Below are 200582 nucleotides of genomic sequence, written 5' to 3'. Positions count from 1 at the left end.
AATACCTTCCCCCTCGGAACTACGTTGATAACCCTACTATAGCAAAAAATCAGACTTTTCCACAAGCACAGGCGCCATCATAAAATTCAGGGACTCTCGAGGTGATTTTTCCACAGCAATGAACCACCTCTGATAAATATGTGGAAAAAACAGCAGAAACGGTGGAAAGTTTATCCATGGCTTGCAAAAAATGTCAAAAAAGGCTACACTAAATGACGATATGCCAAAGCGAACATTTCAACCACACAAGCGACATCGCGCCAAGACGCACGGTTTTCGAGCTCGTGTTTCGACCAAGGCTGGCCGCGCTGTTCTGAAGCGTCGTCGCCTCAAGGGTCGCGCTAAAATCGCTATCTAGAACGCAAACTCCCGCCTCGCCTAACAGGGCGGGATTTTGCTATACTGGACTTATGTTACGTCACGTCAACCGATTTCATGGTCATGGTAGTCTGCGCTACGTCTATGCGCGCGGGCGGGCAATTCGCTCATCGCAGCTCACCATGAAATATATTGCCAATCCGCGCCGTCGCCATGGTCGGTTTTCGGTAGTGATTAGTAAAAAGGTGCTTAAATCCGCCGTCAAACGCAACCGCGTACGTCGCCGAATTTACGAAATTATCCGACTCGAGTTACCATATATTCGGGGCGGGTTTGATGTTGTTATTATGGTGTTTTCGCCGGAGGTGCTGGTGATGCCACATAGCGACCTAAGGACGGCAGTAAAACAACTCTTTTCACAGGCGGGGCTGTATAAATAGCGCCACCTCTGGTATAATGAGGACATGAACATGTTTGATGTGGTTATTGTGCAACCAATTTTTAACTTGCTGATGGCAATTTATGCGCTAATTCCAGGCGGCGACTTTGGGGTTAGCGTTGTACTGTTTACAATAATTGTGCGTTTTCTGTTGTGGCCGCTGGTTAAGAAGCAGCTCCATCAAGCCAAAGCGATGCGCAAGATACAGCCCGAACTTGCCAAGCTGAACAAAAAATATAAGAATAATCCACAGATGCGGGCGATGGCGATGATGGATGTGTACAAAAAGCATAACATCAAGCCGATGAGCTCTATCCTGGTACTTCTTATCCAGCTGCCGGTACTGATCGCGATTTACCGTGTGGTGCAGATATTCGTATTGCAGCGCTCAGAGCTCGCTAAGTACACATACGACGTAATGGAGCAGTGGGAGCCGGTCAAGCACTTGATCGCCAATCCAGATCACTTTAACCAGAATTTCTTGGGGCTGATGGACCTGACGAAGCAGGCGTTATCATCAAGTGGTGTATCAATTGGGTTGCTCATCCTTGCCTTGGTGGCCGCTGTTTTGCAATATTTATTATCAAAGCAGATGTCGCCAAGTTCGGACAACAAGAAGCGGTTGCGTGATGTGCTGATGGAGGCGGGCGAGGGTAAGAACGCTGACCAAACTGAGGTTAACGCCATTGTCACGCGCAAAATGATGAAGGTTATGCCGGTGTTTATGTTCCTTATTATGATCAGTTTGCCAGGGGCGCTGGCACTCTATATGGCAACCTCAAATATCGCTGCTTATATCCAAAACGCCATTATTCTCAAGCAAGACGGAACGGAAATGCAACAAATTGCCGGCGAAAAGCGTTCGCCAAAATCTACGAGCAAGTCTGCCGCATCAGCAAAAAAATCAAAAGCCGCTTCGCAACGAGCGGCCACAGCGACTGAGGCGAACATCACGCGGATAAAAGCGAAAGACTAAGGAGGATGTATGGATCAAATCGCGACCATTGAATTTGTCAAGAAATATCTGGAGGACTTTCTGGCGTTCTTTGATCTCAATCTGGATGTCGAGGTTAGCGTTGAAGACGATGTTATCAAGGCTGTTGTGCCGTCGAGTGAGCGTAATAGCTTGCTGATCGGGCGAAATGCTGAGACACTGCGGAGTCTACAAACGGTGGTGTCAGCAATTTTGCGTAACCGTCAGGCGGCGCTGGTGCGAGTGAATGTTGATATCGCTGATTATAAGAAGCAGCATGCCGAAAAGATTGCTGACAAGGCGCGTGGCTGGATCGAAGAGGTGCGGCGGACGGGTGAGACGAAGATTATTGAACTAAATTCGGCTGATCGTTGGGTAGTGCACCATGTGGCGAGTGACTATAGCGATATTGAGACCCACTCTGAGGGCGAAGGCCGTGCGCGGCACTTAGTAATCTCGCAGAAGAGTTCTTAATCTTTGAAGACAACATTGGTGTAGAGCAGGTAGTTCCAGATGAGGCTGGCGACGGTGGCGATGAGCTTACTGGCGAATAGTGCTGTCGGCTGACTGAAATTAAAGCTAATGAAAATTGGCGCGAGTAGCGCAATAATGATAGTCTGAATTACCCAGAGACCAAATAGGGTGACGAGGGTAAAGAGGAGTAGCTGACGGCGAACATTGCCGGTGCGTGAGCGAAAGGTGAATGATCGATTGGCGACAAAGCTGAAACTAAAGGCGATGGTTGTCGAGATAATGTTGGCTAATTCTTTCGGCGTGCTGATGAACCAGGTCAACATAAACAACACACCAAAATCAATGGCGGTGTTGATGGTGCCGATGAGGAGGTAGCGGAACTTGGTGGCGTGTTTGGTTAACATGGTCGCATACTGCCATGATATTATCTCATTCTGAAAAACCGCTTAAATTTTAATAGCCCGGTTTGATTAGGTAACGGTCCATCATGAATAATGCCATGGATGTAGTCGACGGAAACCTTGCGGCTTCTCTGAATTGATACGCGTTTGTAGTAAGCGGCAGGCTTGTGAATGATTGAAACCAGCACACCTTTAAGCGCGGGCCAGCCGTTACCGTGGCGAACAGCGCTAGCGAAAATTAGCCAATATGCCAGGAAAAAGCGCAGACCAATATACCAAAATAACTTTCCTGGAACGTTTTTAATAAAGACCAACGGTAGGTTTTTGAAGGTGTTGTAAACGGCGAGACCTGGTACTTTCTTGCTGCTAGCGCCAACCTTGTGGTAGGCAACGGCTTCAGGTGTAAAGCGGACTTTCCAGCCAGCCAGCTGGGCGCGAAAACTAAGATCGACATCTTCGTAATACATGAAGAAGTCCTCGTCAAACATGTCAATGTCGTTAAAAATTGCTGCGCGGTAAATTGCCCCGCCGCCAGTTGCGCCAAAAACCTCGCCAGGTTTGTCCGGTGCATTTTTGATAGGTTCATCACGACCACGTGGACCAGGCAGGCCCCAGGTGGTATAAAAATCACCTGAAGAGTCAATAGTTTTTCCGTCTCGTCTGGCTAACAACCCAGTCACGATACCGCAACCATCATGACCAGACAGCTCGCTTAACAGGGATTTACACCAATTAGTATCAGCAACTGCATCAGGGTTAAGAACACCCACAAACTCAAACTTTTGGGTAAGTGCGTACCTCAGGCCAGTATTAATACCGCCGGCAAACCCTAGATTTCGTGGGTTTTTAATTAAAGTGATATCTTCTTTTTGATGAGATGCGATATAGCTTTCAAATATATCAACAGAATTATCACTCGAATTGTTGTCCACTATGATAATAGCAGGCTTTAGCGTCTGGCTCGTTAGTGACTTAATACACTCTATGGCATCATCTGAACCATTCCAATTAAGAACGATAATCGCAAGTCTATTCATAATACTCCTCTCGTATTGTATAATAAGTGATACAGATTATGAAATGGTTGGAAATTTTTAGTAGAAAAAACAGAATTCTCCTAAGGGAATTGGTTGTTACAGATTTTAAGTTGCGCTACCAGGGTTCTATGCTCGGATATGTGTGGAGTATCCTCAAGCCGCTTTTTCTTTTTTCCATATTATACATAGTGTTTGATAAGTTCCTCGGTGTTGGAAGAAATATCCAACATTTTCCGGTATATCTATTATTGGGTATAATCTTGTGGAATTTTTTTGTAGAAGCAACTAATCAAGGCCTGAATTCTATAGTAAGCCGGGGTGATCTGCTTAGAAAAATTAATTTTCCAAAGTACATCGTTGTTATCTCTGGGACAGTCTCCTCTCTGATAAATCTGTTTTTTAATATGATTGTTGTGCTATTATTCATTTTTGTTAGTGGTGCACAGCTGTCTTGGATGTCACTGCTTATTCTACCGCTTATCATTGAGCTATACATATTTGCGTTAGGTATCGCTTTTTTCTTGTCAGCTCTCAACGTTAAATCACGAGATACGGGTTATTTGTGGGAGGTGATTACTCAGGCTGCATTTTATGCAACGCCTGTTATCTATCCACTTCAAATGGTTTTACAAAAGAGTAGTGTCGCGGTTGATCTGCTTTTTCTTAATCCGGTTACGCAGATTATTCAGGACAGTAGATATATCCTCATTACTAAAGATACGATGGTGATGTGGGATCGGCTAAACATATGGATGTTATCAATACCGTTTCTCGTGATAGTGATAGTCGGTGTGTTTGCGATATGGTATTTTAAGAAGCGTTCAAGAACATTTGCGGAGGAGATTTAACGATGGACGATATTGCGGTGGCCGTTAACACGCTGACAAAAACATTCAAAATACCAACAGAAGCCAGTAACGGTATCAAGCAAAAAACAATCAATTATCTTAAAGGCAAAAAAGGGTATCGAGAGTTTACTCCCCTAAAAGATATTTCATTTGAGATTAAAAAGGGCGAGTTCTTTGGTATAGTTGGTAAAAATGGGTCAGGAAAGAGTACACTACTAAAATCAATCGCTCAAATTTATACGCCAACAGGGGGTTCGGTGCAGGTAAACGGATCTCTCGTTCCGTTTATTGAGCTTGGGGTTGGTTTTAACCCCGAGTTGACCGGTCGAGAAAATATATTTCTAAACGGTGCCCTATTAGGATTTAGCCATAAAGAGATGGAATTGATGTACGATGATATTGTCGAATTTTCCGAGTTGGCAGATTTTATGGAAGAAAAACTAAAAAACTATTCATCAGGAATGCAGGTTAGATTGGCGTTTTCAGTGGCGATTAAAGCCCGTGGTGACATCCTGATGCTGGATGAGGTGCTGGCTGTTGGTGACGCGGCATTTCAGCAGAAATGCTTTGATTATTTTGAAAAGGTTAAGCGAAGTGGTCAAACAGTAGTTTTTGTCACGCATGACATGAATGCTGTGCGGCGATTTTGTTCAAGAGCTATGTATATAGAGAGTGGTCGCATTAAGCATATCGGGTCTCCTCAAGAGATCGCTGACCTATATACCGAGATAAATATCGAGACCATCACCAAGGCGGAGGAGGAATCTCAAGACGATTCAGTGGAGATGATTGTTGATTTACCGGATAAAAAGTCTTTTACCCAAAAAGAAACACTTGATATTGGCGTTATTGTTGACGGTATCTCTGAGGACTTGTTTGTTAATATTTCTTTTGTATATGGTGGATTTGTGTTTGCTGATCGTAATTGCAGAGATACGCCGCAGCACTTTATCAAAAATGGAAGGAAGATTAATTTTAAGCAGCAGCTAGACTGTTTTAATCCTGGAAGATATGATATTCACATATCACTACATCGTCGGATTGACGACGGTATTGTCAAACATTTGCCACGCGCTTTCTCGTTTGTTATAAAAGGAAAGGACAAATTTCGTGATGGGCCGATGAAGTTGTTGGGAGAATGGAAATTATATGAAGGGAGATGAGTAAAGCAACATGAAAAATATGATTATCAATAGCGCAAAATTTGCTGTCCGCGCAACATTACATCCGTCATACGGTCGAAAACAAATTCGTCTGTATCGCGATCGTAAAATTGTAAATAAAAAGAGATACGATGAATACATTGAGTGGTTTGGCAAGCACACACTGACGGCCGAGCAACTTAGTGAACAAAAAGAGCAGTCTAAAAAGTTTCGTTACCGTCCGCTGATTAGCATTTTGCTACCAACATACAATACAAATCCAGAGTACCTTCGTATTTGTATTGATTCAGTGCTGGCCCAGAGTTATGATAATTGGGAATTATGTATTTCTGATGATAATTCTACGAACGAGCAGACGAAGCATGTTGTTAGGGAATATGTAAAAAATATGACAACATTACAGCAACTTTCCGTAAAAAAAATGGTCATATAGCCGAGTCGTCAAACACCGCCCTCACTATGGCAAAAGGAGAATACATATCGCTTCTTGATCACGATGATATATTAGCGCCCAATGCACTGTTTGAGGCTGTTAATGTGATCAATAAGTATCCTGAGGTGGAGCTTATATACACTGATGAAGATAAAATTGATCAGGAGAACAATCATATAGAGCCGTTCTTTAAGCCGGACTGGAGCCCCGACTTTATGAATTCATGCAATATGGTCACTCATTTTGCAACAATGAAAACCAGCACCGTAAAAAAGGTCGGTGGCTTTACGCCGGGCACACAAGGAGCTCAAGACTGGGACCTATTCCTAAAGATTGCCGCTCAAACAGACAATATTTATCATATTCCGAAAATTCTATATCACTGGCGAAAGTCGGAAACCTCCACTGCTATGAATGCCGATAGTAAGCCGTACGCCTATGTTAATCAAAAGCGGGTAATTCGTGATAGTGTCAAGCAGAGAAAAGAAAATGCATCCATTGACGCTCATATTGCATTGGGTTTTTGGCGCAAGAAGTACGTCATACCGAATAATCCGCTCGTGTCAATTATTATTCCGACTAAGGATAACTTTACCTATATCAAGAACTGCGTCGAATCAATTATTGAAGACACAACGTATCCGTATTTTGAAATCGTCATTGTTGATACGGGGTCGACAGATAAGCAGGTTAAAGATTTTTACAAAAAGCTAACCAGTGGTCTTGAAAGCGTAACCATCGTTAATTATAAAAAGAAATTTAATTTTTCAGATGCTTGCAACCAGGGGGCAAAAGCTTCTCGTGGAGAATATCTTTTATTCTTAAATAATGACACCAAAGTTATTACGCACGACTGGATACAGGCACTGTTGGAACATGCTCAAAGGTCAGAAATTGGTATGGTTGGGCCAAAGCTATTGTTCGAAGATAAGACCATTCAGCATGCCGGAATTGTCCTGTCGGAACGAGATATAGCGTTTCATCCATTTTATGGCGAGGATCAGCGGGTTGATATATTTACCTATATTTACACGGCTAATATTCGCAATGTATCGGCCGTAACCGCTGCATGTAGTATGGTGAGTCGGAAGAAGTTTGATGAGGTTGGCGGCTTTGACCCGAAACTGCGGGTTACCTATAATGATGTTGATCTAAACCTTAAGCTGCGTAAAAAGGGTTACTACAATCTGTACACTCCTTATGCTGAACTATTTCATTATGAATCGAAGAGTGTTGGGCGCATCAATACGAGCGAAAGAGACAGCACCGAGCTACAAGAAGCGCAAAACGAGATGCGTAAAAGATGGGGCGATTATTTGAAGCGCGACCCATTCTATAACGATAACTTTGAGCAATTTGGACCGGGCTATCGCTTACCTAAATAAAACACATACCGCAATAGCCATCATCCCCGCCAGTAAGGCGGGGATATTTGATGAAATACCTACACCCGAGAGGCTTAGTATGTGCCCGATGAGGTCGATATATGGCTGTCCCACGATTGCTGATTGTCGCCCCACCCATGAACCTCAATTTTATTATGAGGGGTGTCTCGGTATTTAATGTAATAGATCGTGTCTCTACCTCTACCAAACAGATCAGCTGCCACCATATCATTTGTAGCTACCACATAGCCAGCTTGCGGGTAATTGCTGGCGGTATGACGTATCCAGTTCTTTAATGATGCGTCCCAAACATGAAACTCAACTCGTCCACTTGAAGTGTTGCTGTATTTAACGTAGATAAACTCGTCCTTCTTGTCGCCATCAAGATCGGCAGCGATGACTCGACCTGTATTCATGCTGGCGGCGGGATGACTTGTCGCGGTATGTCGGAACCAACTTGTACCGTTATCACTCCAGCCGTGCACCTCAATCATTCCGGTGTTGGTCTGCTCATAGTTAATTAAATAGTATTCATCCACCCCGTCGCCGTTAGTATCAGCGGTAATAACCTCTGATAATCGTGGGTCTATCGGTCCGGCGGTTGTTGCGGTATGTGCTAGCCAGCGCAACCCGTCTTGAGTCCAGGTATGAAACTCAACGCGTCCACTTGCCGTACCATTATAGTCGACTTTCGTTAATACTGTATTCCTGTGATTTACTTTTTGCGAGATAACTTTACTGTATTGTTGATTGAATGTGTATGAATTTGTGGCGACATGTTGTGACCATGTTTGTAGGTGAGCATCTGCCCACGTGTGCATCTCCGCGCATTTACTGCCAGTGTTATTTGGTACGGTGATCGTTAGTGTATCTCGGCTACCATTTATTCTGGTTGGTGCAATTCGAGCGCCGGTTGCAACGCCGGGTAGATTTTGACCGTCTCGACAGGCGAAGGAGCTGCTTGAACGAGTACCGCCAAACCAATCAGTAAAATAATTGTAGAAATTACGATTTCCATAAGAGCTACAACCGTCGCCCCTTCCGTAGCCGGCAGCTAAAGCTGCGGCGTTTGGTTGATATGGTGTATAGCTATAGAGTGCGGCAGTTGTCCAGTTTTGAATATTTACATGCGATCCACCGCAGGCCGCATTTGGACTCCAGCGGACAAAATTAACGCCGGTCGTATATGGGGAATACCAATTCGGATTACGAGTAATGATGTAATGGAAGTGTTTTGCGGCCCACTCTAGTTGGTTTTCTAAGCCAAAATATTTACTATCACAGGCGGCCGTGTCTGGACAGCCGTAGCCGGTTGCGCTTCTAAATTGACCGCGCGTTGGCCAAACATCGGTCACTAACGCCTGTTCCTTTTGTAGAAGAACTATAAGAAGTTGAGGGTTGACGTGATATTTTTGGGCGACATCAAAAATTAATTGAGCGGCACTCCTTCCATCTCCCGATCGGTAATCACGTAGACAGGTATACGGTGGACCATGCCAGCCGCGCAAAGAAGCATACTGAGCACGGCTAATGTCGGGCCTTCCGAACTCTCTTGCCGGTTGAGATCCGTTAGTGTCGCATTGGGGAACTTTGCTGTTGAGAAAAGCTTGAATTTGCTGCGCATTCATAGATCCATAATTGGTGGCGACTGTATCATCCATGATGTTGCCTGGATCAAAATCATTCAAGGTAGCCGACACTGGTAATGAAGTAAACAATACTCCCAGGCAGATTGATATCGACAGTCCTACGCTGAGTAGAAACTTTTTCATATAGTTACCTCCCCCTCGGCGCTGCCAGTAACGGTAGCATCCTCATAGCGAATTGTTATTGTCCATTTTCCCGGTGTCAGTTGAGAAAGGGGTACATTAAAGCCCTTACAGCTGGAGGTGCTCGGTCCGGCCTGTGACCCGGCGCTATTTGAATATGTTCGTCCGCTGCTGTGACGCATCGATAGGGTGCAGGTGCCGTTTGAAGAAATGGTTTGGATAAGACTGCGTACGTAAAGAGTAGCAGCAGACTTATCAACTGTTGCGGCGGTTATGCTTACTACAACCGTCGGCTTACCGCCGTTTGGCGACGGAGTTGGCGCCGGGGAGGGGTCGCTACCTCGCGGTGTTTTGGATTGCGGTGAAGATTTTTTGTCTCCTGATCCTTCAGTCGTGTTTTCTAATGACTTTTCTTTTATATTGTTGCCAGCTGTTTTTTGCTCCTCTGTTGCTTCAGTAAATTGGTTTTTCGTAAAAGGCCAAAATTTAAACCCATAGGCTGTTAGAGCGTACCCAGTTAATAGCAAAAATAGTATAACAAATACCAAGATTATTTTTTTATGGTTTCGTTTTTTATGTATTCTCATGTTAGTAGATCATTTCCTTTATGGTTAATCATAGCAAGTACTAATAATATAGTAAAGACTTTACGGGGTTCTTTTATAAAACATAATAGTGCCACCACCCACTGTGGTTTGGTCAATTAATTTGTAGCAGGGAAGTTGGAGGGGGGTCGTTGCGATAACGTGAGTAATAGTTCTGCCGAGATGGTTGTTGCAATTCAAGCGCGCAATGAACACATCTGGCTGCGTTAGCTTTAAGTCGTCCGTGATTGTGTCAGACAGCAGTACGTGAGCATATCTATTGTAAATAGTTTTGTCCTTGGATACTTTCGACCAAAAGTCTTTATCAGGATAAGTGTGAACCCCGGTAATTGATTTGCGATTGGCCATTTGCGGAAAATTCTCCAAAACAACCGTGCCAGACAGTCCCCATACATCATCAGGTGATGACAGCGAAGCTATTTTGCTGGTAATTATATTACTATTATAGCCACTGCCGAGGCCTTTGTAGAGAGGCTGGATGGTTATGGTTGACATGATGCAAAGAGCTAATAGCAGCAGCAAGCCAAGCTTTTCTTTGCCAATAAAAACAAGAGCTAGGCCGCCAGAAAAGCTGATAGCGGCTATACCTAATATACGTAAGTCTCCGGCAAAATTACGATTAAATTTTATAACAAATACTATCGTTAGAATATATACAATAACTATGAGACCTGAATAGAGATATATCCATGGACGGTATTTTGATACAAGCTGTTTACTGTTGGCGATAACATAAAGTAACGAAAGAATACCCACAAAGCCCAAGCCAAGCTGAAGCCTCGTTATTGGCACAAGATGCAGCATAAAGGGCTTTGCTATCGTGGAAAACCCCGGCAAAAATAGATGTGCAGCGAATACTAGACAGGTAGTAACGATTGCTACACCCACCCAATCTATCATTCTTTTTTTGCGCCATTGATAAAGAAGTATAAGTAATATAGGAATAATAAAGGCAAAAGGTATGATGATAGACGCTGATAGTTCGCTCTGATTGATGCTACCCTTACTTGGATCAATCGAGCCAATGGACGAATTATCCTGTAGACGATACTGACTATAGCCTGCTAATCCAATAAGGTCAGCCTGTGATGGTGTTCCTGAATGTACGAAGCGTGCTCCGGGGTAATCTGTGCCAGAAATGGCTCGCACCGCATCCAGCCTAGTGATTAAAAATACGCCGATGATACCAATGGCCACTAAGGTAGAGCCAGCCAGAACAACTGTGTTGATATACAGTCTCTTGCGTGTCTTTTTGGTAAGTTTCTTCCAGGTGTTTATGTAATAACCAAGAAAAACTAGACCTACCGTAATTACGACGGGAATTTGAAAAGCAGGGTATAGCAATAGAGCAAATCCTACTAGTGAATAAATGAGCGAACCAGACAGTATGAGCTGCGATATGATATTGCCACGCTTATAGTTAGCGAGAAATGAAAGAGGCCTATGTTCTATCAAGCGCATGGCTGTAAGCAGTATGACGATTCCCCAGACGATGCTCATGATGGTGATTGTTTGATACCACCAGAATATAAAAGGAGTAAATGAACCGACGATAGACAGCAGGCTCGCGAGCGAGTATTTGCCGGGAAGGAATTTTAAGGCTAGAAAATATATGCTCAGCAATAATGACGCGAGCAAAAACCACCATTTAAAGGCAAGGGCAAACTCAAATGGTATAATGAAAAAAGCGAGATTCTGAGGGCGGAATATAGTCGACCACTCTTTATAGGGCGCGTCGGAGACGAGGCTCATATTTTTTCCAGAATCACCGAAGTTCTTGTTGATGAGCGGATAACCGGCTGCTTTTTGTGCAATTGTAAACTGCGTAACAACCAGCCACTCATCGCTACGAATATGTCGGGTCTCACCAGCTATGAGATTTGACGACGGTTTCCCTTGAAGAAATAGATCGTAGTACGGGCCAAACGAAGACCCGGAAATTTTTAAGCCAGTTGCAAAAAGCAAACAAATGATAACCGCCGACGGAAACAGCCATTTTTTACACGAGTCGTTTTTAAGCCTTGTGAGTATAGATCGTAGTGATTGCATGGTATTAGTATACAATAAAAACAGGAAGTACAATGCTACTCCATGAAGCATACCTCTCAGAAACGAAAAATAAAAAACGAGTAGTATGCTATACTATTAAATATAGAATAGAAGTAAGGGAGGAGATTATATACATGATAAGTATAGCAGCGCCAGTCATCGAAGAGGAAGAGCGTCGGGCGGTAAATGAAGTTATAGAATCGGGCATGTTGGCTCAGGGACCAAAGGTTGCCGAGTTAGAAAAGAACTGGGCGGAGTATTGCGGGGTAAAACATGCGTTAGCAGTAAACAGTGGTACAGCAGCTATTCACTGTGCCTTGTATGCTACTGGTGTGAGAGAAGGCGATGAGGTCATTACTACGCCGTATAGCTTTATTGCTACTATTAACCCGATAGTAATGTTGGGTGCTCGACCAGTCCTTGTAGATATTGATGAAGAAACGTTCAATATCGATGTTTCTAAGATAGAAGCTGCTATTACTGAAAAAACAAAAGCCATCGTGCCAGTTGACTTGTATGGTCAGCCATGTAATTGGGCCAAGCTACAGGAAATTGCCAAAAAGTACGACTTAAAAATTGTTGAGGATGCGTGCCAGGCCATTGGTGCAGAATATCAAGGAGTAAAAGCTGGCGCGTTGGGTGATTTCGGTTGTTTCTCTCTGTATGCCACCAAGAATATTATGTGTGGCGAAGGTGGTATCGTAACGACAAATAGTGATGAGGCTGCAGCAGCGATTCGTTCGTTTAGGCAACACGGTATGGTTGCGCCATACGAATACGCAGATTTGGGATATAACTATCGTATGTCAGATTTGCACGGTGCTATTGCTATTGAACAGTTGAAGAAGGTAGAATACTTCACAAAGAAACGTCAAGAAAATGCTCACAAATTAAATGATGCCTTAGCAGGCGTTGCGGGCATTAAAACGCCGACCGTTAGCGACAATCGAAACCATGTATATCATCAATACACCATTTTACTAGACAAAAACATACAACGAGATCAATTTATTGCCACCTTGAGGGACAAGGGTGTTGGGGCTGGTATTTACTATCCAAAGCCTTTGCACGTATATCCACATATCGCAAAGCTTGGCTATAAGGTCGGTGATTTCCCAGTGGCTGAAGACTTGGCGGCACGAGTTGTGTCTCTGCCGGTTCATCCAAAGGTTACAGATGAAGATATTGAGGTAATCGTTGCGGCGATCAAGGAGTCTATCAATGGCCAATAAACAAGAGGGGAAATTGAGGGTCGCCGTCATTGGTACTGGTAACATGGGCAGAAACCACGTTCGTAACTATTTCATGCTTCCAGAGTCAGAGCTAGTAGCAATTGCCGACGTAAATCCTGAGGCAAAATCTCTCGCTGAGGATTATAAGGCGAAATTCTTTACTGACTACAAAGAGATGCTTGAAGAGGCGCGACCTGATGCGGTTTCTGTGGTGGTGCCAACACCATTTCATCTTGAGGTGGCTACGGAAGTTATGTCGCGAGGTATTCACTGTATGCTGGAGAAGCCGATTGCCTCGTCGGTGGAAGAGGCTGACAAGTTGATTGCTTGTGCTAAGAAGAATAACGTTACCTTTACGGTTGGTCACATTGAGCGATTTAATCCAGTCATCAAGAAGTTGAAACAGATGGTTGACGACGATGCCATTGGCGAGATCACCTCGGTGGTATGTAAACGCGTTGGTGGATTTCCAGCGGTTGAGCCAAAAACTGATGTCATCATTGACTTAGCAGTACACGATGTTGATATAGCGAACTACCTTTTGGGCCAAAAACCAAAATCTATTTCTAGTCACGGCTCACGCACTCGCCACAGTAGAAAGATTGATTCGGCGGAGATACTAATGGATTACGGTCGGGCTTCTGGGTTTATTCAGGCTAATTGGCTCACACCAGTGAAGATTCGCAAAATTGCTTTGACCGGATCGCTCGGTTATCTGGAGGCAAATTATATTACTCAGGAACTTGTCTACTACAAACACAATATGAAAAAGATCGAAAAAGAAGGTTTCACAGAGTTTGTGTTGCAGGTTGGCGATCCAGAAAAGCGAATTATTAAGGTTGATTTTGAAGAGCCGCTCGCCGCTGAGCTAAAAGCTTTTCTGGCGAAGGCAATGGGCCGTACCGCCGCGATAGTTGATCCAAGTGATGCTCGTGAGGCGCTAAGGGTGTCGCTAGAGGCTATTGCACCATTTGAAAAATAGTAAGGAAAGGAGTTAAGTATTATGAAACGAATTTTAGTCACAGGAGCTGGCGGCTCGCCATCAGCAAACTTTATTCGCTCGCTAAGGGCTGCTGATGAAGAATATTATATTGTTGGCACAGATGCAGATAAGTATTATTTGCAGCGTGCTGAAGTTGATGCCAGGTACCTGGCGCCACTTGCGAGCGACCCAAAATATACTGATTTCTTGAACTACGTTATCGAAAAAGAAAAGATTGAATTTGTCCACGCACAGAATGATGTCGAGGTCGGTTTCTTGAGTGAAAATCGAGAAAAGATCAATGCCAAGACATTTTTCCCGGCTAAGGAAACGGTGAAAATTTTGCAAGATAAGTTTGAGTCATTTAAGCTCTGGGAAAAGGCCGGCATTAAGGTGCCAAAGACTAAGCTGATAGAAGGCCGAGATACTGACTTGGCTGCGCTCCTCGAGGAGATGGGCGGCTCGATGTGGATTCGGGCTATATCGGGCGCTGGTGGGCGTGGATCGCTTCCAGTTCATGACGTTAAGAGCGCTAAAAACTGGCTCGATTTTCAAGAAAAAAATGGCTCATGGGATGGTAACTTTACTGTGTCTGAGTTACTCGAGCCGGAGACTGTTACATGGATGTCTCTCTGGAAGGATGGTGAATTGGTCGTGGCGCAGGGCCGTAAACGACTATACTGGGAGTTAGCAAAGATTTCACCGTCTGGCGTGACCGGCGCCACTGGTACGGGCGTTACGTATTCAAGTGACGAACTGGATGATATTGCACGTCGAGCGGTGCTGGCTGTTGATGATAAACCAGATGGTTTGTTTGGCGTTGATATGGCGTATGACAAAAATGGCATACCAAACCCAACAGAGATTAACATCGGTCGCTTCTTTACGACACACGAGTTCTTTACTCAGGCGGGTCTAAATATGCCTGAAATGTTCGTTAAGCTTGGTTATGGTGAAGCTGTGCCAAAGATTGAAAACAACACCAACCCCTTACCGGATGGCTTGGTGTGGATCCGAGGTATGGACTTTGAGCCGGTGCTGTCAGATATGAAGACTGTTGAAGAGAGTGTTGCTGAGCTTGACCGTATTCTTCAGGAGTTGTAGTGAAGCTTCTTATCACGGGGTCCTCAGGGTTTGTTGGTAGACGCTTCTTAGAAATGGCACCAACTGATTGGGAGATTATCTGTTTGGGCCGGTCTCAGCCAGATAGTCTCACTGGTCGCTGGATACGGTGTGATTTATCAGATCAAAAAAGTATAGAATCAGCAACCAAACAGGTGGGCAGTGAAATGTTTGATGCTATCGTTCATTTGGCGGCGTTTGTACCGAAAACAGCTGCTGATGACACTCTTGATAACGCAAGGCTAGGTAATATAGACGCAACAATTAACCTGCTGACTCATTTTGGCGAAAAATCTGAGAAGATCATCATTGGCAGCACGGCAGAAGTGTATGATCAGTCGAAAATTCACGGTCCAATTACAGAGGATAACGTCGTCGCCGGCGGCTCGTACTATGGATCTACTAAAATGGCTAGCGAGCTCATCGCTCAGTCGTACGCAAAAAAAATGAATAAAGAGTTAACCATTTTGCGGTTTTCAGTGATGTATGGCGGGTATGATCCTATCGCCCGAGCGATACCGAACTTTATTCGAGCAGCGAAAGCTGGTGACGATTTGACGATTCGTGGTGCAAAAGTACTGCGTGATTATGTACATATTGACGATGTGGCTCATAGTATTATATGTGCGGTTAATGCAAGTGGAGTCGGTGTAGTCAATATTGGAACAGGTAGGGGCGTTTCCATTCGAGAGACGGCTCAGGCGATTGTTGATAGTACGCAGTCAACGAGCCGCATTGCCGTTTTATCCGAAGACGGCGGCTCTGATATAGTCATTGATATATCTCGAGCGGAGAAGTTACTTAATTATCATCCTGAAGTGTTTTTTCCAGATAAACTTAAAGAAATGGAGAAATTGTATAAATAATAAAAATATATTCGTTGATTTTGACGGTACGTTGGTTAATATTGCCCCGCGACACTATCGGGTTTATGAAAAATGTGTTAAGGCGCTGGGCGGGACTCCGCTTAACAAAGAAGAATATTGGGAAATGAAGCGCGCTAACCTGTCTTGGGACAGGCTACTACCACTGAGCGGCCTGAGCATTAATGAAAAAGATGCATATCTCAAGTTGTTTATTGACCGAATCGAGTCGCAAGAAGAATTGGGTGCGGATGAACTCTTTAAGGATAGTTTGCGCACACTAGAGCAGTTACGGGCAAACGATAACAAGTTGTATCTATTAAGCTTGAGACGAAATGCAAATGCTCTTGATTGGCAGATTGAACATTTGGGAATTCGGCATTTGTTTGAAAAGATTTTGTCGGGCCATAGCGACACGAAAGAGGGGACGCTGCTGAAAAAGGCGGATATCGTCAGGCAAACAGTGGACAAGCCAAGTGAAGTCGTTATCATTGGCGACACCGAAGCAGACATCGCGGCGGCTCAGCAGCTCGGTGCAACCAGCATCGCCCTTATGAGCGGTATTCGTAACGAGGAATTTTTATCAGCCATGCATCCAAACCATCTCGTTGATGGTATCGGCGATGTAAACAATATCAAGCTGTAGTTTATTTCTTAAAATTGTTGTTCTCATTAGAGACATCAATGGTGAGCGCTGTTAAAACTAGCTGTACACTTAAAATAAATGGTAGTACAGCTAGCATAACGCTGCCAGCGGTCGGTGATTGATGAGCGAATAATTTAACATACAACAAGAAAGCTGCAATTAACAGCGAGATAATCAAGAAAAACATACCAGTAAACAAGAACAGGGCTACGGGATGAAATCCATACAGGACGTATTTATAGTAAATTCGTCGCCAAAAACCCTTCCATACGGCCTTGAGGTTACGCCAAGCGGTTGGGATTAGTTTAATAGTTGACTTCTCATCACCGTAATGAGCTGGTACGGCGTGGTCAATAACTTTAGCATTGACTATGGATAAGGCGGTCAGCATGCTGGTTTCATAGTCGTAGCGCTTTTCAACTATGGAGAAATCGACCTTTTCAATTATGTCGCGGCGTAGCCAACCGCAGCCATTAGTGATGTCTGTGATAGAATAATATCCAGTCGAGAATTTTGTTAGCAATGATATGAAAATATTGCCGAATTGCCGGTATTTTGGCATAGTCTTAAAGGCTTCTCGGTGGAAGAAGCGGCTAGCTTTCACGTAATCTGCTGATTGATCGATAAAATCGTCTAGCATTGCTTCGAGGTATGTCGAGTCAAACTGGTCGTCGCCCGCCACGATCCCGATAGCGGTCGCTTTGGTCTGCTCAATAGCGTAATTATATCCTGCGATGAGAGCGCCGCCGACACCTTGATTTGTTTCGTTGTCAACGACAATCAGTCGATCATTTTGCTTTTTTAATTTATTTAGAACCCCAATGGTGTCATCAGTGCTGGCATCATTAACGGCTATAACATGGTCAATGTACTTTGGTAATTTCTTGATCGTTTGAGTGATCATTTTTTCTTCGTTATAACAAGGTATAACAACTGCGGTCTCTAATTTTCTATACATACCTTTCATTATACTATAAAACATGTATCGTTGTTGAGTGTGCTATGATTAATAAAGGCAGTATGAAAAATATTAGTTTCCAGATATTTTTGTTTGGTGTTGTTGGCGGTGTAACGTTACTGATTGATACGTTGGTGACGTACATTCTTTATCACGGCGCTCACTTGCCGGTGTTTTTAGCAAGTGGTATTGGTTTTTTGTCTGGATTTTTCTTTAATTTCCCCATGAATCGTAAACAGGTTTTTCGCCACAACGAACATGACCGTTTCTCACTAAAAACACAAATTATCCTCTATGTGCTGCTGAGCGTATTTAACCTGTTCGCTACTTCGGCGGCAGTTGATGCGCTCGTTAACTTCCATATATTAGAGATTCAGTGGGCAAAGGTTGTCATAACGGCAATTTTTGCGGTTTGGAACTTTCTAGTGTTTCGATTAGTTATTTTTACCAAGAGAAAAAATATCGAAGAAAAGTAGCGGCACTGTTCCAGACTTGTTTATAGACTAAGCAGCCGTAAATAGTATGGCTGCTTAGTATACGATAAATCAATTTTACAGTAGTGAGTTACCAAAAATAGGGTAGAACATCCTAGACCAAGTATGTTCCATACCCTGATTTTTTGAGCGGTTTGGCAAGTTTCTCGAGCTGCTCGCGAGTAATCCAACCATTTTGAAAGGCAGTTTTTTCTGGACTACCAACGATTTGCCCAGTACGGGTTTGAACGACACGAACGAAGTCCTCGGCGTCGGTTAGGCTGCTGATAGTTCCTGTATCAAGCCAGACATCACCGTTATCAAGTGCTTGCACTTTTAATTTGCCACGGCGTAGGTATTCAGCGTTGACTGAAGTAATCTCTAGCTCGCCACGATCGCTCGGCTGAACGCCTTTGGCAATTTCAATCACATCGTTGTCATAGAAATAAAGTCCAACCACCGCAAAGTTTGACTTTGGCTGGGCCGGTTTTTCTTCAATTGACACTGCTTGATTGTCTTTGTCAAACTCGACGACGCCATAGCGTTCCGGATCAGACACCTCATACGCAAAGACGACACCGCCCTCCGGATCGGTACATGCCCGTAACGAATCATCAAGTGCCGCGCCGTAAAAAATATTGTCACCAAGTACCAAGGCCACCTTATCGTCACCGACAAACTCCTCACCAATGATGAACGCCTGGGCGAGACCGTCTGGGCTTGGTTGCACGGCGTATTGTAAGTTGATACCCCACTGTGAACCATTACCCAGTAGTCGTTGAAAGCCGCTTTGCTCTTCGGGTGTGGTAATAATCAAAATATCACGAATCCCAGCTTGCATCAGTGTTGTAAGGGGTAGTAGACCATCGGTTTGTCGTAGATCGGCATCAGCTGCTTACTGATTGCCTTGGTAATTGGCCACAATCGTGTACCTGATCCACCCGCTAAGATAATTCCTTTCATAAACCTCCTTCGTGTTACATACCCACTATAACATATATTTCACCAAGTGATACAAGGAATCATCCTTGACTTTTTCCTCTAAATCTGCTAAAGTCTAAATCGTAAAACACGTATTGTATGAGATAGTCTTCAGCGAGAAGCTTCTATCTCTAAAAGGAAACTACTACATGCCAGAAAGAGACACATTTCATCACGGTAACACTGTTCCGTCTGAGGGACAGGCCACCGGCTCTCCGGAACAGACCTCGGTACCTAATACAGCAGTACAAGAGTCTGATCGGCAATATGAGGATTATGCCTTTCATCATCAGCTAATGTGCGAAGTTACCGAGGCGTTGGGCGGCAAGCGCGACATTACTTACGTACCATTTGTGCCAGACAGTTTTGGTTATAATAATATTACCAGTGTTGACAGGAATAATGCGGCGGTGAAAGAGGCGCTCAAAACAGCGGGCGCAGTCATTTGTGTTGGTCGTGAAATTGTAGTTGATCCAAATCATGACCCAGCGTTTCCAGAGCGAAACACTACGGACACGGCATCCGCTCGGTCGAATGTTGCCACTTCAAGCGAGTTGTTTCATGAGGCATGTAAGCTAGGCAATGAAGATGTAAAAGTCATTCCTACCGCTTGGATGCACAACCGCTATATTGATATGATGTTTGCATTGCCAGTTCTGGCTGAGGCTGCAGGCGTGAATGTCGAGGACGTTACTCATATATCAGAGGGGCAGATGCTTCGGCTGTTGGCAGACAAGGATCTTGGTATTTTTAATGAAGTTGCCAAACAGATGCAGGTAAAATCCAAACTAGCGCACCAAGCGTTTCATAATATTATGGCCAAGTGTGGGGTCGATGCCGATAATAACTACGAGGTAGCAAAAGCATTTCTTAAAGAGTACAAAAGTTATCCACGAACTGGTGAGTCGGTACTTATGAAAGAGTCAGCCCTAGAACATGGCGTACCAGCGGATCGCGTGATAGAGGAACCCGATTCGGTTGATACGAATACTAACCTCCTCAATGTTGCGACTGCTATTGAGAATGGTGTTTATGGCTTTGAGTTTAGTGAGGAAACTCCGCTCGTGATCGTTGCTGGTCAAGATCACTTGCCGCGCACAATGTGGATTGCTGACAAGATATTTCCTCCAAATGTTCCACTCGTATTTGTTGAAAGTGATGCGGCGCTGCCGGATAAGGAAACTCTCCACGATTCGTGTAATCGTGAGCTTGCATCATTTAGAAAAGGCAGGGAGTGGCTTCGTAATGTCCAAGGTTCAGACTATCAAGATCACCTCGAAAAACTTGAACACGTTATTGGTGGTGGCTATTTTGGTAACGAAGATATACCAAGAAAAAATCTGGCTAAATTAGCAAAAGAGATTCAAGAGGAGGCAGCAGCCCGCTAGGCGTGGGCTGACTGCTGCTCGTTGTTGATATACTGACGAAGGTCTTCGGTCCAGTCGTGGCTAATGAAACCGGTTGCGTGTAGTTTGTCGAGACTCATATCGCTACCGAGCGGTCGAGGAGCAATGCCTTCTTTGCCAGCAAAGTACTCAGCGGTTGTCGTGTCAGTAACGGTGAGGTCGTCACGTCCAGCTAGGTTAAAGATACGGCGGGTGATGTCTGCCCAAGAAGCAAGCGGGCCATCGTTTGTGGCGTTGTATGTGCCGAAGGGTGCCCGTGTAGTTAACAGATGATCAATAATCCGAACGAGTTCGCTCGTGAATGTCAGGCGGCCAATTTGATCGCTAACCACCGTCGGCGAGATGTTCTTCTCGGCGAGTCCCAACATGGTACGAACGAAGTTTTTACCTTCGCCGATAACCCAGGTGGTGCGGAGGAGATAGAATTTTTCTAGCTGTTCAACAACGAGATCACCAGCAGCCTTACTCTCGCCGTAGACATTGAGTGGGCTAAACGGCTCATTTTCAGCGTGGGGTTCTTTCGTGCCGTCAAAGACGTAATCGCTGGAAATATGCACGAGAGTCATGTCGTGCTGGCGGCAGACTCGGGCAAGGTTTGCGACTGCTGATGCGTTTACTTTCCAGGCGGCAACGCGTCCTTCTGAAGCCTCGGCACCATCAACATTGGTGAAAGCGGCAGCATTCATAATGATCGAAATACCTGACCAGTCAAACGATTCAACTGAATTGCGGTCTGCAATATCAAGTTCGCCTACATCAGCAGATCGGCTGCCTGGGTATCGTTGTCGTAGTGCAGTACCAAGCTGACCATTGGCGCCGACGATAAAAATATGACTGTTATCCATGTTAAACCTCCATTGGGATTACGTTTGCAAGTAGCGGATGAGCAGCATCCTTTTCAGAAATAATTGCCTGGTCCTTGTTGATCGGCCAATCAATACCAAGCTCCGGGTCGAACAGATTCACAAAGGTATATTTAGCATCTGGTGACCAGTGAGCGTCAACAAGATAAGTATAAGCAACGTTGTCGTCTAATGTCTGAAAGCCATTCGCGACGCCATTCGGTACGAAGATAGCCGTGCCTGGGTTGATTTCGTGGGTAAAGACCTGACCAAAGCTGTCGCCTTGACGTAGATCACACCAAGCACCAAAGACGCGTCCATTGGCGGTGGAGATAAATTTGTTCCACGGCTCGGCGTGGAGGCCGCGGGTAGCACCGGCTTTATCGTTAAAGCTGATGTTGTTTTGCACAATGTCAAATGACGGCAGTCCCAGTGCTTCCATTTTTTCCTTTTGGTAGTTTTCTTTGAACCAGCCGCGATTATCACCGTGGACAGGCATTGTGATTACAAATAATCCTGGGATTGGTGACTCAGTGACGGTGAGTTCGTTATAATTTGATGGGTCAAAGTTCATACTTCCTCCTCCAAGAACTTTTTAAAACCTTTTCTAATATCATCATTGAACACGATCTCGGGGTTAATTCCGTCAAGCGGTAACGTGACTATTTCAGCAACGTCATCGCCTGGTTTCGGTTGTGCATCGGTATGCAGGATTGCCCAGAATAGACTGGTGAGGACTGGTAGGTCTTCACCCTGGAAATGATAGGTCGCAGGTACTGAGCAGAAGTAGGTGAGCGGGCTATACCATTCTTTCGTTAGCCCTGTTTCTTCGGTGATTTCACGATGTGTAGCATCCTCAATGCTTTCACCCGCTTCTAGGAAACCACCGATACAATCAACCATACCCTTACCGGGATTAATAGCTCGCCGGGACAATACGACATGTTGTCTGTCAGATGTCAAAAAGAATACCCCAGCAGTTGGCAGGGGATTGTTAAAAATACTATGCTGATTATCGCAGACCCAAAACCCGCCAGATGTTTGATTCAGTGCTGTGCCGCATCGTCGGCAAAAGTTCATTTCGCGCTGAGAATATATATCTTTTGTAGCAACCATTCTCTATTGCCCCTGCTTTGCATAAGCTGCCTCAACGGCCTCTTTTTGCGCTTTCCACCAATCTTCGTGATCGCGGTACCATTCAATGGTTTGCAGTAGACCGTCGTGCATGCCAGTTTGGTTATCGGTGTATTCAGGCCGCCAACCTAGTTCGCGGCGTAGTTTGCTGGAGTCCATGGCATAACGCATGTCGTGGCCGGGGCGGTCATTGACGTGCTCGTACCAATCTTTACCTTTACCCATCAGCTCGCAAATCAGTTCAATCACCATCTTGTTGTTGACGTGATCGTTGTCGGCACCAATGATGTAGGTGTCGCCCAGTTTGCCTTTTTCTAGGATGAGATGGACGGCAGCATTATGATCATCGACATGAATCCAGTCGCGAACTTGCTCGCCAGTGCCGTACAGCTTGGGCTTGATATCGCTCAAGATATTGGTGATTTGGCGCGGAATAAATTTTTCGATGTGTTGGTAGGGGCCGTAGTTGTTGGAACAATTGGAAATTGTCGCTTTGACATTGAAGCTGCGAACCCAAGCACGTACCAGCATATCGCTAGATGCTTTGGTGCTGGAGTAGGGGCTGGACGGATTGTACGGCGTATCTTCAGTGAAGCGGTTTGGATCGTCGAGTTCCAAGTCGCCAAACACTTCGTCGGTCGAGATGTGGTGTAGGCGCTTACCGTGCTTGCGGATAGCTTCAAGAATTGTGTAAGTACCGACCACGTTGGTTTCGACAAACGGCCGCGGGTTGCGCAGAGAATTATCATTATGGCTTTCGGCGGCGAAATGCACGATGATATCATTTTCAGCCACTAATTTATCCATCAACTCTGCGTCGCAAATATCACCTTCCACAAAGTCGATCTGGTCAGCCACTGGCTGTAAATTAGCGCGATTACCCGCATACGTTAGTTTGTCGATAACGGTGATGTCGTATTCTGGCTTATGTTTGACGGTATAATGCACAAAATTCGAGCCAATGAACCCCGCGCCTCCCGTGACTAGCATCTTTGTCATAGCCTCATTATACATGAGATGATGAATATTGTATAATGACCATTATGATTATCGTCATTATCGCCGGCGGCTCAGGCACGCGCCTCTGGCCACTCTCAACCTCCACTCAACCCAAACAACTATTAGCTCTCACATCAGAGCGCACCATGGTCCAACAAGCCTATGACCGGGCCAGAAAGCTTGGCGATACTATCTACGTGGTGACCGAGGCGAGCCACGCCGGGGCGCTGCGGGCGCAGCTGCCGGAGCTACCGGACGAGGCCTTTTTGATCGAGCCGGGACGGCGGGGAACGGCGCACTGTATCGTGTTGGCCCTGGATTATATCAATCGCCACCATGACCGGACTGAGCCGATTGCCTTTATTCATTCCGATCATAATGTACGTGACGTCCAGGGGTTTGCCCACTCGTTTGCTACAGCAGCGCGCATTTCTCGCGAGCGTGGTTGTATTACGCTTATTGGCATTGAGCCGACCTTCCCGTCAACTGGCTTTGGTTATATTCAGCGCGATGGGGTGATTGATGCTCAAGCGGGCGTCTATAATGTCGAGTCGTTCAAAGAGAAGCCTGATTACGAGACGGCGAAGCGGTATGTTGAGTCGGGAAATTATCTGTGGAATTGCGGCTACTTCGTTGGCTCGGTCGAGGTGTTTATGCGTGAAATGCAGCAGAGCGCTCCAGATTTGTGGTCGAATTATCAGACGCTGGCGTCAATTGCTGACTTTGGTAGCGAGGCTTATAATCACACATACCTGGCGCTAGATAATCAAGTGATCGATATCGCCCTGATCGAGAGGGCTCATAAACTAGCCATGGTGTCAGCCAGCTTTGACTGGATGGACATCGGTAATTTTAAGGATCTACACGACGCGGTGACCAAGGACGAGGCGGGTAATTACGCATACGGTGACAACATTCATACCATCGATGTCGCTAATACCTATATTCGCAATGAGCAGCCGGATAAGCCGGTGGCGGTGATCGGCCTTGACAATGTAGTGGTGGTCAATACGCCAGACGGTGTGTTGGTGGCGCGGCGAGATGTGGCTGCTAAGTGCGGTGACATCGCGAAGAAATTGCAAAAATAGCCCAGAAGTCCACGCAACCTAAACGGTTATGACTACAGGCGTACGTACCTAATGTGATGGGCTGGATTATGACCTATGAGCTAGTGTCTTGGCGGCCATATTGTTCATACACCGCCAACGTCTGCTCGGCCATTCGCTGCCACGAGAAGGTTTTGACATGCTGTTTACCCTTCTTGATGAGGTCATGGCGTCGTTTCTCGTCAGTCAGAAGTTCGTCAATTGCCCGCGCCATGTCCTCGACGCTATATGGATCAAAATAATGCGCCGCCTCGCCATGCGTTTCTGGTAGGCAAGTGGCGGTGCTCGAGGCGACCGGTGCGCCGTGTAGCATGGCTTCGAGGCCCGGCAGGCCAAAGCCCTCGCTCAGCGACGGGAAGCAATACACGGCTGCATGCTCGTACATCCAGCGCATTTGCTCGTCCGACACAAAACCGGTGAAGACGACATTTGTGATACCGCGTTCAGTAACGTATGCCTCATGGCGAGCGTAGTTACCGTCCTTTTTGCCAGCCAGTGCCAATGTCAACTCAGGATGTTTCTGCTGTAACAGTGCAAATGCATCGATCAGCCGCCGCAGATTTTTATGCGGTGTCGGCCGGCCAATATACATGATGAACTTTTTTCCAACCAGCTCTTTGACCGGATCATTGCCCTTTGGTAGCTCGTCGGCGGACTCAAGTGTCACGGTAATCTTGTCTGGACTGACCCCGGTAAAATCCACCAAGTCACGCTTCACAAATTCAGAAATAGTGATGATATGAGCCGACTTTCTGGCGACTTTTTTATTGACCCATTTATAAATTTGCTGCTTCACCCAAAAGACCACCGGGTTCTTGTCGGGGTTGCTGAATCGAACGGTGGTCAGGTCTTGCATGGTGGTAACGACCGGGCTGGCCCGGTACCACACGGGCTGCTGAACCATTGCAAAGTGCACGAGATCTGGGTGCAGCTCCTCCAGTTGTTTCTTAAAACCCCGTTGCTCGGCAAATGAGAATTCAGCAAATGGACAGGCGACTTTCTGAAAGCGTGGGTTATCAGCCTGCCAGCTGTCCATGTCCTTTGGTTTGAGCAAGATAATATAGTCATTCCTGTCGTCAATTTTTTGTAAGTAGTGAATCAGCCGTTCGACGTAACGGCCAGTGCTCGTCCGTAGTGTCCGAGCATCAATGGCGATGCGCATGAGCACCCCTCCTTTCGTTGGTCACAATTTTCTTTATAGCGAGTGTAAAGGCATGCTCGGCAAATGGTTTGGCGGAGGCGGCGATGGCCCGCGGCGAGACTCGCTGGTCGGGCAGTGTTTGAAGCGTTGCTACCAAGCTCTCAACTGTTTGTTCAGCGAAAAACCAGCCATTCTTACCGGGGCTGATATAATCCAGCGCGCCACCAGCTTGGTAGGCCACCACCGGCAGTCCAGCGGCCAAGGCCTCAACTGGTGCGACGCCAAAATCTTCGTGGGCGGTAAAGATAAATAAGTCGGCTTGTTGAATGGCGGCAGCCCGGGCCTCGTCACTGACGTAGCCAAGAAAGCGCGTTGATTCGCCCGCCAGCTTCTCTAGCTGCTCGCGATCAGGCCCATCGCCCATGATGTCGAGCGGCCAACCAAGTTGCTGACAGGCCTCAATCACCAAATCCAGCCGCTTCATCGGCACCAGTCGCCCCCACACCAGGCAGCGCGGCCGGGTGGGTAGTGTGACGGAGCGTGGCCTGGTTTTTGCGAGCGCCATAAAGCTGGTTGTTTGTACCGGCGGAAAGACGACGATACTGTCTCGGTCATAGAATTGCTTGATATCAGCTTGAATGGCGGTGGAATTAGCCAAGAAAACATCAACCCGCTGCGCCGCCTGATAATCACGTCGCCTGAGAGGTCGGACCAGTAGCCGCAGGCCCAGTCGCGCCAGCCACCGCGGTCGAAAGCTCGGTCGACGCAGGTATTCTTGGTAGTGCCGCCAATAAAAATGCGTCGGCGTATGACAATAACAAATGTGCCGTTGGTTGGGGCGGGTGGTTCGGATAAACTTGGCCTCGCCATTGCCAGAACTAGAAATAATAATATCAAATTGCTCGAGATCCAGCCGCGCAAACCACCGCTGCCTGAGTACCGGCAGTAGTCGCCTGAGCTGGGCAAATGGCCAATACTGCAAATAACCAGTTACCACCTTGTTATCAAGCTTCTCTCGCCACCTTCTCGAGCAATACGAGGTATAAATTGGGGCGTCAGGATAGAGCCGGTGCAGCGCCAAAACAACCTGCTCGGCACCGCCACCATACAGCCAGTCATGAACGATCGCGATGGTCGGCTGGGCGCGCATCACGACTCCTTCTTAAAGATGACCAGGCAGGTCTTGAGGAGGATGGTGATATCCAGCCACAAACTCCAGTTTTGCACATAATAAAGATCCAGTCGCCGCCGCTCTTCAAAGCCGATACTACGTCGCCCCGACACAACCGCCAGGCCGGTCAGGCCAGATTTGACCGTCAGCAGCGTGTGCTTTTTCTCGTAGTTACTCAGCTCGTGCGGCACCAGCGCCCGCGGCCCAACGAGGCTAATATCGCCCTTGATAACATTAAATAACTGCGGCAGCTCGTCGAGGCTAAACCGGCGAATGAAACGACCAACCGGCGTGACGCGAAAGTCGTGATTGAGCCTATCACCGTTCTGGCGATATTCGTCGATCAGCTCTGGCTTGCCAATCATGGTGAATACCTCCTCGTCAGTCTTGCCGTCAAACTTGGCGTAGTGCGAGCGAAACTTATACACTTTGAACGGGCGATTAAACTGGGTCAAACGTCGCCGCTGCTGCCCATGCATCAGTACGGGGCCGCGCGGGTCGCCGAGCTTAACGGCGATTGCCACCAATAGCATGATCGGCGAGGTGACGATAATACCAATGGTCGCACCGATGAGATCCATCAGTCGTTTGACCACGCGTCCGTAGCCGGTAGCTAGCGGCGTTGGGTGAATATATGCCAGCGGCACGGAATTGATAATCTCGACCGTATGGCGCGCCGTCATCAGGCCATCGAGGGCCGGCGCTTGATAAAAATCGAGATAGTGCTGCTCGGCCAAGTTATAGTGCGCTTCGCTGCGGGTGGTGTCGGTCTGGATAATGGCGTCAATTTTATCGCGAGTCAGCGCCGATGCCAGTGTCGAGCGCCGCAAACCCTTGAGTCGTGGCGGAATGAGCTCATCTTTGGATACAATAGCACTGAGGTGAAAGCCGGTTGACGGATGGGCGCTAATAAACTCGGCCAGCGTCCGCGTCGATTCGGCGTTGCCGACCAGCGCCACGCGCTTGATGCCGATATTTTTGCGCAGCAGATGCAGCCGCACGATATTGGCAGCGCTACGCAGGATGAGCAAGATGACAAAGCTGATGATCAGCGCATAAATCACCACCATCTTAGCCGGAAAGAGCGGTGTGTTGCTAAAGAAACTAAAGGAAATCATCATCATGATGCCGCAAACCGCCGCCATGCCAAGTCGCCAAAATTCGCGCAGCGGATGAATGTAGTGCTCACGGTCGTATAACCCAAAAAACGAGAACAAGACAACCCATAGCGGCAGCATCAGTACAATCGACGTGATAAACTCCAGCGCCCCGATTTGTACATGGAAAGGCCGCGTGTCGAGTGATACGCGCATGATGTATGCCGCCGTGAACGCACCAACTAGCGCCAGTACGTCCAGCCCGATCAACACCAATTTGAAGTAAAAATCAGAGTTCTTCTTCATGACCTTTGGGGTGATTATACAAGAAAATACCAATCCATGCAAGGCAATGTACCGAGTTGATCAAGCTGCCAAAAAACCAAAAGTGGATGGCGATGGCCGTCGTTAACAGTAAGGCAAATCGCCCCCACGGTTTTGACAACCATTGGCCGCTGCGCCATAGCGTAACGGCGAGCAGTACCAATAGTGGCAGCACACCGACAACGCCGATATTACTCAGCAGCAAAACATAGAAAATGTACACCGTGTGATCGGTCGATACCGGTTGATGCAGCTGATGTTGGATAAAGCTGCCGAGATTGCCAAGGCCAGTCCCAAAGAGTATGGTGCGTGGACTTGCTGCCCAGGCTCGGAGCGCCAGTTGAGCGGCGTTGAGTCGGTCATTAGCCGAAGCGGCGACGAAACCCGATGGCTGGAAATTGGCTGATGGTGCGAGCGGGTTTGGCTGGGTGACGGGTGGTGATGGTGATGATTTCGGTGCCGTGGTCTCGTTGGTTGGTGGTGCTTGCGGTGAGGGTGTGCCACCCGGCGTTGGGATGGTATTTTTTTGTGGTAATTTGATGCGGCCGAGCGACAACTGGTCAAGCATGCTCACTGCAGTATTATAGGCAATGTGCGGCGTGTCGTGATAGCGAACCACCGCTGATACCAGCAGTAGGGTACATCCAACCACGAACCCCGCCGTGATGATGCCGAGTTGACGCCACGCGTCACGACGAATAGGCTCCACGGTGTCAATAGAACGAGCCTCGCTTCTGCATCGCTGCCAGCAGCGGACAACGCCATACACGATGCCTGCGCCAATTACCGCGATAAACGCGCCGCGCGAAAAGGTGAGGCTGATTGCCACACTGCTACCAAAAACGCTCCAGCCTGCCAGTCGCCGCCTCTCTCGCCAGCACAGTCCGACGAACAGGGCCGGTAGCAAGCTGCTTGCTAAAAATTGCGGCTCAGCAGCAAATAGATTGATCCTGACAAAGCCAAACACGCCGGCGTGACAACCTGAGCAGAGCGTACCGAACGCTGTTGGTTCAACGTGAGCAAAGATGAGCTGTAGCACCGCCAATATACCAAAGACGATGCCGCTCCACAGGCCAATTGTCATGAGGCGGCGCCGATCGCTCGTCGATAACGCCCGGTATATCAGGGCAGCACATACCGCGGTTATTAGCAGCAATAAAAGCGATGCCGTGTATAATGCGGTACGCGCTCGGACATAGGATAATAACAGCCCAACGACACTAGTGATAGCCAGCATGCCAATGCCGAGCCACCACCATCGCCCGCGAGGCCGCAGTCGCTGGCGCACCATTATACCAAGACCGCAGCCAATGACGCCGATCACCACCACTTGATATAGTCCGATGCGGAGTGACGGAAAATCGAGCATCGCCAGGCTGATGCTCGGCTGTAGTGACAGTGCGCCGCCAAACAGCACAACGGCCAGTAGCCACACATATATCGTCGATGATATTCGCTTCACCTCTTTAGTATAGCGCAAATAGTGCGGGCAGGTTATACTAAAGGCATGCAGCCAACAAAAAAGCAAAAAATACTGCTGGACTTCATCGATGGATTTATCAAGGGCAATGGCTATAGTCCGACGCTGCGGGAAATTATGCGGGCTTTGGGGTATAAGTCAGTCTCAACGGTGGCCAAGCATGTCGATAATTTGGTGGCAGCCGGCATGCTCGATAAGCGTGATGGTGAGATACGATCGCTGGTGCTGCGGCAGGAAAAGCCAGCAGCGTGGTGGCATAATTTAGAGAGGGAGATTAACCGGCGGGAAGCGGCGGATGATGAAAAGTCGCGCTCGGAAGCAGCAATCTTGAAAAAAGCCCTGGCAATCGTCCACCAGTAACTTTACAACCGCTGTAAAACTCGCTATAATACGACAGGTATTCCGGGGTAGCTCAGCGGTAGAGCGGTTGGCTGTTAACCAATAGGCCGCGGGTTCGAACCCCGCCCCCGGAGCCATGAAAAGGCACTTCTAGGGAGGTGTTTTTTCTTTGTTCCTTGAAATACAATTCGGTACCACGCGAAATTCCACGCTGGGCTGACGCTGGTGGAGGCTAATTTTGCCATGATCAAACCAAAAGTGCTGGTTATCCCGAACAGTTGGACGAGCAGCCATATGACGACTGGCTGTAGAACCCATAGGCCGGTGAGGGTGATGCAAATAAACTGGACGATTGGCTGGCGGTCGGTTTTGAAGGTGAAGCGCCTATTGAGAACATAACTACAAACCATTCCTGCGGTGGTTGAAATGATGACGGCCAATAGTAGCGGTGCGGTGAGCCATATCAACAGAGTGTATATTGCGATGTCAATGGCGGTATTAAGAACGCCGATGGCAGTAAAAGTGGTAAGTTGTTTGCGAATAGTCATGCGGGTGAGTATAGTGGGTGGGGCTGTAAAATAGCTGTAAAGAACTAAGAGCCTCGACTATTTTAAAGTGTGACTCATGCTAAGTTATCGCTCTTCTGATTGATGTATAATCTAGAGAGAGGTAGATATGAAAAAAAGTGCACAAATACGGCTATTGAAAGCTCAGATTGATAAGATTGATGACCTTGAAAGGGCTGAAAACTATGATAATTATAAATCATGGCACACACAAACTAAGCTTTTACTAAGAGAGGTATTGGGTGAATCTAGTGAGGTTCAGGAATTTAATATGCTTAGTGATGGGCATGGAGCTGTCGTCAACTGTAATCCTGATATTAATGCTAGGCTAAGGGCTAAAACTTATTTTAGAAATTTAAAGAAGTGCCGTAGTCTCTTGATTGGTATTCTAGAATTTTTAGAGAGTAAAAAGGTGAGTAACACTGAGGAGCCGATAAGTACTCAAGCTTTAGGAAATCTACATAAAAATGTTAAACAAAAATGCTCTAAACTGTATACAGACGAGCATTATCCAGAAGCTGTCGAAAAAAGTTTTAAGGTTGTTCGCGATAGACTCCGCGAACTAACCACATACGAAACCGGGTCTGAAGCATTTGGTAAAGGCGGGCTGTATATTAAAGGCGCGTCAGCAGAAAATGTTGACAATGATTTCCAGAGTGCCGTCAAATTCTTGACTATGGCTATTGATCGGTTTCGTAATGAAAAGAGCCATACATCGGATGGTAATATAAATGATCCAGTACGTGCCTATGAGTATCTCACGTTGAGCAGCTTAGCAATGCGTCTATTAGATAATAGTGAAGTGAGAAAGAAAAACGAACAGTCAAAAAGGCAAAATTTCAATAAAATTACGACTTTAAATCGTCAGCAAACAATTGCCTTAGATATACTACAAATGTTTATACTTAGGTTATTTGGGTCAATGACTGACCTTAGGGAGTTGGCAGTCGTTCGTCATATGGGCGGAAGCACAATACACCCCCTCGGTAGTGTAAGTAACCCCGAACTACTCAAAGAGCTTAATGATATAGATTCTGGAGAGCTTGAAGCTAACCTTGATGAGATGGTGTCGCTGGGTTTGCTAACACATGAATATAGCAGTCGAGGCACTCCTAAATACAAACTAGCAAAACGGGGGTGTGACATTATAAAACAACATCCCGAGCTAAGTACTGGGAGATGAACGTGCCGATATCTAGTGAAACATATATATGGGTAAAGATTACTACTCAGCCCAGTAATATAAATTTTTCAACGACAGTTTCCCTAAATGGCGAAAAGTGGAATGTTGCGTTTTCTAATAACTACATAAGGGCTGAGTCGCAAAAAACATATCCTCTCCCTCAGAATCATTCAATTAGTGACGATAGGGATATAGAAAATGTTATGAATCGTATTGTTGGACATATCAGGAATTTGGGCTACTTCAGTATGGAATTAGATATGAAATGGGGTTATGAGGGGGTTATAGTGGGGTGTATGTTCATGCTGAAGGAGTAGATATTTTTCCTTCAATTCATCAGAATAGTTCAGTGAAGTACAGTAAATATAGTCTAGAGTTGGCAGAGCGAATAATAAAGGACATTGGAAGTAGTCGTAAAAAGGGTCTCAAGACAATGCTAAATTACTGGAGGAGAGCAAAAGAATTAGACAGTCTTGGTTTTGATTCAGAAGCTTATCTAAATTATTTTAAAGCCACAGAATGTCTATCTGAGCTTAATAACCCTCAATATAAGAAAATAGCTGAACGGTTTAGTCCTAGAGGAACACCACAGAAATCCTTATGTAAAAAATATAAAGCAAAAACAAAAGCAGACAAGAGGTGTTTAAACCGGCAAATATGTTTTGTTGCTAAAGCGCTCAGTGCCGCTGGAAGTGATTCACGCATAAGAAGAGGGCTTTTTGTGAAAGTGCTTGATATTGTGTACATGCGTCATCATTGGAATGTAGCTCATAAACTACTTCGTTCCAATCCATATGACAGTTATGATGCGATAGGTCAGCATAGTGATGAGTTCAGTCTTGTAATGATTGAAAATACTTATATTAGTATAATCACACAGCTTTTAGTGCTCCTTTATGTTAAACCTGGCCAATACGGGCCTTCCATGGATGGCAATATGCCCGTGATAGTATCCTTACCGGGAAAAGATAGGGTATGATCACTTTCTATACCCTTATCTTATAAGGGTTGGTATTTTTGAGAACCGTTAACGTGTTATTAAGTATAAAGTTTGTTTAAAGCAAAATTACAGACCCCTCATCTATAGTTGCTGGCATGACTATGAAAGCAGCAACCATACCCCAACCGCTGGCTCGGTCGCGACACCTCGCCGCTACTGAGAGCCAGCCGGCGTTTCGGGCGATTGCCCGTCCATTCATTGATGTTGTCGTGCCGGTGCTTAATGAGGAAAAAATCCTCCAGCAAAGTATCACGACGCTTGATGAGTATATGGCGAAACGCTTGCCGTATCGCTACCAAATCACCATCGCTGACAATGGCAGTCAGGACAAGACGCTGGAAATTGCCAAGAACTTAGCGGAAAAGCACCAATCGGTGCAGGTCGTTAGCTTGGCGGAGCGCGGTCGCGGGCGGGCGCTCAAACAGGTCTGGCAGAATAGTCCAGCGGACATCTTGACCTATATGGATGTTGACCTGTCGACAAGCCTGGACGATTTTCTGCCAATGATTCAGCCGTTGGTGGCGGGCGAGGCTGGCGTGGCGATTGGCTCGCGGTTGATGAAAGATTCTAGAACTAGTCGTGGCGTGAAGCGGGAGTTCATCTCGCGTTGCTATAATAAAATCATCAAATGGACGTCGCGTACCAAGTTTAGCGACGCGCAGTGTGGTTTCAAGGCAATTCGCCGGGATGTCGCCGCAAAGTTTTTACCGAAAATCAAAGACAACGAGTGGTTCTTTGATACTGAGCTGTTGATCAAAACCGAGCGGGCGGGCGTGCCGATTCACGAACAGCCGGTAACCTGGATTGAGGATACGGATAGCCGCGTGAAAATTGTGAAAACGGCCGTCGATGATCTGAAAGGGCTGTACCGTGTCAATAAAGAACTAGACAAACGGTCGTGGTTTGATAAGTGGACGCTACCAGTGCTGTTGGTACTGACTGGTGGGTTGTATTTGTTTGGCGCGCTCCATAATGGTATGGCCAATAGTTACTATGCGGCGGCGGTACAGGCGGCCAGCCAGGATTGGACAGCGTGGTTGTTTGGTAGTCTGGACGCGGCTAATTACGTGTCGATTGATAAGCCACCACTAGCGACGATGGTGATGGGACTGAGCACTCGGTTGTTTGGCTTTTCGAGTTTCTCAATGTTACTACCAAGCGTGTTGGCGGGAGTTGGTTCGGTGTGGTTGGTGTACGGTGCGGTGAAACGGCAGTTCGGTTTTACTAGTGCTGTGATTGCTGGAGCGACACTAATGCTAACACCGGTGGCGGCACTGATGTTTGGCTTCAACAACCCCGATGCGATTTTGACATTGATGTTGACCGCCAGCGGCTACGCGTTTTTACGCTCGCTGGAAGGTAAACGGCCACTGCTGTGGCTGGGTTTGGCGGGGCTATTCACGGGGCTGGCGTTTAATGCCAAGATGCTGCAAGGGCTGATGGTGCTACCGGCGATGGTGCTAGTCTATCTGGTGTTTGCCAAGCCGCCGATCGTCACGCGGTTTCTGCACGTGATGTTTGCCGGCGTCATCACCACGATGTCGACGCTATGGTGGAGTGTGCTGGTCTGGCTGACGCCAGCTGGTAGCCGGCCGTGGGTGGGTAGCACTAATGATAACAATATTTGGAGTTTGATTTTTGGCTATAACGGCCTTGGTCGACTACTCGGTGGGCGTGGTGGGGGCGGTGGTACGCCACCACGTGGTGGTGCGGATGGCGCTGCGGCACTTCAAACTGCTGGTAATACCACGCAGACTATGGCAGACGGCGCCGGTATGATGCCAGGTGGTATGGGCGGTGGTCCTGGTGGCGGACATGGTCCAGGCGGTACGGGTTTCGGTGGGCAAACGGGAATTTTCAGAATCTTTAACAATGATTTTGGGCCAAATATTGCCTGGTTGTTGGTCTTGGCGCTGGCGGGTGGCGGGCTGATGTTATGGATTTTGCGTAAAACACCCCGAACGAATCGTGGGCGGGCGGCAGTAATTTTCTGGATGCTGTGGCTACTGATTCACATCATGATTTTCAGTATGACCAGCGGCGTAATTCACCCGTACTACGTAGTGGTGATGGCGCCAGCGGTGGCGGCACTCGTCGGTATCAGCCTGCCGTTTCTGTGGGGCGCGTATACCAGACGTAAACCGTATGCGTGGCTACTGCCGGTGCTGGTTGGTGTGACGGCAGTGATAGCGGTGATTATCCTCGGTTACGCTGGCACGATGACGTGGCTGATATGGACGGTTGGGTTGCTGGGTCTTGCGGGGATGATTGGACTGCTGGTTAATCTCTATGTGCCGCGGCGGTGGCTACAAAACTTGGCGATTATCACCGCCATATCCGCCTGTACACTTGCCCCGACGGTTTATACATTGGCGACAGTCAACGTCGCGCACACCGGTAGCATTCCGACGGCTGGGCCGAGTTCCACGGCGATGCGGGGTAGTAATAATGAATCGTCGCAGGCCAATAGCCAGTTGGTGCAGTATCTCGTAGAGCATCAACATGGCGCAACCTGGTTGGTGGCGGTGGCGAGTGCCAATGAATCAGCGGCGATTCAGCTGACCAGCGGCCATCCAGTGATGGCGGTCGGTGGATTTAACGGTAGCGATACGCCACTGACGCTGGAGCAATTTAAGCAATTAGTGAAGGTCGGCAAAGTTAGATATTACGCCAGCAGCTCGCATAGTCGCGGTGGCGGTGGGCCAGGCGGTGGCAACAATGAAATCACGACGTGGGTCAAGCAAACTGGCACGGTCGTCAATTATGGAGGTAGCGATGTAACATTGTATGAATTATCGAGAGAGTAACGTAACGAAAGGAGAAATTATGGCAATTTTACAAACCAAGCAAGCACAACTCACCACGCCAGAAGCGGTCTATGATCAGCCGCCCGCACCGCGTCCAAACGGCACAAACTCTGGCAAAAGTGGCCTCAGCGCCGGGGCAATTACCGGCCTAGCAGTCGGCGGCGTAGTGGCCTGTGCGCTCAGCTTTGTCGTCGGTATGCAGGTCGGTGGCTCGCAAAATGGCAGCATAAATAGCCAGGCTGGTGGCCCGCCGGGCATGAGTCGAACCCAGAATAGCCAGCTAGGCGGGCCGGGTGGACAAACGGGCGGCGCACCAGGCGGTAGCCAGAACCAGACTGGTCAAAGCTCCCAAACGCCAGCGACCAAGAATAATAACGGCACCGCGCAAAACAACCAAACCGCTCCGTCAGGGCAAACGGATTCGGCGCAGCCGTCAACCACCAACACTGCGCCGCAGACCAATTAATCAGCGGCGAATCATCACAAAAGCAGCGTCTACCTCCTCGGGCGCTGCTTTTTCGTGCGGTAATCTGGAAGGTGACCGCGGGCGCTACCTGGGTGATAGCAAGTTCTTGGCCTCGGCGCGCGGGTGAAACTAGCTATTGAGCAATATCCGCGCCGCAACCTTTTACAGCGAAATTACAGACCGTCTGGCTATCATATACTCACGATAACCATAAGAAAGGATGAGTATGAAGACGAGACAATCACAAGAAGTAACCTTAACCACCAACGAGGCGCTGGTGTTGCAGCAAGTCTACGAAGACGGCGGTGATGAGGCGGCTGTGTTGGCGGTACAAATGGGCATGCCACGCCGAACGGCGATGAACGTGCTGGCGGACTTGCGGCATAAAGGTTTGATGGCAATCGACCAAGTGTATGGGGACGCTTGGGTGCGGCTAACCACGCGCGGCAAGCCGGCTGGTACAGCGAATTTGGCCGGAAGCTCAGGCGATAGCTGCCTAAGTATCACCTATCGGCAACCCATGCGGTCATATTGACTACTTCAACCCCCGAAAAGTACTTGATTTGACGTTATCATACATCGCGTTGTCTCCAAGGAGTTTCTTCATCGTTTTCACATCGTCGGGCTGTCCTGCCACGAGATATTGAGCCTTGTTGCCATGTCTATCAATCGCCTGCTTGAAGCGTTCCTGGCTTTGAGAGAGGTTAGCACTGGTCTCATAAGTCATATTAGCTGTTTTGTTTGCTAGCTCTGAGAGTTCCTTGTCAAAGACCTTTACCCCCTTATCTAGGTGATAGAGCATGATAGGGCGTTTACCGGCCCACTGCCTGACAATTGGTCGTATTGCTGAGATACCGACATCAGAGGCGAAGCAAACCAGCGGCTCGTTGCCGTCTGTAACTGACAAAGAAGATTCTAGCCAACTCATCTTGACCTGACTACCTGCTGGTAGGCTCGTCAAAGCTTTTTTATAAGGACTACCGCTATTGTGGGTTAGGATAATAATTTCATTATCCTCAGGACTAGAGGCAATACTCAGCCAACGACTTGTCTGTTCGCCCTTATGATCATTCTTTTCACCATCAGATGCCGTACTGGGTAGCGTGATCTTGGCATAAGAGCCTGCCTTCCATGTCATATTATCAGGCTTTGCTAGGTGAATGACATGAAGGTCTCCGCTAGGGTTTTCGATGGATTTGACCGATAACGTTTGGCCTCTCCCTAAGTAGGCGATAACGCCCCAAGCGATAAGGCCTGTAGCCGCAAGAATAGATATAACGATGATTACCATTTTTTTACTCCTTTTCATGATGTAAAGATACCTTTAACAAAGTTAGTGGCAAGTATTTCCAGCGTCCCACTAATACCTGGAAAATCGCCTTCAGTGATATGTATATCCATGTAGTAAAACAAATTATAAACCTGTAAAATATCCTGAATTTTTTCCTCTGAATATCCTTCTGCCACCATGCGACCAGTAAAGGTTTCGACCAAAAATTGATGGAAGGTATTCGTAGCCTTACCCTTACCCGAAGAATAATAACCACGTAGTGTACGAGAGATGGCTGGATTATGCCATTCCGCCAGAATTTTACTGGACGAAACGAGGCTTCGTGACTGTTCAAAAATCTGCCTTACAAGCTCAACCAAATCCTGCTGCCAATCAATGTCGTCCATCATCGCTTGGCGAATGCGGTTGTTTTCTTCAATGTACACATCCAGAAAGATAGTTTCTTTACCGTCGTAGTAGTTGTAAAAAGAACCGACTGCTACCCCAGCGCGCTTAGCAATTTCTGAGATACCGGTCTCTTTATATCCCTTTTTTGAGAAGATACCATAGGCAGCTGTTTTTAATGCTTGTCTTTTGTCCAACGCTGGCAACCTCCTTCATGTTAACGATATGAATGAATAACTTTTTGTATTCATTCATATCGTATCGAATTATGACCATCGTGTCAATAGAAGGGTGGCTGTTGGTAGATTCGTGATGTCCAAGGACTGATGGCAATCGACCAGGCCTATGGCGATGCTTGGGTGCGGCTAACCACGCGCGGCAAGCCGGCTGGTACAGCGAATTTGGCCGGAAGCTCAGGCGATAGCTGTTTAAGATTTGCCTAATCTAAAGATTTTATTGTAGTTTGGTAGGCATGACTAGTAGAAACACTTTTATAGGCTGTGCTATAATTCTATGGCATCGCTGTTGGCAAGAAGTTAAGAAAAACTATAAAAAAGATACAACACTGTAGGAATTATGAAAATCTGGCACTCAGGACGAGAATCAAAATTACTTGACGATATTATCGCCGGGCGGAAGACGGTTGAAGGTCGATTGAATCGCGGAAAATTTGCCGAGTACCGAGTCGGCGATAAGATTCACCTGCGTCGCGATGTTCGCGATGCCGAAGGAATACTACACGACGGCAAACCAGATCAAGCACGCGTGGAGATTATCGCCATCCGCCACTACAATTCCTTTTTAGAAATGGTGCAGGCCGAGGGTTACCACCGTGTTATTCCGCATGCCACCAGTGCCGAAGCTGCCGCTGCCGAATACAACAAATATTATTCCGCTGCCGACCAAAAACATTATGGCGTGCTAGCAGTGGAAATTTGCTTATCGCTTTAATCTTTCAGTAAGGCTATGATATGCTGAAACTATGATGAATTTACTCTCAATCCATCATCATCTCCACATGTAAGCAGGAGGTGTTTTATTGCTGTTTTATGCCTCCTGCGGGAGGTTTTTTGATTGATTAATTTTAGGAAAGGAAATATATGATACCAGATAAATTAAAGCCAGGTGATGAAGTGAGGGTGATTGCACCGGCGCGCTCAGCCAGCGATATTGACGAAGGTGTTTTAGAGCGAGCCAAATCAGCATTAGAGTCACTTGGGCTAAAAGTTACGTTTAGTAAAAATGCTTTTTCTAGGAGTCAACGCGGTTGCCCGACAGATGACGAGAAGGTTGAAGATTTACACGTAGCATTTATGGACGAAAACGTGAAGTGTGTCTTGGCGGCGATTGGCGGATTCAATTCAAATCAGATGCTGGGTAAAATTGACTGGCAAATTATTAAAGACAATCCGAAGCTCTTTGGTGGCTTTTCTGATATTACCGTCCTCAATCATGTGATTTTAGCAAAAACTGGGCTGGTGACTTATGCGATGCCAAATTTCTATTGTTTTGGTTTGCCGCCAGAAGCCGATTATTCGTTGGAGTATTTTCGGCGGTGTTTGTTTGCGGATCAGCCGGCAGAATTTATCGTTCAGCAATCGGAAACATTTTACGATCTTCCGTGGAATTATGACGAAGCTTCGCTGCGCCAAGCTTTGAAAAATAATGGGCCGCGAGTCGTGCAGGGCGGATCGGCTGAAGGAGTAATGATTGGCGGTAATCTTTGTAGCCTGAACTTGTTGAACGGTACGGAATATTTTCCGAAAATTGAAGACGATAGCTATGATTCAATTCCTGAAACGCTTGAGCATCACGTGCAGGCATTGATGCAGCAGTCATTTTTTCGTCAGGTAAAAGCAATTTTGGTTGGGCGTTTTCAGGGCGAATCTCGGGCGACTGACGACATGATTAGCGACATCATTCTTTCAAAGAATATCGATTCAAAAATTCCAGTGGTGGTCAATCTTGATTTTGGTCACACTGACCCGAAGTTCACGTATCCTGTCGGTGGCAAGTGTAGGATTGTAGCGGGAGATGGTACTAGAATTGTCATTCGTTGCGGCGACTAAGCGACTTTTGAGTGGTGAGCTTTAAGCAATTTTTCAGATGCCTGTGCTAAAGTTGAAAAAGAGGATAGTTAGCTAATGAGAATTTTACTAGTAGAAGATGACACGGCGATTGCCCAGTCGCTGAAAGAAGGCTTGGAAGATGAAGCCTATGCGGTTGATGTGGCGCATGATGGCGACGAGGGTTATTGGACGGCGACGGCGGACGAGTACGACGTGATTATTCTTGACGTGATGCTGCCGGAAATGAATGGCTATGAGGTCTGTCGGGCGCTACGCAAAGACGGTAATCAGACGCCGATTTTGATGTTGACAGCGCGTGATGCCGAGCGGGATATTGTCGAAGGCTTGGATATGGGCGCTGATGATTATTTGGCGAAGCCGTTTAGCTTTGAGGTGCTATTGGCGCGTCTTCGAGCGTTGTTGCGCCGTCCGAACGAGAGGCTGGAAGAAGTCTTGCGGGTTGGTGATTTGACGCTTGATCCGAGTCTGAAAAAAGTAATGCGGGCGAATCAGGAAATTAACTTGACCGCCAAAGAGTACGGCGTCTTGGAATATCTGATGCGCAACGCTGGCAAGGTTTTGTCCAAAGAGCAAATCATCTCGCACGTGTGGGATTTTGATGCTGACGTCTTGCCGAACAATGTTGAATTGTTCATCATGTTTTTGCGCCGCAAAATCGATAAACCATTTGACTCAAAACTGATTCACACCGTCCCCGGCTTTGGCTATAAACTGGAGGACAAATCATGAAACAGCAGCGTGTTAGGCGGCTAGCGCTGAGCTATTTAGCGGTGATTATGACGCTATCACTAGCCTTCAGTGTGATTATTTACGCCATTACTTCCATCCAGTTAAATCGGCCGCTGCCGCCGGGCGAACATGCTCAGCAGCCGCCAGAGCTCGCCGAACGTCAGTTCAATCGCCGCCTGGAACGGCGCAATAGCGAAACCCGTGGGTCGGTCGTTATGTCATTGATAGTGCTGAACGGGGTGATGTTGTTGGTTGGATATTGGCTGAGTATGTTGTTGGCGCGACGGACTTTGGCGCCGATCGAGCGAGCAATGCGGGCTCAGGTGCAATTTGTGTCGGATGCTAGTCACGAGCTGCGGACGCCACTGACGGCGCTAATGACCACCAACGAAGTGGCGCTACGCAAAAAAACGCTGGATGAAAAAAAGGTGAGGGTAGTTTTCCAGCGCAACATTGACGAGGTTGAAAAATTGCGCGAGCTGACGGACAATTTGTTGCAACTTACCCAGGTCGATAATCAGCAGATTGAAAAACAGGCGGTCGATATGGCGAAACTTGTCCGCGACACGGTTGATCGCTATCAGCCGGTGGCTGACAAAAAACAAGTAGTGCTAGATATGCAAGTGCCGTCAGTAACGCACACGGTCGCAGTCGCGGCGGTGACGCAAATTTTGGGTACGCTGATCGATAATGCCATCAAATATTCGCCACTAGGTGGTACAGTAGTCATTCGGCTGGACGGCCAAACTCTCTCAGTTGTCGACCAAGGCATTGGCATCGCCAAACAAGACCAGGCGAAAATTTTCGACAGATTTTATCGTAGTGATGAAGCGCGTACGCGTGGGTATGGTTCGGGCTATGGACTCGGGCTAGCTATCGCTAAGGCGGTGGCTGACAAAAACGGTTATCAATTGAGCGTTAAAAGCGAAGCGGGTCAGGGCTCTACCTTCAGCTTGCATTTCTGAGGGTTGGCTGGCTGATACTACTTGCAATTAAAGAAAGTTACGTTTTGATCTGGTGGCGTAAAAGCCTACCATGCGATATACTGAAACTATAGCAAATGATGACCATAAGGAGTCGCTATGAGTGATACTTCACCGCTGATGTTACACGGGCTGACCAAGCGCTTTGGGCATAAGCTGGCAGTCAACAATGTGTCGCTGGAGCTGCATGAAGGCGAGGTGTTTGGTTTTCTTGGACCGAATGGTGCGGGTAAAAGTACAACGATTCGGTCGGTGATGGATTTCTTGAGGCCGACGGACGGCTGGGTAGAATTGCTGGGCGGCCGGAATTCTAAGGAACGAGCGGCGCTTCATGATCAGGTTGGGTATCTGGCGGGCGATATCGCCCTGTATGAAACTATGACTGGTCGGAAATTGCTGAAGTTTTTGGCGCGGACGGGTCGGAAGGTTGATTGGCACTATGTTGATGAATTGGCTGAGCGTTTTGAGGCGGTGCTGGATCGGCCGATTCGCCAGCTTTCCAAGGGTAATCGCCAGAAAATTGGCCTAATTCAGGCCTTTATGCACCGCCCGAAACTGCTGATTTTGGACGAGCCGACCAGCGGTCTGGATCCGCTGATGAAGCAGGTATTTTACGAGTTGGTGCGCGAAGTTTCTGAACAAGGCGCCACGGTGTTTGTCAGTAGCCACGACCTGGCTGAAGTGCAAAAGATTTGTCACCGCGCTGGCTTTATTCGCGACGGGAAATTGATTGCCATTGAACCTATCGCCACCATGAAACATCTGTCAACGCACCGCTACATTGTGACATTTGCCAAAAAACCGTCCCTAACGGCAGCCAGAAACGTGCCATCCATCACCGGCGTTCAACACCGTGGCGACGAATACGAATTTACCGTCAAAGGCGACGCAACGGAGTTTGTCTCGTTCATCGCCGAATACCAACCAAAACTATTGCGCGAATCAGAACTAGAGCTAGAAGAATTATTTATGCGGTATTATGAAGGCGAGGAGGCAAAGCGATGATGTGGCAAACGGTGCGGCAAAATTACAAACTGCCGCTGTTTTTGGGTATTGGTATTAGTGTTGTGGCGGTGTTGTTTTCAGCGCTATTCAATAAATTTAGCGATCAATTAAGTCCGTTTGTCAGCATGATGCCGGCTGGCATGAAAGCGGTGGTTGGCGATTTGGCGATTGGCACCACGCCAGAAGGCTGGCTGAGTATTGAGCTGTTTCCACTGGTGGCGATGGTTGGGGTGGTGATTACGGCGATTATTTTGGGCGCTGGGGTAGTTGGCCGAGAAGAAGATTCGGGCACGCTGGAGTTGCTGCTTGCTAGTCGACGAACTCGCGTGACGATTGTACTGCAAAAATATGCGGCGATGGCGGGATTATTGGTGATTCCTCCAGTGTTATTGTGTATGACCATTGCGCTCATCGGTCCGTTGTTCGATTTTCATCCAAACCTCACGCACGTTGCTGGGGCTTGTGTGAGTTTGTGGTTTTTGGGGATTAGTTTTGGTAGTATCACCTTTGTCACTCAGGCAGTGACAGGTAGGCGCGGGCTGGCTGTCGGCGCTGGTAGTCTGATTTTTCTAGCAATGTATGCTCTGTCAATCACCGCCAAACTGATCGAAAGCTGGAAAGATTATGACGTTTGGTCGCTGATTCATTATTACAATATTCCGGGGACTTTGATGGATGGATTGGACTTAGGGAAATTGGTCGTTTTAATTTGTGTGAGTTTGGTGGCACTCGGCGTGGCAGTGATCGGATTTTATCGGCGAGATACAGGGGCGTAATACGGAGACTGTCGTTATAATCTATGATTTGCTGGAGCGTACACGACGACCTCTCATCCGCTGATCATTCTCCGCGGTAATTCTGGTTGCGGTAAAACCAGCACTGCGCGCCTGCTCCAGCATCAGCTAGGTTACGGCACGATGTTGGTGTCGCAGGATATGGTGCGGCGGGAGATGCTTCGCGTGAAAGACAGCGAAAGCAACCCGGCGATTCAACTGATGTATGATCTATGTATGTACGGCAACAAAGTTGGTTATACGGTGATTTTGGAAGGTATTTTGAGTAATAAAAAATATGGCGCGATGCTGCACCGGCTATTGAATGATTTTCAGGGCGAAAAACTGATTTATTATTTTGATATATCGTTTGAGGAAACGGTGCGCCGCCACGCCACTAAGCCAAACACTCATGAATTTGGCGCATCGGAAATGCGTCAGTGGTGGAAAGATCAAGATGTTTTGGACGTGCCAGGCGAGCGGCGAATTGGCGAGAAGCTGGCTCAAGCGGAAATTGTTGATATGATTTACCGCGACGTTTTGGCGTTATCAGAGGGAACAAAGACTTCCGCTTCTCACATGTAAATAATACAATGTATTTTCGTTGACAAACGCTATATATCGCGTGTATATTCTATATTAAGCACTACATATGGTGTTTTAGAAAATAAATAACGTTTTTTGCAACACAAGCCCCTCGGGGAGGTTGGGGCTGGTTTGCTATTGCCATAATAAGGAGGGGTATGTACAAATCAATCAAAAAACGCGACGGTCGGACTGTTAAATTTGACCGTAAAAAAATTGAAAAAGCCATTGAGAAGGCGGGCCTGGAGACTGGCGAATTTGACGCCAAGCAGGCTGTCAAATTGACTGACAAGGTGCTGGCGGTACTGGAAACTCGCAACCAAAAACGCTTGCCAGGTGTCGAAGACATCCAGGACATCGTCGAGGATATTTTGATTGATTCCAAGTTCAAGAAAACTGCCAAGGCTTACATCATCTACCGCGATCAGCATAAAAAACTGCGTGAAATTACTTCCAATGCGCACGTCGATTTGATCGATAAATACGTCAATAACTTGGACTGGAAAGTCAAAGAAAACTCCAACATGGGCTATAGTTTGCAGGGCCTGAATAACTACGTTTCGGCGGAAATTACTAAGACCTACTGGCTGGATAAGATCTATTCGCCGAAAATCGGCCGGGCGCATAAAGAGGGCGATTTACATATTCACGACCTCAATTTGCTGAGTGTCTATTGCGTCGGTTGGGATCTGATGGATTTGCTGCGGCAAGGCTTCACCGGCGTCAAAAATAAGGTGGCCTCCAAGCCGGCTAAGCATTTCCGCTCGGCACTGGGCCAGGTAGTAAACTTCTTCTACACTTTGCAGGGCGAAGCGGCTGGCGCTCAGGCGTTCTCTGACTTTGACACACTCTTAGCACCATTTATTCGCGCTGATAAGCTGAGCTATGACGAGGTCAAGCAAGCGCTGCAAGAATTTGTCTTTAACGTTAACGTGCCAACGCGGGTTGGCTTCCAGACGCCGTTTACCAACATCACGCTCGATCTGGAATGTCCGAAGCACATGGCTGGTAATCCGGTGATCATCGGCGGCGAGATGCAGGACACCAACTACGGCGATTACCAAGAAGAGATGAATATGCTTAATAAGGCACTGCTGGAGGTGCTGTCTGAGGGCGATGCCAACGGCCGAGTCTTTACCTTCCCGATTCCGACAGTCAACATTACTAAAGATTTCAACTGGGATAATCCGGTCATTGAAAATCTTTGGGAAGCTAGCGCCAAGTATGGCATCCCGTACTTCTCAAACTTCATCAATTCCGACATGGATCCAGAAGATGCGCGCTCGATGTGCTGCCGCTTGCGCATCGATAACCGCCAGTTGGAGTATCGCGGCGGCGGTTTGTTTGGCAGTAATCCGATGACCGGTTCAATTGGTGTGGTGACGATTAATTTGCCGCGGCTGGCGCTGAAATCAAAGAACGAGAAAGAATTTTTCAAAGGCCTGGGCGAATTGATGGATATGGCGCGCGATAGTCTGGAGACCAAACGCAAGGTGCTGGAGCAGCTGACCGATTCGGACATTAGTCTATATCCGTACACCAAGTTTTACCTGCGCGATATTAAAAAGCGCTTCAACGAGTACTGGAAAAATCACTTTTCAACCATCGGTTTGATTGGTACTAACGAGGCGGCATTAAACTTGCTGGGCGTTGACATTGGCACTGAAAAGGGTAAGGCGTTCGCCGAGAAAACGCTTGACTTCATGCGCGACCGCTTGGTGGAATACCAGAAAGAAACGGGTAATAATTACAACCTGGAGGCGACGCCAGCTGAGGGTACGACCTACCGCTTGGCGCAGCTCGACAAGGCCAGCTTCCCTGACCGAGCCCACTTTGCCAATGGCTTGGGCGCGGCGGTTAAACATCCGTTCTACACCAACTCCAGCCACCTACCGGTCAACTACACTGACGACCTGTTTGAGCTGATGGATTTGCAGGATAATCTGCAGACTAAATACACGGGCGGCACGGTGATTCACTTCTTCTTGGGTGAACGCATGGACGATCCGCAGACGCTGAAGAAACTGGTCAAAACGATTTGTGAGAATTACAAATTGCCGTACTTTACCTTTACGCCGAGCTTTTCAATTTGTGCTAACCACGGCTATATCGTCGGTGAGCACCCGGCTTGCCCGAATTGCGGCGAAAGTACCGAGGTGTACTCGCGGGTGGTTGGTTTCTTGCGCCCAGTTTCCCAGTGGAATAACGGTAAGCAGGCTGAATTTGACATGAGGGAGCATTATGACGATGCCGCCGAACACCAGCGAGCTTGCGCCGTCGCTGTCCCAGCTTAAGGTGGCGATTGGCGGGATTCAGAAGCTGTCGCTGGTGGACTATCCCGGGCACGTGGCGGCAGCGCTGTTTCTATCCGGCTGTAATATGCGCTGCGGTTATTGCCATAATCCGGAGCTAGTGCTGCCCGAGCGCTTGGCGCCGAGTATCCCAGTCGAGGAGGCGATAATTTTCCTGAAATCGCGCATTGGTCGGTTGGACGGCGTGGTGATTTCTGGTGGCGAGCCGACGGTTAACGAGGATTTGCCGGTGCTGTGCCGGATGATCAAGAGCCTCGGCTTTGATGTCAAGCTGGATACTAACGGCACGCATCCGGATATAGTGCGCGGTATGGTCGAGGCGGGGACGATTGACTTTATCGCCATGGACGTCAAGGGCCCGCTAGAGAAATACGTGGAGATTGCGGCGCGGCCGATTGATCTAGCGGCGATCAAAGACAATGTGCGGCTGATGATTGACTCAGGGATTAGCCATGAGTTTCGGACGACCATCGTTCGCGAGCAGCTGGAGGTAGCGGATTTTGAAAAGATTGGTGAGTTAGTCAAAGGCGCCAAGCGATTTGCCTTGCAGCATTTTCGCACCGGTACCACCATTAGTCCGAAATTTGCCAATTACCACACATTTACTGACGAAGAATTTAGAGCCGCTCAAAAAATAATGGAAAGGTATGTCGAGGAATGCGTGATTCACTAACCGTTGAAATTGTGCGGGTACGTCAGGAAAATCCTGAGGTGACGACGCTGTATTTCGTGCGGCCGTTTGACTTTATGGCGGGGCAATATATCACAGTGTTCATTGAGGGCAGCCAGGTGCGCGAAGGCAAGGCCTATAGTATTTCTTCGCGCCCAAGTGAGGAGCTGATGTCAATTACCGTGAAAAATGTGGGCGGCGAATTCTCGAGTTATTTGTGTTCGCGCCGCGTTGGCGATACGCTGCAAATTAGCCGGGCGTACGGCGATTTCAACCCGCAAACCGAGCAGCCATTGGTCGGCATCGCGGCGGGGTGTGGACTCAGTCCGATTTGGAGTATTTTGGCGGACGCCCAGCAGCCGACTTTTCTCTATTTGAGTCAAAAATCGCCAGAATATATGGTGTTTACTGAGGAGTTGGCGGCCTCATCCATTCAGGTCCATAAGTTTAGTACCCGCCAGCAGGTTGAGGAACGAGACGGCTGGCATAACGGGCGGTTTGAGGTGGCGAAGATCGTCGCCGAAACGCCGGACGAGGCGCACTTTCTGGTCTGCGGTAGTCTACCATTTGTGCGTGATGTTTGGCAAAAACTAACTGCCGCTGGTGTTGATGAATCGCATATTTCAACGGAGACATTTTTTGAGCAATGATTGGGGCGACGACTACAGTAGAATTATCACCGACAGGAATTGACGGTGATAATTTTGCCGTGTTTTCGTCGCTGCGAGATGGTGTTGGTGGTGAGGATTTTTCGTCTGGCATTGGCGAAGCGGTGGCTGATGGTGCTAGCCAATTTGACCTGGTGGCGGTCGCTAGCGGTGAAGCAGAGCTTGATACTTTCATGGATGGCAGCACCGACTTAAAAGATATGCCTGCGCCGGTTGACGCGTTATCGCTTGCCGGCAAAAGCGAGATTAATTCGTCGGAAAACCGGATGAGTGATGAGCGAAGGGCAGCAATATGTCAAGGTGTGGCGAGTGCCGCCTGTGCTAGTTGCGCGGCACGCGACGACTGTCCGATTTTACGTATGCGCAATTTTGCTAATGAAAATTTGCAGCCAGCGCCAGAACGCGAATCATATTTAAGAGATTTGCTGAGTGACGACGATGACGGTATTGTCGTGGCGGGTTACGCTAATCCTGATAGCGGGGCGGATTCAACAAATGCAGATATCACTGAAACAAGTGACGATAAGACGGATAAACTAATTGAGCAGGTTGCGCCGCCGAATCAAGACAGTGAAATTTTCGCCAATGAAACAACAGAATCTTCAGACGAACCTGCGGATGTTAAAGAACCCGAGCGATCATTTTTTGAACCAGCAATTGTTACGGATGATATTGATGAGATTAGAGAAGCCCAGCCAGAAATTGTTAGCGAAGTGTCCGTCAATACATCTGGCGAGGAGTATTTTACCGAACCAACAGAGGAAAATCGTCCATCGATAGAAATAAAACAGCAGACTTTTGATGTTATTTCTGGTGCAGCAGATAAAGAAAACCAGCAGCCAGCATTCGAATCTTCAGACATACCGACGCGAACGAAAACGAGAGCTGTGCTGTCATCGCCAGCGGTAAGCGAGGATACTCAAACCGCTAACGAGAATAATACTTTGCCAAAAAATGAAATTGCCAACTTCTTGTCTGGTGAAAGTAAACTCGTCGATAGTGTTGTGGAAAATACACATAATGGCGATGATGCTGCTGCGGTGTCTGACATAAAACCATCATCAATTGAACATCCGAAAGAAAATAACGTTGTTGCGGCAGCGCCAAAACTGTCTGATTCTGAACCGAGACAAACGGCAGCAAGCAGCTTCACGTCAGCTTCTGAACAGCGGTCGGCGGCGCAATTTGATGCAACAGGGATAGATAAGCTGCTGTCAGGATCAATTGATGGTTCTAATGCAAAGCCGCTACAAAATACGCAGCCTCGCGAAGCTAAACTTGGTATGGCGGCAGGTTATGATGACTCTATCCAAACTCTTGACGGCGCCGATAATGTACAGCCCCGTAACTTGACGCCGGACGTAGATGATGTGCCGCTATCTCAGGAGCGAACGGTCGCGGCTAGCGTACTGGCGGAATACGATAAAAACGAGACGTACCAATCGCCAGTCAGTTATTCTATTGGTCAATCTGGCAGAACACCGCAAGCCATATTGTCACAGGAGCAGATGCTTGTCGAAAGTAGCGAGAACTCTTTGATTATCGGCGACCGTGCCAACTTTGACAGTAATTTGGTACAGCCGAAGATTGATGATGTAGAAACAGATGTATTCGTAGCGAATGACGTGGTAAATACAACAAATAAAACTGATATGGCGGCATCTGTAGAAATGATAGACATTGCGCCGAATCTACCAGATAAACACATAGCAGTTGATAGAAATGGCGCTCAACTTGCCGTTGATCTGTCGCAGGAATTGGGTGATGAATTAGCGGTTGATACGGATGCGAGCGAGCCGCAAATTCCTGTCTTTAGGCAATTTGATTGCTCTGACACCACTATGGACATTAGTCGCAGTGAAGATAGGATTTGGGCTGAGGAAGAGGTATTTTTTGTGAAGCAGGATTTGCCGGTAGTGGAATCAGAATTAACCTTAACTGAAGTAGCCGCGGTGATATCGCCGGCAGAAGTCGTTACGGTGCGTGAAGAAGCCGATGATTTGAAGCTCTCTGTAGGCAATGATATTGATTCTGTGGGGCAGTTGGATAATTCTAAGGTGGCATTAGTGCCTGAAATCACCAAAGGCTATGACTCTAAACCAGCGGAGCAAGCAGTTATCTCCACCTCACCGGCTATTGAGCTAATACCTGATGTCGAGCTGGATGAGCCAGCAGTGGAAATTTTAGAGGAGCGCATCATGCCTCACGAGGAGCGTGAAAACATGACTGTAAAAACATCGGAAAAAAGCGATTTACCGCGCATGGATGCTGAAGTTGAAACTATAATTACGGATACCAGCGGCATAGAATCAGTCGTCGATTTGTCTGAAGAGCAAGCAGAACCTACTTTTGTCAATAAATTAGACGGGGAGTCGGAATCTGAAGCGGACAAACAGACTGACTTGGCGGTTGACAGTTACGGTTATAATAGCGAAACGAGTGCCGTGAGTGACAATGTTTTGGTCGTAAAAGGCCGCCCATCTCCTGGCATATGGCCGGACGACAGCCAGCTCAATCCAGAAGAAGAGTCTGCGTCAACGGCTCAATCAAGCGCAGACGACGCCTCATTAGTATCGCGGTTGGTTGGCATGTTTGTAGTGGCGATGTGCGTGGCGCGCGGCCGGCAGTTAGTGAAAGTTTAGTAAACACACCGCCTAAAGAGGTAGCAATGAAGTAGTATAATTAGATGTATGAAAGCGCTGCAAACTAACATTAAATTATTCTTATATACGCCAAACAAATTCTTTGAAATACCTAATTTTCAACGCCCTTATTCTTGGACAGCCGATAATGTCCAAATGTTTTTAGACGACCTTGAAGAGGTGAAGCGTGGAGATAAAAAGCATTATTTCGGCAGTATCGTGTATATCAACGACGGCGACCAAAGTATCATTATCGACGGCCAGCAGCGTGCGACGACAGTTTTGCTGATGATTACCGCAATTTACCATTTGGCGCTGGAATCTCCTGAAAAGATTGAACTGATAGCCGAGCAAATCAAGGACGAGTATTTATACAATAGATATGCAAAACAATATGGATCAGAGGAAAACCGTATCAAACTGCGGGCGGTAACTACTGACAATAAAATATTTGAGAAAATATTTAGCCAGGCAGAACTGACAGAATATGAGAAGAAAAGTAATTTGCATAAATCCTACCTCCAATTTTACGACTACTTTAGAAATCGTAATCATTTAGAACAATATATTGATACACTTGACGACTTCGAGATTGTCACGATTGTTCTAGACAAAGATGATGATAATCCGCAAAAAGTCTTTGAAAGTATTAACTCAACTGGCAAGCCGTTGACAGATGGCGACAAAATCCGAAACTTCTCGTTAATGTTGCGCACCTCCGAAAAACAAGATTATGTTTTGACTAACTATTGGCAGCATATTGAAACATACCTAACCGATCCGCAGCGTGACGATATTACCGACTTCTTCCGCGTCTATTTGATCGCCAAGAACCAATCGGTCGTGAATACCGATAAAGTATATCCGGAATTCAAAAGAGTATTCGCTAAAAGTATTTCTAATGACCAGTCATACGAATCACTTGACGAATTTTACGGCGAGATTTTGAGAATACTAAAATATTATCGCTTTCTAAAGTTTGGCATAGACGAAAATAATGAATTTGCAAGACTTAGTTCGGTGGCATTTACAATGCGTTATCTGAGGATTGAAGCGTTCTTTCCGTATGCCGTATCAGTCATGAAATATTGGCAAGACGGACATTTGTCAGATGATGAAATTGCTGAGGTATTTGATGTGCTGCGTGTCTACTTTTCGCGGCGTATCGTTATCAACTTATCGACAACAGGCTTAGGTAAATATTTCGCCGGATTACACAGAAGTATATTGTCAATTGCTGAGCAGGACAATGCTGCATATCTTGAAGTACTGAAATATACCGTACTTTCGAAAAACAGGCAGATCCGATTACCTCGAGATAATGAAATAGAAACAGCGATAAAAGCAAACTTTACCTATAATCAGCGCTCTTCCAATGTCATGTATTTGTTAACTGCGGTCGACGATGAATCTAAGGACGTGTCATTACTGAAACAGATTAATGACAAAGAGCTACACCTAACAATTGAACATATTATGCCGCAAACCATGACCAATGCTTGGCGGGATGAGCTCGGTGACCGTGCCGATGAAATTCATGGCACGTATTTGCACGGGTTAGCGAATTTGACATTGACGGGATATAACTCTGAATATTCAAACAAGAGTTTCCGGGAAAAGCGTGATATGCCAGACGGGTTTGCTGATAGCCCGCTTAAGATTAATAAGACTGTTGCTAAATATGACACATGGAATGAAATAGCAATATTGGAGCGCCAGCGGTGGTGGATTGATAAAATAATTAAAATTTGGCCGCTGCCAACAAGTACGTTTGAACCGCCAATACTTGATACGAAAGTTAATATTTTCGACGATATTGATTTTACAGGCGCAGCGGTAAAAATATTCTATATCGGTGATGATTCTTATCCAGTAACGAGCTGGTCGCAAATTCTTGGCGTCTATTGCGAGTATCTGTACGACGAGAACCCTGATTTTACTGATCAGATTATGAACAGCGAAAAGACGAAAAATTGGATTAGTAACGATTCTAAAAGATTTTTTAATTCCGTAAAGATTCACGACACAGGGCTTGTGGTTGACGTAGCAACAAATACGAATCAAAAAATACGGCTCATGCGCGAACTAGCGGAGATGTTTAATATTGATAAAATCTCTATCAATGTTGAATTGACAAAGCCGATTGAACAGTAGGTATGCGTGCAGTTTGACAACTTTAGTTTAGTTAGGGTGCTTGCTATACTGTCTATATGAGAATCTATGATCGTCATCCCTTGGACCGTCCCCGCGAGAAGTTGGCGCGTTACGGTACGGCGCGGCTGAGCGACGTGGAGCTGTTGATGGCGATTGTTGGTAGCGGTAATGCTCGGGCCGATGTCGGTAAAATTGCGCGCGAAGTGCTGAAAATTGTGCGTCAAAAAGGCGGTGATGTTTCGTATGATGATCTGAGCAGTGTGGTTGGTCTAGGCGAAGCGAAAATCCCGGTGATTCTGGCGAGTTTGGAACTGGCGCGGCGGTATTTGCTGGATAGCAACCAGCCGATCATTGATAGCCCAGAAAAGGCGGTTGAGCTACTGTCTGACATCCGTGACAAAAAGCAGGAATATTTTGTCTGCCTGACGCTGGATGGCGCGAATCGTTTGATTGCCAAGCGGGTAGTGACCATCGGCACGCTGACCGCCAGCCTGGTGCACCCGCGCGAGGTCTTCGCCGACGCCATCGCCGATCGCGCTGCCTCGATTATCGTGGCGCATAATCATCCGAGCGGGAGTTTGGAGGCGAGTCAGGCTGATAAAGATGTTACTAGTAGGTTGGCAGAAGCGGGAAAATTGCTTGGCATTACGCTTAATGATCATATTATTATTACGAAAACTAGCTACAAGAGTCTGATACACTCAGAGTAAACGACCCTCGAATCTGATATAATTACACATATGAACATGAGGGAGCTTGAAAGGCAGTTGTGGGCTGCGGCGGATAAATTACGGGGTAATATCAGCTCGTCGGATTATAAATATGTCGTATTGGGGTTGATTTTCCTCAAGTATGTTTCAGATGCGTTTTCGGCGCGATATCAGGCGGCGGTCGATGAGAATTATGATCCAGAAGATCGGGATTGGTATTTGGCGGATAATGTTTTTTGGATTCCCAAGGAGGCTCGTTGGGAACACCTGGTGGCGAGCGCCAAGCAGCCAGAAATTGGCGTACTAGTTGACAGCGCCATGGAGGCAGTTGAGCGCGACAACCCTAGTTTGAAAGGTGTTTTGCCGAAAAATTATGCTCGTGAAGCTCTAGATAAACGCCGTCTAGGTGAACTCATCGATTTATTTACAAATATCAAATTTGATACTGCCAGTTCCAAAGATTTGCTTGGTCAAGTCTACGAATACTTTATGGGTATGTTTGCTGATAGTGAGGGTAAGCATGGCGGTGAATTCTACACGCCGCGATCCATCGTGAAATTGCTGGTAGAAATGCTTGAGCCATACAGCGGGCGTGTATATGACCCATGTTGCGGTAGCGGCGGTATGTTCGTCTGGAGTGAGAAGTTTGTCGAAGAGCATGCGGGCCGCGTTAGCGACATCGCAGTGTATGGTCAGGAATTCAACGAAACGACCTGGCGACTCGCTAAAATGAACATGGCAATTCGGGGAATTGATGCAAATATCAAACGTGGCAACACCCTGACGGATGACCAGCTGCCTGACCTGAAAGCTGATTATATCTTGGCTAATCCACCGTTTAATATTAGTGATTGGGGTCAAGAACATTTGCAGGCTGACCCACGCTGGAAGTATGGTCTGCCGCCAAAGGGTAACGCTAACTTTGCCTGGATTCAACATATGATCCGCCACTTGAGCCCGCGCGGTACAGCAGGTTTTGTGTTAGCGAACGGGAGTATGAGCAGCCAAACTGGCGGTGAAGGTGACATCCGTAAGCAGTTAGTGCTCAATGATATGGTTGACGCCATCGTCACACTGCCGAGCCAACTGTTTTTTAATGTAGCCATACCGTGCTGCCTCTGGTTTGTGTCGCGCGATCGCGCCAACCGTCACGGAAAAGTATTGTTCATCGATGGGCGAAATTTGGGTAAAATGGTGACCCGCCGCAACCGTGAGTTGACTGCAGAAGACATTGCTCGGGTGGCGAAGACATATCATGATTACAAAACTGCCAGTGCGGAGTATGCTGATCAGCCAGGTTTCTGTAAAGTTGCTAATCTAGAAGAAATCAAGCAGCATGATTACGTACTGACACCTGGTCGCTACGTTGGCGTTGAAGAGGCTGAGGAAGACGATGAGCTGTTTGCCGAGAAATTTGCTAGGCTGACGGCTGAGCTTGAGGGGCAGTTTGTGAAGAGCCGTGAACTAGAAAAATCTATCGCTATAAACCTAAAAAGAATAAAAAAATCATATAGAAATGACTAACAGTACAGTATTAAAAGATAGTCTAGCGGAAGCAACTGTTTCGGACGAGATCCAGCTTGGTGGAGATGGAGTCAAATCTATATTAAGTGCTTATTCGCCACAGGAATCAATCGCCGAATATATTTGGAATGGATTTGATGCTGGTGCAACTAGTATTGATATTAGTTATGAAGAGAATGAGTTAGGATCATTAAACAGTATCACCATAGTAGATAATGGAAGCGGAATACCTCAGGGTTTATTGTCTGTGAAGTTTAAGCCTTTTCATGAATCGGAAAAGGCGCTAAATAAGACAGACTCTAGGCATCATTCTTTGGTGCATGGCAAAAATGGAGTGGGTCGACTTACGTTTTTTACATTTGCAAATACTGCAAGATGGACAACAGTCTACGAAAAAACACACAAACTTTACAGATATGACATAAAAATCGAGTCTAGTGACCTGCACAGCTATATAGGTGCCCATTCGCCTGTTTCTGAAATACCATATGAGCAAGGGACGTCAACAAAGGTTACATTTGAGGGGATACGCGAGCTGTCTTCGGGCAGCATTGAGACTACCGTAAAGCAATACCTGTTACAGGAATTTTGTTGGTTTTTAGAATTGTTCAAAGATAAGATGTTCTCTATATCTATTAATGGTAGCCCTCTTGACTATAGAGAAATGATAGCTGATGAAAGGGATGAGAAGATTATTCACGATGCAACATCAACTTGCTTTGATGTTAAGTATATTCAGTGGAAGAAAAAACTAAATAAAGAATTCTCGCGATATTATCTAATAGATTCAACTGGCAAGGAGAACTATAAATCTACAACTCTACTGAACAATAAAGGCGATAAATTTTATCACAGTGTATATATAAAAAGTGATTATTTTGACATGTTCTCATACGAGGATAAAATCAGTCATGACCAAAGCCCTCTACAAAATAAAGAGCAAAAGTTTAATAGTAAGCAAGACGAAGAATTTAAATATGTCATTTCCGAGATGAATGAATACCTGCGTCGTATGCGCAGTCCTCATCTCCAAAAGATGGCAGATGATCTCGTTGATCGGTATGAAAAAGATAATGTCATTCCTAAGGCTAATAATAGCTGGGAAATTCCTCGCAATAACGAACTAAAAGCTCTTATAAAAGGTGTTTATCAAATCCAACCAAAAATATTTGGTGAAGGTACTTCAAGTATAGAGCAGAAAAAGACTTTCGTGCATCTTCTGAATGCACTTCTGGATTCGAACCAGCGTGATCAAGTGTACACTATAATTGATGCTGTTGTACGGCTTGATGATCAAGAGCAGAAACAATTAGCGAATCTATTAAAGGTGAATAAATTAGATGCCATAATTCAAACTATTAAGATGATCCAGGATCGTTATGTTACAATTGATGCTCTAAAAGCTATAGTTTTTAATGATGACTTTAATTCTCGCGAGGTTGATCATGTACAAAGAGTTTTGGATCATAATTTTTGGGTTTTTGGAGAGGAATACAATCTTGTTTCCAGTACTGAAGCTAAATTTGAAAAAGCATTGTCAGAATATCTGTATATATTGCATGGTGACAAAAAACAAAGTGTGATTATGGAATCACCAGATAAAAATAAGGAGATGGACTTATTCTTATGTAGACAAAGTCTTGAGAATAACCGAATCAATAATTTAGTAATAGAGCTTAAGAGACCTTCTATTTTGCTTGGAGAGGACGAAGTATCTCAAATTAAGAGATATCAGCGAACAATATTCTCAGATTCTCGATTTAATGGTGATAATACTTACTGGGATTTTATGCTTGTTGGTAATAGATATGATACATCAGGCTATATAGAGGGTGAAATCGACACCAATAAAGGGCATGGGGAAAAAGGAAAAGGGTTAATATTTTCAAAGGATAATTGTAAAATCTACGTCAGAAAGTGGAGTGATATATTTGCAGACGTTGAGTGTAGGCATAACTTTCTTGAAGATAAATTAAAAACTGAACGCGACAGACTCGCGTCTGATTATGCGAACGCGGACGAGGCTACCGAAAGGGCAATAAAAAAATGACAAAAACGATCCTACTTGGCGAGGTTGCAGAGATTATCAAAGGTATTTCATATAGAAGTGCCGATTATTCTAATTCAGAAAATGGGATTGCTTTTGTGAATCTAAAGTCTGTTGCTAGAGGTGGGGATATAATGCTGATGGCATAAAATATTACGCAGGACAAATAAAACCATCGCAATATGTTGAACCAGGAGATATCCTGATAGCAAACACAGATCTTACCCAGAATCGTGAAATCATTGGTAGCCCTATAATTATGCCGAATATAGGCAGAAGTGCTTGTTTTTCGTTGGATCTGTCAAAAATAATAGTGACAGATACAGAAGTCGTCGATCCTAGGTATCTTTTTTATTATCTAAAGTCTCCACTTGCTCGAGAATATATGTTAGCACATAGTAATGGCAGCACAGTAGTGCACTTATCGGTCAAAGCGGTGCCTAACATGGAACTTAATCTGCCATCTCTCGACCAGCAAAAGAAAATTGCCAATATCCTCGGCAGTCTTGATGAAAAAATTGAGCTCAATCGCCGCATGAACGAAACCCTCGAGCAGCTCGGTCAAGCTCTCTTTCGTCATTATTTTGTTGATAATCCTGAGGCGAGGAGTTGGGACAAAAAACCACTTGATGAAATAGCTAATTTCTTGAATGGTTTAGCTATGCAAAAATATCCAAAAATCAATGGACAACCAACTCTTCCTGTAATAAAAATTAGAGAGATGTCTAGTGGAATAACGGACTCTACTGATATCGCCAGTGCTAATATTCCGGAAGAGTATATCATACATGATGGTGATTTGTTGTTCTCGTGGTCTGGTACGTTGATGGTTAGGTTTTGGAGTGGTGGAGATGGTGCGCTTAATCAACACCTGTTTAAAGTCACCTCAGATAAATATCCTGAATGGCTATATTACTATTGGACAAAATATCACCTAGATCAGTTTATATCAATTGCTAAATCAAAAGCTACAACTATGGGTCATATTCAACGAAAACATCTAAAACAGGCTGAGGTTATAATGCCGCCTAATATTAAAGAGATGACCTTGGAGCTTGCGCCGATAATTGATCAAATAAAAACTAATTTATTTGAGATTAATTCTCTCGTGAATATTCGTGACGCACTTTTACCAAAACTAATTAGTGGAGAGATTGAAATATGATTAAGAGTGTTCAATTTGTTAATTTCAGAAACCTAGATAGAAAATACGAATTTAGAGAAAGACTTAATATAGTTACTGGCGTTAATAATGGCGGCAAAACTAATCTTTTAGATGGGATAAGATTGGCATTTAGTACCATAGATGGAAGTTATTTCAGAGTAAACAAGAGCGATTTTCTTGATAGCGATGACAGTAGGCCGATAAAGATATATATTGAACTAGAATATGATTCAATTCCAAGCTTCAACTATGAGGATGAAAATAGTAAACAGCGGTGTGGCTTTAGGGTGAGAATAAGGAAAACGAAGAGTGGATATTATGTCAAAGAACTTGCTCACTATAATGGTAATCCCATTGATCGAGATATTATTTTGGACGATTTAGAGTCAATACCTAATGTATACCCAGTGCCGCTGTATAGGGTAGAAGATTTGTATACTCCCGGCCTAAGCGTCGGACTTGCATCATTTCTAGACTCGGAAGAAGGCTACAGTGAAATAAAGGAGAAGGCAAGAAAATCTATAAAGCAAGAAATCTCAGCAAAGGAAAATAAATTTAAAGAATTAACATCTGGTTTTACCGATAATCTTAATATAGAAGTTGCAAACCCTTCAATTTCAAATGAAAAGATCTTTATAGTTGATGGAGATAAGGAGCATAGTGCTAATATAGGCGCTGGTTATCGTAGTGTTGCAAACATGTTCCTCTGTACGCTAGATGATAAAACTAATATTTTACTTATAGATGAGATTGAGAATCATATCCATCCGTCTCTACTAAGATCCTTAATTAGGAAGCTAGATAGTATAGAAAACTTATTTATTGTTGCTACAACTCATTCCCCGGTAGCATTAAATGAACTCAATGTTAAATCTTTAATCGAGATAAGTTGTGGATCGTTAAATAATATGGATTCAGAAACAATAAGAAAATTAAATACATTTTTGCATCCAGGACGTGGTGAGCTTATAATATCTGAGAATATAGTCTTGGTAGAGGGGTATACGGAAGAACTGATAATCAAGAACTATGTAGTAAACAATAACAAAAATTGGACTGTAATAAATGTGGCTGGCGTTATGTTTGAGCCGTATGTGCGATTGGCCCACTTATTAAATAAGAAAATTATTGTTATTAGCGATGACGACCGGTCTAATACTAAAGACGGGACGCCAACCAAGCGGTTTAATAGCTTAAAGAAATTGTGCGATGAGTTGAGTGTGACATTGGTGCAAGTCTACAATACTCTCGAAACGGAACTTTATAAAGAAGGTTTTTTGAACGGACTTAGTGATTTATTAAAAAAGAAGTCGGAAACAAAAGACTACATGGTTGCTAAAAGTAAACGTAAGACAGAGATAGCGTTAAAGATAATTGAAGATGGTGTCAATTTATCTAGCTGGCGCGTTATACAGAGTATAGAAGATGAATTCGGAGGTAATTAAATATGTTGCAGGTGGTGGAAAGACAACCTATTCCAGGGGTTTATTAAAAGATAATTCTCGTGGTCTTTATCTTACCTATAATAATTCAGTAAAGGATGAGTTGCTTTGCGAGGGGTATCTTGCAATGACTCTAGATTCATTTCTAACTGGATTTATTATACCTAAAGCTATTCCTAAGATACCGTTAATACCCGACGGTGTAAATATAAAACTTAATGAGGTCGCTGGCTATGGTAGTGGTAGTAGAAATATATCAATAAATCATGATGGCACCTTGCACAATCAGTCGCTACGTATTGACAATGTTAGTTTGTACACTCAATATAATACTTTTTCTTCCATGCCTAATTTTACAAATAAGCAATTTTTGGAAATAATGTTTCAAAAAGATACACTAAACCTTAGTCACGAGCAAAGAGATGGGTTGGCTAATTTTATAATTGCTAACCATAAAGACTATGTAGTTGATATTATTAGACGAAGATTTGCATATATCATTATTGATGAAGCTCAAGATATAAAGACTCCAAAAGAGCCGCTTGTTGAAATGCTCCGAAGCTCTAATATACCAACTATTATACTTGGTGACGAGAACCAAAATATAAATGGCGGTAGTGAGTGGTTTAGTGGGTTGCAAGCTACAAAAAGCGAAACGTTATCTTATAGATGCGGAGATGGCCTGTGTGGCTGGATAAGGGGTAATCTGAAAGTTGATATTACAGGAAGCGACAGAGAATCTTCGTATAATAAAATTAAATATACCCAAGTTTTAGATTTTGATGATGGCAATAGATTTCTGTTATATAAGTCAGCTAATGGCCAGAAGATAAAAGGCATTCTGTCTACATGGAATGGACCAAAAAGTACAATACAGGGCGCCAAAGGCTCCACTATTGAGGAGGATGTGATTATTATAGGAGATTCTATGAGTAGGCGTTTTCTCTATACTGCAGCCACTCGAACTAGAAAGAGTGTTTACTCGACAATCACAAGGATTAATGATTGATGAATAGAGGAACTGGGCAGAGCCTGTGTAGATTGTGTCGGAGCAAGCCGCCCGATATTAAGGCGCATATTATGGCTGAAGGTCTAATGAAACTGGTTCACGGTCAACCAAAATATGATGGGCAATTTATGATGATCGGCAACGGGCTAAGAAAACCCGTGCGTCGTCCAACAGGGTCGTATGATAGAAATATACTCTGTGCTGAGTGTGATAATAAATTGGGAAAGTATGACTTGGCAGCGATAAAGTTTTGTAAAAGAAATGACTTCGAATCTCATCCGTCTGGAGTTGCCAGTTTGCTTTCGAGGGTTGATAAGGCAAGCTTGAAACTTTTCGCATTATCGTACATATGGCGTGCGTCAATCACCCAGCTCAGCGAATATAACATGGTTAGCCTGGGTTATAAGCATGAATCTAAAATTGCTAACATGCTGCGTAATAATGATGCGGGTGGTATTGATGATTACTCTGTAGTTATGACAAGATTTAATCTTCCAGAGGAGAGAAAGATGTGGGGAATGCATGTCTTAAACCCTACTACTAATAAGCTTGATGGAATTAATATAGTAAACGTCTATCTACCTAATCTTTATAAGTGGATAGTTAAGGTAGATAGTCGACCATTTGGTAAGACAATGCGTAATATGAGTCTTGGCGCTATGGACGAAGTTTTAGTACTTAATATGGGTGAGTATATCGATTCTCAAGAATTTTCGTTTATGCATGATGCAATTATGAAGATGCATGACGATAAGTAGAGCTAGTTTGTTAAAATAGTATTATCATGACCGAATCTCAAATTGAACAATACGCACTTGATACCCTGTCTAATCTCGGCTGGCAAGTTTTACATGGTCCAGATATTGGTCCAGATGGTGCTGTGGCTGAGCGCGAGTTGCGACAGGTGGTATTGCCTGGGCGTCTATATAATGCTTTGGCGCGGCTCAATCCGCACATTCCAGAATTAGCCCTGAAGGAAGCGATGCGGCGGTTAACGCAGATTAGTAAACCAAGCTTGATCGAGAATAATCACGAGTTTTATCAACTGCTGGTGGCTGGTGTGCCGGTACAGTATCGCGTATCAAGTGGTGAGACGAAACACGATATTGTACGGGTGGTTGATTTTACCTCGCCAAAAAACAATGATTTTGCGGCGGTCAATCAGCTGACGGTTCTGCAGGGCGATTATAATCGCCGGCCGGACATTGTGCTATTTGTGAATGGGTTGCCTCTAGTGGTGATTGAACTAAAAAATGCGGCTGATACGAAGGCGGATTTGGTAGCGGCGTATCAGCAAATCCAGACGTACAAGCGCGAGATTAGTGACCTATTTCGGTTCAATGAGCTGTGTGTGACCAGTGATGGACTAGAGGCGGAAATGGGGACGATCACCAGCCCGCTGGAACGAATGATGCCGTGGAAGACGATTGATGGCGAGAAAGAAGTTGGCAATGTGCCGATGTTGGAGGTGTTGCTGCGCGGTGCGTGTACGCCTGAGCGCTTGCTGGACATTGTGCAGAATTTTATCGTATTTGAGCGAGGTGATGGCGATAAATTAATCAAAAAAGTTGCCGCTTATCATCAATATTGGGTGGTGAATAAGGCACTTGATCGAACATTGACGGCCAGTAGTGAACATGGCGATCAGCGGGCCGGCGTAGTCTGGCATACGCAAGGGTCGGGCAAGAGCTTGAGTATGGTGTTTTATACTGGCAAGCTGATGAAATCGCGCGATTCGCATAACCCAACCATTGTGGTGGTGACTGACCGCAATGATCTTGACGGTCAATTATTCGGTACGTTTAGCGCCTGTCGCGAGCTCCTGGGGGAAGATCCAAAGCAAGCTAATTCACGCAGTGAACTCAGGAAGCTACTGCAGCGCGAAGCGGGCGGAATTATCTTTACAACAATCCAGAAGTTCTCGCCTGAGGATGAGGAGGATAAATTGCCAATTTTGACCGATCGACGCAATGTCATCGTGATGGCAGATGAGGCGCATCGTAGCCAGTACGGTTTGAAGGCGCATGTTCGAGCCAGTGATGCTCAGCTGGTGTATGGTTATGCCAAGTATATGCGCGATGCCCTGCCGGGTGCGAGTTATATTGGCTTTACGGGTACGCCGATTGAAACGTATGATAAGTCAACGCCAGCAGTGTTTGGTGATTATATCGATATTTATGATGTCGAGCAGGCAGTGAGAGATGGTGCAACGGTGCCGATTTATTATGAGAGTCGGCTGGTTGATTTGAATATGGACGAAGCTACACGGCAGTGGCTGGATAAGGAAGTTGATGATTTGCTGGAGGGTGAAGAATTGAGTCGTCAGGATGCACTGAAGGCCGAGTATGCACAGAAAGAAGCCATCGTTGGTAATAGCGAGCGGCTGAATACTATCGCGCTGGACATCATTGAGCATTTTGAGGCTCGGCAAAGTGTACTAAGTGGTAAAGGTATGATCGTGACGATGAGTCGCGGTATTGCGGCTGATTTGTATGAGAGAATCGTGGCTTATCGGCCAGATTGGCATAGTGATGATGACGCACTTGGTGCGATCAAGGTGATTATCACCGGTAGCGCTAGCGACCCTGATCATTTGCAGCCGCATATTCGTAATAAACAGCGAGTAAAAGCAATTGAAAAGCGTATCAAAGATCCGAATGATCCGCTTGAGCTCGTGATTGTGTGCGACATGTGGCTGACGGGATTTGATGTGCCGAATATGCACACCATGTACCTGGACAAACCATTGAAGGGTCATAATTTGATGCAGGCAATTGCACGGGTCAACCGAGTGTTTCCGGGAAAAACCGGTGGCCTGGTAGTTGACTATCTGGGTGTGGCAGGGGCGCTGCGCGATGCTATCTCTGACTATACGCAAAGTGGCGGGCAGGGCGCACCGCAGCTTGATATTGCTGAGGCGGTGGCACAGATGCAGATGCGTTATGAGGTGGTACGCGATTTGTTTGGTAACTTTGATTATCGGCGATATTTTACGGCGCCAACTAGCCAGCAGCTGCAAATTATTTTGGATGCCGAGGAATATATTTTAGGGTTGGAAGACGGCGAGAAGCGATTGAAACAACATGTTTTGGAACTGAGTAAGGCCTTTGCGCTGGCTATGCCGAGACCTGAGGCATTGAAAATTCGCGAGGAAGTGGCGCTGTTTCAGGCGGTGAAAGCTCGGCTGGAGAAAGTGTCCAGCTCGGTGGTGGTGACTGATGCCGAGTATCGCAGTGCGCTGAAACAAATTGTTGATAAAGCAATTGCGCCAGTTGGTGTGGTTGATGTGTTTGAGGCGGCGGGATTAGAAAAGCCGGAACTGTCAATTTTGAGCGATGAGTTCCTGGCAGAAATTCGTAACATGGAGCGCAAGAATTTGGCAGTGGAAGCTCTGCAAAAGCTGCTCGCTGATGAAATTAAACTACGATTTTCGAGAAATTATGCCAAGGATACGAAGTTCTCTGACTTGCTCAATCAAGCCTTGACGCGGTATAGAAATGGAACAATCGAGGCGGCACAGGTGATTGAGGAATTAATCAACATTGGGCAGCAAGTGCGCCAAACCGTTGAGAATGGTGCGGTTGATGGTCTAAGTGAGGATGAGATTATATTTTACGATGCGCTGGTTGAAAATGGCAGTGCTCGTGAGGTGCTGGGTGACGCGCAACTTCGTGATATCGCAAAAGTATTGTTAGAGCAGGTGCGTCGTGATGCCACGATTGACTGGGCCGAGCGCAGGAATGTTCAGGCAAAACTGAAAGTTAACGTTAAGAAAACTTTGGCAAAATATGGCTATCCGCCAGATCAACAGGCATTGGCAACTGACATGGTATTAGAACAGGCCAAGCGCTATGGCAATGAGTGGAGTCAAAAACGCGCGGCGTATGACGCTGGCGGCGGAGCGAGCTTGCTCGATTAATTTATGGTTTTACAATAAACCCGCTTCGTCGATAGATAAAATCACCAACAGACAGCTGTTGACGCGGGAACGGTTTGGTTAACTCACGACGTTCAACGTATGTTTTTGTAACTTCGACGATCCATGAGCGACCGGACTTTTCAACCAGATAATAGCGTCTATCGCCTTTAAGTTGTCCAATGGCTTCGCCGGAAAAAGCGATATCAAGCGTTCCAGCTCCTACGAAAAAGTCGATGATTTGTTGCCACCACGTTAGTCGTCTGTGGCGATTTAGTGATTCAATTTGGTCGGCGTCGGCAAATTTGTCTGTAACTGCCAGGTCGGATGCTGAATATTCTTTCATATCTGTCGGGTAGGCATCAAGATCAAGTGGTTCGCGTATGGCCGAAGCTAATCCTGCTCGTGTGTAGTCGAGCAGCTCGTCTACACTAGTGTTGAATAATTTTGCTAGCGCTTGTACGTTGTCTATGTCTGGAAAGCCCGTACCTCGTTCCCACTTAGCAACCGCTTGTCGTGTAACGTTGAGTCGATCGGCTAGTTGTTCTTGTGACCAACCAGTTTGTTGACGTAATTGTTTAAGCTTTTTGGCAAAAATCATTTGGCGCCCTTTCATTTATTTTCTAACAGCATAGCGTAATTTTAGTGTCTTGGCGAGCAACTTTACGTTGCCTATCGCATGGGCAATACAATACGCAAAGTTTGTCTTCAGGAGGTATAATAGGGCTAAAGGAAAGGTGATATGACAAAGCCTGTAGGATATTAACCATGAAAATCTCCGCCCATCTCAAACCCAACTCCCGCCACCGCGAAGAAGTCGTCCCGAACGATGACGGTTCGCTGACGGTATACACCAAGGCGCCAGCCATTGAGGGGCGGGCAAACGCGGCGGCGGTGAAGCTGCTGGCAAAGCATTTTAGCGTGGCGTCGTCAAAGGTAAAATTGATGCGCGGCGCGGCTTCGAAATATAAGGTGTTTGAGATAGATAAATAGAATAGTCGCCGCAATGAGTAGCCGCAACATCCAGCTACGATTCTACGGATATCCAGCCCCTGGCGCCATATTGCCGAGTAGTCCCTGCACGGTCACAAACGAATACCCCTGCTGCTTCAGTGAGCTGAGGATACACGGCACGGCATTAACGGAGGTTTGGTGAATGTCGTGCATCAAGATGATGGCTCCGGGGCGAGCGCCAGCGACGGCGCGCGAACAGACGATCTGGCTATTGCGATCAGCCCAGTCGCGGGTGTCGACCGACCATAAGATTGACGACATGCCACGCGCCCGAAGTTGTTCTAAAACCACACCGTTGACTGCACCATACGGTGGTCGCAGAATGGTTGGCTTGACGCCAGTGGCTTGCCTGATAGCTTCGTTGGTGCGATCGATTTCGCCAGCAATTTGGTTAACTGATAGTTTAGGTAGTTCAGGGTGTGACCATGAATGATTGCCCAGCTGGTGGCCGCGCGCCTGGATGCTGCGTACGACGCTAGCCTGCCCGGAAACTTTGCTACCAATCAAGAAGAACGTCGCTTTGGCACCGTACTGATCCAAGATGTCCAGTAGGTGTGCAGTGTATGGTCCCGGCCCGTCATCAAACGTCAAAGCGATCACTTTATTGCCAGTGGTTGGCGTGGGTGCTGGTACAGCGGGTGCTGGCTTTGGTTCTGGCTTTGGCTCGGGTGGTTTAGGGAAATTCCCTAGTTTTTGAGCTGTCGGATTTTGTAGGTATTTGGCAACAGTTGTGGTTGGTACTTTGATGGTTAATTCGCCATAGGCTGACGGCAACAGGGAGGCTTGTCCAATTGGCCAGACCAAGGTATTGCCATCGTCAGCGATGGTAAAGTTTGCCAATGTTTCTTTGGTGATCATTTCCTCAAGATTTGCTTCTGGCTGCTGGCGTTGTTTGATGGTTTGTGCGACGTCTCGTTGGGCGGCTGTCACGATTGCCTTGGTGGCTTCCTCTGATTTCTCAGTCAAATTATCTAGGCCAATCACCTCGCCAGAATCTTTATCAAAGGTCCAAAATAGCGTCAATGACACTGGATGTGCGCCGTGCATGTCTTGTTTGATATTGACGATAATCGACAGAGCTACTGTATTATTGTGCGTCACTTGATAGCTGATGGTTTCGGTCATTGGTCGCTCAAAGGTGATAGTACTCGATGAGGTGTAGCGGAAATCGCTGTCAGCACGGTCAATTGCTCGGGCGATGAGTTTGTTGATTTTGGAATTGCTAGTAATTGGATACTCAATTGAGACCTTTTCGCGTTTGGTGTCGCGCGTTACGAACTTGGAGCGGATGCCAGCATAGCGTGAATCGGTGAAATAGTACTTTTCATCTTCCAGAACGGTTGGGCGCTGGACGGGTGGTTGTATGGATTGGAGATAAAATAACGCCGCCATGGCGACTACCGCCAACAAAAGTAGTATGGCGAATAAGACACTGCTTAGTTTTGATGTGCTTTGGGGCGCTGTGCTGGTTTTTGGCTCACGACGAGGCTGAGTTGACGGTCGCTCTTTTGATAATTTTTGAGATTTCGTTTGCGTTTTTTTGGCAGACATTAGTTCACTCCACCAGCTTTCAAAATTGCCTTCAGTCCATTTTCGCCGCCCATAAATCCACTGGCGACATAGTCATTGACTACCATGTATGGTAGACCGCTCACGCCAAGCGAAAGGGCTTTTTGGGTGCTGTCATCAATCTCTTTTTGGTGAGGTTTTTTGGTCATACAATCAGTAAATGTTGCCTCATCCATGCCAATATTTTTAGCAGAAGCCAGGAAGTAGCCTAACGGCAGTGGTGGAATTTTTTGCGGTACGGCAACGTTTTTCACACCAATTCCTTTGTCAAAATAATCACGTTTGATGCGTGGCACGATGTCGTGGGTATATTGCCAATATTTGTCTTGGTCAGCGGCGCAAAAAGCAGCGTGAGCGCCAGTTTCTGTGTTGTCGGTAACTTCTTTGAGCAGCGTCACCACGCGGTGTTCGTAGCGAACTTTGCCTGATTTGAGATACTCATTTTTGAAGAAATCAGCGTTGGTGGCCGCTTCAACTTCGGCACAGAATGAGCAGAAATAATCAGTATAGTCAACGAATACGTGCTTGGCCTCAGTAGAGCCTTGCGACATCTTTTCGTTCCACGGCTTGCCGTCACCAATGTGGCGATTTGGCGGGCGATTGACAATACCATAAATAAATAGTGCTACAATTCCCGTGATCATAATCCCCAAGATGACCCAAATGAGTGCTATGCCGGCTGTTTTTTGTCGATTCATATGTCCCCCTGTTTTGCTAATTCGGTATACATAAAGGCGATTTGTCCAGACTTGTAGAGTGAAAAGAGGCTTAATAGCAGGGCTAGGATCAGCACGAGGGTGCTGGCGACAGTGGCGGCAGTGGCTGTGGCGGCGCCTGAGAAGAACACGGCAACGAGCGGCAGGATGAGTGACGTGCCGCAAGGAACGCAGCCCAAACCGATGGCGGCAGCCACGGAGGCCAAGCCGCTGAGTCCGACTTGTCGAGTGACCGACTGTTCATTACGCTTATTTTTCTTGGCAGTGAAAATGACGACGGTAATTGACAGTCCTTGGAGGAGTGACACCATGAGCAGTAGCGCGCCGTTTAGCGAGCTGAAGCCCTGTTTGAATATATCAATGAACATGGTTCCAAGAAGGGAGATTTTGTCTAATATTGGTAGTCGCGACATCATCAGCGGGCCATAAAAATTGGCGTTGATGGCAAAGAAAATAATGAGTGCAAACAGCACGAATAAGACAATTGCCAGTAGCAAGTAGGGTGGTAAGCTGAGAATTTTACTAACCCCCAACGCGGCCGACTTGACAGAGCGCCGTTTATTATACACTCGGCAAAATTGAACCATGCATCCATTATACGTCAAAATTGCATAATAGTATGCATTCTGGTGCAGTCTACTCGCGTTTGGGTGGCGGGCTACGGAATGAGGTGGCTGTGATGGGGTAGATCGTATAGCAAGAGAGCGGGTAGTTGGTCGCCAATACAAACTATACACTGAGTGTATAAAACTCTTGCAATAACTAAACACAGGGTGTATAGTAAGAGTATGAGCGTTCAATATACCCTGTTAGGTTTTTTAGCGGAAGAGTCAAATTATGGCTATGAGTTAAAGAAAAAATATGACGGCTATTTTGGTAAGGACAAGCCAATTTTAACCGGTCAGATATATTCAACTCTGGCGCGGCTCAAACGCGACAACAAGGTCAAAGAAATTACTGATACCAGCGAATCGGGCGGGCCGGATCGGGTTCGGTATGAAATTACCGACGAGGGTAAGCAAGATTTGCAGGCGTGGCTGGAATCACCAGAGGCGCCGTCGCCGCAACTGCAAGCGACCATGTATATCAAAGCAGTGCTGGCCATCCTGAAGGACGGTGACGCTTCGCCGTATCTGGATAATCAACGGCAGGCGCACATCCAACGGATGCGTGAGCTGACAGCTCAGCGGCGTGACAGCAATTTATCGGATATGCTGCTGATCGATCATGCGCTGTATCATTTGGAGGCGGATTTACGCTGGATTGAATTAACTATTTCGCGGTTAACGCGGCTAAAGGAGGAAATTTTGCATGAGCAAACCAATAATTAGCGCTAAAAATATTACAAAGTCGTTCGGGCAAACGCAGGCGCTGCGCGGTGTTAGCTTGGATGTCGAGGCGGGCGAAGTACTGGCGATTATGGGTCCGTCGGGTTCTGGTAAGTCAACACTGCTACACAGCTTGGCAGCGATTACCAAAGTTGATGGCGGCGAGATCGACTTCGACGGCCAGCGGATTGATAAGATGGGTGACGATAAGCGCAGTCTGCTAAGGCGCACCAGCTTTGGTTTTGTCTTTCAGTTTGGACAGCTAGTGCCGGAGCTAACGGCGCTGGACAATGTAGCGTTGCCACTACTGCTCAACGGCGTCAAGCGAAACGAGGCCTATCAAAAGGCGAAATCATGGCTGAACAAGGTTGAGCTGGCGAGTAAAGCTGACAGCATGCTTGGCGAGTTGTCGGGCGGACAAATGCAGCGGGTGGCGATCGCCCGAGCCATGGTGATTGAGCCGAAAGTGCTGTTCGCTGACGAGCCGACTGGTTCGCTGGATAGTCTGAACTCAGAAAAGGTCATGGAGTTATTTATCAAAACCGCCAAAGACCACGGCACAACGGTTATTATGGTGACGCACGAGCCAACGATTGCCGCCTATGCTGATCGGGAAATCATCGTCCGTGATGGGCAGATTTCTGGCGCCGAGGCGGCGGTAAATCCAATGCGGGTGAGGCTTAATAAAACTAATGCGAGGATTATCCGATGAGCGTTAGTTGGATGTTATTACAAAAGTCTGGCCGCCAGTCGTTCGCGCGTCTGGGTCTGACCACGGCGGCGGTGGCGCTGGGGATCGTGCTGGTGTGCTGCTTTACGGCTGGTATCAACGGGATAAAGGGGCGCGCTAGTGGGCTAGCAATTAATACGGCGGCGTATCAGGCGGCTCGCGGTGCGGCTGAACAAAAACCGATTGAGGGTGTTGAACCGCTGAAAATTGGCGGCACCTGGCGTGGTGATGCGTCGAAATGGCGCGGTCAGTCCATCCAGTCTTATTCAATGTACGGCACGGCTAAATCGCCGCAATTTGCCAAGCTAAAAACGCCGCGTCCTGGTGAATACTACTTATCAAAAGCGTTGGCCGATGCGGTTGCTCAGCATCCAGAGGACAATATCTTGGCACGTTTTGGTAAAAATACCAAATACCTTGGCGTAATTCCTAGCGAATATGTTGCCAGCCCGGATGCACTGATGATGGTACGTGGCGCGAGCGCCGAGGAAGTGGCCGAGAGCGATGCTTTTACCAAATCTCAGGGGCAGCCGTCATACTTTGCTGATGTCTATCGGACGGACACCAATGGATTGAAGTCGAGCGCTGTATTTGATCCGGTAGCGATCATTGTATTTGGTGTCGGCGGGACGATCCTGCTGTTTCCAATTGTCATTTTCGTGTCAGTAGCAACGCAACTGGGCGCCGCGCAGCGTGAGAAACGCTATGCCGCCTTGCGGCTGATTGGCGCAACTAAGCAGCAAGTGGGGCTGGTGTTGATGCTAGAATCGCTGTTGGCGTCGGTGGTTGGCGTGATTATCGGGCTGGGCGCGTTCTGGCTGCTGCAAGCGCCGCTACAGGCTTTCAAGATGGACGGCATGCGATTTAATCCTAGCGACTTGGTGCTAACTGGCACGCAATATGCGTTGATTATCGGTTTGACGCTGGGACTAACGATGTTTGTCAACTGGCGGCGGATGCGCCGGGCGCAGATTTCGCCGCTGGGCGTGTCGCGTTCGGTTGAAAAGGTGAAGAAATTGCGCGCTTGGCGGGCGCTGGTACCGGCACTTGGTATTGCGTTCTTTGCTTGGCTGTCGTCGAAGCCAGGGCGGGATTGGCTGGCGGCTAATAAAGAATCAGCTCTGCCGTCGGTACTATTGATGGCGGCGCTGCTGCTGGTGATGTTCGGCTTGATTCTGGCTGGCGGCTGGCTGACTAATAAGCTGTCGCTGTTGGCAGCTCGCTGGGCTAATAACGCTTCGATGTTGATTGCTGGTAAGCGTACGGCGGTGCATTCGCGGACAATTTTCCGCAGCGTCAGCGGCGTGGTATTGGCGCTGTTTGCGGGTAGCTTTTACTTGACGGCGACCAGCGGTATTGAAGGCTTAAACGCTCAAGCTGTCAAAGATAACGGCTTTTCGCAATTAAAGCGCGGTACGGCAATTGTCATCGGTCGTTCGCTACCAGGTGATATGGCAGAGCAGCTAAAGCAAGAATCTTACATCACGTCGGTGGCGACGACCTATCCGCGTGAGGACGGCGACGCGATTCGCTGCCAAGATTTGGCAATGTACACCGAGCACGCGTGTCCGAATAGTGCTCAACCCGACCAATTTGCACTGCTGAATTTTGATAAGCCGGTGGTCAAAAATGTGTCACTGATTAATGACCGGGTTGATACGAATGGCGCTAAAGAATATTTGGTGACATTGAAATCAGACGATGACATCGAGAAGCTGCGTACCTTGGTGACGGCGAAGGCTAATCAGTACGATTTAACCTATGCAGTGAGCGGTACTGATGCCAAGAAGCCGCATATCAATCCAACGATTCGCGAGTTTGCCGACTTAGCCTATGTCGGTATCGGCGTGACGCTGTTCGTGGCGGTGGCAAGCTTGATCGTCTCGACGATTGGCGGGCTAATGGAACGTCGTCGCTCGCTGTACACGCTGCGGCTGGGCGGTATGCGCCTCGCGCAGTTGAAGCGCTTGGTGATGGTTGAGTCGGCGGCGCCGCTGCTGATCACCTCGATTCTGTCGTGTAGCCTTGGCGTATGGACGGGGGCGGTGTTTACCAGCACATTCTCGACGACGCTGAAGCCGGTGTTAACACCAACGTACTTTGCCATCGTTGGTATCGGTCTGGCGGCAGCCATCATCGGTATTTACCTGATTCTGCCGATGGTTGATAAGCTGACGCGGGCAGAGGCTAATCAAACCGAGTAGTGTGCTTCGGTCCGAGGATAATCTACCGAAAAGCGTTCCAGTTGGCGGCTGGGACGCTTTTTCTTGCTCTGCATTGATTCAATCAAGGCGGGGCTTCGGACGTTTGCGGCCAAATGCGGGCGTGTTTACGCGGCTGTACGACGATGGAAGGTGTTAATCAGGGAAATAGGTGAAACTTAATTATTGTTTTTGGAACTTCATGCGGTCGTTAATCATATTCACTTTTACTGCCATGCCATCATGAATTCGCCCGTCAATCAGCTCCAGTGCTAGCGGGTCAAGAATACGCTTTTGCACCAAGCGCTTGAGCGGGCGGGCGCCAAAGGCCGGGTCGTAGCCATCCCGGGCCAGCATGTCGCGGACGCTCTCGTCAAATTCCAGCGTGATGTCGCGGCTGTCTTTAACTTGGCGAGCTACTTTGGTCAAATGAACATCGACAATTGCCCGCATCGCTTCTGGTCGAATGCGGTCAAAAATAACGATATCGTCAATGCGGTTGAGGAACTCTGGACGGAAATGTTGTCTGAGGACCTCAAGCATTTGATTATCCAGTGCCGACAGATCGTCGCCAGAAAAATCCATAATTGCTTGCGAGCCGACATTGCTGGTCATGATGATGACCGTGTTCGAAAAATCGACTGTTCGCCCCTGGCCATCGGTCAGGCGACCATCGTCGAGCACCTGGAGAAGCACGTTAAAGACATCGGGGTGGGCCTTTTCGATTTCATCAAACAACACCACGCTGTAGGGGCGGCGGCGGACCGCTTCGGTGAGTTGGCCGCCCTGATCGTAACCGACGTAGCCTGGCGGCGAGCCAATCAGGCGGGCTACGGCGTGCCGCTCCATATATTCGCTCATATCGATGCGAATCATGGCGTGTTCGTCGTCAAATAATTCGCGGCACAGGCTGCGGGCTACCTCTGTTTTACCAACGCCGGTGGGGCCGAGGAAGAGGAAGGAGCCGATTGGCCGGTTGGTATCACTGAGGCCAGCGCGCGAGCGGCGAATGGCGCTAGCTACCGCGGCGATGGCTTTATCTTGACCAATCACTTGGGTGCTGATGTGTTCCTCTAATTTGGACAATTTGCTGGATTCGGTCTCAATCAGCCGCTCCACCGGAATGCCCGTCCAGCGCGCCACCACGCTGGCGATGTCATCAGGGGTGACTTCTTCACGCAGCAGGCGGTCAGCCGGCGGGATAGCCGCCAGTTCCTGGCGGGCGCTAGCCAGCTTTTTCTCCAACTCTGGCAGGTCGCCGTATTTGATGCGGCTGGCGGTGGCCAGGTCGGCGTCGCGCTCGGCGATTTCTAGTTGCGAGCGCAGACTATCCATTTTTTCAGTAGCGGTATTGACGGTCTGGAGAATGTCCTTTTCGTGCTGCCATTTACTGTCAATCACCTCGGCTTGAGCCCGAAGGTCGGTGATTTGCTGTTTGATTTCTGCTGTGCGGGCTTTGGCGTGGTCAGATTTGTCTTTTTTCAGCGCGGCTTCCTCAATCTCCAGCTGCAAGCGGCGGTTATTCAGCCGATCGAGAGCAATCGGCACACTCTCTAGCTGCATCTTCAGAGCGCTGGTGGCTTCATCCAGCAAATCGACGGCCTTATCAGGTAAAAAGCGATCAGGCAGATAGCGGGTGGATAGCCGCGCCGCCGCCACGATGGCATCGTCAGAGATTTTAACGCCGTGATGCACTTCGTACTTTTCCTTCAGGCCGCGCAAAATCGCCACGGTATCGTCAAAACTCGGCTCGCCGACGTAAACTGGCTGAAAACGCCGTTCCAGGGCTGCGTCTTTTTCGACATGCTGGCGATACTCCGCCAAGGTTGTCGCGCCAATCATGTGTAGTTTACCGCGTGCCAGGGCGGGTTTGAGCATATTGCCGGCATCCATGCTGCCTTCGGTTTTACCGGCGCCGACCATGGTGTGAATTTCATCAACGAACAAAATAATTTCGCCAGCAGCCTCTTCAACTTCTTTCAAAATTGCTTTGAGGCGCTCTTCAAATTGACCGCGAAAGCTCGCTCCAGCCAGTAAACTGGAAATTTCCAAGGAAATCAGCCGCTTATCTTTCAGCGACGCCGGTACGTCGCCTTTGACGATGCGCTGCGCCAAGGCTTCGACGATGGCGGTTTTACCGACGCCCGGCTCGCCGATCAGCACCGGGTTATTCTTGGTGCGCCGGCTCAAGATCTGCATGGTGCGGCGAATTTCCTCGTCGCGCCCGATGACCGGATCGAGTTTATGTTCTCTGGCGAGCGCCGTGATATCAGTGCCGAATTTCTCCAGCGGTTGCTGTAATTCTTCTTGCATATTTGGTGGCATAGGTCCTCCTTTGATTTTTTGGGCTTTTCTAAGTCCGTATTTATGACGCGCCGCGGCAAGAGACAGAGCGGGGATAATTGATATGATTATCATAGCAAATTAGCACTCTCAGTGCAAGAGTGCTAACCCAGACTACTGCTTAATAAACGTATGTCCTATACGAGCGATATGGCTACAGTTTACATCTGATATAATAATACTAGAATCATAGCGAAAGGGGTACTTCATGAACATTCTCGTTACTGGCGGTGCTGGCTATATCGGCAGCCACACCATCATTGAACTGCTGGCGTCGGGCCATAGCGTGGTAGTGGTTGATAACTTATCAAATTCATCCGCCGAGAGTTTGCGGCGGGTTGAGGAGATTACCGGCCAGTCGGTGCCGTTTTATGAGTTTGACTTACGTGATCGGGCGCGGCTGGCGGAGTTATTTAAGTCTGAGGCAATTGACGCAGCGATTCATTTTGCAGGTCTGAAGGCTGTCGGCGAGTCGGTGGAAAAGGCGCTGCTCTATTATCAGAACAATTTGGAAAGTACCTTGACGCTGCTGGATGTCATGCAGGAATTTGACGTGAAAAAGCTGGTCTTTTCGAGCTCAGCAACGGTGTATGGCGATCCGGCGCGACTGCCGATTACCGAGGATATGCCGCTGTCGGCGACTAATCCGTACGGTCAGACCAAGCTGATGATCGAGCACATTCTGCGCGATGTGGCGGTAACCAAGCAGGGCTGGCAGTTTACCTCGCTGCGCTACTTCAATCCCGTCGGCGCTCATCCGAGCGGCCGCATTGGTGAAGATCCGTCGGGCATTCCGAATAATTTGCTGCCGTTTGTGTCGCAAGTGGCAGTCGGCAAGCGCGACCATTTGAGTGTGTTTGGCGACGATTATGACACACCGGATGGCACGGGTGTGCGCGATTATATTCACGTGGTTGATTTGGCGCGGGCACACGTGGCGGCGTTGGAACATTTGGGCGAGCCGGATGAATATAAGGTGTATAATATCGGTACTGGCCGCGGTACGTCGGTGTTGGAGTTGGTGAAAGCATTTGAAACAGCGTCGGGCCGGGACGTCCCATACCAAATCACGCCGCGCCGACCGGGCGACATCGCCGCGTGCTATGCTGACCCGAGTTTGGCAGGGGCAGAGCTGGGCTGGCGGGCAGAATTGACGATTGAGGACGCTTGCCGCGATGCCTGGAATTGGCAGAGCAATAATCCGAACGGTTACGAGACGTGATTCTCTTGACATACCTATTCAATCCGGCGGGGCGACTCGTCGGATTTTTATGTAGGCGAGACGTTTATTTATGAACTGCTCAAGATCCGCCGCTCGTAGTAAGTTGAGCGCTTGCTGAGTTCAGTATTGAGCTGGTCAATACCACCAAATTGTTCAACCAGTGTCTGGCGATTTGAGAACAAATTAGTACCCAGCCCCATACGGTCGCCGTCCACCGTCACGCCCAGTGCCGCCAGGGTCGACGGATACATGTCAAAGGCAGCGAATTGGCGGTTAGTGGCGCGAGTTGGCTGGACGGCGGGGTTGATGAAGGCGTTATAGACAGTTCGTTGGTAGGGAGCACCGGCAATCTTTTCTTCGTAATATGGCGTCTGCATGCCGAGGTGGTCGCCGCTAATGATGATGGTGGTATTGGCGTAAAATGGCTGTTGCTTGACCCACTCGACGAAGGACGCGATTTGTTTGGAGGCGCAGGCATGAACATTGTCGTATTTCGCCTCAAATTGCTCCTTGCAAACATCTTTATCCATCCAGCCATCGGTGAAGTGCGTGTCAACGGTCAGCATTTGCAGGTTGAATGGCTTGTCGGACTTGCTGAGACGAGTGGCCTCGTCGCGGGCAAATTGAAAAAGCTTTTTGTCTTCGTAGCCCCACCATACCTTGTAATCCTGTGGGACTAACCCATGTTTTTGGGCGTAGGTAAGATCAATAATGTGGTAATCGCCGTGTTGCTCCAGTAATTTATCGCGGCCGCCGAAGGCTTTGTTTGAGCCCATGAGGAATGATTGGTTGTAGCCAGCCTTTTCAAGCACCTGCCCGAGGGTATAAGCGCCCGGCAAGAATTTATTAAAATCACCCATACCGTTGCGGTCGCGGTCACCGAACACCCCGCCGTCTTTGAGCGGCACGCCGGCGGATTGAGCGGTCATGCCGGCTACCGTCCAAGTGGTACCGTGTGCAGGCAGGGCGCCGCCGAGACCTGAGGGTCGGTGTGAAAATGAGGTGTTAGTTAGTGCCAATTTCTCTAACTCCGGAATGACTGATTTGTCGCTCATGCCGCCATTGGCTTTGGCGGCGGGCGTATTTTCCAGCGACTCGACGTAGACATAAATTAAGTTGCGTTTGGTACTAGGAAACGTCAATTTGACGCCGCGCGGATCGACATAATGCTGATCATAGATCTTTGACGACTGGGCGAGGGCGATGACGTAGGCGGGGATGCTGAAACTTTGAACTAACAGCGCTAGGCTGATCATGAATAGGCCGCCCGCGTAATACGCTTGGTGGCGTAAGCGGAGCGGTCGTTTTTTCCAACGTAGTTTGAGGATGATTGGCAGTAGCAAAATGATGAGCAGCCCAATGACGTAGGGGATATTTTCCCAGACGGCTGAGGCAAAGCTGCTAGACTGCCCACCCGCCAGGCCGTTCTTGAAATAGAATAAAATCTCGTCAATCTTGGCGTCACGAAATTGCACAATTTTATAACGGCTAGCGACAAAGAAAACAGCGCTACATAGTAATAGCAAGACGATAGCCACGCGAATGATAATGCGGTTGTTGGCGCCGCGGCCAGACGGAGAGGTGCTCATAATGATATTATACAACGTTTGTCTGGGTACGTGGGCTGTTTGGGGGCTTATCATTTCTTTTCAAAGCGCGTATACTAAATAAGCATGAACAGAACGAAAGCGCATCATCGGGGGTTTGGCGTTAGTTGGTGGATAGGCCTGGGGCTGTTTGTGGCGTTGATTGGCTTTATGGCGTTTGACATTTTGCAGCGCGAAGGTGGGTTTGGCAAGAGTGATGACGTATTGGTGATGGGTACCAATGCCGGGTTCAAGCCGTTTGAGTACAAGCAGGGTAATGAAGTTGTTGGTTTTGATGTTGATTTGGCGAAGGAAATTGCCCGCAGTATGAACAAGAAGCTAAAGATTGAAGATATGTCGTTTGACGGATTGCTGCCAGCGTTGGAATCAGGGCAAATTGACATGGCGGTAGCTGGCATGTCGGTGACACCGGAGCGTGCCAAAAATGCGTTATTTTCTGAGCCGTATTATTCAGCCTCGCAGCGGATCATTGTCAAAAAAGGCAGTCCAATTCGTAATAGACATCAACTGACGGGTAAGAAAATTGGTGTGCAGTTAGGCACGACAGGCGATACGCTGGCTGGAAAAATTACCGGTGCCAAAGTGTCACAATTCCCAACCGCGCCAAGTGTGTTGACGGAGCTCAATGCTGGTGGCGTCGAGGCAGTGATTTTGGATGATGCGCCCGCGGCTCAGTACACGGCTGGCTTTCCGAACTTAGAAATTTTACCGGGTGAGCTATCGAGCGAGCATTATGCGATTGCCATCAAAAACAATAATCACGACTTGCTAAAAAAAGTTAACCGAGTGCTGGCGGAGATGAAAAAGGACGGCCGATATGACAATCTCATCCGCAAACATTTTGGGCCGAGGGCGCTTGAGTCGATGAAGAAAAAGGAGCTTGAATCGTGAATTTCCTGGAAGTAATTTTCGGCGATGGCCGGTGGCTGTATTTGTGGCACGGCCTAGAGGTGACCTTGGTGCTAACAGTTCTATCATTGCTCCTCGGTACAATCATTGGCCTCGTGGTAGCGCTGCTTCGTACCTCGACGATCAAACCGCTCAACTGGATTGGCAAGATTTATGTCGACATCATTCGGGGCACACCGCTGCTGGTCCAGCTGTTAATCATGTACTACGTGGTCTTTGGCTCATATCAATTCATGCCGAAGATTTTTGTGGCGGCCATTGCCTTTGGTATCAACAGTGGTGCCTACATTGGCGAGATCATTCGTGGCGGCATCGAAAGCGTTGACAAGGGACAAATGGAGGCGGCGCGTTCGCTAGGCTTTAGCCGCTGGCAGGCTATGCGCCTGGTGATTTTGCCGCAAGCGCTCAAAAATTCGTTGCCGGCACTGATTAGCGAATTCATCGCCCTGCTGAAAGAGACATCAGTTGTCGGTTGGATTGGACTGAATGACATCATGCGCGGCGCTGATAATATTCGTTTTCAAACTGCCACGGCGTTTCAGTCATTGTTTGCCGCAGCGGTGATGTACTTGGCGTTGACCGCGATATTTACCCGTGTGATGACGCGAGTGGAGAGGAGACTAAAAGATGGCAGTGAATAAGGTGAAGGAAGCAGTGCAGTCAAGCACTGAGCGCCCGGCAATCATCACGGTGGCTAACCTCAAAAAACAGTTTGGTAGTAATCGCGTGCTCAGGGACATCGACGTTGAGGTTCACGAAGGCGAAGTAGTGGTGGTCGTTGGCTCGAGTGGTTCAGGAAAATCAACCTTTTTGCGCTGCTTGAATTTGTTGGAGACGCCGACGGGCGGGCGCATTATCATCGACGGCGTGGAAACGACAGCACCAAAAGTCGACCTTAACACCCTGCGCCAAAAAGTTGGCATGGTGTTTCAATCATTCAATCTGTTTCCGAACTTGAGCGTGCTGGATAACATCAAACTGGCGCCGCGGAAATTACGCAAACTGTCTGATCGGGCGGCGACTCACCTGGCAAAGAAATTGCTCGCGGACGTGGGGCTGGCGGACAAAGCCGGGGCCTTTCCTTCGCAGCTCTCGGGCGGGCAAAAGCAGCGTGTCGCCATCGCTAGAGCCCTAGCCATGGAGCCGGACATCATGTTGTTTGACGAGCCAACCTCGGCACTTGATCCCGAGATGATCGGCGAAGTGTTGGACGTGATTCGTGAGGTGGCCGCCAAAGGTATGACCATGGTTATCGTCACGCACGAAATGAAATTTGCACGCGAAGTAGCTACGCGGATGATTTTCCTGGACAAGGGCGAGATCATCGAAAATGGTCCGCCAGAGCAGGTGATGGATCATCCGGTGACTGAGCGGGCGCGGAAGTTTTTTGGCGTCAAGGGTAACTAACAGGAGGTCCGGATGAAACATGCCAAATTAGCCACAAACCAGAATACATGGCTGTGTTTGGCCATCGGTTTTGTTGGTATCATTGCCATCGTCATATGCGGTTGGTATATCTGGTCACGCTCGCACGCGCCAGCGTCACCGCAGCCGTCAGACGCCGCTCGCTTTAAGGCTGCGTATTCTCGCGTGGCGAATGACAACCGCTTCGTCTTTGCTTCGGCTGGTGAGGTTTTGGAGAAATTTGAATCAGGCAGCGGCTTGATTTTCCTTGGCTTTCAGCAGTGTCCGTGGTGTCAGCAGCTAGCGCCAATCGTCGATGAAGCCGCCAAAGCCGAAGGGCTGGACAAGATTTACTATCTCGACATTCGCCATGCCCGCGAAACCAATGATGATACCTACAAAAAATTAGTTGAGAAGTTAAAGCCTCATCTTCGCACCGATGAGAACGGACAACCGCGAGTGTATGTTCCTGACGTGACGGTGCTGAAGGACGGCCGTGTCGTTGGTCATTTCCTCCAGGAGACTACCGCTGACGGCGAAAAGGCTACACCTGATACCTATTGGACAAAAGAACGCCGCGCTCGGGCGGTTGAGCAGCTGAGACAGATGATTCGGGCTATGCGGTAGTACGATATAGCTATTTTCAAAATAATAATTTTATGTTATAACACAAATATGGATACCGAGCGTGGAGCAGCATGTCGCCTTTTGGTTGAGACAACTAGAAGGCCGTTTTTGCCTGACATGTCAGAGCAAGTTGATCATATGTCCAGGGAGTTTTATCCAGAGCTTGATTTAGACAATAAACCATTGCTGTATGTTACACCGAACTTTCCCCCTGTCACTACAGCTGAGCCACACAGAGATTTATCACGTGAAGGCTCGTCTCGCAACGGAGCATTTACCGTAGATGTGAAAACAGTTAGTGGCTCCAAGGAAGAGTTTGCTATTAAGCGGCTTCCGCTGACAACCGCTCTTGCCGAGGTCGCCATGACCCAGTATGTTGGTACGCAGGGGCTGGCCCCCTTCTCAGTTCAAGCACTTATGATAACAGGGAAGCCCAGTGGTTCCAAGGACCGTTTGGCATGGATTATGACTCAATTCAATGGAAAAGCGGTCAACTTTGAGGGTCTTGCATGGCGTGAAATGAGCTCAGAGAATTTAAACAGCATTTAATGGATGCTCTTTTGGCATTATCTGCGTTGCATAAAATGCATATTGCTCACGAGGATGCCTTTATGCGTAATCTTGTCCGGCTGTCGGGTTCTGATGGTGATAATTCAGCGACTCGCTATATTGACTTTGAATATGCGAGGAGTTTTCGTGGTTATGTTGAGCAAGTTGATCGCGGTGAGGATATTCTTCGTGCGCAAGGATATATCAATAGATCAGTTCAAGGTGACCTCCGGTCGTTACTTATTGACGCTATATCAGTTTTGGCGAATCAGCTCAACCAGTCTCCAGCCGATAGGTGGAAGCTATTAGAAAAATGTCTGGGCAGTTACCGAGAAGTGGTATCTGCGAGTGAAAATTCACCCGCACTTAAGGAGGCGGCTGTTCATGCAATAACCACCCTACGGCGTGACTATATGTAGCAAATTATTGGGGTGTTAGCTAAAAATGGTACGTTAAGCACGATAGATTATCCGAAAACTGACTATAGTAAAATCTTTGGTAAATAGTCTCGGTGGGATTGTTACAATTCACTCATTATCTGAACATCAGTCGATTCATTAACCAGCCAGTTTAGGTCAACCTCTGTTAGGTAACTCGGTAAAATCCGTGTGGTTTTTGAATCGACAAAGCCGCACTCTGCTACTTCCTCGACGCCGTGCGATGTTTGCTCCAGGTCGATATGCTGGTAATCTTGCCAGTTGGTGACGGAAAAGAAAAACTCAAGTTGCTCGGTCATGCCGTGTTTAGACGAGGGGTTGGTGTCGGTAAATTGTTGGATGAATAATAGCTTGCCAATGGTTGGTTTGATGCCAGTTTCCTCGATCATCTCTCGGCGTAAACCGTCCAGTAAACTTTCACCCATCTCCAAACCGCCGCCCGGTGCACACCAAAACTCTCGCCCCGCGCCGTTATTGGCGGTCAATTTTTGGCAAAATAGCTCGCCCTGATCGTTGATAATAATTCCGCGTACGTTAACTCGTCGCTGCATATAGCCTCCTTTGCTTTTGTGATCGCCAGAGGTTCTAGGTGATGAACATACGCTTCAAATAATTTCATGGTCGGGGTGATCCGATTTGAACGGACGACCTCACCGTCCCGAACGGTGCGCGCTACCGAGCTGCGCCACACCCCGACGCTGGAGATAGTATACTAAAAAATGACTCGAGAGGAAAGATGGCGACTGGAAGATTCACGGGTCTGGCTATTGGTTAATTGGTGGGCTCGGCTAGCCGTGCCGGAAAATATCAAACACGCCAAACTTTCCAGTCAACACGGTCTGGTCAATGATGTGCGGCGTGAGAGCAGTGATGAGTTCTTTGGGCTTGGTAGTGCCTGGCAAGTCCAGTGTCGTGTTCAGCGCATACACGTAAAATTGATAGCGGTGCGTGCCAAACGGCGGTTGCGGCCCGTTCCAGCCAGGACGACCCCAGCTGGTAACGCCTTCGACAGCGCCTAGGGGTAGCGATTCGCCAGTGATTTCAGTGGTCTTGCTCGGCAAATTCCAAACCGTCCAATGATAGAATCCATCCCGCCCAGGCGCATCAGGGTCGTGGCAGACGATTGCCAGACTTTTAGCATCTACTGGCACGTCGTCGATCTCGAGCGGCGGTCGTTGGTTGCCACCGAGCTTGGAGTAAATTTTTGGTATTTTAGCGTTTTCGGCGAACGCAGGGCTAGATATTTTCATACTATAATTTTAGCATAGTGATATTTTTGTCGCTTCGGGTACGTGAAGGTCAAAATCAATATCGGTTTTCTGGACAATCTCGTAACAAGACGACACTGCTGGGTTGTCTGGTAATTCAATTATTTTTCCATCATTAAATAGTTGTCCTTGTCGATAGATATTGTGAATAAACGGTACATTTGGTTTTGTTTTTCTCAGGCGATATAATGCTGATTCATGTCGTGTTCCGCCATCTGTAACAACTTTGGGCTGCGTATGCCATTGTCCCATAATACATAATGTTGGTAGAGAGTCGTCAATTCCGAGGATATTTTTAGCTAGTTGTTCTTCTCGTTCCTGTGGGCTTGGTGGTATGACGGTATCCTTGTCTAAATCGTCAAAGAATGTATCAATAAAAACTAACTCCTTAAGCTGGCCTTGCTGTAATAGAATTGCTATCGTTTTTATCATCTCAAGAGATAGAATGCTTGAGTCAAAAAGGTCTTCATCAATCAGGGAAAAATCATAAGGACTGGTTTTTACTGAATTGATGAAGTTAAGTACAGTGGGGCTGGCCTCAATAGCCAATCGTTGTATGTCAAGTTTTTTAACCAAGTTATAGACGACATCGGCATTTTCTTTGATGCCATGAATTTCGCCGTATACAATTAGGTTTGACTTTTGTAGGGCGGGTCGCGGGAGCTCGAGGTGCTTTATGTCTAATTGTTTTGGTAAAAATGTTTTGATAATTTCATATACATTCATGATCTCTAATTGAGAGTTTACTGTATGGAGTTATCAACATACAAGAGCAACATTATTTGCCGATGGCCCATAGGCTATTTATAATAACCGTTATGAACATAGCCGACCACCTCCTTGCCAAATATCCCATCATTTCCGATCAAGTTGACGCCAAGGAACTCGGCGTCTTGCTGCGAGAATTGGAAAAGGTGCTGCAAAGCGGCGCGGCAGGCAACATTGTGGAGTTTGGCTGTTATGTCGGCACGACGAGTTTGTTCATTCGGCGACTGCTGGACGCCTATGATTTTACCGGTGAGTTTCATGTTTACGATTCGTTTATGGGCTTGCCAGAAAAAACCCAAGCAGACGCCAGTGCTGCCGGCGAGCAGTTCAAGGCGGGTGAGCTCTTGGCGCCGCGTAAAACCTTCATCCAGAATTTCAAAAAGGCTGGCTTGAAAATACCAACTATTCACAAAGGTTGGTTTGCTGATTTTACTCCTGACGACGTGCCGGAAAGTATCATCTTTGCATTTTTTGACGGCGATTTTTATGAGTCAATTGCCGATTCATTTCGCCTGTGCGACGGCAAGTTTCAGGAAACGGCAACCATCATTGTTGATGATTACGCTAATGAAGCCTTGCCAGGCGCCGCACGGGCGGTTGATGAATGGCTGAAGTACCATCTGGCTCGGCTGATAGTCGAGGCATCCTTGGCGATCATTCGAGAATGAGGCATATTTGACGATAGCTAATTTTTCCTGCATAATAATTAAGGCTATGATGGCATTTTTTACTACATTCTCCTCGTCATTTCAGCTGGCGATATCAATCTGGCCATTTGCTGCACTGCTCTTGACATTTCCGCTGCTCGTTGTACAGTATATGCGATTACGACGGCTAGTAGTCGGCAGGATGGTCATGGTGTATCTGGTTGTATTGTATGCACTGGGACTCGTGGCGTTTACGCTCTATCCGATGCCGGATAATCCAGCATGGTTCTGTGCGCATCATGCAGTCTCACCACAGCTACATCCGCTCGCATCAATTATGGACATACAGACTGAGGGGTTGCGGGCTGTTCTACAGGTAGTGATGAATATAGTCTTTTTTATGCCGTTCGGTATGTTTTTACGAGTGATGTACCCTGTACGCTGGTACATGGTTGTACTATTAGGACTCGTTCTATCACTAACGATTGAAGTGACCCAGCTAACGGGTGCGTTTGGCTTGTATCCATGTAGTTATAGGCTGTTTGATGTTGATGACTTGTTGCTCAATACCGGAGGCGCTTTGGTCGGCTATTGGTGTGGTCGGTTGCTGCCAGATCTGCGCAATGTAAAGCATGGCGAGACCGTGACAACACAGCCGGGCCTAGTGCGGCGATTAGTGGCGTTTATACTTGATGTGGTTGTGGTGCTTGTAGTGAGGACGTGTATCGGTATTATATTGTATATCACGATGCCGGGTTTAGCGGGAAATACTGTTGCGGGACTGTCATATGGTATTCTCGCTGGTGGTGAGTTAGTAGTCCAGCTGATCATGCCGCTCATGACGGGTGGGCAAACGATTGGCGGCTGGATGACGGGAATATCATTGGATGATCGTGAACGTTCTTGGCCTCATCGATTGACAATGTATCTGCTGCGATTGGGGTATATTGGCTTGTTCATGTATGGCATTATGCTGGGGCCTAGAGCCGGCATGCCTGTTGTCATTGGCTGGCTTGGGGTGACATTAGTTAGCTGGTGGCGATACCGGCGTTTGCCGTATACGATTATTGATGCAGTTTGGCCTTGTAGGCGGTAATTCACGCGGCTCGCTAAGCGACACTTGTGTTCTCGGGCGTATATGCTATATTGTTAGTATAACCATAAACAAAAAGGGGATGGGGGTATGGATCCATTACATATTACATCAGAAATTGGCCGACTCAAGGCGGTGCTGTTGCATCGTCCGGGCGAAGAATTAGAAAACTTAACACCAGACTACTTGACTGATCTGCTGTTTGACGACATTCCGTATTTGCAGGTCGCCCAAAAGGAGCATGATGCGTTTGCTGGGGTGCTGCGTGATCACGGTGTCGAGGTGTTGTATCTCGATCAGCTGGTGACCGAAGCGCTATATACTGATCAACTACGTGAGCAGTTTGTTGATGAAATGTTGGCAAATTCGAAGCAAGGGTCACGCCGCGTCACCAGGGTGCTGCGCCAGTTCCTGCTGGATCTACCGACGAACGCGATGGTGCGTAAAATTATGGCTGGTGTGCGCAAGGATGAGATCACGCTGCCGCCAGACCAGCACCAGCAATTGCATAATATGATTGAGAAAAATCATTATCCATTCTATCTCGATCCGATGCCAAACCTGTACTTTACGCGTGACCCGGCTGCAACCATTGGTCATGGTCTGACGATCAACAAGATGCACTGGCCGGCGCGTCGTCGTGAGTCGCTATTCATGCGCTACATCATTGATCATCATCCACGGTTTGCTAATAAGAATGTGCCGGTGTGGTATGATCGCCATGAAAAATTCTCGATCGAAGGTGGCGATGAGCTAGTGTTGAGCAGTGAAGTGATGGCCATCGGCGTATCGGAGCGCACCACGGCTGAGGCGATTGAAAAGATGGCAACCAAGCTGTTTGCTGGCTCTGGCTTTAAGAAAGTCGTTGCCATGGAGATTCCAAAGTCACACGCTTTCATGCACCTGGACACGGTGTTTACCATGATTGATCGGGACAAGTTTACTATTCATCCAGAAATCCGCGACCGCGGCGGCAAGATGAATTGTTTCGTATTGGAAAAGGTTGAGGGCCAACCGTTCCCGCGCATTACGCACGAGACGGATCTCGAGCATGTCTTGCGGGTGGCCTTGGGGCTGCCGAGCGTTACCTTGATCGAATGTGGCGGCGGTGATCCGATCGCAGCAGCCCGTGAGCAGTGGAACGACGGCTCAAACACCTTGGCAATTGCGCCGGGCGTAGTGGTGACGTATGACCGCAACTACGTCACCAACCAAAAACTGCGCGAGCACGGCGTTGAAGTTATAGAAGTCAGCGGTGCTGAGCTTGGCCGCGGCCGTGGTGGCCCACGCTGTATGAGCATGCCGCTAGTACGGGAGGATGTATAATGGCACAAAGTTTGAAAGGGCGATCATTTTTGACGCTGGGTGATTTTACCGCGGGTGACATTCGGTTGCTACTAACGACGGCAAATGAGTATAAGCGGATGAAGTATGCTGGTACGCCGCATCGGATTCATGAGGGCAAGAATATTGCGTTATTGTTTGAGAAGACCTCGACCAGGACGCGCTGCGCCTTTACGGTGGCGGCTAACGACCTCGGTATCGCGCCGGAATATCTTGGCAAGGACGATATTCAGCTTGGCAAGAAAGAGACGGTCGAGGACACCGCCAAGGTGCTGGGCCGAATGTTTGACGGTATTGAGTTTCGCGGTTTTGCACACAAGACTGTGGAGGATCTAGCGAAGCACGCCGGCGTGCCAGTATGGAATGGATTGACTGATAAGTTCCATCCAACGCAGATTCTAGCCGACTTTATGACTATCGAGGAGCACCTCGGTCGGCTGCACGGCGTCAAGCTGGTGTTTGTCGGCGATGGCCGCAACAACATGGCTAATAGTTTGCTGCTCGGCTCGGCCATCATGGGGCTGGACTTTCGGATCTTGGCACCGCGTGAGTTGTTCCCCGAGGAGGGCCTCGTCCATCACGCGCATGAGCTGGCGCACCAGAACCACGGGCGGATTACTATCACTGATAATTTTGAGGAAGCCCTGCGCGGTGCCGATGTCATTTACACCGATGTTTGGGTGTCGATGGGCGAAGAGGATAAGTTCGCTGAGCGCATCAATCAGCTGCGTCACTTCCAGGTTAATCGTGACATGCTGAACCTCACCGGCAATCCTGAGGTCAAGTTCATGCACTGCCTGCCGGCCTTTCATGATGCATTGACCACGACCGGTCAGCACATCAGGGACGACTTCGGACTGGAGTCAATGGAGGTGACGGATGGCGTCTTCCGCTCACCAAATTCGATTGTCTTTGACCAGGCGGAAAATCGTATGCATACCATCAAGGCGGTTATCGCTTTGACGCTGTAGATGTCGTAATACAGGAGTAAAGGAGGCTCCGGACATGGTAGAAAAAATGAAAAAAATTAAGAAAAAGCTGCGCTCGCCCTCAGCCTTTACCGTGCTGTTTGTGGTGATTGCCTTGATGGCAGTCCTGACGTGGATTATCCCGTCTGGTGTGTACAACACAAAACCAGATCCAAATGATGCGGAAAAGACAGTGCGCATCGCTGGTACGTATAAACAGACTGATAAAGTCACTACTAAAAAAGCCGATGACGGCACCGAGACAACCACCGACTCCCGCCAGGGTTTGTGGGATGCAGCACTTGCGCCGATCAAGGGCATGAGTGAGAAGCTCGACGTCATCGTCTTTGTGTTGATCCTCGGCGGCTTCCTCGGGGTGACGATGAAAACTGGTGCGCTGGATGCGACGCTCGGTGCCATGCTACGCAAGATGAAGGGCAAGGAGAAATGGCTTATCCCAATTCTCATGACGTTCTTCGCTATCGGTGGTACCACCTACGGCATGCAGGAAGAGGCGGTGGCCTTTTATGCGCTGGTGGTGCCGATCATGATGGCGGCTGGCTACAACGCTATGACCGCGGTGATGGTGATCGTGCTCGGTGGTGGTGTTGGTGTGCTTGGCTCGACCTTGAATCCATTTTCGACTGGTATTGCTGCCAAGTCGGCTGACGTGCCGCTCGGTAATGTGTTGGGCCTCCAATCAATAATTTTGCTGCTCTGTTTGGTCGCGGCTATCGTGTTCACTATGCGATATGCCTCAAAGGTAAAAGCTGGTAAGTATAAAGACGATGTTCGGTATAAGCCAGCCACCACCGCACTTGATATGAGCAACGTGCCAGAGTTTACCGGTCCGCGTAAAGCAGTGATGGCGGTCTTTGGCGTCACCTTCCTATTGATGATCATCTCGCTGATCCCGTGGGGCAACTGGGGGATCACGCTGTTCGCCGATATCCATAAATGGTTTGCAGAGCTACCGGTCGTTGGTGCTATCTTGGGTCTTGATCATGTCTTGCCATTTGGTGAGTGGTACTTCAACGAAATCTCGACCCTGTTCCTGTTGTCAACCTTAGTCATCGCAGCGATCTATTATCGCCAATTCAAGAAAGAAGAAGTCTTCGTTGTTGACACCTTCCTCAAAGGTACAGCCGATCTACTGAGTGTGGCACTGATCATTGCGGTGGCAGCCGGTGTCGGCGTGGTGATGCAGAATGGTGCGATCCAAGACACGATCATTAGCTGGGGTGAATCTGCACTGAAGGGCGCGGGTAGTTTCGTCGGTGTTCTCGCCTACATCTTCTACTTGCCGATGAGCTTTATCATTCCGTCGTCATCAGGTCTAGCGGCAGCGACTATGCCAGTTATCGCGCCGGTGGCTGACCTAGTCGGCTCCAGCAAGGAGATCATCGTTGTCGCATTTGCAACAGCATCGGGTCTGTTGAATATGATGGCCCCAACCATCGCTTCGTTGATGGGCGGTCTGGCCCTAGCCGGCGTGTCGTACCGTGCATGGTTGAAGCGCTCAATGCCAATCATGGTGGTCTTTGCGATAATTAGCCTCGTAGCTATCATGGTATACGGAGCCATCGCCTAATGAATCAGCAGCGAACCATTGTCGTCGCACTGGGAGGTAACGCCCTGCAAAAGCAGGGCGAGGCCTCGTCCCAAGCACAGCAGCGAGTGGCTGACGAGACAATCGCCCAGCTCCTGCCGCTGATTCAAGCTGGCCACCGCGTAGCCATTGTCCACGGCAATGGCCCGCAGGTCGGCAACATTGTCCTACACGAGGAAGCAATTAACACTGAGGCGGTGCCGAGCTTACCGTTGGAGGATTCTGGTGCGATGAGCCAGGGCCTCATTGGTTTTTGGCTGCAGCAAGCGATCCACGATGCACTGGCAACTCGCGGTGTGCATGATAAGTATGCAGTGAGCATCGTTACCCAGACGGTGGTTGATCAGGCTGATCCGGCATTTCAAAATCCGACCAAGCCGATCGGGCCATTCTACTCAGAAGAAGAGGCCAAGAAGGTACAGGCCGAGCGCGGTTATACGGTGCGCGAGGACTCGGGTCGTGGCTGGCGGCGCGTTGTGCCATCACCAAAGCCTCAGGAAATTGTTGAGGCTCCCGTCATCAAGGCGCTGGTTGACGCCGGCGTACTGGTGGTCTCGACTGGCGGCGGCGGTATTCCGGTGCTGCGTGATGCATCGGGCCAATTGAGCGGTGTAGCGGCGGTGATCGACAAGGATTTTGGAGCTGCCAAGCTGGCGGACACACTCGGAGCGGACACACTGCTAATCCTGACGTCGGTTGACGCAGCTAAGGTCAATTTTGGTCAGCCAACGGAGCAGGCGCTTGGTGAAGTATCAGCCGAGGAGCTGCAGCAGCATATTGATGCTGGGCAATTTGCGGCTGGTTCAATGCTACCGAAAATCCAAGCGGCACTGAGTTTTGTGGCCGGCGCTTCGGGGCGTACGGCGATCATTACCTCGCTGGAAAAAACTGCTGACGCTATCAACGGTGCTGCTGGTACGCGCATCAAGAGTTAGCTCTCATATAAATAAACACTCAAAACCACCAGTCGGATAGCAGCTCGGCTGGTGGTTTTTGATGACGGTCCCCGCAAGATTATTGTCATCTAACCGGTACCAAAATATCTCAAATAGGCTATACTGAATACATGATAGAATACCTGCATTCAACAGGCGAGGCGATCGCACCGATTCAGACACTGCGTAGCGGCAGCTGGCTGCGCTGCGAGCGGCCAACCGAAGAGGAGGTGTCCGAGCTGCTGACGCTGGGGATGGATGAGGATATGATTAGTGACGCACTCGACCCGCACGAGGTACCGCGTATTGAGTTTGACGATGAGTGGACGTACTTAATCGCCCGGCTACCGGATACGGATGATGATTTTAATGATTTTACCACGCCAATTTTGTTTGGCATTCACAAAGAGTATGTGGTGACATTGTCGCGCGATAGCTTGGGTCGGCTGTGGCAGCCGTTTATCGATAAGACACGGGTGCGGACGTCGCGGCGGATTGAACTGGTGGTGGCGATGATCGAGGCGGTATCAAGTCAATACCAGCGGCGGGTGGCGACGATCAATCGTCAGATGCGGGCGGCGACTGACGATATTCACACCTTGCGGGCGCGCGATATCGTCACCTTGACCGAGTATGAGCGCAAGTTAAATGACTACCTGGATGCCTTGCTGCCGATGAACTGGGCGATTGAGCGGTTGATCGCCAATCGCAGCTTGCGACTCAAGGACGACGACAAGGATGACGTCGAAGATATTTCCATCGACCTCGAGCAGGTGATTAGCCGTTGTAAATCGCTGCTGCGAACCATCACCAATGTGCGTGATAGCTACCGGGCGGTGATGGATACCCGACTGAATGAGACGATTCGGTTGCTGACAGTGATCACGGTGGCGCTGACTATTCCAACCATGGTGGCCGGGCTGTATGGCATGAATGTGCCCTTGCCGGCCGCGGAGAGCCCGGTGACCTTTTGGGTGGTTATTGGCGGTAGCGCGCTAGCGGCGCTGGCGATTGGCTATTATTTTTTGAAGCGGCGTTAAAGATTCCTCGGGCGGGATAGCGCTTGTGCTTGCCGTTATTTTCGGGTATAATAAAGCGACATGGACATCAAGAAACTGATTCACTTTTTTAAGGATAAATTAGCGCAGCTACCGGCTATGCGCGAGCTGCACGATCCTGAGAATTCGCGGTTCGTTGCCTGGTGGAGTGAGGTGATGGCGACCGGTGAGGAAATGGGCGATGCCTATATGCACCGAGTGATGCGGATCGAGTTTTTGCCGGCGATCGTTTCCGAGGGCGGGGATAATTCTGAGGAATTCACCCAGGCCTATCAACGCGGCATGGACGAAGCCGAGGCCTTGATGCGGGCAACCATTGAAGGCCTGGAAAACCTCCAACGCAAAGCCGAAGCCGCCAAGCGCAGTCCCAAGCATGCGCACGAAGTGGTCTCGCCTTACGTTGCTCTCAGCGACGAGCAGGTCAAGCAAGTCACTCAGGCAATGCGCCTCAATCGGTATGATGGCCAGACGCAGCGGACAGTCAAGCGCCTCCTTGAGGAGCTCAAAAATGGTGGCACAAACAAGGACGCTATCGTTGACTCCGTAACGTGGCTGGCCGAGCAGCAGCCCGACGCACTGGTGGCGTTTTTGCTAGCGGCAAGTCACGCGGCGTAATGCGGCTACTCGGTTAGGCAGCGGCGATCCCGCATCAGACGGGCGAGGCTTACTCTGCTAGCACGCCATACCCCAGCAGTCCATCGTAGCGCTTATCGCGGTTGACGAACACGCGGATGCGGTTCATCTCGTTACCGCCAACAGTGGTTAGAACGCCGTCGTTATTTTTGAGGACGATATTCGTATGGTCGCCAAACACCGGTGAATTGCGGTAAATTGCCACGTCACCAGCACGCGGTTGATAGCCGGAATTAGCAGGTTTGAAGCGACCGGCCGCTTCGTAATATTCGCGTAAGGTAAACGTTCCCGGGATGCGCCAGCCGCCAGTATGTGGATTTTTCAGCGGCGCGCCCGCCTGCTGCATGATCCAGCTCACAAAATCGGCGCACCACGCTTCACGGACGCCTTGGCTGAACTTGGTGCCGGCGGATTGTGCTTCGAATTCGGTTTTGGCGAGGCTAATAATTTTTTGCCGAGTCATATGTAAATTTGTGGTATCAATTTGCGGGAATGTCGCCTCGCCGCGTGATGAATCAATACTGCCGGCCACCCTCAGCGAGTGAAGTTTATGAGTAATTTTTGGCCAATACAGCGCGCCGAGGCTGATACAAACAGCCGTCAGCGGTACTAGCACCAACGCGAACACATACCGTTTCTTGAGGCGACTGCGCGGCCGCGTGATGGAGAGCTGGGGCTTCTTTGGCATATGGTTAGTATAATGGCATCGTGTCGGTTTGGCTAGCCCTCTCGGGTTGCATACCCCACGCAGAGTGCTATAATGACTAACTAAAGATAGGCTGGCGGGGAGTCATTCTATCGCTAAGGTATGCGGTGCTAAAACAGAGCACGGAAAGGAGTTTGTATGGCTCAACCCGAACCAATCATAACAGTTGACCAACTCGTCAAGACTTACGATGGCAAGAATGTCGTCGATAGCGTGTCGTTTGAGGTCCAGAAAGGCGAGATCTTTGGCATCCTCGGGCCGAATGGCGCCGGCAAGACGACGACGCTAGAGATGCTGGAGGCGCTCCGGCCGATTGACGGCGGTACGGCGACTATCGACGGAATTGATGTTGCCAAGCAGCCGAAGCACATTAAAACCATCATCGGCATCCAGCTACAATCGACAACGTTTTACGACAAGCTGACCTTGCGTGAACAATTGAAAATGTTTGCCAGCCTGTACGGACAAACGGTCGACGCCGACGCGCTGCTGGCCAAGGTGCAATTGACCGATAAAGCCAAAAGCTATGTCGAGCAGCTCTCAGGCGGGCAAAAGCAGCGCTTCGCCATCGCTTCGACGCTGGTCAACAATCCGACAGTGCTGTTCCTCGATGAGCCGACGACTGGGCTGGACCCGCAGGCGCGCCGCAATCTCTGGGATTTGATCAAAGAAATCCGCGACGAAGGCATTACCATCGTGCTGACGACGCATTATATGGACGAGGCTGAACTGCTGTGCGACCGCTTGGCGATTATGGATAATGGTAAAATCATCACCATTGATACGCCGCATAATCTGATCCAGCAACTACTGGCGCGCGGTTTCAAGAAAAAGCAAGTTGTCGAGCAAGCGAACCTAGAGGACGTATTTATTGACTTAACAGGAAAGGCTATTCGGGATTAGTATGAAAAAATATTGGACTGGTGTATTCGGGCAAGTACGCGCTCAGCAAAAACGTTTCATCCGCGATAAAATGTCGCTGTTCTTTACCTTCTTGTTTCCGTTGCTATTCTTGTTTATATTTGGCTCAATCTTTAAGGATCAATCAACCAGCTTTAATGTGGCGATTATCAATAATTCACAAACAGAATTTGCGAAAAATTTTGTCGATAGCGCCAAGGGAAACGCTAAAGATTCGGTTCTCAAGATCAAAGATGTCAAGGATATGGACGATGCCCGTGAGAAGCTCAAGCGCTCGGAGCTGAACGGCATCATTGAACTACCGAGTGGTTTTGGCGAAGTAAAGGGAGAGGGCAATAATGCCAAGCCAGCCGGTACGATCAATGTGCTGTACGGCAAGGGATCGGAGCAGACTGGTAGTGCGCTGACGGCAGTGATGGGTCAGGTTGCTAATGAGATCAATAAGCACCTGGGCCAGCCGGAAGCACCAATTAAAGCCGCCGGTAAAGCAGTTGGCGATGAGCAGTTGAAGTCGTTTGACTATACCTTCACTGGTCTGCTTGCCTTTAGCTTGATGAGCATGGGTATCTTTGGCCTGGCTAATCAAATGCCGGCTGAAAAGCAGCGCGGCTCGTACCGTCGGCTACGGGCGGCACCATTTACCTCGGGTCAGCTGATTATCTCGATGGCGATTCATTATGTCATCATCTCGCTGTTGAGCCTCGTCATGATGGTGATTGTCGGTACATTCGTATTCCAATTTAATATGCGTGGCGATTGGGGGCTCTTCGTTCTCATGGCGGTGCTGGCGGCCTTTATGATGGTGGGCCTAGGTCTATTAATTGGTGGCTGGGCAAAGAATGAAAACCAGTCGGCACCGTTAACCAACCTCGTGTCCTTCCCGATGATGTTCTTGTCTGGTGCATTTTTCCCGCTCTACATGTTCCCAGAATGGTTACGCGGTGCTTCTCAGTTCATCCCGATGACCCCGATTACGGAAGGATTTCGCTTGATCATGACTGAGCACGCCAGTTTGATCGAGGTCCTACCGCAACTTGGTGCCGTAACTGCGTGGATTCTCGTTGTTTACATTGCGGCGATCAAGCTATTTCGGTGGGAATAATCGAGTTAGGTAGTTTGAGGGTGGATGGTAGGATAGCTACCGCTCCTGCTCTTGTCCTGTTAATCCAGACTTAATTCTATGTGCTGCTAGCCACGCATCGAGTTCGGTGTAAAACTTCTCAGGATTACAACCAAAGAATTGATGTCGCAATCGCGACGAAATACGCTCATGTAGGGAATGTGGTTGGTAGATTCGCAGATGCTTGAGCGGTGCCATGGTTATCGTACTCGAAATTCCATCCCATTGAGCTATTGGTAAAATTGATACGAGTTTGTTATCAATTGATGGATCAATATTACAGACTGATCCATCAATAAATACACGAAGCATAATGTGTCGCTCGTTTCGACATTGACGTAGTTTAAGAATACGATCAGGTATTGGTAAATCCTGCCAATTAAATACGCCAATCAACAACTGGCTTGCTATGTCAACTTTTTGTAATTCTCGCTGTAAATACACACATTTTTGGTAGCAGGACCACATCCCACTATTACCACTTGTTCCGTATGGCAAGTCGCGGATCTTCTCGAATAAGATAATTGCTTTTTGAATATTCATAAGGCGAATGGTTGGGCTAATGCGCAGAGTAATATTTTCATGGTGTATAATAACACATATGAAGTGGCTTGATGATATCGTAGATCAGTTTCGAAGTGTAGATAAAGAAGTACTCGTTTCCTCGGGTGCATCGCCGTCGGGCGTGTATCATGTGGGGCATTTGCGTGAAATTGTTATCGCTGATGCCGTAGTGCGGGCGCTAAAACAAGCTGGCATTCGGGCGCGCCACGTTCACGTTTCGGATAACCTGGACGCCTTTCGTAAAGTGCCGGTTAATCTGCCGGCCAGTTACGAGCAGTACCTCGGCATGCCGCTCTGCACGGTGCCATCACCAGATGATCGGTATGATTCGTGGGGAGATTTTTGCCTGAAGCCATTTTTAGAGAGCGCCGATAAAATTGGCGTCACCATGGACGTGGTCTATGCTAGCGATAAATATCGGAGCGGGTTTTTTGTGCCGGCCATTGAGCGCTCGCTGAGCCGCATTGACAAAGCTAAATCGGCCATCCAGGAAGTGTCGGGTCGGCAGCTGGATGATCAGTGGTCGCCAATTCAAATCATGGAGCATGGTCGGCTAAAAAATCGTCGGTTCATCAGTATGGATAGCGATGCTAAAACGATCACCTATCGTAGTCATGATGACTCGGAGCGCACGGTTCGGTACGATGACGGGCAGGTAAAGCTGGACTGGCGGCTGGACTGGCCGGGGCGGTGGTGGCTGCTCGGTGTTGATGTTGAGCCGTTTGGCCGTGATCACGCCACGAAGGGCGGCTCGTATGATACCGGCAAGCGGATTGCTCGCGAGGTTTATGACATTGAGGCGCCAGTACCGGTGCCGTATGATTTTATCAATCGCACCGGTGATACCAAAAAGATGAGCGCCAGCAAAGGCACCGGCGTGAACGCGCATGATGTCGTCGATATGTTGCCACCTGAGGTGGTGCGCTATTTCATGCTCCGGTATTCGCCGGCCAAGCGTCTGTATTTTGATGAGACCGATAGCCTGGTGCGGCTGGTTGACGACTTCGCGGCGATGAAGCAGCATCCGCAAAATGAGCTCGATGAACGGCTATTATTCTTGTGCACTGACGGGCTGAGTCATCCAGCGGTCAGCTCAATTCCATTCTCGCATCTGGTCATTTCATACCAAGCGGCGTTGTGCGACACGGTAAAAACAGTAGAGATTTTGCGGCGCAGTCCAGAATACGCCCGTATCGTCGATGAGGAAGAGGCAGTGATTATCACGGAACTAGGCTATGTCAGTCGGTGGCTGGAACAGTGGGCGCCCGAGTCATTGAAGTTTCGCCTAGCGGATGAGATACATCCCGATGAGTTTTCGCCAGAACAAAAAGAATACCTGCGGCGATTAGCTGACGATATCGCCGGGGCGCCGGCTGAGGCTGATGGTAATTGGTTTCATCAAGCAATTTACACCTACAAGGAAAGCGGTTTGCTGCCGCCGCGGGAACTATTCACCACCATCTACCGTGTGCTCATTGGCAAAGATTCCGGCCCGCGTGCTGGCTGGTTCTTGTCGATCCTGCCAAGAGACTGGCTGGTTGAGCGGCTGCGACTGGTTAAGTAAGAATTTTAGCGAGGCCGGGTTGGGGCGGATTCTGTCCGCCTGGTATTTCTTGACACCCGCCGCCCGTCCGGTGTAAAATATTACACTTGGGTGCAGGATGTAAATCGTACTAAGTAGTTGAGTTGGAGAGTTCTTACACTTTATGGGCTACTGATACTTGAATAACGTGAAAGGTAACAATGCTACACGAATTATCAATCAGAAATAAATTAATTGTCATGAGCGCGGTGATGAGCGCGCTGTTTTTGGTGGCGCTGGATCAAACGATTGTCTCGACGGCGCTGGCGGCGATTGTCAAGGAATTTAATAGCTTTTCGTCGCTTGGCTTCATCGTGACTGCTTACATGTTGACCACCACGGTGACCGTGCCGCTGGCTGGTAAGTTGAGCGACATGTACGGCCGCAAGCCGCTGTTGCTCGCCGGAGTGAGTATCTTTACCATCGGCTCGCTACTGAGCGGCCTGGCGCCGACAGTCGAGTGGCTGATTGCGTGGCGGGCGCTGCAGGGCATCGGCGGCGGTATCATCACTGCGAACGCCTTTACCATTGTCGGCGACCTCTTTCCGCCAAAGGAACGTAGTAAATGGCAAGGACTGTTTGGTGCAGTCTTTGGGATGAGTTCAGTAGCCGGGCCGTTAATCGGTGGTTGGCTGACAGATGGTGTGTCGCTATTTGGCATGGTCAGTGATTGGCGCTGGACGTTCTTGATCAATGTGCCGATCGGGGTGATCGCTACCATACTCATCATTCGCTACTGCCCGCAGATCAAGCACGACCGCATGCACAAGCCCGATTACCTCGGTGCGCTGTTTATCACCATCGCTCTGGCGACGCTGGTGCTGGCGGTAGACAATACAGAGATGATCTTTAAGGGACTAATCGAGCGCGGTGTCAGCCTAGTGCTGATTCAGGGCGTGCTGCTGACGATATCAGTACTGGCGGCGCTGGGCTTTATTGTGATTGAGCGGCGAGCCAAACAGCCGATTCTGCCACTACGGTTCTTTGCTAATCGGACATATCGTTTGATCATGGCGGCGGCTGGCTTGTTTGGCGCGGCCTTTATGGGGGCAATTTTGTATCTAACACAGTTCAATCAGCAGGTGTTTGGCGCCACTGCCTCGCAGGCTGGGCTGATGCTGCTACCGATGGTAGCAGGTAGTATAACAAGCTCGATAACTATTGGTCGGCTGGTTGCTAAAACCGGTGCATATAAACGCTGGATAGTGGCTGGTTTTGGGCTAACGGCGGTCGGTGTCGCCGTGCTAACAATTCTACAGCCAGAATCGCCATATTGGCACGAAGCTATCGTGGCGGTATTTGTTGGGCTTGGATTCGGCGCGGCGATGCCAATCTTGACCTTGGCGGTGCAGAATGAGTTTACGCAGAAAGACCTCGGTGCGGCGACCTCCAGCGTGCAGCTATTTCGTGGGCTGGGCTCGACAATTGGTGCGGCAGTGTTATCGGGCGTATTAACCGCTGGTATCCTAGCACATGTCGGTGATCCGCATCAGCTGCCGTATATTCAGAGTCTGCAGCGCTCACCGGCTGCGCAGCAGATGCTGTCCGGTGAGCTGAACGCTGACGTGCTGCTGCGGCTGAATGCTCAAAAAGAGACAATCGCCAAGGCGGCAGCGCGGCTACCAGCACCGGCTCAGGCCCAGGCAAAACAGCAGTTCAGCCGGCAGCAGGATGAATTTACTAAAGTCATCCTCCATGCGTTTACCGATGGTCTGCATCAAGTATTCTTGATCAGTTCGGGGCTGATGGTTGTTGCGATGATTGCGGTAATGCCGGTCAGGGAAAAGCGACTGCGCGGCTAATTGCCAGAGTGGTGTTTTCTGGGGTATAATTTTTGCATGACGGTGGGCTACTTTGAGCGGCGATGTGTGAGTGATTCGTTAGGGCGAACGCATCAGTTTCATCGTGGTGTCTGGGCACATGTTAGCGGCACGCTGCACCCAAGCGAACTCGCCGAGCAGTTCGGCCTTGATGAAAATATTGTTCGTGACGCGGCTGATGTGCGCGAATTGCCGCGGATGGAATATAGCGGTGGTATCGAGTATGTCTTTGTGCGGCTGCCGCTCGTTCGAGACAATGCCATAAAGACTGCGCCGCTACTGGCTGCGGTGTCAAAAACCCAGTTTGTAACGATTAATCCTGCCAATAATTTTTCGCCGCAAGCTGCCGAGCCGTTTCTCACGACCACGACCGACAAGCCTGGTGCGCTCCTCGCAGCGACTATCGCTTGTGTGGTGGCTGCGTATGAGCAGCAGATCCATGACCTTGCTGGTAATATCGCTGCGGCCCGACACCGGCTGTCGCGCCACGAGGTGAAAAACGCTGACTTTATCGAGTTTGTGGCCATTGAAGATAGCCTCAATGAGTTTCATTCCAGCCTCGAGGGTTAGCGAGCGTGCTCGGCCAATTAGCGCTCAATCGCCGCGGCCTGTTCACGATGCGTGACCTCGAGGCGCTGGGTGATCTGGTACTGCACGTCAAGCAATTACTCGTCATGGTCGCCGCCAGCAGCCAGACCATCGCCAGCATCCAGAACGCCTATTCAACCATCGCCAATAATGTCCTCAACCAGCGGATGAAAGTCTTGACGGCTATCACCATTCTCCTAGCGATCCCGAATGTGTTTTATGGTATGTATGGCATGAATATTACCTTGCCGTTTCAGGGCGAGGCGTGGGCCTATCCGGTGATTACCGGGTTTACGGTGCTGCTCATCGGCATTGTATATATCTTCGCCAAGCGGCTGCGCTTGTTTTGAGGCTGGTATCAGGGGTCAGATCAGGGGTAGACCTGGCTTGACGTTCGTATCAGTCTTTGTTATCATGGCTGATGTGTCTCGCGCCGAAGCATGTCGCTGCTTATCATAAAGTGGGCAATAAAGGTCGAAGCGCGTGAGGCTGCACTAGTACAAAGGAGTACGAAACACATGCCAATAGCAATCAATGTTGTGTCGACCAGTCGGCGCAAAAAGGTCGCAGTGGATGTGGTGCCTGCCAAATGGCAAACATACATAGCACAATAAGTGCGCCTGTCCTACAAAGGGACGGCATAAAAATCACCCCACAGGCACCGGGGTGATTTTTGCATTGGGTTTGTTTCGGTCAGTGGTTTTGGCTTGAGGTTAGCTTTTTGCTTTATCAACTGCGACGCCGGCTTTTTTCAGGGCGTCTTTGACGGCGTTTTCGATAGAGCTAGCGTCACCGAGGTTAAGCTTGTTGCCATTGATGAAAAAGGTTGGTGTGCCATCAATTTGTAACTGTCGCCCGACCGCCACGTCAAAGTCAATTTTCTTCGTGACAGCACCGGAGGCTAGGTCAGCATTGAATTTATCGACATTCAGGCCCAGCTGCTTGGCGTAGCCACTGAAGACGTCGGTGCGTTCTTTGGCGCGGGCATTACTCCACGCACCTTGGTTGGTGTAGAGTAGGTCGTGCATTTCCCAGAACTTACCCTGCAGCCCAGCTGCTTCGGCGACCGCCGCCGCCGCTCGGGCGTTTGGATGGAGCGACGGGATCGGATAATTACGAAAGACCAGCGCGACGTGATCCTTGTATTTCTCGGCCACGCGCTTGGCTTCTGGTGCGGCAGTGCGGCAGCCCGGGCACTGGTAGTCACCGTATTCAATCATCACAACTTTGCCATTAGTGTTGCCGATAGTGTGCTCACCGATGTCGCCAGTGCGTGCTTCGGCCGGCATAACGCGCAGGGCGGCGTCGCGCGAGATATCACTGACATTCAAGCGATTCTGTGTTGACAGATAAATCATACCACCGACGACAGCCGCGACAACGATTGCAAAGATAGCCCAGGTTTTTCCGTTCATAGTTCCTCCAAATTAACTCTGGCTATTATAGCATAAAAAGTATACAATGAACAGCATGAGCGATATTTTGCTAGGAATTTTGTATGTGATGGTGCTGATAGTGCTCGTAATGGTCATGGGCGTCCATCCGCAGGCCTCGTCACATAGCAAGTTCGAGCTGCAGCGGCGAGCACGTCGCGGTGATCAGGATGCGCAACATTTGTTAAAGCGACATGCACTGATGCGGGATATTTTCTCATTGCAGCGGGTGATTGCGGCGGTGCTGCTGGTGACACTCAGTGTCATCGGTGTGGAGTTGTTTCATTGGCTACTGGGTATTATTATCTCGCTAGTGATCGCATTGGAGATAGGAGCAGTGGCGCGGATTTCATTATGGCAACAATATTCTCAGCGGCTTTACGAGCGGTATGAGGGGCGAATTTTGGCGCTGATCGAGAAGTTTCCGACGTTGTTTGCGATGATTCGCTCGGTGGCGCCGATGCCCAATGACGGCTATGATATTGAGTCAAAAGAAGAGCTCGTCGCCATGGTCGAGCAGGCGGGTGAGGCGCTTAGCGAGGATGAGAAAAAGATGGTCATCGGCGTGCTGTCGTTTGATACGGTGCCGGTCAAGGAAGTGATGACGCCGTGTAGCGTGATTGATACAGTGGATCATGACGAGGTACTAGGCCCCCTGGTGCTGGACGCGCTGCACAAGACCGGACATAGCCGCTTCCCGGTGACGAAGGGTGATATTGATCATGTGGTAGGGATGCTATACATTCAGGACCTACTGACAATTAATCGTTCATCAACGAGCAGGCGAGTGCGAGCGGTCATGGAGAAAAAGGTGTATTATATCCGCGAGGATCAGACATTGCAGCACGCGCTGGCGGCGTTTTTGCGAGTGCGGCATCACTTGTTCATCGTGGTGAATGAGTTTCGCGAGACGGTTGGTATCGTCAGCCTGGAGGATGTGATGGAGCGGATGCTGGGGCATAAGATCATTGACGAGTTTGATGCGCACGAGGATCTGCGGCGGGTGGCGCAGCGTAATCCACGCCATAACAATCGGACAAAACATGCCCGTGACGTCGCATAATCCGGCCGATATGCTATACTAGAACTAATGAATCCGAACCAGACTAACCCTGAGCCTGACTATACCCAGCCGGTTGCGTATGATTCTGACGGTCGGCCGTTGTATCATCATCCGCCGGCTGCTGTGACACCGCCACCGGTGACGACCGCGCCACCGATTGAGCCACAGCCAACCTCGCACGTCACCATCCAGCCAGAGATGATTGAGGGGCAAAACTTCAATCCACAGATTCGTGCCCAATACGCTAACGAACCAAATGTTGTTCATGCTGCGCGGCCGCTTGAGCCGACCGTTCCCGCAGTCAGCCCAGAGACCAAGGCGCGCCACGACCAGTCCGTTCGTGATTATCCGCAGCTCAATCTCAGCGAGGGCGAGTATGTCATCCTCGACATCAAGCGCCACCCGATCGGCATGGTCATTCCTACAGCCATCACTCTCCTGTTGGTCGTGGTGCTGCTGGTATTTGCGGCCTCGTTCTCGTCGCTGACCGCTAATATTCCGCTGTTTCCGGCGGTGAATCCGGGAGCGGTGCTGGGTATTGCGCTGCTGCTCGTTGCCTTGGTGGTGCTGGGCGGTGCGATCACCCTGTGGGTGTATCTACAGAATCACTTTTTCATGACTAATGAAAGCGTCATCCAGGAAATCCAACAGAGCCTCTTCGTTCGTCATGAACAGACAGTGAGTCTCGGCAGCATTGAGGACGCCAGCTTTTTCCAGGCCGGCATCGCCCAGACGATCTTTAACTACGGCACGATTCGCCTCAGTACTGAGGGTGAGGAGACAACTTATATTTTTCACTACGTGGCCAATCCCAAGCACCAAGTGGCCATCCTCAACAACGCCATCGAGGCCTTCAAGAACGGTCGGCCCGTCTGCTACGATTAGTTTGACTATAATTTAGCTATTTGTGGCGGCTGTCTTTGACGAAATCCGCCTCGCCATCAAGCGTGGCTCTGAGCGAATATGATTTGCACTTACCGCTTTGGCAATTAGTCGGCTCGTAGCGATAGGCGCTGCCATTGTCGCCCAGCTTTTTACCATTCGGATCTGTGAGTAGCTCCTTGTCCATGGTTGGCAGTGTCTCGTCGGTAATTTTTTCTGGATAAGAGCCGTGCTGTTTGTAATAGGCTTCTTCGAGGCTGTAATGCACGGCATTAATGGCGGTTTTTTTCCGGTCGTTTTGGTGCTCGCGTTGGATTGTCACTAGCTGGGTGAACGCCACTGCTGTGGCCACGCCGAGAAATATAATCGCTGCCAGTACCTCAATGACCGTAAAGCCTGCTTGTCGTTTCATGTGTTCATTATAGCAAAGTTTCACCACTCGTGGTAGGTGCTTGATTTATGGTATACTATACAACATAAGATAACGGAGGGAGAGGTATGGCTAGCGCAGCGAAAACCGATAATAAACACCAAACAGACGCCGCAACTGGCACGGCTCAGGCGCCAGAAAAAAAGATTGATAATGGTAAATTAAAGGCATTGGGCCTGGCCATGGATCAGATCACCAAGCAGTTTGGTGATGGTTCGATCATGAAACTCGGCGAGGCGCACAAAGTTGACGTTGAAGTGATCCCATCGGGTTCGTTGAGCCTTGATTTGGCGCTAGGCGGCGGCTATCCAAAGGGTCGCATCATTGAGATTTACGGCCCAGAGTCTAGCGGTAAAACAACCTTGACGCTACATGCTATTGCTGAAATCCAAAAGCAGGGCGGCACGGCAGCGTTCATCGACGCTGAGCATGCGCTTGACCCGAGCTATGCCAAGCGGTTGGGCGTGGACACCGAAAATCTACTAGTGTCGCAGCCAGACAACGGTGAGCAGGCATTGGAGATTACCGAAACATTGGTGCGCTCAAACGCGGTGGATCTGATTGTGGTGGACTCGGTGGCAGCACTGACGCCGCAAGCGGAAATTGACGGCGATATGGGTGATTCGCACATGGGGCTGCAGGCACGGCTGATGAGCCAGGCGCTGCGCAAATTGACTGGTATCATCAACAAGTCGAAAGCGACGGTGATTTTCATCAACCAGATTCGCATGAAGATTGGCGTGATGTTTGGTAATCCGGAGACGACGACGGGTGGTAACGCGCTGAAGTTTTATGCCTCGCAGCGGGTGGATATTCGCCGGATCGGGCAGATCAAGGTTGGCGATGATATCCTCGGTAACCGCACTAAGATCAAGGTGGTGAAAAATAAGATTGCGCCGCCATTCCGCATTGCTGAGTTTGATATTATGTATAACGAAGGCATCTCTAAAACTGGTGATATTCTGGATTTGGCAGCTACACATGGTATCATAGAAAAGTCAGGTGCCTTTTACAAGTATAACGGCGAGACCATTGGCCAGGGCCGCGACAAGACAAAATTGTATCTGAAAGAACATCCTGAGGTTTTAGCAGAAATTACTCAGAAGGTTCGCGATAACGTAAAAGAAGGAGAAAACTAATGCGCGCAGCAGAAACCGCATATCCAGTCGAAAAACATATGGCGTCAGTCAGCCTCGTCTTTGATGATAAGCAGAATGCATATCTTCGAGAGCTGTCAGAAAAAATGAACCTTGACTTTGGTGAGTTTATCCCACACGTGACACTGATTAACGTGACCGAGCAGGATATGCCACGCCTCAAGGCGGCCGCTGCGGCACTGCCGGTCCTCGGGAGGCTGGCACTTGATGGAGTTAACTTCTTGCCAGATAAAGCAGGCAACTGTGTTTGGGTGGAGCTGCGCACGCAGAAAACTGCCTGGATGGTTGAGGCGCGTCAGCAATTACTCGCGGCACTGGATGGTATTCACCCAGGGCTGGATGTTGATGGGTTCCGCCCGCACATCACGCTTGGTTGTGTCGAGGCTGGTACGCTGGACGACGTTAATATGAGCGCTATCCCAGGGCAACTACCGGTCATCACTGAGCCGCGTGCCGCTGCTTGCTATAACGGCGTGCATGGTAAGGTTGTCGAGGTAGTCGAGTAGCCTCTGCCAGTAGCGAGCCCACCGTCTTCGCGGTATAATAGCTTCATGAAAATCACTGACATCTCTCTCCAAACTCGCGATAAAAACCGCGTTAATGTTAGTGTTGACGGCAAATACCGCTTTAGCCTCGATGTCTTTCAGGTGGGCGAGCTGGGGCTGAAGGTCGGGCGCGAATATACTGACGACGAATTGACAGCACTAGAGGACGAGAGCCAGTTTGGTAAGTTGTACGCCCGCGCCATGGAGTATTGCTTGGCGCGGCCGCGCTCGGTTAAAGAAATGCGCGATTATCTGTGGCGTAAAACCAGGCCGACTAAGAAACGCTCGCCAAAGACTGGCAAAATTACCGAGCGTCCAGGCGTGAAGCCGGAAATTACCGAGCGGGTGCTGGCGCGGCTGATCGAGAAACAGTACCTCGATGATGAGAAGTTTGCCCGCTTTTGGCTGGAGCATCGATTCTTGCAAAAAGGCACGAGTGTCAGGCGGCTCAAATTGGAACTAGCGCAAAAGGGAATTGACCGCGAGACGATAGAGCAACTAATCAGCGAAAATATCCGCTCAGACGACGAGGAGCTGCGAAAAATTATCGCTAAAAAACGCTATAAATACGCTGGTGATCAGCAAAAGTTCATGGCGTATCTAGCGCGTCAAGGATTTTCATATGATGATATCCGGGCGGCGCTTGGTGGTGAGTCTGACGAGTAGGCGAACCGTGATCAGGCGCTGCGGCCTAACTGCTCGCGCAGCCACCCGTCGATTGTTCCGGCACCCATACCGAGTACCAGCGCACCGCGCGCTCGTTGCTGTTCAATCGTGTGCCACAACGCCTCATCCAGCTGTGCGAGATGTACCTTGTCCGTCGTCAATTGGCGCGTCAATTCCTCCGGCATCAGCACCGGCAGGTTCGGGTCTTCGCGGGTCAAGTACGTCGGCAGCCAATATATCTCGCTGGCATGGGTAAAAATCTCATCAGTGTAGCGCTCACGAACCTCGTGCTGGCGAATATTTTGGTGTGGCTGGTAGACGAGCACCACGCGGTCGTTTAGCTCATGCGCCAGCTGTAGCGTAGCGGCAATCTCCGATGGGTGATGACCATAGTCGGTGTAGAGATTGTCAGCCAACTTCTCGAAGCGCCGGCCCGTACCCGGAAAAGTATTGAGCGCCGTGATAATCGCCTCAGCCTCAATCTCAAGGGCAGCCGCCTCTCGCACCAGCATCGCTGCCCGTGCTGCCAGCGTGCCGTTACGCCGGTTGTGTTCGCCAGCCAGCGTTATCTGGGGATCAGTTTGTTCGAGTACCATAACATTGGCCGGAGTAAACACGTCAGCGTCCTCGCGCCACGTGATCACCCGCGTCGACTGCTCGCCAAATTGCCGAAACGCCGCTCGGTAATCATCTGGCGTCGGAAAGGTATCGGGATGGTCATAATCAACTGAGGTAATGAGGCTCAGCCACGGCGAAAAGTGGAGGAAATTGCGGTCAAATTCATCGCATTCGTACACCAGAAACTGACTGGCCGGATCAAACCGACCGCTTGGGCCAAAACTAAGCGTCGAGCCAACCAAGTAGCTCACCGGCACGCCAAGCTGCTGCAACGTCCACACCAGCATACCGGTCGTCGTCGTCTTGCCATGCGTACCGGTGACAGCGATGAGCTTGAGCTGCTTGTCGGTGATAATCTGAGCGAGTAGCTCGTCACGCTTGCTGGTGCGAATCCCTAGCTGCCTCGCTAGTACCAACTCTGGATGATCCGCCGGCAGGGCCGCCGTATACACGAACCAGTCAAAGGGAGACTGCTGATGTTCGCTATGTAAAAACTCGCCTGACTGGTCAAACGACACGGTAATTCCATCCTGTCTGAGCGCTTCCGTCATCAAGCCGGCCGCTCGGTCAGAGCCACAGACCTCGTGTCCAGCGCCGATGGCCATTTCTGCCAGTGGCCCGATCGCCACGCCACCAATTCCCGAAAAATAAATCCTCATAGCGTCATTATACCACTGACACTGGCCCCGTGTCGCATTCGCCCACTATCTTTGGTATAATGGACTTGAGAAAGGTGGGGGAATGGCAGATAAGCGAGGCACGCGTCGGGCGATCCGGCGGCTAGAAGAAATCAAGACATGGCAGCTAGTCATTTTGCTGGTGATGGCGTCGTTTGTCAGCGCGACATTCCTCAGGCTAAATAATATTGGCATGATCGAGCGCCGTGACGCCGTCATTAACACTGACAAGGAGGGCGACGAGGGGGCGCTGGAGCGGCGGGTGTATGACTTGCAGCGCTACGTGGTTGCACACATGAACGCCGACCCAGGTCGCATCGCTCTGGAGCACTCGTACAAGCGGGCTTACGAGGCAGCCTGGAAAGAGTTCGAGTCAAAGTCGGCTTCTCGATCCAGCAACGACACGGTCGCTAAAGTCCGCCAAGTCTGCGACGCCCGAGCCCAGGCTGGCGGTTGGGGACGATTTTATGCTACGGCCGACCCGCGCTACGTCAGCTGTATCAATGATGAATGGGCAAAGTACCCGGCCGCTTCGTCGCTTGACCTCAAATTTACGCCGCCTGCCACCGCGCCGTATTATCAGACATTTGTGCCGCCACTCTGGTCATCGGACTTGGCGGGCTGGTCATTGGTAGTAACAGGGGTAATTATGCTGATTATTATTGCTCGACTGGTGGCTTTGGCGGTGTTGAAATTACTCCTTCGGTACCGTCAGAAACCGCTTTAGGCTTGACAGAGGTCAACAGAGGCGCTAATCTAGAATAGTATAGTACTAACAGGAGGTATACGAATGGCTTATAAGCACACAAACTCAAAAGGCATTACATACTACTTGCATAAAACCGAAGTCACGCTGCGCGGTGGCAAAACGCAGACGATTTATTTTTTCGCCAAGGTTGAAAAGAACGCCAAGGGCGAGCCATGCGACTTGCCAGCTGATCGGATCGTTACCGAAAACCCACGCAATGGCTTTTTGACGATCAAAAAGAAGAAATAAGCACTTGCATTATACACCTCGTTACCGGTACAATGGTATCAAACAAACAGGTGCCTCAAAGACTCTCGCTCATGCGGGAGTCTTTTTGTAGTGGGGGTTGTGGCGCTGAGGTAGTATTGCTTTTATGGGCAAAATATGATATTTACTAGTTATGAGTGAACTATCGCAGACTGGTGAGCGGGGCCGTGAATTGACCGCGGAGGAGTGGAAGAAGGTTGATGAGCTTGTCGATGAAATGGGCTGGTCATATTATAAAGTGTGATTGGCACTTGGGCTTGAACCGCCGTCTGGTCAGAACGTCTCTGCGGATGAGAAGCCGCGACCTCGTCGGCGCAGTGATCTTGCAGCGTTTGATACACGCACGCAACAAGTACATGACGCATCAGGACAGGGTCCGTTAACTGAGGAACAAAAACAGACAAATAGGGATGGAATTAGGATGGTGCGCACTGCCCTCAGGAATGCACGAGCAGCTTGACGGTCGGTAGTGGGGTAAATTGACGGCACTTCTCACCCGGCTGCTTTTACGGTATAATATCGCTCATGGGGGTGTAGCTCAGCGGTTAGAGCAGCGGGCTCATAACCTGTTGGTCGCTGGTTCGATCCCAGCCACCCCCACCACGATATAATCCAAGTGAACGGAGACAGGAGATAATATGGAGGATCTGAAGCTTCCAGAGACAGATCATATTAGTGCTGGTGATGTTGGTGCTGATCCAAATAAAGCAGAGGAAAGAACCGTAATGCAGAATATCGAGGACATGTTGTACGAGGAGGATAGGCTTTATGATAGCCTGTTTCAGGCTGCAACTAGGCTGTTGAAGCAGAAACCCGATATGCACTACAAGGATTTGACTGCCGAACTCAAAAGAGAATTTCCAGAAGCGAGTATGTACCCGATCCGCTTCGCCGCTGATGATGCGCAGGAGTCTTTGAGGAAATAATTCCTGGGCATCGCGAATTTTGAAGTAGCTAAGTCGGCATATTCCAGTGAAGTTACTGGTGGGGGAAGGTCGGGGCAAGTTATTATAATATGTCGAGCAGGTTTATCATCGCCGCTGGCTGCTATGCCGACCTTCTTGGCGAAGCTTTGGATAAGGTATAGTGGGCTCAAGCACCACCCTCGGATCCTCATCTTTCTCCTTTCGGACGATGACGAGTCGCTTCCCGTCCGTCCGATCGCATTCCATTAAGTGAACGGCCGTTATGCCGATGTTGGAAAAGGTCTTTTTATTCCGTTTTTCGATAGCCCTATTTGCGCGCCATACTCGAAAAACCTTAACAAGCCAAGGAATCCCAGGTTCGTGGGCCTTGCTTTTGAGGGCTTCGATGTGCGGCAAGTTATAACTTATCCATGACTCTGCTGTTGCAGCATCACTAGTCATCGCTGCGTTCTCCTTCTTGGAGCCGTCCAGCGGATTGGGGCCAAGGGGATGTGTTTGTCCTAGGTCGAAACGCGGCAATGGCTTGAATTCTGAGCTCATATTTACTGCAAATATAAGCTAGCTGTGCAAATAAAGCAATAGCTACTCGGATCTTTGGGTGCAAGAAATGGTGTCCTTAAACTGGAGTTTTGTGCTATCAGGATTCGTAATATTATCCCTTCAGGTAACTATTCTTAAGAGCCTTGGTAAAAGCATCTATGTGAGTTAAAATCGTCTCTAGGAGAATACATAAGTCGATGCACCTGAGAACAAACTTGCAGTGGGCGGAACGCCCGTTTGGTGAGCCAGAGCGCCCGTTTAGTCGAGAACGAAGTCTCGTGGCTGCGCTCGATGTTGAGTGGACAAAGAATTTCCGGGTTCGGGGAGCATCAAAGCCGTTTTGCTACTCGTGGGCCATCATTGACCTTGCAACTTTTGATTCGTTGGAGGATCAAAGTCTGCTCGAATTTGGATTCAAGTCAGTCTATCTGGAATCAGAAGACGAGGTGCCGCGGCTTCTGGAAATGATCGAGTCAGATATCGCTTCCTCGCGGACATTATCCGGCGTGACCTTTGCGGGTCACCAACTCTGCGCCGATTTGTCAGTACTGAAACGATCGTCGCCAATTGCAATGGAACAGGTGGATTGGCTGTACGACCAGTGGAGAGAGCGGCGGCAAAACCAAGCAGTCATTGACACAAGGTACGATATCGATCGTCTGACGCCGATAGCCAGCCGGCGCCTCGTCGATGTGGCCGAGGATCTGGGGCTTGACGTGACGCAGCCAGAACTCGCGAAAGGCTCGATGACTAGGCTACACAAAACCTACCTCGAAACGCATCAGGTGGATATTTTTGAAAAGCTTGCCGTGCTCAATCTTCGCCACAGCTTATCGACGGCGCTCATTGCCGCCATATATCTCGGTGCTGCGGTGCCACGTCCCTTGAATGTTAACAACCTCCTGAGTGACCATCTGGCACATGATTTTGAGTATGTGAACTCTTCCGAGTTTGCGGAACTGGTGCACTGAGTTTACTGCGGGCGGTCGGAATGGACTGGTAATTTCGCCAGATTGCTACGAGCTGGTTCCTCCTAATTTTTAACCATCCATGCTATAATCAAGTATTATGACGGAGCATTTACAGCCAACTCAACTATCAGGACAAGAACAGCCGGTGGCGTCAGCGAGCGGAGAGCTGGAGATAGCAGTATGCAAGTGGTGTGGGCCATATCTGCGCGAGAGACGGCTCGGGAAGGAAGCTCTAAAAGCAGAGGAAGATACGACTGCTAATCAGACAGGGCGCTGTATAGAAAATGACTTGGAAGCAGAAGAGTGTCCACACAGACGCAGACAGGAGGAGGTGATCCTTATCCTACAGAAGCGAGGAGGGAGTATGCGGCTCCTCGAGTTGCTCGACTATCTCATTGGTCCAGAAGTTGGTTTCTCCGAAGATGAAGCCGTCCAAGCGTTGAACGATGATCCTCCGAAGGAGCTTGATATCAATCGCGCTACAGGTTTGGTGCAACTGCGAGAATCCGTAGCAGCCTAGTGAACGAACATTCACTCATCTTGACTAACCCCACCCGACCCCTCATAATATAGCCATACCTTCTGATAAAACCAACATGAACATACTGAAACTCAAACGATTTTGGTACCACGTGCGTCACGATTATTTGACGCTGAATAATGTTGTAGTTGCGGCGGCGGCACTGATCGCGCTGAGTTGGGCGTGGGGATCGATTGAGTCAATGCAGCGCAATTATGAACTGCAACAGATGGTCGATCAAAAAAAGTACCAGCTGACGGTCGAGAAATTGCGCACCGAGCTGCTAGCATATGAGTCAAAATATTATGAAAGTGACGAATACCTCGATCTCGCAGTGCGCCAGCGCCTGGGCCGCGGCTCGCCCGGCGAAAAATTGCTGATCGTGCCATCAACCGACGTGGCCAAGCAGCAACCGACCGCCCACAATGCGCCGCAAAAACAACCGACCAGTAACTTCCAGCAGTGGATTAATTTCCTCTTTGGCGCGCGGCGGACGAGTCAGAACTTGCAAAAATAATTCGTGTTTGCTAAGATGGACAATGTGCCGCGGGGTAGAGCAGCCTGGTAGCTCGTTTGGCTCATAACCAAAAGGTCGCAGGTTCAAATCCTGCCCCCGCAACCACGTTTCATTGATTTTTCGGCCTCATGAGTTGAGGTCGTTTTTATTTTTGATACATGTGAAGCTATGACGTAAATTGACCGCAGTGGCCTAGTTTCTGGCCTTTTTGATCTGGCCGTGTTATATTAGGACATTATGACAGAGCACTTTAATTCAGCGTCTCAACCTACCGATAAGTTGCCGGTAGACCACCAGTCGGAGGATAAGACGAATAGAGAGATGGGCTCAAAAGAAAACACACGAGATGTAGTATGTAGGGGGGCGGTCAGTGGTGCACGTGTGTAAAGGAGCTTGAGGAACTAGCAAGAGAGGCGGTCGAACAGCACACCCCGCCCGATATGCGGGATGACTCGCTGCTAGACCTGAAGCAACCGTTAGCAATTCCGCCAGAAACAAGGTTTTGGTCACAAGATACTCCCGAAAAGAAACTGCGAGATGGCATGCGCGGTAAAGACGGCGAATTTATGGTTGCCAGAATGCACTGGATACTTAACGGTCTCCATGATGCGCTTGAGGCACGTCGTGATGATGGCGAGCGGTAGCCATCAGAAGTTTCATGGAAACGTAAAGTCTCGGGAGCGCCTAATCAGCTGCCAATTTCCCCGCCGCAATGCGCACGGCCTCTGACCAGGCAACGAAGCAGTTTGGTGTGCTCATCAGTTGTTTGGCGGTTAGGCCGTGACGGATGGCGAGGCTGAGGCCGGTCATCAAGTCACTGGCGCCCGGTGCGACGATAGTGGCGCCGAGCAGGACGCCTTTTTTGTCGCTGATCAATTTGACAAACCCACTGCGCCGGTCGGTGATATTACTACGAGCGGTCAAGGTCAGCGGTGCTAGGGCGACATTTACCTTCAAGTCACGACGCAGGCAGTCGTCCTCGTCCAGTCCCGTCCGGGCGATCTGCGGGTCGGTGAATGCGATCGTCAAGCGCGGTGTATCGTCAAGCGCGATGAAATTACGGTGTAGTAGGTTATGTGCAGCGGTGCGGCTATGGCTGAGAATGGTATGTGTCTGCGCCTGAAGGTCAACGACGCTGCCAGCTGCAAAGATGTGCCGCGCCGAAGTCTGCATCGCTTCGCTGACTTGAATGCCATGTTCGGTATATGCCACGCCCGCATTTTCTAGGCCAATGTCGGTCGTCGGTAGGCGGTCGTCGGCGATGAGGATTTCATCAACACGCACTGAATGCTGCTGGCCGCCACGAGCGTAGGTGACGCGCTTTGCGATGCCGTCTTTCTGGACGGCGACCAGCTTTGTCTGGGTGAGAATGTTCATGCCGCGCTGTGCCTTGGCGTCAGCGGCGATCAGCTCGCCAACTTCTTGATCAAACTCGGGCAAGATGCGCCCGGCGGTTTCGGCGACATACACCTTGCTGCCAAAGGTCGAGAACAAATATGCGAGCTCCATCGCCGTTGTGCCAGAGCCGACAACGAACAGCGTTTTGGGCGGGCGCTTGAGCGAGAGGATAGTTTGCGGCGTGTGATGGGCTACTTCGTCGAGGCCTGGGATGTGATCATCGCGCCAGGTTGAGCCGCTAGCGATCAGGAATTTGCGCGCTGATAAGTGGCGGCGGCTGACGGTAATCTCGTTGGGACTGAGAAAGTGGGCGCTGCCGGTAAAGACGCTGATGCCTTGTTTCTCGTAGTAACTGCGGTTGCCGCCGGTGCCGGTGCGCTTGATGGCGGTATCTTTCCAGGCGAGGAGCGATGGATAATTATAGCCGACTGTACTGGTGCGCAGGCCGAACTTGGCTGCTGTTTTAGCCTCGTGATAGACGTCGGCGGTATAGAGCAGGGCACCAGTCGGAATGTCGCCCCAGTTCGGAGATTCGCCGCCAAAGGTACCGCGCTCGATGATGGCGACTTTCTTGCCAGCGCGCGCCAAGACAGTTGCGGCCGGTGAACCGCCAGCGCCGCTGCCGATAACAATTACATCATAGTCAAAAGTTGGTTTTTGTGCCATGTGCCCCCTACATGATCGTCTTATGGTGTTGATAAACAAATGCTGCGTCGGTGTGTAGTTTCTGTAGTAACTGCGCCGCGCGGTGTCGGATGTCGTTTGTGGTAATCTCTGGTCGGGTCTCGCACCAGCTCATCACGCCGAGGGTGACTGATTTAGCGATATCATCAGCTTGGCCTTCGGGTGTGCGGATACTCAGGCAGGTCGCCAGGATAGAGTGGTGGAGTTTTGTCGGATCAAACTCTTCGCTCGGTCGCTTGCCGCGCTTGACGACATCGATAATTGGTCGGTTTGGGTGCCCTTCTGACATCAAAAACCTCCGTAGCTGACGATACCAAGTACTCGATCAACGAATAGAAAGCCGCCCAAGATGATCAAGCTGCCGCCAGCTGCAAATTGCAAAAAACGTTTATGTGCCATCCGCCACTGTTGCAGATGGGCAAGGGAATGGCCGCTACCGACCAGCACCAGCACAACGACCAGTGATAGCAGCGATATGACGACGTAAAGGGCGATGGCGATGAGGCGCCACTCGGTTGATGGTAGTAGGACGGTTGCCAGGCCCGCCGCCGCCATCGGCCCGATGATGAACAGTAATTCAGCCACTACGCTCGCCATCCCGAGACTAAAGGCCTCGGCGCTGTGGCGCGTTGCTTTTGAGCGCTTTGATAGGTAGGTTGCGAAGCTGCGCGGTAGCCACAAGGCTGTACCTTCACCCCGCCGGTAGTACACTGCCCAAGTCGCCACGCCCAGCCCAACCATCAGCCCGCAGACGATGGCCACCACCAGCTGCTCGGCCTGAGCAGCGTGATGAATGACGAGTGATAGGTAGTAGACGATCGCTGATATTAATAGCGCTGTCAGCACTAACACTCCACACACAAATCCGTTCATCAGTTGCAATACTTTCCGGCGGGCGGTTTGCTTGCCGAGGGAATGGCCGCTGAGCAAGGTCAAGACGCTGACGCTGAGCTGAAGACTAGCGTGGATCAGTGCCGAGAAGGCGACGATGGCGAATGATGAAATAATAGCCGGGGTCATGTTTGTGTAAAATCCTCTCCCTCCAGTTTATCACAAGCGGTTTGCCGAGGGAAGCCGATAGGTGATGTCGAGCGAGTGACTACGTGAGCTGTCATACTATTGCACTTATGTCAAATGTGTGCTATAGTAAAGCCACGGTTTAACAAACACAGAAAGGCAACAACATGGATATCACTGAGCACGAGCTCGGGCAGTTTTTAGCTGCGGTCAATAACGATCAGCTGCGGACGTGGCAGCGCCGGCGGACTTGCGAGGAGCTACGTTCATTGGTAGTGCGGCGACTGGAGCTGCTGGACGAAGAAGGCGTGGAGCTGGCAGCTTAGCTCTGTGGGCAGTACGGATCGGCCTTTGTTTGGGTAGCAGTTTGGTCTCATCTGACAGATAGGCTTTTGAGGTGGTTGAGATTTTCTGACTCGTTTGGTACAATTGGTGACGTGTGGCACCGTAGCTCAGCTGGTTAGAGCGCAGGACTCATAAGCCTGAGGTCGGTGGTTCGGGTCCACCCGGTGCTACCAGAATTGTTTTTTATCCGCGGTCTGTATGGGCCGCGGTATTTTAATATGTGGATGACACATTGCGCACGCTATTGCAAGAGTTGACGATATGATGATATACTTGTGAAAATAATACTTAGAGTTGGCTCACGATATCTCACGTATCATCTGGGCGATCGCTCGGGCAAATCGCTCGTGACCTGCTGCTGTCCAGTGCAGCCCGTCTACACCGGCCTCGGCATATGTGTTGGCGTCGAAAAACGCAACACCATGCTTGGCGGCATAGGTTCGAATTTTTTCAGGCAGTGCAGTTAGTGTTGCCACAGCTGCATCATCAAAGTGCCACGCCGATCGCGGTACGATTGCCTCATTGAACAATCCAGCGGGATCTGGGATGAGCGGCGCAACAAGTAGCGGTGTGACGTCTGATTCGTGACAATACGTGACGTAGTGCGCCAGTGCCGTCACGATCGCCTCAACTGGTCGCTGGTGGCAGAGCTGGGCATCATTTGTTCCCAGCATGATGATGGCGATGTCGGGCTGATGACTGGCCAGGCACGGCGGAAAATACGTCCAGCCATTTCTCGACGGCTTGGCTGGGTCAGGATGATCAAGGTCAGTCCGCCGACCGCCTAGCCCCTCCTCGATGACATAATATTGGCGTGCCTCGTCCGCTAGCAGCGCCCCCAGTCGCCGCGGCCAGCGCACTGACTCGTCATATCGCGCGTTCGTATCGGGCCGCTGCCCAAAGGTGTTGGAATCACCAAAGCAGAGGATGGTTGTCTCGTGCATAGTGAGTATTGTATCACGTAGCCCCGCAGTATGTGTCATAATATCCTCATGAAGCGACTGATTGCGGTATCGGGTGGGGTGGACAGCGTGGTGCTCCTCGACAATATATTGCGGCATGGACAGGACGAGGTGGCGGTGGCTCACTTTGATCATGGAATTCGGGCAGAATCGGCGGCTGATGCGCGGTTCGTGGCGGGGCTAGCGCGCCGGTACGATGTGCCGTATGTTACGAGGCGTGAGGAGTTGGGCGCGGCAGCCAGTGAGGATACGGCGCGCCAGCGGCGGTATCAATTTCTCTTTAATGCGGCGGCACGCTGGGGCGGGCGCGTGACGACAGCCCATCACCAGGATGACGTGATTGAGACGATAGCACTCAATCTATGGCGTGGTACGCGCTGGCGGGGCTTGGCGGCTATGGGCGATCAGCGGATTGAGCGGCCGCTATTGGAATGGACGAAGCAAGACATATATGATTATGCACTGCGCCATCGGCTGGAGTGGGTAGAGGACGCGACGAATCAATCGAGCGCCTATCTGCGCAATCAGCTGCGCCGACAGCTGCAGGCAAGGCTGACTGATCAGCAGCGGGCGGCGCTTGGTCGGCTATGGCGTCAGCAATGGCAGCTACGCCAAGAGATTGACCAAGAGACATTGCGGTTATCGTCACGTCTTGGCAGTCGTTATTTTTGGACGCATATCCCAGTTGCGCCGGCGCGCGAGCTGCTCCACCGAGAAGTGCAGCGACTGACCGGCGTGTCGCTGCTCTCAGCACAGCTGGATCGACTGCTGATCGCTATCAAAATTGGCCGAGCAGGAACGGTGTGGCAGCCGGCCGCTAATGTGCGGGTGAAATTGTCCGTAAAAAGTGTTACAATAAAACGAGTGACTCGCTAGGACGAAAGGAAAGGATTATGTGACGTATGGCAGGAAAGACGCCAAAGAATACTAAGAAAGGGGTCGGGCAGGTTGCTCGGCTGGGACTGTTTTGGGCAATCATTGTGTTTCTTGGGCTGGCAGTGTACGCGGCGCTGTCACCAAATAGCAACTTGAAGAATGTCGCGTTGACCGACGTAGTGCGCCGGGCAAATGCCGGGGAAATTGCCAAGATTGATATCCAGGGTAATGATTTGAAAATTACCCCCAAGGGTCAAAAACAGCCGACCGAGAAATCAGTCAAGGAATCCGGCAGTACGATTTACGAGCAAGGTTTGAACAAGGACGCCAAGGTCGAAATTAACGTTCTACCGCCATCGCAAACCGGCGAGGTGCTGTGGAATCTGACAGTGATGATCGTGCCGGTAGTGATCATCGTGATCTTCTTCATGTTCATGATGCGCCAGGCCCAGGGGCAGAATAATCAAGCGATGGGCTTCGGCAAGAGCAAGGCGCGGCTGTACGGCGAGGATAAAGAGAAAATTGTGTTTGAGGACATCGCCGGCAATGATAACGCCAAGCAGGATTTACAAGAGGTTGTCGATTTCCTGAAGCATCCAAAGAAGTACAAGGAACTAGGCGCTAAGATTCCGAAAGGTGTCTTGCTGGTCGGTAATCCGGGTACTGGTAAAACCATGCTGGCCCGGGCAGTGGCCGGTGAGGCGGGCGTGCCGTTCTTCTCAATTTCTGGCTCGGAGTTTGTCGAGATGTTTGTCGGTGTTGGTGCCAGCCGGGTGCGTGATCTCTTTTCAAAGGCCAAGAAAAATGCGCCGTGTATCATTTTCATCGACGAGATTGACGCGGTGGGCCGCAAGCGTGGTTCGGGCATGGGTGGCGGCCATGATGAGCGCGAGCAGACCTTAAACCAGATTTTGGTAGAAATGGACGGCTTTGATGGCGACACTAATGTGATCGTACTGGCAGCCACCAACCGCGCGGATGTGCTCGATCCAGCGTTGCTGCGTCCAGGTCGATTTGATCGGCGAGTGACAATTACCCTGCCGGAGCGCAAAGATCGCGAGGCGATTCTCAAGGTGCACTTCAAGAAGAAGCCGGTTGATGAAACGGTTGACCTCGATAAATTGGCCGCCAAGACAGCTGGCTCCTCGGGGGCGGATCTCGCTAATATCGCTAATGAAGCAGCAATTATCGCTGCACGCCGTAACAAGAAGAAAATTACCAACGAGGAGTTGACCGAGGCGTTCGAGCGGGTGGCCATCGGCCCAGAGCGCAAAGCCAAGGTGATGAATGACCACGAGAAGGAGTTGACGGCGTATCATGAGGCAGGCCACGCCATCGTCGGTCATGTCTTGCCAGACTCCGACCCAGTTCACAAAGTGACGATCATTCCGCGCGGCGGCACCGGCGGTGTCACCTGGTTCTTGCCGCCAGAGGATAAGAGCTACACTAATGTTTATGAGTTCAAGGATATCTTGGCTCGGGCCATGGGCGGCCGAATTGCCGAGCAAATTATTTACGGTGATGATGGTATCACCACCGGTGCTGGCTCAGACCTGCGTAAAGCCACCGAGATTGCCCGTGATATGATCATCGAGCAGGGTATGGGTAAGGGCCTACGCGACCAAGTATTTCACGAAGACAACGGCGGGCTGATGTTTGATAAGATGACCCGCGAGCGGCCGTACTCGGATGAGACTGCTAAACTGATCGACCAGGAAGTGTCGCAGCTGATCACCGAGGCTAAACAACGGGCAATGCTGGTGCTCAAAGCCAACCGTCCGTTCCTCGATAAATTGGCCGAGGCACTGCTCAAAGACGAAACCTTGGAGGAAGCGGCGGTGGATGAGATTCTTTCGGGAACGAAACTGCCAAAGGAGGCAAAGCTGCACGCATAAATTGTTATGGGGCGCGTTCGTAATGTTGTCAACAAGATCAATCAGCGGCTGACAGTCAAGTTAGCCGCCACGATTTTAGCGAGCTCGATGTTGCTGTCAAGCCTGCTGGGGCTGCTGCGCGATCGCTTTTTGAACGCGGCGTATTTTCCCAACGAGAAGGCTCACTTGGCTGGCTATCCAGTCGGGCTGGACGCTTATACGGCGGCGTTCATGGTGCCGGATTTTATGTTTGCGATTCTAGTGTCGGGGGCACTGAGCGTCACTTTCATCCCGGTATTTAACGAGCGGTGGGTCAAAGGCAACAAGCAGTCAGCCTGGCAAATTAGCTCAAGTATGATCAATCTCATGGCATTGGTGACGCTGGTGACCAGCGTTCTAATCATCATTTTTGCTGATCCGCTGATGAAATATCTGATCGCGCCGGGGCTGAGCGAGGCTGGTCACGCATTGGCAGTCAGTATGATGCGAGTGATCGCGGTAAATCCGCTGATCTTTGCGGTGGCAGCGGTGATTGCTAGCATCCAGCAAGCGGTCGGTCGCTTCACCTTCTATGCGCTGGCGCCGATGCTGTACAATGTCGGGATTATCATCGGTACGCTATGGTTTACCAACGGCATCAACCTGTTCGGCTGGCAAATTTTTGACGGCGGCATTATGGGCGTGGCGCTTGGTGTGGTACTTGGGTCGGTGTTGCAGCTCATCGTCAGTGCGGTCGGGCTAATCGGACTCGGCTTTGATTATGATTTCAAGATTTATTGGCGCAATCGCGGCTTTCGTAAAGTTTTGTCGCTGCTGCCGGCGCGCTCGATTGATCAGGGAATGGATTATGTGGTCAGCCTGGCCGAAGTCAACTTGGCGTCGCGGATGGGTGATGGTATTATTCGTCGTTATAATCAAGCATTGACACTACACATGATGCCGATCAACCTCATCGGCGTTGCTATTTCCAACGCTGCCTTTCCACAACTAACTGAGCGCCTCGCCTCGGAGCGGCCGGATCTATTTCGTAGAGATCTGCGGTCATTTCTCAGGACGGTGATTTGGATGATTATCCCGATTTGTGTGGTGACGTTTTTCGCGCGTGGCTACGTGGTGCACTTTATCAATAATAACGGCGATCCGGTTATGGCGAACATTCTCGGTTGTCTGGTAATGGCAATTTTATTCAGGACGGTGTATCACATGGTGGCGCGCGGATTTTATGCACAGCAGGATACCAAGACACCGATGTATGTGTCGATTTTTGCGATTGTGCTGAATGTGGCGCTGGCCGTGATACTTGGCTACTATGCGAAGCTTGGCCCGTATGGCCTGGCATGGGCGCAGTCAATTGTCGCCTTTGTTGAGGTGGTGATTTTGTGCGTCATTTTAGGTCGGCGCATGCCACAGCTGTTTGACGCGACGTTTGTCAAAGCGGTCGCCAAGATGGCGTTAGCCGCGGTGCCACTAGCAGTGGCGTGCTATGTCAGCGTGCTGGTAATTCCATTTCGGGCCTCAGACGATAGTTTTTTGGGGGCGCTGCCCAAGTTTGGGGCAATTACGATTTTCAATTTTGTCGTGTATGGTGCGCTGTCCAAGTGGCTAAGGCTACCAGAAATCGATCCGGTTTTGGCGCGAATTAAACGGCTGCTGTTTTCGCGATTTGATATGAGTAAGTTGAGGCGCTGATGAAACCACTGACTAATATTCGTAATTTTTGCATCATCGCTCACATTGATCACGGCAAATCAACGCTGGCTGATCGGATGATGGAGATGACGGGGACAGTGGAGAAGCGTGAGATGAAATCGCAGCTGCTCGATAGTATGGATCTCGAGCGTGAGAAGGGCATCACGATTAAGCTGGCGCCAGTGAGGATGACATACCACTACCGCCAGCCGGCGGCAACCGCTTCCTCTCAATCGAATGTCGCAGGCAACGCCAGCGACAGGGTTATCGATTCATCGGAAGGATTGCCGCCGGCTGGGCCTTACGATCTCAACCTCATCGACACGCCCGGCCACGTCGATTTTAGCTACGAAGTTAGTCGCTCGTTGCAAGCCTGCGAGGGGCGGTGTTGGTGGTTGACGCTAGCCAAGGCATTCAGGCGCAGACGCTGGCGAATGTCTACCTGGCGATGGAGCAGGATTTGACGATCATCCCGGTACTCAATAAAGTTGACCTGCCAGCTGCCGACGTGCCGCGGGTGTCCAAGCAGGTGATCAATTTGCTGGGCTGCGATGAGAGTGAGATTATTTATATCTCTGCTAAAACGGGGCAGAATGTCGATCAGGTTTTGGAGGCGATCGTTGAGCGAATCCCGGCGCCGACTTCGCCACTGGCGGTCGAGCATCCTGATGTTGCGTTGGCTGATCTCCCAACTCGGGCGCTAATTTTTGATAGTTATTATGATGATTATCGCGGCGTGATTTTGTACGTTAGGGTGGTTGACGGTCAGATCAAAAAGGGTGAAGCGATTCATATGATGGCGACCAGTGCGAATGGGTTGGCATTGGAGGTTGGCCATCTCAGTCCCGGTATGATCCCCGACCCATCGCTCGATACTGGTGAAATTGGCTACATTGTCACCAACCTCAAAACCACCCGTGAAGCGCGGGTGGGTGATACGGTGACGTTGAAGAAGTCTCGAGAGCGGACACAATGTCGTGTAGCCAGCTAACCCTCACCGATCAAGATTGGCATCACCTCCAGGTATTGTGGGAGTATCTTTGTGTTGAGAGTCGGCTACCGGCGCGGGTGGATGCTATCGTGATCGGTGGCGCGGGAGCTATGATCGATAGTGCTGAGCGAGCGGCCGAGCTATATTATGCGGGCGTGAGTCAACGGATCGTGGTGTCGGGATTTGCTAATCCATATCATAGGGCCACGGAAACCGAAGCGACGCTGCTAGGGCGACGACTCCAACGTTTGGCGGTGCCGAAATCGGCAATCCTGTTTGAACACCAAGCTGCCAACACCGGCGAAAATATCACCCGTTCGGCTCAGCTGCTGGCAGGGGTGGCGATCCAGGCTGAGGATATCATTTTAATTCATAAACCGTATATGACGCGTCGATTTTTGGCAACCGCTGAGGCTCAGTGGCCGCACCCGCAGCCGCGGCTACATGTGACCAGCCAGCCGACAACAGTAGAAGCATATTATCGCTTATATGAGGCAACCTATGGCAGTGCCGCCATGATGCTGACGTTGATGCTGGGTGATTATGAGCGGATAAAGATGTATCCTATCAAGGGATTTTCAACACCTCAGCCACCATCTCTCTCGGCGGACACGGCTTGGCAGGCGCTCGTAGCGCGCGGTTTCTTGCCGAAGGCGCAGTGAACTAAGAATGAGTTGCCATTATTTATAAAATAGAATAAAATAACCATAACATCATGTATAGAGCAATTAGGGCGACTGAATATTCCGTAAAGGAAACGCTGCTATCCGGCTACATCGTCACCAACCTAAAAACCACCCGTGAAGCGCGGGTGGGTGATACGGTGACGCTAAAGAAATATATGACGAAGGAGTGAGAGGGTGGTAAAACAAAGTAGTCGGCATATTTCGTATATCGGTAATATTATATGGCTGATGAGCTTTGGTTTGCTTGCCACGGCTTGCATTAGTATCGCAGTGTCACTGCCGATACCCTCAGCAAACGCTCCAGGTGTGCTAGCGTGGGTGCAGCAACATCAGGTCGCCTTGCAGGCGGCAAGTGAAATGCTAGCATGTGGAGCGTCGATATTGTTAGCTGTCGTCGTGGTTTTGTACTCTAAACTGAGGGGGCGATATCCTGTTGGCATGGGTATCGTGCTTGCTCTAGGTATCGTTGTGGCAATTGGTGCATTTCATGCGATGATGGCGCTCGGACGCCTCGTTTATCCGGTGAATGGATTGCCGATTACTCCAGAAATAAGTGTATTATCTGCGAGTCAACTGTTCGCAGGACTGCACTGGATGGCACTGGCGTTGGCTGCATTTGTTACTGCGGCAGGGATCATTACGAAATCTTGGATAGTTATATTAACGAGCGTGTGTGTTGCATTTCTAAAGATGGTCGGTACATACTATGCAGGTGAAGTCTCGGTACCGCTGACGGTGGTGTCGGAGGTGGTATTGTTTGGCTGGTCTATTGTGATGGTGGTGTGGCAGTTGAGTAAATTAGTGATAAGGAGTAAGCCATGAATCCACAAACAATTGGCCTAACTGAATTGCAAAAGCACCCCGCGGATACGTGTTGCGAAAAGGGCTGGGATAAAGTTTGGTCAATGTGGTCAGGTGGCCCATTTGACAAAAAGTAAGTGCTATCCCATAATTAAGTTTACTATGATGCTAGCAGGTTTTTGTATGGGCTTTCTCAGTTTTAAGGTCCAGAAGGATTGGCGGCGTGTCATCTAGCGAGGCGCTTGTTCTACCAGAAAGAATGGCGCAATATGTTGATGCCGGTCGATTGCGCGATAATTTTCATAACCATCCGGAGAGTCAGAGAGATTTATCAGAGGGTGAGCAGTTAGCTGTTCGGGAGATACGAGCACGTCTTGAGCGATTGCCACTTTTGCACTATACTAACTCAGGTGATTTCCCTGGGCGGTTCATGGAGATGGGGATACTGCCGAGCAGTCAGTTATCAGGCCGTAGAACTAATACATACAGGCTTGATTGCCACTTTGGTCTTGACCAGTTCGTATTTTCGAGCCTTTATCCGAGCAATGCCTGTTACTATGGCGCAAAAATGGTATTTATAGATCCACGGCTAAAAACAATCGACACCATGCTCGTCACGCCTCGTGACTTAAACGATACGGTGCCTACTGCCAAAACCGACCCAAATAACCTCAGTAAAGAAGATTGTAGAAAAATTGACGAGTATTTCGACTCGATGATGTTTGGGGCGGATTGGCTCGATATTCTTGCTCGTCAAGCGCTGGATTCATTTGTAGAGGAGATGCGGACATCTAGAGATAAGGGGGGAGAGGGTGTCGAAATGGCTCTTCTGCCACTAGGTTTTGATTTTTGCTATGGGGAGTGGAAGCATTATGGAGCAATTGATCCAGGAAATATTGTTGATACATATGATTGCTCTTTTCCTATATTGGAATATCCATGTGCCAACGATGATGTCATAAGCATGGCATGGCTACCGCATGGTTTTGTGTTCAGCAAGTACCGTCTACTAGATAAGAGCGCTGTGCCCAGCACGTGGCATGGTGTGCTTTCAAACTACGGTATTGAAGGCGTAGACGTTAAGGATCTGCGTCAGTTTTGGAGGCATATTGGCGAGCTGGCGCTCTCATAAGTAATTTGTCGGTGAACCGTGATAATGTAAGCTATGGCGTGGCCTGATCGCTGAAAGAGAGTTGTAAAGCTTGCGGCCAACTAAGCTTTGCTTGACAATAATAGCTTATTTTTGTGTAGTCGGTGCTGTCGTATAATATCAGAAAGAAGGGATATGAAAAAGGCAGGATTATTTATGGTAGGTATCGTGATGGCTATTGTGCTGTCTTTTGGATGACAATGGTGAAGTCAAGTACGACACACGCAAATCCAGCAAACTATAGCAGAATATACAGGTCACGGGGCCAGTGTAAGATAGCCAGGACAAAGATGAACCGGTATACGGCGGTGATCCTTGGCTTTTCTCCCCTCGTCGTTGCTAGCTTCGGACGGGGGAGTTTTTTGTTTCCCCCGGTGCTGATAAGGTTTTCAAAGCGCTGAGCCTTGGCAGTGCGGATAGTAGAGAGTATCTTGGTCATAGGGGCTTTTATTTGACACCATTTTTTTGGTAAGTATACTGGGTTCAACAGTAACAATATGAGAGGGTATTTGAGAAGATTATGACGAAGAAAACAGGAAACATTATATCATTAGACGATTTTAAGTTTCTAGTTAAGCAGGCAGTCAAAGCACCGTCAGGGCACAATACCCAACCTTGGAAATTCCATCGCGACGGGTCGGTGGTAGAAATTCATCCTGATTTTGACAGGAAGCTGCCAGTAGTCGACCCTGACAATAGGGAGTTATTCGTGAGTCTGGGTTGTGCGGCCGAGAACTTCTGCTTGGCGGCGCAAACTAAGGGCTATAAATCTGCCGTTTCGGTTGGTGATAAGGGGGTTATCACGGTTTCGCTCGCGGAAGAGGCAGGCGTCAAACCAAGCCCATTGTTCAATCAGATAGACGCGCGGCAGACTAATCGCAGTGTTTATAGCGGCGAGGAAATTGCGCTAGATGCGCTAAAGAGGCTACAGGCGATTCGCAGTGAAGATGGAGTGTCGGTTCATTACTATGCGCGTCAAACTAAACAGTTTAATGATATTGAACAATACGTTCTTCGGGGGGATACGCATCAAATGCAAAATGAGGCGTTTAAGGCTGAATTGAAAAGCTGGATGCGATTTAATAAGAAGCATCAAGATCAAACACTTGATGGGCTGAGTTACGCCGTGTTTGGTGCGCCTAATGTGCCGCGCTGGATGGCTGAGCCAATCATGGCGATGGCTATCAATGCTAAGGCTCAAAATAAGGCCGACCGCAAGAAGATAGAATCAGCTTCTCACTTGGTGTTATTCACAACGGCCAATAATACGCCAAATGAATGGGTAGGCCTGGGGCGGACACTACAGCGTTTCTTGCTAACCGCTACAGAACTCGAGATCGTACACTCCTATCTAAACCAGCCAAATGAGGAAGCGGAAATCGCCACAGAAATGGCAAGGATACTGGGTTTGACCAGAGAATATCCAACTATTTTGCTGCGCATTGGTTATGGCAAGCAGCAGGCCTATTCTAAACGTCGACCTGTTGAAGATGTTATTATAGAGGATTGAGCGCCCTCATTGACCCGATAATCCACCAATGAGAACTAAATTTTCAATTTGATAAAGACATAAGTGTGTTGTTATGGGGTTTAGTAAAGAATAAAGAATATGTGACCGGATTAGAGCGATTATTTGTAATTGAGAGGAAGAGTTTACCATTTACAATAATAGTATAAAATGCTATAATATAGGTCATGGAGCGACTCGGTAGTATTGATCATGGCAAGGACTTTGCAAGCAGCGTAGCGGAAATTATTAATCAACCGTTGACGGTTGAAAATGTCGATACCTACGCTGAGGCCGCCTTGGATAAATTGATCCAGCTAATTAATGAGATGGTGCAGGCATACGACCATCAGCCAACGATTTGGCTAGACAATCCTGCCCAAAGGGAGAACGCGACGTTTGCTTACTACGGCATAGAGGAAATCAATGAGCTGCTTGACCATATTGCTGCCAAAGCGGAGCAGCTCATAGCTATTGATACGGCTATTGACCAGATTGAATCGGCTGGCAATGTCTTTGTGCCACCTGATGAGCGGCCCGGTCCTACCACCAGTGTGTCTGAGGCGCCAAACCGTGAGAGCGTGACTCGCCAACCGCGGCTGAAAACATTGCTATTCGTGTTGGCGAATGAATTTGGTATTGAGCTGAGCAGCGAAGCATTACGGATTCGTCGCGGGGAAGTAGAGACAGCGATGATGCGCCAAGAGCCATACTATCAGGTAAATATCCTACCGCTCGAGCGGACGGTGCTAATTTGTGACGCCTACGGCAATGGTACCTTTGTATTTGATACAACGCGGCTGCCAGAAGAAGAGCGGGCAAAGCTGACCGCATATACGAAAACACAGCTTATGGAGGTGATGGCACAGTATCCGGGCTGTGGTGCGATGGTGCGTTGTGATGATTACTTTGTTCCACACTTAGTGGGGGTATTAGCAGATGATCTGCGGCAACCAGTTGAGATGGGTAGGCAACGTCAAGGTAATTATTTGAGCCCTCGTCGAATGATTGAGGCAATGGGAGGCCTGACGATCAATGGGCTAGCAGATAAGCTCGGTGTGAAGTATCGTGTCGTTGCGACCATTGCCACCCAGTTGGAGCGGGATGGCTTCCTGGGGGAGGTGGCCAAGCGGGATTGGTGTGGCAAGCAGAAACCGGTTTTTACTAGAGAGCAGGCCGAATTGATAGAAGAATCGCTTAAGCAAAAAGGTATGTTTAATCTACCGCCACCAGAAGGGTATCTGACGCTCAAAGCTCTCGCCAATGTTCTGGGTGTAAGTGATATGACGATAGCAAAGATAGCGAGGAGTCTTAAAGAAGACGGTATCCTGTCTGAGGGTGCATGGCATCGTTCTCCTCAGGTTCGCGAGTTCTTTAGTCCAGAGCAGCAAGCGGTGATCATAGAAAAAGCACATGACAGGGGGTTGTTTGCGCCTCCGCCCCCGGAAGGATGTATTATGGTAAGTGCGGCAATGAAGCGCTTTGGGGTGTGTCGAAAGACAATTAAAAATGCCATGCACTCATTGGGCTTACAACCTTCAATCTACAGGTTTTCTTGTCAAAAGGGTCGGGTAAAAATTTGTGAAGGCCTTTTGCGGGAGCAAGTAGAGGCTATAAGTGACTATTTCTTGAAAAGAGGCTATATGCGCCCAGCTCCCGAAGACTATCTAGCAACGTCAGACCTCATGAACGCTTTGCACTGTGGATCACCAGCGTTTCAGAAGGCGATTAAGGTTTTGAATGAGGTTGATCCTGACTTCGGGGAGCCGCTGGCGTGTCGCGGCAGAAGGGCGAATGGTGTGAATAGCTCAATAGGTTACTTCTATAGCCCTGAGCAACAGGCGAAGATTGCTGCGATACTGAAGAAAACTCGCTAGGGTGCTAAATGATAAGATTACTGAGTTATATCCGAATCAATCACTGTCCAGCCCGGTACTGATTGCTCAGTGAGTTTGACAAACGGCGAAGTGCTTACCATCAAATCAGCCACCGAATCACCGATAGCTATGATTGACAAATAAATAATATTATGATAGAATTCAGATCATGAGTCAACTGAATTTTAATCGCTTGAGGAATGATCTTGGAGAGTCTGTTGTCTATGATGTAGTCCCAGATTCAGAGAGAGAGTTATAAGTATTGGCGTGGCTTGAGCTTGGCGCGATTGGCGCTGGAGCTTTCACGGGGTAATCGCACCTTTCAGTTTGGTGCTGATGGTGTCCATTTTGCAGATTTTCATTTATATGCGCACAATGTAGCACGTGGCATTGCTGCTGGTGCAAGGCCTTTGCAGGCTCAGCCAGAAGATTGTTCCGCCATTCAGCAGGCTATTGGCGAACGATTTACCAGCAAAACGCCTCACTCAGCACTAGTTGTTGCATATGCGCGACCAAATGCTTATGCGGTGCCGTCCGATAGAGGGCTGTGTCATGGTGTTAAATTGTATGGTCGACTGACCGACTTAGATGAGTATTCCCAAGAGTTTATTCAAGATTATTTTGGTCTCAGTTCGCTTACATAGGAAACGAGCGAGCGGCGGTATTATCTCACCTAGTAATTGATGGTATAATCATCAAATAGATGCCTAAAATTACCGTCCAACCATTGCCGGGCTACAAAGAAGTCAAACCCTTCGTCTATGCGGGCTTTTTTCCGGTGAGCAATGAAGATTATAATGACCTGAAAGAGGCTATTGAAAAGCTGAGCCTCAGCGATTCAGCGCTGCAGTTTGAGCCGGAAAATTCGCCAGTGCTGGGCTATGGTGTGCGGATTGGTTTCCTCGGTTTATTACACATGGATATTATTCGCGAGCGGTTGGAGCGCGAGTATAATCTGGACCTCATTGTCACCAATCCGAGTACTGATTACCAAGTCAGCCTCACCAACGGCGAGGAGTTGGACATCAAATCAGCCAGCGAACTACCTGACCCAGCGCAAATTACCGAGGTTCGCGAGCCGTGGATTGATGGTGAGATTGTGGTGCCGCAAGACTACATCGGTGCAGTGATTCAGCTGATTGTCGCTAAGCGCGGCCGGCAGAAAAACCTTAGTTACATCGACGAGCGGGCGCTGATTTCGTTTACCGCGCCGCTGGCCAATTTGCTGACGGATTTTTATGATCAACTGAAGTCGGTAACCAGCGGCTACGGCTCGTTTAATTATGAGCTGGCGGGCTACCAGCCAGAAGATCTGGTGCGGGTTGATTTTTATGTAGCGGGCGAGATGGTCGATGCTTTGAGTGTGATGTGCCACCGCTCGGAGGCGCCAGGCTTGGGTCGCGAAATCGTCAAAAAATTGAAAGAAGTCGTACCGCGCCAGAGTTTTGAGGTGGCGCTGCAGGCGGCGATTGGCGGCAGATTCATCGCCCGCGAAAACATCGGTGCTTACCGCAAAGATGTCACCGGCTATCTGTATGGTGGTGACGTCAGCCGTAAAAAGAAGCTCCTCGCCAAACAGGCTCGCGGTAAAAAGCGTATGAAACGCTTCGGTAAAGTTGACATTCCGTCAGAAGCGTTTACGGTGATGTTAAAGAGAGATTGATTATGAAGAAACCAATTATTTATCTTGACATGGACGGCGTGCTGGTCGATTTTATGTCGGCCACGACGAAGGTTCCGCCCGAGATGCTCGAGAAGTTTGCGGGTGAGTATGACAATATCCCGGGCGTTTTTGCGCTGATGGATCCGATGCCGGGCGCCCTCGAAGCGGTCGACAAGTTAAAGGAAAAGTATGATCTGTATATTCTCTCGTCATCACCGTGGGAAAACCCGACGGCGCTGGGTGATAAGCTGGCGTGGGTGAAGAAGTATTTTGGCGGCGAGGGTCAGGAAAATATTTTCTTTCGCAAAGTTATTTTTTCGTCGATCAAACAGCTGAGCCGCGGTGATATCTTGATTGATGATCGGACGGCCAGGGGTGCTGCTGAGTTTGTTGGCTGGCACATCCATTTCGGTACTCCGCAGTTTCCTGATTGGCAATCGGTGCTGGATGAGTTGCTCTAGCGGCTCCGGCGGTTGGCCGCTTGAAATCACTGAGCATAACCAGTATAATGGTAGCAGAATCAATCAGAGGAAGGAGAGTCATATCGACCAGCTGACCGTAATCATTTTCGGTATCGACATCTCCCAGAGGATGGGGTGGCGCTGATGAAGTTGACAAAGCTATTCAAAAAAGCTCGGCTCGGCAACCGTCGTAAGGGCGAGGTGTCAGATGTTGATACTGAAGCCCCAGTGCCGCGTCAGCGTCCGGTGGCTACATCAGTACCCGCCGCATCTCCCACATCGCCCGCGCCACGCTCTCTTCACTCTGTGGCTGCTCCGGCTCGGCGTCATAGTATTCAACGGCAAACTGTAGCCGCGCAGCCAGCTCATCCTTCGGCTGTGTCTCGCGTTGTGCCGCCACAACCTTCTACTCAGTTACCTCGCTCGCGTTCTGTCGCTCCTCAAAAGACTCCCGCTCCCAATCCGCCAGCTAAACCCCACCCTAAAAAGCCGGCAGTCTTTCATGACATTATGCCGCCGCGTGGCGTCCAGCGCTCGCGAAGCGTATCATTTACCAAGCCGTCCGTCAAGCCCCAGCCGCCAAAGCACGCCCTCTCGCCGTCACGCGCTTCACTGATCAAGCCCACTGCTTCGGCACCAGCCCTGGCCAAGCGTCCGCTCAACAAACTTTCTTCCGTCAAGGCTCAGCCAGTCAAGCCGCTCTCATCACATCCGCCGCACCCGCCGCTGACGAAGCCGCCGCTTTCATCTCAGCCTTCGAGTCCGACTCGTCCGCTCAATCCTGCAGCGGCCGCACCCCGCGCTAATGCACCACGCACCGATACGCAATCGACTGTCAAGCGCCCGCTATCCCAGCCACACCAACTGCCGACCCAGCCAAACTTACCGCCGCAGCCAAAGGAGCTGACCCACCCGCAAGTCACTGCTCATTCCCGCGCTCACATCGCCGTGCCGTCTCGCCGCCATCCTCAGCTAGCGCATCGTCCGCCGCATATTCGAGCGATGGACATGGTGCATAGGTAGGAAGTCGTAACTGCCCGGAAGCTTAGTCAATAATCTGGTATAATACTCATATGTCAGATCTTGAACGTGTCATCAGGGAGTACCAGCCGACCGAAGCAGCCGTAGCGCTGGTCCGAGATACTAAAATTGCGCTGCTAACCGGTATTTCCGGCGCGGGCAAGGATACCATCAAAAGGCGGTTATTGCGATCGCCGTCATTTCGTGATATCGTGTCGCACACCACGCGGGAGCCGCGGGCAAATAACGGTCAGCCAGAGCGCGACGGCATCGATTATCATTTTATTGATCAAGCAACCGCACTGACCATGCTCGAACGCCATCAGTTTATTGAGGCCAAGTTCGTTCACGGCAAGGTGTATGGCACCTCGACAGCCGAGCTGCAATTGGCGCATGATCATCAGCAAACAGCGATCACCGACATTGACGTACAGGGCGTGGCTGAGTATGAGCAATTGGCGCCGGGCTGTATCGCTATCTTTATCGTACCGCCGGATTATCCGACATGGCTGGAGCGATTGAAGCAGCGGTACGTAACGGAAGCAGAGTTTCAAGCGGCCTGGCCGAAACGCCGCCAGTCGGCCATCGCTGAGCTCAGTCATGCGCTGGAAGTGCCGTATTACCACGTGATTATCAATGATGATTTGACCCGAGCGGTGCGGGTTTGCGGCGAGATTATTGAGCGCGGTGACGTGTTTAATCGGCGTGATGACGAGGCGCGGTTGATAGCGCGGGATCTTCTTGATTATTTGATGGGTGAGGACACGGTCTAGATGGCGACGAAGAAGTCGTCGTTTTCGCTGAGACGACCATTTTGGTCGCTGTCGGGGTTGCTTGACCAGATCTTTTTCTTATTAGCCGGTGCGGCGTCGTTCTGGCTGGCGTGGCTGGTGTGGCGTGAGGGCTGGCATTCGGGCGGCTGGTGGATGGTTGGGCTGTTTGTGGTAGTGTGGCTAATCACGGCTTACTTGGCACTGCCGCGGCTGCATCGTATCCTGAGCAGCTTGTATGTGCCGAATTATTTCATCGGGCGAACGCGGACGGCGGACGGGCTGCTCGGTGATCCTGTCAATCTGGCTTTGCGCGGCTCGGAGGCGCAGGTCCATCAAGCGATGACCGCGGCTGGCTGGACGTTAGCGGAGGAAATAACCGTGCGTTCATCGTGGCGGATGATGGTGGCAATATTGACGCGGTGTAGTTATCCGCAAGCGCCGGTTTCGTCACTATTTCTATTTGGGCGGCGGCAAGATTTTGCCTACCAGCAGGAGGTTGACGGTAATCCCGGCAAGCGCCATCACGTGCGTTTCTGGCGTTGTCCACAGGGCTGGCTGCTGCCGGGCGGTCATCAGGTGGATTGGCTGGCGGCGGGAACATACGACAAGAGTGTCGGTCTTAGCTTGTTTACCCTACAAATCACCCATAAGGTTGATGAGAATACTGACATCGAGCGGGACTATATTGTCCAGTCGGCGCTCAAGGCACGCGCTTCAATCGAGGTGACTACCTTGAAAGATTTTTCCACCGGGTATCATTCGCGCAACGGCGGCGGCGATACCATCCAGACAGACGGTGATTTGCCGGTACTGGAGGTTGGGCGCGTGCGTGCCAACCAGTCCTTGATAGAGGAGCGCGACGAGGTGATTCTCGATGCTACTTCGCACGAGGTGATGCCAGTGGCGCACGATACATTGATACAACAATTTTGGAGTCGGCGGCCGCCACAGATCGCGTTTGGCGTGGTGGCAATGTTTACGGCGCTGGCGGTCAGTATCATCAATGCCGTTGTTGAATTACTTGCGATTGACCAATTTCATAGCCAGACGGTGGCTGAACTGATGGTGGACGGTCAGGTGAATGACGCGGCGGTGATTGCTAATTGGCTGATTGGTTCGTCAATTGTCCTCGGCGCAGTGTGGGTGATCACGACTATCGTGCTGGTGAGTCGGACATTTAGCGGTAGCAATCGATTGCGGCTGGTATTGATGATGATATCCGGGCTGGCAGTTATCGCTAATTCATTCACCTTGACCATCGGCAAGATAACCTGGTCGACAGCCAGTACGCTGCTGTTCATCGGGCTGAATATTGTAGCGGTGCTGATGTTTTCGTCAGACGCCGCCCGGCGATTTACGCGGGCGCGTAGTCAGGCCAGGCGCGCGGCAAGGTCGCATTAGCACTCGCTTGCGATGAGTGCTAGATTCATGCTACAATGAGCCTATGACCGAACGTCAACAGGCTATCTTGGCCGCCATCATTGAACAGTACGCTGAAATTGCGGCGCCAGTTGGCAGCGTGACGCTAGCCAAGTTGTTTGGCGTATCTAGCGCCACCATTCGCAGCGAAATGGCCAAGCTCGAGGAGATGGGTTTTATTGAAGCGCCGCACACCAGCGCTGGGCGAATCCCCACCGACAAGGGCTATCGCTTTTATGTCAATGGCATCACCGACGCGCAGATGACCGAGCTGCCGAGCGGCATCGATCGCAGTGCGAGAGCGATCGAAGCGCATGTTAATTCGCATGTTGATACGTCCGACCGAGCGATTCGCAGTGCGGTTGATAGTCTGGTGGAGTTGACGGGCAATTTCGGCTTTGCGTCGTTTGGTACGCACTTGTATATGAATGGCATGACGCAGCTGTTTTCTCAGCCTGAGTTTGTCGAGGGCGGACACGTGCAGGCGATTGCCAGGTTGATTGATAATATCGAGCCGTGGCTGCATGAAGCAGCGCCGAACCAGCCGCTGAATGTGTTTATTGGCAGTGAAAACCCGATTGGTAAAAGTAGTGGCGCTACGCTGATTATTAGTAAATTCCGCTCGCAGTTTAGCGATGATAGCTATATCGGTGTCATCGGCCCGACGCGGCAAAATTACCGCCGAACGATGGAGCTGGTTAGGCGAACCGGTGCGATGTTAGAGGAGGTATTGTAATGGCTGAATGGATTGGCGGACTACTGAGCGGCTTGCCAACGTGGCTAGTAGTGATTATTTTGATTATTATTTTCATGGCTATGGTAGTGTCTTTTCCCTGTACGTATGGCGACGAGCCGTTTTGGCCGTTTAGAAGGAGGAAAAAATGACGAAGAGTAAGGCTAAAAAAACTGAAGATTTGGAGCAGCAGTTGGGCGAGTTGACGTTGGATTTGCAGCGGACGCGGGCGGATTTTGAGAACTACCGCAAGCGTGTCGAGGCGGAAAAACAGTCAGCGCATCAAATGGGTCAGGCTAAGTCAGTGATGAAATTGTTACCAGTGATTGACACGATTGAGCGAGCGATTGCCAATGTGCCGGAGGAACTAGCGGATAACGCCTGGGCGAAAGGTGTGGCTGGCCTGAATAAACAGCTTGATAAGCAACTGAAAGAAATCGGCCTCGAGCAAATCGACGCTAAACCCGGCACAGTATTTAATCCTGAACTACACCAAGCTATTCAATTTGACGAATCAGCCGAAGGCGACAAAGAGGTGATTGCTGAGGAACTACGTGCTGGCTATACGCTAGACGGCGCGGTGATTCGCGATGCGATGGTTAAGGTGACGCGCCAGTCATCGGAATCAACGCGGGCGGATGTCAAAGAAAATACTGACGCATCAGAGAAATAACTGGTTTTCACAAAATGAATTAGCACTCTTGACACGGGAGTGCTAATTATTTATACTGAAATAGTTGGCACTCGTGAATAAAGAGTGCTAAAATGAATATAAGCAAAAACCAGATGTGATCATAACAGAAAGGGGAATCATATGGGTAAAATCATCGGAATTGACCTCGGTACAACCAACAGTGCCTTTGCATACATGCTGGCGGGCAAGCCAGAAGTTATCGCTAACGCTGAGGGTAATCGTACGACGCCATCAGTGGTGGCGATTAATAAAAAGGGCGAGCGCTTGGTTGGGCAAGTAGCGCAGCGTCAGCGTGTGACTAATCCAAAGAACACAATTTATGGTGTCAAGCGCTTTATTGGCCGTAAGTTTGATGACAAAGAAGTCCAAAAAGACCGTGGCCTTATGCCGTTTAAGATCGTCAAGAAAGGTGCGGGTGTGGCCGTGGAAATGGGTGGCAAGGAATACACGCCAGAAGAGGTTTCAGCCATGATCCTCGGCAAAATCAAGGCCGACGCCGAGGCGTTCCTGGGCGAAAAAGTCACCGAAGCCGTTATCACCGTGCCAGCCTACTTTGACGATTCGCAGCGTCAAGCCACCAAAGACGCTGGTAAAATTGCTGGCCTGGAAGTTAAGCGCATCATCAATGAACCGACGGCCGCTGCTTTGGCGTACGGCCTGGAAAAAGGCAAAAATGACGAGACCATCGTGGTGTTTGACCTCGGTGGCGGTACCTTTGACGTTTCTGTCCTGGAGCTTGGTGATGGCGTGTTTGAGGTGAAGGCGACGAATGGTGATACCCACCTGGGCGGCGAGGACTTTGACAATGTCATCGTTAACTACTTCCTGGACGACTTTAAGTCTAAAGAAGGCATCGACCTACGCAAAGACAATGCAGCCATGCAGCGCCTGAAGGACGAAGCTGAAAAGGCCAAGAAGGAACTGTCAACAGTTACTGAATACGAAGTCAACATCCCATTCATTACCGCTGATGCTGATGGGCCAAAGCACTTTGAGTTGAGCTTGACGCGGGCCAAGCTGGAAGATTTGGTGAAAGATTTGTTGGATCGCCTGGACGGCCCAGTTGAAAAAGCGCTGAAAGACGCTAAATTATCAAAATCTGACGTCAATGAAATTGTCATGGTTGGCGGTATGACCCGGATGCCAGCAGTGGTTGAGCGGGTGAAGAAATTGTTCGGCAAAGACCCAATGCAAGGTGTCAACCCAGACGAAGTGGTGGCGGTTGGTGCAGCCATTCAGGGTGGCGTGTTGGCTGGCGATGTTAAGGATGTGCTGCTGCTGGACGTGACACCATTGAGCCTCGGTATTGAGACGATGGGCGGTGTGTCGACCAAGCTGATTGAGCGTAATACCACCGTGCCAACTAGCAAGAGTGAAGTGTTCTCGACGGCAGCCGACAATCAGCCGCAAGTGGAGATCCACGTCTTGCAGGGTGAGCGCGAGTTTGCCAATGACAACAAGAGTTTGGGCCGCTTTGTGCTTGATGGTATCGCACCAGCACCGCGCGGTGTGCCGCAGATTGAAGTGACGTTTAACATCGACGCCAACGGTATCCTTAATGTTACTGCTAAAGACAAAGGTACTGGCAAGGAGCAATCGATTACCATCCAAAACTCTGGCAACATGAGTAAGGAAGATATCGAAAAAGCTCAGAAAGAAGCCGAACTCCACGCTGATGAGGACAAGAAAAAGCGTGAAACCGTTGACGCTAAAAACCAGCTAGAAAACGCCATCTACCAAGCAAAGAAAATGCCGGACGAGTTCAAGGATAAGATTTCTGACGACGACAAGAAGGCGATTGACGAAGCGGTCAAGGAAGCGGAGAAGCACAAAGACGCTGACGACAAAGATGAGCTAGAAGCAGCAGCCAAAGCACTGCAGGATGCCATCATGCCAATTGGCGCCAAAATGTACCAGCAAGCTGCTGAGGACAACAAGGCGGACAAGTCTGCGGATGACAAAAAATCTGACAAGGACGAACCAGTCGAAGGCGAAGTGGTCGACGAGAAATAGCAGAGTCTAATGCAGGCTAATATAATACCCCAAGTCTCCGGGGTATTATATTTTTCGCTGGACGATACAGTTGAGCGGTGGAATTTCGGTAGTCGGCGGCGTACGATCAACTACGACAAGATCTTGGACAGAGTGAGCGGTAAAAAGTTGATTAATCGCATAGATCATTGCATCTGTATAGCGCTCCTCATCTGGCGGCGGCTGGTAGTTGGGATGGCTAAAGCTAGGTGTTGCCCAACAGGCGCTAACCTGTACATGACGAGTATCTTCATGCAGAAAGGATGGCGCCACGATCATGTCGGCGCAGATTAATGACTGAGTTGAATATGGCTGTTGGAGTGCCTGAGTAGTTAAGGCTGGCCAAAAGTTGCCCTCTTCACTGGGTGTAAGTAGCCATTTCCGTACGTTTGTTTTGTATTGACCATTGGTGATCTTCACGAGAGTATTATAGGGCAATTCCGTATCATCATAAAAACTGGGCGTGCCAACCATGAAGTCAGCATTGGGTAAATCGCGTGAAAGTTCGCATAGTTGCAAAATCCTTCTACTAATTTCTCGTTGAAACCTTGTCGCTTTCTCAAGTGGTATATCAGTAATGGTTATCAATTCTGGACTAATGACTTGTCCTGAAAATTTGCTTGGCAAATTTTCGATATGATCTAGATAATCTTCCCATGTCTGAGCTGATACACCTGTCACTGGTTCACCGTCTGAGTTGGTGAAATTAAACACCCCCATTCTGGCGATACCAGGTGATTTCAAGATCGGGACGAGGCATTGTGCGGAAGATCATAGTAACTAAATATAACAATAATATATAGTATGTCAAATCACAACTATTACTAAATACAGACTGGGCTAAAGAAAGGTCAGCATAGAAGGGCCCTATGTCGCTTGAATATCGTCACCACGCTCCAACAAATCACTATACGAGCCAACCACCAAATCCGTAGCCCTGATACCAAGTTCACGCATGTAGTGTGAGCATTGCTGCTCCAGTTCCTTGGCGTTTCGTTTGCCATCGGTGTCGATGGCTTCAATTTCGACAAAATTCCCGAGGCCCTGAACAGTGTCGATATGAAACTTGACATTATCGATGAAGTAAATCTCACGCTGCTTATCGACGATGACACGCACACCAAGCGCCGCTGTTAGCACCTCACCAATAGTTGAGTCCGGTGCCACGGGTGATAAGTTGATGGTCGATTGTTTTGGCCCGTCGGTGTCCGCCCGCCGATAAAAGATAAGGTTATTTTCGATCGGCCCCTGGCGCAATTTCAGGCGCCCCTCGGGTACATCAAAATACGTGTCAATTTGATGATCCGTCCCCTTAAAGTCCGCGCCATGCTCACGCAGATACTGGCGCACCGCCTCTTGATCACCACACCGGGCCTTGATTTCTGAATTGATAATTGCTGTCTGTTTCATAACACCTCCTCTCTGCTCAGTATACCACGGACAAGACTAGCACTCTTGCATGTCGAGTGCTAAAAGCGTATAATGAACACATATGAGTAAGCGCGATTATTATGAAGTGTTAGGCGTGTCGAAAACCGCCTCTGAGGATGAGATCAAGAAGGCTTTTCGTAAGGCAGCGGTCAAGTACCATCCCGACAAAGAAGGTGGCGATGAAGCCAAATTCAAAGAGGTCAATGAGGCGTATGAGGTCCTAAAAGACAAGCAAAAGCGCCAGCGCTACGATCAGTTTGGCCATGCGGGTGTCGGCGGTGCAGCAGGTGGTGGCTTTGGCGGTAATCCGTTCGAAGGCTTTGGCGGGTTTGGCGGCCAAGATATCCATTTTGATTTTGGTGGCGGCGGTTTTGGCGACATTTTCAGCCAATTCTTCGGTGGCGGCGCGACTAGTTCACAGGGTGGTGCGCGGCGTGGTCGTGATGTTGAAACTAATGTGACTCTGAGTTTTGAAGAGGCGGTGTTTGGCGCAGAAAAGAATCTCAATGTGACCTTGGACACCGAGTGCGAACATTGTCATGGCGATGGCGTCGAGCCAGGCCATAGTCTAAAAACCTGCGATGACTGCAAGGGTTCTGGTCAGCAGACTCGCGTCATGAACTCGATTTTTGGACAAATTCAGCAAGCAGTCACGTGTCCAACCTGTCATGGTCGCGGTAAGGTCCCGGAGCAAAACTGTTCAGTCTGTGGCGGCAAGGGTACAACTCGCCAGCGCCAGGAGATTACGGTCAAGATCCCAGCCGGCATTGATGATGGCGCGACGATCCGCCTGCGTGATCGCGGTGAAGCAGTTCAGGGCGGCCCGCGCGGCGATCTATACGTTCACATTCGTGTCAAGGCGCATAAGAAGTTCACTCGTGAAGGCGACATTATCCTGTCGGAAGAGTATATCTCGATGGTTGAGGCAGCGCTGGGAACGGAAATTGATGTCGAAACTGTGGACGGCACGGTGCGAATGAAAATCCCAGCCGGCACCCAGTCGGGGACTGATTTTAAGTTATCAGGCCACGGCGTGCCACACTTACGCGATGACTCGCGCGGCCCGCACATTGTTGGCGTCATCGTTGATACGCCAACCAAACTGAGCAAGAAGCAGCGTGAACTACTGGAACAGTTTGATGGTGCGAGGAGGCGCGGACTGTTTTCGTAATGCGTACTTGCTTTTTTACATAAATATGCTATCATGAAAAAATGAGTATAGCGTCTGAAATAGCACCGCGCCAACCGCGAACGATTGAAGAGATTATTAATCCTCACAATCTTCCTGAAGCCGGGTTTCAGTCGTATACAAAACTTGTTAATAATGCGCTCGATCAGCGAGAGGACTTTATCGCTGGGAAGTCTCGTAATCCTCGCTTTGAACACCGGCGTCTTCGCGATATGTCGGCACTAGATAAGGGTGTTATAGCACTTGGTCGAGCTCGTGAAGAGGCGACTGATCGTGAACCTGACTCGGTATTCCGTGAGGCGATTGGTTCGTCGCTTGCGTTTCGCATGGCGGAAATGGAATATGTGAAGTTGCTCGGTCAGCTACCTCATGAAAAGTCCATGAATCTAATTGACCCAGAGGCCGTGCGGGCTTTTTGAGCGATGTTGAGTTGCGATGTATTCCACCCGATGGGACACGAGTACAAGTAACTGGTGTAGCGAATATTTCTAGTGGTGGCTATGCGCTAGAGTGCCTCAATAAAGTACCGAATGAAGTGAAGCAGATGGCTGTGCGAGTTACTGAATACTTCGGCCTGTTTATCTGCGGTGTTGACATTATAGCTCCCGATAATTTCCGGGGGTTGAAATAAATGCATCCTCGGGCCTTATGCCGTACTATGATCCACTTGTCGGCATGCCTGCTAATGTTCCGGCTGTCTACGTCGACAAGCTTCTGGCTGCCTACAAACGAGCAGCTTCGTAGCTTGACTGATGTAGGTTTTTAGATTATAGTATATGGTGCATGACAGCACAAAAAACCATCATTGGTCGAAATGTGAAGGTGGATTTTGGTCGGCGAGCAGTTAATGTGCCGGCTAAGGTTGACACCGGTGCGGACGGCTCATCAGTGTGGGCGAGCAATATTCGTGTTGATAAAGACGGTGTCTTGAAGTTCTCGCTATTTGGTAAAGGCTCACCGTATTATAACGGCAAGGTGTTTCGGCGTACCGATTATTCGGTAGCGATGGTTAAGAGCGCCTCTGGCCATGAAATTATAAAATATCGGACACATTTTACCATTATATTGGCTGGCAAGAAGATTAAAGCGTTATTTAGCCTGTCTGATAGGGCTGTGCATAATTTTCCAGTGCTAATTGGACGACGGACATTAAGCGGTAAGTTTTTGGTTGACGTAAGTATGAATGAAGTAAAGAACCAGAAGAAATCACAGACTATAAGGCTAAATAAAGAACTAGCTAAAAATCCTCATAAGTTTTATAAAAAATACCATAAACCAAAGGATACGTAGTTATGAATATTGCGATTCTATCTAACGGTAACATCAACTACTCCACCCTTCGCCTCAAGGAAGAAGCTGAAAAGCGTGGCCATCGAGTTAAAGTTATCAAGTATAAAAATTGTTATGTGTCAATTGATGAGCGGCATCCAAAGGTTATTTATCGTGGCAGGGAAATCGGTAACTTTGACGTGTTCATCCCGCGAATTGCTAGCTATATGACGCGCTACGGGACGGCAGTGCTGCGGCAATTGGAAATGGCGAATCCGCAAGCATTTTTTATGAATCGGTCTATCGCCATCAGTCGTTCGCGCGATAAACTACGATCGGTGCAGCTGCTGGCCCGGGCTGGGGTGTCGATCCCAAAGACGGTGTTCTCGCGCAATGAAACGGATATCGATGTACTGCTGGATGAGATTGGCGGTACGCCGGCGATTATTAAGCTGGCGCGCGGCACCCACGGCAATGGCGTGGTACTGGCGGAGACAATTAAAGCCGCTAAGTCGGTTATGCAAGCGTTTTACCTCAGTGATTCTGACGGCACAAACGTGCTACTACAGGAATTTATCAAGGAGTCGGCCGGCACCGATATTCGGGCATTTGTGGTCGGTAGTCAAGTGGTGGCTAGTATGAAGCGGCAGAGTTTGGATGATGATTTTCGCAGCAATTTGCATAAAGGCGGCGAGGGGACGGTCGTCAAGTTGACGCCCGATGAGCGAAAAATGTGCGTCAAGGCCGCCAAGGCGATGGGCCTGGTGGTAGCCGGCGTCGACTTTATGCGCTCGAACCGCGGTGCGCTGGTACTGGAGGTGAACGCCAGCCCAGGATTTGGCATCGAAAAGGTGACGGGCCGCAATGTGGCTGGTCGGATTATTGATTATATTAATCGCAACGCCAAGCGCGGTAACAAAAAAGATAAAGTCGGCGCCTGAATATAAACTTGCTATAATGGGAGTATGAATGCGAAGTCGGTGTCGATAGTGCAGCGGATCATCGTTTGGGTGATCGTGCTCGGCGTGTTGACCGGGATCGGCTACGGCGTATGGGCGGTGGCGCGCCAGATGAATAAAACGTACACGACTGTTGATATTGGTAAGGGTACATTTCGAGTAGAGGTCGCTGATACGGACGAGACGCGGGCGCGGGGCTTGGGCGGTCGGCAGGAGCTGGGTAAGAGCGAGGGGATGTTGTTCGTGGCCGAGAAAGACGGTGATATACCAATGTGGATGAAGGATATGCGCGTCCCGATTGATATTATCTGGCTAGATGCCAAGAAAAAGGTCGTGCACGTCAAGCGTGATGTCTGGCCTGACAATAAGCCGCATGAGGTATATCACACGCCAGTGCCGGCGCGGTACGTGTTAGAGCTGCCGGCGGGTAGTGCCAAGGAGCATGGTATCAAGCCGGGCGTCACTGCGCGGTTTAGTGCGGGGGCGCAGCGATGAGCATGGTGTTGTTGTTTGGCGGCGTGGCCGTGGCGGTGACGGCACTAGCGTTCGTGTTGAACCGGCGATTTGGTGTGTTGGCACTAGCGCTGGCAGCCGGTGCACTGCTGGCGGAATTGTGGGCCGAGTGGTTGGCCGGGGTGATCGGCGGGCTGGGTGTTAGCAGTGTAGCGGGATTGCCGAACGGTGTTGTCGCAACGATCATCCTGACGGTGGGGCCGCTGGTGCTATTATTAATTGCCGGGCCAAAGGGACCTGGCAAGTTGCTACGGCTGATCTCGGCGGTGCTGGTCGGCGTCTTAGCAGCGGCGGTGCTGGTGCGGCCGCTGGGCAAGTTTATGACCTTGGACGCGGAGGCGATGCAGACGTACAAATTGCTGAGCGACTGGTGGTACTACGTGGCGACCGTTGGACTAGTGGCGGGGCTGCTTGACATGAGCTTGCCGCTTCATACCAAGGCGCCCGCTGCCAAGAAAACAAAGCGTTGAAAACGGAGTTCCTCTGTGATAAAATGTGAAAAGTCGCGTTCTCGCTTCGTTGCGCTGCGCGTCATGTGCGGGCCCATAGCTCAGTTGGTTAGAGCACCTGCCTTTTAAGCAGGGTGTCCCGGGTTCAAGCCCCGGTGGGCCCTCCAAGTGGAGTACAATCCTAGTTCATGAACTAGGATTTTTTATTGTATCCATTTCAGGTGATTTGATGTAAGTCTGGCCGCACTTCGCGTATACTAACTATATGAAGTCTCTCGGCCTCACCCAGCGTTTGCATGTGTCGTGGCTGTTGGCGGCGGCTGGTGTCGGCATCGTCATCGGTGTTATCAGCGTGATGCGAGCGCCGTACGGGCTGTTTGCTGGTTGGATGTGGTTGGGGGCGGGAATGGTATTGGCCCTAGCGTCGCTCGTTGGGGCGCGGCGCTGGCTGGTCGTAGTAGCTCTAGTCGGTGGGGTGCTGGTTGGGCTGTGGCGAGGTAGTGTGGGGCAGATTGGCCTGGAGCACTATCAAACGCTGATCGGTCAAATGGTACGGCTGAGTGGACGGGTGCTAGAAGATCCTGATGTTGATAAAAAGGGGCAGACAGTGCTGCGGTTGGGTGACATCGTGAGTAACGATCGGCGGCTGCCTGGCAGTGTCTGGGTAGTGACGAGGCATAGCCAGGCGATTAAACGTAGCGACGTGGTCACCGTGCGGGGCGCGTTGACCGATGGGTTTGGGGCGTTTGCGGCGCGGATGTCCAGGGCAGCGGTTGAACGAGTGACGCGTGAGCAACCGGGCGACGTGGCGGTGGGCGTGCGTGACTGGTTCGCGGAGCGGGTGCGACGGTACGTGCCGGAGTCGGAGGCGGCGCTGGGCCTCGGGTTCTTGATGGGCTTACGGCGGGCATTACCGCTGGAATTGATGACGGCGCTGCAGGTCGCAGGCTTGACGCACGTCATCGTGGCCAGCGGCTATAACTTAACGATTTTGGTGCGGCTGGCGCGGCGACTGTTCATCAAAGTGTCGAAATATCTGGCAGCACTGAGCGCTGGTGTGATGATCATTGGCTTTATGGCGATGACCGGCCTCAGTCCGAGCATGTCGCGGGCTGGGTTGGTGGCGGGCCTGAGCCTAGCCGCGTGGTATTATGGCCGGACGATTCATCCGCTGGTGCTGCTACCGGTCGCTGCGGCGATGACGCTACTCATCAATCCGCAGTTCGGCTGGAACGACCTTGGTTGGCAATTGAGCTTTGCGGCGTTTAGCGGGGTGATTATCCTGGCGCCGCTATTGCAGCGCTACTTCTTTGGTGTCAAACCGCCGGGCACAATTCGGCAGATTATCGGCGAGACGGTGTCGGCCCAGATCATGACATGGCCGCTCTTGGTGGCGTCATTTGGTGTGATCAGTAACGTGGCGCTGATCGCGAATGTACTCATCCTGCCATTGGTGCCGCTGGCGATGCTACTGACCTTTGTAGTTGGCGTGTGCGCGGATGTGCCGGTGGTGGCTGGACTCATCGCCGCGCCGACGACGTGGCTGCTCCAGTATATGGTCGGCGTCGCCAGGTGGCTGGCCGGGCTGGACTGGGCGCAGCTGGAGGTGAACTTGAGTTGGCTGTGGGTGGTCGCGATTTACTTCGTTATTATCGGGGCGATGTGGTGGATGCGGCGACAGACCGGGCTGCGGCTACGCGAAAGTAATGTGGTTGAGTAGCGTGGACGATTGTGGTAGGCTATCCCGCTCATGCTTGAGGAAACCTGATGGATGTACACTATGGGTTCATTCAGCTAATCCCTCGGGGTGAGTGAGCGCGGGTTCGGCCCTCGGGCGGCTGGTGAGGCAACTATATATTACTTAGTTCGGAGGAGTGAAATGGGCAAAAGAGGCATACAAGATATTCTGAGTGAAACACGGGATGGCGTTTTATGTATTGAAAAGAATACCCGGGAGCGGGTCGAGGCTCTTATGGAACGATATGAAAAGGATAAAGGGAATCGTATAAAGATGGGGAATGAAGCGCTACGAAGTGCGGTGACAAGTGACCTGCTTCCTAGGCATGAGTAGTTTGAATTTGCTGTAAAAAGATAGATACAGATATTGGTAAATTGCTCGGTCAGCTAGTAGCGCTAGAGCATAACAGAATTGAGGACCCCGAGAAGATCGAAAAAAGATAGATTCCCTATGTGTTGATTTGTCATTTTTGAGGTTTGCGCGAGGTATCGCCGAATCCACAAATGCTAAACGGAGTGATCTAATAAAAGGTCTAACACAGGGCATAGGAGAAGACGATTTGGCTTGGTATATTAATCCTAAGAATAGTCGTTCAACATATTATTCAGTGCTAACAATTGATGAGAGGTTGCGCGAGAAAGAGGAGGGAGATTTTCCGGACCGCTATGGCGGCAGTGAAACAGTTCCTATACTCTATCTTGGTAAAGAGTTCAAAGAGCTTAAAGGCAAAAGGCCCGGAGAGTGGAAGGAAGACGAGGATCGCAGTAAGACTGAAGAAAGGATTGCCCGTAAGCTAGCAGAATTCACTAAGCAGGGCTTGATGCCACCGGTTTCTATTGAGCTATACCCGGACACGCCATACGGTATTGACTTTACCGAGGGTTTTGAGCCGCCTTTTGACGATCTTAGGTCAGATCGCTGTTTCGTCGTAGTCGCAGAATCGGAATGCTTCTGACGTACAGACCTCAATAGCTTTGAGGGTGCAGACTAGCCTGATAGTTAACCCATCGCCCATTTTCTGCTATACTAAAAGAAACGAATTTTCTGGAGGCATAGACACATGGCAGGACACAGTAAATGGGCGACCACGCACCGGCAGAAAGCGATTGTTGATGCGAAGCGTGGCGCGATTTTCACCAAGTTGGGTAACCAAATTGCGATCGCTGCGCGCGGCGGCACTGATCCGACACTAAATGCAAGTTTGGCAATGGCCATCGAGAAAGCCAAGGCCGCTAACATGCCAAGCGCCAACATCCAGCGGGCGATTGACCGCGTGGCGGATAAAAGCGCGGCGGCACTGGAAGAAATTACCTATGAAGGTTACGGCCCGGGCGGTGTCGGCATCATCATCGAGACAGCGACCGACAATCGCAACCGCACCTTGCCGGAAGTGAAAACCGCGCTAGTGAAGAACGGCGGGCGCATCGCTGACGCTGGCAGCGTGGCGTTTCAGTTTACTCGTAAGGGTGTGATCACCGTGGAAGGCACGGGCGAAGAATTGCTCCTGCAAGTGCTGGATGCTGGTGCCGAAGATGCGGTCGAGGAGGACGGCGAGATCATTGTTTACACGGAGTTGAAAGATTTGGCGAGTGTCAGAAATCAGTTGGTTGAGCAGGGCTTGAAGGTGAAAGACGCTGAGCTGCGCTACATCGCTAATACGCCGGTCGAGATTGCCGATTCGGAAACCGCGCAGAAATTGATGAAGGTGGTTGATGCGCTGGACGACCTGGACGACGTGGTGAATGTGCATACTAATGCCGATATCACTGCGGAGTAATCTTCGCTCAGGCTATACATTGACTATGTATTGAGCGTCCCCGACGGCGCTCTTTTGCGTTTGGGAGGAATTTCTTTTACAATATAGTCAGTCAACATAAGCCAAGCAGGGAGTTCACAATGAAGGTTTTGACCCGCCTACTACTTATGTCAACGATAATTGCGCTGGTGTTTCAGCCGGTGGTAGCGTTTGCGAGCGACTCCCCACCGGAGGCTGCACCTCCTGCGGGTGATTCGACGCCGGTTGCATCAACGGACATGCCTGCGCCGCGTCCAGCCAATCCAGTGCCCAGCCCGGCAGCTCCGACCAGGCCATTAGCCCCGGCAGCGGCGACGCCGGACACAGCTTCTGGCGGTACGTCTACGCCTACACCCGCTCCGTCAATACCGCCCAGAGATCCATCAACACCCACACCAGTCAAGCCAACGCCTTCTGAACCTCCTGCACCGTCAGCTGCGGCTCGTACATCGGCCAAACTCTTGATTACCAAAGTCGGCCTCGATACAGCGCGCGGCACGTACGTCGAACTCTACAATCCGTCGTCAGGGCCAGTTAATATCGCTGGTTGGACACTGCAGTATGTCAGCCAAAAGGGGCAGGTGACGACGCTCAAAACAATGTCGACCGACCTAGTAGTACCGGCGGGCGGGGCGTTGGTGGTCGGTGATAGCCGGCTAACCGATGAGCAGACCGACCTGCGGTTTGATAGCCAGAAAGTGCTGGCAAAAACCGGCGGCTCTGTCAAATTGGTGAGGAGTGATGGGCAGGTGTCGGATCTGGTTGGCTGGGGTGCGGCGTCAGCGCGCGAAGGCAGTCCGATTACGCTGGGCGGCAAGCTACACGCCTGGCGCTGCCAAGTAAATGGCGTGGTGACTGATACGGATAATAACGCCAGCGATTCTTCGGTCGGCGAGGCGCCGCGTCTACGTGAACTGCCAGCGTGCAGTGAGCCTGACGAGCCACGTCCGCCAGTTGATCCGACGCCACCGAGTAATCGTTGCAGCGGCTTGAAGTTGCATGAGATTGCGACCAATGTTGACACACCGTTTATCGAGATCATTAACGCCGGGACCAGTGACCTCGACCTCACTGGCTGCACCATTCTCGTCAAAGGTCGGGGTAAGCACAAGGACACGACACATACGTTCAAGAATATTGAGCTGGCAGCCGGGGCGCTGCATGTCGTTCGGCTGGCAGAGACAAATCTCAAACTGGCAAAAACCGACGCCGGCGAGGTGTACGCGCTGGATGCTAGTGGCAATGAGATCGACCAGACGTCATTTGCTGGCCTGGCCAAGGATTCGTCGTGGAGTTTGCTTGACGGGGAATGGAAGGTAACATTTTCACCGACACCGGCTCGGCCTAATGAATTCAAGCAGTGGCCAGATTGCAAGGCGGGCTATGTGCGTCACGAGCTCACAGGCCGTTGCGTCAAGGAGCCGGTGGAGCCAGTGCCGACGCCGTGCCGTCCGGGGCAGTACCGTTCGCCGGAGACGGGTCGCTGCCGTAATATCGTACGCGAGCCGGAACTCGCGCCGTGTAAGCCCGGTCAATATCGTTCACCAGAAACTGGTCGGTGCCGCAATATCAGCAAGCTCAGAACCCAAACGCCGTGCCGTGAAGGGTACTATCGGAGCGAGATAACCGGTCGGTGCCGGTCGATTGCAGCCACAGCCGCCAAAACTCTGAAGCCATGTCCCGACGGTAAGTTCCGTAATCCCGCTACCGGGCGCTGTAAAAAAATTGCCGCTGATAGTGACGTGTTGAAGGAGTGTGCCGAAGGCTTTGAGCGCAATCCAAAGACCCGCCGCTGCCGCAAGGTCGCGCTGGCTACCGCACCAAAAACTGGCTTTGCGCCGGAACAGGTCAAGCAGGTGACAGGCGCGATGTGGGGCTGGTGGGTGCTCGGCGGCGTCAGTCTGCTGGCGGTTGGCTACGCTGGCTGGCAGTGGCGCTGGGAAATTGGCCGAGCTGCTACGCGGCTAAAACACGCCATCACGCGCGGCAAGCGATAACTCGGCGAGGAGCTCGTCGAGATGGCCACTCGCACTAATTACTGATACCAGCCAGGTGCTATAATATATTCATGAGAATTATTGGTATTGATCCAGGGACTGGCATTTTGGGTTTTGGCGTGATTGACACGAAGCAGGGCGGCTACCGGCTGGTAACGGCCGGCGTGATCAAGACGCCCGCCCACACGCCGCTAGACGAGCGGCTGGCGGAGATTTTTGATGGCCTGACAGAGATTATCGCTGAGACCAGACCTGAGGTGATGTCAATTGAAAAGTTGTTTTTTGCCCGCAATGTTACTACTGCTATCTCTGTGGCTCATGCCCGCGGCGTGGCGATGCTGACTGGGCACAAGGCGGGTCTCGCGATCACTGAATACACGCCGCTACAGATCAAACAGACACTGACTGGCTATGGCAAGGCTGACAAAAAGCAGATTCAGGAAATGGTGCGCCTCAACCTGGGACTGAGTGAGGTGCCTAAGCCAGATGACTGTGCCGATGCGCTGGCGGCGGCCATCACCCACGCAGCGACGACGCGCCCCAGCGTGGTATAATTGATATATGGTGCAATTAGGCAAGGGAAAACGAGCTCCGATAAAAAAGCAGCCGCCGCACATGGGTCGGTATGCCAATCTCGGTCAAGTCAAGGCGAAATCCGGTAAATTACCGCGTCAACACAAACACTTTTTGTGGTTTTGGCGACTGAGCCGGCCGAAAAAAATCATGGTGTGTCTGTTGCCGATTCTACTGTTTTTGATCATCGTGCCGATTGCCAGTTATTTTTACTACGCCCGCGATATTGCTGATCAGGAGCGGCTGATGAACCGCAATAATACCGGCATCGTGCTGACTGACGCCAAGGATAAGGTGATTTATAGCGTTGGCAATGCCGAGCGACGGAACTTGGTGCAGCTTAAGGATATCTCCGAGAGTATGAAAAAGGCATTGATCGCCAGCGAGGATAAGGATTTTTATAAGCACAGCGGCTTTAATATTTTCAGTATTTTCCGGGCGGCAATCACGCGGCATGGTGGCGGGTCGACCTTGACACAGCAGTTGGTCAAGAATAATTTGCTCAGCAATGAACATAGCTTTATGCGCAAGTATCAAGAGCTATTTATGGCCATCGCCATCGAGCAAAATTATAGCAAAGAGCAGATCTTGATGATGTATCTCAACTCAGTGTACTTTGGTGAAAATGCCTTTGGTATTGAGGAGGCGGCCAAGGTGTATTTTAATAAGTCGCCGAAGGATTTGACACTGGCCGAGAGCAGTATGCTGGTTGGTGTGCTGCCGGCGCCAAGCCGCTATTCGCCGATCAGCGGCAACGCCGAATACGCCAAGCAGCGCCAAAAGACGGTGCTCGGTCGGATGCAGACAGAAGGCTTTATCACCGAGGAGCAGAAGCAGCAGGCGGAAGCCACACAGCTAGCATATACTGGTGGCGGCGCGGCTCACACGAATTCCGCAGCGCCGCATTTTGCCGAGATGGTCATCAAACAGCTCAGCGACAAATATGGCTACGAAAAAGTCATGCGCTCGGGCTACCGCGTCAAGACCTCGCTGAATCTCGACACCCAACAGCTCCTCCAAGAGAATATCGCCAAACAAATGAAGCAGATCAATCGCCTCGGTGGCACCAACGCCAGCGGTATCGTCATTGATCCAAAAACTGGCGAGGTGCGGGCACTGGTCGGCAGCGCTGATTATAATAACGCCGAGTGGGGCAAGGTCAATATGGTGACCACGCCGCGTCAGCCCGGCTCGAGCTTCAAGCCGCTGTATTATGCGCAGGCGATGTCTGATGGCGTCATCACGCCGGCGACAGTTTTTGATGATAAATTAACTGACTTCAATGGTTACGTGCCCTACAACGCTACTCGCCGCTGGAACGGCAAGGTGACGACGCGCAAGTCGCTCAGCTGGTCGCTGAACATCCCGAGCGTTCTGATCATGCAAAAGTATGGCATCAATCGCTCCATCCAAGCTGTCAAGAAACTCGGTATCAGCACGCTGGACGAAAACAAAAATTATGGATTGTCACTGGCGCTTGGCTCGGCCGAGGTGCGCCTAAGCGAGATGACAAACGCCTACGCGGCCTTTGCCAATGGCGGTACGCAGTACGAATCGCTCAATCTCATCACTGAAGTCAAGGACAAGTTCAACAAAAACGCGTCGTGGAAAACAGCCAGTACGCGCCAAGCGATTAGCCAAGGTGGCGCCTATCTCATCTCCAGCATTCTGTCGGATAACGCCGCGCGGGCGGGGATGTTTGGTAGCAGCCTGACGGTGGGCGGTAAAACGGTCGCGGTCAAGACGGGTACCACCAATGATAACCGCGATGCCTGGACGATTGGCTATACGCCGCAATACGCTGTCGGCGTGTGGGTTGGTAATAACAATAATAAGGTCATGAACAGCGGTGGATCGGATGTGGCAGCACCAATTTGGCGGGCGACGATGACCAAGCTGCTGGCAGGCGCAAAAACTGGCTTCGACGTGCCAAGCGGTGTTGTTCAGCGAAGTGTGTGTAGTAGTAATGGTGGCCTGGCTGATGATTCCAGCCCCGGTGCTTACAAAGAATATTTCCTCTCGAGCGCCATTCCGACCGAGAAATGTGATCAGACCAAGCCAAAGATCGAGGTCTGTAACCTCGCGACCAAGCAAGTGGAGTCAATTTTTGAAGATCAATTTGATGCCGCTAAATATTCCAAGAATGCTGCGGATTGTCGGCAAACGCCCACCACTAAGCAGATCACCGTCTGTGACCTAGCTACCAAGCGGCTCATCACCATCAGCGAAGACAAATTTGATGCGACGAAACATTCGCGAAAGACTGCGTCGTGTGGCAGCACAGGTAATGACGACCAAAATCCAGGCGGCGGCAATGGCAGTGGCGGTGGCAGCGGTGGCGGTTCGGGTGGTGGCAGTGGCAGCACCTCGCCCGGCCCAACCAATCCTCCGGGCGGCGGAGACAGACGACCGTGATCGCCCACCTCTCTGGCACGATCGCTGAAAAGTTTGGCGCGGGCAGTATCGTGCTTGATGTTCACGGCGTCGGCTATGAAGTGAGCGTGTCGGCTGGTGACTTCGAGGCGGTGGTGCTCAGCCAAGACGCTAAGTTTTATACCTACCACCATGTGCGCGAGCAGGCGGAAGAATTGTTTGGCTTCTCGAGCCTGGCGGCAAAGAAGCTGTTTGAAATGCTGATCACTGTTCAGGGTGTCGGCCCAAAAGCGGCACTGGCCATTCTCAGCCTCGGCGACGCAGAGCAGGTGCGCAACGCCATCGCCAATGCTGATAGTGCGTTTGTGCAACAAGCTGCTGGCGTCGGTAAAAAAACTGCCGAACGAGTGGTGGTTGATTTGAGTGATAAGGTTGGTTTGCCGACGCAGTATGGTCGAGTAGAAACTATAGTCCAGACCGAACTGAACACCTCTGACGAAGCACTGGAGGCGTTGATGGCGTTGGGCTACACCTTGGCTGATGCTACCAAGGCGCTTGAGAATGTTGATGTTAATCTGCCGACGGCGCAACGAGTGACCGAGGCGCTGAAGAAATGAGTAGCGGTAGCTTTTGATACAGTCATTGACAATAAATGCAGCTAGTTATGCTGCAGCAGAGCAGCAGCGAGTGGTCTGTTTGCTATCTATCGAAGGGCTGTACGCGAAGTTCCGTCTTCCCGTCTACTAATCGCGCTGCGACACTCACGCCAGTAGCACTGTCGTTATATAGATAGTTCCACCGCTCTTTTTCTAGGATGTTTTTTGTTGATGGAGAATAATATAATTTGTCATATTTTGGCGCATCTATCTCTATCAGGCTGCCGTCTTTGCTGACGGCGATAATAGTTGTGCCAAAGCCTGGCGCGCTATCAATGAGTGAATAGTATATGTGGTCAATTCCGATAACAATGTGGGTAACTGATTCGCAGCCCTTAATTTGGTGAATTGGATGGTCGGCTGGTAGCGGTATGCGGACACCAGAAATGCTGTGTGGCTCTGGGGATACTGTGAGGCTAATGGGATCATCTGGTAGCGTCGCAGGGTCAATATCGCGAATCGGGAATTTTTCTGGATCAAGCCTATTTCTTTCTACGAAATTGAGCACGTGAGAGCAGGTATTTTTCTCAGTACACCAAGAATCAATACCATAATGGTAGCCTGTAACGGTCTCTTGTCCACTCGCTGGATCAATGTCGCCATTTTGTAGTTTAGGAAATTGACCATACCCATTAGTTATATCTTCTATAATATCGTAATCCTCTGGCTTGACATTACGCCACTCCGAGCTTGGGGTTGAATCTGAGTCTGGATATCTGACACTCAGTCTTCTCGTGTGATCAAGTCCAAAAGTATGCGCAGCTTCATGCATAATGACACCAGCCTCAATAGTGTGTGGACTTGTCGTGGTGATAATAAGCTTGCTGTAATGGTAGGCATAGGCGGACCACGGTTGACCTTCGCACGCGTGAGGCGGCAAAATAACGTAACTAACCGCGTTGTCAAGATAGGGAGCATTTTTGACAACTTCCCGTATTTCTTTGCCAGAAAAGCACGGATTACCCGTCTTCGGGTCGATCGGCGCACTTGGGCATCACCATTGTTACTGGCTCAAGGACGTTACTCTCGGGAACGCTCATGGTCGTGGCTAGGGTTCCAATAGCCTTCTTGAGCTGTTCCTGTGAACGTTGACCCACGTCAGTAACGTGCTCGGTCGTTGTTGAGGGATCGGTGATAATAACTGGCCGGAAATCGGGCAGAGTGAAGGGCCGATGAGGTTCAGCCTGTTGTGCTGTTGCTGTTTCAGTCGGTGTCGCTGCGGCGGTTGCTGATGGATGACTATCTGGACTGCCGGTGGGCATAATCTTCCAGCCTGTACCAATACTCAGGGCTGTACCCATTGCCCAGCCGACAACGCATACTCCCACTCTCATCCACATTGGTGGCTTGGATGTATTTGGGCGATCTATTGTCTCCTCAGTCTCAAACTGGGGTGTAGCTTCTGCGCACCGCCTGTTCATAATGGTACCAATTCTACAATATAATTTATAATTATGCAATAATATGGTACGGATTGTGGACAGACACTCCTCGCCAAGTAATATAATTCATACCAGGAGGTATCATGAATACATGCGCAACGAAGACGAACTGTGAAATCTGTCCACTGCTCGTTGGCCAGACAACAGCCGACAACAATGTCATACTATAAACCGAACGTTGGGTGGCAGTGCTTGACAGAAATCAATGCTATTGAGGTAAGTCATTTATCACCCTGCGTCAGCACAAGGAAACATTGTCGGATCTGGACGAGGTGGATTGGGCGGAGCTGCATCAGGTGATTCGTCAACTCGAGCAGGCGGTCAAAGAAGCGTTTGGTACTGATGTGTGTAACTGGGAGTGCCTGATGAATAATGCAGTGAAAGCTGGTCAGTCGACACATGTGCACTGGCATTTGTACCCGCGCTATCTCGGCGGTGCCACCTTTGCCGGTGAGGAATTTCCTGATCCGAAATGGCCACGACACCTAGAGGATGCGGTACATATGGTGAGTGATGAGACCTTTCGCGAAATTATGCAGGCATTGCGTAGCCGGCTTGCAGGAGATTAGTTCGCTCCGCTGTGGATGATATAATGAATGTATGGCAATTGAGAGAATAGTCGATACCAGTTCGCATAGTGATGACGCCGAGGAGCAGCGGATTGAAGTCAGCCTGCGCCCGCAGAGTTTTAGTGAGTATGTCGGCCAGGAACGATTGAAGCGCAATTTACGCTTGGCAATTGAGGCGGCCAAGAAGCGCGGTGAGCCACTGGATCATGTGCTGCTGTACGGCCCACCAGGGCTGGGCAAGACCACCATGGCGACAGTGATCGCTAATGAGATGGGTACGAACTTGCGTATCACCAGTGGCCCGGCGATTGAAAAGGCGGGTGATCTGGCGTCAATTTTGACGAATTTGGCGGACGGCGATATTTTGTTCATCGATGAGATTCATCGCCTCGGCCGGGCGGTGGAGGAGATTTTATACTCGGCCATGGAAGATTTCAAACTGGACATCGTCATCGGCAAAGGCCCGGCTGCCCGGTCGATTCGGCTGGACTTGCCGCGGTTTACGGTCATCGGCGCGACGACGCGGACGGGTAGCTTGGCAGCGCCGCTGCGCGACCGCTTTGGGCATATTTATCGGCTGGAGTTTTATGAGCCAGAGGACATCGCTAAAATCGTAACGCGGAGTGCGGCCATCTTGGAGTCGTCGATTCGGCATGAAGCAGCGAATTTACTATCGACGCGGGCTCGCTTGACGCCGCGCATCGCTAACCGCCTGCTCAAACGCGTACGCGACTATGCCGACGTCAACGGTGATGGCATAATTGATGTGAAAACCACAACGAGTGCCCTGGAAATGTTGGAAGTGGACGAGCTGGGGCTGGATCCGGCTGACCGTAATTTACTACAATCAATTCTGGAAAATTACGGCGATAATCCAGTGGGACTAACCACCATTGCCGCCCTGACGGGTGACGAAGCGACGACGATTGAGGATTTTTATGAGCCGTATTTACTGCAAATTGGCTTCATCGAGCGCACGCCGCGCGGCCGTCGGGTGACGCCAAAGGCGAAAAAACACATCAATATGCTATAATAACAGATATGAAAAAGAGAGTTTTGGCGATACATACCCCTGATGACATTGGAAAAAATATTACGGTGGCTGGCTGGGTGCACTCGCGGCGCGATCATGGCGGGCTGATTTTTATTGATTTGCGCGATCATACTGGCTTGGTGCAGCTAGTGATTAATCCTGAGCAGGCGGAGGCCTTTCGTTTGGCGGAAAGCCTGCGCGACGAGTTTGTGATTCGTGCCAGCGGCGTGGTGACGGAGCGCGGCGAAGGCCTGAAAAATCCAAATATTGCCAGCGGTAATGTGGAAATTGTGGTGGAAAATTTGGAAATTCTCAATCACGCTGAAACCTTGCCAATCCAGCCGTTTGCCGAAGAAAATCAGGCAGGTGAGGACTTGCGTTTTAAATATCGTTACCTCGATCTGCGTCGTCCAAAGATGCAACAGATGCTGAAAAAACGCGCTGAAATGTACCGCCGGATTCATCAGTACATGGACGAGCGCCAATTCATCGAAATTCAGACGCCAATTTTGGCAAATTCTAGTCCCGAGGGCGCGCGTGATTTTCTGATCCCGAGTCGTTTGCAGGAAAATAAGTTTTATGCTCTGCCGCAAGCACCCCAGCAGTTCAAGCAGCTACTGATGGTTGGCGGCGTGCCGCGGTATTACCAGCTGGCGGCGTGTTTCCGCGATGAAGACCCACGGGCCGATCGACTGTACGGTGAGTTTTATCAGCTGGATCTGGAGATGAGCTTTGTTGAGGACGGCGAGGAAGTTCGCCAGGAAGTTGAGCCGCTGATGCGGCAGCTAGCGACCGATTTCGCTGGCAAAAAATTGCTGGATTTGAGTGATCTCGCGGTGGGTGATGGCAGCCCAATTCCTCGCATTTCCTACCGCGACGCCATGGAGACGTATGGCTCGGATAAGCCAGACCTACGTTTTGGTATGGAGCTGATTGAACTAACCGATGTCTTTACCAACACCGAATTTGGCGTGTTCAAGAACGCTGAGTGCATCAAGGCGATTTGCGTCAAAAATGGCGCTAGTCTCAGTCGTAAGCAAATCGACCAATTCACCGACATTGCTAAAAGTGAAGGGGCGGGTGGCTTGGCCTACATCACTTACCAAGATGGCGAGGCAAAATCACCAATTGCTAAGTTCTTGAGCGACACAGAGCTCACGGCGATTCAGCAAAAAACTGGTGCGGTTGATGGTGACGCCGTGTTCTTTGGCGCCGATACTCGCCTAGTCGTTAACGCCGTACTTGGTCGCTTGCGAAACGAATTTGCTACTCATTTCAACCTGAAAAAATCGGATGAGGTAGCCTTGGCTTGGATTATCGATTTTCCATTCTATGAATGGGACGACCACGGCAAGAAGCTTGATTTTGGACATAACCCATTTGGCATGCCAAAGGGTGGCCTACAAGCGCTGGAGTCAGCGACGACTGACGCTGACAAGCTCGCCATCGTTGCTGACCAATTCGACATGGTGATGAACGGCTATGAAATTTGCTCTGGTGGTGTGCGTAACCACAACCCAGCGGTGCTGTACAAAGTATTTGACCTGCTCGGCTTTAGCGAAAGCTACGTTGAGGAGAAATTTGGCGCCATGCTCAGCGCCTTCAAGTACGGTGCGCCGCCACACGCTGGCTGTGCCTTTGGTGTGGATCGCATCCTTATGGAATTAATCGATGAAACTAATGTTCGCGAAACCTTGGCCTTTCCAAAGAACGGCTCCGGCGTTGATGTGATGATGGATTCGCCATCAATGGTTGATTCAGCACAATTGCGAGAATTAGGGCTGTAGAATCTACTCAAAAGTAGCTAGCAGAGTGCTTAATTACGGCAATGTAGCTGGGGGCGTAGCTGTGTTATCTTACTTTTTAATATCGCTTCTATTGCATCAAGTTCAGACTTTTTCTTTCGTACCATCGCAATCTTTTTGCGCAATATATCGATAGCTGTATCCGGTGTAATCTGTCCGTCGTTCCATTCCTTGATGTATTGCTTAATCTCCATCAGTGTAAATCCCGCCGACTTAGCGAGGCGTATTTCCGTGAGGTATTCGAGCGCACTCTCGTCGTAGTCTGAATAACTGCGGCTTCCAGCGGGACGTTGTGTTACCGGTAAAATACCGATTTTTGTATAGTAACGAATGGTGTCGATAGAAACACCAGATTTCTCGGAAAGTTGATGAATTAGCATGGTAAACCTCCCTCGTTATGGCCTATTGACTATGGAGTATACTCCATAGATTATACTACTATTTATGAGTAGAAAAAAGTATAATTCAAATCATAAAGTAGTGTTAATTACTGGAGCGTCCAGCGGTATCGGAAGAGCGACCGCTGAGCTGCTTTTGCAGAAAGGTTACATAGTGTACGGACTTGCTCGAAACAGTGAGGCGCTTCAAAAAATTAAAGGCCTTCGGCTAATACCGGGTGATATGAAAGATGAAAAATCACTTGAGTCTGCGGTAAAAAAGATTTGTGATGAGCAGGGAAGAATAGATATACTTATTAATAATGCCGGCTATGGATTACTGGGGGCGGTAGAGGATATTCCAATTGAACAGGCCCGCAGGCAGTTTGAGGTGAATGTATTCGGGCTGGCTAGACTGACGCAGCTTGTGTTGCCTAGCATGAGAGAGGCGGGCTCGGGCTTGATTATTAATATGTCATCGGTTGGAGGCAGAGTGTATTTTCCGCTCGGTGCCGGTATCATGCTTCAAAGCACGCTATTGAGGGGTTTTCCGATAGCTTGCGGCTAGAGCTGCAGGAATACAACATCAAGCTTGTGGTAATTGAGCCTGGCTTGATCGCTACAAATTTCTACAAATTAGCTGAAGAGCCGCTTACCCGTTATTCGTCAAACGGTGCCTATAGCGGCGTAGCAAAGGCAATATCGCACAACCTATCTCAGTCATACAGGACTATGTCACCGCCTAGCGTGGTCGCGCACAAAGTGGCGACAATTATCGAGAGTAAGCACCCACGACGTCGGTATCTTGTTGGTAAATTAGCGAGAGTTCTCTTCTACACACGGTACCTCTTGGGCGACGGCGTCTTTGAACAAATAGCTAAAAAACAGACGAGGTAAGTGAAGTTACTTGCTCGCTGGGGTCTAGGTTTGATGTAGCGATATTGATGTACGTAGCATCTACACGACGATGGTTTTAGCTTATTGGGCAGGATAGTAATGCTGGCAAGATAGGGGCCTACAGGAAGGCTATAACTGAACACCCAGCCACGCCGCCAATACATCGCCGGCAAAGTACGCCAGTCCAGCGGCGACCGCTCCAAGGAGGAGGGTGATGGCGGCTTCTCGCCATGGTGACTGCTTGCCGACCCTGCCTTTGATGAAGCCAATCGCCAGGAAGGCAACCGCTGTTAGCGCGGAGCTGACATAAAACAGGGTGGTGCCTGGTACTTTTGAGACTGCAACGACGTCGACTAAATACGGCAATACCGGTACGCTACCGACTACGACGAAGGCTAAAAAGGTGACTGTACCAATGATTTTGGGAGAGGCTCGCTTTTGGGTGTCGCGGGCTGACTCTTCATGCTCAGCACTGGCCGCCAGGTAAGCACTGGAACCCATTGAAAATCCATCAGCAATTAAATTTGCAACGCCCAAAATGAGGATAACCGCGCTGGAAATACCAGCTCCGGCTGAAGCCGCCACTACGGCAAAGGTCGTGACTGTGCCGTCAACTGCACCATACACAAATTCTGAAATGTATCGTCTAAAAAATATTTTCATAGCCATACCAGTGTACCATACACGGTGCGATAAACAGAATAATTATTCAATATTGCGTACCTGGACATCCTGCCAGTCGCTATTATGGCGCAGTTCGGCGTCGGCACCGGCAAAGACCATCTTCGCCTTGGTATCATCTGCCAGTGTCCATAGGAACCAGGCAGTCATATATGCATCACCGTATTCTAGTACATCTTTATGGCCAACTGATTTACGCCGTGCGATAACCCCCGGCTTATTTCCTTGCAATGCGTCAAAATTTTGTTTCAGATCATCAAGTGGACTGATGGCGATACTGTCGCTGGCACCGGTTCCTGCCATCATGAACACCGCTGTGTTAAGGCGTGAGACGTCGTATGTCCATCGATTGTTATTAGCAGTGCTGCGACTCACACCACTAGCGGTGTAAAGCGAAGAATACTTATTGCTATTACTATACTTAGTAGCAGCGTTAATCGCTCCTGCGCCACCTTGCGAATGTCCAGCGATCCCAATTTTATTAGTGCTGATTAGCCCGCGCACTGGACTCTCTTGGGCAGTGTTGTATTGCAGAGCAGTATCAAGCATAGCGGAGGTTGATGCACCAGTACCAGCCCAGCCATCCTCATTACCGATTACGACGAAGCCCCAACTGGCGAGGTGCTCGAGAATTGGTGTGTAGGTGCTAGCTGGTGTTGCTGTGCCATTTACCATTACAACCAGTGGAAAAGTTTGGTTAGCCTTCTGGCGCTCAGGGTAATAGAGACGATAGGCCTTAGAGCCATCGGTATTATTTTGAATATAATGCGCTACTTTGTAGGGTCCGGTCTTGGTGTAATGTTGTTCGAGGTTGCCACTAGGGCTAAGCTTACCAGCGTAGCCGGTCGCTACACCATCATCTCCGGTAATACTTTGATTGAGATATTGCATGACTAACAGTAGAATCCCAAGGCAGATAATAAGAATGATAGTGATAATTTCGAAAACCTTGAATAATTTTTTCACAATTGCCCTTTCGCTGGGTGAATTATTATAAATAAGACTTATTATACATCAAGTGTATAGTCACAGCAAACTAGCTATACACTTGGTGCATGTAAGGATAGCAATTCAATCAGGCTGTCGTTCGGACCGATTATGCAATGATAACTAGTTCGAAATTAGGTATACTAGGGAGAATGAATGATAAAGACTCTCGCTTTCAGGCGTTGATCCATCAAAAAGGCCGCGAACTGTACCGGCCAATGCCGTGGCGTGACCAGCCAACCCTGTACTATGTGCTGGTGAGTGAGCTAATGCTGCAGCAAACCCAGGTCGCTCGCGTCTTGACGAAGTTCGGAGAGTTTACCGCAGAGTTTCCGGATATTGAGTCGCTGGCAGCGGCCGAGCTGACCGAGGTGCTCCGCGCGTGGCAGGGGCTGGGCTATAACCGCCGCGCTCAGTATCTTCACCGGGCGTCACAAGCCATTGTCGCTGGTGCCCCGGTGGCCACGCTAGATGACCTCGTTGAGTTACCAGGCATCGGCATCAATACCGCTGGCGCTATCATGAACTATGCTTATCAAGTGCCAACACCGTTCATTGAGACCAATATTCGTACCGTCTATCTCAATCATTTCTTTGCGGGCCAGACGGCAGTTGCGGATCGCGACATATTGACTGTTGTTGAGCAGACGATGGACCAGGCAAATCCGCGTCAGTGGTTTTGGGCGCTGATGGACTATGGTAGTGAGCTCAAATCTCAGGGAAAGGGCAAATTATCCGCCAGTCGTCATTACACCAAGCAATCACAATTCACCGGTAGTCTCCGCCAGATGCGGGGCGAGATTTTGCGTCGATATGTTGCCGGGCAGCCGCTCGCTGGAATTACCGCTGAGTTGCAGGACGATCCACGATTTGCGGCGGCACTGGATGGTCTGCAACGGGACGGTCTCATTGCTGTAAAGTGACAGAATAGAGCGCTAAGCTATTGACATTTCAAACTACCTATGCTATCATAGCCACAGTCAATACGACAAACATAAACAGTAACAAAGGAAGGGTATGGAAGACATGCAAACAGTTATTATACTGATGACCGTAGTGATCATTATTCACTCGGTGACGATTATTGTCTTGTTCGGTGTAATAATTTCACTGCTGACGAAGCTCAAGCGCCTCGTCAACCAGGCTGAAGCGGCGGTGTCTAACATCGCGCAAGCAACTGAGTGGCTGTCTCCAGTAAAGTTATTTACTGAAGTCGTGCAACTCTTTCGCAAAAAATAATTATCTGTTCCATATATCAATTTAATAAAAACAAACAAGGAGATATATATGAAAAAAGTATTAACAGTTCTCGGCGCGGCAGCGGCTGGTTTCGCGGCTGGTATTTTGACCGCACCAAAAAGCGGCAAAGAAACTCGCGCTGACATCAAGAAAAAAGCTGGTGAGCTAAAAACTGCCACTGTCAAAACTGCCAAAAAAGCCCAGGCTGCCGCCAAAGATAGCGCTGAAGCAGTCAAGGTCGGCGCTCAAAAAGTTGGCGATGTCGTTACTGGAACCGCTCGTACGGTCAAGGCCGACACCGAGAAACATTTCAAGAAGTCGTAGTAGCAGTTTGACCTAAACGCAAAAACGCGAGATAATAAAAAAGATGAAACATCTTCGTAGTCTCGCGTTTTTTGTGTGCAGTATTGGCTTGGCTGGCGCAACGGTGTGGTCAAGCCTTGCCGTGGCACAGACTGCACCAAGTTCGCCGCCGCTCCATCTGATCCGCAGCCAGTGTCAGTCTATTCGTTCGACATTACAGCGGATTCAGCATAACGACGCCTTGCTGCGGGTTAACGCCGGCCAAGCATACAACACAATCTCGACTAATCTCATCGCCAAACTAAATAGCCGTTTGGCATTGGCGCAGGTTGACAGCTCGCGAATGGTGATAATCGCTCGCGACTACGAAGAGGCGCGCAAGGCGTTTGCTCAGCAATACAATGAGTATGAGTCCAATTTGACGGCGCTGGTCAGGACAGATTGTACCGACAAACCGGGCGAGTTTTATGCACAGCTGATCAAGACGCGCGACGCACGTCGACAGGTTAGTGAATCGGTGACGACGATGAGCAAACTGGCGGCGGATTACCGCGTGGCGGTGGAGCAGCTCAAGGTGAAGCTTTCGGGCGGAGGTGGTCGTGGATAAGCTCAAGCAACTTAGTTGCCGGTTGACCAAGCTGGCTATGCAACACAAATTACTGACGATGGTAATTAGCGTCATTGTGGTGTCGATTGTGCTCGTTGGTATCTCGATGCACTTATACTATTCGTCAGATGCCTTCCGAGTGGATTTAAGCCGACCGGATTATGTGCCGTATCGGGCGCAGATTGATAACTCCAACGATCATAATCGGGATATGTTTGAAGCACAGGGCGAAGTTACGGGCAAGGTATTGAATGATTTCCTGCAAAAATACAAGCAAGAAGAAAAAAAGGCCGACGGTGCGCGGGCGTTTGCTAGCAATGTGTTGAGTGATGATCAGCTGGGCGTCAATGGTAGCGGTAATGGCACGGGTGGTGCGACGACACAAGGTCAAGACAGTTCGTCAGAGTGAGTTATGATTACTTTTTATGCGTTATCGCCGTTGGGATAACAGCTAGCTCGATTTCTTGTTTTTCAAATTCTTTGAGGAGCCGGCGGCGCATCTCTGAGGTAACCGCCCATTGATCTGATGGCTGGACCTTACCAGCAACGATCAATTCGACCGAGCGGCCGGTGATATCGCCGACGGAGACAAATTTTGGCGGTTCAATGATTTTCTTGTCCCAAGATTTTTCCTTGCTCAGTTGCTGGCCGGTCTCGTTGATGATATCAGCGGCGCGGCTAATGTCGCTGCTCGGATCAAGCTGTAAGGTAAAGCGCGACATGCTATACCCCATCGTTTTGTTGATGACATGCTGGATGGTGCCATTTGGTAAGTAGTGTACATTACCGTCAGCATCGCGGAGTACCGTTGACCGGGTGCCGACACGCTCAACAGTACCGCTCGCTCCCATGACGTCAACCACGTCGCCGACGCGATATTGATTTTCAGCGATGATAAAAATGCCAGCCAGAAAATCTTTGACAAGTGATTGTGCACCAAATCCGAGCGCTACGCCAATGATGCCGGCGCTGGCAAACAGTGGTGACAAGTCAAAGTAGAATAACTTGCTGGCGACCATGGCGGCGATATAGGCAATGATGGTAATGCGCCAAAAACTACGAATCAGCTGCGTCAGGGTATTTTCGCGCTTTTCGATATCTTTGCGGTGCCACGAGCGGTGCTTGGCGGTGGAGTGGATCGCGTAGCGAATTGCCCAAGTAATGAAGATGCGGCCAAGATAATAAACGATAACCGCGCCAATGACGATACTGACTGTTTCAACCATCCGCTCGCTTACCAGCCAGCCTAGTCCATGCTCAGTCATCCATTCATCAAAGCGCGACGAATTTAACAGTTGCTTGATAAGCGTATCCATCATGAGTTTAGTATAATGAAAAGTATGAGTTTTGTCGATCCAAATCAATTCGTTATCACCCGGCGACGCAAGAAGTATAAATTTGCATTATTTAACAATTCGCCACTTTGTTTTGAGTATGATGAGTGGACACCGCGGTCGATTGATGTGCTGGAGGTCGGTGCGGGAACGGGACTGTTTAGTGTCGAGCTGGCGGCGCGCCATCCCGAGCAGCGGCTTCTGGCGGTTGATGTCAAGGCCGATCGATTGCAAAAAGGGGCACGTGAGGCCGAGCGACGCGGCCTCACGAACATCTGGCTTGTGCGGGCACGAGCGGATCAGCTGGGTGAGTTATGTGAGGCTGGATCACTCAGTCAGTTGTGGGTTACTTTCCCCGATCCGTTTCCACGCCAGCGCTCCAGTGGTCGGCGTTTGACGCACCCGCATTTTTTAACGCAGTACGCAAAGTTGCTTGATGAGGGCGGCGAGCTACTACTCAAGCATGATGATCACGACTTTTTCTGCTGGAGCTTGGAGCAGCTGGTGGTGGCTGGCTGGCAGCTTCGGGAGCTAATGTTTGATCTGCACGAATCGGAGCGATTTAGTAAGGAGAGCGATGCCCGGATCATGACAACCTACGAACAGCGGTGGGTTGGCGAGGGGAAGGTGATTGGGTTTGTGCGAGCAGGGAAATCCGTTAGCCGAGCTTCATGAAACCATGTTGCATTGAGGCGAGGGAACGGTTTTTATATCGCTTGTCTTCGCTGACATCATCACCAAACCACCCTGGCGGCGTGAAGGCATCCGCACGAACCGATGCATCCGTTTCGCGACCGCTGAATTCAATCTCTGCTGTGACTAGTCCTGATAAATGTCCCGCATACACATCAAGCTCAATCGTGTGCTGGTTATTGTTACTGTCAGTAAAGGGTATGTAGTATCTAGTTTTTTCAACGCGATTGCCTTTGGTCTGCGGCCAGAGTGCCTTGAACATCTCGTCAGTTATCTTAATGTTTTGCTCGCCGCGCACAACTGTACCAGCAGTCTTGACAGTCAGTTCAAACCGCTTGCCATCACCGAAGCTACGAATACGTGTTTCGGATCCATCACCACTAACTGCTAAATATCCTTGCTTAAGATCAGCATGAGGATAGTTCTCTAGATCATCAGGAAGATTATCTGGGTCGATGAGCCACTTTCTTTCGACTTCTTTCAGTTGGTTTGGTCGTTCCGGTATGTGAGTTTCTTTTTGCTCCTGACGTTCTTGTTCATACTTATTTTCAAAAAGATAGGCAAGGACAGCGTAGAGTTGTTCAAGTTCAGGGAATTCGTTATGGAACATGTCTCGCCACTTAATGGCTAGTTTATCGTGGGAACTACGAAGGTCGTCGATACTTGCGACGCCGAAGTCTTCTTCGACAACTCGAGTACCCTGACCAGTGATGTCAACCACAGCCGGAAGAAGTTTGTCAACGAGGCGGACAAAACGAGCCTCTGGTGTACCCTGCTTCTCATATGACTCTAACGCTTCGGCTTCAAGTGGCGGTAGTTCCTTTAGTAATTTTTCTAAGGCTATCTGTTCGCGACGTTCTTTCTCGGCCTGTTCGTCTGGTGATAGGTTAAACGTTGCGACATCACCGACCTCAATCTCTATCATGTCGTGAACAAGGCTGTAGTGGCGGATACGATCTATATCAAGATCAGGGTAGAGCATTTGTGCTAGATTTGGAGCTAGCGTTGCTAGTAGAAGACTATGCTCTACATCCGTTTCACGATCTCCGTTTTTTCGTCGAGGTATGCGTTCAACGCCTGAAAAGTTATCCACTAAGCAAGAGGATTCAATTGCCAGATTTGACATTTTCAGAAGCAGTGACCATCGCTCCATATCACACAGAAGTGTGTCGAGGGCCTGACCATTCAACAACTCTACTGATGGATATTTCTTTTGGCGTAGCGTCTCTAGCAATTCCACAGGTTTGATATTATCCACCCCAGCTTGAGCTTGTTCTGCATCGTGAGCCATATTTCCTCCTTGATAATAAGATAATTATATCACTCATCAATTGTATTTACTTGCCAAGTATAATTCTAGCAAGTATAATTTGACTCAACTATGATTGACCAATTTATCCCCGAGCATCATATTCAGAAGCATATTCTTGGTGTGTTGATGCATATAAAATATGCACGGTTTCGGGATATGCGGCCGCCAAAAGTCGATACTAATCTCTATACCTACCACTTAAATATATTGAAGAAGCGAGGATTCGTCATCAAGACGGATGATGGATACTGTCTCGGGCGGGAGGGGTTGTCGTATGTCGATAGAGTTAGTATTAAATCGCTCAAAATTCGTACCCAACCAAAAATTATTACTATGATTGTCGTCCAAAATGCCAATGGCGATGTGTTGCTCCAACGGCGCACTAAGCAGCCGCATGTCGACACCTGGACACTGCCCTATGGCAAGCTACACATTGATGACGAGTCGGTACTCAGCGCCGCTCAGCGGGAGGTACGCGAGAAATTAGCGGTGGACAAGCTGCCGCTGACACACGCGGGTGATTGCTATATTCGTGTCCTTGTGGGGAAGGAAATATTATCATCAACGTTGGCGCACGTGTTTTATGGTGAGACTGATGAGGTCGTGGCGGGCAGAGAATTGGTGTGGGCCCGTCCGCATCGATTGGCGGATTATGACTTAGCACCAGCGGTTGAGCAAATCGTAGCACGGACGTTCTTTCACGACCCGTTCTTTTTTGAGGAATTTGTGGCAGAATTAAATGAGGTAATTGAAAGGAGAAACTATGACAATTGATGAGTACGCCAAGAAAGCCATCGCGACACTGATTGGTACGCATGAATATGGGGAGGTTGATGCGCGACTGATGGCGCAAGTGCTTGGACTGGTTGGCGAATCGGGCGAAGTGGCTGAAAAGTTCAAAAAGCTGGTTCGCGACAAGCAGGGAATACTGACAGACGATGACCGCACAGAAATTCTCAAAGAATTAGGCGACGTGCTATGGTATGTCAATACGGTGGCGCACCTGCTCGGCTCTAGCCTCGAGGAAGTTGCCCAGATGAACAACCAAAAACTGGCCAGTCGCCAAGCCCGCCAGCAGCTGCATGGGCAGGGCGATAATCGCTAATATTTCTCATTGAACTCCCATACGATATGCGCTATACTCAAGCATAAGGGTAATTATGCGCATTTCTGACAGTAGTATTGAGAAGATTTTGCGCCAGGGTGAGGTAATTTCTGAGTCACAGCTGGCTGAGTTAAAAATGGAGGCGGAACGTACGCACCATTCATTGCAGACGATTATCTTGGAGCACAGGGTTCTGAGTGAGGCGCAGCTCGGGCAAAAAATTGGTGAATATATCAATGTGCCGTTTGTGACCATTGAGCCAAAGGATATTCCTGACGACGTTCTCAAGCGTATCCCCGAGCACATCGCTCGTCAGTACAATGTCGTATTGTTTGCGGTTGATGATAACGGCGTCTTGAGTCTGGCGATGGAAGACCCGGATGATGTACAGGCACTGAACTTCATCCAGAAAGAGATTGGCTACAACATCAAGGTATTCCTGGCGACAAAAAACAACATTCTTGACTGCCTGGAAAATTATCGCGGTAATATTACCGATGAGCTGGACGAGGTGGTGTCAATTCAGAGTGGTGCTGAATCAGAGTCACAAAATGTTTCTGAGGAGGAAATTTCTGAGAATTCGCCGATCGCCCAGACGGTTAATTTGCTGCTGGAATATGCTATCAAGTCGGGTGCCTCAGACATCCACATTGAGCCGCGCGAGGATTTCGTCCAAGTTCGTTACCGAATTGATGGTGTGCTCAAGGAAGTGAATAAATTGCCGCGCAATGTCCAAGGTGCACTGGTTAGTCGTATCAAAATCCTGTCAAACCTAAAAATTGACGAACGCCGCGTGCCGCAAGATGGCCGCTTCAAGATTAAGGTTTCTGGTAAGCAATACGCGCTGCGTGTGTCGACGCTGCCAATCGCTGATGGCGAGAAAATCGTCATGCGTATTTTGGACGAGTCCAACCAGGCAGTTGCCCTTGATAGCCTCGGCTATTGGGGGTTGTCGCTGAGTACGCTCAAGGATGCTATGGCGCAACCAAATGGCATGATCTTGGTGACCGGGCCAACTGGTTCGGGAAAGTCGACTAGCTTGTTTAGTGTGCTATCAGAACTTAATACGCCAGATGTGAATATCTCGACCATTGAAGATCCGGTTGAATACAAGATCCCCGGGGTCAACCAAACCCAGACTAACGCCAAAGCCGGCATGACCTTCGCTTCAGGACTGCGCGCACTGCTCCGTCAAGACCCGAACATCATCATGGTTGGTGAGATTCGCGACGGTGAAACTGCCAACCTGGGCGTGCAGGCAGCGCTGACCGGGCACTTGGTGTTTTCGACGCTCCACACCAACAACGCAGCCACTTGTCTGCCGCGTCTCCTTGATATGGGAATTGAGCCGTTCTTGATCGCTTCGACGGTCAAAGCGGTGATCGGCCAGCGCTTGGTGCGGCGGTTGTGTATGCACTGCCGTCAGCAGTATGTGCCGGACGCCGGAGAGCTCGCCTACATCGTCCAGATGTTTAATCTCAAGCAGGGCTCGATGCAGCGGCTGCACGCGCTGGAGCAGCAGGCGGCAGCTGACAAGATTGGTGGCAATACACCGCTCGGCTCGACTGACGTGACGATTCAATATTTGTGGCGGCCAAATCCTGAGGGCTGTGATGAGTGCGGTCATAATGGTTTCAAGGGGCGCGTTGGTATTTACGAAGTCCTCGGTATTTCGATTCCAATCCAAAAAATGATCACTGCCAACGCCACCAGTAATGAGATTCAGCAGCAGGCGATTACTGAAGGAATGGTAACGATGCAGACAGATGGTTTCGTTAAGTCGCTGCGTGGCGTGACAACGCTAGAGGAAGTTTTGAGAGCAACAAGGGAGCAATAAATGACAAAATTTAAATATATCGCAACTAAAAATAACAATCAGCCGATCAACGGCGAGCTAGAAGCCAGTAGCCGCGCCAGTGCTATCCAGCTCATTCAAGCTCAGGGTATGAAGTTGGTCGACCTCAAGGAAGCTGGCGATGAAAAGAAGGGCCTTCGCTTTGGGGGTGGTAAGAAGTCAGTGCCGACCGAGGAGCTGGTTAGCTTTACCAGGCAGCTTAGCACCATGGTGTCTGCCGGTGTACCGATCCTCAGGTCGCTTAACTCGATGGCCCAGCACGCCGAAAGTCCGCATTTTCGTGAGATTTTGAATGCAGTATCTAAGGAGATTGAAGGCGGTACCTCGTTCGCTGATGCGCTGAGTAAGCACCCTGAGGCCTTCAGTGATGTGTATGTGAACATGGTGCGTGCTGGTGAAACAGGTGGTATTTTGGACGATATTTTGAAGCGCCTGGCCCTGCAGCAGGAAAAGAACTCATCAATGAAAAAGAAGATCAAGAGCGCTATGACCTATCCAATGGTGCTGATCGTCATCACTATCGGGGCATTCTTTGGTTTGATGATTTTTGTCTTGCCAATGATTGGCAAGACGATTAAGGATCTGGCGGGCGAGGACGCGGAGCTACCAGCCCTGACGCAGATACTGATGAGTATCAGCCAGTTTATGGTAAGTTTTTGGTATATTATTTTCCCGCTGTTATTTGGCGGTGTGTACGTCCTTCTTCGCTATATCAAGTCGCCCAAAGGTAAGGTTAAGTTCCATCATTTTGTCTTGAAAGCGCCGATCATCAGTAAGATTATTCGTAAGGTGGCAGTGGCGCGATTTACCCGTACCTTCTCGGCGCTGATCGGTGCGGGTGTGTCGGTACTCGAGGCGCTGGAAGTAACGGCCCGGGCAGTCGGTAACACGGTGTATCAAGATTCATTGCTTGATGCTGCCAAGCGCATTAAGAATGGCGAGGTCTTGTCGCGGATTATCAATGAGCGCGAAGATCTCTATCCACCAATCGTTGGCCAGATGCTGGCGGTCGGTGAAGAGACGGGCCAGACGGATAAGGTGCTGGTCAAGGTGGCGGATTTTTATGAGGAAGAGGTCGATGCAGCGATTAGCGGTTTGAGCTCGACGATTGAGCCGGTGATGATCGTCTTTATGGGTGGTATGGTCGGCTTGATCGCGGCGGCGGTGATGATGCCGATTACTGGATTAGCAAATCAAATTAAGGGGTAGTTGGTTTTTCAAAATGCTTATGCTATACTTAACAAAAAGAAGAGATGTGGGCAAACGATAGTGGCAAATATTTTCTACAAGTCAAAGCCGATCATCGGGCTTGATATTAACAAGGCCGGCGTTCGGGTAATGTCAGTCGATATGGCACGGATGACGGTGCATGGATACGGCGCAATTGAGCTGGATCCGGCGAAGGACGAGAGCGATGACCGGGCAGAGTATCTCTGCGGCAAGATCAATCAGATGTTTGAAAAAAATATTGTCGGACGGCTTGGCAGTAACCGCGTGGTGCTGGGGTTGCCGACGACCAAGACATACGCGCGCACCTTTGCGCTGCCGATCAAGCAGGAAAATAAGATTGAGGAGGCGGTGAATCTCGAGGTCGAGCAGTATGTGCCGATGCCGCTTGATTCGCTCTACGTCGATCATCAGATTATCAAGCGCGGCAAAGAGAATTTATCGGTATTGATGTGCGCAGTGCCACAAAAGATTGTTGACGAGCAGCTGGCAATTGTTGAATCGTGCGGTATTGAGGTGGCGATGATTGAGCCGAGTATCAATGCGGTGGCACGACTGCTTGAGCGAACCAAAGAGGGGTCGCTGCCGACAGTCATCGTTGACATCGGCCCGGCGACGACCGATATCGCTATTCTTGATGCGGCAATTCGCGTGACCGGTGGTCTAAACATTGGTGGCAATACATTGACGCTTGACATCGCGAAAAAATTGAACGTACCACTCGAGACAGCGCACCAATTCAAGGTGCTTAACGGCCTCAACACTGGCCCTCGTCAGGAAAAGATTACCGAGGCACTAAAGCCGAGCCTGCAGCGGATCATCGGTGAAATCCAGAAAGTTATTCGCTACTACACCGATCGCTTCCCGGATGAATCCCGCCTTGAACAGGTGTTGATCGTTGGTAGCGGTAGTAGTGTGCCAGGGCTTGGTGAGTACTTTACGGGCGAGCTGACCCTGCCAGCACGAGTGGCTAGTCCGTGGCAGTCGCTGAACTTTAATAATTTAGCACCGCCGGCCAAACAGCTACGACCGCGGTTTATGACAGCAGCTGGCTTATCACTGGTGCGAGCGGAGGAGATTTGGCATGATTAATCTATTACCGCCGAAAGTTAAACGTGAGATTGTCGCCGGCCGGTCAAATGTGATATTGTGGCGCTACTGCGTGGTGTCGTTAATCCTCGGCTTCTTACTCATCGTGGCGACAGTAGGTATTTATTTGATCATGGAGCATGCAAAAACGACTGCTCAGCAGACGATTGAGACGGGTAACCGTCGGGCGCTGCAGTATCAAAAAGTTCAGCAGGACTATGAATCATTTAGCGCAAATCTCAAGATCGCTAAAGCAATCCTTGATAAAGACGTGCGATATTCAAAGGTGGCACTCAAGATTGCCCAGGCGATGCCATCGGGAACAATTTTGCAAACGTTGACGCTGGATAGCAAGAAGCTCGGCACGCCGATGACTATCAACGCACGCGGCAAAACGTATGGCGATGCACTGCGGCTGAAGGACAGTTTTCAGCAGTCAAACCTCTTTAAGGATGTTAATCTCGCCTCGGCGGTGGCCGAAAAAGAAAACAAGGACGGTTACCCAATCAATATTACAATTAATGTGACGATGGTGCCGGAGGTCGCGAAGCAATGAGTGAGAGAAAACGAGAAAAAATGACACCGGCGGTGACCATGCGGATCGTCTTTGCGCTGTCGCTAGTACTGATCTTGGTCGGCATGGGAGGGATCGTTTATTTCGGCTACACCATGCTGCAGGGTACCGCTGAGGAAGTCTCTAAGATTCAGACTGAGGCAAAAGCGGTTGATGCTAAGGTGCAAAATCTAGCGCGGCTGGAAAAGGAGATGGAAAAATATAAGGATAGTGTTGCCAAGGCTCGGCAGCTAGTAGCAGAAACTCAGCAATATCAATATCAGAATCAGATCATCAATGACCTCACTACTTACGCCAATCAATCAGGCGTTGGCATTGCTGGGTTCACCTTCACATCAGGCTCGGCTGGAGCCAAGTCAAACTCGGGTTCATCAGGAACCTCGGGTACGAATAATAGCTCCGGTTCAAACAGCGCTGCCGGGCCAAAAAGCATGAAAGTGTCGGTCCGCCTCAACGAAAAAACAGATTACATGGCGCTGCTTCGATTTATGCATTTGATTGAGCAGAACTTGACGCGGATGCAGATCGCTAGTGTCAGCATGTCCAAGGCTGAGGGGGCAGGCCAAGTGAGTACGCAAACTCTGGATGTGGAGGTATATGTTCGATGAAAAATTCACCTGATATTTCACAAATTGGTACACTGGTGTCGCGGTTTTTCCATCGCTACCACGTTATCCTCTATACATTGACGGTGGTGGTTGGTGTGTCTGTGGCAATTTTCCTGCTCTACAGTCTACTCGCCTCGTCGAATCCAAAAGAAGATACCATCCAACAACAGACGACGCGATTTGACCAGAAGACGATTGACCAGATCAACAGTTTCCGTACGCGCGATACCGCCAACGCCAATTTTAGTCTGCCGGCGGGGCGGACGAACCTGTTTGCCGAATAGCGTGGATATCGCTATAATGTGAGAAGTATGCTAATTTCTGCTGAACGATTTGATAACGCACCGGTGATGAGCCTGCAGACTGGCTCGGAGCTGGCACGGACATCGCGGGCGGTGATCGACCCGCGCAATTTATCGATCGTGGCGTATGAGCTAGAAGGGCCGACGCTTGATCAATCGCCGAGTTTACTGCGGATCGCCGATGTGCGGGAAATTGGGCCGCTGGGTCTGATCATTGATTCGGCGGACGAGCTGATTATGCCGAGCGACGTCCTGAAGATCAAGGAAGTATATGAGTTTCAGTTCGCACTAGTTGGTAAGCGGGTCATTGATGAAAAAAATCATAAGGTTGGCAAGGTCATCGGCTACACGTTGGAGGCCGGTAATTTTGTCATTCAGCAGCTCCGGGTGCGGCGACCGCTACTCAAGAGTTTTGGCGATACTGAACTGCTGATTCATCGTTCGCAGATCGTTCGTGTGACTGACGAACATATCGTTGTCAAGACGCCAGAGATCCGCCACAAGGAGCCGGTTGTGCAGCCACAGGCAACGTTCGAAAATCCATTCCGAAAGGCGCATCCTGCGGCCGAAGCTGACGGCAGCGATAGCAAATGACCTCAGTAGTTGCTAGCTCACTGGCGATGCAGCAGTTGGGTCAAACAATTGGGCGCAACCTCAAAGGCGGGGAAGTTATTGAGCTGGTCGGGGACATTGGTGCCGGCAAGACAACGCTAACGAAGGGTATCGCCAAGGGTCTCGACATTACCGAACCGGTGCAGAGCCCGACATTTACTATTTCTCGTGTGTACCAGTCACCGGGCGACTTGACGCTGGCTCATTATGATTTTTATCGATTGGGTGAGGCGGGCATCATGGCGGAGGAAATTCGCGAGGTAACCATGCAGCCACAGACCGTGACAGTGGTTGAGTGGGCTGGTGCCGTCAAGCAGGTGCTGCCGGCCGATCGACTGACAGCGAGGATTCTAGCAATTGACGAACAGTCGCGGTGTGTCACGCTGAGTGCTGGCGGGCCGACGAGCCAGGCACTCCTCGCGGCAATTAGTGCGGCGGACGAGGAGTTAGCGTGATTATTCTGCTCGATACATCGACGATGACGTGCCGTTTAACGATTATTCAGGGTGATACCTGGCGAGAGGTGGCTTGGGAAGCGGGTCGTGGTTTAGCCCGAGGGCTGCTACGATTTTTGGATGAACAGACGGGTGGCATTCATTGTATTAGTGGTATCGGTATCATGCGTGGGCCGGGTAGCTTTACGGGACTGAGAATTGGCTGTGCGGTGGCAAACACGTTGGCGGAGGGACTCGGCGTTCCGATCGTTAGCAGTAGTGGCGATCACTGGCGAGATGACTGTCTGGAGCGGCTGAAGCACGGCGAAAACGACACGATTATTCTCCCCGAATATGGCGGCGAAGCTCACATCACGGCTCCGCGCAAATAGTGGTATTTTCCTCCGCAATATCGTACAATAAAAGTAAGGCGGCTTTAGATTAGTGGCTTGGGCCGTTTTATTGCATCAGTTGAATATGGTCAGTCGTTGATACATTTCTCGGGGTGTATACCCGGGGCGATTGGTCAGAAAAGAAAGGAAATCATATGGTAGGAATAGTTATTGGCGGCTTGGTTGGCGCGGCACTTGGCGTGGGCGGTTTTTACGCCTATCAGCGAACAAGGCAAGCTAATGGCAAGTCGCAAATTGAGCGTGACATTGCCGAGGCAAAGAGTAAGGCCAGCGACATTGTCCTGAAGGCTAAGGACGAAGCCTTAAAAATCGAAAATGAGCGCCGCCGCGAGTGGCAAAAGACCGAGAATCGGTTGGCGGATCGCGAGCAGACGCTGGATCGGAAATTGGACGAACTAGATAAGCGGGCGGAGAAGCTACGCACGCACGAAGATGAGGTTGACAATCTCAAGGAAGAGATTCGCACTATTCGCACGCGTCAGCAGGAGAAGCTCGAGAAGATTGCGGGCTTGAAGAAAAAGGATGCTGCCGACAAGCTCATGCAAATGACCGAGCGCGATATTAAGAACGATTTGGTTAGCTTGGTGTCGAAATTACAACACGAGGCTATGGATGACGCCGAGGAACGGGCGCAGATGATCTTGCTCACAGCGATGGAGCGGATGAGCAGCGAGGTAACGGCTGAGCGAACAGTCACGGCTGTTAAGCTGACTGATGATGAGATGAAAGGTCGGATTATCGGTAAAGAAGGCCGCAACATTCAGGCACTGCAGCGCGAGACTGGTGTCGATATTTTGGTGGATGACACGCCGGGTATGATCGTGCTGTCGAGTTTTGATCCGATTCGCCGGCAGGTGGCTCGCTTGAGCCTTGAGATGTTGATGAAAGATGGCCGTATCCATCCAGCGCGCATCGAAGAAGTCGTCGCCAAGGCGAAAAAACAGATCGATAAAGAAGTCAAGCAGGCCGGCGAGGACGCCATGCGCGAAACTGGCGTTGTCGGCATCCCGAAGGAAATGCAGCGACTGCTAGGTGAGCTGAAATTCCGAACGAGTTACGGGCAGAACGTATTGAAGCATTCCACCGAGATGGCTCAGATGGCTGGAATGATCGCTGAGGAAATTGGTGCCGATGTACGCATCACGAAAATCGCGACACTGCTGCATGACGTTGGCAAGGCGGTGACGCACAAGATCGAGGGCAAGCATCACCACATCGGTGCCGAGCTAGCGCGCAAATACGGCATGGATGAGCGGATCGTTCACGCCATCGAAGCGCATCACGATGATATCGAGGCGACGACACCAGAGGCACTGATCGTGCGAGTGTGCGACGCTGCCAGCGCTGCTCGGCCAGGAGCGCGCAATATTTCGGCTGAGAACTTTGCTGAGCGGATGCGCGATCTAGAAAATGTGGCGACCAGCTTTAATGGTGTTGATAAAGCCTATGCAATTTCTGCGGGGCGCGAAGTGCGGGTGATTGTCCGGTCAGAGGATATTGATGATCTGAGCGCATTCAAACTGTCGCGCGATATCGCTACTAAAATTGAATCAACCATGCAGTACCCAGGCACTATCAAGGTTAACGTCATCCGTGAAACACGGGCGATCGAGTACGCAAAATAATGAGAAGTGGTTGGTTGCCGCATGAGGAGTGGCTAAAGACGCAGGACACTCGGATCGCCAGTGCTGCGCTGCTGATTGAAAATCCGGCGAGCGAGCTGCTCACAGTCAAGGCGTATTACAAGACGCACTGGAGTCTGCCCGGTGGTATGGTTGACGCTGGCGAAACGCCGCTACAGGCAGCACTTCGCGAAACCCAGGAAGAGGTCGGGTTAGTCGTCACCGAGGATGAAGTCTCGTTTTTTGCGGTAGCCTCACGCTCCAGCGACAAAGGACTGGCGCATCAATATATCTTTCGGGCGGTGCTGGATGATGCGCGACTTAGGCAGATCGTCTTGCAACAGTCGGAAATTGACGCCTATCAGTTCCTGAGCCGCGACGCAGTGCTGGCAAGCAATGAAGGATTCGCGTGGTCAATACCACATTGGGCTCATCATCGGCCAGGCGGCTATGTCGAAACGCTAATCGTTGACGGCAATGACGAACGTCAAGAGGCGGTTACGCAATTCGTGGGATTTGGTTCGTAGGAAAAATAAACGGAGGAGGAATGATGGGAATATTAGTTATCAGTCGACACGGCGAGAGCGAATGGAATCTGCTCGGCAAGTGGACGGGCTGGACGGACGTGGGGCTTACGGAAAAAGGGCGGGCCGACACAGTGCGGCTGGGTGCGCTACTCAAAGACATCAGGTTTGATGAGGCGTATACGTCGGCGCTCAAGCGGACGCACCAAACGCTGGACGCATTGCTTGAGGGGCGCGGTAAGGGCAGTTTACCGACGACACAGGCGGCCGAGCTGAACGAGCGTGACTATGGCGATCTGACCGGTAAAAATAAGTGGGAAGTCAAGGCTGAGATTGGCGAGGAAGCGTTCAATGGCATCCGACGCGGTTGGGATTATCCGGTGCCGGGCGGTGAAACGCTCAAGGATGTTTATGCGCGGGTCGTGCCATATTTTGAGCAGGAGATACTACCGAAATTACAGGCGGGTGAGAACATTCTATTAGTGGCGCATGGTAATTCTATCCGCGCGCTGATGAAACATCTCGACCACGTGCCAGAAGCAGACATGGCCCATGTGGAAATGCCGTTTGGTCAGCTACTGGTTTACACCTTTGAGCCGACGTCTGATCTACCGACGAATAAAGACGTATTGTCGGTAGAGATTGAGGCGGTGAACGCGTAATTTATGTTCAAGGCTTGGCAAAAGGAAACGATTGAAGTTAAGTCGCTCGCCCAGCCTTATTTGGTCAAGCGGGATATTGATTATTTTGAATATCAATTGCCAATTTCTGTTAAGGCTGTCATCTCTCTTAACGGTCAGATTCCGCTCTTGCGAAATGAGCGTAGCGAATGGGAGCTGCCGGGAGGAAAATTAGATCTCGGGGAAAGCCCAACAGCGTGCGTGCAACGTGAAGTTCATGAAGAATTGAACATTGATATATCAGTTGGGATGAATGTTCACAATTGGGTGTATACAATTTTTCCGTATCGTCACGTTTTTGTGGTTACATATTTTGTGAAAGCGGTCGAGGGTGCAACACCGCACTTCAGTCGTGAACATAAAGAATTGATGCTTGTTTCTCCGGATGAGGTCAATAAGCTCAACATGCCTGAGGGGTATAAGGTTGCCATTCGTCGGGCCTTGGCGCTTGGTTTATTTAATGAAGTGAACTAATTAATGGGGATGTTTGCTAATCATATAAACTACACGCTAGAATTGAATAGACGATATAGGGACCGCAAGGTTAAGTTGGGCGAAAAGTAAAACTAACTCGCAACCGGCGACTCGTATCGCCACCGAGGTGTACGCTCCCAAGAGTATGTCTGACACAGACGATACAACCGATGGTGTTCGCTACGCACGAATATTTGGAGATCATTTATTGCTTTTATTCTCCGTTTAAGTCGCGCACGGCAGTCTCCTGACTCGCACTGGCTACCCTGGGGGCAAGAAAGCTTTTTTCGCGCTTTCTCTAGCGTACGCATTTGTTCAGATAATACGCTGAGCAGATCGAAGTGTGCCTCGAGACGATCGCGCATCTCGTTTACTTCGCCTTCTTGGTTATCTCGTTGCAATCGCCAATATAGCTTCTCATCAATTTCGAACCACTCCATATATGATTCGCCATCAACAGACATCGACATTCCCACGGCGGGTTTACCACCCTTGAGCGTCAACAATTCCTGTATGGGGCACTCAACCGTCGGCCGCTTATCTTCCCGAGCGCGTTCCGGTGTCCCTGTCTCTGCTGCCACGGCCTCAGGAGATGGCTCGGGCATTTGCTTGCGCTTTTCCCTCCTGCGCCCAAGCAGGCTACCCATTACTCGTGCCGCCCATCGCGCTAGTCCTGGTGGATCTTGCTGCGCTTCGTAATCTAGCTGTGGTTCTTTTGTTTCTGGTCTTGATCCTTGCTCCATCCCTCTCATCTTGTTTACCATTAAACAAAATGGGGGGTACTTGTCAATGTTAGTTGATAATCCCCAAAGCAATCGTCATCACACCAAGTACCACGTGGCTTATCGTTACGCCGATGAGGTTTGATGAGCGCTGGTACGCTCGGTACCAGAAAAGGCCGACGATGCTCATAACAACAACGGTGAGCATATCGCCGTAGATGATATGTACATAACCAAAAAGAGCGGCTGCTACGCCAAGCTCCAACGACCGGCGTAGCCGTAGTTCTTGTAGTATACGGCTGAGGATGCCGCGAAATAACAGTTCTTGCGCCGGGCACGAGATGAGAATATAAAACATATAAAATCCTACCCCTTCGGTTGGTGAGAATCGAGGTTTTTCGAGGAGTAGAAACAGCCCAGCTGCGATAACGAGAACTATAGTTATCGGCAGCACGGTTTTGAGTGAATAGATGGTACGCTGCCGCGTAATACCGATGTCACCATGCGTATGGCCGAGAATTCGCATCACTATGTACATTGCTACTACACCGAAGACGAGTGCCACGAACTTCATATTCCAAGGAATAACACCGATGCAAATGAGAATGGGCAGCGTGAGATACACACAGACAATGGTATAGAGATATATCATTTGTCGGTGGTGAATTGTATGGGTGATGTGCTTAGTACCAGGCATAAGTATGAGAGAGTGTCTTCTATATATTAACTGAAATCACTAATTATTGCTGTATTTAATGTGTAAAGTGTGGTAGAATGGAGCGGAGTGAGTAACGAGATTAGCTTCTCGGGGTGTGGCGCAGTTGGCTAGCGCGCGCGGTTTGGGACCGTGAGGTCGAAGGTTCGAGTCCTTTCACCCCGACCACACTCATCTTGTTCGAACACGCGCCCTCGGAGTTCCGCTCCGGGGGCGCTTTTGTTGCAGGAGGTTGCATGTGAACCTAATCTGGTTGGCTTACCGCCCTCGCTCCATCGCCACCCGCTGTGCATGTTCTGCGGTGCGGTCGACGGGCAGCGCGCTGAGCTTATCAGTATAGCCTTTTCGCGCGAGCGCCGCGGTGATCAAAAAATCAGCAAGCCGTGGATTCTTTGGCAAGATCGGTCCGTGCAGGTACGTCGCCACGATGTTGTGCAGCCTCGCGCCCTCAACTTGGCCAGTCTCATCATTACCAGCGCCCCGCACCACGCGCCCGAGCGGCAACACTCCGTCGTCGAGCAGTGTCTGGCCGCTATGATTTTCATAACCGACGATCTGTCCGAATTCCTCGCTCTCGAGCGTGATGTTGCCGATCAGTCGCTCTGCCTTGGCGTATGTCTCTAGCGGTAAAATCCCCGCACCACGAATCACGTGCCCATCATGTGTGGTGAACGCCCGGCCAAATAATTGATACATACCACAGATCATCAACATCGGCACGCCGCTCTCCGCTAAGCGCCGTAGCTCATCCGCTCGCGCCAGCAAATCGTCCTGGATAATTTCTTGCCCGGCATCCTGGCCACCACCGCCGATAAATATATCTCCCGCCATAAAATCAGTCGTATCGCCCGGATTATGATCAATAATACGGACCGTAAAACCGCGCCACTCCAGCCGCTTTTTCAGCGCCAGCGTATTGCCCCAGTCGCCATAGAGATTCATATCGCGCGGATACAATTGAATAATCGTGATCGTCATCGGATGGCCTCCACATCGGTTTTGATTGCTAATAATTTGCGCAGTCGCAGCATCGCCGTGTAGGTGCAGTAAATGTGTTTTGGTCTGCGTGGATGATGGGCCAGTAATTTTTCCAGCGCCGCCGCCAAATCTGGCTCAATTATTTCTGGCGTAATATCGTCGTACTCCAGCCGCAGTGCCATATCATGAGCGCGCACACCACTGACCACCGCCACCTGCTCGAGGCGCGAAACGTTCACGTCCCACAGCCAACTAACGTCGCGCCCGTCGGCATAGTTGTCGTTGATAGCAATCATCGTATCGGCTGTCCCGTCGGCAAATGACAGCAGGCTGAGCCGAAAGCCGCTCGGATTTTTCACGAGAATCAGTTCAATCGGCGTGCCGTCAATCACGATGGTCTCGCCTCGGCCAAATGCTGGCGCTACGTCTGACAGGGCGCCCAGTAGCGTCGTCAGCTCGGCTTTCTCCCCCATAATTTGCCGCACCAAACTCAGCGCCGCCGCCGCGTTCAGTAAGTTATACACGCCATTCAGCCGCATCCGTACCGCATGCTTGGCATTGTTGATCTGAAAGGTCGCCGTCTGCTTGTCGATGTCGGTGAGCAGCACGTCAGCTGGGGCCGTGTCATTTGCCTGAGCATGGCCAGTCTTGAGCGCATCGTCAGTCGGCATCAGCTCGAGCAGCTGGTCGGTCGTGCCAAAAAACGCTACGTTGGCCGCCGTCTGCTGGTGCAGGCGATAGATGCGCGGGTCGTCGCGATTGAGTACCACGGTATCAGTGGTTGCCTGGGCGATTTTTGCCAAGAAACCAGCTGCCGTGTCGATCTCGCCAAACCGATCTAGTTGATCACGCATGACGTTGAGTAGCAGGCTGTAGCGCGGTGGTACTAGCTGGACAAACTTGACTGCCCAGGCTTCGTCAAGCTCCAGCACCCCGATGTCGGCATCCAGCCGCCCGCGCATGTCCACTTCGCCGAGCAGCGCTGCCGCCACGCCGCGCGAGAAATTACTGCCCGTGCGATTGGTAAAAACCTTGAGGCCGGCCGCCTCGAGCAGTTCAACGACGATTTTAGTGGTAGTGGTCTTGCCGTTCGTGCCACTGATAACCACCACGCCGCGCGGTATTTGCGCCAGGGTACGAGCGATAAAGCCTGGATCAATCTTTTCGATAACTAACCCCGGGAGCGCCGAGCCACCGCCGCGCAGGCGAGCAGCTTGTTTGACGGTTTTGCCGATAAGTGTACTGAGAATCTGTCGTGACATATTTCGTATTATACCGCGCCCAAGCAGTGTGCTACAATAGAACTATGTTTTTGGTGGGTATTTTCCAGTGGTGGTATGGCGCAGGCTGGCGGCGGCATATGCAGCGCGTTGGTCTCGGTGTGCTGCGGACGGCCGATTTTTTCTCAATCGGTTTGTTGGTGCGGACGCTGTTCGATCCATTTCGCCAAATTTCCGCAGGGCAAGTTCGTGCTCAGGCGCCGCTCGCTGTCAAGATGCAGGCCTTTTTCGACCGGCTGTTCTCACGGGCAGTTGGTGCGGTGGTGCGGCTTTTGGTGCTGTTTGCGGGGCTGGTAGTTATTAGCCTGCGGGTAGTGTGGGCGGTCGGTAGTATCGTGGTGTGGGCGCTGTTACCCGTAACGCCGGTGATAGGAATTATCTTGTGGCAGATGAGGGTTTTGGCATGAACGAGGTGCGACCGGAGTTTCGCTATCACAGCTTGCGGGCGCAAAAGGCGCGGTTCACGGCGCGGTTTGGTACGGTTTGGCATGTCTTGGTAGTGCTCGTCGCCGTTGCATTGGGCCTGGGTGGCGTTTGGCTATTGATCAAGCACGGGCCGATTGGCTGGTTGATGATTGGTCTGGTGGGGCCATTGGCGATGCTCAGTGTGTGGTGGCAGGGCGATCTCAAGACGATGGCGGTGAGCGCACGAGCAGAGACGATTGATGATGTGATGGCAGCGGATGTGCTGGGCCGCCTGAGTCAGCGACCGACGCCAAAAGAGATCGCGCTGGCGGTTGGTCAGTCGCGGGCCGGGCAATTCCTCGGGGTGCGGTTGGGCCTCACACCGAACTTTTTGGCGAATATCGCCTCGGATGATCCCAATAATACGCCGGCCCTGTGGCAATCAGCGCTGCGAATTTGGCGTGACACCAATAGCCCGAAGGTAACAGGTGCGGTGTTGGCGGCGGCGATTGTTGAGCAATTTCCGAATCATGACGCTCTGCTAGCAAATCTAAAAATTGATTTTCGTGATGTATTGGGTGGTATTATGTGGTATGAGCGCCTCAAGTCATTGATCGAGCAGTTCAAGCAAAAGCCGCTCCACACCGGCGGTATCGCCCGTGATTGGTCATTTGGTTATACGCCGCTTTTGAGCCGGTTCGCCCAGAACCTCAGCCTGCAGGTATCGGGCGGGACGATGATCTCGCAGCTGGACGCTCATCAGGCGGCGCTGGAGCAGCTGATGACAATTTTTGGCTCGAATGGCCGGCAGAATGCAGCGCTGGTCGGGCTCAATGGGGCCGGCAAGAGTACGGTCGTGGCGGCGTTCGCTGAGATGCTCATTGATGGACATAAAACCGTGCCGTCATCGCTGCTCTATCGGCAGATTTTCCTGCTGGACGCCTCGTCGCTGATCTCGGCAGCAGCCGGTCGGGGCGAGCTGGAAGCGCTGGTGACGCAGATTCTCAACGAAGCATTTTTATCAAAGAATGTCATTTTGTGTCTCGATAATGCTCAGCTGTTTTTCGAGGAGAGCGTTGGTTCGGTTGATCTGAGTAATTTGCTACTGCCAATCTTGGAGGCGGGCAGGCTGCGAATTATCCTCACCATGGATAGTCAGCGCTACTTGCAGATTTCTCAGCGCAACGCCCAGCTGGCGACAGCACTCAATACCATTGTCATCGAGCCGTCGTCGCCCGAGGAGACGGTGCGGATTATGCGTGATCAGCTGATCAGCCTCGAACATCGCCATAAAGTGACCTACATGTATCAAGCCATCGCTGAAGCTTACCGCGTCGGCGAGCGGTACGTCCAAGACGTAGCGATGCCGGGTCGGGCGCTCAAGGTGCTGGAGGCGGCAGCTCATTATGCGTCGTCCGGTCTCGTGACGGCCCAGTCGGTTGATGACACGGTCGAAAAAACCATGGGCATCAAGATCGCGACCGCCTCGACTGACGACGAACGGGAGAAACTCTTGAACCTCGAAGACTTGATCCATCAGCGCATGATCAATCAAACGCGTGCCGTCAGCGTCATCTCTGATGCGATCCGGCGAGCGCGTGCCGGTGTACGTAACCCCGATCGGCCGATTGGTACGTTTTTGTTCCTCGGTCCGACTGGAGTTGGTAAAACTGAGCTATCCAAGGCACTGGCGGATATCTATTTTGGCGGCGAGGGCAATCTCATCCGGCTGGATCTCAACGAATTTGTGCGGGCCGAGGACGTGGCGCGGCTGATCGCTGATGGGGCGAATGATCTGATGAGTCTGACTGCCCGGGTACAGAAGCGGCCGTTTTCGGTGGTGTTGCTCGACGAAATTGAAAAGGCCCACCCGCAGGTACTCACGACGCTTTTGCAGTTACTGGACGAGGGAATTTTACGCGACGAGAAAAACCGCGACATTAGTTTTCGTGACGCCATCATTATTGCGACGTCAAATGCTGGTGCTGAGAGAATTCGCGAATACATCGAGCGCGGCTACCAGCTGGAGCAGTTTGAGCAGACATTTATCAACGAGCTGATTAATGCCAATCTGTTTCGCTCGGAGTTTCTCAACCGGTTTGATGAAATCGTGCTATTTCGTCCCTTGGGCAAAGAAGAGCTGCTACAGGTCGTTGATCTCATTTTGGCTGGTATCAATCGGACGTTGGCGCCGCAAAAAATCCAAGTCGCCGTCGAAGAGGCGGGTAAAAAATTACTGGTCGATGCTGGCTACGACCCGCGCCTCGGCGCTCGTCCGATGCGCCGCGTGGTGCAGCGAGCCGTCGAGAATACCGTTGCCAAGCAGCTACTCGCTGGCACCGTCGCGCCGGGCTCAACGACGATTATCATGGCGGAGCAGATACGGGCGGTGGTCAGTGAGGCGGCTAACGGTAGCGGCATGGTGCCCCCAGACTCGGGCGTGCCGCCGATATCGCTCGGACAGTAGGGTTGCTAATATAATTTATTATTGTATAATAGGTATATGGCTAAGAGCGGTATGGAGTTTTCCGGGCACGGAAGTGAGATTAAAGCGCAATCGCCCCATGCGATTGGGGGGCTTGTGGAGAGTGGTTTTATTGATGAAAGTGGGCAACTAACCGAGCGGACACGTCGTGCCATACCGCGAGGGGGCGTCAAGGTATTGGCACCTGTTCAGACACAAAAGGGTGGGGAGCCGACTAATCTAAACCTAGACCTCTTAAATAAGATACAAAAACCCTATCGTGTCGTCGCAGACGGAGTACTTCTGGGAGGGTGCTTGAACTCCATCTGGTATATGCAGACTGATGGTTGCAAGGATCGTATATTTCGAAACTACATTATTATATGTCAAGATCCGACTCTCGTGGATATTGCGGGGCAACTTGATGATGTAACCCAGGAGGATCAACATACCAAATTGACACTGCGAGATATAGGCGCTCTCGGTCTCGGTAGTTTTGTTGCTGGCGGTGGCGCATCGCTGCTCAGTTCCGGTGAGCCACTGCTAACGACGGCTGGGGCTGTTGTGGGTGGTGCAATGGGTGCGGTCGGCGCTCAACTTACAGAGAAAAAATGGTTTGAAGAGCAGGTGACGCGCTTCAGCCAGGCAATATACAACTGTCCTGACAATATTATTATTGACCTTGATCGTATTAATGAGGAGCTGGAAAGGAGAACATTATGGTGGGCTGCCGGTTCGGATTGGTCTTCTCTTATAAGAAAAATCAATCCGAACCACACTGATCTAGATTATTGGGATCTTGACCTACGAAAGATAAATGTCAGAGATATTTGGTTTATGTTTAGTACGCCGCAATATAGTCCTGCTGCGCTTACGTTTGCTGACAAGTACCAAGAATATCAAAAGACATGTGATGCGATACAGTACGAACGGGTGGCGCGAGGAGTGCGCCGTGATATGGGCATGACAACTGACTTCAGCGAGCTAGAAACGCAGCAGGCTCATGCTGATAGATTTTTGTCAACGGCTCTATTGCAGCTCTTTGATGACGTGCGGGAATTAGAACAAAAAGAGCAATCGCGGCGCGAGTTCGATGCCACGATAGAGCGCCTCACGACCGTTACCGAAGAAGAAATTAAGTATCAACCAGCGAAAGTATTTCATGATGAGTTGATGTGGTCTCTGAGCGGAGAAACGCTGATAGGTTTTAGTGGAGGCGAACAAGGCGTCTATACACCAGTAATAAAATGGGCAATGGACTTTATTCATAAATTACCGCAGATGATCACCCCCAGTCTATCGATACACGAGGCGTATGATCATTTTCAAGGTACAATTAACGATATGACGAATGGCAAGTTGGCATTGCCAACAACTGAGCAATTCAAGCAAAAATACCCTAGCATCGACCAGGGTATTGTCTAGTATAGTGGTACCCCGCACAGGAATCGAACCTGCAACCTTTGGTACCGGAAACCAACGCTCTATCCAGTTGAGCTAACGGGGCATACTAACGCGCTGATAGGAAAAGGTCCGGTAGGAAAGCGCGAAATTCATGGTACACCCGGCAAGATTCGAACTTGCGACCCCTTGGTTCGAAGCCAAGTACTCTAATCCACTGAGCTACGGGTGCACACGAGGATATTATACCACGCACCGCGCCTAAATAGAAATGATATAATGGATCACATGGAGATACGAACAGAGATTCCGTTGCAACAATATACGACAATGCGCCTCGGTGGCACAGCGCGCTTTATGGCATCGGCGACGTCGGTGAATGAAGTCAGAGAGTTATATAAAAGTGCCAAGGTGCAGGGTATCCCAATTTTTGTCTTGGGTGGCGGTAGTAATGTCATCGCTCGCGACGAAGGGTTTGAGGGGGTGGTGTTGCTCAATCGGATCAAGGGATTTGCAGTGCTGATTGATGATGGTCAGGCGGCAACGATCAAGGTTGGTGCGGGTGAAACATGGGACGAGGTGGTCAAACGCACGGTCGCCATGGGTCTGAGCGGCATTGAGGCAATGTCGGCCGTCCCTGGTACAGCCGGCGCCGCGCCGGTGCAGAACGTTGGTGCGTATGGCCAGGAAGTTGCTGATGTACTCACCGAGCTAGAGGTGTACGATTCGCTGACTGACCGGGTGGTGACCCTAAGTGCAGCGGAGTGCGGGTTTTCGTATCGGCATAGTATTTTTCGTGGTGAGGCGAGCGGCCGCTACTGCATTCTCTCAATTACCATCAAGCTCCATCACGCAGCGCCAAAACCGCCGTTCTATGCCGGCTTGCAGCGGTATTTGACCAGCATGAACATCACGACCTTTACGCCGCAGGTGATCCGTGACGCAGTCATGGCAATTCGGTTTGATAAGCTGCCTGATCCGACCGAGCGACCTAATGCTGGCTCATTCTTCAAGAACGCGCTGATTGAATCATGGCAGCTAAATGAACTTCGTGAACAGTATCCAGATGTCCCGTGCTATGACATGCCGGACGGCCGACACAAGGTACCGACGGGTTGGTTGATCGAACAGGCTGGGCTCAAGGGGACATTGCTTCACGGCATGCGGGTGCACGACAAGAACGCGCTGGTATTGATCAATGAGTCGGCGACCAGCTACCATGATCTGGCGGCGGCACGTGACGCCATCATCCGGGCGGTGTACGATAAGTTCCACATTCAGATCCAGCAAGAACCGTTGGAAATTTGAGCGCCAAAACGCTTGCGCTTATGCATATTTCCGAGTATGATGGGGGTATGAAGGGACGGGGGTTTACGCTAGTCGAGCTGATCATTGCTATTGCCGTCATGGCGATTCTATTGGTGCTCGCGACATTAAGTTTTCGTAATTATCAGGCGGCGGCACGCGATAAGGAGCGTGAGGCCGATGTGCTAGCCTTGCAGAACTATCTCGAGAGCGTCTATCCACGGGAAATTCGTGACAGTGCCGGTAACGTCATCAAGCCTGCCGGCGGCTATCCGGCGTACGTTTCTGGTGCTAGTGGCGCTGGCAAGATGACTGCGGCGCAGTTTGCGGCAGCATTTGACGAACTGGGTGGTGCCGCCAAGACCGGCCCACTGGATCGAGAACGCCTCATTTCGGCGATTAACGGTACATTCGGGGTCAATCCAATAACTAATATTAGTCAACTGCTTGCCAAAAAAGACGATTACGAAAACACCAAGATCACGAACTATCCAAATGGTGCGTACATTTACGTTGCCGGCGCTAAGGATGGTGTATGTGATGAGGCGGGCGCAGCCTGTCGGCGCTATACGATTTTTTATCATTTAGAAACGAAGGAGCCGGGTAAATGGCAAGTACTCAACAGCAAACGCCTCTAAGGCATAAAGGTCATAAAAACGGCTTTACCGTCATTGAATTGATGATCACCTTGATTATTGCCGGGATCTTTTTAATGAGTGGCTACCAGTTGTACGGGGCGGTATTGGCACGTAATACCGAGGCTCGCCGCACCTCAGAAGCTGCCAATCTCGGCTACGGCATCCTACGTGAACGTGGCTTGTATAAAACAGTATCTGAGGTTTGTGGCAGCGGTGCGGTCAAGACTGAACACGTGACACCACCGACCACGCCAACATTGCCGGATCCAGTACGTGCTCGAGTCGAATATTGTAAAGTACCAAATAGCATCGCGGTCATTCGTGTTGCGGTAATTATTACTTATGGAACGCCAGCGCAGGAGGTGGTGCATGCGACGTATATTTCGGGCTAACGCTAATCGGCAGCAGAATAGCCAAGGATTTACACTCATTGAGATCTTGGCGATTGCGCCAGTCATTATTTTGGTACTGGCGGGTATTATTGGCCTAATCATTAATCTCACTGGTTCGTCAATGGTCACCAGCGCCAAGTCACAATTACAGAGTGATGTGCTAACGGCACTTGATCGAATTGAGGCAGATGTACGGCTCAGTACTACGCTTGAGGGAACAACATCCTCGTATGTGCGCATACATAGTCTCGCCACCAGCGACAACCCCTATAGCCCGACGCGACGGCTGATCCAGAAAAGTGATTGTGGCGTAGCGTGGGGAGCAGTTGCTATCGCCGACGCCAAGACATATACGACCGAATATTTCCAAAGTGGTTCAGAGCTCAAGCGCAAGACGATGTATGACGGCTCATGCCCGAGCGCCACCGACCGTATCTGGCAGTTGGACGGGGCAGTCGAAACGATCATCGATACCAGTACGGTGCTTAATTTCAATGTTTGCAAGATCAATGACGGTACGCTCAAAGTCAGCCTCGGGGTAACCAAGACGGTTGCGGGTCAGAATATCGAATATTCCAGTCAGCGCTTCGTCAAGTCAATCAATGTTCCTGTAAACGGCACTGCCGGCGCCTCGTGTCCATAGCGGGTTCGGGTGGGTTTCTTATAGTTGAATAGCGCCCCAACTCGGGGCTTTCACCTCTGTATTTATGGTTAATTGGGGGTAGCAATAGGTAATTATGTATAAAATGCTTGCGCTTTTATAATCGCTTTGCTACAATCAAGTTACAATAATAACTAACTAAAAATAGGGGGCAAATCAGAAATGATTTCTTCAAACAAAACTAAAGGTTTCACATTGGTTGAGCTCTTGATCGTTATCGTGGTCATCGCTATCTTGGCTGCTATTTCGATTGTGGCGTACAATGGTGTGACACAAAAAGCACGTGACGATGAGCGCATATCAGATGCACGCAACATCATTAACGCCATTTCATCATATAATGCCGAGAATGAAGGTAAGTGGTTGACGGCAAACGACAAGCAAGCTTTGAAGGATTACAACACGGTCAAAGTACCGGCTAAGGCTGTTGACAAGCTTAGTGATAATACCGTTGATAAAGACCACTATAAGCTAGAGGCATGTGGTAGTCCTCAAACTGGTGCAAAGATTACTATTTGGAACGAGGCCAAGAATGCTATTCACACCGAAACCTATACGGCTGGATCGGGTTGCTAGGCTGAGAGAACTAAAAGACCAAACAAAAGAGCTCCAAGGGGTATGTGGAGCTCTTTTATTCGCGCGGGTAGATAGTTTATCGGCATGTACCTGCTGTCATATTCTGAATTCCACTATTTGGACTTTCTTCTCGAAGGTACTCGACTCGGACGCCAGTAGCTTCTTTTTTATTGGAGGTAAATCCGTTATTTTTACAAAGTTGAAATTTATACGTATCGCGGCCGGCACTAATAGACGAGCCCACTTTTGTCGAGTCGGTTAGATTTGGCGGTAGTTTAACGACAGTGTAGCTAGCAAGGTCATTGATGTCGGGCCAAAAATCGCGGTCTGACTTATGGATTGCGGCGGCATTGACAATATTACGTGCATTTGATTCTCGTTCCCTATCACGTGCTTTTTGTGTCACACCATTGTACGCCACAATCGAAATAGCAGCCAAGATAGCGATGACCACGATGACGATCAAGAGCTCAACCAATGTGAAACCTTTAGTTTTGTTTGAAGAAATCATTTCTGATTTGCCCCCCAAGTTATTTAGTATTAGTTATATGGTAGCGGAAAACGCGCTGCAAGGCTAGTAGTTTGCTGCTTAATTTTTGCGTATTCTGCCGAGTCCTCTGCGGTTATCGCTGTGATAATCCACTCAGCAATCTGTTTGACTTCTGCCTCCGTCATGCCGCGTGTCGTCACCGCTGGCGTGCCGAGACGCAGGCCACTTGGGCGGAATGGCGGCAGGGTGTCATTGGGGATGGCGTTGGCATTGGCGGTGATGCCGCTGGCCTCCAGCCGTTCCTGAGCGGTTTTACCGTCAATGCCGAAGCTGCCATAAACATCCGCTAGCACCAAGTGGTTGCTGGTGCCACCTGTCACCAGCTTCAAGCCGCCGCGTTTCAGTTCATCTGCCAGCACGGCCGCATTCTTTACGATTTGCTGGGCGTACTCCGTGAATTCTGGGCGTAACGCCTCGCCAAAGGCCACTGCCTTGGCGGCGATGGTGTGCATGTGTGGGCCACCTTGAGTGCCAGGGAAGACCGCCCGGTCAATCAGTGTTGGCAAGTTTTCTAAGGTTTTTTCTGGTCGCTTCAAAGGATTGCCCACCACGCCTTTTGACAAAATCAAGCCGCCGCGCGGCCCGCGCAAGGTTTTGTGCGTGGTAGTGGTGATAACGTGAAAACCATAATCAAACGGATTTTTGGCTACGCCGCCGACAATTAGTCCAGCGATGTGGCTCATGTCGGCCATCAACATAGCGCCGACTTCGTTGCCAATCTCGGCAAACTTAGCATAATCTAGCTCGCGCGGATAGGCCGAGAAGCCCGCCAAGATGATTTTTGGCCGATGTTCCAGCGCCAAACGGCGGATTTCCTCATAGTCAATTTCGCCAGTCTCGACATCCTTGATACCGTAGCGGACGAAGGTATATTCGCGGGCTGAGCGGGTGACTGGCGCGCCATGCGTCAGGTGGCCGCCATGCGCCAAATCCATCGCTAGGATAGTATCGCCAGGCTCACACCACGCATAATACACCGCCTCGTTGGCCTGGGCGCCAGAGTGCGGCTGGACATTGGCGTGATCAGCACCGAATAGCTGTTTAGCGCGGTCAATCGCCAGCTGTTCAATTTGGTCGGTGTTTTCTTGTCCGCCGTAATAGCGTCGTCCGGGGTAACCCTCAGAATATTTGTTGGTAAAGACGCTGCCCAGCGCCTTGAGTACACTAGTTGAAACGTAATTTTCGCTTGGGATCATTTCGATCCCCGACTGCTGCCGTTTTATTTCTGCCGCAATTAAATCGGCGACCTGTGTATCTTGCATAACACTCCCTCCTTTTCCTCTATTATAGCACTTTACATTATATATCATGTGTGATATATTGTACGCTATGAGTATGAATGACTATCTCCAAAAAATCGGCGTTATTATCAATGAGAATCGTAATCGCAAAGGCCTCACCCAGACGCAACTAGCTGAGGCCATTGGTACATCACAAAGTGCCATCAATCGTATCGAGAACGGCGGTCAGAATATTAGTGTCGAGATGCTAATGAGGATTAGTGATGTGCTCAACTGTAACATCGTTACGCTCAATCACTCAGGCAAGATGAACTTTCGGGTGCATGGCGGTAAAAAACTTTCTGGTGATATATCGGTCAAAACGAGCAAGAATGCGGCCGTGGGGCTGCTCTGTGCCAGCTTGCTCAACAAGGGAAAAACGACGCTGCGTCATGTGGCGCGTATCGAGGAGGTTAACCGGATCATTGAGGTGCTCAACTCAATTGGCGTTAAAACTCGTTGGCTGCGAAAGAACGACCTAGAGATTATACCACCGGCGCGGCTGAGGCTGGAGGACATGGATATCGCTGCTGCCAAGCGCACGCGTACCGTGATTATGCTCCTTGGCCCGCTGCTTCATCAATATCATGATTTTCGGCTGCCATTTGCCGGTGGCTGTAACCTCGGTAAGCGTACGGTGGAGCCACACCTGTCGGGCCTGAAGCATTTTGGGATGCAGGTAGAGGCCGAGGGTGGGTACTATCATGCGCGCGTCGAGCCGACAACGGGCGATCGGATAATTTTATTGACTGAACGCGGCGACACGGTGACGGAAAACGTTATCATGGCGGCGGCTCTGTCCACGGACACCACCATCATCCGCAATGCCAGCCCGAACTACATGGTGCAGGATGTGTGTTTCTTCTTGCAGAAATTGGGCGTGACCATCGAAGGAATTGGTACAACGACGCTAAAAATCACGGGCCGGTCGCACATCAATACGGCAGTCGATTATTGCCCGTCTGAAGACCCGATCGAGGCGATGAGCTTTATCGCGGCGGCCGTGGTGACTGATTCAGAAATCACGGTGCGCCGGGCGCCAATTGAGTTTCTGGAAATTGAGCTGGCAACATTGGCTGAGATGGGTTTGCAATATGAGTTGAGTGAGGAATATGCAGCCAACAACGGTCGTACTCGCTTGGTGGATATCACGCTGAAACACTCCAAGTTGGTTGCGCTAAAAGACAAGATTCACGCGCTGCCGTTTCCGGGGATTAATATGGACAACTTGCCGTTCTTGGGGCTGATTGCTACCATGGCTGAGGGCCGGACCTTGGTACATGACTGGAGCTATGAAAATCGAGCAATTTATTTCACTGAGCTAAGTAAGTTAAACGCGCACATTGAGCTGGTTGATCCACACCGGGTATACATCAGCGGTCCGACCAGGTGGAAGCCAGCGGATATTGTTGCACCACCAGCACTGAGGCCCTCAGTTGTCATACTGCTCGCAATGCTAGCGGCGCCGGGTGTGTCAGTGTTGCGTGACGTGTATTCAATTAATCGTGGCTACGAGGAACTAGCGCAGCGGCTGAATTCGCTGGGTGCAGAGATTGAAGTTATCACCGAGTAGCTACGGAGTGTTCTGCTATCGGCTCTATTTGGTTGTATGGCGGGCGGGAAACAGAAACTTGAGGTAATCCTTGAGCATCCGTGCACCCGATATGATTGGTAGATAGGCCGTGAGCTGGCGATGAATGTGCTGTGTCAGTAGCTCGTCGTTAGCGATAATTTGTGCGGCTCGCCGCATATTAGCGTAGAGCGAGGTGGTCTCGTCCTCTGGACTTACACCGCTCACCTCGAGACAAGCGATTGGCTTGATATCGGCAACGCCACCGTCGCTGGTGGAGATAAGCAGCTTGAGATTGGCAATGTCTTTTTCCCATGATGTACCGCAGGCCTCGAGGCCAATGATCGGCACGTTGATAGCAATGTCTGAGCCAATCGCCAGCACTCGTCCCAGGGTCTCGTCGTAATCTTGGATGTAGTGGACACGCTCACGCAGTGCAGGGTCGCTATCGACGAGCTTGAGGATGGTCAGGAGCTGCTGATACATGTCATGATCGCCCTGATGAACCTTACCGGCAAGAATGTAGTGAGCGTTGCTATCGAGCAGAATCTGTTTGAGCACCTCTGGGCGCTCAAATGGTAGATGTGGTCGCTTGTAATTGGCAAATCGCCGCTTGAAGTCGAACACCAGCGCGTCTTCGGGCAGGTGAACTGGATTATTGTATTGATCCTTGCGCTTTACAAGGACTCGGTTTAGCTCCAGTCGGCCTACGCGTTTGAGCGAGCGAATGGTGCTAGCGGGTAACGTGGCGATCGCCTCTTGATACTGCTCTGTTGGCAAGCCAAATTTATCAAGGATAGTATGCTCATGATAAGCTTGCAGGATTTCCGGCAGCACCCATGTCTCGAGGTCAATGCCGTTGGTAATGGCGTGGAATTTGACTTTGTCGTTGTTGCGGTCGCGGAAATTTGCCACGCGGGCGTGCAGTTTACTGACGCCATTTTTGGCTTCGGTCAACTCAATTGCCAGCAAATTAGGTCGCAAACGGTCGTTACGAAATTGCTCCATCAGCCAGCAGCGCACGGCGTTGCTTTTGAGGTTTGGCAGTACTAATTTTTCAAATTGCGAGCGGTGAAACTCTGGTTCAGCGGCCTGGAGTAGGGTGTGGTTGGTGTAGAGTGTGTGTTTGCGGACGTAAACGATTGCTTCGTACAAGTTCATACCGTTGGCGCATAGCTCGTCCAGCCGAGCCAGTGCCGCAAAAATTGTTGCGGTTTCATTGAGCTGAATGACGGCTGGTTTGATGCCGAGTAGTTTCAGGGCCTTATAGCCGCCAAACCCAAGGGCTACCTCCTGGTACAGCCGGTGATCACCCGAGCCTTCGCCTTCGTACAATTGCCCAAAGTTTGGCTCTGAAATGGTGACAAATTGCGTTGAGCCGAGCGTCTTGCGAAAGACGCTGAGGCTAGCATCGGGAAAGCCGGCGGAGCTGACTGAAACTTCATCAATATAATGAAAGCCATACTCCTGGGGCGAGACTTTTTCGACGTATTCAGTTTGTGCGAGGTCGGTAATTTTTTGATGTGATTCGCTGCGGTAAAATGGCGTCACCACCACAAATGGCACTTCCAGCTTTTCGGCTACCCGCCGCGTGTCTGCCGCCAATACGCCCAGGCCGCCACCACCTTTGATGCCGTTGGCCTTGTCATAAATTTCCATTGTCCAGTAGATGTACGGCCGTGACTTAGACAGTTGATGCGTCAGGCTGCTACGCTCAATTACGTCATAAAATTCGGAGGCGTCTTCGATGTCCTGTGGCTGATATGGTGACGTGTTTGTGTATGAATATGAATCCATGATGCCCTTTTCGCGGATTAAAATTATCTGACATTGGTGCGGGTGGGGAGAATCGAACTCCCATCTCAAGTTTGGAAAACTTGCATACTAGCCGCTGTACTACACCCGCGAGCTTGCACTATTGTACCAGAAAGATGCTATAATGTGAACATGCCCTGATAGCTCAGCTGGATAGAGCAGAGGACTTCTAAGCCTAAGGTCGTAGGTTCGAATCCTACTCGGGGCGCCAGGAATGATCGAAGGAGGGTCACATGGATGCTAGTGGTAAACCTCGAATGTCGCGTCGGTTAGTTCAGCGGTTAATGGCGCATCGGCCACGGACGCAGCCGGCGTTTGGTAATACCGGTCGAAGTCGTCGAGTGAGCGACCGCAACTGTGATCGTCAGCGGATCGGGAATTATCAGTCATCAGCGCTGGGTGCGCGTGGTTATATGCCGCCAACGAGCGCTGACGATACACTGGAAGACCATGACACGACTAGTGATGTTCCGCTCTCTAATCGTACCTTTGCGGGTAATTCGCTGCGCCAGGCAGAGCCATCGTCCCCGTCACAAAATATCCCAGGCAGTGTGCCACCGGGCGGTCCTGCTGATAATATTACTCGTCCGTCGCTACCATCGCCTCGATTTCAAGAGCCGCCTTCACGTGGCCACGATCCATTTTCGTAAGCAGTACGATTTATTATGCATACTAAAACCCCAGAAAACTGGGGTTTAATAATTCCTTGGAGGGCCAGGAGGGGCTCGAACCCTCGACACCCTGCTTAAGAGGCAGGTGCTCTAACCAGCTGAGCTACTGGCCCAATCAGTCCAGATTATAGCATAATGAGCGGTGAAGGTAAACATAACGTCGCACTTTTGCTATGGATAATGCTTGGGGCGAATGATGGGGCTCGAACCCACGGCCTCCGGAGCCACAATCCAGCGCTCTAACCAACTGAGCTACATCCGCCAAGCTTCCCGATTATACCACAGGCGGCTACCAACCTCAAGGCGCTCGACGTGCTCATGCTGATTTGCTACAATCAAACAATGAAATCTCTCAATGGTGCAGAACTCGTGTCGTTTATCAAGCAGCGTCAGGCCAAGCAAGTGCGCATGCTCCGTCAAGCGCACCATATTCAGCCACGCCTCGCCATCGTCACCGATTCGGACAATCCAGTCATCGCCACCTACATGCGCCTCAAGCAGCGCTATGGTGCGGATATTTTGATTGAGGTAGAAATTTGTCGGGTGGCGACTCAGCAGCTACCGGAGACAATCGCGACGCTAAACCAACGCGATGACGTCCAGGGAATCATCGTCCAACTGCCGCTCGCCGAGCCAGAGCAGACCGATCAAATTGTGCGGTTGGTAGCACCAGAAAAAGACGTCGATGGCCTCAATTCTGAGCGAACGCTGTTTGACCCGGCGACACCGATGGCCATCAATTGGCTGTTAGCGGGCTATAGTGTGGAGCTGGCTGGTAAAAAGTTGGCTATTGTCGGGCGTGGGCGGCTGGTCGGTGCGCCGCTCGAGCGGATGTGGCGAGCGTCGGGACTGGACGTAACGGTATTTAGTAGGGGTGATGATTTATCGCGACTACACGAATATGACGTCATCGTCACGGCAACCGGCGTGGTAGGACTGATTCAGCCAAATATGATCCGACCTGGTGCGGTGGTGGTTGACGCAGGAACCGCCTCGGAGGATGGTAAGATTGTTGGTGACGTGGCACCGGCGAATCGGACGCGCACCGACATTCACTTGACACCAGAAAAAGGCGGCGTCGGCCCGCTGACGGTGGGCGCATTGTTTGATAATGTGATTACGGCGTGCCTGCGCCGGGTTAATATCCGGTAGAAACTCACGGCTTTGTAGTGACTGATTTGACCTGGGCGACGACTTGGCGTGGGGTGAGGTTGGCCTTGACAATGTAGCCTTGGATGCCGAGTGAGCGTATCTCGCGCGGGGCTTCTTCTTCGCCGAGGTTGGTCAGTACAATAACCGGTATGGTCTTGCCCCACGCGTGTGAGCGAATACGTCGCAGGGCCTCGGCTCCATCCATCTCTGGCATCTGGATATCCAGTAAGATGACATCTGGACGAAACGACTCGACGAGCGCCACGCCAATTGTGCCATTACTCGCTAGTCGCACGTCAAATCCGTCTGCCTCGAACTTCATTCGGTACATCTGACTGATTGTCGCGTCATCTTCGATGATAGCAATTTTAACCATAATTGTATTATAGCAGGCAGTGGTGTATTGTAAAACTAGCACAAAAGAGGTGGGCAAAGTGACAATAAAGCAGCGTGAAAGCATAACTATTCAGCCAGATCGTTATGGCTGGGCTGAGTTGTCAGAGTGCGCGGCGAAACTTGAGATGGATCAGTGGCGGATTCATCCAGTGCCAACGTGTGACCAATACCAGACGTCATCCTACGAGAGGATAACAGCGGAGCTAGAAGAGTTGGCTGGTATGGGCTTTCATGGTGATTGTGATCTCAACGCAGCGATTGGGCGCCAGCGAACGAGGATTGATGATACGAATCCAGCGACACGCGAGTTGATCGCTCGGGTTCCTGGCGTTGAGAATTGGCTGGAACTGATACCGACGGCGTCAGCACTGGCCTTGTTGTATGATCCGAACACCAAGCAATTAGCGAATGGCAAGCCGGTCTCGCCAGTGGTGCGCGACTGGGCCTGTAATATTTTGGATGCGCACGGTATTCGCAGTCGCGGTGAAATTGTTCAGGATATTCTTGCCAGGCACGTTATTGATCAAGCGTCTCTGGGCGCCGCAGAGCAGCAATGGGTTAGCTTAGCTTGCGGCGCTGCTCAGCCAGTTTGTCATGCGCTCCGGCACATCAAAGAGAGCGGCAACCCTACGCCGCGCGTCACACTGGTTGATCTTGACCGGTCGGCGCTCAAGGCCGCGCAAACGTATGCCCAGACAATGGAAGTCAGGCAGTTTACCAACGTTCGCTGTATGAATATTCTGCGCCCTCAGGGTGTAGTCTCGCCTGCGGTAGATGCACAAACCAACGTGGCAGCTCGAGCACTGCGGCGACGGGTTGGCCTTGAGAGTGCCGCATATGATGCAGTCGATGCTGTCGGGATTTTGGAGTACGTGCCTGAGGAGCTTCCAGATGAAAGTCCGACGGCGCTGCGGGTTAATGCCGCAACCTTCTTGGCTCATGCTGCTCAACTGGTGAAACCTGGCGGGCTGCTGCTAGTCGGCAATATGCGTGATACGCATCCGCAGCTGGGATTTACGCTCAATGTCGTGCAGTGGCCGCATATCCAGCCTCGGTCAATCGAAACAATGCAGCGGATCGCGGGGGCAGCGGGTCTGGGTGATTGGCGGGTCGATGTATATTGTCCTGATGATGGCGTCTATGCACTGTATGCTATGCGTAGACCAAAGGTTGGTGGTACACTAGAAATATGACGAGGGAGTGGGCATGGAGATAGCGGGGCTGATCATTGCCGGGGTAATGTCGCTGGTGTTTGGCCTCATGGTCGTGGCTCATCAACCACGCCAGCTGGCAACCCGGTTCTTTTTTGTGCTGACGGTTGGCATTGCGCTGTGGGCATTGGGTATCGCGGCGTTTTTAGCGACTAATGTGCTGGCGGCGGCACTGATATACCTGAGGATATATTACATCGGAGCAGCACTGATCGCGGCAGCCATGATCTCGGTGGCAACTCACATTGGTGCACGACGAACAACGAAACACGTGCCAGTCACCGCTTGGGTATTATTTGGCATTGTTGCTACGGTGATTGTGGTGCGAGTTGACTGGCTGATAGCGCAGGTGGCGCTGAATGACCATACGGTCGTGATTCATCCGATCGGCTATTTCTTCTATATGGTGTATTTCATACTGCTATTTTTGGCGGCACTCATCATCCTCGCGCATCAGGCTCGTCGCCGCAGTGCGCTCTTGGTGCGCTCTCAGCTACGACTCATTTCCTATGCCTATGGCATTGCTGGCAGCGTAGGTATGATATTTAATTTACTGCTGCCGGCTGTTGGTCGCTATGACCTCATCTGGATTGGGCCGCTGAGCACTTTTATTTTTATACCGCTGGCATACCTGACGATTGTCAAACATCGTCTCTTCGGTTTGAAAGATGCGGCGGTGCGAACAATTGCGTACGCCATGCTGCTAAGCTTATTAACAATCGTATACTACACGGCAACCTATAGTATCTCGGCGATTGTCAGTGCGTTCAGTGGTCATGATATCGGCGGGATGCCAGGATTCTGGGGTGTGCTAGCGGCATTATTGTTAGGGTTTTTGTTTCAACCGACCAAGCAGTTTTTTGATCGCCTGACTGACAAGCTATTTTATCGACAGGACTATACCATTGAAAGCTTTATCAACGAGATTGGGCAAATTTTGCTACATACGATGGGGCTGCGACTACTGACGACTCGGTTAGCGGTGTGCCTAACACGGCTTATCAAGGCGCGTCAGGTTATTTTTGCCGTGTATGATAATGGTCGCTTTCGGATATTTGGCTCACGTGGACACACTCGTCCGCCGCAGGTAGATCTAGCGGAGCTGGTAATGCAACACCAGCTTGAGCAGCTCGATGACGTGGCGGTGGTCGAATCACTACCGGAGCAGTTACGGCGGACGATGAAACTACAAAAGCTGGCTATCGTCATGACATTATCGCTGCAGGAGGATATTGTTGGTTTTGTGCTGATCGGCGAAAGTCAGAAAAATAATTATGTCGAACGCGATCTCTCGATGCTTCGGGCGGTGCGTGGTGAGCTGGCGATTGCCATTAAAAATGCTCAGTCGATGGAGGAGGTGAATGAGCTGAATGCCGAGCTGCAGCAGCGTGTCGAGGCGGCGACGCAGGAGCTGCGGACGAGCAACCAGCAGCTACAGCGACTAGACGAAGCGAAGAATGAGTTTATTTCTATGGCGTCGCATCAACTGCGAACGCCACTAACCAGTATCAAGGGTTATCTCGACATGCTGCTCCAGGGTGATCTCGGTCCGGTTCGTCCGACCCAGAAAGCTGTTCTACGCGAGGCGTTTTCCTCGAGTGAGCGCATGGTACAACTGATCAATGACTTTCTCAGCATCTCTCGCCTGCAGACCGGAACGTTCACTATGAATCGTCAGCCGGCTAACCTCGGCGATATTGTACAAAGTGAAATGGCCCTGCTGAAGATTGTGGCCAAGCAGCGTAACATCACTCTTTCGGTGCATATTGACGACGATGTCCCAACCTTGGCCATTGACGCCGAAAAGCTCCGCCAAGTCATCATGAACATGATTGATAACGCAATCTTTTATTCTAAAGAACAAACGACGGTTAAGGTGTCGCTCTGTTGCGATACGCGGGAAGTGGTGTTTACGGTCGAAGACCAAGGTATCGGCGTGCCAAAAGCTGAGCAGTCTGGCGTGTTTGGTAAATTCTTTCGTGCTTCAAATGCTCGCAAGCGTCGTCCTGACGGTACGGGCGTTGGCTTGTTTTTGGCGCGTAAAGTTGTGTTAGAGCACGGCGGATCAATGATCTTTACGTCAAAAGAAAACAAGGGCAGCAAGTTCGGTTTTCGTCTGCCACTTGATAGGGCGGCCGCGAACAAGAAAAAGGCGACAAGTCACTGAGAAAGTTTTACCGGAATAAACTAATGATGCCAGTGATAATCACAATGACGATGATGACTATTACTACGCCGATGCCGACACCACGCAGTAATTTTTTGCGTTCATATAGCCACTGACTGGCCGACGAGCGGCTGACCGCCTGGATGCGCGTGACACTGGGTCGAGTTGTTGCGGCGTCAACGCCAGAGTATTTCTTGGAGCGCTTTTTCTTCTGTTTTGCCATAATACTATTGTACCATGAAATACCCCTCGGGGTGCGAGGGGTATCCATGCCAACCAGATTTATGATTATACATGACGTCGACTGATGAGGTAGGCGACTCCAGCAGTGAGTAGGGCGCCAAGGCCCAGCCCACCAACGAGCGTGTCGGTGGCGTTACCGGTCCGTGGCAGTTCGCCAACGGTCGTCGGTGCGGCAGGTGGGTTGGTGGTTTGTGTGCCGCCCGAGGCTGAAGGTGACTGCTGATTATCGTTGGTCGATGGCTGCTTCGACTGGTCTGGCGTTTTTGGTTCAGGCACCGGTGTAGCCGGCCGAGTCGGATTTACTGGTTGGGTCGGTGTCGGCTGTTTCGGATCGGTCGGCGCTGGTTTTGGTTGCGGCGTTGGCTGTGGTTTTGGCTGCGGAGCTGGGGCCTGCGGCTTGGCCACCTCTATAGTAGCACCACTGCAGTTGTTATGGCCCTCGAGCGAAATTTGATCACTCTTGATGCAGGTTGTACTAGTCAGTGTGCCTGCGACATATTGCTTGACAATAGCGTCGACAGTAAATGTTTTCGATTCATTTGGCTTGAGCTCACCAATCAGCGTCTGCCAGGTATTATTTTGAATTGTACCAGCGGATGCCTTTAGGTAGGCTACCCCTTGTGGTGCGGTATTGGTAACATACGTGTCATGTATAGTGGCGGTCCCTGTGTTGGTAACGGTTACTCGGTAGGTAAAGGTCTTATTGACGGTGACTTTTTTGTGCTGCGCGCCATCAACAGTAGTTCTGACGGCAAACCCCAGTGTAATTTTTGGTGGTTTATCTGGGATTGGTTCAGGTTTCGGATCAACTGGTTTCGGAATTGGCGTTGGCTTTGGTTTTGGATCCGGTGTTTCGCCAGGGACTGTGGCCTGCTTAGTGCAGGCATCGCTGGTCACCATTTCTTCTTTACCATTCACATCAACGACAATAAAGGCTTTGACCGTGTATGTGCCCGGTGTGAAGCCCTTGAATTCGTTACCAGTTTGATACACCTCTTTACCCTTAGCATCATAGACCTTGTAGATCGTCGTTTTATATGTTGCACCATCACGAGCGGAGTACTTGACCGAAAACTTGAAATTAGTAGCTGAAAACTGATCAATATTGAGTGCATTACAGCTATAAACTGGCGTAGGTTTCGTATTCGTCGGTGTTTGCGTATTGGTATTAGTCGAATGATTGGAATCTAGTGCCCATAATGTGGTTGGCACTACTGTCGCTACCGCAACCATCGCTAGAACTGCATAGTGGCGCAGTGACAATGAGCGGAATAGTGATGACAAATTTCGCATAACTTCCTCCTTTATCCTCGTAACTCTACGTAGAATACACCAAAATGATGAAAAAGTCAATTTTCGCATGACTGGATAGCTAGACATAATATTATCAATCTGCTACAATACGATCTGTTTAATGGCCTCATCGTCTAACGGTTAGGACACCAGGTTTTCATCCTGGCAATCGGAGTTCGATTCTCCGTGAGGTCACCAATACTTATAAGGATAGTTATCCCGTTTGAATTTGCAGTAGCTCGCTCGGTTTTGATAGCGAGCTATTTTTGTTGACGTCAAAACGTAAAAATACTCTGGTATAATAGACAGTAGGATACTTCAAAAAGAAAGGGGAAAATCCTCGAATGACAAAGACGACGGCCATAAAGAATGAACCCAAGAAACAAGCTGCATCTTCACCAGAGCGTAACATTCGATGTGAGGCGGTCATTATTATCGAGGCGGCAATACTTGTTTGTTCAGCAGGGGTGTTCATAGGTCAGCTGCCGCTATTCTTTCGAAACCTTCAGGATATGCCGTTAGTACTGACTGTCATTGGCGTAGCTATCGCATCACTCCTCGTTCAAGGTCTCATTGTCTTGAAGCAGTCCCGTCGAACTGACCAGTACCGACAACGAATCGCTGCGCTCGCTATGACTGTGGTGTATCCGGTGGTGCAATTTATTGTGTTAGCACAATTTTATGTCTTTCAGGTTGGCCCATTTAGCTCAGCGCTTCGAGAAGCTACCCGTGCGATATTTAGTGCTACACTGGCCTTTAATAACTCGCTCCCGGCTATCTTGTTTATGGTGGCGTGTACGACTATTGGTTCACTGTGGCTATGGAAGATTATCATAACACCTGAGGGGGTATCATATTGGCAGCCACGTCCAGCCGACCAGCTATCTGAGGCGGAGAAAATTAAGCAGGAGCGGGGCCTGCGTTATCGCAAGATTGGCGTGACCTTGATGGTGCGAGTGCCGTTCGCACTCATATGTGCGTTCATGTTTGTCATAACACTTTTGTATATTGTTCGTGCTACCATTCTCTTTGCTGTAATGATGGCGATGTCTGCGGTGCTGCCATATGCAGTCATTTTGAGCTTTGTTGTTGGGCTGGTGTATATGCTAAAGGGTGAGGTGTATTACAGGGTAAAGCATTGACAAATTATGAGAGGATCGCGTATAATGGAAATAAGCTTGCGTTCATACAGGGTATACGCCGTGTAAGCGCGCGGGCCTACCAGAACGGTCGCACGGATGCGGAAAACTAATCGTTTAGCAATATCAACTAATTATTAGGTCGACAATGCATCCTGTTCTTGTGCGAGAAGAAAGACTCAGTACGGTAGTCAGCGTTGATGGAGACATTGACACGGGAGAAGCGTTATTCGTAACCAAGCATCTGCCCATCGGGGCAAAAAACTCAAGCTAAGCGCAATATCGGCGTATGGCGGAATCTTTCTATTAGTTATTTCATTTCTGGCACTAAGTTATCAGACAGGTGGCGTCGCTAGTCAGCAGGGCTCAGTCTCGGCCTCTCAGCCAGTCGCACCGTCTACTGGTGTGACACATGAGACAAATAAGGTTTCAGTAGATCAACTGGCGGCTGCTAATGCGGTAACCGATCTGGCTGAGACGGTCAATCTGCCAACTGCCGGTGATTTACGTGAAGCGACGGCAACGCTGTCAATCAAAAAAGAGTTGGCTCAGGGTGATACGGAGGTTATTTCTAAGCCACAGATTATCCAGCCTGAGAAATCAGCTCAGCGCGGCA

The 200582-nt window shown here is 49.9% G+C and carries 207 protein-coding genes, 14 tRNA genes and 5 pseudogenes (1 of these 226 cut by a window edge); 163 read left to right on the top strand and 63 right to left on the bottom strand.

The features are described from left to right. Positions 1 to 220 precede the first annotated feature (220 nt). Genes rpmH through GWK76_04530 form a run of 4 tightly spaced genes read left to right on the top strand, consistent with a single transcriptional unit; the run spans position 221 to position 2204 of the window. Positions 221 to 358 carry a 50S ribosomal protein L34 gene (gene rpmH / locus GWK76_04545; GenBank protein ID QHU92541.1) on the top strand — a complete coding sequence of 46 codons (138 nt, stop codon included), beginning with the start codon at positions 221 to 223 and terminating at the stop codon, positions 356 to 358. Between the two features lie 52 nt (positions 359 to 410). Then, positions 411 to 758 (top strand): ribonuclease P protein component, encoded by a 348-nt coding sequence (gene rnpA, locus GWK76_04540; GenBank protein QHU92540.1) that lies wholly within the window; start codon positions 411 to 413, stop codon positions 756 to 758. A 24-nt stretch (positions 759 to 782) separates the two neighbouring features. Beyond that, positions 783 to 1733, top strand: coding sequence for a membrane protein insertase YidC (gene yidC / locus GWK76_04535; protein QHU92539.1), 951 nt, complete (start codon positions 783 to 785; stop codon positions 1731 to 1733). Between the two features lie 9 nt (positions 1734 to 1742). Beyond that, positions 1743 to 2204, top strand: a complete 462-nt coding sequence (locus GWK76_04530) for a KH domain-containing protein (GenBank protein QHU92538.1) — start codon at positions 1743 to 1745, stop codon at positions 2202 to 2204. On the opposite strand, the gene GWK76_04525 is transcribed toward GWK76_04530, so the two are convergent. Further along, a complete protein-coding gene (locus GWK76_04525) occupies positions 2201 to 2569 on the bottom strand; it encodes a GtrA family protein (protein QHU92577.1) in 369 nt (122 codons plus the stop codon). The genes GWK76_04530 and GWK76_04525 overlap by 4 nt on opposite strands. A 59-nt stretch (positions 2570 to 2628) precedes the next feature. Further along, the gene (locus tag GWK76_04520; protein ID QHU92537.1) at positions 2629 to 3642 is read right to left on the bottom strand and encodes a glycosyltransferase; all 1014 of its coding nucleotides are present in this window, start codon (positions 3640 to 3642) and stop codon (positions 2629 to 2631) included. A gap of 38 nt (positions 3643 to 3680) precedes the next feature. On the opposite strand from GWK76_04520, the gene GWK76_04515 reads away from it, so the two are divergent. The 4 genes from GWK76_04515 to GWK76_04500 are packed head-to-tail and all read left to right on the top strand — an operon-like array spanning position 3681 to position 7471. Beyond that, positions 3681 to 4490 carry an ABC transporter permease gene (locus GWK76_04515; GenBank protein ID QHU92536.1) on the top strand — a complete coding sequence of 270 codons (810 nt, stop codon included), beginning with the start codon at positions 3681 to 3683 and terminating at the stop codon, positions 4488 to 4490. A 2-nt stretch (positions 4491 to 4492) separates the two neighbouring features. After that, the gene (locus GWK76_04510; GenBank protein QHU92535.1) at positions 4493 to 5653 is read left to right on the top strand and encodes an ATP-binding cassette domain-containing protein; all 1161 of its coding nucleotides are present in this window, start codon (positions 4493 to 4495) and stop codon (positions 5651 to 5653) included. A gap of 19 nt (positions 5654 to 5672) precedes the next feature. Continuing rightward, complete coding sequence (locus GWK76_04505; GenBank protein ID QHU92534.1) at positions 5673 to 6086, top strand: glycosyltransferase; 414 nt, start codon at positions 5673 to 5675, stop codon at positions 6084 to 6086. 26 nt (positions 6087 to 6112) lie between these two features. After that, positions 6113 to 7471, top strand: coding sequence for a glycosyltransferase (locus GWK76_04500; GenBank protein QHU92533.1), 1359 nt, complete (start codon positions 6113 to 6115; stop codon positions 7469 to 7471). A 74-nt stretch (positions 7472 to 7545) separates the two neighbouring features. Here the strand turns inward: GWK76_04500 and GWK76_04495 are convergent, their stop codons facing one another. From GWK76_04495 to GWK76_04485, 3 genes are read right to left on the bottom strand one after another with little or no spacing between them, the layout of a single operon-like run. Next, positions 7546 to 9243 (bottom strand): hypothetical protein, encoded by a 1698-nt coding sequence (locus tag GWK76_04495; protein ID QHU92532.1) that lies wholly within the window; start codon positions 9241 to 9243, stop codon positions 7546 to 7548. Next, complete coding sequence (locus tag GWK76_04490) at positions 9240 to 9827, bottom strand: hypothetical protein (GenBank protein QHU92531.1); 588 nt, start codon at positions 9825 to 9827, stop codon at positions 9240 to 9242. Before GWK76_04490 ends, GWK76_04495 begins: the two co-directional genes overlap by 4 nt. A 60-nt stretch (positions 9828 to 9887) precedes the next feature. After that, the gene (locus GWK76_04485; GenBank protein QHU92530.1) at positions 9888 to 11894 is read right to left on the bottom strand and encodes a hypothetical protein; all 2007 of its coding nucleotides are present in this window, start codon (positions 11892 to 11894) and stop codon (positions 9888 to 9890) included. A 134-nt stretch (positions 11895 to 12028) separates the two neighbouring features. Between GWK76_04485 and GWK76_04480 the strand changes: the two genes are divergently transcribed. Genes GWK76_04480 through GWK76_04460 form a run of 5 tightly spaced genes read left to right on the top strand, consistent with a single transcriptional unit; the run spans position 12029 to position 16739 of the window. After that, on the top strand, positions 12029 to 13126 hold the full coding sequence (locus tag GWK76_04480; GenBank protein QHU92529.1) for an aminotransferase class V-fold PLP-dependent enzyme: 1098 nt from the start codon (positions 12029 to 12031) through the stop codon (positions 13124 to 13126). Then, positions 13116 to 14108, top strand: coding sequence for a Gfo/Idh/MocA family oxidoreductase (locus tag GWK76_04475; GenBank protein QHU92528.1), 993 nt, complete (start codon positions 13116 to 13118; stop codon positions 14106 to 14108). The genes GWK76_04480 and GWK76_04475 overlap by 11 nt, the downstream gene beginning before the upstream one ends. Positions 14109 to 14129: 21 nt before the next feature. After that, positions 14130 to 15212, top strand: a complete 1083-nt coding sequence (locus tag GWK76_04470; GenBank protein QHU92527.1) for a carboxylate--amine ligase — start codon at positions 14130 to 14132, stop codon at positions 15210 to 15212. Positions 15213 to 15265: 53 nt separating this feature from the next. After that, positions 15266 to 16096 carry an NAD-dependent epimerase/dehydratase family protein gene (locus GWK76_04465; GenBank protein QHU92526.1) on the top strand — a complete coding sequence of 277 codons (831 nt, stop codon included), beginning with the start codon at positions 15266 to 15268 and terminating at the stop codon, positions 16094 to 16096. Between the two features lie 31 nt (positions 16097 to 16127). Then, complete coding sequence (locus GWK76_04460; GenBank protein ID QHU92525.1) at positions 16128 to 16739, top strand: HAD hydrolase-like protein; 612 nt, start codon at positions 16128 to 16130, stop codon at positions 16737 to 16739. Position 16740: 1 nt separating this feature from the next. Here GWK76_04460 and GWK76_04455 read toward each other — a convergent pair whose 3' ends face one another. Continuing rightward, complete coding sequence (locus GWK76_04455) at positions 16741 to 17697, bottom strand: glycosyltransferase (GenBank protein ID QHU92524.1); 957 nt, start codon at positions 17695 to 17697, stop codon at positions 16741 to 16743. Between the two features lie 62 nt (positions 17698 to 17759). On the opposite strand from GWK76_04455, the gene GWK76_04450 reads away from it, so the two are divergent. Further along, positions 17760 to 18173, top strand: coding sequence for a hypothetical protein (locus tag GWK76_04450; GenBank protein ID QHU92523.1), 414 nt, complete (start codon positions 17760 to 17762; stop codon positions 18171 to 18173). A gap of 112 nt (positions 18174 to 18285) precedes the next feature. Here the strand turns inward: GWK76_04450 and rfbA are convergent. Further along, positions 18286 to 19133, bottom strand: a pseudogene (gene rfbA / locus GWK76_04445) (glucose-1-phosphate thymidylyltransferase RfbA). A gap of 167 nt (positions 19134 to 19300) precedes the next feature. Between rfbA and GWK76_04440 the strand changes: the two are divergent. Continuing rightward, on the top strand, positions 19301 to 20539 hold the full coding sequence (locus GWK76_04440; protein ID QHU92522.1) for a hypothetical protein: 1239 nt from the start codon (positions 19301 to 19303) through the stop codon (positions 20537 to 20539). On the opposite strand, the pseudogene GWK76_04435 reads toward GWK76_04440, so the two are convergent. From GWK76_04435 to rfbB, 3 genes and pseudogenes are all read right to left on the bottom strand, one after another. Beyond that, positions 20536 to 21973, bottom strand: a pseudogene (locus GWK76_04435) (sugar nucleotide-binding protein). The gene GWK76_04440 and the pseudogene GWK76_04435 overlap by 4 nt on opposite strands. Continuing rightward, the gene (locus GWK76_04430) at positions 21970 to 22515 is read right to left on the bottom strand and encodes an NUDIX domain-containing protein (protein ID QHU92521.1); all 546 of its coding nucleotides are present in this window, start codon (positions 22513 to 22515) and stop codon (positions 21970 to 21972) included. The pseudogene GWK76_04435 and the gene GWK76_04430 overlap by 4 nt, the downstream one beginning before the upstream one ends. Before the next feature lie 3 nt (positions 22516 to 22518). Next, positions 22519 to 23523, bottom strand: coding sequence for a dTDP-glucose 4,6-dehydratase (gene rfbB, locus GWK76_04425; GenBank protein ID QHU92576.1), 1005 nt, complete (start codon positions 23521 to 23523; stop codon positions 22519 to 22521). 53 nt (positions 23524 to 23576) lie between these two features. On the opposite strand from rfbB, the gene GWK76_04420 reads away from it, so the two are divergent. Further along, entirely contained in the window at positions 23577 to 24620 is a 1044-nt protein-coding gene (locus GWK76_04420; GenBank protein ID QHU92520.1) for an NTP transferase domain-containing protein, read from the top strand. Positions 24621 to 24693: 73 nt separating this feature from the next. On the opposite strand, the gene GWK76_04415 is transcribed toward GWK76_04420, so the two are convergent. Genes GWK76_04415 through GWK76_04400 form a run of 4 tightly spaced genes read right to left on the bottom strand, consistent with a single transcriptional unit; the run spans position 24694 to position 29833 of the window. Beyond that, on the bottom strand, positions 24694 to 25800 hold the full coding sequence (locus GWK76_04415; GenBank protein ID QHU92519.1) for a glycosyltransferase: 1107 nt from the start codon (positions 25798 to 25800) through the stop codon (positions 24694 to 24696). Continuing rightward, the gene (locus GWK76_04410; protein ID QHU92518.1) at positions 25784 to 26929 is read right to left on the bottom strand and encodes a glycosyltransferase; all 1146 of its coding nucleotides are present in this window, start codon (positions 26927 to 26929) and stop codon (positions 25784 to 25786) included. Before GWK76_04410 ends, GWK76_04415 begins: the two co-directional genes overlap by 17 nt. After that, a complete protein-coding gene (locus GWK76_04405; GenBank protein ID QHU92517.1) occupies positions 26929 to 28353 on the bottom strand; it encodes an exopolysaccharide biosynthesis polyprenyl glycosylphosphotransferase in 1425 nt (474 codons plus the stop codon). The genes GWK76_04410 and GWK76_04405 overlap by 1 nt, the downstream gene beginning before the upstream one ends. Continuing rightward, entirely contained in the window at positions 28337 to 29833 is a 1497-nt protein-coding gene (locus tag GWK76_04400) for a hypothetical protein (protein QHU92516.1), read from the bottom strand. Before GWK76_04400 ends, GWK76_04405 begins: the two co-directional genes overlap by 17 nt. 45 nt (positions 29834 to 29878) lie before the next feature. Here GWK76_04400 and GWK76_04395 point away from each other — a divergent pair, with 45 nt between their 5' ends. Continuing rightward, positions 29879 to 30211 (top strand): hypothetical protein, encoded by a 333-nt coding sequence (locus GWK76_04395; GenBank protein ID QHU92515.1) that lies wholly within the window; start codon positions 29879 to 29881, stop codon positions 30209 to 30211. A 41-nt stretch (positions 30212 to 30252) separates the two neighbouring features. After that, a tRNA-Asn gene (locus GWK76_04390) sits at positions 30253 to 30327 on the top strand. On the opposite strand, the gene GWK76_04385 is transcribed toward GWK76_04390, so the two are convergent. After that, complete coding sequence (locus tag GWK76_04385) at positions 30286 to 30738, bottom strand: GtrA family protein (GenBank protein ID QHU92575.1); 453 nt, start codon at positions 30736 to 30738, stop codon at positions 30286 to 30288. The two genes, GWK76_04390 and GWK76_04385, sit on opposite strands and share 42 nt — an antisense overlap. Positions 30739 to 30865: 127 nt before the next feature. On the opposite strand from GWK76_04385, the gene GWK76_04380 reads away from it, so the two are divergent. From GWK76_04380 to GWK76_04360, 5 genes are all read left to right on the top strand, one after another. Further along, positions 30866 to 31939 carry a TIGR02391 family protein gene (locus GWK76_04380; GenBank protein ID QHU92514.1) on the top strand — a complete coding sequence of 358 codons (1074 nt, stop codon included), beginning with the start codon at positions 30866 to 30868 and terminating at the stop codon, positions 31937 to 31939. A gap of 292 nt (positions 31940 to 32231) precedes the next feature. Then, positions 32232 to 32918, top strand: coding sequence for a hypothetical protein (locus tag GWK76_04375; GenBank protein QHU92513.1), 687 nt, complete (start codon positions 32232 to 32234; stop codon positions 32916 to 32918). 122 nt (positions 32919 to 33040) lie between these two features. After that, the gene (locus GWK76_04370) at positions 33041 to 35746 is read left to right on the top strand and encodes a glycosyltransferase (GenBank protein QHU92512.1); all 2706 of its coding nucleotides are present in this window, start codon (positions 33041 to 33043) and stop codon (positions 35744 to 35746) included. A 19-nt stretch (positions 35747 to 35765) separates the two neighbouring features. Beyond that, positions 35766 to 36212, top strand: a complete 447-nt coding sequence (locus GWK76_04365) for a hypothetical protein (GenBank protein QHU92511.1) — start codon at positions 35766 to 35768, stop codon at positions 36210 to 36212. Between the two features lie 226 nt (positions 36213 to 36438). After that, positions 36439 to 36747 carry a hypothetical protein gene (locus GWK76_04360; protein ID QHU92510.1) on the top strand — a complete coding sequence of 103 codons (309 nt, stop codon included), beginning with the start codon at positions 36439 to 36441 and terminating at the stop codon, positions 36745 to 36747. Here the strand turns inward: GWK76_04360 and GWK76_04355 are convergent, their stop codons facing one another. Both GWK76_04355 and GWK76_04350 read right to left on the bottom strand, forming a co-directional pair. Then, a complete protein-coding gene (locus GWK76_04355; GenBank protein ID QHU92509.1) occupies positions 36748 to 37521 on the bottom strand; it encodes a ferredoxin reductase in 774 nt (257 codons plus the stop codon). Then, the gene (locus GWK76_04350; protein ID QHU92508.1) at positions 37518 to 38084 is read right to left on the bottom strand and encodes a TetR family transcriptional regulator; all 567 of its coding nucleotides are present in this window, start codon (positions 38082 to 38084) and stop codon (positions 37518 to 37520) included. Before GWK76_04350 ends, GWK76_04355 begins: the two co-directional genes overlap by 4 nt. A 379-nt stretch (positions 38085 to 38463) precedes the next feature. On the opposite strand from GWK76_04350, the gene GWK76_04345 reads away from it, so the two are divergent. The 21 genes from GWK76_04345 (at position 38464) to GWK76_04245 (ending at position 64314) form a co-directional block, all read left to right on the top strand. Beyond that, complete coding sequence (locus tag GWK76_04345) at positions 38464 to 38838, top strand: ASCH domain-containing protein (protein ID QHU92507.1); 375 nt, start codon at positions 38464 to 38466, stop codon at positions 38836 to 38838. Positions 38839 to 38987: 149 nt separating this feature from the next. Continuing rightward, complete coding sequence (locus tag GWK76_04340) at positions 38988 to 39956, top strand: LD-carboxypeptidase (protein ID QHU92506.1); 969 nt, start codon at positions 38988 to 38990, stop codon at positions 39954 to 39956. 75 nt (positions 39957 to 40031) lie between these two features. Continuing rightward, on the top strand, positions 40032 to 40706 hold the full coding sequence (locus GWK76_04335) for a response regulator (protein QHU92505.1): 675 nt from the start codon (positions 40032 to 40034) through the stop codon (positions 40704 to 40706). Then, positions 40703 to 41671 (top strand): hypothetical protein, encoded by a 969-nt coding sequence (locus GWK76_04330; GenBank protein QHU92504.1) that lies wholly within the window; start codon positions 40703 to 40705, stop codon positions 41669 to 41671. Before GWK76_04335 ends, GWK76_04330 begins: the two co-directional genes overlap by 4 nt. Before the next feature lie 117 nt (positions 41672 to 41788). Beyond that, the gene (locus tag GWK76_04325; GenBank protein ID QHU92503.1) at positions 41789 to 42694 is read left to right on the top strand and encodes an ATP-binding cassette domain-containing protein; all 906 of its coding nucleotides are present in this window, start codon (positions 41789 to 41791) and stop codon (positions 42692 to 42694) included. Beyond that, positions 42691 to 43470, top strand: coding sequence for a hypothetical protein (locus GWK76_04320; GenBank protein ID QHU92502.1), 780 nt, complete (start codon positions 42691 to 42693; stop codon positions 43468 to 43470). The genes GWK76_04325 and GWK76_04320 overlap by 4 nt, the downstream gene beginning before the upstream one ends. Positions 43471 to 43530: 60 nt before the next feature. Beyond that, entirely contained in the window at positions 43531 to 44052 is a 522-nt protein-coding gene (locus GWK76_04315) for an AAA family ATPase (protein ID QHU92574.1), read from the top strand. A 158-nt stretch (positions 44053 to 44210) separates the two neighbouring features. Continuing rightward, positions 44211 to 46346 carry a ribonucleoside triphosphate reductase gene (locus tag GWK76_04310; GenBank protein ID QHU92501.1) on the top strand — a complete coding sequence of 712 codons (2136 nt, stop codon included), beginning with the start codon at positions 44211 to 44213 and terminating at the stop codon, positions 46344 to 46346. Beyond that, positions 46294 to 47037, top strand: a complete 744-nt coding sequence (locus tag GWK76_04305) for an anaerobic ribonucleoside-triphosphate reductase activating protein (GenBank protein ID QHU92500.1) — start codon at positions 46294 to 46296, stop codon at positions 47035 to 47037. The genes GWK76_04310 and GWK76_04305 overlap by 53 nt, the downstream gene beginning before the upstream one ends. Then, positions 47022 to 47684 (top strand): hypothetical protein, encoded by a 663-nt coding sequence (locus tag GWK76_04300; GenBank protein ID QHU92499.1) that lies wholly within the window; start codon positions 47022 to 47024, stop codon positions 47682 to 47684. The genes GWK76_04305 and GWK76_04300 overlap by 16 nt, the downstream gene beginning before the upstream one ends. Then, positions 47681 to 50344: a hypothetical protein gene (locus tag GWK76_04295; GenBank protein ID QHU92498.1), complete on the top strand. Its 2664-nt coding sequence runs from the start codon at positions 47681 to 47683 to the stop codon at positions 50342 to 50344. Before GWK76_04300 ends, GWK76_04295 begins: the two co-directional genes overlap by 4 nt. Before the next feature lie 48 nt (positions 50345 to 50392). Beyond that, positions 50393 to 52498 (top strand): DUF262 domain-containing protein, encoded by a 2106-nt coding sequence (locus GWK76_04290; protein QHU92497.1) that lies wholly within the window; start codon positions 50393 to 50395, stop codon positions 52496 to 52498. Positions 52499 to 52554: 56 nt separating this feature from the next. Further along, entirely contained in the window at positions 52555 to 53208 is a 654-nt protein-coding gene (gene radC, locus GWK76_04285) for a DNA repair protein RadC (protein ID QHU92496.1), read from the top strand. 30 nt (positions 53209 to 53238) lie between these two features. Next, the gene (locus tag GWK76_04280) at positions 53239 to 54732 is read left to right on the top strand and encodes an N-6 DNA methylase (GenBank protein ID QHU92495.1); all 1494 of its coding nucleotides are present in this window, start codon (positions 53239 to 53241) and stop codon (positions 54730 to 54732) included. Then, complete coding sequence (locus tag GWK76_04275; GenBank protein QHU92494.1) at positions 54725 to 56782, top strand: hypothetical protein; 2058 nt, start codon at positions 54725 to 54727, stop codon at positions 56780 to 56782. Before GWK76_04280 ends, GWK76_04275 begins: the two co-directional genes overlap by 8 nt. Then, complete coding sequence (locus GWK76_04270) at positions 56779 to 56928, top strand: hypothetical protein (GenBank protein QHU92493.1); 150 nt, start codon at positions 56779 to 56781, stop codon at positions 56926 to 56928. Before GWK76_04275 ends, GWK76_04270 begins: the two co-directional genes overlap by 4 nt. A 110-nt stretch (positions 56929 to 57038) precedes the next feature. Continuing rightward, a complete protein-coding gene (locus GWK76_04265; protein ID QHU92492.1) occupies positions 57039 to 57944 on the top strand; it encodes a restriction endonuclease subunit S in 906 nt (301 codons plus the stop codon). Further along, on the top strand, positions 57941 to 59389 hold the full coding sequence (locus tag GWK76_04260) for an AAA family ATPase (protein QHU92491.1): 1449 nt from the start codon (positions 57941 to 57943) through the stop codon (positions 59387 to 59389). Before GWK76_04265 ends, GWK76_04260 begins: the two co-directional genes overlap by 4 nt. After that, positions 59370 to 60395 (top strand): UvrD-helicase domain-containing protein, encoded by a 1026-nt coding sequence (locus tag GWK76_04255; protein ID QHU92490.1) that lies wholly within the window; start codon positions 59370 to 59372, stop codon positions 60393 to 60395. The genes GWK76_04260 and GWK76_04255 overlap by 20 nt, the downstream gene beginning before the upstream one ends. Before the next feature lie 71 nt (positions 60396 to 60466). After that, a complete protein-coding gene (locus GWK76_04250; GenBank protein ID QHU92489.1) occupies positions 60467 to 61153 on the top strand; it encodes a hypothetical protein in 687 nt (228 codons plus the stop codon). A 26-nt stretch (positions 61154 to 61179) separates the two neighbouring features. Continuing rightward, entirely contained in the window at positions 61180 to 64314 is a 3135-nt protein-coding gene (locus GWK76_04245; GenBank protein ID QHU92488.1) for an HsdR family type I site-specific deoxyribonuclease, read from the top strand. A 1-nt stretch (position 64315) separates the two neighbouring features. Here GWK76_04245 and GWK76_04240 read toward each other — a convergent pair whose 3' ends face one another. Then, positions 64316 to 64927 (bottom strand): helix-turn-helix domain-containing protein, encoded by a 612-nt coding sequence (locus tag GWK76_04240; protein QHU92487.1) that lies wholly within the window; start codon positions 64925 to 64927, stop codon positions 64316 to 64318. 152 nt (positions 64928 to 65079) lie between these two features. On the opposite strand from GWK76_04240, the gene GWK76_04235 reads away from it, so the two are divergent. Beyond that, positions 65080 to 65304: a DUF167 domain-containing protein gene (locus tag GWK76_04235; GenBank protein QHU92486.1), complete on the top strand. Its 225-nt coding sequence runs from the start codon at positions 65080 to 65082 to the stop codon at positions 65302 to 65304. A gap of 42 nt (positions 65305 to 65346) precedes the next feature. Here the strand turns inward: GWK76_04235 and GWK76_04230 are convergent, their stop codons facing one another. Genes GWK76_04230 through GWK76_04220 form a run of 3 tightly spaced genes read right to left on the bottom strand, consistent with a single transcriptional unit; the run spans position 65347 to position 68197 of the window. Then, complete coding sequence (locus tag GWK76_04230) at positions 65347 to 66876, bottom strand: polysaccharide deacetylase family protein (protein ID QHU92485.1); 1530 nt, start codon at positions 66874 to 66876, stop codon at positions 65347 to 65349. Next, on the bottom strand, positions 66876 to 67592 hold the full coding sequence (locus tag GWK76_04225; protein QHU92484.1) for a thioredoxin domain-containing protein: 717 nt from the start codon (positions 67590 to 67592) through the stop codon (positions 66876 to 66878). The genes GWK76_04230 and GWK76_04225 overlap by 1 nt, the downstream gene beginning before the upstream one ends. Then, on the bottom strand, positions 67589 to 68197 hold the full coding sequence (locus GWK76_04220) for a hypothetical protein (protein ID QHU92483.1): 609 nt from the start codon (positions 68195 to 68197) through the stop codon (positions 67589 to 67591). Before GWK76_04220 ends, GWK76_04225 begins: the two co-directional genes overlap by 4 nt. A 201-nt stretch (positions 68198 to 68398) precedes the next feature. Here GWK76_04220 and GWK76_04215 point away from each other — a divergent pair, with 201 nt between their 5' ends. Genes GWK76_04215 through GWK76_04205 form a run of 3 tightly spaced genes read left to right on the top strand, consistent with a single transcriptional unit; the run spans position 68399 to position 71872 of the window. Further along, positions 68399 to 68941 (top strand): PadR family transcriptional regulator, encoded by a 543-nt coding sequence (locus GWK76_04215; protein QHU92482.1) that lies wholly within the window; start codon positions 68399 to 68401, stop codon positions 68939 to 68941. Next, positions 68922 to 69650 (top strand): ATP-binding cassette domain-containing protein, encoded by a 729-nt coding sequence (locus GWK76_04210; GenBank protein QHU92481.1) that lies wholly within the window; start codon positions 68922 to 68924, stop codon positions 69648 to 69650. Before GWK76_04215 ends, GWK76_04210 begins: the two co-directional genes overlap by 20 nt. An 11-nt stretch (positions 69651 to 69661) precedes the next feature. After that, positions 69662 to 71872 (top strand): FtsX-like permease family protein, encoded by a 2211-nt coding sequence (locus GWK76_04205; protein QHU92480.1) that lies wholly within the window; start codon positions 69662 to 69664, stop codon positions 71870 to 71872. Between the two features lie 180 nt (positions 71873 to 72052). Here GWK76_04205 and GWK76_04200 read toward each other — a convergent pair whose 3' ends face one another. After that, positions 72053 to 74287, bottom strand: coding sequence for an AAA domain-containing protein (locus GWK76_04200; GenBank protein QHU92479.1), 2235 nt, complete (start codon positions 74285 to 74287; stop codon positions 72053 to 72055). 133 nt (positions 74288 to 74420) lie between these two features. On the opposite strand from GWK76_04200, the gene galE reads away from it, so the two are divergent. Continuing rightward, on the top strand, positions 74421 to 75434 hold the full coding sequence (gene galE / locus GWK76_04195) for a UDP-glucose 4-epimerase GalE (GenBank protein ID QHU92478.1): 1014 nt from the start codon (positions 74421 to 74423) through the stop codon (positions 75432 to 75434). A gap of 68 nt (positions 75435 to 75502) precedes the next feature. On the opposite strand, the gene GWK76_04190 is transcribed toward galE, so the two are convergent. Further along, entirely contained in the window at positions 75503 to 77023 is a 1521-nt protein-coding gene (locus GWK76_04190) for a sulfatase-like hydrolase/transferase (GenBank protein ID QHU92477.1), read from the bottom strand. Between the two features lie 84 nt (positions 77024 to 77107). On the opposite strand from GWK76_04190, the gene GWK76_04185 reads away from it, so the two are divergent. From GWK76_04185 to GWK76_04160, 6 genes are all read left to right on the top strand, one after another. After that, complete coding sequence (locus tag GWK76_04185) at positions 77108 to 77932, top strand: transporter substrate-binding domain-containing protein (protein ID QHU92476.1); 825 nt, start codon at positions 77108 to 77110, stop codon at positions 77930 to 77932. Further along, positions 77926 to 78591 carry an ABC transporter permease subunit gene (locus GWK76_04180; protein QHU92573.1) on the top strand — a complete coding sequence of 222 codons (666 nt, stop codon included), beginning with the start codon at positions 77926 to 77928 and terminating at the stop codon, positions 78589 to 78591. The genes GWK76_04185 and GWK76_04180 overlap by 7 nt, the downstream gene beginning before the upstream one ends. A gap of 40 nt (positions 78592 to 78631) precedes the next feature. Next, positions 78632 to 79357, top strand: coding sequence for an ATP-binding cassette domain-containing protein (locus tag GWK76_04175; protein QHU92572.1), 726 nt, complete (start codon positions 78632 to 78634; stop codon positions 79355 to 79357). 12 nt (positions 79358 to 79369) lie between these two features. Next, the gene (locus tag GWK76_04170) at positions 79370 to 79981 is read left to right on the top strand and encodes a hypothetical protein (protein ID QHU92475.1); all 612 of its coding nucleotides are present in this window, start codon (positions 79370 to 79372) and stop codon (positions 79979 to 79981) included. A gap of 48 nt (positions 79982 to 80029) precedes the next feature. Further along, positions 80030 to 80530 (top strand): hypothetical protein, encoded by a 501-nt coding sequence (locus tag GWK76_04165; GenBank protein ID QHU92474.1) that lies wholly within the window; start codon positions 80030 to 80032, stop codon positions 80528 to 80530. 62 nt (positions 80531 to 80592) lie between these two features. Next, entirely contained in the window at positions 80593 to 80949 is a 357-nt protein-coding gene (locus GWK76_04160; GenBank protein ID QHU92473.1) for a hypothetical protein, read from the top strand. Between the two features lie 101 nt (positions 80950 to 81050). On the opposite strand, the gene GWK76_04155 is transcribed toward GWK76_04160, so the two are convergent. The 4 genes from GWK76_04155 to GWK76_04140 all read right to left on the bottom strand — a co-directional run bounded on the left by GWK76_04155 (position 81051) and on the right by GWK76_04140 (position 82961). Continuing rightward, positions 81051 to 81518 carry an NUDIX domain-containing protein gene (locus tag GWK76_04155; protein ID QHU92472.1) on the bottom strand — a complete coding sequence of 156 codons (468 nt, stop codon included), beginning with the start codon at positions 81516 to 81518 and terminating at the stop codon, positions 81051 to 81053. Between the two features lie 67 nt (positions 81519 to 81585). Further along, positions 81586 to 81662 (bottom strand) — tRNA-Pro (locus tag GWK76_04150). Positions 81663 to 81755: 93 nt separating this feature from the next. Further along, a complete protein-coding gene (locus GWK76_04145; protein QHU92471.1) occupies positions 81756 to 82217 on the bottom strand; it encodes a YbhB/YbcL family Raf kinase inhibitor-like protein in 462 nt (153 codons plus the stop codon). Between the two features lie 9 nt (positions 82218 to 82226). Continuing rightward, positions 82227 to 82961: a hypothetical protein gene (locus tag GWK76_04140; GenBank protein ID QHU92470.1), complete on the bottom strand. Its 735-nt coding sequence runs from the start codon at positions 82959 to 82961 to the stop codon at positions 82227 to 82229. A 92-nt stretch (positions 82962 to 83053) separates the two neighbouring features. On the opposite strand from GWK76_04140, the gene GWK76_04135 reads away from it, so the two are divergent. From GWK76_04135 to GWK76_04100, 8 genes are all read left to right on the top strand, one after another. Beyond that, complete coding sequence (locus GWK76_04135; GenBank protein ID QHU92469.1) at positions 83054 to 83671, top strand: hypothetical protein; 618 nt, start codon at positions 83054 to 83056, stop codon at positions 83669 to 83671. Positions 83672 to 83717: 46 nt separating this feature from the next. Next, complete coding sequence (locus GWK76_04130) at positions 83718 to 84746, top strand: hypothetical protein (protein QHU92468.1); 1029 nt, start codon at positions 83718 to 83720, stop codon at positions 84744 to 84746. A gap of 87 nt (positions 84747 to 84833) precedes the next feature. Beyond that, complete coding sequence (arcA, locus tag GWK76_04125; GenBank protein ID QHU92467.1) at positions 84834 to 86069, top strand: arginine deiminase; 1236 nt, start codon at positions 84834 to 84836, stop codon at positions 86067 to 86069. Beyond that, positions 86069 to 87058, top strand: a complete 990-nt coding sequence (gene argF / locus GWK76_04120) for an ornithine carbamoyltransferase (GenBank protein ID QHU92466.1) — start codon at positions 86069 to 86071, stop codon at positions 87056 to 87058. Before arcA ends, argF begins: the two co-directional genes overlap by 1 nt. 34 nt (positions 87059 to 87092) lie before the next feature. After that, the gene (locus tag GWK76_04115) at positions 87093 to 88646 is read left to right on the top strand and encodes a YfcC family protein (protein ID QHU92465.1); all 1554 of its coding nucleotides are present in this window, start codon (positions 87093 to 87095) and stop codon (positions 88644 to 88646) included. After that, a complete protein-coding gene (arcC, locus tag GWK76_04110; GenBank protein QHU92464.1) occupies positions 88646 to 89599 on the top strand; it encodes a carbamate kinase in 954 nt (317 codons plus the stop codon). Before GWK76_04115 ends, arcC begins: the two co-directional genes overlap by 1 nt. Before the next feature lie 131 nt (positions 89600 to 89730). Beyond that, entirely contained in the window at positions 89731 to 90639 is a 909-nt protein-coding gene (locus GWK76_04105) for a hypothetical protein (GenBank protein ID QHU92463.1), read from the top strand. Positions 90640 to 90699: 60 nt separating this feature from the next. Further along, positions 90700 to 91272: a hypothetical protein gene (locus GWK76_04100; GenBank protein QHU92462.1), complete on the top strand. Its 573-nt coding sequence runs from the start codon at positions 90700 to 90702 to the stop codon at positions 91270 to 91272. A gap of 49 nt (positions 91273 to 91321) precedes the next feature. Here GWK76_04100 and GWK76_04095 read toward each other — a convergent pair whose 3' ends face one another. Beyond that, positions 91322 to 91978, bottom strand: coding sequence for a CHAP domain-containing protein (locus GWK76_04095; protein QHU92461.1), 657 nt, complete (start codon positions 91976 to 91978; stop codon positions 91322 to 91324). Between the two features lie 156 nt (positions 91979 to 92134). On the opposite strand from GWK76_04095, the gene GWK76_04090 reads away from it, so the two are divergent. Both GWK76_04090 and GWK76_04085 read left to right on the top strand, forming a co-directional pair. Beyond that, a complete protein-coding gene (locus GWK76_04090) occupies positions 92135 to 92899 on the top strand; it encodes an ATP-binding cassette domain-containing protein (protein ID QHU92460.1) in 765 nt (254 codons plus the stop codon). A gap of 1 nt (position 92900) precedes the next feature. Beyond that, positions 92901 to 94019, top strand: a complete 1119-nt coding sequence (locus tag GWK76_04085; GenBank protein QHU92459.1) for an ABC transporter permease — start codon at positions 92901 to 92903, stop codon at positions 94017 to 94019. Positions 94020 to 94055: 36 nt separating this feature from the next. Here the strand turns inward: GWK76_04085 and GWK76_04080 are convergent, their stop codons facing one another. Continuing rightward, on the bottom strand, positions 94056 to 94481 hold the full coding sequence (locus GWK76_04080) for a hypothetical protein (GenBank protein ID QHU92458.1): 426 nt from the start codon (positions 94479 to 94481) through the stop codon (positions 94056 to 94058). A gap of 157 nt (positions 94482 to 94638) precedes the next feature. On the opposite strand from GWK76_04080, the gene lysS reads away from it, so the two are divergent. The 4 genes from lysS (at position 94639) to GWK76_04060 (ending at position 98941) form a co-directional block, all read left to right on the top strand. Beyond that, on the top strand, positions 94639 to 96165 hold the full coding sequence (gene lysS, locus GWK76_04075) for a lysine--tRNA ligase (GenBank protein ID QHU92457.1): 1527 nt from the start codon (positions 94639 to 94641) through the stop codon (positions 96163 to 96165). A 179-nt stretch (positions 96166 to 96344) separates the two neighbouring features. Beyond that, on the top strand, positions 96345 to 97985 hold the full coding sequence (locus GWK76_04070; protein ID QHU92456.1) for a DHA2 family efflux MFS transporter permease subunit: 1641 nt from the start codon (positions 96345 to 96347) through the stop codon (positions 97983 to 97985). Positions 97986 to 98021: 36 nt separating this feature from the next. Then, a complete protein-coding gene (locus tag GWK76_04065; GenBank protein ID QHU92455.1) occupies positions 98022 to 98573 on the top strand; it encodes a hypothetical protein in 552 nt (183 codons plus the stop codon). A 5-nt stretch (positions 98574 to 98578) separates the two neighbouring features. Continuing rightward, positions 98579 to 98941 carry a hypothetical protein gene (locus tag GWK76_04060; GenBank protein QHU92454.1) on the top strand — a complete coding sequence of 121 codons (363 nt, stop codon included), beginning with the start codon at positions 98579 to 98581 and terminating at the stop codon, positions 98939 to 98941. 363 nt (positions 98942 to 99304) lie between these two features. Here GWK76_04060 and GWK76_04055 read toward each other — a convergent pair whose 3' ends face one another. Further along, complete coding sequence (locus GWK76_04055; GenBank protein ID QHU92571.1) at positions 99305 to 99880, bottom strand: thioredoxin domain-containing protein; 576 nt, start codon at positions 99878 to 99880, stop codon at positions 99305 to 99307. A gap of 181 nt (positions 99881 to 100061) precedes the next feature. On the opposite strand from GWK76_04055, the gene GWK76_04050 reads away from it, so the two are divergent. Together GWK76_04050 and GWK76_04045 are read left to right on the top strand one after the other, a co-directional pair. Beyond that, complete coding sequence (locus tag GWK76_04050) at positions 100062 to 101087, top strand: CBS domain-containing protein (protein QHU92453.1); 1026 nt, start codon at positions 100062 to 100064, stop codon at positions 101085 to 101087. 27 nt (positions 101088 to 101114) lie between these two features. Next, a complete protein-coding gene (locus tag GWK76_04045) occupies positions 101115 to 101972 on the top strand; it encodes a hypothetical protein (GenBank protein ID QHU92452.1) in 858 nt (285 codons plus the stop codon). Between the two features lie 16 nt (positions 101973 to 101988). Here GWK76_04045 and GWK76_04040 read toward each other — a convergent pair whose 3' ends face one another. After that, complete coding sequence (locus GWK76_04040; GenBank protein ID QHU92451.1) at positions 101989 to 102381, bottom strand: hypothetical protein; 393 nt, start codon at positions 102379 to 102381, stop codon at positions 101989 to 101991. Positions 102382 to 102467: 86 nt separating this feature from the next. On the opposite strand from GWK76_04040, the gene recA reads away from it, so the two are divergent. Genes recA through GWK76_04025 form a run of 3 tightly spaced genes read left to right on the top strand, consistent with a single transcriptional unit; the run spans position 102468 to position 104767 of the window. After that, the gene (recA, locus tag GWK76_04035; protein QHU92450.1) at positions 102468 to 103538 is read left to right on the top strand and encodes a recombinase RecA; all 1071 of its coding nucleotides are present in this window, start codon (positions 102468 to 102470) and stop codon (positions 103536 to 103538) included. Continuing rightward, complete coding sequence (locus GWK76_04030; GenBank protein ID QHU92449.1) at positions 103538 to 104062, top strand: hypothetical protein; 525 nt, start codon at positions 103538 to 103540, stop codon at positions 104060 to 104062. Before recA ends, GWK76_04030 begins: the two co-directional genes overlap by 1 nt. A 45-nt stretch (positions 104063 to 104107) precedes the next feature. Beyond that, on the top strand, positions 104108 to 104767 hold the full coding sequence (locus GWK76_04025; protein ID QHU92448.1) for a hypothetical protein: 660 nt from the start codon (positions 104108 to 104110) through the stop codon (positions 104765 to 104767). An 11-nt stretch (positions 104768 to 104778) separates the two neighbouring features. Here GWK76_04025 and GWK76_04020 read toward each other — a convergent pair whose 3' ends face one another. Continuing rightward, on the bottom strand, positions 104779 to 106044 hold the full coding sequence (locus GWK76_04020; GenBank protein ID QHU92447.1) for a hypothetical protein: 1266 nt from the start codon (positions 106042 to 106044) through the stop codon (positions 104779 to 104781). 82 nt (positions 106045 to 106126) lie between these two features. Here GWK76_04020 and GWK76_04015 point away from each other — a divergent pair, with 82 nt between their 5' ends. From GWK76_04015 to GWK76_04000, 4 genes are all read left to right on the top strand, one after another. Beyond that, positions 106127 to 106789: a hypothetical protein gene (locus tag GWK76_04015; protein QHU92446.1), complete on the top strand. Its 663-nt coding sequence runs from the start codon at positions 106127 to 106129 to the stop codon at positions 106787 to 106789. Positions 106790 to 106852: 63 nt separating this feature from the next. Next, positions 106853 to 107059, top strand: a complete 207-nt coding sequence (locus GWK76_04010; protein ID QHU92445.1) for a hypothetical protein — start codon at positions 106853 to 106855, stop codon at positions 107057 to 107059. Between the two features lie 545 nt (positions 107060 to 107604). Further along, positions 107605 to 107680 (top strand) — tRNA-Ile (locus GWK76_04005). A 35-nt stretch (positions 107681 to 107715) separates the two neighbouring features. Next, positions 107716 to 108003, top strand: coding sequence for a hypothetical protein (locus GWK76_04000; GenBank protein ID QHU92444.1), 288 nt, complete (start codon positions 107716 to 107718; stop codon positions 108001 to 108003). Between the two features lie 105 nt (positions 108004 to 108108). On the opposite strand, the gene GWK76_03995 is transcribed toward GWK76_04000, so the two are convergent. Further along, a complete protein-coding gene (locus GWK76_03995; GenBank protein ID QHU92443.1) occupies positions 108109 to 108444 on the bottom strand; it encodes a hypothetical protein in 336 nt (111 codons plus the stop codon). Positions 108445 to 108740: 296 nt separating this feature from the next. Between GWK76_03995 and GWK76_03990 the strand changes: the two genes are divergently transcribed. From GWK76_03990 to GWK76_03970, 5 genes are all read left to right on the top strand, one after another. Next, complete coding sequence (locus GWK76_03990) at positions 108741 to 109514, top strand: hypothetical protein (GenBank protein ID QHU92442.1); 774 nt, start codon at positions 108741 to 108743, stop codon at positions 109512 to 109514. A 97-nt stretch (positions 109515 to 109611) separates the two neighbouring features. Continuing rightward, on the top strand, positions 109612 to 110034 hold the full coding sequence (locus GWK76_03985; GenBank protein ID QHU92441.1) for a hypothetical protein: 423 nt from the start codon (positions 109612 to 109614) through the stop codon (positions 110032 to 110034). A gap of 76 nt (positions 110035 to 110110) precedes the next feature. Further along, a complete protein-coding gene (locus GWK76_03980) occupies positions 110111 to 110551 on the top strand; it encodes a hypothetical protein (protein QHU92440.1) in 441 nt (146 codons plus the stop codon). Between the two features lie 28 nt (positions 110552 to 110579). Further along, a tRNA-Met gene (locus GWK76_03975) sits at positions 110580 to 110656 on the top strand. A 335-nt stretch (positions 110657 to 110991) separates the two neighbouring features. Next, on the top strand, positions 110992 to 111195 hold the full coding sequence (locus GWK76_03970) for a hypothetical protein (protein QHU92439.1): 204 nt from the start codon (positions 110992 to 110994) through the stop codon (positions 111193 to 111195). A gap of 40 nt (positions 111196 to 111235) precedes the next feature. Here GWK76_03970 and GWK76_03965 read toward each other — a convergent pair whose 3' ends face one another. From GWK76_03965 to GWK76_03955, 3 genes are read right to left on the bottom strand one after another with little or no spacing between them, the layout of a single operon-like run. Further along, the gene (locus GWK76_03965; GenBank protein ID QHU92438.1) at positions 111236 to 112615 is read right to left on the bottom strand and encodes an FAD-dependent oxidoreductase; all 1380 of its coding nucleotides are present in this window, start codon (positions 112613 to 112615) and stop codon (positions 111236 to 111238) included. Between the two features lie 7 nt (positions 112616 to 112622). Next, complete coding sequence (locus GWK76_03960) at positions 112623 to 112922, bottom strand: hypothetical protein (GenBank protein QHU92437.1); 300 nt, start codon at positions 112920 to 112922, stop codon at positions 112623 to 112625. Further along, on the bottom strand, positions 112922 to 113653 hold the full coding sequence (locus GWK76_03955) for a hypothetical protein (GenBank protein QHU92436.1): 732 nt from the start codon (positions 113651 to 113653) through the stop codon (positions 112922 to 112924). Before GWK76_03955 ends, GWK76_03960 begins: the two co-directional genes overlap by 1 nt. Before the next feature lie 164 nt (positions 113654 to 113817). Between GWK76_03955 and GWK76_03950 the strand changes: the two genes are divergently transcribed. Continuing rightward, complete coding sequence (locus GWK76_03950; protein ID QHU92435.1) at positions 113818 to 113976, top strand: hypothetical protein; 159 nt, start codon at positions 113818 to 113820, stop codon at positions 113974 to 113976. 115 nt (positions 113977 to 114091) lie between these two features. Continuing rightward, positions 114092 to 114168, top strand: a tRNA-Met gene (locus GWK76_03945). Between the two features lie 126 nt (positions 114169 to 114294). On the opposite strand, the gene GWK76_03940 is transcribed toward GWK76_03945, so the two are convergent. Beyond that, a complete protein-coding gene (locus GWK76_03940) occupies positions 114295 to 114978 on the bottom strand; it encodes a hypothetical protein (protein ID QHU92434.1) in 684 nt (227 codons plus the stop codon). Between the two features lie 9 nt (positions 114979 to 114987). Here GWK76_03940 and tilS point away from each other — a divergent pair, with 9 nt between their 5' ends. The 14 genes and pseudogenes from tilS (at position 114988) to GWK76_03870 (ending at position 128532) form a co-directional block, all read left to right on the top strand. Then, on the top strand, positions 114988 to 115833 hold the full coding sequence (gene tilS / locus GWK76_03935) for a tRNA lysidine(34) synthetase TilS (protein QHU92433.1): 846 nt from the start codon (positions 114988 to 114990) through the stop codon (positions 115831 to 115833). A 26-nt stretch (positions 115834 to 115859) separates the two neighbouring features. Next, a complete protein-coding gene (gene hflB / locus GWK76_03930) occupies positions 115860 to 117728 on the top strand; it encodes an ATP-dependent zinc metalloprotease FtsH (protein QHU92432.1) in 1869 nt (622 codons plus the stop codon). A 36-nt stretch (positions 117729 to 117764) separates the two neighbouring features. Further along, a complete protein-coding gene (gene murJ / locus GWK76_03925; GenBank protein ID QHU92570.1) occupies positions 117765 to 119396 on the top strand; it encodes a murein biosynthesis integral membrane protein MurJ in 1632 nt (543 codons plus the stop codon). Beyond that, positions 119396 to 119593 (top strand): annotated as a pseudogene (locus GWK76_03920) (GTP-binding protein LepA). Before murJ ends, GWK76_03920 begins: the two are co-directional and overlap by 1 nt. 111 nt (positions 119594 to 119704) lie before the next feature. Beyond that, positions 119705 to 120387: pseudogene (locus tag GWK76_03915) on the top strand (GTP-binding protein). Then, positions 120369 to 121049, top strand: a complete 681-nt coding sequence (locus tag GWK76_03910) for a hypothetical protein (protein QHU92431.1) — start codon at positions 120369 to 120371, stop codon at positions 121047 to 121049. The pseudogene GWK76_03915 and the gene GWK76_03910 overlap by 19 nt, the downstream one beginning before the upstream one ends. Before the next feature lie 53 nt (positions 121050 to 121102). Further along, positions 121103 to 121243 carry a hypothetical protein gene (locus GWK76_03905; protein ID QHU92430.1) on the top strand — a complete coding sequence of 47 codons (141 nt, stop codon included), beginning with the start codon at positions 121103 to 121105 and terminating at the stop codon, positions 121241 to 121243. A gap of 4 nt (positions 121244 to 121247) precedes the next feature. Continuing rightward, on the top strand, positions 121248 to 121895 hold the full coding sequence (locus GWK76_03900) for a hypothetical protein (GenBank protein ID QHU92429.1): 648 nt from the start codon (positions 121248 to 121250) through the stop codon (positions 121893 to 121895). Between the two features lie 238 nt (positions 121896 to 122133). Continuing rightward, positions 122134 to 123006: a hypothetical protein gene (locus GWK76_03895; protein QHU92428.1), complete on the top strand. Its 873-nt coding sequence runs from the start codon at positions 122134 to 122136 to the stop codon at positions 123004 to 123006. A gap of 538 nt (positions 123007 to 123544) precedes the next feature. Then, positions 123545 to 124534 (top strand): nitroreductase, encoded by a 990-nt coding sequence (locus GWK76_03890; GenBank protein ID QHU92427.1) that lies wholly within the window; start codon positions 123545 to 123547, stop codon positions 124532 to 124534. A 185-nt stretch (positions 124535 to 124719) separates the two neighbouring features. Beyond that, positions 124720 to 126408 (top strand): hypothetical protein, encoded by a 1689-nt coding sequence (locus GWK76_03885; GenBank protein ID QHU92426.1) that lies wholly within the window; start codon positions 124720 to 124722, stop codon positions 126406 to 126408. A gap of 278 nt (positions 126409 to 126686) precedes the next feature. After that, entirely contained in the window at positions 126687 to 127052 is a 366-nt protein-coding gene (locus GWK76_03880) for a hypothetical protein (protein QHU92425.1), read from the top strand. Positions 127053 to 127111: 59 nt separating this feature from the next. Next, entirely contained in the window at positions 127112 to 128071 is a 960-nt protein-coding gene (locus tag GWK76_03875; GenBank protein QHU92424.1) for a GTP-binding protein LepA, read from the top strand. A gap of 2 nt (positions 128072 to 128073) precedes the next feature. Next, positions 128074 to 128532, top strand: a complete 459-nt coding sequence (locus tag GWK76_03870; protein QHU92423.1) for a hypothetical protein — start codon at positions 128074 to 128076, stop codon at positions 128530 to 128532. A 250-nt stretch (positions 128533 to 128782) separates the two neighbouring features. Here GWK76_03870 and GWK76_03865 read toward each other — a convergent pair whose 3' ends face one another. Next, on the bottom strand, positions 128783 to 128932 hold the full coding sequence (locus tag GWK76_03865; GenBank protein QHU92422.1) for a hypothetical protein: 150 nt from the start codon (positions 128930 to 128932) through the stop codon (positions 128783 to 128785). A gap of 110 nt (positions 128933 to 129042) precedes the next feature. Here GWK76_03865 and GWK76_03860 point away from each other — a divergent pair, with 110 nt between their 5' ends. From GWK76_03860 to dnaK, 7 genes are all read left to right on the top strand, one after another. Continuing rightward, entirely contained in the window at positions 129043 to 129555 is a 513-nt protein-coding gene (locus tag GWK76_03860; GenBank protein ID QHU92421.1) for a hypothetical protein, read from the top strand. 50 nt (positions 129556 to 129605) lie between these two features. Continuing rightward, positions 129606 to 130325 (top strand): hypothetical protein, encoded by a 720-nt coding sequence (locus GWK76_03855; GenBank protein QHU92420.1) that lies wholly within the window; start codon positions 129606 to 129608, stop codon positions 130323 to 130325. Then, positions 130326 to 131726 carry a hypothetical protein gene (locus GWK76_03850; GenBank protein QHU92419.1) on the top strand — a complete coding sequence of 467 codons (1401 nt, stop codon included), beginning with the start codon at positions 130326 to 130328 and terminating at the stop codon, positions 131724 to 131726. Positions 131727 to 131769: 43 nt separating this feature from the next. After that, positions 131770 to 132480, top strand: coding sequence for a transcriptional regulator (locus GWK76_03845; protein QHU92418.1), 711 nt, complete (start codon positions 131770 to 131772; stop codon positions 132478 to 132480). Then, entirely contained in the window at positions 132480 to 132629 is a 150-nt protein-coding gene (locus GWK76_03840) for a hypothetical protein (GenBank protein ID QHU92417.1), read from the top strand. Before GWK76_03845 ends, GWK76_03840 begins: the two co-directional genes overlap by 1 nt. Further along, positions 132626 to 133150, top strand: a complete 525-nt coding sequence (gene grpE / locus GWK76_03835; GenBank protein QHU92416.1) for a nucleotide exchange factor GrpE — start codon at positions 132626 to 132628, stop codon at positions 133148 to 133150. Before GWK76_03840 ends, grpE begins: the two co-directional genes overlap by 4 nt. Before the next feature lie 141 nt (positions 133151 to 133291). Continuing rightward, positions 133292 to 135184, top strand: a complete 1893-nt coding sequence (gene dnaK, locus GWK76_03830) for a molecular chaperone DnaK (protein QHU92415.1) — start codon at positions 133292 to 133294, stop codon at positions 135182 to 135184. Positions 135185 to 135229: 45 nt separating this feature from the next. Here the strand turns inward: dnaK and GWK76_03825 are convergent, their stop codons facing one another. Next, positions 135230 to 135922 (bottom strand): hypothetical protein, encoded by a 693-nt coding sequence (locus GWK76_03825; GenBank protein QHU92414.1) that lies wholly within the window; start codon positions 135920 to 135922, stop codon positions 135230 to 135232. 147 nt (positions 135923 to 136069) lie between these two features. Beyond that, positions 136070 to 136612 (bottom strand): CYTH domain-containing protein, encoded by a 543-nt coding sequence (locus tag GWK76_03820; GenBank protein QHU92413.1) that lies wholly within the window; start codon positions 136610 to 136612, stop codon positions 136070 to 136072. Positions 136613 to 136694: 82 nt separating this feature from the next. Between GWK76_03820 and dnaJ the strand changes: the two genes are divergently transcribed. The 10 genes from dnaJ to GWK76_03770 all read left to right on the top strand — a co-directional run bounded on the left by dnaJ (position 136695) and on the right by GWK76_03770 (position 144527). Further along, positions 136695 to 137804: a molecular chaperone DnaJ gene (gene dnaJ, locus GWK76_03815; GenBank protein ID QHU92412.1), complete on the top strand. Its 1110-nt coding sequence runs from the start codon at positions 136695 to 136697 to the stop codon at positions 137802 to 137804. 41 nt (positions 137805 to 137845) lie between these two features. After that, positions 137846 to 138241, top strand: a complete 396-nt coding sequence (locus GWK76_03810; GenBank protein QHU92411.1) for a hypothetical protein — start codon at positions 137846 to 137848, stop codon at positions 138239 to 138241. A gap of 364 nt (positions 138242 to 138605) precedes the next feature. Further along, positions 138606 to 139112 (top strand): hypothetical protein, encoded by a 507-nt coding sequence (locus GWK76_03805; protein QHU92410.1) that lies wholly within the window; start codon positions 138606 to 138608, stop codon positions 139110 to 139112. 2 nt (positions 139113 to 139114) lie between these two features. Then, complete coding sequence (locus tag GWK76_03800; GenBank protein QHU92409.1) at positions 139115 to 140032, top strand: RimK family alpha-L-glutamate ligase; 918 nt, start codon at positions 139115 to 139117, stop codon at positions 140030 to 140032. A 24-nt stretch (positions 140033 to 140056) separates the two neighbouring features. Beyond that, positions 140057 to 140545: a DUF192 domain-containing protein gene (locus GWK76_03795; protein ID QHU92408.1), complete on the top strand. Its 489-nt coding sequence runs from the start codon at positions 140057 to 140059 to the stop codon at positions 140543 to 140545. Continuing rightward, complete coding sequence (locus tag GWK76_03790; GenBank protein ID QHU92407.1) at positions 140542 to 141033, top strand: hypothetical protein; 492 nt, start codon at positions 140542 to 140544, stop codon at positions 141031 to 141033. The genes GWK76_03795 and GWK76_03790 overlap by 4 nt, the downstream gene beginning before the upstream one ends. A 69-nt stretch (positions 141034 to 141102) precedes the next feature. Then, positions 141103 to 141179: transfer RNA gene (locus GWK76_03785), tRNA-Lys, on the top strand. Positions 141180 to 141277: 98 nt separating this feature from the next. Continuing rightward, on the top strand, positions 141278 to 142732 hold the full coding sequence (locus GWK76_03780; protein ID QHU92406.1) for a hypothetical protein: 1455 nt from the start codon (positions 141278 to 141280) through the stop codon (positions 142730 to 142732). Positions 142733 to 143309: 577 nt separating this feature from the next. Next, complete coding sequence (locus tag GWK76_03775) at positions 143310 to 143705, top strand: hypothetical protein (GenBank protein QHU92405.1); 396 nt, start codon at positions 143310 to 143312, stop codon at positions 143703 to 143705. A 105-nt stretch (positions 143706 to 143810) separates the two neighbouring features. Next, a complete protein-coding gene (locus GWK76_03770) occupies positions 143811 to 144527 on the top strand; it encodes a YebC/PmpR family DNA-binding transcriptional regulator (protein QHU92404.1) in 717 nt (238 codons plus the stop codon). 172 nt (positions 144528 to 144699) lie between these two features. On the opposite strand, the gene GWK76_03765 is transcribed toward GWK76_03770, so the two are convergent. Then, a complete protein-coding gene (locus GWK76_03765) occupies positions 144700 to 145017 on the bottom strand; it encodes a hypothetical protein (GenBank protein QHU92403.1) in 318 nt (105 codons plus the stop codon). Here GWK76_03765 and GWK76_03760 point away from each other — a divergent pair. The 4 genes from GWK76_03760 to ruvA all read left to right on the top strand — a co-directional run bounded on the left by GWK76_03760 (position 145007) and on the right by ruvA (position 150105). After that, positions 145007 to 146542 carry a hypothetical protein gene (locus tag GWK76_03760; protein ID QHU92402.1) on the top strand — a complete coding sequence of 512 codons (1536 nt, stop codon included), beginning with the start codon at positions 145007 to 145009 and terminating at the stop codon, positions 146540 to 146542. The two genes, GWK76_03765 and GWK76_03760, sit on opposite strands and share 11 nt — an antisense overlap. 71 nt (positions 146543 to 146613) lie before the next feature. After that, on the top strand, positions 146614 to 147096 hold the full coding sequence (gene ruvC, locus GWK76_03755; GenBank protein ID QHU92401.1) for a crossover junction endodeoxyribonuclease RuvC: 483 nt from the start codon (positions 146614 to 146616) through the stop codon (positions 147094 to 147096). Between the two features lie 7 nt (positions 147097 to 147103). Next, a complete protein-coding gene (locus tag GWK76_03750) occupies positions 147104 to 149530 on the top strand; it encodes a PBP1A family penicillin-binding protein (protein ID QHU92400.1) in 2427 nt (808 codons plus the stop codon). Further along, complete coding sequence (ruvA, locus tag GWK76_03745) at positions 149527 to 150105, top strand: Holliday junction branch migration protein RuvA (protein QHU92399.1); 579 nt, start codon at positions 149527 to 149529, stop codon at positions 150103 to 150105. Before GWK76_03750 ends, ruvA begins: the two co-directional genes overlap by 4 nt. Before the next feature lie 82 nt (positions 150106 to 150187). Here ruvA and GWK76_03740 read toward each other — a convergent pair whose 3' ends face one another. Together GWK76_03740 and GWK76_03735 are read right to left on the bottom strand one after the other, a co-directional pair. Further along, complete coding sequence (locus tag GWK76_03740) at positions 150188 to 151024, bottom strand: hypothetical protein (protein QHU92398.1); 837 nt, start codon at positions 151022 to 151024, stop codon at positions 150188 to 150190. Positions 151025 to 151103: 79 nt separating this feature from the next. Next, on the bottom strand, positions 151104 to 151565 hold the full coding sequence (locus tag GWK76_03735) for a hypothetical protein (protein ID QHU92397.1): 462 nt from the start codon (positions 151563 to 151565) through the stop codon (positions 151104 to 151106). A gap of 275 nt (positions 151566 to 151840) precedes the next feature. Here GWK76_03735 and GWK76_03730 point away from each other — a divergent pair, with 275 nt between their 5' ends. From GWK76_03730 to aspS, 3 genes are read left to right on the top strand one after another with little or no spacing between them, the layout of a single operon-like run. Then, on the top strand, positions 151841 to 152155 hold the full coding sequence (locus tag GWK76_03730; protein ID QHU92396.1) for an HIT domain-containing protein: 315 nt from the start codon (positions 151841 to 151843) through the stop codon (positions 152153 to 152155). 31 nt (positions 152156 to 152186) lie between these two features. After that, positions 152187 to 153188, top strand: coding sequence for a Holliday junction branch migration DNA helicase RuvB (gene ruvB / locus GWK76_03725; GenBank protein ID QHU92395.1), 1002 nt, complete (start codon positions 152187 to 152189; stop codon positions 153186 to 153188). A gap of 8 nt (positions 153189 to 153196) precedes the next feature. Beyond that, the gene (gene aspS / locus GWK76_03720) at positions 153197 to 154975 is read left to right on the top strand and encodes an aspartate--tRNA ligase (GenBank protein ID QHU92394.1); all 1779 of its coding nucleotides are present in this window, start codon (positions 153197 to 153199) and stop codon (positions 154973 to 154975) included. A 29-nt stretch (positions 154976 to 155004) separates the two neighbouring features. On the opposite strand, the gene GWK76_03715 is transcribed toward aspS, so the two are convergent. Further along, complete coding sequence (locus tag GWK76_03715) at positions 155005 to 155373, bottom strand: MerR family transcriptional regulator (protein ID QHU92393.1); 369 nt, start codon at positions 155371 to 155373, stop codon at positions 155005 to 155007. A gap of 64 nt (positions 155374 to 155437) precedes the next feature. Here GWK76_03715 and GWK76_03710 point away from each other — a divergent pair. Further along, positions 155438 to 156267: pseudogene (locus GWK76_03710) on the top strand (SDR family NAD(P)-dependent oxidoreductase). Positions 156268 to 156396: 129 nt separating this feature from the next. Here GWK76_03710 and GWK76_03705 read toward each other — a convergent pair. Continuing rightward, entirely contained in the window at positions 156397 to 156936 is a 540-nt protein-coding gene (locus tag GWK76_03705) for a hypothetical protein (GenBank protein QHU92392.1), read from the bottom strand. Positions 156937 to 156972: 36 nt separating this feature from the next. Then, a complete protein-coding gene (locus GWK76_03700; protein QHU92391.1) occupies positions 156973 to 157914 on the bottom strand; it encodes an alpha/beta hydrolase in 942 nt (313 codons plus the stop codon). Positions 157915 to 158087: 173 nt separating this feature from the next. On the opposite strand from GWK76_03700, the gene GWK76_03695 reads away from it, so the two are divergent. The 5 genes from GWK76_03695 (at position 158088) to GWK76_03675 (ending at position 160493) form a co-directional block, all read left to right on the top strand. After that, the gene (locus tag GWK76_03695) at positions 158088 to 158858 is read left to right on the top strand and encodes an A/G-specific adenine glycosylase (GenBank protein QHU92390.1); all 771 of its coding nucleotides are present in this window, start codon (positions 158088 to 158090) and stop codon (positions 158856 to 158858) included. Between the two features lie 94 nt (positions 158859 to 158952). After that, entirely contained in the window at positions 158953 to 159174 is a 222-nt protein-coding gene (locus tag GWK76_03690; protein ID QHU92389.1) for a hypothetical protein, read from the top strand. A gap of 48 nt (positions 159175 to 159222) precedes the next feature. Continuing rightward, positions 159223 to 159498 (top strand): hypothetical protein, encoded by a 276-nt coding sequence (locus tag GWK76_03685; GenBank protein QHU92388.1) that lies wholly within the window; start codon positions 159223 to 159225, stop codon positions 159496 to 159498. Positions 159499 to 159541: 43 nt separating this feature from the next. After that, positions 159542 to 160084 carry a hypothetical protein gene (locus GWK76_03680; GenBank protein QHU92387.1) on the top strand — a complete coding sequence of 181 codons (543 nt, stop codon included), beginning with the start codon at positions 159542 to 159544 and terminating at the stop codon, positions 160082 to 160084. Continuing rightward, positions 160077 to 160493 (top strand): hypothetical protein, encoded by a 417-nt coding sequence (locus tag GWK76_03675; protein ID QHU92386.1) that lies wholly within the window; start codon positions 160077 to 160079, stop codon positions 160491 to 160493. The genes GWK76_03680 and GWK76_03675 overlap by 8 nt, the downstream gene beginning before the upstream one ends. A 7-nt stretch (positions 160494 to 160500) precedes the next feature. Here the strand turns inward: GWK76_03675 and GWK76_03670 are convergent, their stop codons facing one another. Further along, positions 160501 to 161403, bottom strand: a complete 903-nt coding sequence (locus tag GWK76_03670) for a mechanosensitive ion channel (protein ID QHU92385.1) — start codon at positions 161401 to 161403, stop codon at positions 160501 to 160503. Positions 161404 to 161424: 21 nt separating this feature from the next. Between GWK76_03670 and trmB the strand changes: the two genes are divergently transcribed. After that, complete coding sequence (trmB, locus tag GWK76_03665; GenBank protein QHU92384.1) at positions 161425 to 162093, top strand: tRNA (guanosine(46)-N7)-methyltransferase TrmB; 669 nt, start codon at positions 161425 to 161427, stop codon at positions 162091 to 162093. On the opposite strand, the gene GWK76_03660 is transcribed toward trmB, so the two are convergent. Further along, positions 162077 to 163402 carry an HD domain-containing protein gene (locus GWK76_03660; protein QHU92383.1) on the bottom strand — a complete coding sequence of 442 codons (1326 nt, stop codon included), beginning with the start codon at positions 163400 to 163402 and terminating at the stop codon, positions 162077 to 162079. The genes trmB and GWK76_03660 overlap by 17 nt on opposite strands. 90 nt (positions 163403 to 163492) lie before the next feature. Between GWK76_03660 and GWK76_03655 the strand changes: the two genes are divergently transcribed. From GWK76_03655 to GWK76_03585, 15 genes are all read left to right on the top strand, one after another. Next, positions 163493 to 164197, top strand: a complete 705-nt coding sequence (locus GWK76_03655; protein ID QHU92382.1) for an NUDIX domain-containing protein — start codon at positions 163493 to 163495, stop codon at positions 164195 to 164197. Continuing rightward, positions 164187 to 164528: a hypothetical protein gene (locus GWK76_03650; protein ID QHU92381.1), complete on the top strand. Its 342-nt coding sequence runs from the start codon at positions 164187 to 164189 to the stop codon at positions 164526 to 164528. The genes GWK76_03655 and GWK76_03650 overlap by 11 nt, the downstream gene beginning before the upstream one ends. Positions 164529 to 164583: 55 nt before the next feature. After that, positions 164584 to 166365: a type II/IV secretion system protein gene (locus tag GWK76_03645; protein QHU92380.1), complete on the top strand. Its 1782-nt coding sequence runs from the start codon at positions 164584 to 164586 to the stop codon at positions 166363 to 166365. After that, complete coding sequence (locus GWK76_03640; GenBank protein ID QHU92379.1) at positions 166366 to 167592, top strand: type II secretion system F family protein; 1227 nt, start codon at positions 166366 to 166368, stop codon at positions 167590 to 167592. It abuts the gene before it with no gap. A gap of 60 nt (positions 167593 to 167652) precedes the next feature. After that, positions 167653 to 168702, top strand: coding sequence for a pilus assembly protein PilM (locus tag GWK76_03635; protein ID QHU92378.1), 1050 nt, complete (start codon positions 167653 to 167655; stop codon positions 168700 to 168702). Next, positions 168695 to 169255 carry a hypothetical protein gene (locus GWK76_03630; GenBank protein QHU92377.1) on the top strand — a complete coding sequence of 187 codons (561 nt, stop codon included), beginning with the start codon at positions 168695 to 168697 and terminating at the stop codon, positions 169253 to 169255. The genes GWK76_03635 and GWK76_03630 overlap by 8 nt, the downstream gene beginning before the upstream one ends. Continuing rightward, positions 169252 to 169881, top strand: a complete 630-nt coding sequence (locus tag GWK76_03625; protein ID QHU92376.1) for a hypothetical protein — start codon at positions 169252 to 169254, stop codon at positions 169879 to 169881. Before GWK76_03630 ends, GWK76_03625 begins: the two co-directional genes overlap by 4 nt. Continuing rightward, a complete protein-coding gene (locus tag GWK76_03620) occupies positions 169878 to 170165 on the top strand; it encodes a hypothetical protein (protein QHU92375.1) in 288 nt (95 codons plus the stop codon). Before GWK76_03625 ends, GWK76_03620 begins: the two co-directional genes overlap by 4 nt. 27 nt (positions 170166 to 170192) lie before the next feature. Then, positions 170193 to 170777, top strand: a complete 585-nt coding sequence (locus tag GWK76_03615; GenBank protein ID QHU92374.1) for a hypothetical protein — start codon at positions 170193 to 170195, stop codon at positions 170775 to 170777. After that, entirely contained in the window at positions 170774 to 171250 is a 477-nt protein-coding gene (gene tsaE, locus GWK76_03610) for a tRNA (adenosine(37)-N6)-threonylcarbamoyltransferase complex ATPase subunit type 1 TsaE (GenBank protein ID QHU92373.1), read from the top strand. Before GWK76_03615 ends, tsaE begins: the two co-directional genes overlap by 4 nt. Then, positions 171247 to 171621 (top strand): hypothetical protein, encoded by a 375-nt coding sequence (locus GWK76_03605; GenBank protein ID QHU92372.1) that lies wholly within the window; start codon positions 171247 to 171249, stop codon positions 171619 to 171621. The genes tsaE and GWK76_03605 overlap by 4 nt, the downstream gene beginning before the upstream one ends. A gap of 155 nt (positions 171622 to 171776) precedes the next feature. Continuing rightward, positions 171777 to 173267: a ribonuclease Y gene (rny, locus tag GWK76_03600; GenBank protein QHU92371.1), complete on the top strand. Its 1491-nt coding sequence runs from the start codon at positions 171777 to 171779 to the stop codon at positions 173265 to 173267. Beyond that, a complete protein-coding gene (locus tag GWK76_03595; GenBank protein QHU92370.1) occupies positions 173267 to 173791 on the top strand; it encodes an NUDIX domain-containing protein in 525 nt (174 codons plus the stop codon). The genes rny and GWK76_03595 overlap by 1 nt, the downstream gene beginning before the upstream one ends. A 20-nt stretch (positions 173792 to 173811) precedes the next feature. Beyond that, a complete protein-coding gene (locus tag GWK76_03590) occupies positions 173812 to 174450 on the top strand; it encodes a 2,3-bisphosphoglycerate-dependent phosphoglycerate mutase (protein ID QHU92369.1) in 639 nt (212 codons plus the stop codon). Between the two features lie 3 nt (positions 174451 to 174453). Further along, positions 174454 to 174942, top strand: coding sequence for an NUDIX domain-containing protein (locus GWK76_03585; GenBank protein ID QHU92368.1), 489 nt, complete (start codon positions 174454 to 174456; stop codon positions 174940 to 174942). Positions 174943 to 175034: 92 nt separating this feature from the next. Here the strand turns inward: GWK76_03585 and GWK76_03580 are convergent, their stop codons facing one another. Beyond that, positions 175035 to 175685: a hypothetical protein gene (locus GWK76_03580; GenBank protein ID QHU92367.1), complete on the bottom strand. Its 651-nt coding sequence runs from the start codon at positions 175683 to 175685 to the stop codon at positions 175035 to 175037. 49 nt (positions 175686 to 175734) lie between these two features. Continuing rightward, positions 175735 to 176238, bottom strand: coding sequence for a CPBP family intramembrane metalloprotease (locus GWK76_03575; protein QHU92366.1), 504 nt, complete (start codon positions 176236 to 176238; stop codon positions 175735 to 175737). 232 nt (positions 176239 to 176470) lie between these two features. On the opposite strand from GWK76_03575, the gene GWK76_03570 reads away from it, so the two are divergent. After that, a tRNA-Pro gene (locus tag GWK76_03570) sits at positions 176471 to 176547 on the top strand. Between the two features lie 90 nt (positions 176548 to 176637). Here the strand turns inward: GWK76_03570 and GWK76_03565 are convergent. Together GWK76_03565 and GWK76_03560 are read right to left on the bottom strand one after the other, a co-directional pair. Then, the gene (locus GWK76_03565) at positions 176638 to 177357 is read right to left on the bottom strand and encodes a glutamine amidotransferase (protein QHU92365.1); all 720 of its coding nucleotides are present in this window, start codon (positions 177355 to 177357) and stop codon (positions 176638 to 176640) included. Continuing rightward, on the bottom strand, positions 177354 to 178619 hold the full coding sequence (locus GWK76_03560; protein QHU92364.1) for a DUF1727 domain-containing protein: 1266 nt from the start codon (positions 178617 to 178619) through the stop codon (positions 177354 to 177356). The genes GWK76_03565 and GWK76_03560 overlap by 4 nt, the downstream gene beginning before the upstream one ends. A 44-nt stretch (positions 178620 to 178663) precedes the next feature. Between GWK76_03560 and GWK76_03555 the strand changes: the two genes are divergently transcribed. Genes GWK76_03555 through GWK76_03545 form a run of 3 tightly spaced genes read left to right on the top strand, consistent with a single transcriptional unit; the run spans position 178664 to position 182931 of the window. Further along, positions 178664 to 179044 (top strand): hypothetical protein, encoded by a 381-nt coding sequence (locus GWK76_03555; protein ID QHU92363.1) that lies wholly within the window; start codon positions 178664 to 178666, stop codon positions 179042 to 179044. Further along, entirely contained in the window at positions 179020 to 181509 is a 2490-nt protein-coding gene (locus GWK76_03550) for an AAA domain-containing protein (GenBank protein ID QHU92362.1), read from the top strand. Before GWK76_03555 ends, GWK76_03550 begins: the two co-directional genes overlap by 25 nt. Before the next feature lie 36 nt (positions 181510 to 181545). Continuing rightward, positions 181546 to 182931 carry a hypothetical protein gene (locus GWK76_03545; protein QHU92361.1) on the top strand — a complete coding sequence of 462 codons (1386 nt, stop codon included), beginning with the start codon at positions 181546 to 181548 and terminating at the stop codon, positions 182929 to 182931. Between the two features lie 5 nt (positions 182932 to 182936). Here the strand turns inward: GWK76_03545 and GWK76_03540 are convergent. Together GWK76_03540 and GWK76_03535 are read right to left on the bottom strand one after the other, a co-directional pair. Further along, positions 182937 to 183013 (bottom strand) — tRNA-Arg (locus GWK76_03540). Positions 183014 to 183062: 49 nt separating this feature from the next. After that, positions 183063 to 183139: transfer RNA gene (locus tag GWK76_03535), tRNA-Arg, on the bottom strand. 47 nt (positions 183140 to 183186) lie between these two features. On the opposite strand from GWK76_03535, the gene murB reads away from it, so the two are divergent. From murB to GWK76_03510, 5 genes are all read left to right on the top strand, one after another. Beyond that, on the top strand, positions 183187 to 184215 hold the full coding sequence (murB, locus tag GWK76_03530) for a UDP-N-acetylmuramate dehydrogenase (GenBank protein ID QHU92360.1): 1029 nt from the start codon (positions 183187 to 183189) through the stop codon (positions 184213 to 184215). Positions 184216 to 184262: 47 nt separating this feature from the next. Further along, a complete protein-coding gene (locus tag GWK76_03525; protein ID QHU92359.1) occupies positions 184263 to 184850 on the top strand; it encodes a prepilin-type N-terminal cleavage/methylation domain-containing protein in 588 nt (195 codons plus the stop codon). Further along, on the top strand, positions 184820 to 185242 hold the full coding sequence (locus tag GWK76_03520) for a prepilin-type N-terminal cleavage/methylation domain-containing protein (protein ID QHU92358.1): 423 nt from the start codon (positions 184820 to 184822) through the stop codon (positions 185240 to 185242). Before GWK76_03525 ends, GWK76_03520 begins: the two co-directional genes overlap by 31 nt. Beyond that, complete coding sequence (locus GWK76_03515; protein ID QHU92357.1) at positions 185220 to 185885, top strand: hypothetical protein; 666 nt, start codon at positions 185220 to 185222, stop codon at positions 185883 to 185885. The genes GWK76_03520 and GWK76_03515 overlap by 23 nt, the downstream gene beginning before the upstream one ends. Positions 185886 to 186065: 180 nt before the next feature. Next, the gene (locus GWK76_03510; protein ID QHU92356.1) at positions 186066 to 186479 is read left to right on the top strand and encodes a prepilin-type N-terminal cleavage/methylation domain-containing protein; all 414 of its coding nucleotides are present in this window, start codon (positions 186066 to 186068) and stop codon (positions 186477 to 186479) included. A gap of 76 nt (positions 186480 to 186555) precedes the next feature. Here the strand turns inward: GWK76_03510 and GWK76_03505 are convergent, their stop codons facing one another. Together GWK76_03505 and GWK76_03500 are read right to left on the bottom strand one after the other, a co-directional pair. Continuing rightward, complete coding sequence (locus GWK76_03505; GenBank protein ID QHU92355.1) at positions 186556 to 186990, bottom strand: prepilin-type N-terminal cleavage/methylation domain-containing protein; 435 nt, start codon at positions 186988 to 186990, stop codon at positions 186556 to 186558. A 29-nt stretch (positions 186991 to 187019) separates the two neighbouring features. Continuing rightward, positions 187020 to 188291, bottom strand: a complete 1272-nt coding sequence (locus GWK76_03500) for an aminotransferase class I/II-fold pyridoxal phosphate-dependent enzyme (protein ID QHU92354.1) — start codon at positions 188289 to 188291, stop codon at positions 187020 to 187022. 67 nt (positions 188292 to 188358) lie between these two features. Here GWK76_03500 and GWK76_03495 point away from each other — a divergent pair, with 67 nt between their 5' ends. Further along, complete coding sequence (locus GWK76_03495; GenBank protein ID QHU92353.1) at positions 188359 to 189882, top strand: UDP-N-acetylglucosamine 1-carboxyvinyltransferase; 1524 nt, start codon at positions 188359 to 188361, stop codon at positions 189880 to 189882. Positions 189883 to 189906: 24 nt separating this feature from the next. Here the strand turns inward: GWK76_03495 and glgP are convergent, their stop codons facing one another. Beyond that, complete coding sequence (gene glgP, locus GWK76_03490) at positions 189907 to 191676, bottom strand: alpha-glucan family phosphorylase (GenBank protein ID QHU92352.1); 1770 nt, start codon at positions 191674 to 191676, stop codon at positions 189907 to 189909. A 34-nt stretch (positions 191677 to 191710) separates the two neighbouring features. Beyond that, positions 191711 to 191785, bottom strand: a tRNA-Gly gene (locus GWK76_03485). A gap of 43 nt (positions 191786 to 191828) precedes the next feature. Here GWK76_03485 and GWK76_03480 point away from each other — a divergent pair. Beyond that, positions 191829 to 191905 (top strand) — tRNA-Arg (locus tag GWK76_03480). A gap of 22 nt (positions 191906 to 191927) precedes the next feature. Next, positions 191928 to 192344 (top strand): hypothetical protein, encoded by a 417-nt coding sequence (locus tag GWK76_03475; protein ID QHU92351.1) that lies wholly within the window; start codon positions 191928 to 191930, stop codon positions 192342 to 192344. 57 nt (positions 192345 to 192401) lie between these two features. On the opposite strand, the gene GWK76_03470 is transcribed toward GWK76_03475, so the two are convergent. After that, positions 192402 to 192478 (bottom strand) — tRNA-Lys (locus GWK76_03470). Positions 192479 to 192550: 72 nt separating this feature from the next. Then, a tRNA-His gene (locus tag GWK76_03465) sits at positions 192551 to 192627 on the bottom strand. Between the two features lie 80 nt (positions 192628 to 192707). On the opposite strand from GWK76_03465, the gene GWK76_03460 reads away from it, so the two are divergent. Further along, positions 192708 to 193517: a hypothetical protein gene (locus GWK76_03460; protein ID QHU92350.1), complete on the top strand. Its 810-nt coding sequence runs from the start codon at positions 192708 to 192710 to the stop codon at positions 193515 to 193517. Between the two features lie 4 nt (positions 193518 to 193521). Here GWK76_03460 and GWK76_03455 read toward each other — a convergent pair whose 3' ends face one another. Beyond that, on the bottom strand, positions 193522 to 193893 hold the full coding sequence (locus GWK76_03455) for a response regulator (GenBank protein QHU92349.1): 372 nt from the start codon (positions 193891 to 193893) through the stop codon (positions 193522 to 193524). Between the two features lie 58 nt (positions 193894 to 193951). Between GWK76_03455 and GWK76_03450 the strand changes: the two genes are divergently transcribed. Both GWK76_03450 and GWK76_03445 read left to right on the top strand, forming a co-directional pair. Then, on the top strand, positions 193952 to 195106 hold the full coding sequence (locus tag GWK76_03450; protein QHU92348.1) for a hypothetical protein: 1155 nt from the start codon (positions 193952 to 193954) through the stop codon (positions 195104 to 195106). A 13-nt stretch (positions 195107 to 195119) separates the two neighbouring features. Next, the gene (locus GWK76_03445) at positions 195120 to 197291 is read left to right on the top strand and encodes a hypothetical protein (GenBank protein ID QHU92347.1); all 2172 of its coding nucleotides are present in this window, start codon (positions 195120 to 195122) and stop codon (positions 197289 to 197291) included. A gap of 7 nt (positions 197292 to 197298) precedes the next feature. Here GWK76_03445 and GWK76_03440 read toward each other — a convergent pair whose 3' ends face one another. Together GWK76_03440 and GWK76_03435 are read right to left on the bottom strand one after the other, a co-directional pair. Then, a complete protein-coding gene (locus tag GWK76_03440; GenBank protein QHU92346.1) occupies positions 197299 to 197514 on the bottom strand; it encodes a hypothetical protein in 216 nt (71 codons plus the stop codon). 65 nt (positions 197515 to 197579) lie between these two features. Further along, positions 197580 to 198827 carry a DUF11 domain-containing protein gene (locus tag GWK76_03435; GenBank protein QHU92345.1) on the bottom strand — a complete coding sequence of 416 codons (1248 nt, stop codon included), beginning with the start codon at positions 198825 to 198827 and terminating at the stop codon, positions 197580 to 197582. 123 nt (positions 198828 to 198950) lie between these two features. Between GWK76_03435 and GWK76_03430 the strand changes: the two genes are divergently transcribed. The 3 genes from GWK76_03430 to GWK76_03420 form a co-directional block, all read left to right on the top strand. Continuing rightward, positions 198951 to 199025, top strand: a tRNA-Glu gene (locus GWK76_03430). 146 nt (positions 199026 to 199171) lie between these two features. Then, positions 199172 to 199969 (top strand): hypothetical protein, encoded by a 798-nt coding sequence (locus tag GWK76_03425; GenBank protein ID QHU92344.1) that lies wholly within the window; start codon positions 199172 to 199174, stop codon positions 199967 to 199969. Positions 199970 to 200371: 402 nt separating this feature from the next. Continuing rightward, a protein-coding gene (locus tag GWK76_03420; protein QHU92343.1) for a LysM peptidoglycan-binding domain-containing protein crosses the window boundary here: on the top strand, positions 200372 to 200582 show its start. Its footprint extends 743 nt past the window's final position; 211 of the gene's 954 nt are visible here — the first part of the coding sequence; its start codon is at positions 200372 to 200374; the stop codon falls past the right edge of the window.

It is taken from the genome of Candidatus Saccharibacteria bacterium oral taxon 488, from assembly GCA_010202465.1.
Taxonomy (GTDB): Bacteria; Patescibacteriota; Saccharimonadia; order Saccharimonadales; family Saccharimonadaceae; genus Nanosynbacter.
The sequence above is the reverse complement of the archived record's forward strand: the minus strand, read 5'-3'. Positions and strand labels throughout refer to the sequence as shown.

Bases quoted from the DNA above. Each gene is read 5' to 3' on its own strand.
- GWK76_04225 (QHU92484.1), bottom strand. From the start codon at position 67,592: ATGAATCGACAAAAAACAGCCGGCATAGCACTCATTTGGGTCATCTTG.
- GWK76_03840 (QHU92417.1), top strand. From the start codon at position 132,480: ATGGCTGAATGGATTGGCGGACTACTGAGCGGCTTGCCAACGTGGCTA.
- GWK76_04310 (QHU92501.1), top strand. From the start codon at position 44,211: ATGTACAAATCAATCAAAAAACGCGACGGTCGGACTGTTAAATTTGAC.
- GWK76_04520 (QHU92537.1), bottom strand. From the start codon at position 3,642: ATGAATAGACTTGCGATTATCGTTCTTAATTGGAATGGTTCAGATGAT.
- GWK76_04185 (QHU92476.1), top strand. From the start codon at position 77,108: ATGAACAGAACGAAAGCGCATCATCGGGGGTTTGGCGTTAGTTGGTGG.
- GWK76_03800 (QHU92409.1), top strand. From the start codon at position 139,115: ATGAATATTGCGATTCTATCTAACGGTAACATCAACTACTCCACCCTT.
- GWK76_04395 (QHU92515.1), top strand. From the start codon at position 29,879: ATGCAGCCAACAAAAAAGCAAAAAATACTGCTGGACTTCATCGATGGA.
- GWK76_03500 (QHU92354.1), bottom strand. From the start codon at position 188,291: ATGCAAGATACACAGGTCGCCGATTTAATTGCGGCAGAAATAAAACGG.
- GWK76_04020 (QHU92447.1), bottom strand. From the start codon at position 106,044: ATGAGGATTTATTTTTCGGGAATTGGTGGCGTGGCGATCGGGCCACTG.
- aspS (QHU92394.1), top strand. From the start codon at position 153,197: ATGAAAAAGAGAGTTTTGGCGATACATACCCCTGATGACATTGGAAAA.
- GWK76_03780 (QHU92406.1), top strand. From the start codon at position 141,278: ATGAAGTCTCTCGGCCTCACCCAGCGTTTGCATGTGTCGTGGCTGTTG.
- GWK76_04515 (QHU92536.1), top strand. From the start codon at position 3,681: ATGAAATGGTTGGAAATTTTTAGTAGAAAAAACAGAATTCTCCTAAGG.
- rpmH (QHU92541.1), top strand. From the start codon at position 221: ATGCCAAAGCGAACATTTCAACCACACAAGCGACATCGCGCCAAGACG.
- GWK76_03625 (QHU92376.1), top strand. From the start codon at position 169,252: ATGAGTGAGAGAAAACGAGAAAAAATGACACCGGCGGTGACCATGCGG.
- GWK76_04255 (QHU92490.1), top strand. From the start codon at position 59,370: ATGAATTCGGAGGTAATTAAATATGTTGCAGGTGGTGGAAAGACAACC.
- GWK76_03795 (QHU92408.1), top strand. From the start codon at position 140,057: ATGAATGCGAAGTCGGTGTCGATAGTGCAGCGGATCATCGTTTGGGTG.
- GWK76_03950 (QHU92435.1), top strand. From the start codon at position 113,818: ATGGATATCACTGAGCACGAGCTCGGGCAGTTTTTAGCTGCGGTCAAT.
- tsaE (QHU92373.1), top strand. From the start codon at position 170,774: ATGACCTCAGTAGTTGCTAGCTCACTGGCGATGCAGCAGTTGGGTCAA.
- GWK76_03505 (QHU92355.1), bottom strand. From the start codon at position 186,990: ATGATTTCTTCAAACAAAACTAAAGGTTTCACATTGGTTGAGCTCTTG.
- GWK76_04270 (QHU92493.1), top strand. From the start codon at position 56,779: ATGACAAAAACGATCCTACTTGGCGAGGTTGCAGAGATTATCAAAGGT.
- GWK76_04380 (QHU92514.1), top strand. From the start codon at position 30,866: ATGAAAAAAAGTGCACAAATACGGCTATTGAAAGCTCAGATTGATAAG.
- GWK76_03630 (QHU92377.1), top strand. From the start codon at position 168,695: ATGATTAATCTATTACCGCCGAAAGTTAAACGTGAGATTGTCGCCGGC.
- GWK76_03460 (QHU92350.1), top strand. From the start codon at position 192,708: ATGAAATCTCTCAATGGTGCAGAACTCGTGTCGTTTATCAAGCAGCGT.
- GWK76_04300 (QHU92499.1), top strand. From the start codon at position 47,022: ATGCGTGATTCACTAACCGTTGAAATTGTGCGGGTACGTCAGGAAAAT.
- GWK76_03590 (QHU92369.1), top strand. From the start codon at position 173,812: ATGATGGGAATATTAGTTATCAGTCGACACGGCGAGAGCGAATGGAAT.
- GWK76_03440 (QHU92346.1), bottom strand. From the start codon at position 197,514: ATGGCAAAACAGAAGAAAAAGCGCTCCAAGAAATACTCTGGCGTTGAC.
- GWK76_04440 (QHU92522.1), top strand. From the start codon at position 19,301: ATGCCAGAAAGAGACACATTTCATCACGGTAACACTGTTCCGTCTGAG.
- glgP (QHU92352.1), bottom strand. From the start codon at position 191,676: ATGGATTCATATTCATACACAAACACGTCACCATATCAGCCACAGGAC.
- GWK76_04280 (QHU92495.1), top strand. From the start codon at position 53,239: ATGAACATGAGGGAGCTTGAAAGGCAGTTGTGGGCTGCGGCGGATAAA.
- GWK76_04325 (QHU92503.1), top strand. From the start codon at position 41,789: ATGAGTGATACTTCACCGCTGATGTTACACGGGCTGACCAAGCGCTTT.
- GWK76_03735 (QHU92397.1), bottom strand. From the start codon at position 151,565: ATGAACAGGCGGTGCGCAGAAGCTACACCCCAGTTTGAGACTGAGGAG.
- GWK76_04450 (QHU92523.1), top strand. From the start codon at position 17,760: ATGAAAAATATTAGTTTCCAGATATTTTTGTTTGGTGTTGTTGGCGGT.
- GWK76_04480 (QHU92529.1), top strand. From the start codon at position 12,029: ATGATAAGTATAGCAGCGCCAGTCATCGAAGAGGAAGAGCGTCGGGCG.
- GWK76_03995 (QHU92443.1), bottom strand. From the start codon at position 108,444: ATGACTAGTGATGCTGCAACAGCAGAGTCATGGATAAGTTATAACTTG.
- GWK76_03645 (QHU92380.1), top strand. From the start codon at position 164,584: ATGCGCATTTCTGACAGTAGTATTGAGAAGATTTTGCGCCAGGGTGAG.
- GWK76_03660 (QHU92383.1), bottom strand. From the start codon at position 163,402: ATGGCTCACGATGCAGAACAAGCTCAAGCTGGGGTGGATAATATCAAA.
- GWK76_03580 (QHU92367.1), bottom strand. From the start codon at position 175,685: ATGGAGCAAGGATCAAGACCAGAAACAAAAGAACCACAGCTAGATTAC.
- GWK76_03985 (QHU92441.1), top strand. From the start codon at position 109,612: ATGACGGAGCATTTACAGCCAACTCAACTATCAGGACAAGAACAGCCG.
- GWK76_03495 (QHU92353.1), top strand. From the start codon at position 188,359: ATGAGTATGAATGACTATCTCCAAAAAATCGGCGTTATTATCAATGAG.
- galE (QHU92478.1), top strand. From the start codon at position 74,421: ATGAACATTCTCGTTACTGGCGGTGCTGGCTATATCGGCAGCCACACC.
- GWK76_04455 (QHU92524.1), bottom strand. From the start codon at position 17,697: ATGTATAGAAAATTAGAGACCGCAGTTGTTATACCTTGTTATAACGAA.
- GWK76_03965 (QHU92438.1), bottom strand. From the start codon at position 112,615: ATGGCACAAAAACCAACTTTTGACTATGATGTAATTGTTATCGGCAGC.
- GWK76_04265 (QHU92492.1), top strand. From the start codon at position 57,039: ATGCCGAATATAGGCAGAAGTGCTTGTTTTTCGTTGGATCTGTCAAAA.
- GWK76_03770 (QHU92404.1), top strand. From the start codon at position 143,811: ATGGCAGGACACAGTAAATGGGCGACCACGCACCGGCAGAAAGCGATT.
- GWK76_03615 (QHU92374.1), top strand. From the start codon at position 170,193: ATGCTAATTTCTGCTGAACGATTTGATAACGCACCGGTGATGAGCCTG.
- hflB (QHU92432.1), top strand. From the start codon at position 115,860: ATGGCAGGAAAGACGCCAAAGAATACTAAGAAAGGGGTCGGGCAGGTT.
- GWK76_03855 (QHU92420.1), top strand. From the start codon at position 129,606: ATGTCAGATCTTGAACGTGTCATCAGGGAGTACCAGCCGACCGAAGCA.
- GWK76_03435 (QHU92345.1), bottom strand. From the start codon at position 198,827: ATGCGAAATTTGTCATCACTATTCCGCTCATTGTCACTGCGCCACTAT.
- GWK76_03655 (QHU92382.1), top strand. From the start codon at position 163,493: ATGATTGACCAATTTATCCCCGAGCATCATATTCAGAAGCATATTCTT.
- GWK76_04210 (QHU92481.1), top strand. From the start codon at position 68,922: ATGAGCAAACCAATAATTAGCGCTAAAAATATTACAAAGTCGTTCGGG.
- arcA (QHU92467.1), top strand. From the start codon at position 84,834: ATGGATCCATTACATATTACATCAGAAATTGGCCGACTCAAGGCGGTG.
- GWK76_03715 (QHU92393.1), bottom strand. From the start codon at position 155,373: ATGCTAATTCATCAACTTTCCGAGAAATCTGGTGTTTCTATCGACACC.
- GWK76_04495 (QHU92532.1), bottom strand. From the start codon at position 9,243: ATGAAAAAGTTTCTACTCAGCGTAGGACTGTCGATATCAATCTGCCTG.
- GWK76_03960 (QHU92437.1), bottom strand. From the start codon at position 112,922: ATGTCAGAAGGGCACCCAAACCGACCAATTATCGATGTCGTCAAGCGC.
- GWK76_04030 (QHU92449.1), top strand. From the start codon at position 103,538: ATGCGCGCAGCAGAAACCGCATATCCAGTCGAAAAACATATGGCGTCA.
- GWK76_04200 (QHU92479.1), bottom strand. From the start codon at position 74,287: ATGATAATCATATCAATTATCCCCGCTCTGTCTCTTGCCGCGGCGCGT.
- GWK76_03595 (QHU92370.1), top strand. From the start codon at position 173,267: ATGAGAAGTGGTTGGTTGCCGCATGAGGAGTGGCTAAAGACGCAGGAC.
- GWK76_03705 (QHU92392.1), bottom strand. From the start codon at position 156,936: ATGGCTATGAAAATATTTTTTAGACGATACATTTCAGAATTTGTGTAT.
- GWK76_04360 (QHU92510.1), top strand. From the start codon at position 36,439: ATGAAGACGAGACAATCACAAGAAGTAACCTTAACCACCAACGAGGCG.
- GWK76_04405 (QHU92517.1), bottom strand. From the start codon at position 28,353: ATGAAGAAGAACTCTGATTTTTACTTCAAATTGGTGTTGATCGGGCTG.
- GWK76_04275 (QHU92494.1), top strand. From the start codon at position 54,725: ATGACTAACAGTACAGTATTAAAAGATAGTCTAGCGGAAGCAACTGTT.
- tilS (QHU92433.1), top strand. From the start codon at position 114,988: ATGAAGCGACTGATTGCGGTATCGGGTGGGGTGGACAGCGTGGTGCTC.
- rny (QHU92371.1), top strand. From the start codon at position 171,777: ATGGTAGGAATAGTTATTGGCGGCTTGGTTGGCGCGGCACTTGGCGTG.
- GWK76_04485 (QHU92530.1), bottom strand. From the start codon at position 11,894: ATGCAATCACTACGATCTATACTCACAAGGCTTAAAAACGACTCGTGT.
- GWK76_04505 (QHU92534.1), top strand. From the start codon at position 5,673: ATGATTATCAATAGCGCAAAATTTGCTGTCCGCGCAACATTACATCCG.
- rnpA (QHU92540.1), top strand. From the start codon at position 411: ATGTTACGTCACGTCAACCGATTTCATGGTCATGGTAGTCTGCGCTAC.
- GWK76_04025 (QHU92448.1), top strand. From the start codon at position 104,108: ATGAAAATCACTGACATCTCTCTCCAAACTCGCGATAAAAACCGCGTT.
- GWK76_04100 (QHU92462.1), top strand. From the start codon at position 90,700: ATGGACATCAAGAAACTGATTCACTTTTTTAAGGATAAATTAGCGCAG.
- GWK76_04370 (QHU92512.1), top strand. From the start codon at position 33,041: ATGAAAGCAGCAACCATACCCCAACCGCTGGCTCGGTCGCGACACCTC.
- GWK76_04050 (QHU92453.1), top strand. From the start codon at position 100,062: ATGAGCGATATTTTGCTAGGAATTTTGTATGTGATGGTGCTGATAGTG.
- GWK76_03980 (QHU92440.1), top strand. From the start codon at position 110,111: ATGAACATACTGAAACTCAAACGATTTTGGTACCACGTGCGTCACGAT.
- GWK76_04010 (QHU92445.1), top strand. From the start codon at position 106,853: ATGGCTTATAAGCACACAAACTCAAAAGGCATTACATACTACTTGCAT.
- GWK76_04475 (QHU92528.1), top strand. From the start codon at position 13,116: ATGGCCAATAAACAAGAGGGGAAATTGAGGGTCGCCGTCATTGGTACT.
- GWK76_04305 (QHU92500.1), top strand. From the start codon at position 46,294: ATGACGATGCCGCCGAACACCAGCGAGCTTGCGCCGTCGCTGTCCCAG.
- GWK76_04240 (QHU92487.1), bottom strand. From the start codon at position 64,927: ATGAAAGGGCGCCAAATGATTTTTGCCAAAAAGCTTAAACAATTACGT.
- GWK76_04215 (QHU92482.1), top strand. From the start codon at position 68,399: ATGAGCGTTCAATATACCCTGTTAGGTTTTTTAGCGGAAGAGTCAAAT.
- GWK76_03955 (QHU92436.1), bottom strand. From the start codon at position 113,653: ATGACCCCGGCTATTATTTCATCATTCGCCATCGTCGCCTTCTCGGCA.
- GWK76_03445 (QHU92347.1), top strand. From the start codon at position 195,120: ATGGAGATAGCGGGGCTGATCATTGCCGGGGTAATGTCGCTGGTGTTT.
- GWK76_04465 (QHU92526.1), top strand. From the start codon at position 15,266: ATGGCACCAACTGATTGGGAGATTATCTGTTTGGGCCGGTCTCAGCCA.
- GWK76_04250 (QHU92489.1), top strand. From the start codon at position 60,467: ATGGCTGAAGGTCTAATGAAACTGGTTCACGGTCAACCAAAATATGAT.
- GWK76_04245 (QHU92488.1), top strand. From the start codon at position 61,180: ATGACCGAATCTCAAATTGAACAATACGCACTTGATACCCTGTCTAAT.
- rfbB (QHU92576.1), bottom strand. From the start codon at position 23,523: ATGCTAGTCACGGGAGGCGCGGGGTTCATTGGCTCGAATTTTGTGCAT.
- dnaK (QHU92415.1), top strand. From the start codon at position 133,292: ATGGGTAAAATCATCGGAATTGACCTCGGTACAACCAACAGTGCCTTT.
- GWK76_03555 (QHU92363.1), top strand. From the start codon at position 178,664: ATGTTTTTGGTGGGTATTTTCCAGTGGTGGTATGGCGCAGGCTGGCGG.
- recA (QHU92450.1), top strand. From the start codon at position 102,468: ATGGCTAGCGCAGCGAAAACCGATAATAAACACCAAACAGACGCCGCA.
- GWK76_04410 (QHU92518.1), bottom strand. From the start codon at position 26,929: ATGCGCGCCCAGCCGACCATCGCGATCGTTCATGACTGGCTGTATGGT.
- radC (QHU92496.1), top strand. From the start codon at position 52,555: ATGAGAATCTATGATCGTCATCCCTTGGACCGTCCCCGCGAGAAGTTG.
- GWK76_04290 (QHU92497.1), top strand. From the start codon at position 50,393: ATGAAAGCGCTGCAAACTAACATTAAATTATTCTTATATACGCCAAAC.
- GWK76_03885 (QHU92426.1), top strand. From the start codon at position 124,720: ATGGAGCGACTCGGTAGTATTGATCATGGCAAGGACTTTGCAAGCAGC.
- GWK76_03475 (QHU92351.1), top strand. From the start codon at position 191,928: ATGGATGCTAGTGGTAAACCTCGAATGTCGCGTCGGTTAGTTCAGCGG.
- GWK76_04340 (QHU92506.1), top strand. From the start codon at position 38,988: ATGATACCAGATAAATTAAAGCCAGGTGATGAAGTGAGGGTGATTGCA.
- GWK76_04095 (QHU92461.1), bottom strand. From the start codon at position 91,978: ATGCCAAAGAAGCCCCAGCTCTCCATCACGCGGCCGCGCAGTCGCCTC.
- GWK76_04165 (QHU92474.1), top strand. From the start codon at position 80,030: ATGGATACCGAGCGTGGAGCAGCATGTCGCCTTTTGGTTGAGACAACT.
- GWK76_04335 (QHU92505.1), top strand. From the start codon at position 40,032: ATGAGAATTTTACTAGTAGAAGATGACACGGCGATTGCCCAGTCGCTG.
- GWK76_04170 (QHU92475.1), top strand. From the start codon at position 79,370: ATGAAACATGCCAAATTAGCCACAAACCAGAATACATGGCTGTGTTTG.
- arcC (QHU92464.1), top strand. From the start codon at position 88,646: ATGAATCAGCAGCGAACCATTGTCGTCGCACTGGGAGGTAACGCCCTG.
- GWK76_04090 (QHU92460.1), top strand. From the start codon at position 92,135: ATGGCTCAACCCGAACCAATCATAACAGTTGACCAACTCGTCAAGACT.
- GWK76_03895 (QHU92428.1), top strand. From the start codon at position 122,134: ATGGCGCAATATGTTGATGCCGGTCGATTGCGCGATAATTTTCATAAC.
- GWK76_04205 (QHU92480.1), top strand. From the start codon at position 69,662: ATGTTATTACAAAAGTCTGGCCGCCAGTCGTTCGCGCGTCTGGGTCTG.
- GWK76_03455 (QHU92349.1), bottom strand. From the start codon at position 193,893: ATGGTTAAAATTGCTATCATCGAAGATGACGCGACAATCAGTCAGATG.
- murB (QHU92360.1), top strand. From the start codon at position 183,187: ATGGATCACATGGAGATACGAACAGAGATTCCGTTGCAACAATATACG.
- GWK76_03860 (QHU92421.1), top strand. From the start codon at position 129,043: ATGCCGCCGCGTGGCGTCCAGCGCTCGCGAAGCGTATCATTTACCAAG.
- dnaJ (QHU92412.1), top strand. From the start codon at position 136,695: ATGAGTAAGCGCGATTATTATGAAGTGTTAGGCGTGTCGAAAACCGCC.
- GWK76_03820 (QHU92413.1), bottom strand. From the start codon at position 136,612: ATGAAACAGACAGCAATTATCAATTCAGAAATCAAGGCCCGGTGTGGT.
- GWK76_04155 (QHU92472.1), bottom strand. From the start codon at position 81,518: ATGCAGCGACGAGTTAACGTACGCGGAATTATTATCAACGATCAGGGC.
- GWK76_03670 (QHU92385.1), bottom strand. From the start codon at position 161,403: ATGATGGATACGCTTATCAAGCAACTGTTAAATTCGTCGCGCTTTGAT.
- GWK76_03810 (QHU92411.1), top strand. From the start codon at position 137,846: ATGAGTATAGCGTCTGAAATAGCACCGCGCCAACCGCGAACGATTGAA.
- GWK76_03520 (QHU92358.1), top strand. From the start codon at position 184,820: ATGGCAAGTACTCAACAGCAAACGCCTCTAAGGCATAAAGGTCATAAA.
- GWK76_03620 (QHU92375.1), top strand. From the start codon at position 169,878: ATGAAAAATTCACCTGATATTTCACAAATTGGTACACTGGTGTCGCGG.
- GWK76_03990 (QHU92442.1), top strand. From the start codon at position 108,741: ATGCACCTGAGAACAAACTTGCAGTGGGCGGAACGCCCGTTTGGTGAG.
- GWK76_03845 (QHU92418.1), top strand. From the start codon at position 131,770: ATGACCGAACGTCAACAGGCTATCTTGGCCGCCATCATTGAACAGTAC.
- GWK76_04530 (QHU92538.1), top strand. From the start codon at position 1,743: ATGGATCAAATCGCGACCATTGAATTTGTCAAGAAATATCTGGAGGAC.
- GWK76_03905 (QHU92430.1), top strand. From the start codon at position 121,103: ATGTATAGAGCAATTAGGGCGACTGAATATTCCGTAAAGGAAACGCTG.
- GWK76_04070 (QHU92456.1), top strand. From the start codon at position 96,345: ATGCTACACGAATTATCAATCAGAAATAAATTAATTGTCATGAGCGCG.
- GWK76_04430 (QHU92521.1), bottom strand. From the start codon at position 22,515: ATGGTTGCTACAAAAGATATATATTCTCAGCGCGAAATGAACTTTTGC.
- GWK76_04000 (QHU92444.1), top strand. From the start codon at position 107,716: ATGGAGGATCTGAAGCTTCCAGAGACAGATCATATTAGTGCTGGTGAT.
- GWK76_03585 (QHU92368.1), top strand. From the start codon at position 174,454: ATGTTCAAGGCTTGGCAAAAGGAAACGATTGAAGTTAAGTCGCTCGCC.
- GWK76_03575 (QHU92366.1), bottom strand. From the start codon at position 176,238: ATGAAGTTCGTGGCACTCGTCTTCGGTGTAGTAGCAATGTACATAGTG.
- GWK76_04040 (QHU92451.1), bottom strand. From the start codon at position 102,381: ATGAAACGACAAGCAGGCTTTACGGTCATTGAGGTACTGGCAGCGATT.
- argF (QHU92466.1), top strand. From the start codon at position 86,069: ATGGCACAAAGTTTGAAAGGGCGATCATTTTTGACGCTGGGTGATTTT.
- GWK76_04105 (QHU92463.1), top strand. From the start codon at position 89,731: ATGATAGAATACCTGCATTCAACAGGCGAGGCGATCGCACCGATTCAG.
- grpE (QHU92416.1), top strand. From the start codon at position 132,626: ATGACGAAGAGTAAGGCTAAAAAAACTGAAGATTTGGAGCAGCAGTTG.
- GWK76_04015 (QHU92446.1), top strand. From the start codon at position 106,127: ATGGCAGATAAGCGAGGCACGCGTCGGGCGATCCGGCGGCTAGAAGAA.
- GWK76_03790 (QHU92407.1), top strand. From the start codon at position 140,542: ATGAGCATGGTGTTGTTGTTTGGCGGCGTGGCCGTGGCGGTGACGGCA.
- GWK76_04510 (QHU92535.1), top strand. From the start codon at position 4,493: ATGGACGATATTGCGGTGGCCGTTAACACGCTGACAAAAACATTCAAA.
- GWK76_03650 (QHU92381.1), top strand. From the start codon at position 164,187: ATGACAATTGATGAGTACGCCAAGAAAGCCATCGCGACACTGATTGGT.
- ruvC (QHU92401.1), top strand. From the start codon at position 146,614: ATGAGAATTATTGGTATTGATCCAGGGACTGGCATTTTGGGTTTTGGC.
- GWK76_03560 (QHU92364.1), bottom strand. From the start codon at position 178,619: ATGTCACGACAGATTCTCAGTACACTTATCGGCAAAACCGTCAAACAA.
- GWK76_04135 (QHU92469.1), top strand. From the start codon at position 83,054: ATGAACATAGCCGACCACCTCCTTGCCAAATATCCCATCATTTCCGAT.
- GWK76_03525 (QHU92359.1), top strand. From the start codon at position 184,263: ATGAAGGGACGGGGGTTTACGCTAGTCGAGCTGATCATTGCTATTGCC.
- GWK76_03680 (QHU92387.1), top strand. From the start codon at position 159,542: ATGAAACATCTTCGTAGTCTCGCGTTTTTTGTGTGCAGTATTGGCTTG.
- GWK76_04490 (QHU92531.1), bottom strand. From the start codon at position 9,827: ATGAGAATACATAAAAAACGAAACCATAAAAAAATAATCTTGGTATTT.
- GWK76_04230 (QHU92485.1), bottom strand. From the start codon at position 66,876: ATGTCTGCCAAAAAAACGCAAACGAAATCTCAAAAATTATCAAAAGAG.
- GWK76_04045 (QHU92452.1), top strand. From the start codon at position 101,115: ATGAATCCGAACCAGACTAACCCTGAGCCTGACTATACCCAGCCGGTT.
- GWK76_03910 (QHU92431.1), top strand. From the start codon at position 120,369: ATGTCGTGTAGCCAGCTAACCCTCACCGATCAAGATTGGCATCACCTC.
- yidC (QHU92539.1), top strand. From the start codon at position 783: ATGAACATGTTTGATGTGGTTATTGTGCAACCAATTTTTAACTTGCTG.
- GWK76_03515 (QHU92357.1), top strand. From the start codon at position 185,220: ATGCGACGTATATTTCGGGCTAACGCTAATCGGCAGCAGAATAGCCAA.
- GWK76_04085 (QHU92459.1), top strand. From the start codon at position 92,901: ATGAAAAAATATTGGACTGGTGTATTCGGGCAAGTACGCGCTCAGCAA.
- GWK76_03870 (QHU92423.1), top strand. From the start codon at position 128,074: ATGAAGAAACCAATTATTTATCTTGACATGGACGGCGTGCTGGTCGAT.
- GWK76_03750 (QHU92400.1), top strand. From the start codon at position 147,104: ATGGTGCAATTAGGCAAGGGAAAACGAGCTCCGATAAAAAAGCAGCCG.
- GWK76_04320 (QHU92502.1), top strand. From the start codon at position 42,691: ATGATGTGGCAAACGGTGCGGCAAAATTACAAACTGCCGCTGTTTTTG.
- GWK76_03545 (QHU92361.1), top strand. From the start codon at position 181,546: ATGGCTAAGAGCGGTATGGAGTTTTCCGGGCACGGAAGTGAGATTAAA.
- GWK76_04365 (QHU92511.1), top strand. From the start codon at position 35,766: ATGGCAATTTTACAAACCAAGCAAGCACAACTCACCACGCCAGAAGCG.
- GWK76_03890 (QHU92427.1), top strand. From the start codon at position 123,545: ATGACGAAGAAAACAGGAAACATTATATCATTAGACGATTTTAAGTTT.
- GWK76_03565 (QHU92365.1), bottom strand. From the start codon at position 177,357: ATGACGATCACGATTATTCAATTGTATCCGCGCGATATGAATCTCTAT.
- GWK76_03850 (QHU92419.1), top strand. From the start codon at position 130,326: ATGGCGACGAAGAAGTCGTCGTTTTCGCTGAGACGACCATTTTGGTCG.
- GWK76_04385 (QHU92575.1), bottom strand. From the start codon at position 30,738: ATGACTATTCGCAAACAACTTACCACTTTTACTGCCATCGGCGTTCTT.
- GWK76_04330 (QHU92504.1), top strand. From the start codon at position 40,703: ATGAAACAGCAGCGTGTTAGGCGGCTAGCGCTGAGCTATTTAGCGGTG.
- GWK76_04055 (QHU92571.1), bottom strand. From the start codon at position 99,880: ATGCCGGCCGAAGCACGCACTGGCGACATCGGTGAGCACACTATCGGC.
- GWK76_04220 (QHU92483.1), bottom strand. From the start codon at position 68,197: ATGGTTCAATTTTGCCGAGTGTATAATAAACGGCGCTCTGTCAAGTCG.
- GWK76_04065 (QHU92455.1), top strand. From the start codon at position 98,022: ATGACGGTGGGCTACTTTGAGCGGCGATGTGTGAGTGATTCGTTAGGG.
- GWK76_03510 (QHU92356.1), top strand. From the start codon at position 186,066: ATGATTTCTTCAAACAAAACTAAAGGTTTCACATTGGTTGAGCTCTTG.
- GWK76_04235 (QHU92486.1), top strand. From the start codon at position 65,080: ATGAAAATCTCCGCCCATCTCAAACCCAACTCCCGCCACCGCGAAGAA.
- GWK76_04420 (QHU92520.1), top strand. From the start codon at position 23,577: ATGATTATCGTCATTATCGCCGGCGGCTCAGGCACGCGCCTCTGGCCA.
- ruvB (QHU92395.1), top strand. From the start codon at position 152,187: ATGGCAATTGAGAGAATAGTCGATACCAGTTCGCATAGTGATGACGCC.
- GWK76_04500 (QHU92533.1), top strand. From the start codon at position 6,113: ATGGCAAAAGGAGAATACATATCGCTTCTTGATCACGATGATATATTA.
- GWK76_04115 (QHU92465.1), top strand. From the start codon at position 87,093: ATGGTAGAAAAAATGAAAAAAATTAAGAAAAAGCTGCGCTCGCCCTCA.
- GWK76_04140 (QHU92470.1), bottom strand. From the start codon at position 82,961: ATGAATGTATATGAAATTATCAAAACATTTTTACCAAAACAATTAGAC.
- GWK76_04345 (QHU92507.1), top strand. From the start codon at position 38,464: ATGAAAATCTGGCACTCAGGACGAGAATCAAAATTACTTGACGATATT.
- GWK76_04295 (QHU92498.1), top strand. From the start codon at position 47,681: ATGATTGGGGCGACGACTACAGTAGAATTATCACCGACAGGAATTGAC.
- GWK76_03940 (QHU92434.1), bottom strand. From the start codon at position 114,978: ATGACACATACTGCGGGGCTACGTGATACAATACTCACTATGCACGAG.
- GWK76_03690 (QHU92389.1), top strand. From the start codon at position 158,953: ATGGAAGACATGCAAACAGTTATTATACTGATGACCGTAGTGATCATT.
- GWK76_04260 (QHU92491.1), top strand. From the start codon at position 57,941: ATGATTAAGAGTGTTCAATTTGTTAATTTCAGAAACCTAGATAGAAAA.
- GWK76_03640 (QHU92379.1), top strand. From the start codon at position 166,366: ATGACAAAATTTAAATATATCGCAACTAAAAATAACAATCAGCCGATC.
- GWK76_03805 (QHU92410.1), top strand. From the start codon at position 138,606: ATGACAGCACAAAAAACCATCATTGGTCGAAATGTGAAGGTGGATTTT.
- GWK76_03970 (QHU92439.1), top strand. From the start codon at position 110,992: ATGCGGGATGACTCGCTGCTAGACCTGAAGCAACCGTTAGCAATTCCG.
- GWK76_03825 (QHU92414.1), bottom strand. From the start codon at position 135,922: ATGGGGGTGTTTAATTTCACCAACTCAGACGGTGAACCAGTGACAGGT.
- GWK76_03875 (QHU92424.1), top strand. From the start codon at position 127,112: ATGCCTAAAATTACCGTCCAACCATTGCCGGGCTACAAAGAAGTCAAA.
- GWK76_04355 (QHU92509.1), bottom strand. From the start codon at position 37,521: ATGAAAAGGAGTAAAAAAATGGTAATCATCGTTATATCTATTCTTGCG.
- GWK76_04145 (QHU92471.1), bottom strand. From the start codon at position 82,217: ATGAAAATATCTAGCCCTGCGTTCGCCGAAAACGCTAAAATACCAAAA.
- GWK76_04470 (QHU92527.1), top strand. From the start codon at position 14,130: ATGAAACGAATTTTAGTCACAGGAGCTGGCGGCTCGCCATCAGCAAAC.
- lysS (QHU92457.1), top strand. From the start codon at position 94,639: ATGAAGTGGCTTGATGATATCGTAGATCAGTTTCGAAGTGTAGATAAA.
- trmB (QHU92384.1), top strand. From the start codon at position 161,425: ATGAGTTTTGTCGATCCAAATCAATTCGTTATCACCCGGCGACGCAAG.
- GWK76_03695 (QHU92390.1), top strand. From the start codon at position 158,088: ATGAATGATAAAGACTCTCGCTTTCAGGCGTTGATCCATCAAAAAGGC.
- GWK76_03425 (QHU92344.1), top strand. From the start codon at position 199,172: ATGACAAAGACGACGGCCATAAAGAATGAACCCAAGAAACAAGCTGCA.
- GWK76_04130 (QHU92468.1), top strand. From the start codon at position 83,718: ATGATGGCATTTTTTACTACATTCTCCTCGTCATTTCAGCTGGCGATA.
- GWK76_04190 (QHU92477.1), bottom strand. From the start codon at position 77,023: ATGAGCACCTCTCCGTCTGGCCGCGGCGCCAACAACCGCATTATCATT.
- GWK76_04160 (QHU92473.1), top strand. From the start codon at position 80,593: ATGCGTAATCTTGTCCGGCTGTCGGGTTCTGATGGTGATAATTCAGCG.
- GWK76_04415 (QHU92519.1), bottom strand. From the start codon at position 25,800: ATGCGCATCGCCATTGATGCTCGGACACTACGGACGAGCACTGGCCGT.
- GWK76_03685 (QHU92388.1), top strand. From the start codon at position 159,223: ATGAAAAAAGTATTAACAGTTCTCGGCGCGGCAGCGGCTGGTTTCGCG.